The 219,709-nt window shown below is 76.9% G+C and carries 220 protein-coding genes, 3 tRNA genes, 1 pseudogene and 4 riboswitches (1 of these 228 running past the window's edge); of the genes and pseudogenes, 123 read left to right on the top strand and 101 right to left on the bottom strand.

Annotation, left to right across the window (positions count from 1 at the left end):
• Nucleotides 1-42: 42 nt before the first annotated feature.
• Complete coding sequence (gene acs / locus ACI79Z_RS04265) at nucleotides 43-1,995, bottom strand: acetate--CoA ligase (RefSeq protein WP_387987406.1); 1,953 nt, start codon at nucleotides 1,993-1,995, stop codon at nucleotides 43-45.
• A gap of 122 nt (nucleotides 1,996-2,117) precedes the next feature.
• On the opposite strand from acs, the gene ACI79Z_RS04260 reads away from it, so the two are divergent.
• Nucleotides 2,118-2,825 carry a (2Fe-2S)-binding protein gene (locus ACI79Z_RS04260; RefSeq protein ID WP_456901791.1) on the top strand — a complete coding sequence of 236 codons (708 nt, stop codon included), beginning with the start codon at nucleotides 2,118-2,120 and terminating at the stop codon, nucleotides 2,823-2,825.
• Nucleotide 2,826: 1 nt separating this feature from the next.
• Here ACI79Z_RS04260 and hflX read toward each other — a convergent pair whose 3' ends face one another.
• From hflX to ACI79Z_RS04245, 3 genes are all read right to left on the bottom strand, one after another.
• A complete protein-coding gene (hflX, locus tag ACI79Z_RS04255; protein ID WP_456901790.1) occupies nucleotides 2,827-3,972 on the bottom strand; it encodes a GTPase HflX in 1,146 nt (381 codons plus the stop codon).
• Nucleotides 3,973-4,037: 65 nt separating this feature from the next.
• A complete protein-coding gene (locus ACI79Z_RS04250; protein ID WP_456901789.1) occupies nucleotides 4,038-5,093 on the bottom strand; it encodes an S-adenosylmethionine:tRNA ribosyltransferase-isomerase in 1,056 nt (351 codons plus the stop codon).
• The gene (locus ACI79Z_RS04245; RefSeq protein ID WP_456901788.1) at nucleotides 5,090-5,788 is read right to left on the bottom strand and encodes an SDR family NAD(P)-dependent oxidoreductase; all 699 of its coding nucleotides are present in this window, start codon (nucleotides 5,786-5,788) and stop codon (nucleotides 5,090-5,092) included. The genes ACI79Z_RS04250 and ACI79Z_RS04245 overlap by 4 nt, the downstream gene beginning before the upstream one ends.
• Before the next feature lie 46 nt (nucleotides 5,789-5,834).
• Here ACI79Z_RS04245 and soxR point away from each other — a divergent pair, with 46 nt between their 5' ends.
• From soxR to ACI79Z_RS04225, 4 genes are all read left to right on the top strand, one after another.
• Nucleotides 5,835-6,302: a redox-sensitive transcriptional activator SoxR gene (gene soxR, locus ACI79Z_RS04240; protein ID WP_456901787.1), complete on the top strand. Its 468-nt coding sequence runs from the start codon at nucleotides 5,835-5,837 to the stop codon at nucleotides 6,300-6,302.
• Between the two features lie 81 nt (nucleotides 6,303-6,383).
• Nucleotides 6,384-7,235, top strand: coding sequence for a 4,5-DOPA-extradiol-dioxygenase (ygiD, locus tag ACI79Z_RS04235; RefSeq protein WP_387987394.1), 852 nt, complete (start codon nucleotides 6,384-6,386; stop codon nucleotides 7,233-7,235).
• Between the two features lie 141 nt (nucleotides 7,236-7,376).
• Nucleotides 7,377-8,228 carry a hypothetical protein gene (locus ACI79Z_RS04230; RefSeq protein ID WP_456901786.1) on the top strand — a complete coding sequence of 284 codons (852 nt, stop codon included), beginning with the start codon at nucleotides 7,377-7,379 and terminating at the stop codon, nucleotides 8,226-8,228.
• Nucleotides 8,212-8,892 (top strand): class F sortase, encoded by a 681-nt coding sequence (locus tag ACI79Z_RS04225; RefSeq protein ID WP_456901785.1) that lies wholly within the window; start codon nucleotides 8,212-8,214, stop codon nucleotides 8,890-8,892. Before ACI79Z_RS04230 ends, ACI79Z_RS04225 begins: the two co-directional genes overlap by 17 nt.
• Here ACI79Z_RS04225 and ACI79Z_RS04220 read toward each other — a convergent pair.
• From ACI79Z_RS04220 to ACI79Z_RS04155, 14 genes are read right to left on the bottom strand one after another with little or no spacing between them, the layout of a single operon-like run.
• Complete coding sequence (locus ACI79Z_RS04220) at nucleotides 8,889-9,185, bottom strand: helix-turn-helix transcriptional regulator (RefSeq protein WP_387987389.1); 297 nt, start codon at nucleotides 9,183-9,185, stop codon at nucleotides 8,889-8,891. The two genes, ACI79Z_RS04225 and ACI79Z_RS04220, sit on opposite strands and share 4 nt — an antisense overlap.
• Nucleotides 9,182-10,036 (bottom strand): ABC transporter permease, encoded by an 855-nt coding sequence (locus ACI79Z_RS04215; protein WP_456901784.1) that lies wholly within the window; start codon nucleotides 10,034-10,036, stop codon nucleotides 9,182-9,184. Before ACI79Z_RS04215 ends, ACI79Z_RS04220 begins: the two co-directional genes overlap by 4 nt.
• Complete coding sequence (locus ACI79Z_RS04210) at nucleotides 10,033-10,965, bottom strand: ABC transporter ATP-binding protein (protein WP_456901783.1); 933 nt, start codon at nucleotides 10,963-10,965, stop codon at nucleotides 10,033-10,035. Before ACI79Z_RS04210 ends, ACI79Z_RS04215 begins: the two co-directional genes overlap by 4 nt.
• 49 nt (nucleotides 10,966-11,014) lie before the next feature.
• Entirely contained in the window at nucleotides 11,015-11,722 is a 708-nt protein-coding gene (locus ACI79Z_RS04205; protein WP_456901782.1) for an SGNH/GDSL hydrolase family protein, read from the bottom strand.
• 3 nt (nucleotides 11,723-11,725) lie between these two features.
• Nucleotides 11,726-12,973, bottom strand: a complete 1,248-nt coding sequence (cobA, locus tag ACI79Z_RS04200) for a uroporphyrinogen-III C-methyltransferase (protein WP_456901781.1) — start codon at nucleotides 12,971-12,973, stop codon at nucleotides 11,726-11,728.
• On the bottom strand, nucleotides 12,970-14,115 hold the full coding sequence (cobC, locus tag ACI79Z_RS04195; RefSeq protein ID WP_456901780.1) for an Rv2231c family pyridoxal phosphate-dependent protein CobC: 1,146 nt from the start codon (nucleotides 14,113-14,115) through the stop codon (nucleotides 12,970-12,972). The genes cobA and cobC overlap by 4 nt, the downstream gene beginning before the upstream one ends.
• Nucleotides 14,116-14,535 carry a cobalamin biosynthesis protein gene (locus ACI79Z_RS04190; protein WP_456901779.1) on the bottom strand — a complete coding sequence of 140 codons (420 nt, stop codon included), beginning with the start codon at nucleotides 14,533-14,535 and terminating at the stop codon, nucleotides 14,116-14,118.
• Nucleotides 14,526-15,377: an energy-coupling factor ABC transporter ATP-binding protein gene (locus ACI79Z_RS04185; protein WP_456901778.1), complete on the bottom strand. Its 852-nt coding sequence runs from the start codon at nucleotides 15,375-15,377 to the stop codon at nucleotides 14,526-14,528. The genes ACI79Z_RS04190 and ACI79Z_RS04185 overlap by 10 nt, the downstream gene beginning before the upstream one ends.
• A complete protein-coding gene (cbiQ, locus tag ACI79Z_RS04180; protein ID WP_387987378.1) occupies nucleotides 15,374-16,108 on the bottom strand; it encodes a cobalt ECF transporter T component CbiQ in 735 nt (244 codons plus the stop codon). The genes ACI79Z_RS04185 and cbiQ overlap by 4 nt, the downstream gene beginning before the upstream one ends.
• Nucleotides 16,105-16,416 (bottom strand): energy-coupling factor ABC transporter substrate-binding protein, encoded by a 312-nt coding sequence (locus ACI79Z_RS04175; RefSeq protein ID WP_387987377.1) that lies wholly within the window; start codon nucleotides 16,414-16,416, stop codon nucleotides 16,105-16,107. The genes cbiQ and ACI79Z_RS04175 overlap by 4 nt, the downstream gene beginning before the upstream one ends.
• A complete protein-coding gene (locus ACI79Z_RS04170; RefSeq protein ID WP_456901777.1) occupies nucleotides 16,413-17,099 on the bottom strand; it encodes an energy-coupling factor ABC transporter permease in 687 nt (228 codons plus the stop codon). Before ACI79Z_RS04170 ends, ACI79Z_RS04175 begins: the two co-directional genes overlap by 4 nt.
• Nucleotides 17,086-18,480: a cobyrinate a,c-diamide synthase gene (locus tag ACI79Z_RS04165; RefSeq protein WP_456901776.1), complete on the bottom strand. Its 1,395-nt coding sequence runs from the start codon at nucleotides 18,478-18,480 to the stop codon at nucleotides 17,086-17,088. The genes ACI79Z_RS04170 and ACI79Z_RS04165 overlap by 14 nt, the downstream gene beginning before the upstream one ends.
• Nucleotides 18,477-19,091, bottom strand: a complete 615-nt coding sequence (cobO, locus tag ACI79Z_RS04160; protein ID WP_387987371.1) for a cob(I)yrinic acid a,c-diamide adenosyltransferase — start codon at nucleotides 19,089-19,091, stop codon at nucleotides 18,477-18,479. The genes ACI79Z_RS04165 and cobO overlap by 4 nt, the downstream gene beginning before the upstream one ends.
• A 2-nt stretch (nucleotides 19,092-19,093) precedes the next feature.
• A complete protein-coding gene (locus tag ACI79Z_RS04155; protein WP_456901775.1) occupies nucleotides 19,094-21,106 on the bottom strand; it encodes a putative cobaltochelatase in 2,013 nt (670 codons plus the stop codon).
• Between the two features lie 61 nt (nucleotides 21,107-21,167).
• Nucleotides 21,168-21,251: riboswitch (cobalamin riboswitch) on the bottom strand.
• A gap of 104 nt (nucleotides 21,252-21,355) precedes the next feature.
• Here ACI79Z_RS04155 and ACI79Z_RS04150 point away from each other — a divergent pair.
• The 4 genes from ACI79Z_RS04150 to ACI79Z_RS04135 are packed head-to-tail and all read left to right on the top strand — an operon-like array spanning nucleotide 21,356 to nucleotide 23,475.
• Nucleotides 21,356-21,802: a hypothetical protein gene (locus tag ACI79Z_RS04150; protein ID WP_456901774.1), complete on the top strand. Its 447-nt coding sequence runs from the start codon at nucleotides 21,356-21,358 to the stop codon at nucleotides 21,800-21,802.
• A complete protein-coding gene (locus tag ACI79Z_RS04145) occupies nucleotides 21,799-22,092 on the top strand; it encodes a transcriptional regulator (protein ID WP_387987365.1) in 294 nt (97 codons plus the stop codon). The genes ACI79Z_RS04150 and ACI79Z_RS04145 overlap by 4 nt, the downstream gene beginning before the upstream one ends.
• Nucleotides 22,089-23,156 (top strand): AbrB family transcriptional regulator, encoded by a 1,068-nt coding sequence (locus ACI79Z_RS04140; RefSeq protein WP_387987363.1) that lies wholly within the window; start codon nucleotides 22,089-22,091, stop codon nucleotides 23,154-23,156. Before ACI79Z_RS04145 ends, ACI79Z_RS04140 begins: the two co-directional genes overlap by 4 nt.
• Nucleotides 23,157-23,187: 31 nt before the next feature.
• Nucleotides 23,188-23,475, top strand: coding sequence for a hypothetical protein (locus tag ACI79Z_RS04135; protein ID WP_456901773.1), 288 nt, complete (start codon nucleotides 23,188-23,190; stop codon nucleotides 23,473-23,475).
• 7 nt (nucleotides 23,476-23,482) lie between these two features.
• Here the strand turns inward: ACI79Z_RS04135 and ACI79Z_RS04130 are convergent, their stop codons facing one another.
• On the bottom strand, nucleotides 23,483-23,989 hold the full coding sequence (locus tag ACI79Z_RS04130; protein WP_456901772.1) for a type II toxin-antitoxin system PemK/MazF family toxin: 507 nt from the start codon (nucleotides 23,987-23,989) through the stop codon (nucleotides 23,483-23,485).
• Nucleotides 23,990-24,208: 219 nt separating this feature from the next.
• Here ACI79Z_RS04130 and ACI79Z_RS04125 point away from each other — a divergent pair, with 219 nt between their 5' ends.
• Nucleotides 24,209-24,343, top strand: coding sequence for a hypothetical protein (locus tag ACI79Z_RS04125; protein ID WP_387987357.1), 135 nt, complete (start codon nucleotides 24,209-24,211; stop codon nucleotides 24,341-24,343).
• Between the two features lie 10 nt (nucleotides 24,344-24,353).
• Here the strand turns inward: ACI79Z_RS04125 and ACI79Z_RS04120 are convergent, their stop codons facing one another.
• Nucleotides 24,354-24,779: a VOC family protein gene (locus tag ACI79Z_RS04120; RefSeq protein ID WP_387987355.1), complete on the bottom strand. Its 426-nt coding sequence runs from the start codon at nucleotides 24,777-24,779 to the stop codon at nucleotides 24,354-24,356.
• A gap of 95 nt (nucleotides 24,780-24,874) precedes the next feature.
• Nucleotides 24,875-25,471 (bottom strand): MSMEG_1061 family FMN-dependent PPOX-type flavoprotein, encoded by a 597-nt coding sequence (locus tag ACI79Z_RS04115; RefSeq protein ID WP_387987353.1) that lies wholly within the window; start codon nucleotides 25,469-25,471, stop codon nucleotides 24,875-24,877.
• A 32-nt stretch (nucleotides 25,472-25,503) separates the two neighbouring features.
• Between ACI79Z_RS04115 and ACI79Z_RS04110 the strand changes: the two genes are divergently transcribed.
• Nucleotides 25,504-25,902 (top strand): acyl-CoA thioesterase, encoded by a 399-nt coding sequence (locus ACI79Z_RS04110; RefSeq protein ID WP_456901771.1) that lies wholly within the window; start codon nucleotides 25,504-25,506, stop codon nucleotides 25,900-25,902.
• Here the strand turns inward: ACI79Z_RS04110 and ACI79Z_RS04105 are convergent.
• From ACI79Z_RS04105 to ACI79Z_RS04085, 5 genes are all read right to left on the bottom strand, one after another.
• A complete protein-coding gene (locus tag ACI79Z_RS04105; protein ID WP_456901770.1) occupies nucleotides 25,889-27,394 on the bottom strand; it encodes a cobyric acid synthase in 1,506 nt (501 codons plus the stop codon). The genes ACI79Z_RS04110 and ACI79Z_RS04105 overlap by 14 nt on opposite strands.
• Nucleotides 27,391-28,056, bottom strand: coding sequence for a lysophospholipid acyltransferase family protein (locus tag ACI79Z_RS04100; RefSeq protein ID WP_387987347.1), 666 nt, complete (start codon nucleotides 28,054-28,056; stop codon nucleotides 27,391-27,393). Before ACI79Z_RS04100 ends, ACI79Z_RS04105 begins: the two co-directional genes overlap by 4 nt.
• Nucleotides 28,057-28,173: 117 nt before the next feature.
• Nucleotides 28,174-28,908: an ANTAR domain-containing protein gene (locus tag ACI79Z_RS04095; RefSeq protein WP_456901769.1), complete on the bottom strand. Its 735-nt coding sequence runs from the start codon at nucleotides 28,906-28,908 to the stop codon at nucleotides 28,174-28,176.
• Nucleotides 28,909-29,081: 173 nt separating this feature from the next.
• Entirely contained in the window at nucleotides 29,082-30,527 is a 1,446-nt protein-coding gene (yczR, locus tag ACI79Z_RS04090; protein ID WP_456901768.1) for a MocR-like transcription factor YczR, read from the bottom strand.
• Nucleotides 30,528-30,792: 265 nt separating this feature from the next.
• On the bottom strand, nucleotides 30,793-31,770 hold the full coding sequence (locus tag ACI79Z_RS04085; RefSeq protein WP_456901767.1) for a cobalamin biosynthesis protein: 978 nt from the start codon (nucleotides 31,768-31,770) through the stop codon (nucleotides 30,793-30,795).
• 40 nt (nucleotides 31,771-31,810) lie between these two features.
• Between ACI79Z_RS04085 and def the strand changes: the two genes are divergently transcribed.
• The 3 genes from def to cobM are packed head-to-tail and all read left to right on the top strand — an operon-like array spanning nucleotide 31,811 to nucleotide 34,399.
• Nucleotides 31,811-32,368, top strand: a complete 558-nt coding sequence (gene def, locus ACI79Z_RS04080) for a peptide deformylase (RefSeq protein ID WP_387987339.1) — start codon at nucleotides 31,811-31,813, stop codon at nucleotides 32,366-32,368.
• Nucleotides 32,365-33,612, top strand: coding sequence for a precorrin-6y C5,15-methyltransferase (decarboxylating) subunit CbiE (gene cbiE, locus ACI79Z_RS04075; RefSeq protein WP_387987337.1), 1,248 nt, complete (start codon nucleotides 32,365-32,367; stop codon nucleotides 33,610-33,612). Before def ends, cbiE begins: the two co-directional genes overlap by 4 nt.
• Nucleotides 33,613-33,652: 40 nt before the next feature.
• The gene (gene cobM, locus ACI79Z_RS04070; RefSeq protein ID WP_456901766.1) at nucleotides 33,653-34,399 is read left to right on the top strand and encodes a precorrin-4 C(11)-methyltransferase; all 747 of its coding nucleotides are present in this window, start codon (nucleotides 33,653-33,655) and stop codon (nucleotides 34,397-34,399) included.
• On the opposite strand, the gene ACI79Z_RS04065 is transcribed toward cobM, so the two are convergent.
• Complete coding sequence (locus tag ACI79Z_RS04065) at nucleotides 34,390-35,472, bottom strand: cobalt-precorrin-5B (C(1))-methyltransferase (protein WP_456901765.1); 1,083 nt, start codon at nucleotides 35,470-35,472, stop codon at nucleotides 34,390-34,392. The genes cobM and ACI79Z_RS04065 overlap by 10 nt on opposite strands.
• A 26-nt stretch (nucleotides 35,473-35,498) precedes the next feature.
• Between ACI79Z_RS04065 and ACI79Z_RS04060 the strand changes: the two genes are divergently transcribed.
• Complete coding sequence (locus tag ACI79Z_RS04060) at nucleotides 35,499-36,275, top strand: cobalt-precorrin-6A reductase (RefSeq protein WP_456901764.1); 777 nt, start codon at nucleotides 35,499-35,501, stop codon at nucleotides 36,273-36,275.
• A complete protein-coding gene (locus ACI79Z_RS04055) occupies nucleotides 36,272-36,754 on the top strand; it encodes an FBP domain-containing protein (protein ID WP_387987511.1) in 483 nt (160 codons plus the stop codon). The genes ACI79Z_RS04060 and ACI79Z_RS04055 overlap by 4 nt, the downstream gene beginning before the upstream one ends.
• Before the next feature lie 9 nt (nucleotides 36,755-36,763).
• Here the strand turns inward: ACI79Z_RS04055 and ACI79Z_RS04050 are convergent, their stop codons facing one another.
• Complete coding sequence (locus tag ACI79Z_RS04050; RefSeq protein WP_456901763.1) at nucleotides 36,764-37,630, bottom strand: hypothetical protein; 867 nt, start codon at nucleotides 37,628-37,630, stop codon at nucleotides 36,764-36,766.
• 94 nt (nucleotides 37,631-37,724) lie between these two features.
• On the opposite strand from ACI79Z_RS04050, the gene ACI79Z_RS04045 reads away from it, so the two are divergent.
• From ACI79Z_RS04045 to ACI79Z_RS04035, 3 genes are read left to right on the top strand one after another with little or no spacing between them, the layout of a single operon-like run.
• Nucleotides 37,725-38,384: an HAD hydrolase-like protein gene (locus ACI79Z_RS04045; RefSeq protein ID WP_387987329.1), complete on the top strand. Its 660-nt coding sequence runs from the start codon at nucleotides 37,725-37,727 to the stop codon at nucleotides 38,382-38,384.
• Nucleotides 38,385-38,413: 29 nt separating this feature from the next.
• Nucleotides 38,414-40,114, top strand: coding sequence for an ABC transporter (locus ACI79Z_RS04040; protein WP_456901762.1), 1,701 nt, complete (start codon nucleotides 38,414-38,416; stop codon nucleotides 40,112-40,114).
• Entirely contained in the window at nucleotides 40,111-41,709 is a 1,599-nt protein-coding gene (locus tag ACI79Z_RS04035; RefSeq protein ID WP_456901761.1) for a GTPase, read from the top strand. Before ACI79Z_RS04040 ends, ACI79Z_RS04035 begins: the two co-directional genes overlap by 4 nt.
• Here the strand turns inward: ACI79Z_RS04035 and ACI79Z_RS04030 are convergent.
• The 5 genes from ACI79Z_RS04030 to ACI79Z_RS04010 all read right to left on the bottom strand — a co-directional run bounded on the left by ACI79Z_RS04030 (nucleotide 41,706) and on the right by ACI79Z_RS04010 (nucleotide 47,710).
• Nucleotides 41,706-42,662 carry an SDR family NAD(P)-dependent oxidoreductase gene (locus tag ACI79Z_RS04030; RefSeq protein ID WP_456901760.1) on the bottom strand — a complete coding sequence of 319 codons (957 nt, stop codon included), beginning with the start codon at nucleotides 42,660-42,662 and terminating at the stop codon, nucleotides 41,706-41,708. The two genes, ACI79Z_RS04035 and ACI79Z_RS04030, sit on opposite strands and share 4 nt — an antisense overlap.
• Nucleotides 42,663-42,759: 97 nt before the next feature.
• Nucleotides 42,760-44,265 (bottom strand): DUF222 domain-containing protein, encoded by a 1,506-nt coding sequence (locus ACI79Z_RS04025; RefSeq protein ID WP_456901759.1) that lies wholly within the window; start codon nucleotides 44,263-44,265, stop codon nucleotides 42,760-42,762.
• Between the two features lie 66 nt (nucleotides 44,266-44,331).
• Nucleotides 44,332-45,558: an MFS transporter gene (locus tag ACI79Z_RS04020; RefSeq protein WP_456901758.1), complete on the bottom strand. Its 1,227-nt coding sequence runs from the start codon at nucleotides 45,556-45,558 to the stop codon at nucleotides 44,332-44,334.
• A gap of 38 nt (nucleotides 45,559-45,596) precedes the next feature.
• Complete coding sequence (locus tag ACI79Z_RS04015) at nucleotides 45,597-47,093, bottom strand: precorrin-2 C(20)-methyltransferase (RefSeq protein WP_456901757.1); 1,497 nt, start codon at nucleotides 47,091-47,093, stop codon at nucleotides 45,597-45,599.
• Nucleotides 47,090-47,710: a precorrin-8X methylmutase gene (locus tag ACI79Z_RS04010; protein ID WP_456901756.1), complete on the bottom strand. Its 621-nt coding sequence runs from the start codon at nucleotides 47,708-47,710 to the stop codon at nucleotides 47,090-47,092. The genes ACI79Z_RS04015 and ACI79Z_RS04010 overlap by 4 nt, the downstream gene beginning before the upstream one ends.
• A 43-nt stretch (nucleotides 47,711-47,753) precedes the next feature.
• On the opposite strand from ACI79Z_RS04010, the gene ACI79Z_RS04005 reads away from it, so the two are divergent.
• Nucleotides 47,754-48,944: a glucose-1-phosphate adenylyltransferase family protein gene (locus ACI79Z_RS04005; RefSeq protein WP_456901755.1), complete on the top strand. Its 1,191-nt coding sequence runs from the start codon at nucleotides 47,754-47,756 to the stop codon at nucleotides 48,942-48,944.
• Here the strand turns inward: ACI79Z_RS04005 and cobG are convergent.
• From cobG to ACI79Z_RS03990, 3 genes are read right to left on the bottom strand one after another with little or no spacing between them, the layout of a single operon-like run.
• Nucleotides 48,908-50,074, bottom strand: a complete 1,167-nt coding sequence (gene cobG, locus ACI79Z_RS04000) for a precorrin-3B synthase (protein WP_456901754.1) — start codon at nucleotides 50,072-50,074, stop codon at nucleotides 48,908-48,910. The two genes, ACI79Z_RS04005 and cobG, sit on opposite strands and share 37 nt — an antisense overlap.
• 13 nt (nucleotides 50,075-50,087) lie before the next feature.
• On the bottom strand, nucleotides 50,088-51,029 hold the full coding sequence (locus ACI79Z_RS03995; protein ID WP_456901753.1) for a pyridoxal-phosphate dependent enzyme: 942 nt from the start codon (nucleotides 51,027-51,029) through the stop codon (nucleotides 50,088-50,090).
• A gap of 18 nt (nucleotides 51,030-51,047) precedes the next feature.
• Nucleotides 51,048-51,839: a DUF4383 domain-containing protein gene (locus tag ACI79Z_RS03990; protein WP_456901752.1), complete on the bottom strand. Its 792-nt coding sequence runs from the start codon at nucleotides 51,837-51,839 to the stop codon at nucleotides 51,048-51,050.
• A 152-nt stretch (nucleotides 51,840-51,991) separates the two neighbouring features.
• On the opposite strand from ACI79Z_RS03990, the gene ACI79Z_RS03985 reads away from it, so the two are divergent.
• Both ACI79Z_RS03985 and ACI79Z_RS03980 read left to right on the top strand, forming a co-directional pair.
• Nucleotides 51,992-52,321 (top strand): tetratricopeptide repeat protein, encoded by a 330-nt coding sequence (locus ACI79Z_RS03985; RefSeq protein ID WP_387987307.1) that lies wholly within the window; start codon nucleotides 51,992-51,994, stop codon nucleotides 52,319-52,321.
• Between the two features lie 72 nt (nucleotides 52,322-52,393).
• Complete coding sequence (locus ACI79Z_RS03980; protein ID WP_387987509.1) at nucleotides 52,394-54,259, top strand: ABC transporter ATP-binding protein; 1,866 nt, start codon at nucleotides 52,394-52,396, stop codon at nucleotides 54,257-54,259.
• Nucleotides 54,260-54,300: 41 nt separating this feature from the next.
• On the opposite strand, the gene ACI79Z_RS03975 is transcribed toward ACI79Z_RS03980, so the two are convergent.
• Nucleotides 54,301-55,005, bottom strand: a complete 705-nt coding sequence (locus ACI79Z_RS03975) for a hemerythrin domain-containing protein (protein ID WP_387987305.1) — start codon at nucleotides 55,003-55,005, stop codon at nucleotides 54,301-54,303.
• 58 nt (nucleotides 55,006-55,063) lie between these two features.
• On the opposite strand from ACI79Z_RS03975, the gene ACI79Z_RS03970 reads away from it, so the two are divergent.
• The 5 genes from ACI79Z_RS03970 (at nucleotide 55,064) to ACI79Z_RS03950 (ending at nucleotide 61,446) form a co-directional block, all read left to right on the top strand.
• Entirely contained in the window at nucleotides 55,064-55,693 is a 630-nt protein-coding gene (locus ACI79Z_RS03970; protein ID WP_387987303.1) for a TetR/AcrR family transcriptional regulator, read from the top strand.
• A gap of 13 nt (nucleotides 55,694-55,706) precedes the next feature.
• Nucleotides 55,707-56,174 carry a YunG family protein gene (locus ACI79Z_RS03965; RefSeq protein WP_456901751.1) on the top strand — a complete coding sequence of 156 codons (468 nt, stop codon included), beginning with the start codon at nucleotides 55,707-55,709 and terminating at the stop codon, nucleotides 56,172-56,174.
• A gap of 39 nt (nucleotides 56,175-56,213) precedes the next feature.
• Entirely contained in the window at nucleotides 56,214-57,236 is a 1,023-nt protein-coding gene (locus ACI79Z_RS03960) for an iron-siderophore ABC transporter substrate-binding protein (protein ID WP_387987302.1), read from the top strand.
• A 98-nt stretch (nucleotides 57,237-57,334) separates the two neighbouring features.
• A riboswitch (cobalamin riboswitch) is annotated at nucleotides 57,335-57,402 on the top strand.
• 52 nt (nucleotides 57,403-57,454) lie between these two features.
• On the top strand, nucleotides 57,455-61,078 hold the full coding sequence (cobN, locus tag ACI79Z_RS03955; protein ID WP_456901750.1) for a cobaltochelatase subunit CobN: 3,624 nt from the start codon (nucleotides 57,455-57,457) through the stop codon (nucleotides 61,076-61,078).
• A 203-nt stretch (nucleotides 61,079-61,281) separates the two neighbouring features.
• A complete protein-coding gene (locus tag ACI79Z_RS03950; RefSeq protein ID WP_387987299.1) occupies nucleotides 61,282-61,446 on the top strand; it encodes a hypothetical protein in 165 nt (54 codons plus the stop codon).
• Nucleotides 61,447-61,487: 41 nt separating this feature from the next.
• On the opposite strand, the gene ACI79Z_RS03945 is transcribed toward ACI79Z_RS03950, so the two are convergent.
• Genes ACI79Z_RS03945 through ACI79Z_RS03935 form a run of 3 tightly spaced genes read right to left on the bottom strand, consistent with a single transcriptional unit; the run spans nucleotide 61,488 to nucleotide 63,342 of the window.
• Complete coding sequence (locus ACI79Z_RS03945; protein WP_456901749.1) at nucleotides 61,488-62,264, bottom strand: adenosylcobinamide-GDP ribazoletransferase; 777 nt, start codon at nucleotides 62,262-62,264, stop codon at nucleotides 61,488-61,490.
• On the bottom strand, nucleotides 62,261-62,782 hold the full coding sequence (gene cobU / locus ACI79Z_RS03940; protein ID WP_387987295.1) for a bifunctional adenosylcobinamide kinase/adenosylcobinamide-phosphate guanylyltransferase: 522 nt from the start codon (nucleotides 62,780-62,782) through the stop codon (nucleotides 62,261-62,263). The genes ACI79Z_RS03945 and cobU overlap by 4 nt, the downstream gene beginning before the upstream one ends.
• Nucleotides 62,782-63,342, bottom strand: coding sequence for a histidine phosphatase family protein (locus ACI79Z_RS03935; protein ID WP_456901748.1), 561 nt, complete (start codon nucleotides 63,340-63,342; stop codon nucleotides 62,782-62,784). The genes cobU and ACI79Z_RS03935 overlap by 1 nt, the downstream gene beginning before the upstream one ends.
• A 64-nt stretch (nucleotides 63,343-63,406) precedes the next feature.
• Here ACI79Z_RS03935 and ACI79Z_RS03930 point away from each other — a divergent pair, with 64 nt between their 5' ends.
• Nucleotides 63,407-64,195 carry an oxidoreductase gene (locus ACI79Z_RS03930; protein ID WP_456901747.1) on the top strand — a complete coding sequence of 263 codons (789 nt, stop codon included), beginning with the start codon at nucleotides 63,407-63,409 and terminating at the stop codon, nucleotides 64,193-64,195.
• A 45-nt stretch (nucleotides 64,196-64,240) separates the two neighbouring features.
• A complete protein-coding gene (locus ACI79Z_RS03925) occupies nucleotides 64,241-65,230 on the top strand; it encodes an aldo/keto reductase (protein WP_387987291.1) in 990 nt (329 codons plus the stop codon).
• Nucleotides 65,231-65,256: 26 nt separating this feature from the next.
• On the opposite strand, the gene ACI79Z_RS03920 is transcribed toward ACI79Z_RS03925, so the two are convergent.
• Nucleotides 65,257-66,114 (bottom strand): HAD family hydrolase, encoded by an 858-nt coding sequence (locus ACI79Z_RS03920; RefSeq protein ID WP_387987289.1) that lies wholly within the window; start codon nucleotides 66,112-66,114, stop codon nucleotides 65,257-65,259.
• Between the two features lie 127 nt (nucleotides 66,115-66,241).
• Here ACI79Z_RS03920 and ssd point away from each other — a divergent pair, with 127 nt between their 5' ends.
• The 4 genes from ssd to ACI79Z_RS03900 are packed head-to-tail and all read left to right on the top strand — an operon-like array spanning nucleotide 66,242 to nucleotide 69,976.
• Complete coding sequence (gene ssd / locus ACI79Z_RS03915) at nucleotides 66,242-67,321, top strand: septum site-determining protein Ssd (protein WP_387987287.1); 1,080 nt, start codon at nucleotides 66,242-66,244, stop codon at nucleotides 67,319-67,321.
• Nucleotides 67,318-68,457 carry a TadA family conjugal transfer-associated ATPase gene (locus ACI79Z_RS03910; RefSeq protein WP_387987286.1) on the top strand — a complete coding sequence of 380 codons (1,140 nt, stop codon included), beginning with the start codon at nucleotides 67,318-67,320 and terminating at the stop codon, nucleotides 68,455-68,457. Before ssd ends, ACI79Z_RS03910 begins: the two co-directional genes overlap by 4 nt.
• The gene (locus tag ACI79Z_RS03905) at nucleotides 68,454-69,248 is read left to right on the top strand and encodes a type II secretion system F family protein (protein WP_456901746.1); all 795 of its coding nucleotides are present in this window, start codon (nucleotides 68,454-68,456) and stop codon (nucleotides 69,246-69,248) included. The genes ACI79Z_RS03910 and ACI79Z_RS03905 overlap by 4 nt, the downstream gene beginning before the upstream one ends.
• Entirely contained in the window at nucleotides 69,245-69,976 is a 732-nt protein-coding gene (locus ACI79Z_RS03900) for a type II secretion system F family protein (protein ID WP_456901745.1), read from the top strand. The genes ACI79Z_RS03905 and ACI79Z_RS03900 overlap by 4 nt, the downstream gene beginning before the upstream one ends.
• An 18-nt stretch (nucleotides 69,977-69,994) precedes the next feature.
• Here the strand turns inward: ACI79Z_RS03900 and ACI79Z_RS03895 are convergent, their stop codons facing one another.
• The 6 genes from ACI79Z_RS03895 to ACI79Z_RS03870 form a co-directional block, all read right to left on the bottom strand.
• Nucleotides 69,995-70,729 (bottom strand): PIG-L deacetylase family protein, encoded by a 735-nt coding sequence (locus ACI79Z_RS03895; RefSeq protein ID WP_456901744.1) that lies wholly within the window; start codon nucleotides 70,727-70,729, stop codon nucleotides 69,995-69,997.
• 130 nt (nucleotides 70,730-70,859) lie between these two features.
• Nucleotides 70,860-71,591, bottom strand: a complete 732-nt coding sequence (locus tag ACI79Z_RS03890) for an HAD family hydrolase (RefSeq protein ID WP_456901743.1) — start codon at nucleotides 71,589-71,591, stop codon at nucleotides 70,860-70,862.
• The gene (gene wecB / locus ACI79Z_RS03885; protein ID WP_456901742.1) at nucleotides 71,588-72,739 is read right to left on the bottom strand and encodes a non-hydrolyzing UDP-N-acetylglucosamine 2-epimerase; all 1,152 of its coding nucleotides are present in this window, start codon (nucleotides 72,737-72,739) and stop codon (nucleotides 71,588-71,590) included. Before wecB ends, ACI79Z_RS03890 begins: the two co-directional genes overlap by 4 nt.
• The gene (locus tag ACI79Z_RS03880; RefSeq protein WP_387987276.1) at nucleotides 72,736-73,797 is read right to left on the bottom strand and encodes an ATP-grasp domain-containing protein; all 1,062 of its coding nucleotides are present in this window, start codon (nucleotides 73,795-73,797) and stop codon (nucleotides 72,736-72,738) included. Before ACI79Z_RS03880 ends, wecB begins: the two co-directional genes overlap by 4 nt.
• Nucleotides 73,794-74,975 (bottom strand): hypothetical protein, encoded by a 1,182-nt coding sequence (locus ACI79Z_RS03875; protein ID WP_456901741.1) that lies wholly within the window; start codon nucleotides 74,973-74,975, stop codon nucleotides 73,794-73,796. The genes ACI79Z_RS03880 and ACI79Z_RS03875 overlap by 4 nt, the downstream gene beginning before the upstream one ends.
• Entirely contained in the window at nucleotides 74,972-76,402 is a 1,431-nt protein-coding gene (locus tag ACI79Z_RS03870; RefSeq protein ID WP_456901740.1) for a glycosyltransferase, read from the bottom strand. The genes ACI79Z_RS03875 and ACI79Z_RS03870 overlap by 4 nt, the downstream gene beginning before the upstream one ends.
• A gap of 219 nt (nucleotides 76,403-76,621) precedes the next feature.
• On the opposite strand from ACI79Z_RS03870, the gene ACI79Z_RS03865 reads away from it, so the two are divergent.
• The 3 genes and pseudogenes from ACI79Z_RS03865 to ACI79Z_RS03855 form a co-directional block, all read left to right on the top strand.
• The gene (locus ACI79Z_RS03865) at nucleotides 76,622-76,873 is read left to right on the top strand and encodes a DUF4244 domain-containing protein (protein WP_387987272.1); all 252 of its coding nucleotides are present in this window, start codon (nucleotides 76,622-76,624) and stop codon (nucleotides 76,871-76,873) included.
• A gap of 44 nt (nucleotides 76,874-76,917) precedes the next feature.
• A complete protein-coding gene (locus ACI79Z_RS03860) occupies nucleotides 76,918-77,250 on the top strand; it encodes a TadE family type IV pilus minor pilin (protein WP_387987271.1) in 333 nt (110 codons plus the stop codon).
• Nucleotides 77,247-77,576, top strand: a pseudogene (locus ACI79Z_RS03855) (Rv3654c family TadE-like protein); the annotation flags it as partial. The gene ACI79Z_RS03860 and the pseudogene ACI79Z_RS03855, both read left to right, overlap by 4 nt.
• A 27-nt stretch (nucleotides 77,577-77,603) precedes the next feature.
• Here ACI79Z_RS03855 and ACI79Z_RS03850 read toward each other — a convergent pair.
• On the bottom strand, nucleotides 77,604-80,285 hold the full coding sequence (locus tag ACI79Z_RS03850) for a DEAD/DEAH box helicase (protein WP_456901739.1): 2,682 nt from the start codon (nucleotides 80,283-80,285) through the stop codon (nucleotides 77,604-77,606).
• 234 nt (nucleotides 80,286-80,519) lie between these two features.
• Here ACI79Z_RS03850 and ACI79Z_RS03845 point away from each other — a divergent pair, with 234 nt between their 5' ends.
• The 5 genes from ACI79Z_RS03845 (at nucleotide 80,520) to ACI79Z_RS03825 (ending at nucleotide 88,713) form a co-directional block, all read left to right on the top strand.
• On the top strand, nucleotides 80,520-82,775 hold the full coding sequence (locus ACI79Z_RS03845; RefSeq protein ID WP_456901738.1) for a sodium-translocating pyrophosphatase: 2,256 nt from the start codon (nucleotides 80,520-80,522) through the stop codon (nucleotides 82,773-82,775).
• A 166-nt stretch (nucleotides 82,776-82,941) separates the two neighbouring features.
• A complete protein-coding gene (locus ACI79Z_RS03840; protein ID WP_456901737.1) occupies nucleotides 82,942-83,265 on the top strand; it encodes a hypothetical protein in 324 nt (107 codons plus the stop codon).
• Nucleotides 83,262-84,830, top strand: a complete 1,569-nt coding sequence (locus ACI79Z_RS03835) for an alpha/beta hydrolase (RefSeq protein WP_456901736.1) — start codon at nucleotides 83,262-83,264, stop codon at nucleotides 84,828-84,830. The genes ACI79Z_RS03840 and ACI79Z_RS03835 overlap by 4 nt, the downstream gene beginning before the upstream one ends.
• A 200-nt stretch (nucleotides 84,831-85,030) precedes the next feature.
• Complete coding sequence (gene topA / locus ACI79Z_RS03830) at nucleotides 85,031-87,943, top strand: type I DNA topoisomerase (protein ID WP_456901735.1); 2,913 nt, start codon at nucleotides 85,031-85,033, stop codon at nucleotides 87,941-87,943.
• 2 nt (nucleotides 87,944-87,945) lie between these two features.
• Nucleotides 87,946-88,713 (top strand): class I SAM-dependent methyltransferase, encoded by a 768-nt coding sequence (locus ACI79Z_RS03825; RefSeq protein ID WP_456901734.1) that lies wholly within the window; start codon nucleotides 87,946-87,948, stop codon nucleotides 88,711-88,713.
• On the opposite strand, the gene ACI79Z_RS03820 is transcribed toward ACI79Z_RS03825, so the two are convergent.
• Nucleotides 88,700-89,494 carry a trans-aconitate 2-methyltransferase gene (locus ACI79Z_RS03820; RefSeq protein WP_456901733.1) on the bottom strand — a complete coding sequence of 265 codons (795 nt, stop codon included), beginning with the start codon at nucleotides 89,492-89,494 and terminating at the stop codon, nucleotides 88,700-88,702. The two genes, ACI79Z_RS03825 and ACI79Z_RS03820, sit on opposite strands and share 14 nt — an antisense overlap.
• An 89-nt stretch (nucleotides 89,495-89,583) precedes the next feature.
• Between ACI79Z_RS03820 and tmk the strand changes: the two genes are divergently transcribed.
• The 9 genes from tmk (at nucleotide 89,584) to ACI79Z_RS03775 (ending at nucleotide 99,620) form a co-directional block, all read left to right on the top strand.
• A complete protein-coding gene (tmk, locus tag ACI79Z_RS03815; protein WP_387987507.1) occupies nucleotides 89,584-90,240 on the top strand; it encodes a dTMP kinase in 657 nt (218 codons plus the stop codon).
• Nucleotides 90,237-91,409, top strand: a complete 1,173-nt coding sequence (locus ACI79Z_RS03810) for a DNA polymerase III subunit delta' (RefSeq protein ID WP_456901732.1) — start codon at nucleotides 90,237-90,239, stop codon at nucleotides 91,407-91,409. The genes tmk and ACI79Z_RS03810 overlap by 4 nt, the downstream gene beginning before the upstream one ends.
• A 57-nt stretch (nucleotides 91,410-91,466) precedes the next feature.
• A tRNA-Thr gene (locus tag ACI79Z_RS03805) sits at nucleotides 91,467-91,539 on the top strand.
• Nucleotides 91,540-91,622: 83 nt separating this feature from the next.
• Nucleotides 91,623-92,069, top strand: a complete 447-nt coding sequence (locus ACI79Z_RS03800; protein ID WP_387987255.1) for a helix-turn-helix transcriptional regulator — start codon at nucleotides 91,623-91,625, stop codon at nucleotides 92,067-92,069.
• Between the two features lie 5 nt (nucleotides 92,070-92,074).
• Nucleotides 92,075-92,485 (top strand): VOC family protein, encoded by a 411-nt coding sequence (locus ACI79Z_RS03795; RefSeq protein ID WP_387987253.1) that lies wholly within the window; start codon nucleotides 92,075-92,077, stop codon nucleotides 92,483-92,485.
• Between the two features lie 133 nt (nucleotides 92,486-92,618).
• Nucleotides 92,619-95,006: an ATP-binding cassette domain-containing protein gene (locus ACI79Z_RS03790; protein ID WP_456901731.1), complete on the top strand. Its 2,388-nt coding sequence runs from the start codon at nucleotides 92,619-92,621 to the stop codon at nucleotides 95,004-95,006.
• 126 nt (nucleotides 95,007-95,132) lie between these two features.
• Nucleotides 95,133-98,012 (top strand): putative bifunctional diguanylate cyclase/phosphodiesterase, encoded by a 2,880-nt coding sequence (locus ACI79Z_RS03785; protein WP_456901730.1) that lies wholly within the window; start codon nucleotides 95,133-95,135, stop codon nucleotides 98,010-98,012.
• 185 nt (nucleotides 98,013-98,197) lie between these two features.
• Complete coding sequence (locus ACI79Z_RS03780; RefSeq protein WP_387987245.1) at nucleotides 98,198-98,845, top strand: PilZ domain-containing protein; 648 nt, start codon at nucleotides 98,198-98,200, stop codon at nucleotides 98,843-98,845.
• A 28-nt stretch (nucleotides 98,846-98,873) separates the two neighbouring features.
• Nucleotides 98,874-99,620, top strand: coding sequence for an SAM-dependent methyltransferase (locus tag ACI79Z_RS03775; RefSeq protein WP_456901729.1), 747 nt, complete (start codon nucleotides 98,874-98,876; stop codon nucleotides 99,618-99,620).
• Between the two features lie 175 nt (nucleotides 99,621-99,795).
• Here ACI79Z_RS03775 and ACI79Z_RS03770 read toward each other — a convergent pair whose 3' ends face one another.
• The gene (locus ACI79Z_RS03770; protein ID WP_387987239.1) at nucleotides 99,796-100,287 is read right to left on the bottom strand and encodes an inorganic diphosphatase; all 492 of its coding nucleotides are present in this window, start codon (nucleotides 100,285-100,287) and stop codon (nucleotides 99,796-99,798) included.
• Between the two features lie 68 nt (nucleotides 100,288-100,355).
• On the opposite strand from ACI79Z_RS03770, the gene dacB reads away from it, so the two are divergent.
• The 10 genes from dacB (at nucleotide 100,356) to ACI79Z_RS03720 (ending at nucleotide 109,616) form a co-directional block, all read left to right on the top strand.
• Nucleotides 100,356-101,774 carry a D-alanyl-D-alanine carboxypeptidase/D-alanyl-D-alanine endopeptidase gene (gene dacB / locus ACI79Z_RS03765; RefSeq protein WP_456901728.1) on the top strand — a complete coding sequence of 473 codons (1,419 nt, stop codon included), beginning with the start codon at nucleotides 100,356-100,358 and terminating at the stop codon, nucleotides 101,772-101,774.
• A 39-nt stretch (nucleotides 101,775-101,813) separates the two neighbouring features.
• A complete protein-coding gene (locus tag ACI79Z_RS03760; protein WP_387987233.1) occupies nucleotides 101,814-102,899 on the top strand; it encodes a zinc-dependent metalloprotease in 1,086 nt (361 codons plus the stop codon).
• Nucleotides 102,900-102,912: 13 nt separating this feature from the next.
• Entirely contained in the window at nucleotides 102,913-103,923 is a 1,011-nt protein-coding gene (tilS, locus tag ACI79Z_RS03755) for a tRNA lysidine(34) synthetase TilS (RefSeq protein ID WP_387987230.1), read from the top strand.
• On the top strand, nucleotides 103,920-104,507 hold the full coding sequence (hpt, locus tag ACI79Z_RS03750; RefSeq protein WP_387987227.1) for a hypoxanthine phosphoribosyltransferase: 588 nt from the start codon (nucleotides 103,920-103,922) through the stop codon (nucleotides 104,505-104,507). Before tilS ends, hpt begins: the two co-directional genes overlap by 4 nt.
• A gap of 201 nt (nucleotides 104,508-104,708) precedes the next feature.
• On the top strand, nucleotides 104,709-106,736 hold the full coding sequence (gene ftsH, locus ACI79Z_RS03745; protein ID WP_387987224.1) for an ATP-dependent zinc metalloprotease FtsH: 2,028 nt from the start codon (nucleotides 104,709-104,711) through the stop codon (nucleotides 106,734-106,736).
• A complete protein-coding gene (gene folE / locus ACI79Z_RS03740; protein WP_387987221.1) occupies nucleotides 106,733-107,350 on the top strand; it encodes a GTP cyclohydrolase I FolE in 618 nt (205 codons plus the stop codon). The genes ftsH and folE overlap by 4 nt, the downstream gene beginning before the upstream one ends.
• Entirely contained in the window at nucleotides 107,347-108,210 is an 864-nt protein-coding gene (gene folP, locus ACI79Z_RS03735; RefSeq protein WP_456901727.1) for a dihydropteroate synthase, read from the top strand. The genes folE and folP overlap by 4 nt, the downstream gene beginning before the upstream one ends.
• On the top strand, nucleotides 108,203-108,583 hold the full coding sequence (gene folB, locus ACI79Z_RS03730) for a dihydroneopterin aldolase (RefSeq protein ID WP_387987215.1): 381 nt from the start codon (nucleotides 108,203-108,205) through the stop codon (nucleotides 108,581-108,583). Before folP ends, folB begins: the two co-directional genes overlap by 8 nt.
• Nucleotides 108,580-109,083: a 2-amino-4-hydroxy-6-hydroxymethyldihydropteridine diphosphokinase gene (gene folK, locus ACI79Z_RS03725; RefSeq protein ID WP_456901726.1), complete on the top strand. Its 504-nt coding sequence runs from the start codon at nucleotides 108,580-108,582 to the stop codon at nucleotides 109,081-109,083. The genes folB and folK overlap by 4 nt, the downstream gene beginning before the upstream one ends.
• A gap of 5 nt (nucleotides 109,084-109,088) precedes the next feature.
• On the top strand, nucleotides 109,089-109,616 hold the full coding sequence (locus ACI79Z_RS03720; RefSeq protein ID WP_387987209.1) for a DUF3180 domain-containing protein: 528 nt from the start codon (nucleotides 109,089-109,091) through the stop codon (nucleotides 109,614-109,616).
• A gap of 17 nt (nucleotides 109,617-109,633) precedes the next feature.
• On the opposite strand, the gene ACI79Z_RS03715 is transcribed toward ACI79Z_RS03720, so the two are convergent.
• The gene (locus tag ACI79Z_RS03715) at nucleotides 109,634-110,818 is read right to left on the bottom strand and encodes an ABC transporter ATP-binding protein (protein ID WP_387987206.1); all 1,185 of its coding nucleotides are present in this window, start codon (nucleotides 110,816-110,818) and stop codon (nucleotides 109,634-109,636) included.
• Between the two features lie 3 nt (nucleotides 110,819-110,821).
• Here ACI79Z_RS03715 and ACI79Z_RS03710 point away from each other — a divergent pair, with 3 nt between their 5' ends.
• The 4 genes from ACI79Z_RS03710 to ACI79Z_RS03695 all read left to right on the top strand — a co-directional run bounded on the left by ACI79Z_RS03710 (nucleotide 110,822) and on the right by ACI79Z_RS03695 (nucleotide 114,616).
• Nucleotides 110,822-111,553 carry an ABC transporter permease gene (locus tag ACI79Z_RS03710; RefSeq protein WP_387987203.1) on the top strand — a complete coding sequence of 244 codons (732 nt, stop codon included), beginning with the start codon at nucleotides 110,822-110,824 and terminating at the stop codon, nucleotides 111,551-111,553.
• 73 nt (nucleotides 111,554-111,626) lie between these two features.
• Entirely contained in the window at nucleotides 111,627-112,367 is a 741-nt protein-coding gene (locus ACI79Z_RS03705) for an ABC transporter permease (protein ID WP_387987201.1), read from the top strand.
• Between the two features lie 161 nt (nucleotides 112,368-112,528).
• Nucleotides 112,529-113,539: a glycine betaine ABC transporter substrate-binding protein gene (locus tag ACI79Z_RS03700; RefSeq protein WP_456901725.1), complete on the top strand. Its 1,011-nt coding sequence runs from the start codon at nucleotides 112,529-112,531 to the stop codon at nucleotides 113,537-113,539.
• Nucleotides 113,540-113,623: 84 nt separating this feature from the next.
• Nucleotides 113,624-114,616 carry a DUF6779 domain-containing protein gene (locus tag ACI79Z_RS03695; protein ID WP_456901724.1) on the top strand — a complete coding sequence of 331 codons (993 nt, stop codon included), beginning with the start codon at nucleotides 113,624-113,626 and terminating at the stop codon, nucleotides 114,614-114,616.
• 126 nt (nucleotides 114,617-114,742) lie between these two features.
• Here the strand turns inward: ACI79Z_RS03695 and ACI79Z_RS03690 are convergent, their stop codons facing one another.
• The gene (locus tag ACI79Z_RS03690; RefSeq protein ID WP_387987193.1) at nucleotides 114,743-115,489 is read right to left on the bottom strand and encodes an SDR family oxidoreductase; all 747 of its coding nucleotides are present in this window, start codon (nucleotides 115,487-115,489) and stop codon (nucleotides 114,743-114,745) included.
• 309 nt (nucleotides 115,490-115,798) lie between these two features.
• On the opposite strand from ACI79Z_RS03690, the gene ACI79Z_RS03685 reads away from it, so the two are divergent.
• The 6 genes from ACI79Z_RS03685 to ACI79Z_RS03660 are packed head-to-tail and all read left to right on the top strand — an operon-like array spanning nucleotide 115,799 to nucleotide 121,421.
• Complete coding sequence (locus ACI79Z_RS03685; protein WP_456901723.1) at nucleotides 115,799-116,743, top strand: Rossmann-like and DUF2520 domain-containing protein; 945 nt, start codon at nucleotides 115,799-115,801, stop codon at nucleotides 116,741-116,743.
• A 17-nt stretch (nucleotides 116,744-116,760) separates the two neighbouring features.
• Nucleotides 116,761-117,621 (top strand): pantoate--beta-alanine ligase, encoded by an 861-nt coding sequence (gene panC, locus ACI79Z_RS03680; protein ID WP_456901722.1) that lies wholly within the window; start codon nucleotides 116,761-116,763, stop codon nucleotides 117,619-117,621.
• Nucleotides 117,618-118,043, top strand: coding sequence for an aspartate 1-decarboxylase (gene panD, locus ACI79Z_RS03675; protein WP_387987184.1), 426 nt, complete (start codon nucleotides 117,618-117,620; stop codon nucleotides 118,041-118,043). Before panC ends, panD begins: the two co-directional genes overlap by 4 nt.
• A complete protein-coding gene (locus ACI79Z_RS03670) occupies nucleotides 118,040-119,719 on the top strand; it encodes an L-aspartate oxidase (protein ID WP_456901721.1) in 1,680 nt (559 codons plus the stop codon). The genes panD and ACI79Z_RS03670 overlap by 4 nt, the downstream gene beginning before the upstream one ends.
• Complete coding sequence (gene nadC, locus ACI79Z_RS03665) at nucleotides 119,716-120,621, top strand: carboxylating nicotinate-nucleotide diphosphorylase (protein ID WP_456901720.1); 906 nt, start codon at nucleotides 119,716-119,718, stop codon at nucleotides 120,619-120,621. Before ACI79Z_RS03670 ends, nadC begins: the two co-directional genes overlap by 4 nt.
• A gap of 5 nt (nucleotides 120,622-120,626) precedes the next feature.
• Complete coding sequence (locus ACI79Z_RS03660) at nucleotides 120,627-121,421, top strand: type III pantothenate kinase (protein WP_387987176.1); 795 nt, start codon at nucleotides 120,627-120,629, stop codon at nucleotides 121,419-121,421.
• Here the strand turns inward: ACI79Z_RS03660 and ACI79Z_RS03655 are convergent.
• Nucleotides 121,418-122,212 carry a hypothetical protein gene (locus tag ACI79Z_RS03655; protein ID WP_387987173.1) on the bottom strand — a complete coding sequence of 265 codons (795 nt, stop codon included), beginning with the start codon at nucleotides 122,210-122,212 and terminating at the stop codon, nucleotides 121,418-121,420. The genes ACI79Z_RS03660 and ACI79Z_RS03655 overlap by 4 nt on opposite strands.
• A gap of 123 nt (nucleotides 122,213-122,335) precedes the next feature.
• On the opposite strand from ACI79Z_RS03655, the gene lysS reads away from it, so the two are divergent.
• The 3 genes from lysS (at nucleotide 122,336) to ACI79Z_RS03640 (ending at nucleotide 127,236) form a co-directional block, all read left to right on the top strand.
• Nucleotides 122,336-123,838: a lysine--tRNA ligase gene (gene lysS, locus ACI79Z_RS03650; RefSeq protein WP_387987170.1), complete on the top strand. Its 1,503-nt coding sequence runs from the start codon at nucleotides 122,336-122,338 to the stop codon at nucleotides 123,836-123,838.
• A gap of 161 nt (nucleotides 123,839-123,999) precedes the next feature.
• Complete coding sequence (locus ACI79Z_RS03645) at nucleotides 124,000-124,353, top strand: histone-like nucleoid-structuring protein Lsr2 (RefSeq protein WP_456901719.1); 354 nt, start codon at nucleotides 124,000-124,002, stop codon at nucleotides 124,351-124,353.
• Between the two features lie 342 nt (nucleotides 124,354-124,695).
• On the top strand, nucleotides 124,696-127,236 hold the full coding sequence (locus ACI79Z_RS03640) for an ATP-dependent Clp protease ATP-binding subunit (RefSeq protein WP_387987164.1): 2,541 nt from the start codon (nucleotides 124,696-124,698) through the stop codon (nucleotides 127,234-127,236).
• 164 nt (nucleotides 127,237-127,400) lie between these two features.
• On the opposite strand, the gene ACI79Z_RS03635 is transcribed toward ACI79Z_RS03640, so the two are convergent.
• Together ACI79Z_RS03635 and ACI79Z_RS03630 are read right to left on the bottom strand one after the other, a co-directional pair.
• Nucleotides 127,401-128,318, bottom strand: a complete 918-nt coding sequence (locus tag ACI79Z_RS03635; RefSeq protein ID WP_456901718.1) for a GNAT family N-acetyltransferase — start codon at nucleotides 128,316-128,318, stop codon at nucleotides 127,401-127,403.
• Between the two features lie 72 nt (nucleotides 128,319-128,390).
• Nucleotides 128,391-129,266, bottom strand: coding sequence for an A/G-specific adenine glycosylase (locus ACI79Z_RS03630; protein ID WP_456901717.1), 876 nt, complete (start codon nucleotides 129,264-129,266; stop codon nucleotides 128,391-128,393).
• A gap of 77 nt (nucleotides 129,267-129,343) precedes the next feature.
• Between ACI79Z_RS03630 and ACI79Z_RS03625 the strand changes: the two genes are divergently transcribed.
• Nucleotides 129,344-130,039 (top strand): MucR family transcriptional regulator, encoded by a 696-nt coding sequence (locus ACI79Z_RS03625; RefSeq protein ID WP_456901716.1) that lies wholly within the window; start codon nucleotides 129,344-129,346, stop codon nucleotides 130,037-130,039.
• A gap of 90 nt (nucleotides 130,040-130,129) precedes the next feature.
• Here the strand turns inward: ACI79Z_RS03625 and disA are convergent, their stop codons facing one another.
• The 3 genes from disA to ACI79Z_RS03610 form a co-directional block, all read right to left on the bottom strand.
• Nucleotides 130,130-131,218 (bottom strand): DNA integrity scanning diadenylate cyclase DisA, encoded by a 1,089-nt coding sequence (gene disA, locus ACI79Z_RS03620; RefSeq protein ID WP_387987151.1) that lies wholly within the window; start codon nucleotides 131,216-131,218, stop codon nucleotides 130,130-130,132.
• A gap of 87 nt (nucleotides 131,219-131,305) precedes the next feature.
• Nucleotides 131,306-132,676, bottom strand: a complete 1,371-nt coding sequence (gene radA, locus ACI79Z_RS03615) for a DNA repair protein RadA (protein WP_456901715.1) — start codon at nucleotides 132,674-132,676, stop codon at nucleotides 131,306-131,308.
• 77 nt (nucleotides 132,677-132,753) lie between these two features.
• Complete coding sequence (locus ACI79Z_RS03610; protein ID WP_387987146.1) at nucleotides 132,754-133,440, bottom strand: copper chaperone PCu(A)C; 687 nt, start codon at nucleotides 133,438-133,440, stop codon at nucleotides 132,754-132,756.
• Between the two features lie 110 nt (nucleotides 133,441-133,550).
• On the opposite strand from ACI79Z_RS03610, the gene ACI79Z_RS03605 reads away from it, so the two are divergent.
• The 3 genes from ACI79Z_RS03605 (at nucleotide 133,551) to ACI79Z_RS03595 (ending at nucleotide 135,851) form a co-directional block, all read left to right on the top strand.
• Entirely contained in the window at nucleotides 133,551-134,171 is a 621-nt protein-coding gene (locus ACI79Z_RS03605) for a hypothetical protein (protein WP_456901714.1), read from the top strand.
• A gap of 76 nt (nucleotides 134,172-134,247) precedes the next feature.
• Nucleotides 134,248-134,868 (top strand): RNA polymerase sigma factor, encoded by a 621-nt coding sequence (locus ACI79Z_RS03600; protein WP_456901713.1) that lies wholly within the window; start codon nucleotides 134,248-134,250, stop codon nucleotides 134,866-134,868.
• Nucleotides 134,865-135,851: a hypothetical protein gene (locus ACI79Z_RS03595; protein WP_456901712.1), complete on the top strand. Its 987-nt coding sequence runs from the start codon at nucleotides 134,865-134,867 to the stop codon at nucleotides 135,849-135,851. The genes ACI79Z_RS03600 and ACI79Z_RS03595 overlap by 4 nt, the downstream gene beginning before the upstream one ends.
• 18 nt (nucleotides 135,852-135,869) lie before the next feature.
• Here the strand turns inward: ACI79Z_RS03595 and ACI79Z_RS03590 are convergent, their stop codons facing one another.
• Complete coding sequence (locus ACI79Z_RS03590) at nucleotides 135,870-136,715, bottom strand: UbiA family prenyltransferase (RefSeq protein WP_456901711.1); 846 nt, start codon at nucleotides 136,713-136,715, stop codon at nucleotides 135,870-135,872.
• Nucleotides 136,716-136,845: 130 nt separating this feature from the next.
• Here ACI79Z_RS03590 and ACI79Z_RS03585 point away from each other — a divergent pair, with 130 nt between their 5' ends.
• The 6 genes from ACI79Z_RS03585 to ACI79Z_RS03560 are packed head-to-tail and all read left to right on the top strand — an operon-like array spanning nucleotide 136,846 to nucleotide 141,360.
• Nucleotides 136,846-137,328 (top strand): CarD family transcriptional regulator, encoded by a 483-nt coding sequence (locus tag ACI79Z_RS03585; RefSeq protein WP_073418385.1) that lies wholly within the window; start codon nucleotides 136,846-136,848, stop codon nucleotides 137,326-137,328.
• Nucleotides 137,329-137,360: 32 nt separating this feature from the next.
• Nucleotides 137,361-138,035, top strand: a complete 675-nt coding sequence (gene ispD, locus ACI79Z_RS03580; protein WP_456901710.1) for a 2-C-methyl-D-erythritol 4-phosphate cytidylyltransferase — start codon at nucleotides 137,361-137,363, stop codon at nucleotides 138,033-138,035.
• Nucleotides 138,032-138,532 (top strand): 2-C-methyl-D-erythritol 2,4-cyclodiphosphate synthase, encoded by a 501-nt coding sequence (ispF, locus tag ACI79Z_RS03575; RefSeq protein ID WP_387987131.1) that lies wholly within the window; start codon nucleotides 138,032-138,034, stop codon nucleotides 138,530-138,532. Before ispD ends, ispF begins: the two co-directional genes overlap by 4 nt.
• Entirely contained in the window at nucleotides 138,529-139,932 is a 1,404-nt protein-coding gene (cysS, locus tag ACI79Z_RS03570) for a cysteine--tRNA ligase (protein ID WP_456901709.1), read from the top strand. Before ispF ends, cysS begins: the two co-directional genes overlap by 4 nt.
• Complete coding sequence (gene rlmB, locus ACI79Z_RS03565) at nucleotides 139,932-140,891, top strand: 23S rRNA (guanosine(2251)-2'-O)-methyltransferase RlmB (protein ID WP_456901708.1); 960 nt, start codon at nucleotides 139,932-139,934, stop codon at nucleotides 140,889-140,891. Before cysS ends, rlmB begins: the two co-directional genes overlap by 1 nt.
• A 52-nt stretch (nucleotides 140,892-140,943) precedes the next feature.
• Nucleotides 140,944-141,360 (top strand): cupin domain-containing protein, encoded by a 417-nt coding sequence (locus tag ACI79Z_RS03560; protein ID WP_456901707.1) that lies wholly within the window; start codon nucleotides 140,944-140,946, stop codon nucleotides 141,358-141,360.
• Nucleotides 141,361-141,362: 2 nt separating this feature from the next.
• Here the strand turns inward: ACI79Z_RS03560 and ACI79Z_RS03555 are convergent, their stop codons facing one another.
• The 3 genes from ACI79Z_RS03555 to ACI79Z_RS03545 form a co-directional block, all read right to left on the bottom strand.
• Nucleotides 141,363-142,628: a DUF445 domain-containing protein gene (locus ACI79Z_RS03555; protein WP_456901706.1), complete on the bottom strand. Its 1,266-nt coding sequence runs from the start codon at nucleotides 142,626-142,628 to the stop codon at nucleotides 141,363-141,365.
• A 60-nt stretch (nucleotides 142,629-142,688) separates the two neighbouring features.
• Nucleotides 142,689-143,954: a S1C family serine protease gene (locus ACI79Z_RS03550; protein WP_456901705.1), complete on the bottom strand. Its 1,266-nt coding sequence runs from the start codon at nucleotides 143,952-143,954 to the stop codon at nucleotides 142,689-142,691.
• Between the two features lie 104 nt (nucleotides 143,955-144,058).
• Entirely contained in the window at nucleotides 144,059-144,835 is a 777-nt protein-coding gene (locus ACI79Z_RS03545; protein ID WP_387987115.1) for an ABC transporter permease, read from the bottom strand.
• A 151-nt stretch (nucleotides 144,836-144,986) separates the two neighbouring features.
• Between ACI79Z_RS03545 and ACI79Z_RS03540 the strand changes: the two genes are divergently transcribed.
• Nucleotides 144,987-145,697: a hypothetical protein gene (locus tag ACI79Z_RS03540; RefSeq protein WP_456901704.1), complete on the top strand. Its 711-nt coding sequence runs from the start codon at nucleotides 144,987-144,989 to the stop codon at nucleotides 145,695-145,697.
• Here the strand turns inward: ACI79Z_RS03540 and ACI79Z_RS03535 are convergent.
• A complete protein-coding gene (locus ACI79Z_RS03535; protein WP_456901703.1) occupies nucleotides 145,667-146,143 on the bottom strand; it encodes a DUF2695 domain-containing protein in 477 nt (158 codons plus the stop codon). The genes ACI79Z_RS03540 and ACI79Z_RS03535 overlap by 31 nt on opposite strands.
• 96 nt (nucleotides 146,144-146,239) lie before the next feature.
• Between ACI79Z_RS03535 and ACI79Z_RS03530 the strand changes: the two genes are divergently transcribed.
• A tRNA-Thr gene (locus ACI79Z_RS03530) sits at nucleotides 146,240-146,312 on the top strand.
• Here ACI79Z_RS03530 and ACI79Z_RS03525 read toward each other — a convergent pair.
• Nucleotides 146,312-146,743: a DUF5313 family protein gene (locus ACI79Z_RS03525; RefSeq protein WP_387987108.1), complete on the bottom strand. Its 432-nt coding sequence runs from the start codon at nucleotides 146,741-146,743 to the stop codon at nucleotides 146,312-146,314. The two genes, ACI79Z_RS03530 and ACI79Z_RS03525, sit on opposite strands and share 1 nt — an antisense overlap.
• 121 nt (nucleotides 146,744-146,864) lie before the next feature.
• On the opposite strand from ACI79Z_RS03525, the gene ACI79Z_RS03520 reads away from it, so the two are divergent.
• The 6 genes from ACI79Z_RS03520 to ACI79Z_RS03495 all read left to right on the top strand — a co-directional run bounded on the left by ACI79Z_RS03520 (nucleotide 146,865) and on the right by ACI79Z_RS03495 (nucleotide 154,351).
• Entirely contained in the window at nucleotides 146,865-147,296 is a 432-nt protein-coding gene (locus tag ACI79Z_RS03520; RefSeq protein ID WP_456901702.1) for a CBS domain-containing protein, read from the top strand.
• Nucleotides 147,297-147,362: 66 nt separating this feature from the next.
• Complete coding sequence (gene rarD / locus ACI79Z_RS03515; RefSeq protein ID WP_456901701.1) at nucleotides 147,363-148,280, top strand: EamA family transporter RarD; 918 nt, start codon at nucleotides 147,363-147,365, stop codon at nucleotides 148,278-148,280.
• Between the two features lie 83 nt (nucleotides 148,281-148,363).
• Entirely contained in the window at nucleotides 148,364-148,696 is a 333-nt protein-coding gene (locus ACI79Z_RS03510; RefSeq protein ID WP_387987099.1) for a DUF3263 domain-containing protein, read from the top strand.
• A 65-nt stretch (nucleotides 148,697-148,761) separates the two neighbouring features.
• Nucleotides 148,762-150,456 (top strand): LytR C-terminal domain-containing protein, encoded by a 1,695-nt coding sequence (locus ACI79Z_RS03505; RefSeq protein WP_456901700.1) that lies wholly within the window; start codon nucleotides 148,762-148,764, stop codon nucleotides 150,454-150,456.
• An 89-nt stretch (nucleotides 150,457-150,545) separates the two neighbouring features.
• Nucleotides 150,546-153,482, top strand: a complete 2,937-nt coding sequence (locus ACI79Z_RS03500) for an alpha/beta fold hydrolase (protein ID WP_456901699.1) — start codon at nucleotides 150,546-150,548, stop codon at nucleotides 153,480-153,482.
• Complete coding sequence (locus ACI79Z_RS03495; RefSeq protein WP_387988038.1) at nucleotides 153,479-154,351, top strand: ABC transporter permease; 873 nt, start codon at nucleotides 153,479-153,481, stop codon at nucleotides 154,349-154,351. The genes ACI79Z_RS03500 and ACI79Z_RS03495 overlap by 4 nt, the downstream gene beginning before the upstream one ends.
• Nucleotides 154,352-154,467: 116 nt before the next feature.
• Here ACI79Z_RS03495 and ACI79Z_RS03490 read toward each other — a convergent pair whose 3' ends face one another.
• Entirely contained in the window at nucleotides 154,468-155,289 is an 822-nt protein-coding gene (locus ACI79Z_RS03490) for an HAD family hydrolase (RefSeq protein WP_387988037.1), read from the bottom strand.
• A gap of 61 nt (nucleotides 155,290-155,350) precedes the next feature.
• Nucleotides 155,351-155,474: riboswitch (SAM riboswitch) on the top strand.
• Nucleotides 155,475-155,486: 12 nt separating this feature from the next.
• On the opposite strand from ACI79Z_RS03490, the gene thrC reads away from it, so the two are divergent.
• From thrC to groL, 3 genes are all read left to right on the top strand, one after another.
• Nucleotides 155,487-156,788, top strand: coding sequence for a threonine synthase (thrC, locus tag ACI79Z_RS03485; protein ID WP_387988036.1), 1,302 nt, complete (start codon nucleotides 155,487-155,489; stop codon nucleotides 156,786-156,788).
• A 221-nt stretch (nucleotides 156,789-157,009) separates the two neighbouring features.
• Complete coding sequence (locus tag ACI79Z_RS03480; RefSeq protein ID WP_387988035.1) at nucleotides 157,010-157,210, top strand: cold-shock protein; 201 nt, start codon at nucleotides 157,010-157,012, stop codon at nucleotides 157,208-157,210.
• 302 nt (nucleotides 157,211-157,512) lie between these two features.
• On the top strand, nucleotides 157,513-159,141 hold the full coding sequence (groL, locus tag ACI79Z_RS03475) for a chaperonin GroEL (protein ID WP_387988034.1): 1,629 nt from the start codon (nucleotides 157,513-157,515) through the stop codon (nucleotides 159,139-159,141).
• Nucleotides 159,142-159,730: 589 nt separating this feature from the next.
• Here groL and ACI79Z_RS03470 read toward each other — a convergent pair.
• Nucleotides 159,731-160,219, bottom strand: coding sequence for a VOC family protein (locus ACI79Z_RS03470; protein WP_456901698.1), 489 nt, complete (start codon nucleotides 160,217-160,219; stop codon nucleotides 159,731-159,733).
• Between the two features lie 24 nt (nucleotides 160,220-160,243).
• Between ACI79Z_RS03470 and ACI79Z_RS03465 the strand changes: the two genes are divergently transcribed.
• Entirely contained in the window at nucleotides 160,244-161,029 is a 786-nt protein-coding gene (locus tag ACI79Z_RS03465) for a DUF72 domain-containing protein (protein ID WP_387988032.1), read from the top strand.
• On the opposite strand, the gene ACI79Z_RS03460 is transcribed toward ACI79Z_RS03465, so the two are convergent.
• Nucleotides 161,030-162,028, bottom strand: coding sequence for a Gfo/Idh/MocA family protein (locus ACI79Z_RS03460; RefSeq protein ID WP_456901697.1), 999 nt, complete (start codon nucleotides 162,026-162,028; stop codon nucleotides 161,030-161,032).
• Between the two features lie 34 nt (nucleotides 162,029-162,062).
• Between ACI79Z_RS03460 and ACI79Z_RS03455 the strand changes: the two genes are divergently transcribed.
• The gene (locus ACI79Z_RS03455; RefSeq protein ID WP_387988030.1) at nucleotides 162,063-162,338 is read left to right on the top strand and encodes a DUF4031 domain-containing protein; all 276 of its coding nucleotides are present in this window, start codon (nucleotides 162,063-162,065) and stop codon (nucleotides 162,336-162,338) included.
• Here the strand turns inward: ACI79Z_RS03455 and ACI79Z_RS03450 are convergent.
• Nucleotides 162,310-162,927 carry an HD domain-containing protein gene (locus ACI79Z_RS03450; RefSeq protein ID WP_456901696.1) on the bottom strand — a complete coding sequence of 206 codons (618 nt, stop codon included), beginning with the start codon at nucleotides 162,925-162,927 and terminating at the stop codon, nucleotides 162,310-162,312. The genes ACI79Z_RS03455 and ACI79Z_RS03450 overlap by 29 nt on opposite strands.
• Nucleotides 162,924-164,195 (bottom strand): ArgE/DapE family deacylase, encoded by a 1,272-nt coding sequence (locus tag ACI79Z_RS03445; protein WP_456901695.1) that lies wholly within the window; start codon nucleotides 164,193-164,195, stop codon nucleotides 162,924-162,926. The genes ACI79Z_RS03450 and ACI79Z_RS03445 overlap by 4 nt, the downstream gene beginning before the upstream one ends.
• A 47-nt stretch (nucleotides 164,196-164,242) precedes the next feature.
• Here ACI79Z_RS03445 and ACI79Z_RS03440 point away from each other — a divergent pair, with 47 nt between their 5' ends.
• The gene (locus tag ACI79Z_RS03440; RefSeq protein WP_456901694.1) at nucleotides 164,243-165,070 is read left to right on the top strand and encodes a phospholipid scramblase-related protein; all 828 of its coding nucleotides are present in this window, start codon (nucleotides 164,243-164,245) and stop codon (nucleotides 165,068-165,070) included.
• A gap of 182 nt (nucleotides 165,071-165,252) precedes the next feature.
• Here ACI79Z_RS03440 and ACI79Z_RS03435 read toward each other — a convergent pair whose 3' ends face one another.
• On the bottom strand, nucleotides 165,253-166,641 hold the full coding sequence (locus ACI79Z_RS03435) for a glucose-6-phosphate dehydrogenase (RefSeq protein ID WP_456901693.1): 1,389 nt from the start codon (nucleotides 166,639-166,641) through the stop codon (nucleotides 165,253-165,255).
• Between the two features lie 178 nt (nucleotides 166,642-166,819).
• Between ACI79Z_RS03435 and ACI79Z_RS03430 the strand changes: the two genes are divergently transcribed.
• Together ACI79Z_RS03430 and ACI79Z_RS03425 are read left to right on the top strand one after the other, a co-directional pair.
• Entirely contained in the window at nucleotides 166,820-166,942 is a 123-nt protein-coding gene (locus ACI79Z_RS03430; protein ID WP_387988025.1) for a hypothetical protein, read from the top strand.
• A 103-nt stretch (nucleotides 166,943-167,045) separates the two neighbouring features.
• Complete coding sequence (locus tag ACI79Z_RS03425) at nucleotides 167,046-169,979, top strand: helix-turn-helix transcriptional regulator (RefSeq protein ID WP_387988024.1); 2,934 nt, start codon at nucleotides 167,046-167,048, stop codon at nucleotides 169,977-169,979.
• A gap of 133 nt (nucleotides 169,980-170,112) precedes the next feature.
• Here ACI79Z_RS03425 and ACI79Z_RS03420 read toward each other — a convergent pair whose 3' ends face one another.
• The 4 genes from ACI79Z_RS03420 to ACI79Z_RS03405 form a co-directional block, all read right to left on the bottom strand.
• A complete protein-coding gene (locus tag ACI79Z_RS03420; protein ID WP_387988023.1) occupies nucleotides 170,113-171,903 on the bottom strand; it encodes a DEAD/DEAH box helicase in 1,791 nt (596 codons plus the stop codon).
• 215 nt (nucleotides 171,904-172,118) lie between these two features.
• Nucleotides 172,119-172,433, bottom strand: coding sequence for a DMT family transporter (locus ACI79Z_RS03415; RefSeq protein ID WP_387988022.1), 315 nt, complete (start codon nucleotides 172,431-172,433; stop codon nucleotides 172,119-172,121).
• 11 nt (nucleotides 172,434-172,444) lie between these two features.
• Nucleotides 172,445-172,509, bottom strand: a riboswitch (guanidine-III (ykkC-III) riboswitch).
• 216 nt (nucleotides 172,510-172,725) lie between these two features.
• Nucleotides 172,726-174,411: a DNA repair helicase XPB gene (locus ACI79Z_RS03410; protein ID WP_387988021.1), complete on the bottom strand. Its 1,686-nt coding sequence runs from the start codon at nucleotides 174,409-174,411 to the stop codon at nucleotides 172,726-172,728.
• Nucleotides 174,412-174,452: 41 nt separating this feature from the next.
• Nucleotides 174,453-176,714 carry a helicase-associated domain-containing protein gene (locus ACI79Z_RS03405; RefSeq protein WP_387988020.1) on the bottom strand — a complete coding sequence of 754 codons (2,262 nt, stop codon included), beginning with the start codon at nucleotides 176,712-176,714 and terminating at the stop codon, nucleotides 174,453-174,455.
• A gap of 57 nt (nucleotides 176,715-176,771) precedes the next feature.
• Here ACI79Z_RS03405 and ACI79Z_RS03400 point away from each other — a divergent pair, with 57 nt between their 5' ends.
• The 3 genes from ACI79Z_RS03400 to ACI79Z_RS03390 all read left to right on the top strand — a co-directional run bounded on the left by ACI79Z_RS03400 (nucleotide 176,772) and on the right by ACI79Z_RS03390 (nucleotide 179,305).
• Nucleotides 176,772-177,332 (top strand): hypothetical protein, encoded by a 561-nt coding sequence (locus ACI79Z_RS03400; protein WP_387988019.1) that lies wholly within the window; start codon nucleotides 176,772-176,774, stop codon nucleotides 177,330-177,332.
• A 93-nt stretch (nucleotides 177,333-177,425) separates the two neighbouring features.
• Nucleotides 177,426-177,653 (top strand): hypothetical protein, encoded by a 228-nt coding sequence (locus tag ACI79Z_RS03395; protein WP_387988018.1) that lies wholly within the window; start codon nucleotides 177,426-177,428, stop codon nucleotides 177,651-177,653.
• A complete protein-coding gene (locus ACI79Z_RS03390; protein WP_456901692.1) occupies nucleotides 177,650-179,305 on the top strand; it encodes an AMP-binding protein in 1,656 nt (551 codons plus the stop codon). The genes ACI79Z_RS03395 and ACI79Z_RS03390 overlap by 4 nt, the downstream gene beginning before the upstream one ends.
• 12 nt (nucleotides 179,306-179,317) lie before the next feature.
• Here ACI79Z_RS03390 and ACI79Z_RS03385 read toward each other — a convergent pair whose 3' ends face one another.
• Both ACI79Z_RS03385 and ACI79Z_RS03380 read right to left on the bottom strand, forming a co-directional pair.
• Nucleotides 179,318-179,623: a hypothetical protein gene (locus ACI79Z_RS03385; RefSeq protein WP_387988016.1), complete on the bottom strand. Its 306-nt coding sequence runs from the start codon at nucleotides 179,621-179,623 to the stop codon at nucleotides 179,318-179,320.
• Nucleotides 179,624-179,665: 42 nt separating this feature from the next.
• Entirely contained in the window at nucleotides 179,666-180,433 is a 768-nt protein-coding gene (locus tag ACI79Z_RS03380) for an endonuclease/exonuclease/phosphatase family protein (protein ID WP_387988015.1), read from the bottom strand.
• Nucleotides 180,434-180,503: 70 nt separating this feature from the next.
• On the opposite strand from ACI79Z_RS03380, the gene ACI79Z_RS03375 reads away from it, so the two are divergent.
• Nucleotides 180,504-181,073 carry a nucleotidyltransferase family protein gene (locus ACI79Z_RS03375; RefSeq protein ID WP_387988014.1) on the top strand — a complete coding sequence of 190 codons (570 nt, stop codon included), beginning with the start codon at nucleotides 180,504-180,506 and terminating at the stop codon, nucleotides 181,071-181,073.
• On the opposite strand, the gene ACI79Z_RS03370 is transcribed toward ACI79Z_RS03375, so the two are convergent.
• Nucleotides 181,063-181,362 carry a DUF202 domain-containing protein gene (locus ACI79Z_RS03370; protein ID WP_387988013.1) on the bottom strand — a complete coding sequence of 100 codons (300 nt, stop codon included), beginning with the start codon at nucleotides 181,360-181,362 and terminating at the stop codon, nucleotides 181,063-181,065. The genes ACI79Z_RS03375 and ACI79Z_RS03370 overlap by 11 nt on opposite strands.
• Nucleotides 181,362-181,730: a YidH family protein gene (locus ACI79Z_RS03365; protein WP_456901691.1), complete on the bottom strand. Its 369-nt coding sequence runs from the start codon at nucleotides 181,728-181,730 to the stop codon at nucleotides 181,362-181,364. Before ACI79Z_RS03365 ends, ACI79Z_RS03370 begins: the two co-directional genes overlap by 1 nt.
• Nucleotides 181,731-181,845: 115 nt before the next feature.
• Between ACI79Z_RS03365 and ACI79Z_RS03360 the strand changes: the two genes are divergently transcribed.
• Entirely contained in the window at nucleotides 181,846-182,241 is a 396-nt protein-coding gene (locus ACI79Z_RS03360) for a cold-shock protein (protein WP_456901690.1), read from the top strand.
• 3 nt (nucleotides 182,242-182,244) lie between these two features.
• Here the strand turns inward: ACI79Z_RS03360 and ACI79Z_RS03355 are convergent, their stop codons facing one another.
• Complete coding sequence (locus tag ACI79Z_RS03355; protein ID WP_387988011.1) at nucleotides 182,245-182,742, bottom strand: DUF2771 family protein; 498 nt, start codon at nucleotides 182,740-182,742, stop codon at nucleotides 182,245-182,247.
• Nucleotides 182,739-184,421 (bottom strand): MFS transporter, encoded by a 1,683-nt coding sequence (locus ACI79Z_RS03350; RefSeq protein WP_456901689.1) that lies wholly within the window; start codon nucleotides 184,419-184,421, stop codon nucleotides 182,739-182,741. The genes ACI79Z_RS03355 and ACI79Z_RS03350 overlap by 4 nt, the downstream gene beginning before the upstream one ends.
• Before the next feature lie 100 nt (nucleotides 184,422-184,521).
• On the opposite strand from ACI79Z_RS03350, the gene ACI79Z_RS03345 reads away from it, so the two are divergent.
• Nucleotides 184,522-185,310, top strand: a complete 789-nt coding sequence (locus tag ACI79Z_RS03345; protein ID WP_387988009.1) for a DUF3027 domain-containing protein — start codon at nucleotides 184,522-184,524, stop codon at nucleotides 185,308-185,310.
• A gap of 12 nt (nucleotides 185,311-185,322) precedes the next feature.
• Here ACI79Z_RS03345 and ACI79Z_RS03340 read toward each other — a convergent pair whose 3' ends face one another.
• Nucleotides 185,323-185,559, bottom strand: coding sequence for a DUF2530 domain-containing protein (locus ACI79Z_RS03340; protein ID WP_387988008.1), 237 nt, complete (start codon nucleotides 185,557-185,559; stop codon nucleotides 185,323-185,325).
• A 109-nt stretch (nucleotides 185,560-185,668) separates the two neighbouring features.
• Between ACI79Z_RS03340 and ACI79Z_RS03335 the strand changes: the two genes are divergently transcribed.
• The 5 genes from ACI79Z_RS03335 to thpR are packed head-to-tail and all read left to right on the top strand — an operon-like array spanning nucleotide 185,669 to nucleotide 190,065.
• On the top strand, nucleotides 185,669-187,198 hold the full coding sequence (locus ACI79Z_RS03335; protein ID WP_456901688.1) for an NCS2 family permease: 1,530 nt from the start codon (nucleotides 185,669-185,671) through the stop codon (nucleotides 187,196-187,198).
• 29 nt (nucleotides 187,199-187,227) lie between these two features.
• Nucleotides 187,228-187,662, top strand: coding sequence for a MarR family winged helix-turn-helix transcriptional regulator (locus ACI79Z_RS03330; protein WP_387988006.1), 435 nt, complete (start codon nucleotides 187,228-187,230; stop codon nucleotides 187,660-187,662).
• Nucleotides 187,659-189,035 carry an MFS transporter gene (locus ACI79Z_RS03325; RefSeq protein WP_456901687.1) on the top strand — a complete coding sequence of 459 codons (1,377 nt, stop codon included), beginning with the start codon at nucleotides 187,659-187,661 and terminating at the stop codon, nucleotides 189,033-189,035. The genes ACI79Z_RS03330 and ACI79Z_RS03325 overlap by 4 nt, the downstream gene beginning before the upstream one ends.
• Nucleotides 189,036-189,070: 35 nt before the next feature.
• Nucleotides 189,071-189,469 (top strand): hypothetical protein, encoded by a 399-nt coding sequence (locus ACI79Z_RS03320; protein ID WP_456901686.1) that lies wholly within the window; start codon nucleotides 189,071-189,073, stop codon nucleotides 189,467-189,469.
• Nucleotides 189,466-190,065 carry an RNA 2',3'-cyclic phosphodiesterase gene (gene thpR / locus ACI79Z_RS03315; protein WP_456901792.1) on the top strand — a complete coding sequence of 200 codons (600 nt, stop codon included), beginning with the start codon at nucleotides 189,466-189,468 and terminating at the stop codon, nucleotides 190,063-190,065. The genes ACI79Z_RS03320 and thpR overlap by 4 nt, the downstream gene beginning before the upstream one ends.
• On the opposite strand, the gene ACI79Z_RS03310 is transcribed toward thpR, so the two are convergent.
• A complete protein-coding gene (locus ACI79Z_RS03310) occupies nucleotides 190,034-191,002 on the bottom strand; it encodes an aldo/keto reductase (RefSeq protein WP_387988003.1) in 969 nt (322 codons plus the stop codon). The genes thpR and ACI79Z_RS03310 overlap by 32 nt on opposite strands.
• A gap of 28 nt (nucleotides 191,003-191,030) precedes the next feature.
• On the opposite strand from ACI79Z_RS03310, the gene ACI79Z_RS03305 reads away from it, so the two are divergent.
• On the top strand, nucleotides 191,031-191,846 hold the full coding sequence (locus ACI79Z_RS03305) for a thioesterase family protein (RefSeq protein WP_456901685.1): 816 nt from the start codon (nucleotides 191,031-191,033) through the stop codon (nucleotides 191,844-191,846).
• Here the strand turns inward: ACI79Z_RS03305 and ACI79Z_RS03300 are convergent.
• From ACI79Z_RS03300 to ACI79Z_RS03285, 4 genes are all read right to left on the bottom strand, one after another.
• A complete protein-coding gene (locus ACI79Z_RS03300) occupies nucleotides 191,843-192,403 on the bottom strand; it encodes a TetR/AcrR family transcriptional regulator (RefSeq protein ID WP_387988001.1) in 561 nt (186 codons plus the stop codon). The two genes, ACI79Z_RS03305 and ACI79Z_RS03300, sit on opposite strands and share 4 nt — an antisense overlap.
• A 53-nt stretch (nucleotides 192,404-192,456) precedes the next feature.
• Complete coding sequence (locus tag ACI79Z_RS03295; RefSeq protein ID WP_387988000.1) at nucleotides 192,457-193,233, bottom strand: ABC transporter permease; 777 nt, start codon at nucleotides 193,231-193,233, stop codon at nucleotides 192,457-192,459.
• On the bottom strand, nucleotides 193,230-193,955 hold the full coding sequence (locus ACI79Z_RS03290; RefSeq protein ID WP_387987999.1) for an ABC transporter ATP-binding protein: 726 nt from the start codon (nucleotides 193,953-193,955) through the stop codon (nucleotides 193,230-193,232). Before ACI79Z_RS03290 ends, ACI79Z_RS03295 begins: the two co-directional genes overlap by 4 nt.
• Nucleotides 193,956-194,110: 155 nt before the next feature.
• Nucleotides 194,111-195,064, bottom strand: a complete 954-nt coding sequence (locus ACI79Z_RS03285; protein WP_456901684.1) for an NAD(P)/FAD-dependent oxidoreductase — start codon at nucleotides 195,062-195,064, stop codon at nucleotides 194,111-194,113.
• 50 nt (nucleotides 195,065-195,114) lie between these two features.
• Here ACI79Z_RS03285 and ACI79Z_RS03280 point away from each other — a divergent pair, with 50 nt between their 5' ends.
• On the top strand, nucleotides 195,115-195,915 hold the full coding sequence (locus tag ACI79Z_RS03280; protein ID WP_387987997.1) for a TrmH family RNA methyltransferase: 801 nt from the start codon (nucleotides 195,115-195,117) through the stop codon (nucleotides 195,913-195,915).
• On the opposite strand, the gene ACI79Z_RS03275 is transcribed toward ACI79Z_RS03280, so the two are convergent.
• Both ACI79Z_RS03275 and sepH read right to left on the bottom strand, forming a co-directional pair.
• Entirely contained in the window at nucleotides 195,912-196,385 is a 474-nt protein-coding gene (locus ACI79Z_RS03275; protein ID WP_387987996.1) for a general stress protein, read from the bottom strand. The genes ACI79Z_RS03280 and ACI79Z_RS03275 overlap by 4 nt on opposite strands.
• Nucleotides 196,386-196,477: 92 nt before the next feature.
• Nucleotides 196,478-197,401, bottom strand: a complete 924-nt coding sequence (gene sepH / locus ACI79Z_RS03270; protein ID WP_456901683.1) for a septation protein SepH — start codon at nucleotides 197,399-197,401, stop codon at nucleotides 196,478-196,480.
• A gap of 154 nt (nucleotides 197,402-197,555) precedes the next feature.
• On the opposite strand from sepH, the gene ACI79Z_RS03265 reads away from it, so the two are divergent.
• Complete coding sequence (locus tag ACI79Z_RS03265) at nucleotides 197,556-198,797, top strand: osmoprotectant NAGGN system M42 family peptidase (RefSeq protein ID WP_387987994.1); 1,242 nt, start codon at nucleotides 197,556-197,558, stop codon at nucleotides 198,795-198,797.
• A 76-nt stretch (nucleotides 198,798-198,873) separates the two neighbouring features.
• Here ACI79Z_RS03265 and serC read toward each other — a convergent pair whose 3' ends face one another.
• Together serC and ACI79Z_RS03255 are read right to left on the bottom strand one after the other, a co-directional pair.
• Entirely contained in the window at nucleotides 198,874-199,989 is a 1,116-nt protein-coding gene (gene serC, locus ACI79Z_RS03260; protein WP_456901682.1) for a phosphoserine transaminase, read from the bottom strand.
• Nucleotides 199,990-200,029: 40 nt separating this feature from the next.
• Entirely contained in the window at nucleotides 200,030-201,160 is a 1,131-nt protein-coding gene (locus tag ACI79Z_RS03255; RefSeq protein WP_387987992.1) for a citrate synthase 2, read from the bottom strand.
• 162 nt (nucleotides 201,161-201,322) lie between these two features.
• On the opposite strand from ACI79Z_RS03255, the gene pdxH reads away from it, so the two are divergent.
• Nucleotides 201,323-201,970 (top strand): pyridoxamine 5'-phosphate oxidase, encoded by a 648-nt coding sequence (pdxH, locus tag ACI79Z_RS03250; protein WP_387987991.1) that lies wholly within the window; start codon nucleotides 201,323-201,325, stop codon nucleotides 201,968-201,970.
• Complete coding sequence (locus ACI79Z_RS03245) at nucleotides 201,967-203,361, top strand: MFS transporter (protein WP_456901681.1); 1,395 nt, start codon at nucleotides 201,967-201,969, stop codon at nucleotides 203,359-203,361. The genes pdxH and ACI79Z_RS03245 overlap by 4 nt, the downstream gene beginning before the upstream one ends.
• Nucleotides 203,362-203,420: 59 nt before the next feature.
• Here the strand turns inward: ACI79Z_RS03245 and ACI79Z_RS03240 are convergent, their stop codons facing one another.
• Complete coding sequence (locus ACI79Z_RS03240; RefSeq protein ID WP_456901680.1) at nucleotides 203,421-204,098, bottom strand: UdgX family uracil-DNA binding protein; 678 nt, start codon at nucleotides 204,096-204,098, stop codon at nucleotides 203,421-203,423.
• An 85-nt stretch (nucleotides 204,099-204,183) separates the two neighbouring features.
• Between ACI79Z_RS03240 and ACI79Z_RS03235 the strand changes: the two genes are divergently transcribed.
• The 3 genes from ACI79Z_RS03235 (at nucleotide 204,184) to ACI79Z_RS03225 (ending at nucleotide 207,248) form a co-directional block, all read left to right on the top strand.
• Nucleotides 204,184-205,113, top strand: a complete 930-nt coding sequence (locus ACI79Z_RS03235) for an ABC transporter ATP-binding protein (protein WP_456901679.1) — start codon at nucleotides 204,184-204,186, stop codon at nucleotides 205,111-205,113.
• Nucleotides 205,110-206,282: an ABC transporter permease gene (locus ACI79Z_RS03230; protein ID WP_456901678.1), complete on the top strand. Its 1,173-nt coding sequence runs from the start codon at nucleotides 205,110-205,112 to the stop codon at nucleotides 206,280-206,282. The genes ACI79Z_RS03235 and ACI79Z_RS03230 overlap by 4 nt, the downstream gene beginning before the upstream one ends.
• Before the next feature lie 105 nt (nucleotides 206,283-206,387).
• Nucleotides 206,388-207,248, top strand: coding sequence for a tetratricopeptide repeat protein (locus ACI79Z_RS03225; RefSeq protein ID WP_387987986.1), 861 nt, complete (start codon nucleotides 206,388-206,390; stop codon nucleotides 207,246-207,248).
• A gap of 23 nt (nucleotides 207,249-207,271) precedes the next feature.
• On the opposite strand, the gene ACI79Z_RS03220 is transcribed toward ACI79Z_RS03225, so the two are convergent.
• Entirely contained in the window at nucleotides 207,272-208,174 is a 903-nt protein-coding gene (locus ACI79Z_RS03220) for an SMP-30/gluconolactonase/LRE family protein (protein ID WP_387987985.1), read from the bottom strand.
• A 57-nt stretch (nucleotides 208,175-208,231) separates the two neighbouring features.
• Here ACI79Z_RS03220 and ppc point away from each other — a divergent pair, with 57 nt between their 5' ends.
• Nucleotides 208,232-211,039: a phosphoenolpyruvate carboxylase gene (ppc, locus tag ACI79Z_RS03215; RefSeq protein WP_456901677.1), complete on the top strand. Its 2,808-nt coding sequence runs from the start codon at nucleotides 208,232-208,234 to the stop codon at nucleotides 211,037-211,039.
• Here the strand turns inward: ppc and ACI79Z_RS03210 are convergent.
• Nucleotides 211,002-211,961 carry a glycosyltransferase gene (locus ACI79Z_RS03210; protein ID WP_456901676.1) on the bottom strand — a complete coding sequence of 320 codons (960 nt, stop codon included), beginning with the start codon at nucleotides 211,959-211,961 and terminating at the stop codon, nucleotides 211,002-211,004. The genes ppc and ACI79Z_RS03210 overlap by 38 nt on opposite strands.
• Before the next feature lie 67 nt (nucleotides 211,962-212,028).
• On the opposite strand from ACI79Z_RS03210, the gene ACI79Z_RS03205 reads away from it, so the two are divergent.
• Nucleotides 212,029-213,093, top strand: a complete 1,065-nt coding sequence (locus ACI79Z_RS03205) for an inositol monophosphatase family protein (RefSeq protein WP_456901675.1) — start codon at nucleotides 212,029-212,031, stop codon at nucleotides 213,091-213,093.
• Here ACI79Z_RS03205 and ACI79Z_RS03200 read toward each other — a convergent pair.
• Together ACI79Z_RS03200 and ACI79Z_RS03195 are read right to left on the bottom strand one after the other, a co-directional pair.
• Nucleotides 213,090-213,431: a VOC family protein gene (locus ACI79Z_RS03200; protein ID WP_456901674.1), complete on the bottom strand. Its 342-nt coding sequence runs from the start codon at nucleotides 213,429-213,431 to the stop codon at nucleotides 213,090-213,092. The two genes, ACI79Z_RS03205 and ACI79Z_RS03200, sit on opposite strands and share 4 nt — an antisense overlap.
• A 29-nt stretch (nucleotides 213,432-213,460) precedes the next feature.
• Complete coding sequence (locus ACI79Z_RS03195; RefSeq protein WP_456901673.1) at nucleotides 213,461-214,867, bottom strand: FAD-dependent oxidoreductase; 1,407 nt, start codon at nucleotides 214,865-214,867, stop codon at nucleotides 213,461-213,463.
• A gap of 74 nt (nucleotides 214,868-214,941) precedes the next feature.
• On the opposite strand from ACI79Z_RS03195, the gene ACI79Z_RS03190 reads away from it, so the two are divergent.
• Nucleotides 214,942-215,250: a putative quinol monooxygenase gene (locus tag ACI79Z_RS03190; protein WP_387987979.1), complete on the top strand. Its 309-nt coding sequence runs from the start codon at nucleotides 214,942-214,944 to the stop codon at nucleotides 215,248-215,250.
• 62 nt (nucleotides 215,251-215,312) lie between these two features.
• Here the strand turns inward: ACI79Z_RS03190 and ACI79Z_RS03185 are convergent, their stop codons facing one another.
• From ACI79Z_RS03185 to ACI79Z_RS03160, 6 genes are all read right to left on the bottom strand, one after another.
• Nucleotides 215,313-216,122 (bottom strand): Fpg/Nei family DNA glycosylase, encoded by an 810-nt coding sequence (locus ACI79Z_RS03185; RefSeq protein WP_456901672.1) that lies wholly within the window; start codon nucleotides 216,120-216,122, stop codon nucleotides 215,313-215,315.
• Nucleotides 216,115-217,488: a cryptochrome/photolyase family protein gene (locus tag ACI79Z_RS03180; RefSeq protein ID WP_387987977.1), complete on the bottom strand. Its 1,374-nt coding sequence runs from the start codon at nucleotides 217,486-217,488 to the stop codon at nucleotides 216,115-216,117. Before ACI79Z_RS03180 ends, ACI79Z_RS03185 begins: the two co-directional genes overlap by 8 nt.
• A 48-nt stretch (nucleotides 217,489-217,536) precedes the next feature.
• Complete coding sequence (locus ACI79Z_RS03175; protein ID WP_387987976.1) at nucleotides 217,537-217,857, bottom strand: GNAT family N-acetyltransferase; 321 nt, start codon at nucleotides 217,855-217,857, stop codon at nucleotides 217,537-217,539.
• Between the two features lie 247 nt (nucleotides 217,858-218,104).
• Nucleotides 218,105-218,401, bottom strand: a complete 297-nt coding sequence (locus ACI79Z_RS03170) for a hypothetical protein (protein ID WP_387987975.1) — start codon at nucleotides 218,399-218,401, stop codon at nucleotides 218,105-218,107.
• A gap of 75 nt (nucleotides 218,402-218,476) precedes the next feature.
• Nucleotides 218,477-219,001: a hypothetical protein gene (locus ACI79Z_RS03165; protein WP_387987974.1), complete on the bottom strand. Its 525-nt coding sequence runs from the start codon at nucleotides 218,999-219,001 to the stop codon at nucleotides 218,477-218,479.
• Nucleotides 219,002-219,060: 59 nt separating this feature from the next.
• Nucleotides 219,061-219,133: transfer RNA gene (locus tag ACI79Z_RS03160), tRNA-Arg, on the bottom strand.
• 95 nt (nucleotides 219,134-219,228) lie between these two features.
• On the opposite strand from ACI79Z_RS03160, the gene ACI79Z_RS03155 reads away from it, so the two are divergent.
• Entirely contained in the window at nucleotides 219,229-219,552 is a 324-nt protein-coding gene (locus tag ACI79Z_RS03155) for a hypothetical protein (protein WP_456901671.1), read from the top strand.
• 44 nt (nucleotides 219,553-219,596) lie between these two features.
• Nucleotides 219,597-219,709, top strand: the start of a protein-coding gene (locus tag ACI79Z_RS03150; RefSeq protein ID WP_387987972.1) for an SRPBCC family protein. The gene runs 325 nt beyond the window's last position; only the first 113 of its 438 coding nucleotides appear in the window; its start codon is at nucleotides 219,597-219,599; its stop codon lies beyond the right edge, outside the window.

Genomic DNA, 219,709 nt, shown 5'->3' with positions numbered 1-219,709 from the left:
GCACGTCCTGCGCGCCAGGACGTGCGGAGGGCCTCCGGTGCCTCAGTCCTCGGAGCCGCTGGTGGCGGGCAGCTTGTCCTTGATCAGGTTCATCACCGAGGAGTCGGTCAGCGTGGTGACGTCACCGAGCTCGCGGTTCTCGGCCACGTCGCGCAGCAGCCGCCGCATGATCTTGCCCGAGCGGGTCTTGGGCAGCTCCTGGACGACCATGATCTGGCGCGGCTTGGCGATCGGCCCGATGTCCTTGGACACGTGCGTGCGCAGCTGCTGCACCAGGTCCTCGCCGGAGTCCTGGGCCGACCCGCGGAGGATGACGAACGCGACGATGCCCTGCCCGGTGGTCGGGTCCGACGCGCCGACGACCGCGGCCTCGGCGACGGCGGGGTGGGCGACCAGCGAGGACTCGACCTCGGTGGTGGAGATCCGGTGGCCCGAGACGTTCATGACGTCGTCGACCCGGCCGAGCAGCCAGATGTCGCCGTCGGCGTCCTTCTTGGCCCCGTCGCCCGCGAAGTAGACCTCCTTGCCGAACCGCGACCAGTAGGTGTCGACGTAGCGGTCGTCGTCGCCCCAGATGGTGCGCAGCATCGACGGCCAGGGCTGGGTGAGGACCAGCAGGCCGGTGCTGTCGTCGCCGAGCTCGTTGCCCTCGTCGTCGACGACCTTGGCCGAGATGCCGGGGAACGGCGTCTGCGCCGAGCCGGGCTTGAGGTCGGTGACGCCGGGCAGCGGCGTGATCATGTGCGCGCCGGTCTCGGTCTGCCACCAGGTGTCGACGATCGGGCAGCGGCCGCCGCCGATGTTCTGGTGGTACCAGAGCCACGCCTCGGGGTTGATCGGCTCCCCGACCGAGCCGAGCACCCGGAGCGAGGTGAGGTCGAAGCCGGCGGGGATGTCCTCGCCCCACTTCATGAAGGTCCGGATCACCGTCGGGGCGGTGTAGAGGATCGAGACGCGGTACTTCTCGATCAGCTCGAACCAGCGGCCGCGGTGCGGGGTCTCCGGGGTGCCCTCGTACATGACCGACGTCGCCCGGTTGGCGAGCGGCCCGTAGACGATGTAGCTGTGGCCGGTGACCCAGCCGACGTCGGCGGCGGTCCAGTAGACGTCGGTGTCGGGCTTGAGGTCGAAGGTCGCCCAGTGCGTGTAGGCGACCTGGGTGAGGTAGCCGCCGGAGGTGTGCAGGATGCCCTTCGGCTTCGCCGTCGTCCCGGACGTGTACATGATGTAGAGCGGGTGCTCGGCGTCGAAGGCCTCGGGCGTGTGCTCGGGCGACTGCCGGTCGACGACGTCGTGCCACCACAGGTCGCGGCCCTCGGTCCACTCGACGTCCTGCTCGGTCCGCCGGACCACCAGCACGTTCCGGACGCCCTCGGTGCGGCTGACGGCGTCGTCGACGGCGGGCTTGAGCGCGCTGGGCGCCCCGCGCCGGTAGCCGCCGTCGGCGGTGACCACCAGGACGGCGCCGGCGTCGGTGATCCGGCTGGCCAGTGCGTCGGCGGAGAAGCCGCCGAAGACGACCATGTGGACGGCGCCGATGCGGGCGCAGGCCAGCATCGCGACGATCGTCTCGGGGATCATCGGCATGTAGATGGCGACCCGGTCGCCGGCCTGCACACCGAGCTCGAGCAGCGCGTTGGCCGCGCGGCAGACGTCCTCGGTGAGCTGGGCGTAGGTGATCGTGCGGGTGTCGCCCGGCTCGCCCTCCCAGTGGTAGGCGACCTGGTCGCCGTGGCCGGCCTCGACGTGCCGGTCCAGGCAGTTGTAGGCGACGTTGAGCTTCCCGCCGACGAACCACTTGGCGAACGGCGGGTCGGTCCAGTCGAGGACCTCGTCCCACTCCTGCGTCCAGCTCAGCCGGCGCGCCTGGGTCTCCCAGAACGCCAGCCGGTCGGACTCGGCCTGCTCGTACACGTCCGGGCCCACGTTGGCGGACGCGGCCAGCTGCTCCGGCGCCGGGAACCGGCGGCCCTCCGACCCGGTCGACTCGCTCACGTGTGCTCCCTCCGTCTCGTCGGTGCGCACGCCGTGCCGGCGGCGTGTCCCAGCACACACCGTAGGGGGCCGGGCCGCCCGCGGGGCCGGGGACCGCAACGTCGTTGCAGCAGACTGGGACCGTGGACGGCGGACCCCAGGCGGTCGTGGCGGCCCGGGTGCCCGGCGCCGCCGGCCTCGGCCTGCTCGCCCCGCCGTCGGCACGCCCGTTCCCGGCCACGCTGCTGGCCGACCCGGACTGGACCGCGGAGCGGGTCGCCGCGCTGGGCCGCCGGTACCGCAGCACCGACCGGCGGGTGCTCGCGACCGTGTGGTGGTACTCGGCGTCGGCGGTGCTGCTGACCCCGGTCGCCGCCGGGCTGGCCACCGGCCGGCCGCTGTCGGCGCGGCTGGCCGACACCACCCTGTACGGGATGGCCGGCGGCGCGGTGCTGGCCGGGGTGTCGCGGGCGCCCGCGGGCCCGGACCAGGCGGGGGAGCTGCGGGAGGCGCTGGCGTCGGCGGTCGCCGCGGTGGCCGCGGCCGGTGGGCTGCGCGAGCGGCCGCTGTGGGCGGTGGCCACCGACTCGCTGGCCGGCCGGCTGCTCGCCGTCGGCCGGGCGCTCGGCGACGTCGAGACGGTCACCGCGCTGGCCGCGCCGCTCGCCGCGGCCGTCGGCGACCCGATGCCCGCACCCCGCTACACCGACGTCGGCGGCGTCCGGTTCGTCCGCCGCGCCTCCTGCTGCCTGCTGTACCGGCTGCCCGGCGAGGCCCTGTGCACCGCCTGCCCCGGCCGGCCGCCGGCGGACCGGCGGGTGCTGCTGGAGGCCGCCGCCGGCCTGTGGTGAGTCAGCGGTCCAGCGCGCGGGCGATCGCGGCGCGCAGGTCCCCGACGCCCTCTCCGGTCAGGGCCGAGACCGGCACCGCGTCGGGGTAGGCGGTGCACAGGGCCGCCATCCACTCCGGCGGGGCGACGTCGGCCTTGTTGAGCGCCAGCAGCTCCGGGTGGTCGCGCGCGCCGATCTCGTAGAGGACCCCGCGCACCGCCGTCACCTGGCCCATGGCGTCGGGCGCGGACGCGTCGACGACGTGCAGCACCAGGTCGGCCTCGGTGACCTCCTCGAGCGTGGCGCGGAAGGCGTCGACCAGCTGGTGGGGGAGGTGGCGGACGAAGCCGACGGTGTCGGTGAGCGTGTAGGGCCGGCCCTCGGGGGTGACCGCCCGGCGGACGGTCGGGTCGAGGGTCGCGAACAGCGCGTCCTGCACCAGGACGTCGGCGCCGGTCAGCCGGTTGAGCAGCGCCGACTTCCCGGCGTTGGTGTAGCCGGTGAGCGCCACCGAGGGCACCCGGTTGCCCCGGCGGCGACTGCGGGTGCGCTGCCGCCGGGCGGCGGTCTGCTGCACCTGGCGCCGCAGCATGGTCATGCGCCGGCGCACGTGGCGCCGCTGGGACTCCAGCCGCTGCTCGCCGGGGCCGCGCACCCCGGTCCCCGCGCCGCCGGCGCTCCGCCCGCCACCGATCCGCGAGAGCTCCGTCCCCTGCCCCTGCAGCCGCGGGAGCTGGTAGGCGAGCTGGGCCAGCTCCACCTGGGCGCGGCCCTCGCTGCTGCGCGCGTGCTGGGCGAAGACGTCGAGGATGAGCGCCGTCCGGTCCACCACGCGCGCGCCGACCCGGTCCTCGAGGTTGCGCACCTGGGCCGGGGACAGGTCGCCGTCGGCGATGACCAGCCCGGCGCCGCGGTCGCGGACCAGGTCGGCCAGCGCGGCGACCTTCCCCGACCCGAGGAACGTCGCCGGGTCGGGGTGCGGCCGGGCCTGCACCATCCGGCCCACCACGGCCACGCCGTCGGTGTCGGCCAGCCGCTCCAGCTCGTCCAGCGGGTCGACCGCGTCCGCGTCGGCGTGCAGTCCCAGCAGCACCGCCCGGGGTGGCTCCGCGCCGTCCCCGGCCGCCGTCCCCTCCTGCTGCGTCCCGAGCAGCCACGTGCCTGGCATCCCGGCCTCCCCGGCCGTGCGGGCCGGGGAGGCCGGGCCGTCCTGGCCCGGGTGTCCCGGCCCGGTCAGCCTCGCCGGTCGGCTCCCGGACCGCCACCGGGCAGGAAGAGCATCGAGTCGCCGAACTCGTGCCACAGCCAGCCGCCGGCCGCGGCCGCCTCGTAGGCGCGCGTGACCAGGTCCCGGCCGGCCACCGCCTCCAGCAGCAGCAGGTGGCTGGCCTCGGGCTCGTGCAGCCCGGTGACCAGCCCGGTGACCGCGCGGGCCGGCCGGTCCGGGCCCAGCACGAGGTCGGTCCAGCCCTCGCCGGGCCGGGTGACGCCGTCCTCGCCGGTCACCGTCTCCAGCGCCCGCGTGACGGTGGTGCCGACGGCGACCACCCGCCGCCCGGCCGCCCGTGTCGCGGTGACCAGCCGCGCGGTGACCTCGGGGACCCGGTAGCGCTCCGGCGCCGGCGGCTCGTGCAGCTCGGGGCTGGAGACGCCCGCGTGCAGCACCAGCGGCACCACCGGGACGCCGCGGGCCATCAGGCGCACCAGCAGGCGGTCGGTGAACGGCCGGCCGGCGCTGGCGTTCTCCGCGCTGCCCGGCTCGGTGGCGTAGACGTTCCGGACGTCGTCGAGCGCGACCGGACCGCGCAGGTGGCGGTAGCGGACCGGCTCGCCGTGCCGGGCGAGGTAGGCGGGGAGGGCGACGGCCGGCGCGGCGACCGCCCGCCACAGCCGGCCGGGGCGCGCGGGATCGGGGAACCCGCCGCGCAGGACCAGCCGGACGCCGCCGGGCAGCAGGAGCACGGCGCCGGGCTCGAGCCCGGTCTCGGGGCCGTCGTCGGCGGGGCGGCGGACCTCGACCACCCAGGTCCCGTCGTCGAGCGTGGTCGAGACGTGCACCGGCGTGCGGGTGTCATCGGCGCGGCGGGCGGTGAGGCGGGCCGGCAGCGTCGCGGAGGTGTTGACCACGACCAGGTCGCCGGGCTCGAGCAGGCCGGGCAGGTCGCGGAACCGGGCGGAGGTGAGGCTGTCCGGGCGGACGGCCATCAGCCGCACGCCGTCCCGGGCCAGCCCACGGCGCTCCGGCGGCTCGCCGGCCTCCGCCCCCATGGGCACGGCGAGGGCGGTCACCGGGACACCGCCGACGGCACCAGGTCGGCCAGGCGCACCCGCGGGCCGGGCAGGTCCCCCTCGAGCAGCGTCAGCAGCGCCGCGGCGACGTCGGCCGGGTCGGCCAGGCCGGCCGGGTCGGCGCCGGGGTCGGCGGCGGCGTGCATGTCGGTGGCCATGTCGCCCGGGTCGACGGCGACCACGCGCAGCGCCGGGTGCTCGACGGCGAGCACCGCGGTGAGCAGGTCGAGCGCGGCCTTGCCCGCCCCGTAGCCGCCCCAGCCGGCGTAGGGCTCGACGGCGGCGTCGCTGCTGACCGACACGACCGTCCCGCCGGCGCGCTCCAGCGCGGGCAGCACCGCCTGCACGAGTGCGACCGGGGCGACGGCGTTGGTCCGCAGCAGGTCCTCCAGCACGGCCGGCGGGAGGTCGGCCAGCCGCGGCAGCGGGACGGGACCGAGCGCGGAGGCGTTGTTGACCAGCAGGTCGAGGCGGTCGCCGGCGGCGGCGGCCAGCGCGGCGCGGTGGGCGGGGTCGGCGACGTCGCCCGGCACGGCGGTGACCAGGCCGGGGCGGGGGAGCCCGGCGACGGCGACGGCCAGCCGGCCGGCGTCCCGGGCGTCGACGACGAGCCGCCACCCGCGGCGGGACAGCTCGCTGGCGAGGGCGAGCCCGAGGCCCCGGGAGGCCCCGGTGACCAGTGCGGTGGGTGTCATGCGGCTACCGTGGGACCTGAAGTCGACTTGAGGTCAAGGGGGCGCCGTGGAGCTGCTCGCGATCGGGGAGGTGGCCGCCCGGTCCGGCCTCGCGCCGTCGGCCCTGCGGTACTACGAGGCCGAGGGGCTCATCGCCGCGAGCCGCACCCCCGGCGGCGCGCGGCGCTACCCCCGCTCGGTGCTGCGCCGGCTGGCGTTCGTCCGGGCGGCGCAGAACGTCGGGCTGTCGCTGCCGGAGATCCGCGAGGCGCTGGCCACGCTGCCCGACGGGCGCACGCCCTCGGCCCGCGACTGGGCGCGGCTGTCCCGCGACTGGCGGGACCGGCTCGACGCGCGGATCGCCGCGCTCGAGCAGCTGCGCGACGGGCTGAGCTCCTGCATCGGCTGCGGCTGCCTGTCGCTGACCTCGTGCGCGCTGTCCAACCCGGGCGACGCCGCGGCGGCGGAGGGTCCCGGCGCCCGGCGGCTGTCCCCGCTGCTGCGCCGCGTGCCGCCGGCCGGCCGCGCGGGCTGAGCGCACCTCGCGGGGCCCGCCGGGGGCGGGCATGATCCGGACGGGACCGAGTCGCGGGACGCCGCCGGGGAGGACAGCCGCATGACCCTCATGCCCGCCGCCTTCATCGGCCACGGCAACCCGATGAACGCCCTGGAGCGCAACCGCTACACCGACGCCTGGCGGGCCTTCGGCCGCGCGGTGCCCCGGCCGCGGGCGATCCTCGTCGTCTCCGCGCACTGGTACGTGCACGCCACCGCGGTGACGGCGATGCCGCGCCCGCGCACCATCCACGACTTCTTCGGCTTCCCGGACCGGCTGTTCGACGTCTCCTACGACGCCCCGGGGCTGCCCGAGCTGCACGAGCAGGTGTCCGACGTCGTGTCCCCCACGTGGGTGGGCGCCGACCTCGACAGCTGGGGGATCGACCACGGCGCCTGGTCGGTGCTGGTGCACGCCTTCCCCGACGCGGACGTCCCGGTGGTGCAGCTGTCGATCAACGCGCTCAAGGGCCCGGACTACCACCTGCAGATGGGCGCGGCCCTGGCGCCGCTGCGCGAGGACGGCGTCCTGGTGATCGGCAGCGGCAACGTGGTGCACAACCTCGGCGGGGTCAGCCGAGCGCTGCCCGACGCCGGCTTCGACTGGGCGCAGCGCTTCGACCAGGCCGCGCGCGAGGCCATGCTCACCGACCCCGGCGCGGTGGGCCGCCTGGACGGGCACCGGGACTTCGACCTCGCCGTCCCCACGCCCGACCACTTCCTGCCGCTGCTCTACGTCGCCGGCATGGCCGGGGCCACGGGGACGACGGCGGACGTGCTGGTCGACGGCTACGCCTACGGATCGCTGTCGATGACCTCCTACACGGTCGGCATGCCGGCGCCCGGTGCCGAGGGCGGCGGCTTCGCCGCGCCGCTGCCCGAGGGGCCCCCGCCGGACGGCGCCAACATCTAGCCGCCGCCGGACCGGCCACCGGGTCACCCCGGAGCGTGACGACGGGCCGACCGAACGGAGGGGTCCGTCACCGATCGACGTCACGGTCGTTCCCCCCGGACAGTGACGCCGCTCATGTCCTGACATCCCCGGGGGGTCCCGTTGTCGTCCGCTCGCCGTTCCCCGTCCCGCAGGCCCCGTGGCCACCGGGCGCTGCTCGTCGCCGGCCTGGTCGCCGCGGCGGTCGCGGTGCCCGGGGTGGCCACGGCCGCGCCGGGCGGCCCCCCCGCCGATCCGCTGGAGGGCGTCGTCACGACGCTCGAGCAGGCCGTGACCGGGCAGGGCGGAGACGCCGCCGAGCCCCCGGCGCTGCCCGGCACCGGTGCGCTCCCGCTGCCGGGCGCCGACCAGGAGGTGCCCGCCGAGCCGGCCCCTGCGGAGCAGGGCCCGGTCCCGCCGCTGCCGGAGGCGCTCGTGCAGGGCCTGCAGTCCGCGCTCACGCCGCTCGGCGTGCCGGAGCACTGCGTCCAGGGGGTGGCCGACGGCGTGCAGGGCCTGCTCGACGGCGTGCTGTCCCAGGACCCCGCGGCGGCCGTCGAGGAGCTGGTCACGGGGCTGCAGGGGGCACTGACCGGCCTCGCGTCCGGCCGGCCGCCGGCGCTGGACCCCGCGACGCTCGGGAGCGCCGCCGAGCAGGTGGCAGCCGACGTCGAGGAGTTGATCGCGGCGTTCCAGGCCTGCCTGCCCGCCCTCCCGGAGACCCCCGAGCCCCCCGCGCCGGCGCCGGAGCCCACGCCCACGCCCGAGGCGCCGCACGCCGCGCCGGTCGCCGCGCCCGTGGCCGACCAGCCGGTGCAGTACCTCGGCTACGCGCCGACCGGCGGGGACGAGGGCGTCGAGACCGAGGGTCCGGGCGCCGTCGTCCCGCTGGCCGCCCTGGGCGGTGCCCTGCTGGTCGGCGGCGGCGCCGGTGCCGCCGTCTCCCGGGCCCGGTCCCGTGCGGTCGGTCGCTAGGGAGCTCTCGGGCCAGCGCCTGCCGCTGCTGGTCCTCCTCGTCGTCGTCCTCGCCGGGGCCGGCGTGTTCGTGTGGACGGGGCGCCCGGCGGCCGACGCCGCCGTGGCGCCCCCCGCCACCTCGCTGGTGGCGGTGCCGGCGACCGGCGAGGTGCCCGCCCTGCCGGCCGCCGGCACCCCGGCCGCGGGCCCGGTCGCGCCGGCGCGGATCGCCGTCCCGGCCATCGACGTCGACACCGCGGTCGAGTCCCGCGGGACGGTGCGGTACGAGAACCCGTTCACCGGCCGGGCCGTCGACGGCTACGGCGTGCCCGAGTCGATGCGGACGACGTCGTGGTGGTCCGACGGGCCCGCGCCCGGGTCCGGGCGGATGGCCGTCGTCCTCGGCCACGCCGGGGCCGGGGGCGGCGCGGTGTTCGACCGGCTGCCGGAGCTGTCCCCCGGCGACGAGGTGGTCCTGGTGGACGCCGGCGGCGCCTGGCTGCGGCTCGAGGTGCTCGGCGACCCGGTGACCGGGCTGGACAAGGCCACCTCCGCCCTCGCGGACACGCTCAACGGGCACCCCGCGGGCGCCGACCTCGCGCTGGTCACCTGCGGCGGCGAGTTCGACGAGTCCGCCGGCGCCAGCGAGGACAACACCGTCGTCTTCGCCCGGGTCGTCTAACCGGCCGCGGTGCCGCTCGCCCGCCCGCCCGGATCACCCGGCGCCGGGCGGGCGGCGTCGCTGATCCGCGGGAACGGCCGGGTGGAGAAGACGACCTCCACCGGGAGCCCGAAGAACTCCGCGATGCGCAGCGCCAGGTGCAGGCTGGGGTTGTACTCGCCGCGCTCCAGGTAGCCCACCGTCTGGTAGTGGACGCCGAGGGCGTCGGCGAGCTCCCGCCGGGTCACGCCCTGCTCGGCCCGCAGCAGGGCGATCCGGTTGTAGACCGCGTCCTGACCCCGGTCGGTGGTCACCGCACCCACTGCAGCGAGGCCTCGCGGGCCGCCTCGACCTGCGACCCCGACTGCCGGCGCGCCATCCGGCGCAGCACCCGCGGGGTGACCAGCGCCCCGGACACCGCCCAGGCGGTGAGCACCAGCACCGTCGTCCCGGTGCGCCACGAGTCGCCCACCTCGAGGGTCACCGCGGCGTCGGGCAGGAAGGCCGACCGCAGGCCGAGGCCGATCCAGTACACGGGGAACACCTGCGCGACCCCCTGCACCCAGCCCCACAGCGACTGCAGCGGGAAGAAGATCCCCGAGATCGCGGTGAGGACGAGGATCGGCAGCATCCCCCAGGAGCCCACCTTCTGGGTGCTGGGGACGACCGAGCCCAGCAGCATCCCGAGCGGCAGCGTCGCCAGCAGGCCGAGGACGACGACCCACGCCACCGTGAGCCAGCCGGCGGCCCCGCCGTGCATCAGCCCGTCGAAGAGCAGGAAGCTGGGCACGAGGATCGTGAGCAGCGACGGCAGCAGGTTCAGCGACTGGTAGGTGAGCTGCCCGGTGACGTAGCCCTGCATGCCGTGGGGCAGCGCCTTGTGCCGCAGGAGCGTGCCGTCCTCCCGCTGCATGGCCAGGTCGAACGCAGGGCCGATCACCAGGCCGAAGGCCAGCAGCCCGCCGAGGATGCTCGGCAGCGCGTACGTCGGGTAGGTCAGCCCGGTGTCCCCGATCGCGTTGTCCCGGTTGAACCACAGCAGGAGCAGCGTGCCCAGGGCGGTGAACAGGTAGAACCCCTGGTCCTGCGGGCTGCGCACGCTCTGCACGAACTCCCGCCAGCCCCGGCGCAGGCCCAGGGCGATCGCGTTCCGGGTCGGGTTCACCGCGTGACCTCCTCCAGGGCGGGCCGGGGCCGGAGGCCGGCCTCGGAGCGCTGCACCATCGCCAGGTAGGTGTCCTCGAGGCTCGCCCGCCGGACCTCCAGGTCGGTCAGCTCGTCGCCGTGCTGCTCGACGAGCCGGCGGACGAAGGGGACGACGTCGGTGGTCGGGTGCACGAAGCGCTCGGAGCCGCAGGCCCAGCGCACCTCCGCGGTGCCGGCGACCCGGCGGCCGAGCTCCTCCGCGCTGCCGTCGGCGACGATCCGGCCGCCGGCCAGGATGAGGATGCGGTCGGCCAGCTTCTCCGCCTCGGCGAGGTCGTGCGTGGTCAGCAGGATGCTGGTGCCCTCGAGGTCGGACAGCCGGTGCACCAGCTCGTGGAAGTCGCGGCGGGCCTGCGGGTCGAACCCGGCGGTCGGCTCGTCGAGGAAGAGCAGCTCGGGGCGGCCGATGATGCCGACCGCGACGTCCAGCCGCCGCCGCTGCCCCCCGGAGAGGGTGACGATCTTGCGGTCGGCGTGCTCGGTCAGCCCGACGGTGTCCAGCAGCCGGCCGACGTCGTACGGGCGGGGGCGGTCGGGCGTCGAGTACGGCGCGTAGTAGCCGCCGAGCTGGGTCAGCAGGCGGCGGGGCGTCCACCGGGCGTGGTCGCGCCAGGACTGCAGGACCACGCCCACCCGCGCCCGCCACGCGTCGCCGGCGCGCGCAGGGTCCTCGCCGAGCACCCGGACGTCCCCGGCCGAGCGGACCCGGAAGCCCTCGAGGACCTCGATCGTCGTCGTCTTCCCGGCGCCGTTGGGGCCGAGCAGGCAGACCACCTCGCCGGCGGAGACGGTGAGGTCGACGCCGGACAGCACCTCGTTCGTGCCGTAGGTCATGCGCAGGTCGCGCACCTCGACGACGGGGGCGGACACCGGAGGGGACACGGGCATCAGGGCCTCCGAGGAGGGGAGCCGGCGGTGTCCCGTGATAGTAGGACTGCTACATCCGCAGCGGAAGTGCTGCGGCGGCCAGGACCTCGGCCCACATCGCGCAGGCCGCGGCGCCCGGGTGGAAGCCGTCGTCGGCGAACAGCCCGGGACCGTCGAGCGGTGGCGCGGGGGCGTGCCGGACGCCCGGGCGGGCCAGGCGCCCCAACTCGGCGTCGAGCGCCCGGGCCTGGCGGCCGAGCACCCCGCGCAGCGGCTGCGGGAGGGTGGGGAAGCGGCCCAGGTCCGGCAGCCCGGCCAGCACGACGACGCCGCCGGGCGCGGTGAGCGGCGCCAGGGCGCCGAGCAGCGCGGTCACGTCGCGGCGCCAGGCGGCCCGGGAGCGCAGCCGCAGCGTGTCGTTGACGCCGAACGCGACCAGGACGACGTCGGCGGGCGGGCCGGCCGGCCCGGGGACCAGCAGCCCGAGCGCCTGCGCGACCGTCGTCCCGGTGCGCGCCGACAGCCGCCAGCGCACCTCGCGGCCGCTGCGCCGGGCGAGCGCGGCGGCGAACCGGGCGGCGAGCCCGTCCTCCTGCGTGGCGACGCCGACGCCCGCGGCCGGCGACTCCCCGACGACCGCCACGGTCAGCGGCGGCCCGTCACCCGCCACGACGCCGGCGCGCGGCCCGGGCGCCTCCGGCAGCACCGGCGTGCGGCGGCGGACACCCGCGCCCTGGACCAGCAGCACCGGCGCCAGGGTGACCGCGAGCGCGCGCACGGGCTACAGCCGCGTCCCCAGGGCGACGACCTCGCCCACGACCCAGACGGCCGGCGGGCGGATGCCCTCGTCGGCCAGCGTCCCCGCCAGCCCGGCCAGCGTGGTGCGCACCGCGCGCTGGGTGGCCGTGGACCCGTCGGCGATGACGGCCACCGGCGTGTCCGGCGCCCGGCCGTGCTCGATGAGCGCCGCGGCGATCGCGCCGGCGGTGTCCACGCCCATGAGCACGACGACCGTGCCGCGCAGCCGCCCGAGCGCCGCCCAGTCCACCAGCGACTGCGGGTGGCCCGGCGGCACGTGCCCGGAGACGACGACGAACTCGTGGGTCAGCCCGCGGTGGGTGACCGGGATGCCGGCGAGCGCCGGCACCGCGATCGCGCTGGTCACGCCGGGCACCACCTCGACCGGCACGCCCGCGGCGACGCACGCCTCGAGCTCCTCCATGCCGCGGCCGAAGACGAACGGGTCGCCGCCCTTGAGCCGCACCACCCGCCGGCCGGCCAGCGCGTTCTCGACCAGCAGCGCGTTGATCTGCTCCTGCGCCATCGACCGGCCGCGCGGCAGCTTCGAGGCGTCGATGACCTCGACCTCCGGCGGGAGTGAGGCCAGCAGCGACTGCGGCGCCAGGTGGTCGGCCAGCACGACGTCGGCCTGCGCGACCGCCTGCTGGCCGCGGACGGTGATCAGTCCCGGGTCGCCCGGCCCGCCGCCGACCAGCACCACGCTGCCGGCCCGGCCGCCCTCCGGCTCGCGGGCGGCGCGGTCGCGGATGCTGCCGTCGCTCAGCCCGGCGACGACGGCGTCGCGCACGCCGACCGCCCGCTGCGGGTCGCCGCCGCCGTGCACGCCGATCACCAGGTCGCCCTGCCGGCCGACGGCGGGCGTCCACACGCTGGAGGCCGACCGGTCGTCGGCGCGGGCGCAGAACACCCGCAGCCGCTCGGCCTCCTCGGCGACCGCGGCGTTGACGGCGGGGTCGTCTGTGGCGGCCACCGCGTACCAGGCGCCGTCGAGGTCGCCGGGCCGCCAGCCGCGGCGCACCCAGGTCAGCGAGCCGGGCGCGACCAGCGCCTCCAGCGCCGGGGTGACGGCCGGGCTGACGACGGTCACCCGCGCGCGGGCCTCGAGCAGCCCGGCCACCCGGCGGTGCGCGACCTGACCGCCGCCGACCACGACGACCCGGCGGTCGAGCAGGCGCAGGCCGACGGGGTAGACGACCCCGGACCCGGGGTCGACGGGCGTCGCGTTCACTGGACCTGTCCGCGGCCGGCGGACGGGGTCGGGTGGGTGCTCAGCGGGGCTCCTCCGGGACGGCGGCCGGTCCCGACGACGTCGTCGGCGTCGGGGACCTCGGCTCCAAGGATCGCAGCGAGGTCCGCGGCGAACGCACGCGAGGTCGCCGGGTCGCGCACGGCGACGCGGAGGTGGTCGGGGGACAGGCCGGGGAACGTGTCGCCGCGGCGCACCGCCCAGCCGCGCTCCCGCAGCGCCGCGCGCACCCGCCCGCCGCCGGGCACCCGCAGCAGCACGAACGACGACCGCGGCTCCCCGAGGACGGTCACGCCGGCCGGGAGCGCGGCCAGCAGCGCGGCCCGGTGGTCCGCCAGCTCGCGGGCGGCCGCGTCGGCCTCGGCGCGGGCGGCGGGGGTGGTGCAGGCGACCGCCGCGGCCAGCGCCGGCGTGGACAGCGGCCAGTGCGGCTGGGCGGCGGCCATGGCCGCGACCAGGTCGGCGGGGCCGAGCGCGTAGCCGACCCGCAGCCCGGCCAGCCCCCACGTCTTGGTCAGGCTGCGCACGACGAGCAGGCCGGGCAGGTCGGGGCGGCCGGCCAGCGACCCGGGCTCGCCGGGCACGGTGTCGGCGAAGGCCTCGTCGACCAGCAGCACCCGGCCGGGGCGGGCCAGCGCGGCGACGTCGTCGGCCGGGTGCAGCACCGACGTCGGGTTGGTCGGGTTGCCCAGGACCACGAGGTCGGCGTCGTCGGGCACGGGCCGCAGGCGGTAGGACGGCGGCTCCAGCAGCAGCCGCTCCACCGGGTGCCCGGCCGCGCGCAGTGCCGCCTCCGGCTCGGTGAACGACGGGTGCACCACCACCGCCCGCCGCGGCCGGACCGCGCGGGCGAGCAGCACGAAGGCCTCGGCGGCGCCGGCGGTGAGCAGCACCTCGGCGGGGTCGCGGCCGTGCGCGGCGGCCACCGCGGCGCGGGCCGGGCGGGCGTCGGGGTAGGCGGCGACGTCGTCGAGGGCCCGCCGCAGCACCGCCCGCAGCCACGGCGGCGGGGTGCCGGCGCGGACGTTCACGGCGAGGTCGGTGAGACCGGGGGCCAGCTCGAGGTCGCCGTGGTGGTCGAGGTCGATGCCGTCTGTCGCCCTCCGGGCTCCAACCGCGGCCACTTACCGTCCCCCGGTCGCGTGGAGCCGGTCCGTCTCCGCCGTCCGGAGGGCCTCCGGCCCCCCACCCGGCGAAGACACCGCTACCGCGGCGGTCACCCGCCCGCGCACGGTCTTGCCCACCACCAGCCGGGCGCCGCCGAGCAGGGCCGCGGCCTCGGCCACCGACGCCGTGCCCACCGCCGCGGCCACCCGCGCCGAGGGCGAGGGGACGGCGACCCGGGCGAGGTCCGCGGCGGGGTGGCCGGTCAGCGGCCAGCCGCGGGCGGCCGCGGCGGCGACCAGGCCGGGCTCGGCGGCGCGCGCGTCGAGGGTGGCCAGCCGCGCCACCCGGGCGCCCGGCGGCAGGACGGCGTCGACGGCGGTGAGCACCTCGTGCGCGGCCACCCCGGCGACCGCGCCGACGCCGACGGTCACGTCCACGGGGTCACGCCCGGCCGGTCGGGGAGGGCGGCGAGCAGCGCGGCCGCGTCGCGGGGGAGCGGGCCGTCGGCCAGCAGGCCGAGCTCGCGCAGCCGGGCGCCGACGGTGAGCGCCCAGGGCCGGCCGAGGCGGGCGCGGGCGAGCAGGTGGTCGTCGGCGAGGAGCTGCTCGGGCGGGCCCTGCACCACCCGCCGGTCGACGACGACGGCCACCTCGTCGGCCCAGGCCAGCGCCAGGTCGACGTCGTGCGTGCTCATCACCACCGTGGAGCCCGACGCCTGCAGCCGGTCCAGCGCCGCCAGGACCTCGGCGACGGCGGAGGGGTCGAGGCCGGCGGTGGGCTCGTCGAGCAGCAGCACGCAGGGGCGCATGGCCACCGCGCCGGCGATCGCCACCCGCTTGCGCTCGCCGTAGGACAGCTGGTGGGTGGGCCGCCCGGCCAGGCCGTCGACGGCGAGCAGCGCCAGCGCCTCGGCCACCCGGGTGCGCACCTCGTCCTCGGGCAGGCCGAGGTTGAGCGGGCCGAAGGAGACGTCCTGGGCCACCGAGGCGCTGAACAGCTGGTCGTCGGGGTCCTGCAGGACCAGCTGGACCTCCTGCCGGTGCGCGCGCAGGCCGCGGCGGGTGTGGTGCAGCAGCGCGCCGTCGACGGCCACCCCGCCGGAGTCCGGGCGCAGCGCGCCGGACAGGCAGCGCAGCAGCGTCGTCTTGCCGGAGCCGTTGGCGCCCAGCACCGCCAGCCGGCGCCCGGCCGGGACGGTGAGCGAGGCGCCCTCCAGCACCCGGCGGCCGCGCTCGTAGCCGACGACGAGGCCCTCGGCGGTCAGCGTGCGGTGGCTCATGCCAGGACGCCCACGGCGACCAGCGCGGCGAGCCCCGCGGCGGTGGCGGCGAGGAAGCGGCGGGACGAGGGCCGGGACTCCGGCAGCACCCGCAGCCCGGTCTCCATCCCGCGGCCGGCCAGGCCCTCCTGCAGCCGGCGGGCGCGGTCGAAGGACCGGGTGAGCACCGCGGCGGCCAGCGCCCCCGAGGAGCGGTAGGAGCGGCGCCAGGTCGAGTGGCCCATGCGGGCGGTCTGCGCCTCGCGGATGGTGCGCAGGCTCTCCAGCAGCACGAACAGCAGCCGGTAGGTCACCCCGGCCACCTCGACCACGGCCGCCGGGACGCGCAGCCGGCGCAGCGCGGCCAGCAGGTCGGTCATCGGCGTGGTGGTGGCCAGCAGCAGCACCGCCGCACCCCCGGCGACCGAGTGCCCGACCAGCGCGCCGGCGCGCTCCGCGGCGTCCGGCGCCCAGCCGGGCCCGCCGTCGCCCACGGAGACGACGGCGGTCAGCGCCCCGACCGCGACGAAGGCCAGCGGCCAGCGCGCGGCGCGGCCGAAGGTGCGCGCCGGCACCCGCGCCGGGCCGAGCGCGAGGACGACGGCGGTGGCCGCGACCAGCACGCCGCCCGGCCACACCGGCAGCACCAGCGCGCAGACGACCAGTCCGCCGGTGAGCAGCAGCTTGTCCACCGGGGAGCGGGTGCGCCAGGCGCTGGCCCAGGCGGCGTCGTCGACCGCCAGCCCCGTCACGGCGCCTCGGGAGGCGGGGCGGCCTGCTGCTCCCGCGCCTGCCGCCGGCCGCGCAGCCGGCCCAGCACGTAGCCGAGCACGCCGCCGCCGAGCGCGGCCTGCAGGGCGAACAGCCCCGACTCGACCTCCGCGGAGGGGTTGGACACCGACTCGAACCACGGGGTGTAGCCGGACTCCTCGATCGCCTCGGTGGCCCGGCTGTCGGTGCCGGCGTAGTCGGAGGCGCCGCCGTCGAGGGCCAGCGGGAGGGCGAACAGCGCCACCACCGCGAGGACCAGCAGGGCGGTGACCAGGTGGCGGCGGGTCACCGGACCTCCTCCGGGGTGGCGGCGGGGCGCAGCAGGCCCAGGCGCTCGAGCTCGGGCCGGGCGTTGACGGTGAGCACCCGGAACAGCAGCACGCCGAGCAGGCCCTCGCCGACCGCCAGCGGCACCTGGGTGACCGCGAAGACGCCGAGGAACTTGGCCGCCGCGGCGAGGAGGCCGCCGTCGGCGTCGGGGAAGGCGAGCGCGAGCTGCAGCGACGTCGTGACGTAGGTGGCGAGGTCGGCCAGGGCGAGGGCGACGAACACGCCGGGCAGCAGCCCGGCGCCCAGCGCCCGCGCCAGCCGGTAGGCGCCGTAGCCGACCCACGGCCCGACGACGGCGAAGGAGAACGCGTTGGCACCGAGCGTGGTGAGCCCGCCGTGCGCCAGCAGCAGCGCCTGGAACAGCAGGACGACGGTGCCGAGCAGCGCCATCACCGGTGGCCGGAACAGCACGGCCCCGGCGCCGGTGCCGGTCGGGTGGCTCGAGCTGCCGGTGACCGAGGGCAGCTTGATCGCGCTGAGCACGAAGGTGAACGCGCCGGCCGCGCCGAGCAGCAGCGTGGACTCCGGGTGCTCGCGCACCTCGGTGACCACCGCCCGGGCGCCGTGGACGACGAACGGCGCGGCGGCGATCGTCCAGCCGATCGCGTGCGGCGCGGGCAGGAAGCCCTCAGCGATGTGCATGGCGTGCCCTCTCCGGGACGGCCGCCGCGCAGGCGGCCACGAACCGTTCGGCCAGGGCCGGGGAGCCGGCCCAGTGCAGGTGCAGGTAGGAGGCGTGCACCGAGCCGGCGACGAACCCCTCGGGTGCGCCGCCGGGCCACCGCCAGGCCGGGGTCGGGCCGGCGCCGGGGAGCGCGTGCGTGCGGTGGAACTCGTGCCCGCGCACCCGGGTGCCGGCGCGGGCCAGCACGCTGTCGGCCAGGGCGACCGCGGCGCGGTAGCCGAGGGTCAGCCGCGGCGTCATCGCCGTCGCGACGTCGAGGACGCCGCACATGGGCGTGCCGTCGAGCTCGCGGGAGAGGTAGAGCAGCCCGGCGCACTCGGCGGCCACCGGGCCGCCGCCGGCGGCGAGGGCCGCGACGGCGTCCCGCAGCGGGGTGTTGGCCGACAGCTGGTCGGCGTAGACCTCGGGGAACCCGCCGCCGACGACCAGCCCCGCGGTCCCCGCGGGCAGCGCCTCGTCGCGCAGCGGGTCGACGGGGACCACCTCAGCGCCGGCCGCGGCGAGCAGCTCGGCGTTCTCCGCGTAGCCGAAGGTGAACGCCGGCCCGCCCGCGACGGCGACCCGCGGCCGCCCGGCGACCGCGGTGACCTCGGCGGCCGGGTCCCACGGGGGTCCGTCGAGGCCGGGTGCGGACCGGGCCAGCCGCAGGACGGCGTCGAGGTCCACCGCGGCGCCGACCACCTCGCCGAGGCGGCGCACCGTGGCCAGCGCCTCGGTGGAGCGCTCGGCGGCCGGCACCAGACCGAGGTGCCGCGACGGCGTGCCGAGGGCGTCCAGCCGCCGGACCGCGCCGAGCACCGGCACCCCGGCCGCGTCCAGCGCCTCGCGCAGGATCGCCTCGTGCCGGTCGCTGCCGACGCGGTTGAGCACCACGCCGCCCAGGCGCACCCGCGGGTCGAAGGTGGCGAACCCGTGCACCAGCGCGGCGACGCTCTGCGCCTGCGCGCCCGCGTCGACGACCAGCACCACCGGCGCCCGCAGCAGCCGCGCGACGTGCGCGGTCGAGGCGAAGCCGGGCTCGACGTCGGGGGAGGTGGCGCCGTCGAACAGCCCCATCACGCCCTCGACGACGGCGACGTCGGCCCCGCGGGCGCCGTGCAGGAACAGCGGGACGACGCGCTCCTCGCCCTGCAGCACCGGGTCCAGGTTGCGGCCCGGACGGCCGGCGGCCAGGCCGGTGTAGCCGGGGTCGATGTAGTCGGGGCCGACCTTGTGCGGGGAGACGGCCAGCCCGCGGGCGGTCAGCGCGGCGACCAGCCCGGTGGCGATCGACGTCTTGCCCGCGTTGCTGCTCGGGGCGGCGACCACGATCCTCGGGACCCGGCCCACCCCGCTCACCACTCGATCCCCCGCTGGCCCTTCTGGCCGGCGTCCATCGGGTGCTTGACCTTGGTCATCTCGACCACCAGGTCCGCGGCGTCGACCAGCGCCTGCGGCGCGTCCCGCCCGGTGATCACGACGTGCTGGGTGCCGGGCCGGTGCGTGAGGGTCTCGACGACGTCGTCGACGTCCACCCAGCCCCACTTCAGCGGGTAGGTGAACTCGTCGAGGACGTAGAAGCGGTGCGCCTCGGCGGCCAGGTCGCGCTTGATCTGCGCCCAGCCCTCGGCGGCGTCGGCGGCGTGGTCGACCTCGGTGCCCTGCCGGCGCGACCAGCTCCAGCCCGAGCCCATCTTGTGCCACACCACCGGCCCGCCCTCGCCGGTCTGCTCGTGCAGCCGGCCCAGCGCGGTCAGCGCGTTCTCCTCGCCGACCCGCCACTTCGCGCTCTTGACGAACTGGTAGACCGCGACGGACCAGCCCTGGTTCCACGCCCGCATCGCCATGCCGAACGCGGCGGTGGACTTGCCCTTCATCTCGCCGGTGTGCACGACCAGCAGCGGCCGGTTGCGGCGCTGCCGGGTCGTCAGCCCGTCCTGGGGGACGACGGCGACCTGCCCCTTCGGCACCGTCAGGCCGCCTGTCGCACGGAGCGGACGGTGGCCGCGAGCGACTCGGCGGCGAGCTCCTCCAGCCGGAGGGTCCGCGCGCCGAGGTGGGTGCCGAGGACACCGGCGAGGCCCAGGCGCACCGGGCCGGACTCGCAGTCGACGACGACCGCCGCCGTGCCCGCCTCGGCCAGCCGCCGGGCGGTCGCGTGCGCGGCGCCGAGCGCGTCCGAGCCGCGCGCCCCGGTGGCCCGGCCGTCGGTGACGACGACCAGCAGGGGGCGCCGCTGGGGGTCGCGCACCCGCTCCACCCGCAGCGTCTCCTCCGCGCGCAGCAGCCCGGCGGCCAGCGGCGTGCGCCCGCCGGTGGGCAGCTCGCGCAGCCGCGCCGCGGCGGCCTCGACCGACCAGGTGGGCGGCAGCGCGAGGACGGCGTCGGCGCCGCGGAAGGTGACCAGGCCGACCTTGTCGCGGCGCTGGTAGGCGTCGAGCAGCAGCGACAGCACCGCGCCCTTGACCGCGCCCATCCGCGCCCGCGAGCCCATCGAGCCGCTGGCGTCGACGACGAAGAGCACGAGGTTGCCCTCGCGGCCCTCGAGCGTGGCCTGGCGCAGGTCCCCACGGGCGACCCGCAGGCCGGGGCCGGTGCGCCCGCGGGCGACCTGGTGCGGCGCGGCGGCGAGCACGGTGTCGACCAGGTGCAGCCGGGTCACCGGCCCGGACGGGCGGGTGGAGCCCACGACCCGCCCGCGCTCGGCGCGCGCCTTGGACCGCCGCCCGGCCGCGCCCGTCCCGACGCCGGGCACCTCGAGCCGGCGGGTGCGGAACGGGTCCGACGGCGCGACCGCGGCCCGCTCGGACGCCGGCGCCCCACCGCGCTCCTCGCCGCCCCCAGAGGAGCCCTCGTCGCGCGAACGGCTCTCCTCCGAACCGGAGGAGGCGCCGCCGTCCTGACCCTGGCCGTCGCCGGGAGGGGGCGGGGGGGCGCCGCCGTCGCCGGGGCCGTCCGGGGGAGGCGGGTCCTCGTCCGGGCGGCTGTCCTCGAGCGCCTGCTCGAGGGTGTCGTCGTCGAGGCCGGGCGCGTCGAACGGGTCGCGGCGCCGGCGGTGGGGGAGTGCCAGCCGGGCGGCGACCCGGACGTCGTCCTCGGTGACCGCGTCGCGGCCGGACCAGGCGGCGTGCGCGATCGCGGTGCGCGCGGTGACGAGGTCGGCGCGCAGCCCGTCGACGTCGAAGGCGGCGCACACGGCGGTGACCTGGCGCAGCGCGCCGTCGGAGAGGACGACGTGCGGCAGGCGGGCGCGGGCGCCGGCGATCCGGGCGGCCAGCTCCGCCTCCTCGGCCTCCCACGCGGCGGCGAACCCGGCGGGGTCGGCGTCGTGGGCGAACCGGCGGCGGACCACCTCGGCGCGCTCGGCGGGGTCGCGCGGGGCGGCCACCTCCACGGTGAGGCCGAACCGGTCGAGCAGCTGCGGGCGCAGCTCGCCCTCCTCGGGGTTCATCGTCCCGACCAGCAGGAAGCGCGCCGCGTGCCGCACCGAGACGCCCTCGCGCTCGACGTAGGCGGTGCCCATGGCGGCGGCGTCGAGCAGCAGGTCGACGAGGTGGTCGTGCAGCAGGTTGACCTCGTCGACGTAGAGCACGCCCCGGTGCGCGGCGGCCAGCAGGCCGGGCTCGAAGGCCTTCACGCCCTCGGTGAGCGCCCGCTCGAGGTCCAGCGACCCGACGACGCGGTCCTCCGACGCGCCCACCGGCAGCTCCACCAGCCGGGCCGGGCGCGTGGAGCCGGGCACGCCGAGGTCGTGCGGACCGTCGGGGCAGGCCGGGTCCGGGGCGGCGGGGTCGCAGGCGAACCGGCAGCCGGGCACGACGGCGACCGGCGGCAGGACGGCGGCCAGTGCGCGCACCGTCGTGGACTTGGCCGTGCCCTTCTCCCCGCGCACGAGCACGCCGCCGATGGCGGGCGAGACGGCGTTGAGCAGCAGGGCCAGCCGCATGTCGTCCATGCCGACGACGGCGCCGAAGGGATACGTCATGCGGGTGCACGGGTCCTCTCCCCGGGTGTCCACGCCCGGAGGTGGCAGGAGGCGGCGGCGGGAGTTCCTGACTCCCCGGCATCTCGCGGGCGAGGTCTCCGGGTCACAGTGGCGGGACCGCGCCGGAGTCGCACCGGGCTTCCTCCACTGCCGTCGCTGTGGCCCGGTCATGGAACCACGCGACAGGACGGGCCGGGAGGCCGGGCGGCGACTTGACGGAACGGAAAGAGACGGTCCACACTTTCCGGCATGGAAAACGGCGCGATCGACCGCGACACCGCCGCCGCACAGCTCGCCGCGCTGCGGGCCGACCGGGAGGCGCTGGCCGACCGCGTGCTGCAGCCGTGGTGGTACGACGTCGCGCTCGGCCTGCTGCTGTTCGCCTTCCTGGCGTCCTACGCCCTCGACTCCCTCTGGGTGACCTTCCCGGCGCTCGTCCTGTTCGCCGCCGGTCTGGGCGCGCTGGTGGCGGCCTACCGGCGGATCACCGGGGTGTGGGTGAACACGCCGCCGCGGGTGGCGGCGGCCTGGGGCGCGTTCGTGCTGGTCGTCCTCGTTCCGGCGTTCGTGCTGGCGGAGGGGTACGACCGGCACTGGGTGATGGTGCTGGCCGGCGCGGTGCTCGGCGTCGCGGCCGGGGTGCTCAGCCGGGTGTGGGGCCGCCGCTGGGTGGCCGGGCTGCGGAGCGGGCTGTGACCGCGGTCGCGCCGCACTTCGACGCCGTCATCCACCCGCCGCCGCGGCTGCAGATCTGCGGGCTGCTGGCCGCCGTCGACACGATGGAGTTCGCCACCGTGCGCGACCGGGTCGGCGTGAGCGACTCGGTGCTGTCCAAGCACGTCAAGCAGCTGGAGGAGGCCGGGTACGTGCAGGTCAGCAAGGCGACCGTCGCGTCCCGCCAGCGCACCAGCCTGTCGCTGACCCGGACCGGGCGCCGGGCGTTCGAGGCGCACGTCGCCGAGCTGCGCCGCATCGCCGGGCTGTGAGGGCGCGCCGCCCCGGCCCGCGCGGGCTCGCCGACGCCGCCCTCGTCCTCACCGGCGCCGCGGCGGCCGGGTGGCTGCTCGGCCGCGTCGGCGTCCCGTCGGCCGCGCTGTTCGGCGGGCTGCTCGCCGGCCTGGTGCGCGGCCTGGCCGGGCGTGCGCCGCTCGACGTGCCGCGGCCCGCGGCGGCCGCGGCGCAGGCGGTCGTCGGCATCTCGATCGGCGCGTTGGTCGACCCCGACACCCTGGCCGCGATCGGCGAGGACTGGGCGCCGGTCCTCCTGGTCACCGTGGCCACGCTGCTGCTCACCGTCGGCGCCGGGCTGCTGCTGCGCCGCCAGCCCGGGATCAGCCCCGTGACCGGGGCGTTCGCGATGATCGCCGGCGGCGCGTCGGGCATCACCGCCATGGCCCGCGACCTCGGCGCCGACGACCGCATGGTGGCCGTCCTGCAGTACCTGCGGGTGCTGCTCATCGTCGTCGCGATGCCGGTGGTGGCGACGACGGTCTACGGCGCCGACCCCGGCGCCGGGGTCGGCGCCGCGGACGAGGCCGGCCCCGGCTGGCCCGCCGGCCTGCTGTCCACCGCCGCCTGTGCCGCGGTGGGCGTGCTGCTGGCCCGGCTGGTGCACCTGCCGGTGCCGGCGCTGCTCGGGCCGCTGCTGGTGGCCGCCGCGGCCGACCTCGGCGGGCTCTCCGGCGGCGCCACCGTGCCCGGCCCGGTGGAGGCGGCGGCGTTCGTGCTCATCGGCCTGCAGGTGGGGCTGCGGTTCACCGTCGCGAGCCTGCGCACCGTGGGACGGGCGCTGCTGCCGGCGCTGGCGGTCATCGTCGGCCTCGTGGTCGCGTGCGCCGGGCTGGGCGTCGTCCTCTCGGCGGCCACCGGCGTCAGCGAGCTCGACGCCTACCTCGCGACGACGCCCGGTGGCCTCTACGCCGTCCTCGCCACGGCCACCGGCACCGGCGCGGATGCGACCTTCGTGCTCGCCGTCCAGGTGCTGCGGCTGTTCGTGATGCTGCTCGCGGCGCCGCTCATCGCCCGCAGGCTCCGCCGCCGGCCGGCCTGACCGGTGGCACCGCGCGCCTACCCTCGACCGGGTGAGCCGTGCGCCGGAGGAGGAGACCGAGCTGTCCGAGGTGGAGACTGCCGTCGTGGACGCCACCGCCGACGAGCAGGACGCCGTCCTGCTGTTCGTCGGCGGCCCCCTCGACGGGCGGGTGGAGGTCCGCGCCGCCCGCCACGGCGCGCCGCTGCCCACGGTCACGCACGTGCACCTGCACGGCGGCCCGAAGGTCGTCTCGCGCTACGACCTGCAGGCCCTGCCCGGCCAGGCCGGCGTCTACCACCTGCGGCAGCGGGAGCCCCGGCCGCGCCGCGGCGACTGACCCGCGCTCACCAGCCCTGCGTGCGCCGGGCGGCGTCGACCACCCGGTCGAACAGCGCCCGGTCCAGCGCCGCGCCCTCCCGCCGCACCCGCGCCGGGTCCAGCGTCAGCAGCCGGTCCAGCCGCACCTCGCTCGGCCGGCCCCGGCCGTCCCAGGCGCCGGTGCCGACGTCCATCCAGCTGCGCCCGTACCGGGCCTCGTCGGCGGCGTCGCGGTCGTGGTCCTTGCTGGTCAGCATCAGGCCGAGCAGGTCCTCACCGCGGCGGCCGATGACCAGCACCGGGCGGTCCTTGCCCCGCCCGTCGCCCTCGTCGAAGGGCACCCAGGCCCACACGACCTCGCCCGGGTCGGGCCGGCCGTCGGCCCGCGGCCGGTAGCCGACGTCGACCGGCGCCGGCCGGCCGGCGGCGGACGGCGCGGGGGTCGTGCGGCGCCCGGTGCGACGGGCGGAGGGCGCGGCGACGGCGCGCACGAGGGAGCGGACGGCGGCGACGAGACGGCGCGGGCGGTCCATGGCAGGAACCGTACGGAGGCACCAGCGGACACGCCGTCCCGTCTGCCTCGTTCGTCACACCGGTACCAATCCGCCCCGGTTCCGGTTACGGGGCGTCGATCGCGGGCACCATTGCGTCACGGGACGCCGACACCGCGTCCCGGGAGAGGGGGGCTCCCAATGACCTCGGCCCAGCCCGTGATCCCCGTCGTCCCACTGACGCGGGAACCGCGTGCCAGCGTGCTCGCCGCGTTCCAGCTCGTCGAGGACGCCCGGTACCTCGGCACCGAGCGCAGACCGCGGCGCAACCGGGTCCGCCGCGTGGCGCGGCGCACCGTGACCACCCGGCGCCTGGCGAGGGACCTGCCCGTCTGAGCCGTCCCGGCTAGGCGACGCAGAACTCGTTGCCCTCCGGGTCGGCCATCGTCACCCAGGAGAACGGGCCCTGCGACGCCCGCCAGAGCTCGGTGGCGCCCATCCCGAGCAGCCGCGCCACCTCGGCCTCGCGCCGCTCGTCGCCGACCCGCAGGTCCAGGTGCACGCGGTTCTTGACCGTCTTCGCCTCGGGCACGGCCTGGAACAGCACGCGCGGCCGGCCGGGGTCCGGCGAGGTGATCGCCGCGCCGGCGGCCCACACCAGGGCGCCGCGGTGCGTCGTCGTCTGGTCCTCGCTCGCGTGACCCGCCGCGACCGCCCGCCGGATGAACGCCTCGTCCTGCGGCTCCACCTGCCAGCCCAGCGCCTCGGCCCACCAGTCGGCGAGCACGTGCGGCTCGGCGGCGTCGATCGTCACCTGGAACTCGGTCGCCATGGCCCGCAGCCTGGCAGGGCCCGGTGACGGGCCGGAACGGCCTGCCTGCAGGGCCCGCCGCGAGCCCGCGAGCGGTGGGGGGCAGGGAGGTCCTCCTAGAGCTCGAGGGCGAGGTCCGCGCGGATGGTGGCGTCGTCGGGCAGCGGGGTCTCCAGCCCGCAGTGGTCGCGGATCATCGTGCCGAACGGCGGCAGGGCCTCGCGGTCGATCCGGCTCGCCGGGTCCCACAGCCCCGAGCGCATGACCGCCTTGGCGCAGTGCAGGTAGGCACGCTGCACGGTCACGACCATGACCGAGCGCGGCTCCCGGCCGAACTCGGTGAGGTCGAGGTCGAGGGCGTCGGCGGGCAGCAGCCCGGCGGTGCCGAAGACCTTGAGCGTCTCCTCGAGGCCGGGCACGAAGAACAGCAGCGCCACCCGCGGGTTCACCGCCACCTTGCGCAGGCTGTCGAGCCGGTTGTTGCCCTGCCGGTCGGGCAGCACCAGCCGGTGCTCGTCGAGCACCTTCACGAAGCCCGGGTCGCCGCCGCGCGGGGAGACCTCCGGCCAGCCGTCGGCGTCCGCCGTCGCCAGGGTGAGGAACGGGGACAGCCCGATCAGGGCCCGGCAGTGGACGTCGAGGTGGTCGATCTCCTTGTCCAGCACCAGCTGCGAGGGCGGGCGGTAGGAGGCGAGGACCGGGTCGGGCTGCACGCGACGACGGTAGCCCCCGCTAGCGTCGCGCCGTGCCGGTCACGTGGAGCTCCCCGGTCCGTTTCGTCGAGTGCGACCAGCAGGGCGTCGTGTTCAACGCGCACTACCTCGTCTGGGCGGACGAGGCCTCCACCGCCTGGTGGGCGTCGATCGGGCTGCCGTGGGAGGAGATCGCCCCGCGGGTCGACCCGGTGGTCAAGGCCAGCGCCCTGGAGTGGTCGTCGTCGGCCCGCTGGGGCGACACGGTCGAGGTCGACGCGCAGGCCGAGCGGCTCGGGCGCACGAGCGTGACCGTGCGGTTCACCGTCCGCGTGGGGGAGCGGGTGTGCTGCGTCATCCGCAACACCTACGTCGGCACCGCCGGGGGAGCGGCCACGCCGTGGCCCGACGACGTCCGGGAGCGGCTGGAGTCCGCGCTCAGCGCGGGCTGAGCGCGTCGCCGGGCGGCAGCAGCGGCAGGTCCGCCGGCGGACCCTCCTCGAGCAGCCGCCACAGCGCGTCGGTGTCGGCGTGCTCGGCCACCAGGTCGCCGAGCGCGTCCAGGCGCTGCTCGCGGACCGCGGCGAAGGACGTCTCCGGCGCCGGCGTGAACCGGCGGCCGGTGGCCCGGGCGACCTCGGCGAGGAAGGCACGGCGGAACCCGTCGTTCTCCAGCGCCCCGTGCCAGGTGGTGCCCCACACCGACCCGGCCCGGCCGCCGTCGAGGAACGGCTCGGCCCCGTCCCCGTAGGTCACCACGCCGTGGTGGATCTCGTAGCCGCGCACGGGGTGCCCCATCGCCTCCCCGGACGGGCGGCCCAGCGTCTTCTCCCGCGCGAACCGGACGTCGGCCGGCAGCAGCCCCAGCCCGGGCACGGTGCCCGCCCGCGACTCGACGTCGTCGGTGATCGTGCGGGCGAGCATCTGGTGCCCGCCGCAGATGCCGAGCACCGGCCGGCCCTCGGCGGCGCGGCGGGTCACCGCGTCGGCCAGCCCGGTGGCGCGCAGCCAGGCGAGGTCGGACACCGTCGCGCGGCTGCCGGGCAGCACCAGCAGGTCGGCGTCGGCGGCCTCCTCGGGGCGGGTGACGAACCGGACGAGGACGCCGGGCTCGGCGGCCAGCGCGTCGACGTCGGTGGAGTTCGACAGCCGCGGCAGCCGGGCGACGGCGACCCGCAGCACCTCCTCGCCGTGCGGCGGCCCGGCGGGGAGGACGCCGGTGGGGATGCCGAGGGAGTCCTCGACGTCGAGCGCCGCGCCGGGCAGCCAGGGCAGGACGCCGAGCGTCGGCCGGCCGGTGAGCGCGGTGAGCTGCTCGAGGCCGGGCCGCAGCAGCCGGACGTCGCCGCGGAACTTGTTGACCAGGAACCCGGCGACCAGCCGCTGGTCGGCCGGCGGCATGAGCGCGACGGTGCCGTAGAGGGCGGGGAAGACCCCGCCGCGGTCGATGTCGCCGACGACGACCACCGGCAGCCCGGCCGCGGTGGCCAGGCCCATGTTGGCGATGTCGTCGGCGCGCAGGTTGATCTCGGTGGGGGAGCCGGCCCCCTCGCAGACGACGACGTCGAAGCGGCTCCGCAGGTCGGCCAGGCAGGCCAGCGCCTGCTCCAGCAGCGCCGCCTTCATCGGCCGGTAGGACAGCGCGGTGACGTCGGCGACCGGCCGGCCGAGCACCACCACCTGGCTGGCGTCCTCGCCGCCGGGCTTGAGCAGCACGGGGTTCATCGCCGCCTCGGGCTCGACCCGCGCCGCGGCGGCCTGCATGACCTGCGCCCGCCCGATCTCGGCGCCGTCGGCGGTGACCACCGAGTTGTTGCTCATGTTCTGCGCCTTGAACGGCGCGACCCGCACGCCCTGGCGGGCCAGCCAGCGGCAGACGCCCGCCGTGACGACGGACTTGCCGGCGTCCGACGTCGTCCCGGCGACCAGCAGCGCCCCGCTCACGCGGCCGGGCGCGGGCTGCCCCAGCCCGCCTTCTCCTGCCCGGACATCCCGGCGATCGTCTCCATGATCCGGTCGGTGACCTCGCGGCGGACCCGGCCGTTGCGCGCCTGGCCGGCGTGCTCGGGGAAGGTCATCGGCTCGCCGAACTCGATCGAGAACCGGTGCGGCCGCGGCCAGCGGGCGCCGACCGGCTGGATCCGGTCGGTGCCGACGACGGCCACCGGCACCACGGGGCAGCCGGCCGTGAGCGCCAGCCACGCGACGCCGGTCTTGCCGCGCGCGAGCCGGCCGTCGCGGGAGCGGGTGCCCTCGGGGTAGATGCCGAAGCCCTCACCGGCGCGCAGCACGCCGAGGGCGGTGTCCAGCGCCTCCTGCGCCGCGCGGGAGGCCTTCCGCTCCACGGGCATCGCGCCCAGCGCCGTGAACAGGGTGCGGGTGAACCAGCCGCCGAGGCCGCGGCCGGTGAAGTACTCGTCCTTGGCCAGGTACCGGACGCGGCGCGGTGCCGACAGGGGGATGACCATGCTGTCGATGAACGACAGGTGGTTGCTGGCGATGATGAACGCGCCGGTGGCCGGCACGTGCTGCCGCCCGGTGACCCGCGGCCGGAACACGACCCGGAACAGCGGCCGCAGCAGGAACCGCGCGAGCAGGTAGAACACGCCGTCCGCCCCCTCCCAGGGACCGGGGCCGGCGTCTGCCCGCCGGCCCGGACCCCGGGCATCCTCCCCTGACGCCCGCGCGGTCCGGGAGGCAGGGCCGCGCGGGCGGGGCGGGGGTCAGCGCTCGACGCGTCCCGGGGGCGGGCAGGCGTCGCGCAGGATCGCGCGCACCTCGGGCGCCAGGGGCCGCGCCCCCGAGGCGGAGGCGACGAGGTCGAGGGCGACGTCGCGGACCTTGCGGTGGACGTGGCTGGAGATGTGCGCCAGCAGGTCGAAGGCCACCTGGTCGCCGCACCCGGTGAGGAGCATGAGCACGCCCTTGGCCTGCTCGATCGGCGCCCGGCTGGCCATCGCCGTGCGCAGCTGGGCGACCTCGGTCTCCAGGGCCGCGACGCGGTCCTCGGCCGACGGCACCACGGGCCGGGGGGCCTCGACCATCAGGCCCTCGACCGCGACCACCCGGCCGTCGTCGTCCGACCGCGGCTCGCCGACGAAGACGACGGGCCGGTGGCCGTCGCCGGACCGCAGCCGGACCTCCAGGCAGAAGGCCTGCGCCCCGGTGACCGCCGCGGAGAGGGCGTCGATGGTCCGCGCCCGGTCGTCGGGGTGCTGGGCGGCGACGAGCACCTCGGTGGAGGGGCCGGGGCCGTCGTCGGGGAGGCCGTGCAGGGCGGCCATCTCCGCCGACCACCACCAGTCCCCGCTGGCGCGGTCGTAGCGCCAGTGGCCGGCGACGGCGGTGCGCCGCCCGGGCAGGGGTGTGGGGGCGGGGGGACGGGGGAGGGGCGGAGGGGTCGTCCGGGCGGCCGGTGGGCGGTGCTTGGAGGCGACACGCGACTGCGTCGACGTCATGGCGGGCTCCGAGAGGACGCGCCGGGTGGGGGGCCCGGCGAGAGCGCCGCACAGCCGGCTGTTCGACCATCTGCGGATCGCCGGGGGAGTTCCCGGCCGCTCGGGGACCTCCATGACGGTAGTCCCCCGGGACCGGGGGCGCACGACCGTCGGACGACCCGGTCCGGTGCGTGTCACACCACCGTGAGGGGCCGCACCGGGTGTCGCACCACCGGATCGCGGCGCAGGGCGGCGTCGACGGCGGCGAGGCCGGCGACGGCGCTGCGCAGGTCCGCCGCGGGGAGGGTGAACGGCACCCGCAGGTGGTCGTCGAAGGCGGTGCCGGTGCCGAACGCGCGGCCCTCGGCGAGCAGCAGCCCGAGCGGGGCGGCGGCGGCCGCCAGCGCCGCGGAGCTCGTGCCCGGTGGGAGCGTGCACCAGACCGACAGGCCGCCGCGCGGGGGCGCCGCGGTCCACGCCGGCAGCCGGGCCGCCAGCTCGGCCAGCAGCACCTCCCGGCGCTCGCGCAGCAGCGCCCGCCGCTGCTCCAGGACCGCGTCGAGGTCCCGCACCAGGGTCGCCGCGGCCAGCTGGTCGAGCAGGCCCACCGAGAGCTGGCGGCGGCCGAGGGCGGCGCCGAGCGAGCCGGCGAGGGCGGCGTCGGTCCGCAGCCAGCCGACCCGCAGCCCGCCCCACACCGCCTTGGACAGCCCGCCGACGGTGATCGTCGCGGCGTCGGGCAGGCCCGCGGCGTACGGGGGCAGCGGCCCGTCGTCGAGGTGCAGCTCCGCGGTGACCTCGTCGACGACGGTCAGCACGCCCTGCTGCCACAGTGTCGCGGCCAGGCGGCGGCGCCCGGCGGCGGACAGCCGGGCGCCGCTGGGGTTGGAGAAGTCGGGCATCAGGAAGGCCATCCGCGGGCTGCTCTGCCGGACGGCGATGTGCGCGGCGCCGACTACCGCGTCGGGGTCGGCGGCGTCCACGGCCACCGGGACGCACCGGCCGCCGGCGGTGGTGACCAGGCCCAGCGCCCCCGGGTAGGTGGGGTGCTCGACCAGCACGCGGTCGCCGGGCTGCAGCAGCGTCTCGAACACCAGCGCGGTCGCGTCGCCGGTGCCCGCGGTGACCACCACCTGCTCGGGGTCGGTGGGCAGGCCGCGGGCGGTGTACCGGTCGGCGATCGCCGCGCGCAGCTCCGGCAGCCCGCCCGGCGCGTAGCCGTGGCCGGCGACGACGGCGGGCAGCCGCTCCAGCGCCTCCCGGTAGGCGGGCAGCAGCTGCGGCGCCGCCTCGGGCGCCGCGTGCGCGAGGTCGAGCACGCCCGGGTCGGTGGTCGGGGCGGTCCACACCGGGTCGGCCGCGGGCGCCTCGACGACGGTGCCCGCGCCGTGCCGCGTGCTCGCGTGCCCCTCCTCGCGCAGCAGCCGGTAGGCCGAGGCGACGGTCACCCGGCTGACCGCGAGCGCGGCCGCGAGGTCGCGCTCGGCCGGCAGGCGGGTGCCCGGCGCGAGCTGCCCGAGGGCCGCCAGCTCGCGGATGCGCCGGGCCAGCGCGGCGTACCGCGGGCCCGGCAGGTCACCCAGTGGCCCGACCAGCCCGGCCAGCTCGGGAGCAGTGGACTGATCCGCGCTCGGTGGCATGCAGGCCACCATGCCGGATTGGACCGCTTCCGTCCAGGCTCGATGGTGCCACTGTCCTGTCCATGACCCCTGGTGCCGTCCTCGTCCTGCTGTTCCTGCTGGCCCTCGCCGCCCTGGCGGTGGGCACGCTGGTGGTCGCCGTCCGCGGCGGCCGCGGCCCGGCCGACCCGCCGGCCAGCCACCTCCGCGTCGACCCGTCCGGCTTCCCCGTGCCGTCGGCGCCGCGTGGCGCCCTGCACGGGCGCGGGCCGCGGACCCGGTCCCCTCAGCGGCCGCGGGCCGCCCTGGCCACGGCCGTCCTGCCCACGGCCGTCCTGCCCACGGCCGCGGCGGCCGCGGCGGCCACCCACACCGCGCGCGAGAGGCGCACCGCCCGCGCGACGTCGCTGCTGGCCGGCGCCGCCCCGTCGCCGAGCACCGGCCGGTCCTCCACCCGGCTGCCGTAGACGTTGCGCCCGCCCAGCCGCAGTCCCAGGGCGCCGGCCGCCGCGGCCTCGCAGCGGCCGGCGTTGGGGCTGGGGTGGGCGGCGCCGTCGCGGCGCCACACCCGCAGCGCCCCGCCCGCCGACCCGCCGGCGAGCGGGGCGCAGGCCACGGTCAGCGCCGCGGTGAGCCGGGCGGGCAGCCAGTTGGCGACGTCGTCGGCGCGGGCGGCGGCCCAGCCGAACCGGGCGTGCCGCGGGGACCGGTGGCCGACCATCGCGTCGAGGGTGTTGACCGCGCGGTACCCCAGCAGCCCGGGCAGCCCGGCCAGCGCGCCCCACACCAGCGGCGCGACGGCGGCGTCGGAGGTGTTCTCCGCGACCGACTCGACGGTGGCCCGGGCCAGCTCCGCCTCGTCGAGGGTCGAGGGGTCCCGCCCGGCGAGCGTGGGCAGCAGCGCCCGCGCCGCGGGCAGGTCGCCGGACTCCAGCGCGCCGGCCATCGCGGTCGCCGCCCGGCCCAGCGAGGTGCCGCCCAGCACCGCCCACGCGGTGGCGGCGACGGCGGCGGTGCGCGCCGCCGGCCGGCCCCGGGTGGCGCGGTCCACCGCGGCCCCCAACCCGGCCGCGCCCGCCACGAGCACCGCCGCGTACCCCGCACCCGCCGCGCGGGAGTCCCGCCAGACCCGCCGCTCCAGCGCGGCGGCGACCGTGCCGAACCCGGCCACCGGGTGACGCCGCGCGGGATCGGCGAGCAGCACGTCGGCGGCCGCGCCGAGCGCCAGGCCGAGGGCGGTGGGGACGTCTCGGCGGTGCGGCACGGTGCCCATCCTGCCGAGGGCGCTTCCTAGGATCGCGGCCATGCGCCTGCCCGGCCGTTACGACGGCGTCGCCCGGCCGATCGTCACCTACGGCAGCAACGAGGTGCTGCACCGCCCGACCGCCCCGGTCACCGAGTTCGACGAGCGGCTGCGGCGGCTGGTCCTCGACATGTTCGCCTCGATGCGCGAGGCCGACGGGGTGGGGCTGGCGGCCAACCAGATCGGCGTCGACGCGCGGGTGTTCGTCATCGACTGCCCGGACGCCGACGGCGAGGACGTCGTCGGCTACGTCGTCAACCCGCGGCTCACGCTGCTCGAGCCGACCGGCGGCGAGCCGGCCGAGGAGGTCACCGAGGAGGGCTGCCTGTCGGTGCCCGGGCCCTACGCCGAGCTCGCCCGCGCCTTCCGCGCCCGGGTCGACGGCGTCGACGTGAAGGGGGAGCCGGTCTCCATCGAGGCCACCGGCATGGCCGCGCGCTGCCTGCAGCACGAGGTCGACCACCTCGACGGCGTCGTCTACGTGGACCGGCTGCCCGAGGAGCTGCGCGAGAAGCTGCTCGCCGAGGCCGCCGGACCCGAGGGCGAGCTGCCGGCGTGAGCGGGGTCCGGCAGGCGGACGCGGTGGAGGAGGCCGCGACGACCCCGATCGTCGTCGTCGGCATCGGCGCGGACGGCTGGGACGGGCTGGCCCCGACCTCGCGCGCCGAGGTCGAGCGGGCCGAGGTGCTGCTCGGCAGCTCCCGCCAGCTCGACCTGGTCCCGGAGGAGGTCCCCGCCGAGCGGGTGCCCTGGCCCTCGCCGCTCACCGAGGCGCTGCCCGGGCTGGTCGAGGAGCACGCCGGCCGCGCGCTGGTGGTGCTGGCCAGCGGCGACCCGATGCTGTCGGGCATCGGCACCACGCTGACCCGGCTGCTGGGCGCCGAGCGGGTGCGGGTGCTGCCGGCGCCGTCGTCGGTGTCGCTGGCCTGCGCGCGGCTGGGCTGGGCGGTCGAGGACACCGAGGTGGTCAGCCTGGTCGGCCGGCCGATCGAGCTGCTGCACCCGCACGTGCAGCCCGGCCGGCGGCTGCTGGTGCTCGGCTCCGACGGCGAGACGCCGGCGCAGGTGGCCGCGCTGCTGGCCGGCCGCGGCTACGGGCAGAGCCTGGTCACCGTGCTCGGCGGGCTCGGCGGCCCGGACGAGGAGGTGCGCACCGGCACCGCGGCCACCTGGTCGCAGCCGGCGCCGGCGCTGGTCGTCACCGCCGTCGAGTGCCGGGCCGACCGCGGCACCATGCCGCTGCCCACCACCCCGGGCCTGCCCGACGGCGCCTACGAGTCCGACGGGCAGCTGACCAGGTCGGAGGTCCGCGCGATCACGCTCGCCCGGCTGGCCGCCGTCCCCGGGCAGCTGCTGTGGGACGTCGGGGCCGGCGCCGGGTCGATCGGCATCGAGTGGATGCGCGCGCACCCGACCTGCCGCGCCGTCGCGGTGGAGGCATCGGCCGAGCGGGCCGAGCGGATCGCCCGCAACGCCGGGCGCCTCGGCGTCCCGTACCTGCGGGTGGTGCACGGGCACGCGCCGGACGTCCTCTCCCGGCTGGGCGCCCCGGACGCGGTGTTCATCGGCGGCGGGCTCACCACGCCGCTGCTGGTCGAGACCTGCTGGGACGCGCTGCCGGTGGGCGGCCGCATGGTGGCCAACGCGGTCACGGTCGAGAGCGAGGCGGTGCTCGCCCAGTGGCACGCGCGGGTCGGCGGGGAGCTGGTGCGGGTCGGGGTGCAGCGCGCCGAGCCGGTCGGGTCGTTCACCGGCTGGAAGCCCGCGATGCCCGTGACGATCTGGTCGGTGACCCGCTGGTGACCGGAGCCTGTTCCGCCGTTCGCGCGCGAAGGGCGAATCCGTGACCGTCCACTTCATCGGGGCCGGGCCGGGGGCCGCGGACCTCGTCACGCTGCGGGCGGCGCGGATCATCGCCAGCGCCCCGGTCTGCCTCTACGCCGGCGCCCTGGTGCCCCGCGAGCTGCTCGACACCGCCCCGCCCGGCGCCCGGCTGGTCGACACCGCCGACCTCGACCTGGACCGGATCACCGCCGAGCTGGTGGCCGCGCACGAGGCCGGCCACGACGTCGCCCGGCTGCACTCCGGCGACCCGTCGGTCTACAGCGCCGTGGCCGAGCAGATGCGCCGGCTCGACGCCGCGGGGGTGCCCTACGACGTCGTCCCGGGGGTGCCCGCGTTCGCCGCCGCGGCCGCCGCGCTCAAGCGGGAGCTCACCGTGCCCGGCGTCGGGCAGACCGTCGTCCTCACCCGCACCAGCGCGCGGTCCACGCCGATGCCGCCGGGGGAGGAGCTGGCCGCCTACGCCGCCACCGGCGCCACGCTCGTGCTGCACCTGGCCGTGCAGCGGATGGCCGAGCTCGCGCCGCAGCTGGCCGAGCACTACGGCGCCGACGGCCCGGTCGCCGTCGTGGCCCGGGCCAGCCGCGACGACGAGCTGGTGCTGCGCGGCACGCTCGCCGACATCGCCGGGCAGGTCGAGGCCGCGGGCGTCAGGCGGACCGCGGTCGTGGTCGTGGGCCCGGTGCTCACCGCGGAGCAGTTCCCCGACAGCCACCTCTACTCGACGACGAGATGCCGTCACGCCTGACCCACCACCGCGCCGGCGCGGTCGACCACCACGACGTCGACCGCGACCGGGGCTCCCCGCAGCACCCCCAGGGCCGTCTCCCGGGCGCCCGCGGCCACCAGGTCGCCCAGCGGCAGCCCGGCCGCCTGGCACTGCCGCAGCGCGTCGAGCGCGGTGTTCGCCCCGCGCACGCCCGCGACCAGCTCCGCGGAGCCGCCCGCGGCCGCCACCCGCGCGGCCAGCGAGTCGAAGGAGACCTGCGAGCGGCCCGAGTGCAGGTCGAGGTGGCCGTCGGCGAGCTTGGCCAGCTTGCCGATGCCGCCGGCCACGGTCAGCCGCGGCACCGGGTGGCGGCGCAGGTACTTGAGCACGGCGCCGGCGAAGTCGCCCATGTCGAGCAGGGCGTCCTCGGGCAGGCCGTAGAGCTCCTGCACCGTCCGCTCGCTGGTGGAGCCGGTGCACCCGGCCACGTGCTCGTGCCCGGCGGCCCGGGCGACGTCGATGCCGCGGCGGATCGAGTCGATCCACGACGAGCAGGAGTACGGCACGACGACGCCGGTCGTGCCGAGCACCGACAGCCCGCCGACGATGCCCAGCCGCGGGTTCCACGTCCTCCGCGCCAGCTCGGCGCCGTTCTCGATGGACACCTCGACGACGACGTCGCCGCTGCCGCCGTGCCGCGCCGCCACCGCCGCGACGTGCTCGCGGATGAACTGCCGCGGCATCGGGTTGATCGCCGGCTCGCCGACCGCCAGCGGCAGCCCGGGCTTGGTCACGGTGCCCACGCCCTCGCCGGCGCGGAAGACCACCCCGCTGCCCGGCTCGCCGTGCGAGACCCGCGCGCTCACCAGCGCGCCGTGGGTGACGTCGGGGTCGTCGCCGGCGTCCTTGACGATCCCGGCGGTGGCCGCGCCGGGATCGAGCGACTCGCGGGCCAGCGCGAACGAGGGGTGCCGGTCGTTCGGCAGGTCGATGGTCACCGGGTCGGGGAACTCGCCGGTGAGCAGCGCGGTGTAGGCCGCGGTGGTGGCCGCCGTCGCGCACGCGCCGGTGGTCCAGCCGTGCCGCAGCCCGGAGGCGCCGTCCCTGCTCACCGGCCCATGATCCCCGGCGACGCGGCGTGAGCGGGCGGGTGCTGGTCCTCGGCGGCACCGGCGAGGCGCGGCGGCTGGCCGCGGCCCTGGTCGAGCGCGGGGTCGACGTCCTGTCCAGCCTCGCCGGGCGGGTGGCCGACCCGGTGCTGCCCGCGGGCGGCGTGCGGGTCGGCGGCTTCGGCGGCGCCGACGGGCTGGCCGACTGGCTGGCCACGCACCGGCCGCGGGCCGTCGTCGACGCGACCCACCCGTTCGCCGCCCGGATCACCGCGAACGCGGCGGCCGCGGCGCGGCGGCAGGGCGTGCCGCTGCTGCGGCTGCAGCGGCCGGGCTGGACGCCGGGGCCTGCGGACCGGTGGACGTACGTGGACTCCCTGGCCGACGCGGCCGCGGCGGTCCGGGACGCCGGCACCGTCTTCCTCACCACCGGCCGGCAGGGCGTCGGCGCGTTCGCGGCGCTGCCCGGGCGGGTGCTGGTGCGCTCGGTCGACCTGCCGGACGAGCCGCTGCCCGCGGGCGCGGTGCTGCTGCTGGCCCGCGGCCCGTTCACGGTCGAGGAGGAGGTCGCGCTGCTGCGCGAGCACGGCGTCGACGTCGTCGTGACCAAGGACTCCGGCGGGCACATGACCGAGGCCAAGCTGGTCGCCGCCCGGCGGCTCGGGCTGCCGGTGGTGCTGGTCCGCCGCCCGCCGCTGCCCCCCGGGGTCGACGTCGTGGCCACCGTCGAGGAAGCGGTGGAGTGGCTAAATGCGTTGAGACGTGACGGTGCCGGAACGGAGGATGGCCCCTCGTGGAACCGATGACCGAGCAGCAGGTGCGGCGCTCCTTCGTCAACTGCTCGAAGGGCGAGGCCAACTCCGCCACCCTCCCGCGCGACCTCGCCGACCTGCCGTGGGACGAGCTCGAGGTGCTCGGCTGGCGCGACCCGAAGGCGCCGCTGCGCGGCTACCTCGTCGTCCAGCGGGAGGGGCAGCCGGTCGGCATCGCGCTGCGCGCCGCGGAGTCGCGGATGTCGGCGCGCCGGACCGTCATGTGCCTGCTGTGCCAGTCCACCCACTCCGGCGACGCCGTCTCGCTGTTCACCGCGCGCCGCGCCGGCGAGGCCGGCCGCAACGGGAACACCGTGGGCACCTACGTGTGCGCCGACCTCGGCTGCGCCGCCCGCGCCCGCACCGAGATCCCGCCGTGGCTGCGCGACCGCGACCCGGCCGAGGTGGGCGAGGAGCGGGTCGCCGAGCTGCGGGAGCGGGTGCAGACCTTCCTGGACGCCGTCACCGGCTGACCCGGCGCGTCAGCGTCCCGCGGGGCCGGCGCCGGGGTGCCGGTCGCGGTCGGCCCTCGCCGCGGCGCGGTCGCGGGCGGCCCGCTCCCGGTCGGCGCGGGCGCCCTCGCGGTCCCGGGCCGCCGCCCTGCGGTCCTCCTCCGCCGCCCGGCGGTCGGCGGCGTCGGCCGCCCGGTCGGCCTCGGCGCGCGCCCGGTCGTCCTCGGCCTGGGCGCGGTAGCTCTCGGCGACCTGGGCGTCGATGGCCCGCTGGTGCTCCCGCCGCTCGGACGGCACCCCGCCGGCCGAGGCGGCCGCCCGCTGGCGCCAGCGCTCCTGCTCGGCCCGGCGCAGGTCGGCGGCCGACTCCCGGCGCTCGGCGGCGGCGGCCCGCTCCGCTGCCCGCTGGTCACGCTCGGCGGCCACCTCGTCGCGCTGTCGCGCCGCCTCCTCGCGGAGCAGCGCCGCCTCCTCCCATCGGCGGGCCGCCTGGTCGCGGCGACCGGCGGCGTCCTCCCGCGCCCGGTCGGCGGCCCTCCGCGCCCGCTCGGCGTGCGCCGTGTCCGTGTCCCCGGGGGTGGTGGCCGCCGGCCACCGGACGGCCCGGTCCCGCTCGTGGTCGACGGCCCGCAGCGCCGCCGCGGCCTCGCGCAGGTACCCCTGCGCGTCCTCGACGCGGCCCCTGCGCAGGGCTCGTTCGGCGAGGGCGAGATGGGTGGCGGCGACGGCGTGCTCGGTCGTGGCCATCGCCTGGGCGCCCTGCACCAGCCGCTCCTGCAGCCGCCGGACGTCCTGCTGGAGGCGCTGGGAGGCATCCTCGGTGTGGCGGCCGTGCGGAACGCGCGCCGGCCGGTCCGGCGCGCCCTCGTCGGCGGTCCGCCCCCCGGACCCGTCCATGCGCGACAGCGTCGTCCGGGGGGAGGCTGCGGACAAGGGCGCCGGGTACCACGCCCTCGACCGGGGACCCCGACCGACCGGAGGCGCAGGTTCCGTGCCCGACGACCCCCGCCTTGTCCTGTTCGACCTCGACGGCACGCTGGTCGACTCGACGCCGGGCATCGCCGCCTCGGTGCGGGTGGCCGCGGCCGAGCTGGGCCTGCCCGAGCCGACGCCGGCGCAGCTGCGCGACATGGTCGGCCCGCCGCTGCAGGACGGCTTCGCCACGGTGCTCGGGGTCCCGCCCGCCGACGTCGACCGCGCGGTGGCCGCCTACCGGGCGCACTACACGGCCGGCGCGCTGCTCGACGTCGCCGTGTACGACGGGATCCCGGAGCTGCTGGCGACCCTCCGCGACGGCGGGGCGACCCTCGCCGTCGCGACCAGCAAACCCGAGGTGTTCGCCGTGCGGGTGCTCGAGGCGACCGGCCTGCGCGCGGCGTTCGCGAGCGTGCACGGCGCCACCCTCGACGGCGCTGTGCGGCACAAGGACCAGGTGGTCGCCGCCGCGCTGGGCGCGCACCCCGCCGCGCGGCCGGCCGTGCTCGTCGGCGACCGCGCGCAGGACGTGCTGGGCGCGGCGGCGCACGGGCTGGCGTGCGTGGGCGCGGGCTGGGGACCGGGCGGTCCGGGCGAGCTGGAGGGGGCCGGCGCGGCCGTCGTCGTCGCGACGCCGGGGGAGGTGCCGGCCGCGCTCGCGGCGCTCGACGGGTAGCGGACCGCCGTCCGGGCTAGTTACCCGAGGTGACCGGGGCCGTTCCGCTGACCGATGCGCTGCAGGAGCTGCGCGACGCCGTCGCCGCGGCGCCGCTCGGCCTGGCCACCCCCGCGCGGGAGGCGACCGCGCGCACCGCCCGGGCGGTGGTCGACCAGGTCGACGACTACCTGCTGCCCCGGCTGCGCGACCTCGACGCCCCGCTGCTGGCCGTCGTCGGCGGCTCGACGGGCGCGGGCAAGTCCACGCTGGTCAACAGCGTGCTCGGCGCGCGGGTGACCACGCCCGGCGTGCTCCGGCCGACCACCCGCGCCCCCGTGCTGGTCTGCTCGCCGGGCGACGTGCCGGCGTTCTCCGGCGACCGCGTGCTCCCCGGCCTGCCGCGCACGACCGGCGAGGGCGACGTCGTCGGCGGGCTGCGCCTGGTCCCGAGCGAGGCGCTGCCGGCCGGGCTCGCGCTCGTCGACGCCCCCGACGTCGACTCGGTGGTGGAGACCAACCGCGACCTCGCCGGGCAGCTGCTGTCGGCGGCGGACCTGTGGGTCTTCGTGACGACGGCGGCCCGCTACGCCGACGCCGTCCCGTGGGACCTGCTGCGCACGGCGCAGGAGCGCGGCACCGCGCTGGCGGTCGTGCTGGACCGGGTGCCGCCCGAGGCGGTGAGCGAGGTGGCCGCCGACCTCGCCGGGATGCTGCAGCGCGGCGGCCTGGGGACGGCGCGGCTGTTCGTGGTGGAGGAGCGGCCGCTGCGCGACGGCTTCCTGCCCGAGGAGCAGGTGGCGCCGCTGCGCGACTGGCTGCGCGGGCTGGCGGCCGACCAGGAGCAGCGCGCCGCCGTCGTGCGGCAGACGCTCGCCGGGGCGCTGGAGAGCCTCGACGGGCGGGTGGCCGCGGTCGCCGACGGGGTGGACGAGCAGGCCGCGGCGGCGGCCGCCCTCGCCGACGCCGCCGACGCGGCCTACGGCGCGGCGCGGCAGGCGGTCGCCGAGGGCGTGGGCAACGGCAGCCTGCTGCGCGGCGAGGTGCTGGCCCGCTGGCAGGACTTCGTGGGCACCGGCGAGTGGATGCGCTCGCTGCAGAACCGGGTGGGCCGGCTGCGCGACCGGCTGGGCGCCGCGCTCACCGGCCGCCCGACGTCGACGGACTCGCTGCACGGCGCCCTGGAGTCGGGCGTGGAGACGCTGCTGCGCGCGGAGGCCGGCCGTGCCGCCGACCGCACGGTGACGGCGTGGCGCTCGCTGCCCGGCGGGCCGGCGCTCGTCGCCGGGCGCGAGGAGGAGCTCGGGGCGGAGTCGCCGGACTTCGCGCCCGCGGCCGCCGACGAGGTGCGCGACTGGCAGGGCCACGTGCTCGACCTGGTGCGCGAGGAGGGCGCGGGCAAGCGCTCGCAGGCGCGGCTGCTGTCGTGGGGCGTGAACGGGGCCGGCGCGGTGGTGATGGTCGCCGTGTTCGCCTCGACGGCGGGGTTGTCGGGTGCGGAGCTCGCCGTCGCCGGCGGGACGACGGCGCTCGGGCAGCGGGTGCTCGAGGCGGTGTTCGGCGACGCCGCGGTGCGCTCGCTGGCCGCCCGGGCCCGCGCCGACCTCGACGCCCGCGCCGACCGGCTGCTGGCCGCCGAGCAGGACCGCTTCGAGGAGCTGCTCGCCGTCGCCGCGGACGCCCCCGCCGCGGCGGAGGAGCTGCGCTCGGCCGTCGCCACGCTGGCCGCGGCCCGGGGAGCCGCCGCGTGAGGGGCCGCGGGCCGTCGCTGGCCGACCGGCTGGCCGCGCTGCGCGAGGCGGTGGAGGTCGCCGACGGGCGGCTGGAGGTGCCCGAGGTGGGCACGGCGCGGTCGCTGCTGGCCAAGGCCGGGGCCCGCGAGGCGCTGGGCGACGCGACCGTCGTCGCGCTCGCGGGGGCCACCGGCAGCGGCAAGTCCACGCTGTTCAACGCGCTGTCCGGGGCGGAGGTGAGCACGCCCGGCGTGCGGCGGCCGACCACCGGCGTCGCGCACGCCAGCGTCTGGGGGGACCCCTCCACCGGAGCGCACGGCGCCGACCGGTTGCTCGACTGGCTGGAGGTGCCGCGGCGGCACCGGGTCGCCGACCCCGACCCCGCGCTCGACGGCCTGGTGCTGCTGGACCTGCCCGACCACGACAGCGTGCGGCTGGAGAACCGGCTGGAGGTCGACCGGCTGGTGCAGCTGGTCGACGTCCTGGTGTGGGTGCTGGACCCGCAGAAGTACGCCGACGACGCCGTCCACACCCGGTACCTCGCGCCGCTGGCCGGGCACGCGGGCGTGCTGCTGGTGGTGCTCAACCAGGTGGACCGGCTCGACGAGGCGGCGGTCGCCGCGTGCCTGGCCGACCTGCGCCGGCTGCTCGACGAGGAGGGCCTGGCCGGGGTGCCGGTGCTGCCCACCGCGGCGCCCAGCGGCCTGGGCCTGCCGCAGCTGCGGGCCGAGCTGGGCCGCCGCGTGGGCGCCCGCAAGGCCGCCACCGACCGGCTGACCGCGGACGCGCGGGGCGCCGCCTCGGCCCTGGCCGCCCACTGCGCCTCCGACGCCGGCCGCGACCGCGGGCCGGACCGGGCGGCGCGGGAGGAGCTCACCGGGGCGCTCGCCGACGCCGCGGGGGTGCCGGCGGTGGCCGCCGCGGTCGAGCGCTCGGCGCGCCGCAGCGGCGTGGCGCACACCGGCTGGCCGGTGCTGCGGTGGACGTCGAAGCTGCGGGCCGATCCGCTGGGCCGGCTCAACCTGGGGGACGAGCGGTCGCGGACCTCGCTGCCGCAGGCGGGCGCGGTGCAGCGGGCCGGGATGGACGCCGCGTTGCGCCGGGCCCGCGACGAGGCCGGCCGCGGGCTGCCGCCGGCCTGGCGCGACGAGCTGCGCCGCACGTCGGAGGACACGGAGGAGCGGCTGCCCGACCGGCTCGACCGCGCCGTCGCCGGCACCGACCTCGGCCCCGACCGGACGCCGCTCTGGCAGCGCGCGGCCGGGGGCCTGCAGTGGCTGCTGGCGCTCACCGCGCTGGTGGGCGCGCTGTGGCTGCTCGCGCTGGCCGGCCTCGGGCTGCTGCAGCTCGACGACGTCCTCCCGCTGCCACGGGTGCAGGGCATCCCGCTGCCCACGCTGCTGCTGGCCGGCGGGCTGCTCGCCGGGCTGCTGCTCGCGCTGCTGTGCCGGCCGCTCGTGGCGGCGGGCGCCAGACGCCGGGCGCGGACGGCGCGGCGCCGGCTCACCGCCCGGGTGGCGGAGGTGGCCGACGAGGAGGTGCTGGCGCCGCTGGCGGAGGCGCGCGCCGACCACGACCGGTTCTGCGCCGCGGTGGGGCGGGCGGCCTCCTAGCGGCGGGTGGCGGCCCAGACCGCCGCACCGGCCAGCCCGGCGGTGCCCGCCACGACCCGTCCCCGGCGACGCTGCGGACCTCCCCAGTCCCCGCGCACCAGCGCCGGTCCGGGGGAGGGGGCGAACAGGGCGCCGTCGGTGGGGCCGTCCGGACGGCCGGCGCGCAGCAGGTGGCGCCCGAGCACGCGGGCGGTCAGTCGGCCGACCCGGTCGGGAGCCAGCGGGTAGGCGGCGGCGAGGACGTTCTGCAGGCCGGGGCGTACCGACCGCCGCGGGTCGGCGAGCAGGCCTGCGATCCGCTCGGCCACCCGCTCGGGGCGCATGACGGGCGGCAGTGGCCGCAGCGTGCGACCGGTGCGGTTGCCCGAGGCCCGGGCGGTGGGGGTGTCGGTGAAGGGTGGGTGGACGGCGCAGACGGCGATCCTCGAGCGGATCCCCAGCTCGTGCCGCAGCGCCTCGGTCAGCCCCGCGACCCCGTACTTGGCGGCGGTGTAGGTGGCCGCCCACGGGGTCGGTACCCGTCCGGCGATCGACCCCACGTTGACGATCACGGCGGGACCGCCGGAGGCCAGCATCCGCGGGACGGCGGCCGCGCAGCCGTGCAGGACACCGAGCAGGTCGACCTCGAGCAGCCGCCTCTGCGTGGCCAGCGGGATCTCCTCGAAGGGCCCCCACAGGCTGGTGCCGGCGACGTTGGCCCAGCCGTCGATCCGGCCGAAGCGCTCGACGGCGGCGCCGGCCAGGCGCTCGACCTGGCCGGGGTCGGTCACGTCGGTCGGGACGGTCAGCACCTCGGCGCCCAGGGCGGTGCACTGCGCGGCGGCCTCCGCCAGCCGGTCGGCGCCCCGGGCGGCCAGCACCAGCCGCGCTCCGCGCTCGGCGAGCAGGCGTGCGGTGGCCAGCCCGATGCCGCTCGACCCACCGGTGACCACGACGACCGGACCGCTGCCCATGCCGTCTCGGTACCCGGATGTGCCCGGGGGCAGGCGGTCATCCAGGGGGTCGGCTCGTCGCGGGGCGGGGCGAGCGGCATCGGGCTGGTCCTTCGGATCAGAACGGTGGCGGGTCGTCGTCCGGGTGGGCCGGTGACGGTGGTCCGGGATCGGCCGGTGGTGGACCGGGTTCGGTCGGGGGCGGTCGCAGGCCCGGTGGCCGGGTGGTGCGGGTGATCCCGGACGGCGTGGTGACGGTGAGGGTCCCGTCGGCGCTCATGTGGAAGCGCCAGCCGCGGGCGAAGGTCTTGAGGCGGTGGTGGCTGCGGCACAGGCAGCACAGGTTGGCGCAGTCGGTGGCGCCGCCGGTGGCGTGGGGGACGACGTGGTCGGTGTCGGCCCAGCCGACGCGCTGGCCGCAGGTGGGGAAGCGGCAGGTGCGGTCGCGGGTGTGCACGAACGCCTGCTGCTTGGCCGAGGGCTCGTAGCCGTCGGTCTCGGCCGGGCGGTCGAGCACCGCGCACTCGCAGTCGGCGTCGGCCGGGTGGTCGGGACAGCCGCGGCGGGCCAGCCGGCGCAACCGGTCGAGCGTGGTCGTCGCCCGCAGCGTGCCGTCGTCGTCGACCAGCGCCAGGGTGACCGACCCGCCTTCGGGCGCCCGGACGCCGAGCGCGTCCAGTTGCTGCAGGAGCTCGCGCAGGTGGGCGGCGGTGATCGGCAGCCCGTTCACCGCACCCGCCTCGCCTCTGCGGCCGGTCAGCGCGGCGAGGGTGGCGATGACCTGCAGGTGGGCGGTGACCGGCGGGCGGTCGGTCTCCCAGGGGCGCTGCAGCAGATCGGCGAGGACCAGGGTGCGCAGCTGCCCGATCGGCCGCTCGTCCCCGTCGGCCTTGAGCATCCGGGCCAGCTCGTCGACCACTGCCTCACAGGCGGCGGCCACGTCAGTCGGTAGCTCGGCGGTCAGCGTGGCCATGCCGTCGCGGGGGGAGGGGTGGATGCGCACGTCGGCGTGCCGCTCGACCTGTGCGCGGCGCTCGTCGACCGCGGCGGCGTCGAGCTCGAGCAGCAGCTCCAGCGCGCGCTTCTTCAGCTTCCCCACTGTGAGCGAGGCCGCCTCGGGCAGCACGGCCGCCTCGACGCGGCGGGCGAGGGCGAGGTCGGTGTGCTCGAGCACGTCGACCAGCGCCTTGGCGCGGGCCTCGTCCAGCGCGCCGGCGGCCAGCGCCGCCCAGGTGCCGGGCAGGTGCGAGCGGTACGTCCAGGCCCGGTGGGCGAGGTGGGAGGCGGTGCCGCGGCCGACGTTCAGCACCACCGCCAGCTCCGCGGTGAAGAACTCCGAGACACCCGGCAGCTCGGGATCCGGCGCCCAGGAGCCCGTCCGGGCGCCGGGGGCGCCCGGCGCGGGATCGTCGTCGGCCGGGGAGTCGTCGGCCAGGCCCAGGACGAGCTCCGCCTCGTAGGCGGCGGCCATCGCCTTGAGCGCCTGCACCCGTTCGAGCTCGGCGGCCTTCTGCTCCCGGGTCAGCAGGCTCACCGGCAGCCGCGGCAGCCGCACCGGCCGGTGCAGGACCGCGTCGACGAGCGCGCGCTCGATGAGCGACCCGGGACCGGCGACCTCCTGCACACCCCGCACGCTAGGAGAGGGGTACGACGGTTCCCGCTGGTCAGAGGGGAGTCGAGGGTGTGACCCTCAGGCGGCCAGCGGCTGCGACGGCTCGTCGGCGGGCACGGTCGCCGGGGTGCGCCGGTGCGACAGCCGCAGGCCGGCCGCCGCGCCCAGCGCCAGCACGATCACCACGGCGCCGTAGACCACCGCGGTCAGCCGCAGCCCGACCGCGCCCGAGGCGATGCCCGCGACGATCGCCGGGATGCTGAACGCCAGGTAGCCGACGACGAAGACGCTCGACAGCAGCCCCGCGCGGTGGCCGGGCTCGACGCCCGCCGTCACGGTGGCCACGGTGCCGAGGAAGGCGGCGCCGAAGCCCAGGCCGGCCAGCCCGGAGGCCACGAAGAACAGCCACAGCGTCCCGGTGACCAGAGCGACCAGCAGGCCCGCGACGGCGGCCGCGAACACGACGCAGCCCCCGCCCATCGCCCGGCGGGGCGGCACGTCCCGGGCGAGCACGCCACCGACGGCGGCGGCGCCCTGCATGCAGAGGATGAGCAGGCTGCCGACGAGGTGGTCGGCCACGCCGAACACGCCGGCGGTCAGCGACGGTCCCAGCGACAGCACCAGCCCGCCCATCGCCCAGAGCGCGACCAGGCAGGGGACCCCGACGGCGAACGCGCGCCGCTGTGGCCGCGGCACCTCCACCCGCGGGCGCAGCGAGGCCAGTGCCCCGGGCACGCGCGGGGAGGTCTCGGGCAGCAGCCAGGCGAGGGCCGCGCCGAGCACGAAGGCCACGGTCAGCACGCCGAACACCCACGGCGTCGGCTCCGCGATCCCCTCGATCGCCAGGCCCGCGCCCACCGCGCCCAGTGACAGCCCGAGGCCCGGCGAGACGCTGTTGAGCAGCGCGCCCAGCGGGCGCGCCGAGGGGCGCTGCAGGTCGAGCAGCGCCGCGCCGAGCGACCCGGTCAGCGCGCCGGTCGACAGCCCCTGCAGCGTGCGCGCGGCCAGCAGCCAGCCCACGCCGTCGGCGGCGAGGAAGACCGCCATCGCGACCGCCTGCAGCAGCAGCCCGGCGGCGAGCACCGGCCGCCGGCCCACGTGGTCGGACAGGCTGCCGACCACCAGCAGCGCGGCGAGCAGCGCGAAGGCGTAGATGCCGAACACCAGCGTCAGGACGCCGGCGCCGAAACCGAACTGCTCCTGGTAGACGCGGTACAGCGGCGACGGCACGCCGGAGGCGGCCAGCACCAGCACGAGGAGTCCGGCCACCGACCAGAACGCGACCGGGCGGGGGAGGCGGGGCACGACAGTTGCCAAGGCCACCGATCCGGCCGGCATTCCCGTCAGGACGGGTAGCGGCGCGGCGTGTAGACCTGCCCGGCCGGCGTCACCCGCGTCTGCGAGGACCCGACCAGCAGCAGGCAGCGCATGTCCACCGTCCCCGGGTCCAGGTCGCGCAGCGTCGTCACCCGGACCTCCTCCTCCGGCCCGCCGACGTCCCGGCCGACGACGACCACCGTCTCCGGCTCGCGCACCTCGCGCAGCGCGTCGAGCGCCTTGGCCAGCTGGTGCGGGCGCGCCCTGGACCGCGGGTTGTACAGCGCCAGCACCAGGTCGGCCGCCGCCGCGGAGCGCAGCCGGTCGAGGACGACGTCGAGCGGCTTGAGCACGTCGGAGAGGCTGATGACGGCGAAGTCGTGCCCGAGCGGCGCGCCGACCCGCGACGCGACCGCCTGCGCGGCGGTCAGCCCGGGCAGCACCCGCACGCGGACGCCGGCGTGCTCGGGCCGGGCGGCCACCTCGAGCACCGCGGCGGCCATGGCGAACACGCCCGGGTCGCCGCTGGAGACCACCGCGACCCGCCGTCCGGACCGGGCCAGCTCCAGCGCGTGCGCGGCCCGCTCGGCCTCCACCCGGTTGTCGCTGGGGTGGCGGGTCTGCCGCGGGTTGGCCGGCACCCGGTCCAGGTAGGGGCCGTAGCCGACCAGGTCGTCGGCGGCGGCGAGCGCGTCGGCCACCTCGGGGGTGGTCCAGCCGCGGGCGCCGGGGCCGAGGCCGACGACGACCACCTCGCCGGTCCGCGGGGCGGCGTCCGGGAGGTCCGCGGGGGCGGGCGTGGTCCCGGTGAGCGGCGAGGGCAGCAGCGCCAGGGAGAAGTACGGGACGGTCGCGGGGTCGACGTCGGCCAGCGGCATCGTCCGCTGGCGGTCGGTGGTGGCCCGCTCGACGTAGAGCGCGCGGTCGAGCACGCCGGCGGCCTCGAACGCCTCGCGGACCCGGCCGAACGTCCGGCCGAGCTTCACCACCGCGGCGGAGTCGGTGGTGGCCAGCCACTCGGCGAGCTCGTCGGCGGGCAGCGTGCCCGGCAGCACGGTGAGCACCTCGTCCCGCTCCACCAGCGGCCGCCCGACGACCGCGGCGGCGCCGCTGACGCTGGTCACGCCGGGCACCACCTCGGTCGGGTAGCGGTGGGCGAGCCGCTTGTGCATGTGCATGTAGGAGCCGTAGAAGAACGGGTCCCCCTCGGCGAGCACGACGACGTCGCGGCCGGCGTCGAGGTGCGCGGCCAGCCGGGCCGCGGCGGCCTCGTAGAACTCGTCGATCGCGCCCTGGTAGCCGCCGGGGTGGTCGGTGCCCTCGGTGGTGACCGGGTAGACCAGCAGCTCCTCGACCTGCCCCTCCCGCAGGTAGGGGGCGGCGAGCGCGCGGGCGACCGAGCGGCCGTGCTGCGCGGCGTGGAAGGCGACGACGTCGGCGGCGGCGATCAGCCGGGCGGCCTTGACGGTGACCAGCTCGGGGTCGCCGGGGCCCAGCCCGACCCCGTACAGGCGCCCGCTCACTCCACGTCGCTCGCGATCGCGTTGACCGCCGCCGCGGCCATGGCGCTGCCGCCCCGCCGGCCGCGGACCACGAGGAACGGCAGGTCGGAGGCGGCGAGGGCCTCCTTGGACTCGGCCGCGCCGATGAAGCCGACCGGGATGCCGAGGACGGCGGCCGGGCGGGGGGCGCCGGCGGCGACCATCTCGAGCAGGTGGAACAGCGCGGTGGGCGCGTTGCCGACGGCGACGACGGCGCCGTCGAGCCGGTCGCGCCACAGCTCCAGCGCGGCGGCGGTGCGGGTGGTGCCGAGCTCCGCGGCCAGCGCCGGCACGCGCGGGTCGCCGAGGGTGCAGACGACGTCGTTGTCCTCCGGCAGCCGCCGGCGGGTGACGCCGGAGGCGACCATCCGCGCGTCGCACAGGACGGGAGCGCCGGCGTCGAGGGCCTCCCGGGCGAGCCGGACGACGTCGGGGCTCGCGGCGACGTCGGCGGCCAGGTCGACCTGGCCGCAGGCGTGGATCATCCGGACGACCACCCGCGCGAGGTCCTCGGGCAGGCCGGCGAGGTCCGCCTCGGCGCGGATCGTCGCGAACGACCGCCGGTAGATCTCGGCGCCGTCCTTCTCGTACTCGTACATCGGGCAGGAGGCTACGTCGCGCACGGAGCGGGTAGCCGGGGGCATGGCCCTTCCCCGCCTCCTCGTCCTCGTCCTCGCCGGTGGTGCCGGTGGGCGCCTGCAGCTGCTCACCGAGCACCGCGCCAAGCCCGCCGTCCCGTTCGCCGGGGTGTACCGGCTGATCGACTTCCCGCTGAGCAACTGCGAGCACTCCGGCATCCCCGACGTCTGGGTGTCGATCCAGCAGCACCCGGCCTCGCTGGCCGACCACCTCGCCAACGGCCGGCCCTGGGACCTCGACCGCACGACCGGCGGGCTGATGACCCTCCCGCCGTTCCAGGGCACCGAGCGCGGCGGGTGGAACACGGGGACGGCGAACTCGCTGTGGCGGCAGGCCGAGCTGATCCGCCAGTTCGGCCCGGAGGCGCTGGTCGTGGTCAGCGCGGACGCCGTCTACGAGCTCGACTACCGCGAGGTCGCCGAGGCGCACCTGCAGTCCGGCGCGGAGGTGACGATGGTGACCACCGAGGTCGCCGCCGACGACGCCGCCCGCTACGGCATCGTGGAGGTCGACGGCGACCGGGTGACCGGCTACGCCTACAAGCCCGACGAGCCGGCGACGACCACCGCCACCAACGAGGTCTTCGTCTTCGACCCCGTGCCCACGCTCGACCGGCTGGAGCAGCTGCGGTCGGAGGTCGGCGAGGAGGGCCTCGAGGACCTCGGCACCCACCTGCTGCCGGCGCAGACCCGCGACGGCGGCGCGCGGGCGTACCCGCTCAAGGGCTACTGGCGGGACGTCGGCACCGTCCCGGCGTACTGGGAGGCGCACCAGGAGTTCCTGTCGGAGGAGCCGCCGATCGACCTCGACGCCCCCGGCTGGCCGATCCACACCCGCGGCGGCCGGCACAGCGCCGCCCGGGTCCTCGACGACGGCCAGATCGAGAACAGCCTGCTGTCGGGCGGCACCCGGGTGTCCGGCAACGTGCGCGGGTCGGTCATCTCCCCGGGCGTCGTGGTCGAGGCCGGGGCGACCGTCGTCGACTCCGTCCTGCTGCCCGGCGTGCGGGTGCGCTCCGGCGCGACGGTGACCCGCGCGGTGGTCGACGACCGCGTCGACGTCGGCAGCGGCGCCACGATCGGCGGCGACGGCGACGTCACGCTGGTCGGCCGCGCGGTGTCCGTCCCCGAGGGCACCGAGGTCTCCGCCGGGGCCCGCTACCCGGACCCCGAGGAGGACCAGCCGACGCGGTAGCCGTCGACGGTCGCGACGACGTCGAGGACCTCGCCGCGGGGGCGGCCGCAGCGGCGCTCGCAGCCGGCCCAGTGCACGCGGGCGCCCTCCGGCACGGTCCCGGACGCGACCGCCGCGGCGGCGTCGGCCCGGACGTCGGCCCGCGACCTCGCGCACCCCGGCCGGCCGGCGCACGCGGTGACCCGCGCCCAGGGGCTGTCGGCGTCGAACACCACGCCGGTCCGGTACAGGTCGACGGCGGCGTCGTCCACGCGGTCCTCGGCCAGGTCGGGCACGACGACGCTGCGCCACGGGGTCAGCTGCACCTCGCCGGCCAGCGACGCGAGCAGGTCGGCCTGGTCGGCGGAGAGCCGGCCGAGCGGGACGACGCCGACGAGCGCGGTCCGCCCGTCGGCCTGGGTCTCCGCGCCGACCGGGCCGGCGTCCGGCGCGGCGGGGACGGCGGCCGGCGCGGCCGGGGTGCCGCCCAGCCGCGCGGCGACGCGCGTGGGCCCGTCGTCGAGCTCGGTCAGCCGCCAGGCGGTGCCGCCCTGCGCGGCGCGCTCGGCGAGGAAGGCGCGGGTGGCGGCGAGCAGCAGGCCGACGGCGTCGTCCGGCGCGGTGCGCAGCCCGCTGTCCGCCCCGCCGAGCAGCAGCGCGACCGAGGACGGCGACAGCGCCAGCAGGCCGACGTCGCCGCCGAGCCCGGACACGTCGCCGCGGCCGTCGTCGAGCGTGGCCAGGTAGCGGCCCGGCAGCGCGGCGAGGGCGGGGTCGGCGCACAGGCCGGCGTCGAGCGCGGCCACCCACGGCCGGGCGTCGAGCAGCCCGCCGGCGCGGCCGGTCAGCGCGCTGGCCAGCACGTTGCGCACCCGCTCGTGCGTCTCGCTGGGCAGCAGGCCCACGCAGGCGAGCCGGTCGCCGAGCTCCCGCGCGGCGCCGGCGGCCAGCCCGCGCAGCTGCAGGTTGCCCCGGCTGGTCATCTCCAGGGCGCCGTCGCCGAGGTCGCGCGCGGCGGCGGCGAGCACCCGCAGCTGGGCGGCGGTGAGCAGGCCGCCGGGCACCCGCACGCGGGCGAGCTCGCCGTCGGCGGCGGGGTGCGTCTGCAGCGCGCCGGGGCAGGCGTCGGCGCGCGGTCGGGAGGAGGTCATCGCGCCCGCGAGGCTACGACGGGTCGAGCACCCCGGCGGCGAGCTCGGCGGCCACCGGGTGCCCGAACAGCCCCGGCAGCCCGCCGGTGTGCACGAACACGGTCCGCTCGCCGGGCCGGACCGAGCCGTCGGCCACGGCGGCGGCCAGCCCGGCCAGCGCCTTGGCCGTGTAGACGGGGTCGAGCAGCAGCCCCTCCGTGCGGGCCGCCGTCCGCAGCGCCGCGACGGCGGCGTCGGTGCGGGCGCCGTAGCCGTCGCCCACCTGGTCCCGGCGCAGCCGCAGCCCCTCCGGGGACCCGCCGAGCGCCCTCACCAGGCCGGCCACCCGCTCGGCCGGGTCGGGCACGGCGCCGACGTCCACGCCGAGCACGCGCTCGGCGCCGAGCCCGGCCACCAGGCCGGCCATCGTGCCGCCCGAGCCGACCGCGACGACGACGTGCCGGGCGTCGGGCGCCTGCTCCCGCAGCTCGTCCGCGCAGGCCAGGTAGCCCCGCGCGCCGGTGGGCGAGGAGCCGCCCAGCGGCAGCACCGCGGGCACCTCGCCGGCGGCCCGCAGCTCGGCGGCCACCGCGGCCACCCGGGCCTCGACGTCGTCCGGGCCACCGACCACCACGACGCGGGCGCCGAGCGCGCCCTCCAGGGCCAGGTTCCCGGGCCGCTGCGCCGACGGCGCCCCGTGCAGCACCAGCACGGCGCGCAGCCCCACCCGAGCGGCGGCCGCGGCGGTCATCCGCGCGTGGTTGCTCTGCACGCCGCCGCTGGTGACCAGGACGGTCGCGCCGTCCCCGGCCGCCTCGGCGACGAGGTGCTCGAGCTTGCGCACCTTGTTGCCGCCGCCGAGGTCGGTCAGGTCGTCCCGCTTCACCGCCAGGTCCCCCGGCCGCAGGCCGAGGGCGGCGGCGAGCCGCGGTGCCGGGTCGAGCGGGGTGGGCCAGTGCGCCAGGCGGACGGTCACCCCTGCATCGTGCCGGGGTCAGGCGTCGCGGCGGGCCCGGTCGAAGGACATCCACACCTCGCGGCGCTCCCTGCGGCTGGTCACCTGCGCCATGGCGGCGACCCGGCGGCGCTGGTCGAAGGAGGCCACGTGCTGGACGACGGCGACCTCGGCGTCGCGCATCGCCCGCTCGGCGGCGAACTCGGCCGGCGTCGACGGGTACTCGTCGGCCGGGACCGGCGGCACGTCGTCCCGCTCGCGGGCGTACGGGCTGTCGGGCGGCAGGTTGCCGCTCACCCGGCCGTAGGCGCCGAGCAGCAGCAGCACCAGGCCCGCGGCGACGGAGAAGCCGACGTTGCTCAGCCGGAAGGCCAGGAGGTTCAGCCCCGTGTTGAGCACCGCGAGGTTGGCCAGCGCCGACACCAGGAACAGCACGCCGATGACGATCATGACCGTCGAGGCGGTGCGGGGGCTGCGGAAGGCGGCGACGACCAGCACCACCGCGGTGACCAGCGAGATCACCGACAGCAGGCCGTTGGACGACATGCCGAGGATGCGCTGGCCCTCGGTGGAGAAGAAGGCCAGGCCGTTGGCCAGGCCCAGGACGCCGAAGACGGCGATGATCCCGGCGACGACGAACGCCCCGGTGCGCTGGACGGCGTAGACGCGGCTGCCGGACGCGGGCTCCCGCTCGGCGCGGGCCGGGGCGCCGGCGGTCGGGGCGGCGGCGGTCGGGGCGGCGGCGGTCGGGGTGTCGGTGCGCGGGGCGGGGTCGGCGGCGCCGGTCCGTGCGCGGTCGGCCGTCCGGTGGCGGTGCAGCGACAGGGCCATGGTCGTGCTCCTCGGGTCGGTGGTGCTGACACCGGTTGTTCCCAATCCGGTCGTGCCCGGATGCACCCGGTTCCGGACCTTCTCGTCCCTCCTGCCCGCCGGGCGTGTCGTGGTCTCGGGAAGAGCGGGCGCCGCGCCGTCGTTCCGCGGGCGTGACCCAGCCGTTCAGCCCCGACCTGCACTCGGAGTTCCTCCGCGCCGACCTCTACCTCTCCATGGGGCAGCCGATCGAGGCCGCCCGCCTGCTCGAGCCGCTCGTCGAGGCCGAGCCGGGCAACGGGGCCGCCCTCGAGCTGCTGGCCCGCAGCTACTTCGGCTCGGCCCAGCTGCAGCGCGCGGAGACGGCGCTGCGCCGGCTGGTCGACCTCGCGCCGGCCGACGGGTGGGCCCGCCGCGCGCTGGCCCGCACCCTGGAGCGGCAGAGCCGTCGCGACGAGGCCGTCGCCCACCACCGCGTCGCCGACGCCCTGGGCGCCGCCTGACCGTTCCTGCTCCGTCACCGGCGGACGCTTGACCTCGAGTCGACTGGAGGTCCTAGCGTCCGCCGCGTGAGCATGGAGATGACGGCGTGGTCGGCGCTGTCCCGCGCGACGCACGCCCGTCCCGACCGCCGCGCCGTCACCCGCGCGACCCTGCACCGGGTGCTCGCCTTCGCCCGCCCGCACCGGGCGCGCATCACCGGCTACGTCGCCGTCGGCGTCGTCGAGGCCGTGCTCACGGTGGCCTCGCCGCTGCTGGCCGGCCGGGTCGTCGACGCGATCGTCGACGGCGCCGCCACCTCGGTCGTCGTCGGCCTCGCCGTCACGATCGCCGCGCTCGCCGTCCTCGCCACCGCGCTCGGGCTGGTCGGCCGGTACCTGTCGGCGAGCCTGGGCGAGGGGCTGATCCTCGACCTGCGCACCGCCGTGTTCGACCACGTCCAGCGGATGCCGGTCGCGTTCTTCACCCGGACCCGCACCGGCGCCCTCGTGTCCCGCCTGGACAACGACGTCCTCGGCGCCCAGCGGGCGTTCAGCGACACCCTCTCCGGGATCGTCAGCAACACCGTCACGCTCGCCCTCGCGCTCGTGGCGATGCTGACCCTGTCCTGGCAGGTGACCGTGCTGGCGCTGCTCCTGCTGCCGGTGTTCCTGCTCCCGGCCCGCCGGATCGGCCGCCGCCTGGCCGCGCTGAGCCGCACCGCCGCCGTCGCCAACGCGGCGATGACCGGCCAGACGACCGAGCGGTTCTCCGCTCCCGGCGCGACGCTGGTCAAGCTGCTCGGCGACCCCGGCCGCGAGTCGGCGCGGTTCGCCGCCCGGGCGCGGGCGGTCCGTGACGTCGGGGTGCGGACGGCGATGGTGCAGTGGGCGTTCATCAGCGCGCTCACGCTGGTCTCGGCGCTGGCGCTCGCCCTGGTCTACGGCCTGGGCGGGGCGTACGCGCTGCGCGGCGCGCTGGACCCGGGCTCGGTGGTGGCGCTGGCGCTGCTGCTCACCCGGCTCTACGCGCCGCTGACCGCGCTGGCCAGCGCCCGGGTCGACGTCTCCTCGGCGCTGGTCAGCTTCGAGCGGGTCTTCGAGGTGCTCGACCTGGTGCCGCTGGTCCGCGAGCGCCCCGGCGCCGTCGACGTCCCCGACGGGCCGGTGTCCGTGGAGCTGGACGGCGTCACCTTCGCCTACCCGGCGGCCGACCGGGTGTCGCTGGCGTCGCTGGAGGACGTCGCCCGGCTCGACGGCCGCGGCGGCGTCGACGTGCTGCACGACGTCTCGTTCACCGTGCGGCCGGGGCAGGTGGTGGCGCTGGTCGGGTCCTCGGGCGCGGGCAAGTCGACGATCGCCTCGCTGGTGCCGCGCCTGTACGACGTCGACGCCGGCGCCGTCCGGCTGGGCGGCGTCGACGTCCGCGACCTGACCGCCGCCTCGATCCGGCGCACCGTCGGGGTGGTGACCCAGGACGGGCACCTGTTCCACGAGTCGCTGCGGGACAACCTGCTGCTGGCCGCCCCGGACGCGACCGACGACGACCTGTGGGACGCCCTCGCCCGCGCCCGGCTGGCCGACCTGGTCCGCGGGCTGCCCGACGGCCTGGACACCGTCGTCGGCGAGCGCGGCTACCGGTTCTCCGGCGGCGAGCGGCAGCGGCTGACCATCGCCCGGCTGCTGCTCGCCCGCCCGCGCGTGGTGCTGCTCGACGAGGCGACCGCGCACCTCGACGCCACGTCGGAGGCCGCGGTGCAGGCGGCCCTCGACGAGGCGCTCGAGGGGCGGACGGCGATCGTCATCGCGCACCGGCTGTCCACCGTGCGCGGGGCCGACTGCATCCTCGTGCTCGAGGGCGGCCGGGTCGTCGAGCGCGGCCGGCACGAGGACCTCCTCGCCCTCGGCGGGCGCTACGCCGAGCTGCACCGCACCCAGTTCGGCCGGCCGGTGGCGGCCTGAGACCGGACCGGGTCAGCCGCACCGCGAGGACGGGCCGGCGGTCACCGGGCGGTCCCGAACAGCCGTGCGTCGGCCCGGGCGGAGCGCCGGCCGAGCAGCCGGCCCACCGCGGGCAGGAGCGGCGTGGAGCCGAGGATCCGGTCCGCGGCGTCCGGCGGGATCGCCGAGACCACCCAGCCGAGCGCGGACACGGTCTCGCGGAGGGTGTACTCCCGCGCGAACGCGGCGTCCTGGCGGGCCCAGTCCCCGGGCGTGAGGTGGCGCTGCACCAGGGTCATCCCGTCGCGCTCCTCGTGCGCGAGGTGGGCGCCGAGGGCGTCGCCCGTCCGGGCGATGGTGTGCGCCAGCTCCCGCCGGGTGTCCTCACCGCCCCGGCCGCCGGCCAGGTCCGCCAGCGCGTCGGCGCAGGAGGCCAGCAGGGGGTCGATGCCGGCGTGCTCGGCCTCGAGCTGGTCGAGGACGTCCGGGTCGGCGCCGCGCTCGCGCAGCAGCGGCCACAGGTGCGCGTCCTCGCCGGCGTGGTGCTTGTGCAGGAACCGCGCGAACTGCCCGAAGCGACGTCCGAGGGCCCGCCAGCGGGCCCGGTCGCCCACGTCGACCGTGGGGACGGCGGCCGCGAAGGCGGCGAGGTCGCGCCGGAACGCCCGGTGCATCACGTACATGCTGGCCAGGTCGACCGGCCCGTCGGGTGCGGCGGCCTGGCCGGGCAGCAGGAGCTGGGCGGGGTGGGGAGCTGCAGCGGTCATGACGACCTCTTCCGGTTGAGTGACACTCAAACGAATAGAGCGATGGTATGGTCGAGTGGTGACGGGGGGCAAGAGGGTCTACCGCTCCGAGCTGCGCCAGGAGCAGGCCAGGCGCACCCGCGCGCAGGTGCTCGACGCCGCCACCCGCTGCTTCGTGGAGCGGGGCTATGCCGCGACGACGATGCGCGACGTCGCGGCCGCCGCCGGGGTGTCGGTGCCGACGGTGTTCGCGCAGGGCGGCAAGGCGGCGCTGCTGCTCGCGTGCGTGGACCGCGCGCTCGTGGGCTCCGACGAGGACCGGACGGTGCGGGAGCTGGACCCGTTCGCGCAGCTGCTCGCGGCGCCGGACCGCGCGGGCCGGCTGGCGGCCCTGCGGCGGCTGGTGCTCGAGACCGCGCCCGGGGCGCGGCCGATGCAGGACGTCTTCGCCGCCGCCGCGGCGGCCGACCCGGACGTGCGGCCCGCCTACGAGGAGTACGAGCGCCGTCGCCGTGCCGACACCGCCGTCCTCCTCGGTCCCTTCGCGTCCGACCTGCGGGAGGACCTCGACCTCGACGCGGCGACCGACGTCGCGTGGTCGGTCTTCTCGCCGTCGACGCAGTCCCGGCTGATGGTGGGGTGCGGCTGGCCGGCCGAGCGCTTCGCCGACTGGCTGGCCGACACCCTGGACCGGCTGCTGCTGCGCTGACGTCGTCCCCGTCGTGCAGGGGGGTGTGACTCTCCTCGAGCAGGTGACCGCCGCCGTGCGCGCGGCCTGGTGCCGCGAGACCCGCGACGACAGCGACCTCGCCGACTGGTCGCCCGGCGACCCGGCCCGCGGGCAGCGCGGTGCGACCGCGCTGGTCCTGCACGACCTGCTCGGCGGCGACCTGCTGCTCGCCGAGGTGCGCCGGACCGACGGCTCCCGGCAGGGCGTGCACTGGTGGAACCGGCTGCCCGGCGGCCGCGAGGTCGACCTCACCCGCGAGCAGTTCGCCCTCCACGAGGTCGGGGGGGGGGGGGGCGCGGGTCGTCGTCGGCCCGCCCGGCCTGCCCGGCCACGAGGACGGCGGCGACCGCGGGCAGTGCCTCGGGCTGCGCGCCGCGGTGCTGGACGCCCTCGGCCGGACCACGGGACGGACGTGACCCGGACGGAAACGGGGTGCGGGAGCCCGCTAAGGGGAGGCTAACCTCACCTCGACGACGATCACCGAGGTCAGGAGCCGACCGTGCCGCACCACCCCGCCCCCACCCGCCTGCGGCGCGCGTCGCTGACCGCGGCCGCCGCCGTCCTCGTGGCCGGGCTGGCCGCCTGCGGCGGGACCGCCGACGAGCCCGCGGCCGCGGCCGCGGCCGGGACCGGCGACGGCGCCTTCCCGGTCACCATCGAGAACAGGTTCGGCACCACCGAGATCCCCACCGAGCCGCAGCGCGTGGTCACCGTCGGCTTCAACGACCAGGACTTCGTGCTGGCCCTGGGCGTGACCCCGGTCGGCGAGCGCGAGCTCCTCGGGGACTACGACGCCGCGACCCGCCCCTGGGCGCAGGAGCAGCTGCCGGACGGGGAGATCCCGACCGTGGGCGGCGAGGAGATCGACCTCGAGGCCGTCGCCGCGCTCGAGCCCGACCTGATCGTCGGCGTCTACTCCTTCATGGACGAGACGGTCTACGAACAGCTGTCGGGCATCGCGCCGACGCTCGCGCAGACCGACGAGTACGCCGACGGCGCCACCCCGTGGCAGGAGCAGACCCTGCTCATCGGGCGGGCGCTGGGCCGCGAGGAGGAGGCGCAGGAGCTCGTCGACGACGTCGAGGGCCGGTTCGAGCAGGCGGTCGAGGAGAACCCCGGCTTCGCCGGCAGCTCGCTCGCCGTCGACCTGACCGGCGTCGGCTCGGGCCACTACCTGCTCGGCGCCGACGACCTGCGCACCCAGTTCTTCACCGACCTCGGCTTCACCGTCCCCGACACCAGCGCCGACGTCAGCCAGGAGCGGCTGGACCTGCTGGAGGCGGACGTGCTGGCGGTGAACGGGTACGACCAGGCGGACGCCGACGCGGATGCGCTGTTCTCCGCCCTCGACGTGGTGACCCAGGGGCGCACGGTCCTGCTCGGCGGCTACTCCGGCGACGTGTCCGCCGCGCTCGGCTTCGGCAGCCCGCTCTCGCTGCCCTACCTGCTGGACGAGGTGGTGCCGGCCCTGGCCGCCGCCGCCGACGGCGACCCCTCCACCGCGGTCCCGGTCCTCGGCTGAGGTCCCCGTCCCGTCCCGGCCCCGTCCCCGCCCCCGGCCACGGGGCCGGGGCCGGGGACGTCCGGGCGGTACCGTCTCCCCATCACGGCAGTGCGTGCAGGAAGCCGGTGCGAGCCCGGCGCGGTCCCGCCACTGTGACCCCGGGGAACCGGGGGAGCCGGACACTCCGGCTGCCGTGCCCGACGGCCCGGGGCGCGGACCCCGAGTGAGGACGCTGCGTGTTCGCCCTGCTCTCCACCAGTGACACCGACCTGCTCTCCGCCCGCGCCAGCGGCGCCGACTGGCGGCTGGGCAACCCGGCCCGCCTCGGCGCCGACGGCATCGCGGAGCTGACCGCGGGCGCGCGGCTCGTCGTCGTCCGGATCCTCGGCGTGCGCCGCCAGTACGAGGAGGTGCTCGCGCCGCTGCTGGCCGGGCCCGCGCCGGTCGTCGTCCTCGGCGGGGAGCAGGTGCCCGACGCCGAGCTGATGGAGCTGTCCACCGTCCCGATGGGGGTGGCCACCGAGGCGCACGGCTACCTGGCGCAGGGCGGGCCGGACAACCTGGTGCAGCTGCACCGCTTCCTGTCCGACACCGTGCTGCTCACCGGCGAGGGCTTCGAGCCGCCGTCGGTGGCGCCGGACTGGGGCGTGGTGGAGCGGGCGGGCCGGGGGAGCGGGCCGCGGATCGCCGTCCTCTACTACCGGGCGCACCACCTGGCCGGGAACACCGCGTTCGTCGAGGCGCTGTGCTCCGCGGTCGAGGACGCCGGCGGGCAGGCGCTGCCGGTGTTCGTGAGCTCGCTGCGCAGCGTCCCCGACGACCTGCTCGAGGTGCTGCGCACCGCCGACGCGCTCGTCGTCACGGTGCTGGCCGCCGGCGGCTCCCGGCCGGCGACGGCGTCCGCCGGCGAGGACGACGGCGCCTGGGACGTCGGCCGGCTCGCCGCGCTCGACGTCCCGGTGGTCCAGGGACTGTGCCTGACCCGCTCGCGGGAGGAGTGGCTGGCCGACGACGACGGCCTCTCGCCGCTCGACGTCGGCAACCAGGTGGCCATCCCGGAGTTCGACGGCCGGCTGATCAGCGTGCCGTTCTCCTTCAAGGAGACCGACGCCGACGGCCTCACGCACTACGTCGCCGACCCCGAGCGGGCGGCGCGGGTGGCGGGCACCGCGGTGGCGCACGCCCGGCTGCGGCACACCCCGCCCGCGGAGCGCCGGATCGTGCTCATGCTGTCGGCCTACCCGACCAAGCACGCGCGGATCGGCAACGCCGTCGGCCTGGACACCCCGGCGTCGGTGGTGCGGCTGCTGGCCGCCATGCAGGGGCAGGGCTACGACGTCGGCCCGTTCGACGGTCCCGACGCGCTGCCCGGCGTGGCCGACCTCGACGGCGACGCGCTGTTCCACGCGCTCATCGCGGCGGGCGGGCAGGACGCCGACTGGCTGACCGAGGAGCAGCTGTCGGGCAACCCGGTGCGCATCCCGGCCGCGGAGTACCGGCGCTTCTTCGACACCCTGCCGGAGGACCTCCGCGACGCGATGGTCGAGCACTGGGGCGAGGCGCCCGGGTCGCTGTTCGTGGACGGCTCCGGGGACGACCGGGCCATCGTCTTCGCCGCGCTGCGGGCGGGCAACGTCGTCGTGATGGTGCAGCCGCCGCGCGGCTTCGGCGAGAACCCGATCGCGATCTACCACGACCCCGACCTGCCGCCCTCGCACCACTACCTGGCCGCCTACTGGTGGCTGCGGTCGGTCTTCGGCGCGCACGCGCTGGTGCACGTCGGCAAGCACGGCAACACGGAGTGGCTGCCGGGCAAGACCGTGGGGCTGTCGGCCTCCTGCGGGCCCGACGCCGCGATCGGCGACCTGCCGCTGGTCTACCCGTTCCTGGTCAACGACCCGGGGGAGGGCTCACAGGCCAAGCGCCGCGCGCACGCCACGCTGGTCGACCACATGGTCCCGCCGATGGCGCGCGCCGACTCCTACGGCGACATCGCCCGCCTGGAGCAGCTGCTCGACGAGCACGCCAACGTGGCGGCGATGGACCCGGCCAAGCTGCCCGCCGTCCGGGCGCAGATCTGGACGCTGCTGCAGGCCGCCAAGCTCGACCACGACCTGGGCCTCGCCGAGCGGCCGGAGGACGACCACTTCGACGAGATGATCCTGCACGTCGACGGCTGGCTCTGCGAGATCAAGGACTCGCAGATCCGCGACGGCCTGCACGTCCTCGGCGTCCCGCCGTCGGGGCAGGACCGGGTGGACCTCGTGCTGGCGATGCTGCGGGCGCGGCAGATCTGGGGCGGCGCGGTGGCGCTGCCCGGGCTGCGCGAGGCGCTGGGGCTGACCGAGGACGGCACCGCCGGGCGCGCGGCCACCGACGAGGTGGAGGCGCTGGCGGCTGCGCTGGTCTCGGGGATGGAGGAGGCCGGCTGGACGATCGGCGCCGTCGGCCCGGTGGTGCGCGAGGTGCTCGGGCGCGAGGACTCCGCCGTCGCGGACGTGCTGCGGTTCGCCGTCGACGAGGTGGTGCCGCGGCTGGAGCGCACCACCGACGAACTGGACGCCACGCTGCACGCCCTCGACGGCGGCTACGTGCCGGCCGGGCCGTCGGGCTCGCCGCTGCGCGGGCTGGTCAACGTGCTGCCGACCGGCCGGAACTTCTACTCGGTCGACCCGCGCGCGGTGCCGTCACGGCTGGCGTGGGAGACCGGCCAGGCGATGGCCGACTCGCTGCTCGAGCGCTACCGCGCCGACACGGGGGAGTGGCCGCGCTCGGTGGGGCTGTCGGTGTGGGGGACCTCGGCGATGCGGACCTCCGGCGACGACGTCGCCGAGGTGCTCGCGCTGCTCGGCGTCCGCCCGGTGTGGGACGACGCCTCGCGGCGGGTGACGTCGCTGGAGCCGGTGCCGCTCGACGAGCTCGGCCGGCCGCGGATCGACGTCACCGTGCGCATCTCCGGCTTCTTCCGGGACGCCTTCCCGCACGTGGTGACGATGCTCGACGACGCGGTGACGCTGGTGGCCGCCCTCGACGAGTCCCCCGAGCAGAACTTCGTCCGCGCCCACGTCGACGCCGACGTCGCCGGGCACGGCGACCGGCGGCGGGCCACCACCCGGGTGTTCGGCTCCAAGCCCGGCGCCTACGGGGCGGGGCTGCTGTCGCTGATCGACTCCCGGGACTGGCGCGGCGACGCCGACCTCGCCGAGGTGTACGCGGTGTGGGGCGGCTACGCCTACGGCCGCGACCTCGACGGCGTGCAGGCCCGGCCGGACATGGAGGCGGCGTACCGGCGGATCGCGGTGGCGGCGAAGAACGTCGACACCCGCGAGCACGACATCGCCGACTCCGACGACTACTTCCAGTACCACGGCGGGATGGTGGCGACGGTCCGCGCGCTGACCGGGCGCGCGCCGGCGGCCTACATCGGCGACTCGACCCGGCCGGAGCAGGTGCGCACCCGCTCGCTGACCGAGGAGACCTCGCGGGTGTTCCGCGCGCGGGTGGTCAACCCGAAGTGGCTGTCGGCGATGCGCCGGCACGGCTACAAGGGCGCCTTCGAGCTGGCCGCGACCGTCGACTACCTGTTCGGCTACGACGCGACGACCGGCGTGGTGGCCGACTGGATGTACGAGAAGCTCACCGAGACCTACGTGCTCGACCCGGAGAACCGCGAGTTCATGGAGCGGTCCAACCCGTGGGCGCTGCACGGCATCGCCGAGCGGCTGCTGGAGGCGGTCGACCGGGGCATGTGGGCCGAGCCGGACCCGGAGCTGCTGGCCGGGCTGCGGCAGGCCTACCTCGACACCGAGGGCGACCTCGAGGGCGGTGGGACGCCGGCCCAGTCGGGGGCGCCGGCCTGAGGGAGGACCCTCCTGCCCCCGCACCGCTCGCGAGCTGGCGGCCGGCCTCTGCAGGAGGGCCGATCGCCCGGTTCACGCGGCCGCTCGCCGGGTAGTCGATCTCCATGGGCATCCTGAACCGACTCCTGGGCACTGCTGAGACCACGGCTCGTCGCGGAGCCGCCGGGGGCCGCGCCGCCGCCGGCCGCGCCACCGGACGCGGGATGGGGCGGGGCACCGCCGGGCGCGGCATGCCGTCCGGCCGCGGCATGGGGCGCTCGCGGATGGCGACCCCGACGCCGACCCGGCGCTTCGGCCGCGGCACGCCGACGACCGCCGCCTCCGGCGGGCTGGGCCGCCTGCTCGGCTCGCTGACCGGCCGCCGCTGAACCGCGGGGGCTGAAGCCCCCACGGACAGCACCATCCGCCGCTAGGGCACCGAGGCGGCGGCGACCAGCAGGACGACGGTCGCTGCCGCCTCGCCCATCGCGCCCATCACGTCCCCGGTGACGCCGCCGAGGCGGGCCGTCGCGCGGGCGTGGACGAGCTCGGCCGCGAGCAGGCCGGCCACCGCGGCCCCGCCCAGCGCCGCCGCGGTCCCCGGGCCGCCGGCCGCCCACCCCGTCGCGGCGGCACCGCCGACCACGAGCAGCCCCCACCCCGCGAGCCAGGGCGCCGACACCGTGCCGGCCACCGCCCGCCCCAGCGACGACCCCTCGGCCGTCGGCGTGCCGGGCAGCCCGGTGCGGGCCATCGCCAGCCGCGCCACGACCACCGCCGTCCACAGCGCCAGCCAGCCGCCGTCGGCCGCCAGCAGCGCCGACCCCGCCGCCGCCTGCAGCAGCAGGGCGAGGACCAGCGTCACCACCCCGAACGGGCCGACGTCCCCCTGGTGCATGACCTGCAGCGCCCGCTCCCGGCCGCGCAGCGGACCCAGACCGTCGGCGGTGTCGGCCAGCCCGTCCAGGTGGAGCGCCCGGGTCAGCCAGGCGAGCACGGCGAGCGCCGCCACGGCACCGGTCAGCGGGGACACCAGGTGCGCGCCGAGCACGCCGACCCCGGCCGCGACCCCGCCGAGCGCCAGCCCGACCAGCGGCGCCCACGGCAGCACCCCGCGGGTGGACGTCGTCCCGGCGGCGGGGACGCGCACCACGGTGAGCAGCGCGACCGACTCCAGCGGGCCGGCCCACCTCGGCCGGTGCGTCACCGCAGCCGCTGCGGCAGCCCGGCGACGACGAACCACACCTCGTCCGCGGTGCCGGCCAGCCGCTGGTTGACCTCGCCGAGGGTGTCGCGGAACAGCCGGCCCGCGCGGGACTCCGGCACCACGCCCAGACCCACCTCGTCGCTGACCGCCACCACGTGCGCCGGGGTCATCGCCCAGGCGTTGACCAGCGCGTCGACCCGCCCGGCCAGCCGGTCGAGGGCGGCGGGCCCGTCGGTCCACACGCCGGTCTCGTCCATGAGCGCCGCGACCCACGTGGTCACGCTGTCGACCAGCACCGTCCCGCCGCGCAGCAGGTCGCTGGGCGCCGTGGTCTCCAGCGTCGTCCAGCCGGCCGGTCGGCGGGCGCGGTGCGCGGCGACCCGCCGGGTCCACTCGGCGTCGTCCGGCGCCGGTGCCGAGGTGGCCAGGTAGACGACGCCGGGCCGGTCGGCCACCAGCGACTCGGCGTGCGCCGACTTCCCCGACCGCGACCCGCCCAGCACCAGCACCCGCGCCATCAGCCGACCGCCCCCGCGAGCTGCAGCCGGGTGACCGTGCCGTTGTGCGGCGTCACCGCCGGCATCTCCGCGGGGCCCAGCCCGGCGGCGACCGCCTGGGCGGCGCGGATGGTGTCGCCGTGGGTGACCAGCGCGACGACCTCCGCCGGCGGGTCCGCCCGCAGCCGGCCGAGGAGGGCCGCGACCCGGGCGTGCAGGTCGGCCAGGCTCTCCCCGCCCTCGGCCGCCCAGCGCGGGTCGGTCCAGTCGACGACGTCCCACAGCTCCCGCGACGGCCGCCCCTCGAGCACGCCGTAGCCCTGCTCGCGCAGCGCCGGCGTGGTGGTGAACGCCAGACCGGTCGCGGCGGCGCAGTGCTCGGCGGTCTGCACCGCCCGCAGCAGGTCGCTGGACAGCATCGCGCCCGGCCCGAGCGCCGCGAGCTCGCGGGCCGCGGCCCGCGCCTGGTCGTGTCCCCGGTCGGTGAGCGGGACGTGCGCCGTCTGGCCCTGCATCAGCCCGGCGGCGTTCCAGGTGCTCTGCCCGTGCCGGACGAGGAGGAGGGTGAGCGGGCGGGCCATGGTGGTCGCCGAGCGTAGGGCAGGCGGGCGCGGGCCCCGGGGCCGGTGCTCGTACCGTCGGGACGTGACCATCCCCGTCCGTCCCGGCGCCGGCCGTCCCGCCGCCGCGCCGACCGGCCCCGACCCGCTGGCCCCGCTGCTCGACCTCCCCGGGGTCCGGGAGGCCGCCGACGCCGCCCGCGCCGGCATCGACCGGCTGCTGGCCCACCGGCTCATGCGCAACCGGTCGGCCGAGGTCAGCACCGAGTCGGCGCTGCGCGGGGCCCGCGCGTCCGCGGCCCTGGACGGCGTCGACGTCCCGCTGGCCGACCTGCGCGCGGGCTCGGTCGACGACCCGGTCGTGCAGGGCTCGCTGCGGGTGTCGGTGGGGCTGGGCTCGCTGGTCGACACGTGGGCGAAGGCCCCCGGGCAGGTGCTCGCCCGGCTGCACGTGCTGGCCGCCGCCGACCTCACCGACCGCGCCGGTCTCGGCCGCCCCGGCCCGCACGCCGGCCCGCGGCTGACCGGCCTGTTCCAGGTGGTGACCGGCACCTCGACCGTCCCCGCGGTGCTGGTGGCCGGACTCGTGCACGGCGAGCTCGCGGCCCTGGAGCCCTTCGGCACCGCCGACGGCGTCGTCGCCCGGGCGGCCGCCCGGCTGACCACCATCGGCCGCGGCCTGGACCCCAAGGCCGTGTCGGTGCCCGAGGTCGGCTTCGTCGACCTGGGCGCCGACGCCTACCGCGACCGGCTGGCCGGCTACGCCGCGGGCGGACCCGACGGCGTCGCCGCCTGGCTGGTGCACTGCTGCCGCGCCACCGAGCTCGGCGCTCGCGAGGGGCTGGCCATCGCCGAGGCGATCCTGCGCGGCTGACCGGCCCGCCCTGCGCCCGGTGCGGGCGCGGCGCACAGTGAGGGGATGCGCCACCTCGACGTCGACGGGCTCGGCCGGGTCAGCCGGATCGGGCTGGGCACCTGGCAGTTCGGGTCCCGCGAGTGGGGCTACGGCGAGGGCTACGCCGAGGGCACCGCGCGTGACGTCGTCCGCCGGGCGCGGGACCTCGGCGTCACGCTGTTCGACACCGCGGAGATCTACGGCTTCGGCCGCAGCGAGCGCATCCTCGGCGAGGCGCTGGGGGAGGAGCGCGGCGAGGTCGTCGTCGCCTCGAAGGTCTTCCCGGTGGCGCCGTTCCCGCCCGTGGTCCGGTCCCGGTTCGAGGGCAGCGCCCGGCGGCTGGGCCTGACGCGGATCCCGCTGTACCAGGTGCACCAGCCCAACCCGGTCGTCCCCGACAGCGTGGTCATGCCGGGCCTGCGGCAGCTGCTCGACGAGGACCGCATCGGCGCCGCCGGCGTCTCGAACTACTCCCTGGCCCGCTGGCGGGCGGCCGACGCGGCGCTGGGCCGGCCGGTCCTCACCAACCAGGTGCAGTTCTCCCTCGTCCGGCCCGGGGCGCTCGAGGACCTGGTGCCCTTCGCCGAGCGCGAGGGGCGCGTCGTCATCGCCTACAGCCCCCTGGCGCAGGGCCTGCTCGGCGGCCGGTACGGCGTGGAGAACCGGCCCGGCGGGGTGCGCGCGGCCAACCCGCTGTTCGGCACGGAGAACCTGCGGCGCGCGCAGCCGCTGCTCGACGTCCTGCGCGAGGTCGCCGCCGCGCACGGGGTCCGGCCCGGGACGATCGCGCTGGCCTGGCTGGTCTCGCTGCCCCGGGTGGTGGTCATCCCCGGTGCCTCGAGCGTGGAGCAGGTGGAGGCCAACGCCGCGGCCGGCGACGTCGACCTGCGGCCCGACGAGCAGGCGGCGCTCACCGCGGCGGCGCGCGCGTTCACCCCGGTGTCCGGCGTCCGCACCCTGGTCGACGGCGTCCGGGAGCGGGTGGACGGGCTGCGCGGGCGGCTGGGCGTCTGAGCGGGCGAGGCCCGATCGACGGGCGCTCAGGCGCCCCGGCGCCGCCACCGGGCGGCGGCCGGGGCCGCCGCGGTCGCAGCGGCCGCCACGGCGGGCACGGTGCGCAGCGACCGCCGCCGCGCGTACCAGGCCAGCCCGGCGACCGCCGCGCCCACGCCCATCGCGGCGCCGGTGACCACCGGCGCCGGCGGCACGGCGAAGCGCGAGCGCATCGACACCGGCCGGGTGAACTCCAGCACCGGCCAGCCGCGCTCGGCGGCCACCTTGCGCAGCGCCCGGTCGGGGTTGACCGCCGTCGGGTGCCCGACCGCGGTGAGCATCGGCAGGTCGGTGACCGAGTCGCTGTAGGCATGGCAGTCGGCCAGGTCGTAGCCGTTCTCGGCGGCCACCCGCCGCATCGCCTCGGCCTTGTTCTCCCCGTACGCGTAGAACTCGATCTCGCCGGTGTAGCGGCCGTCGACGGTCACCATCCGGGTGGCCACCACCCGGTCGGCGCCGAGCATCTCGCCGATCGGCTCCACCATCTCCGCGCCGCTGCTGGAGACGATGACGATCTCCCGCCCCGCCGCCCGGTGGGACTCGATGAGGTCGGCCGCCTCGGCGTAGACCAGCGGGTCCACGACCTCGTGCAGCGTCTCCCGGACGATCTCGTGCACCGTCGCGACGTCCCAGCCGGTCGCCATGTCGGTGATCTGCGCCCGCATCCGCTCCATCTGCTGCGCGTCGGCGCCGGAGAGGGAGAAGACGAACTGCGCGTAGGCGCCCTTGAGCACGGCGCGGCGGTTGATCAGCCCGCCCGCGAAGAAGGGACGACCGAAGGCCAGGGTGCTGGACTTGGCGATGACGGTCTTGTCCAGGTCGAAGAACGCCGCGGCGTGCGTCACGGTTCACGACTGTAAGCGGACGTCCCGGGTGTGACGGGTCTCGCAACCCCGTCCACACCCTTTCGGGTCGTCCACAGTTGCCCGGTCCGGCACGCGCGCACCGGCCGTCCGCGATGGGCTCCGGCGCGTGCCCCCGCGTCCGGTCCCCCCGCCGTCCCGTCCGCTGGTCGTCTGCGCCGACGAGGACCTCCTCGACGACGTCCTGCGCGTCCTCGCCGCCGCCGGCACCGAGCCCGAGGTGGCCACCGGCGGGACGGCGCTGCGCCGCGCCCACCGGGACGCCGCGCTGGTGCTGCTCGGCGCGGACGTCCTCGACAGCCCGGCGGTGCGCGCCCTGCCCCGCCGCCCGGGCGTGGTCGTCGTCGCGCCCAGCGCCCTGCCGGCGCCGGCCTGGGCGGCCGCGGTGGAGCGCGGCGCCGAGCGCGTCGCCGTGCTGCCCGACGACGAGGCGTGGCTGGCCGCCCGGGCGGGGGAGGCGGGGCGGTCGCCGGTGGCGCGCGGCTGGCTGGCCGTCGTCGGCGGCAGCTGCGGCGGGGCGGGCGTCAGCACGCTGGCCACCGCCCTCGCCGTGGCCGCCGCCAGGCGCGAGGGCGTCCTGCTGGTCGACGCCGACCCGTGGGGCGGCGGGCTGGACCTGCTGCTCGGCGCCGAGGACGCCGAGGGGCTGCGCTGGCCGGAGCTGACCGGGGTGCGCGGCCGGGTGGACGGGGACGCGCTGCTCGCCGCGCTGCCCACGGCCGCCGGGGTGCACGTCCTCGCCGCGGCGCGCGACGACCCGGCGCCGGTGCCGGCCGAGGCGCTCGCCGCCGTCGTCGACGCCGCGCGGGACCGCGGGCTGCCGGTGGTGGTGGACCTGCCGCGCACGGCGGCGCCCGACCCGGCGGCGGAGGCGGTGCTGGCCGAGGCCGACCTGGCGCTGCTGGTCGTGCCCGCCCGGCTGCGCGCCGCCTCGGCCGCCCGGGCGCTGGTGGCGGGGGCGCCCTGGTCGGCAGCCCGGCTGGTGGTGCGCACCGTCCCGGGCGGCCTGTCCGCCGCGGAGGTGGCCGCCGTGGCCGGGCGGCCGGTGCTCGCCGAGCTGGGGCACGACCGCGGCGCGCTGCCCCGGGGCGAGCGCGGCGAGCCGCCGTCGGTGGCGCCGCGCAGCCCGCTGGGCGCGCTCGTCCGCCGGCTGCTCGGTGAGCTGTCCCGGCCGGAGCGGGCGGCGTGAGCGGCCTGCCGCTGGTCGAGCGCGTGCGCGCCCGGCTGGCGCTGGAGCCGGGGCCGCCGAGCCGGGCCGCGGTGGCGGCGCTCGTGCGCGAGGAGGCCGGCCTGCTCGGCGAGACCGACGTCCTCGCCGCGGTGCGCGACGCGGTCGCCGAGCTGGCCGGAGCCGGGCCGCTGGAGCCGCTGCTGCGGGCGCCCGGCGTCACCGACGTGCTGGTCAACGGCCCGGCCGAGGTGTGGGTGGACCGGGGGAGCGGCCTGGAACCCGCGGACGTGCGGTTCCCCGACGAGGACGCCGTCCGCCGGCTCGCGGTCCGGCTGGCCGCCAGCGCCGGGCGCCGCCTCGACGACGCCGCGCCGTGGGTCGACGCGGGCCTGCCCGACGGCACCCGGCTGCACGCGGTGCTGCCGCCGGTCTCGGCCGCGGGCACCTGCCTGTCGCTGCGGGTGCTGCGGCGGTGCTCCCTCGGTCTGGCCGAGCTCGCCGCGCGCGGGACGCTGCCGGGGCGGTCGGAGGCGCTGCTGCGGGCGGTGCTCCGGCGGCGGCTGGCCTTCCTGGTCACCGGGGGCACCGGGTCGGGCAAGACCACGCTGCTCTCGGCGCTGCTCGGCGAGGTGCCGCCGGGCGAGCGCGTGGTCCTCTGCGAGGACGCGCCGGAGCTCACCCCGGCGCACCCGCACGTCGTCCGGCTGCTCACCCGCCCGCCGAACGTGGAGGGCGCCGGGCAGGTGACCCTGCGCGACCTCGTGCGCCAGGCACTGCGCATGCGGCCCGACCGGCTGGTGGTCGGCGAGGTCCGCGGCGCGGAGGTCACCGACCTGCTGGCCGCGCTCAACACCGGGCACGACGGCGGCTGCGGCACCCTGCACGCCAACCGGCCGGGGGAGGTGCCCGCGCGGCTCGAGGCGCTGGGCGTGGCGGCCGGCCTGGACCGGCGGGCGGTGCACAGCCAGGCTGCGGCCGCGCTCGCGGTGGTCGTGCACCTGCGGCGCACCCCGGCGGGCCGCCGGGTGGCGGAGGTCGGGGTGGTGCGCCGCGACGGCGACCTCGTGGCCGTCGACGCCGGTTGGCGGGCCGACGGCGGCCCGTGTCCCGGCGCGGACCGGCTGGCCGCCCTCCTCGACGGCGGGACGGCGTGACCGCGGCGCTGGCGGCGGGCGCCCTGGCGCTGCTGCTGTGGCCCGGCGGGGCGGCCCGACGGCGGGCGCGGCTGCGCCGGCTCACCGGGGCGCGCCGCCCGGTACGGGGGCCGCTGGTCGCGGCTCCGCGGTCCTGGCCGGTCCTCGCCGCGGTCGCGGGAGCCGCCGCCGGGGCGCTGGCCGGCCCGCCGCTGGTCGCCGTCCTGGCCGGTGCGGCCGCCGCCGGGGCCGCCCGGGCGGGTGCCCGGCGGCGCGCGCTGCGCCGGGACGAGCAGGACCTCGACGTCCTCGCCGACGCCCTGGCCGCCCTGGCCGCGGAGCTGCGCAGCGGCCGGCCGCTCGACGCGGCGACCGCGGCGGCGGTGGCGGTGGTCCCCGATCCCGACGGCGCCCGGGCGCTCGCCCGTGCCCTCCGCGCGCCGGCCACCGTGCCGGCGGAGGCGAGGTCGGAGCTCGGCCGGGCGCACGGGCGGCTCGCGGCGGCGGTCGAGCTCAGCGGCCGGACGGGGTGCTCGCTGGCCGCCGTCGCCGGGGCGGTGGAGGACGACCTGCGGGCCCGCCGGCGTCAGCGGGAGGAGCTGCGCTCGGTGACCGCCGGACCGCTGGCCAGCGCCGCGCTGCTGGCCGGGCTGCCGCTGCTGGCGCTCGCCATGGGCAGCGGCATCGGCGCCGACCCGTGGGCGGTGCTCACCACGACGGTGCCCGGGCAGGCGTTGCTCGTCGCCGGGGTGGCGCTGGAGGCGGCGGGGCTGGCCTGGTCGGCGCGGCTGGTCCGGCGGGCGCTGCGGTGAGCGCCGCGGGAGCCCAGGCGTCGGTGCTGCTGGCGCTCGCCGGCGCGCTGGCCGCGTGGCCGACACCGGCGGTGCGCCGCACGGCCCGGCTGCGTGCCCTCGGCGCGCCCGCCGTGCCGGAGCGGCCGCCGGAGGGGACTCCCGGCCCGCTCCGGCGGCTGGTGCTCCCCGTCCTCGCCGGTGCCGCCACGGCCCTGCTCGTCGGCGGCGCGGCCGGGGTGGTGCTGGGAGCGGTCGGGGCGGTGCTCGCCGACCGGTGGCTGCGGCGGGCGCCCGGCGCGGGGCCGGCGCCCGCGCCGCTGGCCGCCGACCTGCCGGTGGCCTGCGACCTGCTCGGTGTCTGCCTCGGCGCCGGGCTGCCGGTCGGCGCGGCGCTCGCCGCGGTGGCGGCGGCCGTGCCGGGACCGCTGGGTCCCGCGCTGGCCGACGTCGCCGGCCGGCTGCGTCTCGGGGCCGCGCCCCGCACGGCGTGGCACGACGTGCCGCCCGAGCTGGCCGGGCTGGGCCGGGTCCTGGTGCGCGCGGGGGAGTCGGGAGCGGCGGCGGTGCCGGCCCTGCGCGTGCTGGCGGCGGAGGCGCGGACGGCCGCGCGGAGCCGGGCCGAGGCGGGCGTGCGCCGGGCGGGGGTGTGGGTGCTCGCGCCGCTCGGGCTGTGCTTCCTGCCGGCGTTCGTGTGCCTGGGCATCGCGCCGATGGTCATCGGCATCGCCGGCCAGGTGTTCGGGTGACTCCCGGGGTGAGGGCCGTCAGCGGCGGCCGGCGGGCATCGCGGAGGTGTGGGCCGGCACGAGCGCCCAGGCCGCGGGGACCGACGCGGGGACCGCCGGTGCGGCCGGGGCGAGGTCGAGCACCATCCGCGTGGGCTGGAAGGCCTCGGCGTAGCCGATGCGGGCCTGCGCGCCCCAGTGGCGGGCGGAGGCCACGACGGCGTCCGGCTCGACCATCGCCGAGCGCTCCACCTGGGAGGCGTGCGCGGCGAGGGCGTCGAGCTTGCCGGCGAGGTGCGCGGTGACGTCGACGTACACGCTCGGCGCGAAGGCCAGCGTCGAGGGGCTCTGGTAGTGCAGGACCCGCGGCAGGCGCCGGGCGGCGCCCAGGGTGGCGGCGGCGATGGCGCGGTGGTCCTGGTGGCTGTCGTCGGGGGCGTGCACGTAGACGAGGTCGGCGGCAGTCTCCCGCAGCACCTGCTCGATGCGGCGGACGGTGCCCGAGTCGGCCACGACCTCGCAGTCCCGCAGCCCGCCCCAGGCCAGCCGCGCGCCGATCAGCTCGGCCGCGCGCTGCTGCTCGGCGCGCCGGCCGGCGATCTGGCCGTCGTCGCCGGGGCCGTTCTCGCCCCCGGTCATCACGAGCATGGTCACCGTGTCCCCGGCCGCCACGTGCGCCATCAGCGCGCCGCCGCAGCCGAGCTCGATGTCGTCGGGGTGGGCGCCGATGGCCAGGACGCTGCGCCCGGGGCCCCTCGTCGTCGTGCTGTCCACGGCCGCCGTCCTCTGCTCGCCAGGGGCGGCCTCCCCGCCCGACACCTGTCCATCGGCGCCGCCGGCGGCGCCCTCCAGCGTGGCGACCGGACCTCCCCCGTCGGGGGGAGATCCGGTGGTGCGCAACCCGTCAGACGGCGACGGCCCGGGCTGCCACCGCGAGGGCGAGCTCCGCGGCCTCGGGGAACGAGCCGGTCGCCGCCCACGGGGCGGGGACGTCAGGCGCCGCCGCGTACTCGCCCTGCCGGACGCGGATCGCCCGCGCGCCCACGGCCGCGGCGACGGCGACGTCCTTGCCGGGGCGGTCACCGATCACCAGCACCCGGTCGGCGGGGACGCCCAGGCGCGCGGCGAGGGCGAGCAGCCCCTGCGGGGCGGGCTTGCGCGCGGCCCGGCCGCCGAGGGTGTCGGTGACCAGCACCGCGGTCAGCAGCGGGCCGAGCCCGGTCGCGGCGAGCTTGGCCGCCTGGATGGCCGGGTTGCCGTCGGTGAGGCAGCCGACCGGCACGGCGCCGGCCAGCGCCGCGAGGGCCTCGCGGACGCCGGGGTAGGGATCCAGCCGCTCCGGCGCGCACGCCGTGAACGCGGCGACCAGCGGCGGCACGAGCCGGGCCAGGGCGCCGGCGGGCACCGCGGCGGCGAGCAGCGCGCGGTCGATCGTCCCGCCGGCGTCGGACCCGGCCGCCAGCTCCGCGACGAGCGCCGCGTGCACCGCGTCGCCGTCCAGCCCGGCGGCGCCGGCGGCGGTCCCGACGGCCGCCGCGGCCGCGGCCAGGTAGGCGGCCTGCGGGTAGAGGGTGTCGTCCAGGTCGACGACGACGGCCAGCGGCGGCGGGCCGTCCCACCCCGGCACGGTGCTCACCAGGGCAGCCGGCCGTCGGTGAAGTCGGGCTCGCCCAGCGCCAGCAGGGCGTCGGTGGCCTCGTCGGCGAGGACGGCCGCCACCTGCGGTCCGGTGGTGCCGTCCCCGTAGGGGCAGGGCAGGCCGGCGGCGCGGGCCTGCCCCGCAGCGCTGGTGTGCGCGGCGGCCGCGGCCAGGACGGCGTCGGCGGCGCAGTCGTCGGCCAGGCCGGCCAGCGTGGTGGTGCCGGCCTCGACCCCCTCCCACCGCGGCGTCGAGCCGCGCAGCACGACCACCGGGACGCCCAGGTAGGCGGCCTCCTCCTGGATGCCGCCGGAGTCGGTGACCGCCAGCCGGGCCGAGGCCAGCGCGGCCAGCAGGGTGTCGTGGTCGACCGGGCCGCTGCGGGTGATCGCCGGGTGGTCGAGCTCGGCGTCCATGCCGGCGTCCGCCAGGCGGGCCGCGGTCCGCGGGTGCACCGGGAAGGTCACCGGCCCGACCCGGTCGGCCAGCGCGCGGACGACGCCCACCAGGCGCTCGAGCCGCACCGGGTCGTCGACGTTGGTGGGGCGGTGCGCGGTCACCAGCACGCCGGACCGCTGCGCCACCGGCACCGGGCGGACCCCGCGGGTGACGAGCGTGTCCACCACCGGGTTGCCGACCACGAACACCCGCTCGGCGGGCACGCCCTCGGCGGCGAGGAACGCCGCGGCCCGCCGGGTCGGGGCCAGGTGCAGGGCGGCCACCGCCGCGGCCACCCGCCGGTTGACCTCCTCCACGCTGCGCGGGTTGAGGCTGCGCAGCCCGGCCTCGAGGTGGGCGAACGGCACGCCGGCGCCGCGGGCGGCCAGCGCGTAGGCGGGCACGGTGTTCGTGTCGCCCAGCGCCAGGACCACGTCGGGCCGGAACCGGGCCACCGCCCGGGCGGCGTCGGCGTGCAGCGCGCCGTACCGGGCGGCGGGGTCGTCGGCCGGCAGCACGAACCGGCAGGTGGGCGCGAGGCCGAGGGTCTCCTGCAGCCGGGTGGAGAGCGCGGGGTCGGTGTGCTGGCCGGTGTCCACGACGTCGACCCGGTGTCCCGCGGCGGTCAGGGCGGCCACCACCGGGGCGAGCTTGACCACCTCGGGGCGGGTCCCGAAGGGCACCAGGACGTGCCTGCGGCGGCTCACGCGGACACTGCCTGCGCGGCGCACGGGTCGGTCACCGGGGTGCCGTCCTCGGCGGTGTAGGTCTCGGCGAAGTAGCGGCTCATCCGCACGCCCGGGGTGAACCACAGGTGCGGCAGCCGGGCCTGCGGGTCGCGGATGCCGGTGAGGTGGGCGCTCACGACGTCGGCGCCGGCGGCCAGCGTCAGCGGCAGCCCACCCGAGAACCGCGGGTTGATCTCGACCACGGTGGCCCGGCCGTCGTCGCCGACGAAGCCCTGCACGTTCGCCGGGCCGGTCAGCCGCACCGCCTCCAGCGCGCCGGCGACCACGTCGGTGACGGTGGGGGAGTCGAAGGTGGTGCCCTTGACCGAGATGCCGGCCCGGGTGTCGTCGCGCCAGCGCGGCACCACGGTGAGCAGCCCGCCGTCGCGGCCGACGAGGGCGTCGGCGGTGAACTCGCGCCCCTCGAGCCGGGTCTGCGCGATGAGCGAGGCGTCCTCGGCGAGGGCGTCGGCCACCGCGGAGCGGGCGTCGAGCAGCCGGACGCCGCGGCTGCCGCGCCCGGCGCGCGGCTTGACCACCCACGGGCCCGGGACCCGCACCAGCCCGGCGGGGGTGTCGGTGGTCGCGGGATGGGGGACGCCGGCGTCGCGCAGCGTGCGGGCGAACGCGGCCTTGTCGCAGCACAGCTCCACGCTGTCCGCCGACGGCAGCCAGGTGGCCACCCCGGCCGCGGCCAGCTGCTCCGCGCCGGCGATGAGGGCGGGCAGCTCCTCGGCGACCGTGCCGATCAGCGCGTCCGCGCCGTGCGTCGTCGCGAGGGACACGAGGGCGTCGACGAAGCGCACGTGGTCCGCCCGGGGGACGACCGCGCCGACGGTGGCCAGCGCCGCGCCGGCGGCGGTCCAGTCGGCGTCCACGCCGACCACCCGGTGACCCAGGGCGACCAGGCGGCGGACGACCGCGACCCCGGCCGGGCCACCCGCCCCCGTGACGAGGACGGCGGGGCGCGCCGCGTCCGGGTCCGCGTGCCGGCCGCCGGACGGGGGCGCGGGCGCGGGGTGCAGGGTCGAGGTCACCGGGGCGTCTCCGAGTCGTGCGGGCGGGCGAAGCTGGCGGGGTGCGGGGCAGCGGGACCGGGCGCCGGCGCGGGAGAGGCGGGTGGCGGCGCGGCGGGGCGGCCGGTGGGCGGCACCGCGATCCGCGCGACCGGGACCGTCGGCTGCGCCGGAACCGGCCGGGAGGACAGGCCGTCGTCGACGGCCGGCCGGGCCAGCAGCCACCCCCGCGCCCACAGCCGCAGCGCGGCCACCCGGGTGTCGGTGACCGGCTCCCACTGCCGCGCGGCGACGCACTCGGCCAGGCAGTCAAGGACCGCGAGGTCGGTCTCGTAGGTGGCCACGGCCACGAGCGAGGCGCCGTGCGCGCCGAGGCCGTCGGCGGCCAGCTCGCGGACGCGCTCGGCCCGGTGGTCCGGGGGCAGGTGGCCGAGCCGGTAGTCCACGCGCGCGGACTCGCGGCGGGCGGCCAGCCAGGCCGACAGCCGGCGGGGGTAGACGTGGCGGTGCAGCAGCCCGGTGACCGTGGTGCGCCGCCGCCGGGCGCGCCGCTCGTCACCCTCCGGGTCGCGGTAGCCCAGGCCCGGACGGGCCCAGCTGTCGGGACGGCGGGCGGTGTGCCGGCCCGACACGTCCTGCTCGGCACGCTCGAGGGCCGGCAGGGTGATCCACACCATGAGCAGGAAGCCGCCGAGGGTGGCGACCAGGTTCCACACCGTGCCGACCCAGTCGTGGAAGAGGACCAGCGCACCCTCGCCCCACAGCAGGCCCGCCCCCGCGGACAGCAGCAGCCGGCCGTGGTTGAGCAGCAGCAGCGCCGCGACGGCGACCAGCAGCCCCCCGACGGCGTGCAGCTTGCGGCTGCGCAGCACGACCGCGGTCAGCGCGGTCAGCCCCAGCACCGACAGCACCGACGAGCACGACGCCGTCACGACCGCGTCGATAATCCCGCCGTCGCCGGGGAAGAGCAGCACGTGCTGCGGCAGCACGCCCGAGACCTGGCCCGGTGCGATCCAGCCGAGCACCGTCGCCACGCCGGCCGCCTCGACCACCTGGAGCGGGCCGGACAGGTGGCGGAAGCCGAGCACGCAGATCACGGCGGCGAGCGCGAGGTCGAGCAGCACCGGCACCAGCCGGCGGTTCGTCCCCCGCCATGCCCGCCGGCGGACGGGCGGAGCCGCGAGGCCGGCGGCGCTCACCGCTGCTCCCCGGGGGTGGCGGCGAACGACGGCGGCCGGCCGGCGAGCTCCGCCGCGACGGGATCGGTGGCGGCCACCGCGACGGCAGGTGCTGCCGGCAGCACGGTCGAGGTGGCGCCGGACCGGCTCGTCTTCACCCAGCTGTAGGGCCGCCCGAGCATCCCGTCGACGTAGGCACGGGACGTGATCCAGATCGACAGCGCGAACGCGGGCAGGAAGCCCAGCAGCCGCCAGGCCGACCGCCGCTCCACCCGGCCGACCAGCAACCCGACGCACAGCTCGGCGAGCGGGCCGATGAACAGCAGCATCGACAGCGGCAGCAGCCCGACGACCGGCAGGTCCCCAATGCCGAACGCGCGCAGGACGGTGAGCAGCAGGCCCAGCCCGGACAGCATCGGCACGTGGTAGACGCCGAGGAACAGCGTCGTCTCGACCTTCTCCAGCGGGGACAGGTGCGGCGAGCGCACCAGCGGCCGCCAGTAGTCGCGCAGGCACTTCTGGTGGCCGCGGGCCCAGCGGTAGCGCTGCTTCCAGAACCGCTGGGCGCTGACCACCGCCTCCTCGAAGTCGATGGCCGAGACGTCGTAGCGCACCCGCTGCCCGGCCATGAGGACGCGCAGCGTGAGGTCGGTGTCCTCGGTGACCGTCTCGGGGTTCCAGCCGCCGAGCGCGCGCAGCGTGCTCATCCGCACCGCGCAGTTGGCGCCGCCGTAGGCGGGCAGCTCGAACAGCGCCTGGCGGCCGTACTCGTTGACCAGGTAGCCGGAGAGGTAGTCGACGAAGACGACGCCGGCCATGGAGGAGTCCTTGCCGTTGCGGATCACGCACCGGCCCATGACCGCCCCGACCACCGGGTCGCGGAAGTGCCGGACCAGCCGGCGCAGCGATGAGGGCTCGGGCTCGTGGTCGGCGTCGAAGACCAGCACGACCTCGGCGTCGACCAGGTCGAGGGCCTCGTTGAGCGCGCCGGACTTCCCCCCGCCGGCGCCGGGCGGCCGGTGCAGCACGCGCAACCGCGGCTCGCGCGCGGCCCACGCGTCGAGCTTCGCGCCGGTCGCGTCGTCGGACCCGTCCTCGACGACGACGAGCGTGAGCCGGTCGGCCGGGTAGTCCAGCGCGAGCAGCGCCGACACCATCCCGTCCACGACGAGCTCCTCGTTCTTGCAGCCGACGAGCACCGCGACCGGCGGGGTGTAGGTGTCCAGGCCGACGTCGGCGGCGAGCAGGTCGCGCTCGGCCCAGCGGGCGGCCGCGACGGCGAAGGCGAGGTGCCGGCAGAAGTAGACGCCGAACACCACGTTGAGCGCACCGGCGACGACGCCGAGGGTCGGGTCGAGCCCGAACGCGACGGCGGCGGCGGCGAGGGCGACGACGTAGCCGGCCAGGACGAGGGGGCGGCCCTCGGGGCGGTCGGTGCCGTGCGCCACGGGTCCTCCTCCCGGCCTGCCGGTGACGCGTCCGCGCCACCTCCTCGCTGATTCGGCATCTGCCGGCACCACCTGAAGCGGAAGCGCCGACACCCGCCGCAGCGCCGTCCACAGGCGGCCCGCCGTCCACAGCCTGCGGGTGGACGCCGGCGGGAGCGCCCGGCGCGGCGAGGGTCGGGGCGCGCCCCGCGACCGGGGCCCCCGACCCGAGGAGGAGCCGTGACCACCGACCACCCGCCCGCCGAGGACCCGACCGAGCAGACTCCCGCGGGACGCGGCCGGCGAGGGCTCGCCCGCCGCTGGGCCCGGGTCCGCGCGACCGCCGAGGCGGGCATGAGCACCGCCGAGTACGCCGTCGGCACGGTCGCGGCCTGCGCCTTCGCCGCGGTCCTCTACCGCGTGGTGACGGGGGGCTCGGTCGTCAGCGCGCTCGGTGACCTGGTCGAGTCCGCGCTCGGCGCCCTCTCCTGACCGTGCGCCGCCGCACGGTGTCCCCGGACCGGCGGGAGGCCGGGATGGTCACCGCCGAGGCCGCCGTCGTGCTGCCCGTGCTGGTGCTCGTGCTCGCGGCCGTCGTCTCCGCCGTCGTCGTGGTCGGCGCGCACCTGCGCTGCGTGGACGCCGCGCGGGAGGGCGCCCGGGCCGCCGCCCGCGGGGAGGACGCGGCGCAGGTCCGAGCGCTCGCCGCCCGGGTGGCGCCGGACGGGGCGGTGACCGCGGTGGTCGTCGCGGGGGAGGAGGTCCGGGTCACCGTCGGCGCGTCGGTGGCTCCGCTGGGCGTCGGCCCGGCCGTCGGGGTCGGGGCGAGCGCGGTCGCCCGGCTGGAGCCCGGGGTGGCCGCGGGGTGAGCGGGCGGGAGCGGGGCTCGGCGACGGTGTGGACGGTGGCTCTGGCCGGCGTACTCGCGCTCGTCGGGCTGGCCGCGGTCCTCGTCGGCGCGGCGGCGGTCGCCCGCCACCGCGCCGGGTCCGCGGCCGACCTCGCCGCGCTCGCCGCCGCCGCGCGGGCGGTCAGCGGGGACCCGGCCGTGTGCGCGGCCGCCGCCGAGGTGGCACGGGCCAACGGCGCGGACCTGGTCGCCTGCACGGTCGGGGACGGCGCGGTCGTCGACGTCCGGGTGGCGGTCACCGTCCCGCTCGGCCCGCTGGGCGCCCGCCGCGCCGAGGCGGTCGCCCGCGCCGGGCCGGCCCCGCCCGCGGGTTCAGAAGACGAGGCCGTCCTCGACGTGGCCGGCGCCGGCGTCCGCGGCGGGTCCGTCGGCGTCCGGCTCCGCGGCGGGCTCGGGCCGGGGAGCGGCCCGCCCGGTGCCCGGCCGCCGCAGCAGCCCCCGGACCGGGCCGGTCGGCACCACGTGCGCGGTGCCCTCGACGTCGGACTCCTCCACGTCGTCGGCGTCCGCGGTGTCCTCGGCCGCGGCCAGCTCGTCGAGCACGACGTCGAGCACGCGCACGGCGCCGGCCTTGTCCAGCGGGTCGTTGCCGTTGCCGCACTTGGGCGACTGCACGCAGGAGGGACAGCCGCTCTCGCACTCACAGCTGGCGACGGTGGCGCGGGTGGCCCGCAGCCAGCGTCGCAGCGCCGCGAAGCCCCGCTCGGCGAAGCCCGCGCCACCGGGGTGCCCGTCGTAGACGAACACCGTCGCGGTCCCGGTGTCCGGGTGCAGCGCGGTGGACAGCCCGCCGAGGTCCCACCGGTCGCAGGTGGCCAGCAGCGGCAGGATGCCGATCGCCGCGTGCTCGGCCGCGTGCAGCGACCCGGGCAACGCCAGGTCGTCCACCTCGGCGCGGGCGACCGCGTCGGCGTCGAGGGTCAGCCACACCGCCCGGGTGCGCAGCTGGCGCGGCGGCAGGTCCAGCGGGAACTCGGCGAGCACCTCGCCGGTGCCGGCCCGCCGGCGCTGGTAGGCCACGACCTGGTTGGTCACGTCCACGACGCCGGTGTGCGCGGTGACCGTGCCCAGCCGCCGGGTGCGCTCGACGTCCACGACCGACAGGTCGGTGACGTCGCGGGCCACGGTGGTCCACTCCGGGCTCTCGGCGTGCACGACGGCGCAGGCGTCCTCGGGGTCGAACTCGTCGACGACGAAGGTCTCCCCGCGGTGCACGTACAGCGCGCCGGTGTGCACGGTGGAGTGCGCCGCCCCGCCGTCCACGGTGCCCAGCAGCCGGCCGGTGTCGCCCTCGATGATCGCCACCGGCTCGCCGCCGCTGCCCCGGATGTCGACCTCGGGGCGCCCGCGCCCGGCCCAGTACCAGCCGGCCGGGCGCCGCCGCAGGTCGCCGGCGGCGACGAGCTCCTCCAGCCGCGCCTCGGCCACCGGGCCGCCGAAGTCGGGCAGGTCCTCGGGGGTCAGCGGCAGCTCGGCCGCCGCGGAGCACAGCTGCGGCCCCAGCACGTAGGGGTTGGCGGGGTCGGTGACGGTCGCCTCGACCGGCCGGCCGAAGACCGCGCGGGGGTGGTGGGCCAGGTAGTGGTCCAGCGGGTCGTCGCGGGCCACGAACACGACCAGCGACTCGCGCTGCGCCCGCCCGGCGCGGCCGGCCTGCTGCCAGAGGGAGGCCAGCGTGCCGGGGTAGCCGGCGAGCACCACGGCGTCGAGACCGGCGATGTCGATTCCGAGCTCGAGGGCGTTGGTGGTGGCCACGCCGAGCAGCTCGCCGGCGGACAGCGCCCGCTCCAGCTCGCGCCGCTCCTCGGGCAGGTAGCCGCCGCGGTAGGAGTCCACGCGGCGCACCAGGTCGCTGCGGCCCCGGTCGGCCAGCAGCCGGCGGGCCTGCTCGGCCACCGACTCGGCGCTGCGCCGGGACCGGACGAACGCCAGCGTCCGCGCGCCGCGCTCGACCAGGTCGGCCAGCAGCCCGGCGGTGTCCGCGGCGGCCGACCGGCGCAGCGGCGCCCCGTGCTCGCCGGTCTGCTCGGTGAGCGGGGGCTCCCACAGCGCGAAGGTCGCGCCCGGGCGGGGGGAGCCGTCGTCGGTCACGGCCACGACCGGCGCCCCGACCAGCCGGCCGGCCGCCGCGGCCGGCTCGGCCACGGTCGCCGAGGCCAGCACGAACACCGGGTCGGCGCCGTAGCGGCGGCAGATGCGGCGCAGCCGGCGCAGCACGTGCCCGACGTGCGAGCCGAAGACCCCGCGGTAGGCGTGGCACTCGTCGACGACGACGTAGGCCAGCCGGCGCAGCGTCGAGGACCAGCGCTGGTGGGCCGGCAGCACGCCGCGGTGCAGCATGTCCGGGTTGGTGACGATCCACCGCGAGTGCCGGCGCACCCAGTCGCGCTCCTCGGCGGGGGTGTCGCCGTCGTAGGCGGCCGGCCGCACCGACGGGTCGGCGAGCGCGGCGACCGAGGCCAGCTGGTCGCGGGCCAGCGCCTTGGTCGGCGCGAGGTAGAGGACGCAGGCGCGCGGGTCCTCGGCCAGGCGGGTCAGCGCGGGCAGCTGGTAGGCCAGCGACTTGCCCGACGCGGTGCCGGTGGCCACCACCACCGAGGTGCCGTCGTGGGCGAGCTGGGCGGCCTCCACCTGGTGCCGCCACGGCTCGCGGACGCCCTGCTGCTCCAGCCGCTCCCGCAGGCCCGGCTCGACCCACTCCGGCCAGGGCAGGGTCCGGCTCTCCCGCACCGCCAGCCGGTGCACGTGGGTGACCGGGGACTCCTCCTCCGGGGTGCCGGCCAGCAGGTCCGCGAGCAGCTCGGCACCGGGCGGCACGACGTCCGGGGACCCGGCGCTCGCGGAGTTCGCGGACCCGTGCGCGGCGGCCGAGCCGTGGACCGGCGTGCCCTCCACCGCGGTGCCCTCCCCGGCGGTGCCCGGCGCCTCGCCCCCCGAGGACCCTCCGCGGCCGGGTGGGGGAGCAACCGGCCGGACCGGGTGGAGCGTGGTCACCCCTCCACTGTCACACCCGGGGGCAACCCGCCCCTCGTCCCGGGGAGAGGAGCGACCCTCCGCCCACCTGCGGTCACGCCCTGCGCCCACACCGGTTCCGGGGAGGGGGCAGACCGCGGAGTGTGATTCCGCTTACACTCGCGCCTCGTCTCCGGGCGGTCCCGCCCGCCGACGTGCTCTCCGCCGACCGGGGACGCGAGCCGCCCGTCGGCAGCCGACCGCTGGGAGGTACCGATGCCGGACAATGATCTCTCCGGCGGGGACGTCGTCCTCGTGACGGCAGCCCTCGTCGTCTCGCTGGTTGCACTGGTGTTCGCGTGGTCCCTCGTGCGCGCGGTCCTGAGCGCCGATCAGGGCACCACCCGCATGCAGGACATCGCCCGGGCCGTGCAGGAGGGCGCCGGGGCCTATCTGCGGCGGCAGTTCCGCACCCTCGGCGTCTTCGCCGTGATCGTCTTCCTGCTCCTGCTCGTCCTGCCGGTCCACGACGGCGGCTGGGGCACGCGCATCGGCCGGGCGGTGTTCTTCCTCGTCGGTGCCCTGTTCTCCGCGACGGTCGGCTTCATCGGCATGACGCTGGCCACGCGCGGCAACGTCCGGGTCGCGGCCGCCGCCCGCACCGGCGGCTACCGGCCGGCCTTCCGCATCGCGTACCGCACCGGCGGGGTCTGCGGGATGATCACCGTCGGCCTGGGCCTGTTCGGCGCGTCGCTGGCACTGCTCCTGTTCGACGAGACCGCCCCCGTCGTCCTCGAGGGCTTCGGGTTCGGCGGCGCGCTCCTCGCCATGTTCATGCGCGTCGGCGGCGGCATCTTCACCAAGGCCGCCGACGTCGGCGCCGACCTCGTCGGCAAGGTCGAGGCCGGCATCCCCGAGGACGACCCGCGCAACGCCGCCACCATCGCCGACAACGTGGGCGACAACGTCGGCGACTGCGCCGGCATGGCCGCCGACCTCTTCGAGTCCTACGCGGTGACCCTCGTGGCCGCGCTGATCCTCGGGCAGGTCTTCTTCGGCGCGGTCGGCATGGTGTTCCCGCTCGTCGTCGCCGCGATCGGCGTGCTCGCCTCCGTGGTCGGCATCCTCGCCAGCAACCCGGGCAAGGGCGACGCCAGCGGCCTGGCCCCGATCAACCGCGGCTTCTTCACCTCCGCGGTCGTCTCCCTCGTCCTCGTCGCCGCCGCGGCCTTCACCGTGCTGCCGAGCGTCGCCGACGTCCCCGACTCGGTGGTCAACCCGCAGGTGCTCGGCTTCGTGTCCGTCCTGGTCGGGATCGTGCTCGCCGCCGCCATCCAGCAGCTCACCGGCTACTTCACCGAGACCAGCCGCAAGCCCGTCCGCGACGTCGGCCAGAGCTCGCTCACCGGCCCCGCGACCGTGGTGCTCTCCGGCATCTCGCTGGGCCTGGAGTCGGCCGTCTACGCCGCCCTGCTCATCGGCGCCGCCGTCTACGGCGCCTTCCTCATCGGCGGCGGCGCGGCGCTGTACGCCGTCGCCCTGGCCGGGTGCGGGCTGCTCACCACCGCCGGCGTGATCGTGTCGATGGACACCTTCGGCCCGGTCAGCGACAACGCGCAGGGCATCGCCGAGATGTCCGGCGACATCGACGACGACGGCGCCCGGGTGCTCACCGACCTCGACGCCGTCGGCAACACCACCAAGGCCATCACCAAGGGCATCGCGATCGCGACCGCCGTGCTGGCCGCCACCGCCCTGTTCGGCTCCTACAACGAACAGGTCCGCGCCGCGCTCGACGGCGTCGACCTCGGGCAGGCGTTCAGCCTGGTCGAGCCGGACAACGTCGTCGGCGCGGTCATCGGCGCGGCGGTGGTGTTCCTCTTCTCCGGGCTGGCGATCAACGCCGTGTCCCGCGCCGCCGGGCGGGTGGTGTTCGAGGTCCGCGAGCAGTTCCGCACCCGCCCCGGGATCATGGACTTCTCCGAGCGGCCGGACTACTCCGCCGTCGTGGACATCTGCACCAAGGACTCGCTGCGCGAGCTGGCCACCCCCGGGCTGCTGGCGGTGCTGGCCCCGGTGGCGGTCGGGTTCGGCCTCGGCTTCGGCCCGCTGGCGGCCTACCTGGTCGGCGCGATCGCGGCCGGCACGCTCATGGCGGTCTTCCTCGCCAACTCCGGCGGGGCCTGGGACAACGCCAAGAAGATGGTCGAGGACGGCGCCTACGGCGGGAAGGGCAGCGAGGCGCACGCGGCCACCGTCATCGGCGACACCGTGGGCGACCCGTTCAAGGACACCGCGGGCCCGGCGATCAACCCGCTGATCAAGGTGATGAACCTGGTGGCGCTGCTCATCGCGCCGGCGGTCGTCGGCCTGCAGGTCGGGGAGGACGCCAACACCACGGTGCGGCTGCTCATCGCGGGCGCCGCGACGCTGGTGGTCGTCGCCGCCGTGGTGGTGTCCAAGCGCCGCTCGGTCGTCGTCGGCGGCACTGCCGGGGAGCCGGCCGGCACGCTGACCACGTCCGCTCCCTGAGACCACCCCGCGAGCCTCCCGACCGGCCCGGCCGGGCGGGAGGCCGCGGCGGCGGTCTGTGGACGGGGAGCCGGCTGTGGACGACGCGGCCGGTCCCGCCGCAGGGCCGTCCTAGCGTCCGCGGCGCCGGACCCACCCGGGTCCGGCGCCGACGCCGGGAGGGCCGTTGTCCGTAGCCATCGCCATCCAGCTCGACGCCGTCCATGCGCTCGGTGAGGAGCTCACCGCCCTGGCCGCCGAGCTGTCCTCCGACGCCGACCTGTGCGCCTCGACCGCGGTCTCGCTGGCGACGGCGGCGCCGGGCGGGGTGTCCGACCGGGCCGGGACGACCGGGCGGATGTGGGCCGCGCTCGTCGCCGACCTCGTCTCCGGGACCGACGCCGCGGCCACCGCCCTGCTCGACGCGGTGCGGTCCTACCGGCTGGCCGACGCCGCGGTCTCCGACCGGCTGCTGGCGGCGCGGGCGGCGCTGCCCGTGGGCGCCCGGTGAGCGCCCCGGGCCTCGCGGCCGTCGCCGGGTGGGACGTCGCCCTCCTCGACGGCGCCGTCTGGACGCTCGAGGCGGTGACCGAGCGGCTGCCGCGGTGGCGCGCCCGGACGGAGGCGGTCGCCCGCGCCCTGGAGGCCGCCGAGTGCTGGTCCGGCGACGCGGGACGGGCCGCCGCGGGAGCGCTGGGGGAGGTGTCCGCGGTCGTCACGGCGGTGACCACCGCCCTCGGCGCGTCGCTGGACCGGCTGCAGGACACCGCCCGGGAGGCGCGCACCGCGCAGGACCTGGCCGAGCGGGCGCTGGCCGAGGCCGCCGCCCACGGCGTGACCCTCGACGAGGCCGGCGGGGTCGTCCTCCCGGCGCCGGCCGCACCGCCGCCCGGCGCGACGCCGGAGGCGCTGGCCGGACACCACGACGCGATCGCCGAGCAGGCCGCCGCGGCCGAGCGGGTCGCCGGGCTGGCGGCCGACGCCCTCCGTGCGGCGGCCCGCGCCGCCGCCTGCGCGGCCGACTCCGCAGCGCCGCTGGGCGGGATCGGAGGGGCCGGGGGAGTCGTGCCCCCGGACTACGCCGGCCTCGCGGCGGCCGTCGCCGCGGACGGGGTCTGGATCCCCTCGTGCCTGCCGGTGCGGGGGACGTCGCCGGAGGCGGTGGCGGCCTGGTGGGCGGGGCTGTCCACCCGGGCGCGCGAGCTGGTGACCTCGGTGGACCCCCGGCTCGTCGGGAACCTGGACGGCCTGCCGGCCTGGGCGCGGGACCGGGCGAACCGGCTGGTGCTCGAGCGGGCGCTGGCCGACCCGTCCGGGGACACGGAGGAGACCGCGCGGGCGGTGGCGGCCGAACTGGCGCGCGCGGAGGCGGCCGGCCGCCCGGTGCAGCTGTGGAGTCTCGACCTCGACGACCACCTGGCGGCCGTGGTCCACGGCGACCTCGACACCGCTGACGACGTCGCGGTGTACGTGCCCGGCGTCGGCAACGACGTCGACGACCTCGGCGGCCTGGGCGCCGACGCGCGGGCGGTCGCCGACGCGACCCGGGCCGCCGCCCCCGCCGCCTCGGTGGCCACGGTCGCCTGGCTGGGCTACCGCCCGCCGGGCAACGTCGTGTTCCCGACGGCGTGGGGTGAGGGCCGGGCGGCGACCGGCGGGCGGGCCCTGGCCGACGACCTGGCCGGGCTGGCGGCGGCGCGGGCGGCCGACCCCGTCCGGGGCGGCGAGCCGCCCCAGGTCACCGTCGTCGCGCACAGCTACGGGACCGTCGTGGTCGACCGCGCCGCGGAGGAGCCCGGGCGGTTGGCGGCCGACGCGGTGGTCCTCCTCGGCAGTCCCGGGATGGACGGCCCGGCGTCGGACCTGGAGGTGGCGGAGGTCCACGAGGCCTCGCCGTCCCTGGACCTCGTCACCTGGCCGCTCGACGTCCACGGCGCGAACACCGGCGACGACGACTTCGGGGCGACGCCGCTGCCGGCCGACTGGGACACCTGGCACACCTGGTACCTCGACCCCGGCCGGCCGACCCTCGCGGGGGTCGGGGAGGTGGTCGCCGGGGTCCAGGAGGGCGACTGAGCGGCCGGAACCCGCCCGGGGGAGGCCGGGAACAGCGGTGCCGCTGCACCGTTGGAGGCGGTGACGGCGCGCCCGCGCGCAGTCGCCGGCCGGTCGCGTTCCGGCGTCGTGGCCTACCGTGGCCCGCCGAGGGGGCGCACCGCGTGACGACGAGACCGCACACCGCGCTGCCGCGACCAGCACCACCCGACAGGAGCACCGTGCCCACGAAGACCGCGAAGAACGGCCAGACCGCCGCCACGACCGCCGGCGGCACCAGCACGCCCGCCCGCCGCCGGGCCGCTGCTGCGGGGGGCGGCCGCCCGCTGGTCATCGTGGAGTCGCCGACCAAGGCCGGGAAGATCGCCGGCTACCTCGGCAACGGCTACGTCGTCGAGGCCAGCGTCGGGCACATCCGCGACCTCCCGCGCAACGCCGCCGACGTCCCGGCCGAGCACAAGGGCGCCCCGTGGGCCCGCCTGGGCGTCGACGTCGACAACGCTTTCGAGCCGCTCTACGTCATCAGCCCCGACCGCAAGCAGCAGGTCAGCCGGCTCAAGCAGCTGGTCAAGGACGCCAGTGAGGTCTACCTCGCGACGGACGAGGACCGCGAGGGCGAGGCCATCGCCTGGCACCTGGTCGACACCCTCAAGCCGCGGGTCCCGGTCCGCCGGATGGTCTTCCACGAGATCACCCCCGAGGCGATCGCCCGCGCCGTGGCCAACCCCCGCGAGCTGGACACCGCGCTGGTCGACGCGCAGGAGACCCGCCGCATCCTCGACCGGCTCTACGGCTACGAGGTCAGCCCGGTCCTCTGGAAGAAGGTCCTGCCCCGGCTGTCGGCCGGCCGCGTGCAGTCGGTGGCCACCCGCATCGTCGTCGAGCGGGAGCGCGAGCGGATGGCGTTCACCGCCGCCGACTACTGGTCCCTCGACGGCGTCTTCGCCGTCCCCGGCCGGGCCGGCGCCGACGCGGGCGAGCCGACGACGCTGCGCGCCCGCCTGGTCAGCGTCGACGACAGCCGCGTGGCCACCGGCCGCGACTTCGACCCCGCCACCGGGCAGGTGACCGGCGACGTCGTCCACCTCGACGAGGCCGGCGCCCGGGGCCTGGCCGCCCGGCTCGAGGGCCGGCAGGTCACGGTCAGCCGGGTCGACGAGAAGCCCTACCGGCGCCGCCCCTACGCGCCGTTCACCACCTCCACGCTGCAGATGGAGGCCGGCCGCAAGCTCGGCTGGTCCTCGGCGCAGGTCATGCGGGTGGCCCAGCGGCTGTACGAGAACGGCCACATCACCTACATGCGGACCGACTCGACCAACCTCTCCAACGAGGCGATCAACGCCGCCCGCACCCAGGCCCGCGAGCTCTACGGCGACGCCTACGTCCCCGCCGAGGCCCGCCGCTACAGCAAGAAGGCCAAGGGCGCGCAGGAGGCGCACGAGGCGATCCGCCCCGCCGGCGACTCCTTCCGCACCCCCGGCCAGCTCGCCGGGCAGCTCGCCCGCGACGAGTTCCGCCTCTACGAGCTCATCTGGCAGCGCACCGTCGCCTCGCAGATGGCGGACGCCGTCGGGCAGACCGTGAGCATCCGGCTGGCCGGCCGCAGCACCACCGACGAGCGGGTCGAGTTCACCGCCAGCGGCCGCACGATCACCTTCCCCGGGTTCCTGCGCGCCTACGTCGAGTCCCGCGACGAGGGCGCCGCGACCGGCGACGACGAGCACGGCAGCGACGACGCCGAGCGGCGGCTGCCCCGGGTCGAGCGCGGCCAGCAGCTCGACACGCAGTCGCTGGAGCCCAAGGGCCACACGACGACCCCGCCGTCGCGCTACACCGAGCCCAGCCTGGTCGCCCGGCTCGAGGAGCTGGGCATCGGCCGTCCCTCGACCTACGCGTCGATCATGCAGACGATCCAGGACCGCGGGTACGTGTGGAAGAAGGGCTCCGCGCTGGTCCCCTCCTTCACCGCCTTCGCGGTGGTCAACCTGCTCGAGCAGCACTTCGCCGCGCTGGTCGACTACGACTTCACCGCGTCGCTGGAGAACGAGCTCGACGAGATCGCCGCCGGTGAGCTCGGCCGGGTCGACTGGCTGACCGAGTTCTACTTCGGCGGCGAGGGCCGGCACGCCGGCGGCATCGCGGCCTCCGGCGGGCTCAAGCAGGTCATCGGCCAGCAGCTGGAGGAGATCGACGCCCGCGGCGTCAACTCGATCCCGCTGCGGGCGACCGGGCCGGCCGGCGAGCCGGTCGTGGTCCGCGTCGGCCGCTACGGCCCCTACCTGCAGGCCGGCGGCGAGGACGGCCCGCGGGTCAGTCTCCCCGAGGACCTGCCGCCCGACGAGCTGACCAGCGAGAAGGTCGCCGAGCTGCTCGCCGCGCCCTCCAGCGACCGGCAGCTGGGCACCGACCCCGAGTCCGGCCACCCGGTGGTCGTCAAGGCCGGCCGCTACGGCCCCTACGTCACCACCGTGGTCCCCGAGGGCAGCAAGGACAGCCCGCGGACGGCGAGCCTGTTCGCCTCCATGTCCCCGGAGACGGTGACCCTCGAGCAGGCGCTGCAGCTGCTCACCCTGCCCCGCACCGTGGGCACCGCGCCCGACGGCGAGGAGATCCAGGCGCTCAACGGCCGGTACGGGCCCTACCTCAAGAAGGGCAGCGACTCGAGGTCGCTGGAGGACGAGCAGCGGCTGTTCACCGTCACCCTCGACGAGGCGCTGGCCGTGTTCGCCCAGCCCAAGCAGCGGGGCCGGCGGGCCGCGGCCGCGCCGCTCAAGGAGCTCGGTCCCGACCCGGTCACCCAGGGCCAGATCACGGTCCGCGAGGGCCGCTTCGGTCCCTACGTCACCGACGGCGAGACCAACGCCAGCCTGCGCAAGGGCGACGACGTCGAGACCATCTCCCTCGACCGCGCCGCCGAGCTGCTCGCCGACCGCCGCAGCCGGCCCGCCGCCACGAAGAAGAAGGCCGCCAGGAAGGCGACCAAGTCGACGGCGACCAAGTCGACGGCGGCCAAGAAGACGGCGGGCACCAAGGCCACCGCCAAGAAGGCGGCCAAGACGACGGCGGCCAAGACGACGGCGGCCAAGAAGACGGCGGAGAAGGCGACCGCGTCCGACGCCGTCCCCGCGAGCTGAGCGTGACGGCGACCGGCTCGCTCGACCCCGCCGACTGGCAGCAGCGGCGGACGTCGTTCGGGTCGGTCGCCGCCGACTACGCCGCGCTGCGCCCGGGCTACCCGGCCGACGCGGTGGCGTTCCTGCTCGGGGACCGGCCGCGACGGGTGCTCGACCTGGGCGCCGGCACCGGCCTGCTCACCGACGTCCTCGCCGCCGCCGGGCACGAGGTGCTCGCCGTGGACCCGTCGGCGGAGATGCTCGCCCAGCTGCGGGCCCGGCACCCCGGCGTCCCGGCGCAGGTCGGCGGCGCGGAGGCGATCCCGCTGCCCGACGCGAGCGTGGACGCCGTCGTCGCCGGCCAGGCCGCGCACTGGTTCGACCCGGAGCCGGCCGCGGCGGAGCTGCGCCGGGTGCTGCGGCCCGGCGGCGTCGTCGGGTTCGTGTGGAACACCCGCGACGAGACCGTCCCCTGGGTCGCCGCGCTCGGCGCCGCGCTGGCCACCGAGGCCCGCGGGCACGAGGCCGACCAGGGCGTCGTGGCCGCGTTCGCCGCGGCGCTGCCCGCCGACGTCGCCACCGCGCGGTCGCGGATCGTCCAGCGGGTCCCGCCCGAGCAGGTCGTCGGCGGCATCGGCACCCGCAGCTACGTGGCGACGATGGCCCCCGACGCCCGCGCCGCCTTCCTCGGCGGCATCCGCGACCTGCTGGCCACCCACCCGGACACGGCCGGGCGCGACGTCCTCGAGCTGCCCTACCGCACCGACGCCCACCGGCTCACCCCGCGCTGACCGGCCGGGAGCCCACCGCGAACACCCGGCGGAAGGGCAGCACCGTCGTCCCGTCCGGCCGCGCCGGGTAGGCCGCCCGCAGCGCCGCCGCGTACTCGGCGGTGAACGCGGCGGCGTCGGCGTCGTCGAGCAGCGCCAGCACCGGCCGCAGCACCGTGCTGCGCACCCAGCCCAGCACCGGGTCGGCGCCGCGCAGCACGTGCAGGTAGGTGGTCTCCCAGACGTCGGCGGACAGGCCCGCCGCCGTGAGGACGTCGAGGTAGCCCGCCGGGTCGAGCACCGGGTCGGGCGGGGGAGCGGCCGCGGCCAGGCGGGGCGCCCACCGCGGCGCGGCGCACAGCGCCGCGAGCAGCCGGTGGGTCGGGGCGCGGTGGTTGCCGGGCACCTGCAGCGCCAGCCACCCGCCCGGGGCGAGGCCGGCGGCCCACCGCACGAGCAGGTCGGCGTGCCCGGGCACCCAGTGCAGGACGGCGTTGGTGACGACGACGTCGACCGGGCCGTCCGGCCGCCAGTCGCGGACGTCGCCGGGCACGAAGCGCACCCGCCCGGGGACGGCGTGCGCGGCCGCGGCGGCGAGCATCTCCGGGGAGGAGTCGACGCCGGTCACCCGCGCGCCGGGCCAGCGCCGCGCGAGCGAGGCGGTCAGCTCCCCGGTGCCGCAGCCCAGGTCGACGACCTCGCGCGGCCCGTGCGCGGCCACCCGGGCCACGAGGTCGGTGAACGGCCGCGCCCGCTCACCGGCGTGGCGCAGGTACACGGCGGGGTCCCAGGCGGCGCTCACCCGCCGACCGTAGGACCCGGGAGCGTCGTCCCCGGCCGGTACCGTGGACCGGCCGACGCCCACCCTCCACGAGTCCCCGGGAGCCCCCGATCGACGCCTCTGGTCGCCTGCCCGGCCGCGGCCTGTTCGTCGCCTTCGAAGGTGGGGAGGGCGCCGGGAAGTCCACCCAGGTCCGGCGGCTGTTCGACTGGCTGGGCCTCGTCGAGGTGCCGGCCCGGGTGACCCACGAGCCCGGCGGCACGCCGCCCGGCGCCCGCATCCGCGCGCTGCTGCTCGACCCGGCCAGCGCCGGGCTGTCCCCGCGCGCCGAGGCGCTGCTCTACGCCGCCGACCGCGCGCACCACGTCGACACGGTGGTCCGCCCGGCGCTCGAGGCCGGCGAGGTGGTGGTCACCGACCGGTACGTGGACAGCTCGCTGGCCTACCAGGGTGCCGGCCGGGCGCTGGCCCTCGACGAGGTCCGGCGGCTGTCGGCCTGGGCCACCGGCGGCCTGGTGCCCGACCTCACCGTGCTGCTGGACCTGCCGCCCGAGGTGGGCCTGGCGCGCGCCCGCGGCCGCGCCGCCGCCGACCGGCTGGAGTCGGAGTCGGTGGAGTTCCACGAGCGGGTCCGCGCCACCTTCCTCGACCTCGCCGCCGCCGAGCCCGGGCGCTACCTCGTGCTCGACGCGCGGCGCCCCGCCGACGAGCTCGCCACGGCCGTCCGCGAGCGGGTCGGCGCGCTCATGCCGGGGAGGGTGGCGTGAGCACGGCCGACGGCGTCTGGGCGGAGGTCGTCGGCCAGCCGGCGGTGGTCGCGGAGCTCCGGGCCGCCGTCGCGCAGCCCGCGGCGATGACCCACGCCTGGCTGTTCACCGGGCCGCCCGGGTCCGGCCGCTCGGTGGCCGCGCGCGCCTTCGCCGCGGCGCTGCAGTGCCCCGCCGGCGGTGACGGCACCTGCCACGCCTGCCGGACGGTGCTCGCCGGCACCCACGCCGACGTGCAGACCGTCGCCCCCGAGGGCCTGTCGATCGGCGTCGTCGAGGCGCGCGAGCTGGTCCGGCTGGCCGGGCGGGCGCCGTCGCAGGGCCGCTGGCAGGTCGTCGTCGTCGAGGACGCCGACCGCATGACCGAGCAGGCCTCCAACGCCGTGCTCAAGATGATCGAGGAACCGCCCCCGCGGACGGTCTTCCTGCTCTGCGCGCCGAGCCTGCACCCCGAGGACGTGCCGGTCACCATCCGCTCGCGCTGCCGCGTCGTGAGCCTGCGGACGCCGCCGGTCGACGCGGTCGCCGACGTGCTGGTGCGGCGCGACGGGATCGACCCGGCGCTGGCGGCCTGGGCGGCGGCCGCGGCCGGCGGGCACGTCGGGCGGGCCCGGCACCTGGCCCGCGACGAGGACGCGCGGCTGGCCCGCAAGGCCGTGCTCGACGTCCCGCTGTCGCTGGTGTCGCTGGCCGCCTGCCTCACCGCGGCCGACGACCTGGTCAGCGCCGCCAAGGAGGAGTCCGACCGGACCACCGCGGCCCTCGACGACGCGGAGACCGAGGCGGTCAAGGCCAGCCTCGGCGTCGGCGCGCGGGGGCCGGGGGTGGCCGCCGCCCGGGGCGGTGCCGGGGTGCTCAAGGACCTCGAGAAGCGGCAGAAGAGCCGCGCCACACGGCTCGGCCGCGACTCGCTGGACCGCGCGCTGGTCGACCTCGCCGCGCTCTACCGCGACGCGCTGGTGCTCGCCGCCGCGGGGGAGCACTCGCCGGTGCTGTCGCACCCCGACCGGCGGGCCGACGCCGAGGAGCTGGCCCGGCGGATCGGCGCCGAGGGCGCGCTGCGCCGGATCGACGCCGTCCTGGCCTGCCGCACCGCGCTGGAGCAGAACGTGAAGCCGCAGGTCGCCGTCGAGGCGCTCACCGTGGCGCTGCGCCTGCCCACCCCGTGACCGCCGGGCCTGCGCGGGCGCGGCGGACCGGTGTCGTACTCTGGACGCCGCACGCCCGCCGCCTTAGCTCAGTCGGTAGAGCATCTCACTCGTAATGAGAAGGTCGTCGGTTCGATTCCGACAGGCGGCTCACCACCCAGCGGCCCTCCCCTCCCGGGGAGGGCCGCTGCGTCGTCCCTGGGGACCGTGGTCCCGCTCTGGCACGATCCGCCCGTGGCCACCGGACCCGGCGAGCAGCGCCTGCGCGACCTCGCGCGGCTGCGTCGCGTCCGCGACCGGATCGACCGGGAGTACGCCCAGCCGCTCGACGTCGAGGCGCTCGCCCGGGGCGTGCACGTGTCGGCCGGGCACCTCAGCCGCGAGTTCCGCCGCGCCTACGGGGAGTCGCCGTACTCGTACCTGATGACCCGGCGCATCGAGCGGGCGATGGCGCTGCTGCGCCGGGGCGACCTGAGCGTCACCGAGGTCTGCTTCGCCGTCGGCTGCTCGTCGCTGGGCACGTTCAGCACCCGCTTCACCGAGCTGGTCGGCATGCCGCCGAGCACCTACCGGCGCCTCGCGGCCGGGTCCACCGCCGGCATCCCGGCGTGCGTCGCCAAGCAGGTCACCCGACCGGTCAGGAATCGAGAAGCCCCGGTGGGGACGCCGTCCCTAGCGTGACCGCCATGGAGCTCACCATCCACTACACCTTCCTCCCGCACGACGACCCGGAGGCCTCGCTGGCCTTCTACCGCGACACCCTGGGCTTCGAGCTCCGCAACGACGTCGGGTACGGCGGGATGCGCTGGCTGACCGTGGGCCCGCCCGGCCAGCCCGCGACCTCGATCGTCCTGCACCCGCCGGCGGCCGACCCCGGCGTCACCGACGACGAGCGCCGCACCATCACCGAGATGATGGCCAAGGGCACCTACGCCTCCATCGTCCTGGCCACGAAGGACCTCGACGGCGCCTTCGAGCGGCTGCAGGCCGGCGACGCCGAGGTCGTCCAGGAGCCGGCCGAACAGCCCTACGGCGTCCGCGACTTCGCCGTCCGGGACCCCGCGGGCAACCTCGTCCGCGTCCAGGAGGCCGGCTGAGCCGCCCGCCGTCCCGAGAGCACGACGCCCGCCCGGGGCCGGCCGGACGGGCGTCGCCCCGTGCCGGCCGTCACCCCCACCAGGTAGACAGCGAACGCGCCGACGACGGCGGCGCCCACCGGATGGAGAGACGATGAGCACCGCCACCAGCACCGGCCGGCAGGCGTCCGGGTCGCACGCGGCCGACTCCCACGACCGCATCCGCGTGCACGGCGCGCGGGAGAACAACCTCAAGGACGTCAGCGTCGAGCTCCCCAAGCGCCGGCTCACGGTGTTCACCGGCGTCTCCGGCTCGGGCAAGAGCTCGCTGGTGTTCGGCACGATCGCCGCGGAGTCCCAGCGGCTGATCAACGAGACCTACAGCGCCTTCGTGCAGGGCTTCATGCCCACGCTGGCCCGCCCCGACGTCGACGTCCTCGACGGCCTGACGACGGCGATCATCGTCGACCAGGAGCGGATGGGCGCCAACCCGCGCTCCACGGTCGGCACCGCCACCGACGCCAACGCGATGCTGCGCATCCTGTTCAGCCGGCTCGGGCAGCCGCACGTCGGCGGGCCCCAGGCGTTCTCCTTCAACGTCGCCTCGATCAGCGGCGCCGGCGCGGTGAAGGTCGAGCGGGGCGGCCGCGAGGTCAAGGAGCGCCGGGAGTTCAGCATCACCGGCGGCATGTGCCCGCGCTGCGAGGGCATGGGCCGGGTCAACGACATCGACCTGTCCGCCCTCTACGACGAGCGCAAGTCGCTCGAGGAGGGCGCGCTGACCGTCCCCGGCTACAGCATGGACGGCTGGTACGGGCGCATCTTCGCCGGCGCCGGGCTGCCCATGGACAAGCCGATCGCGCAGTTCACGGAGCGGGAGCTGGACACGCTCCTGTACAGCGCGCCGACCAAGATCAAGGTCGAGGGGATCAACCTCACCTACGAGGGCCTCGTCCCCAGGATCCAGAAGTCGATGCTGTCCAAGGACGTCGACGCGATGCAGCCGCACGTCCGCGCCTTCGTCGAGCGGGCGATCACCTTCACGACCTGCCCCGAGTGCGGCGGCTCCCGGCTCAGCGAGGCCGCCCGGTCCTCGAGGATCCGCGGGGCCAGCATCGCCGACCTCTGCGCGATGCAGATCAGCGACCTCGCCGAGTGGGTCCGCGACCTCGACGAGCCCTCGGTGGCCCCGCTGCTCACGGCGCTGCGGGAGACGCTGGACTCCTTCGTCGAGATCGGGCTGGGCTACCTCTCCCTCGACCGCCCCTCGGGCACGCTGTCCGGCGGCGAGGCCCAGCGCACCAAGATGATCCGGCACCTCGGCTCCGCCCTCACCGACGTCACCTACGTCTTCGACGAGCCGACCGTCGGCCTGCACCCGCACGACATCCAGCGGATGAACGACCTGCTGCGGCAGCTGCGGGACAAGGGCAACACCGTGCTCGTCGTCGAGCACAAGCCGGAGGCGATCGCGATCGCCGACCACGTCGTCGACCTCGGCCCCGGGGCCGGCACCGCCGGCGGCGAGGTGGTGTTCGAGGGCACCGTCGAGGGACTGCGGGCCAGCGGCACGCTGACCGGGCGGCACCTGGACGACCGGGCCTCGCTCAAGACGTCGGTGCGCACGCCGACCGGTGCGCTCGAGGTCCGCGGCGCCCGCACGCACAACCTGCAGGGCGTCGACGTCGACATCCCGCTCGGCGTGCTCGTCGTCGTCACCGGGGTGGCCGGGTCGGGCAAGAGCTCGCTGGTCCACGGGTCGGTGGCGGGCCGGCAGGGCGTGGTGACCGTCGACCAGACCGCGATCCGCGGCTCGCGGCGGAGCAACCCGGCCACCTACACCGGGCTGCTGGAGCCCATCCGCAAGGCGTTCGCCAAGGCCAACGGCGTCAAGCCGGCGCTGTTCAGCGCCAACTCCGAGGGCGCCTGCCCCACCTGCAACGGTGCGGGCGTCGTCTACACCGACCTCGGGATGATGGCCGGCGTCGCCACCCCCTGCGAGCAGTGCGAGGGCCGGCGGTTCGACGCCTCGGTGCTCGAGTACCACCTCGGCGGCAAGGACATCAGCGAGGTGCTGGCGATGCCGGTCGCCGAGGCCCGGGAGTTCTTCGAGTCCGGCGAGGCCCGCACGCCCGCCGCGGCGAGGGTCCTCGACCGGCTCGCCGACGTCGGGCTCGGCTACCTCACCCTGGGCCAGCCGCTCACCACGCTGTCCGGCGGCGAGCGGCAGCGGCTCAAGCTGGCCGCCCAGATGGCCGACGAGGGGGCCGTCTACGTGCTCGACGAGCCGACCACCGGCCTGCACCTCGCCGACGTCGAGAACCTGCTCGCCCTCCTCGACCGGCTCGTCGACTCCGGCCGGTCGGTGGTCGTCATCGAGCACCACCAGGCGGTCATGGCGCACGCCGACTGGATCGTCGACCTGGGTCCCGGGGCCGGCCACGACGGCGGCCGGGTCGTCTTCGAGGGCACGCCCGCCGACCTCGTCGCCGCCCGCTCCACCCTCACCGGCGAGCACCTCGCGGCCTACGTCGGCGCCTGACGGGGAGCTCCCCGGCCCCTCTCCTTCGAGGGGGGACCGGGAGCCGCGGACTGAAAAGGGGAACAGGAGCGGTCGATACCTCTCCCGGTCGGTGCCCGGGACCACAGGGCGCCGGAGGGGGGATCCATGCACCACGACGCCGGCACGTCCACACTCACCACACGACTGGTCCTGCGGCTGGCCGCCGACCTCGGCGGTGACGGCTCGGCCGACCGGGTGCTGGCACGGTCCGGGCTGGGCGACCGCCGGGCGGAGCTCGAGGGCCTGCACGGCCGGGTGCCCTACGCGGTCAAGTCGGCGCTCCTGGACGCGGTGGCCACCGAGCTCGGCGACCCGCGGATCGGGTTGCGCCTCGGGGAGGCCGCACTGCAGGACGAGGCGCTCGCGCCGTTCCGGGCGGTGGTCCGGGCCCTGGGCTCGCCGGAGGCCGTGCTGCGCTCGGTGTCGCGGGTGTCGACCCGGCTGGACACCGCCACGGTCTTCCGCTGCCTCGGCGCGGACCCCGGCGCCGCCCGCGTGGGGTGGCGGGTCCTGCCGCCGAACGTCCCGAACCGGGTCGACTGCGACTACAACGCCGGGATGCTCCGGCAGGTGACCGTCGTCTTCGGGCTCCCCGCGGCGGAGGTGCGGCACGAGACCTGCCAGGTCGACGGCGCCCCCGAGTGCGTCTACGAGGTGAGCTGGGTGCCGCGGCGCAGGACCTCGCGGAGACCGTGGCGCCGGCGGCCCGCGGCCCGGACCGACCTGGACGCGGCGCTGCTGTCCGACGAGCGGCTGGCGATCCTGCAGGACGCGGTCGGTGACCTGGTCTGCGGTGCCGACCTCGAGCAGACCCTGGACCGCATCACGTCCCGCGCGGACCGGGCGCTGCACGCCCCCGGCCACCTGCTCGACGTCCGCCTGCCGGACGGGACCCGGCACGTCCGGGCCCGGGGTCTCGGCTCGCAGGTCGCGGACCACCTCGGCGACACCGTCCTGCAGCCCGGTCTCCAGCGGGTGGGGGACGCGGAGGTGCTGGCCGTGCCGGTGGCCACGGCCGACCGGACCCACGGCGTCCTCGCCGCCGTCCTGTGGCCGGGGCAGGCGTTCTTCCCCGAGGACGAGGCGGTGCTGGCCGCCTTCGCCCGGCACGCCGCCGTGGGTCTGCGGACGTCGGCACTGCTCGCCGAGGCCCGGGAGCACGAGGAGACCGCCCGCCTGCTGCTCACCGTGGCGAGGTCCCTCGCCGGCCAGCCGTCGGTGCAGCGGATCGCCCAGGCGGTCGCCGAGGCGGTGCCGGTGCTCTCCTCGGCCGACCGCTCGGCGGTCGCCCTGTGGGAGTCCGGCGGGGAGTCGGTCCGGGTCGCGGGGGCCAGCGGCTGGAGCGGCGAGCTGGCCGACCGCATCGCCCGCTACGCGACCGACACCTCGCAGAGCCCGGAGCTGTGCGAGATCGTCCGGCACGGCCGGCCGATGCTCGTCGACGCCTCGGGCTCATCCTGGGCGCGCGGCGTCCTGGAGGAGTTCGGTGTGCGCGCCATGGCCGGTGTGCCGATCGCCGTCGGGAAGCGGTTCGTCGGCGTCGTGCTGGCGCACTGGGTGCACCGGGAGCCGCCCGCCGTGCTCGGCGAGCCGCTCGTCGAGCGCCTGTGGGGCCTGGCCGGCATCGCCGGCGTGGCGTTGGAGAACAGCCGGCTGGCGGGGGAGGTCGAGTGGCGGGCCGCGCACGACGCCCTCACCGGGCTGCCGAACCGCGAGACGTTCGAGGCGCACCTGCGGCAGCTCGTGGCGCGCGACGACGGGTCCACCGACTGTGCGGTGCTGTTCTGCGACGTCAGCCGGCTGAGCAGGGTCAACGAGAGCCTCGGTCACGAGGCCGGCGACGAGGTCCTGCGGCAGGTCGCCGACCGGCTGCGGTCGGTGTTGCGCGAGGGGGACGTGCTGGCCCGGTACAGCGGTGACCAGTTCGTCGTCGCCCTCCCGGGTGTCGCGGCCACGGGGCTCGCGGCACTCGGGGACCGGGTCGCCGCGGCCTGCACGACCCCGGTGACCGTGGCCGGCGAGGACGTCTTCGTCGACCTCGTGACCGGCGCGGCGGCGACGGACACCCCGGACGCGCCCGCGGTGTCGGCCCGGGACCTCGTCGCCCGGGCCGCCGAGGACCTGCAGCGGGCCAAGGCCCGGCTGCACGGCGGCCGCAGCACGCGGACCGCCTCGGCGCACGAGCTGCGGCTGGAGACCGACCTGCACGGCGCCCTGGCGCGCGGGGAGATCGAGGTCCACTACCAGCCGCAGGTCGACCTGGTCAGCGGGCGGGTGGCGGCCGTGGAGGCGCTGGTCCGGTGGCGTCACCCCGAGCTCGGCGCCGTCCCCCCGGACGTGTTCGTCCCCCTCGCCGAGGCCGGCGGCCTGATCGGGGACCTCGGCGCGCACGTCCTCCGCGAGGCCTGCGCCACGGTCGCGCGGTGGCGGCGCGAGGGGCTCGACCTGGACGTGGCCGTCAACGTGTCCCCGCTCCAGCTCGCCGCCCCCGACTTCGCCGACCTGGTCGAGGCGGTCCTGTTGGAGACCGGGCTGCCGTGCCGGGCGCTGACGGTGGAGGTCACCGAGAGCCAGGTGCTGTCGGAGGCCGCGGTGCGCAACGGGCACCTCGCGCGCCTGCGCGGGCTCGGCGTCGGCGTGTCCGTCGACGACTTCGGCACCGGGTGGTCCTCCCTGACGCAGCTGCGCCGGCTCCCGGTGACCGAGGTCAAGATCGACCGCTCCTTCACGGCGGGGATGACCGACGGCGACGGCCCGGTCGTGGCCGGGGTCGTCGGCCTGGGCCGTGGTCTCGGGTTGCGCGTGGTCGCCGAGGGGGTCGAGACCGCCGAGCAGGTCCGCCGGCTCACCGCCCTCGGGTGCGACCGGGTGCAGGGGTACCTGGTCGGCCGGCCCGCCCCGGCCGGGGAGCTCGCGGAGCGGCTGCACGCGGGCCCCGTCCTGCCGGCCGACGTGCCGCGGCCGCGGGTGCCCGTCTCCGGCTGAGGCCGTCGGCGTGCCCCGCCGGCACCTCACCCGGCGGGGGTGGGGGGACCCGCAGGAGGCGCGCCCGACTGGAGTCCCGTGCCCTCGCTGCCGATGGGAGTGGGGAACGTGACCGCGAGGAGCCGCCGCGTGCCGGGTGGTCCGACGGCGTCACGTGGGTGACCAGGTGAGCGAGGAGAGCGACGATGGGGACGCCGGGAGTCGACTACCCCGAGGACAGGGCCGTGCTCGACGTGAAGGCGGTCAGCCGGGACGACGTGCTGACCAGCTTCGTCGAGGAGGCGACGGGCGGCGAGCTCGTCGTCAGCGTCGGTGAGGACGCCTCGCGGCGCCGCGTCCGCCTCGACGTGGGCGAGCGCATGGAGCTCATCTGGCGGGGGCCCGAGGAGCTGCGCTCCCTGCCGGTGGAGCTGGTCGAGGTCCGCACCGGCGACGCGCCGACCTGGCGGCTGCGGGTCGTCGGCCCCGCCTCGCGCGGTCAGCGGCGGGCCGCGGTCCGCAGCCCGCTGTCGGTCCCCGTCGAGCTGGGCAGCGGTGACGTGCTCCTGTCGGGGACCAGCGTGGACCTCAGCGAGGGCGGCATGCGCTGCATCCTCGGCGGCAGGCGGGAGGTGGGCGCGGCGCTGGAGGTCGGCGCGGTCCTCCCGGTGACCGTGGACCTGGACGGCACCCGGGTGTCGGCCAAGGCCGAGGTCGTCCGGCGTCACCCGCGCGAGGACGAGCGCACGGAGCTGTCACTGCGCTTCGTGGGCCTGGGGGAGAAGCGCGAGGACCTCATCCGCCGGCGGGTGTTCGCCGAGCTGCGCGACCTGCGCTCCCGCGGCCTCATCTGACCCCGGCGCGCTGCGCCAGACTGCCGGCGTGGACAGAGCCTTCCTCAGCGCCGTCGCCCACCGCTGGCACCCGGTCGCGGCCCCCGTCTCCGACGACGCCCTCGCCCGGCTGGTCGCGCGGCTGGCCCCACCCGAGGGCGGCCGGGTGCTCGACCTCGGATGCGGCTCCGGCGCCTGGCTGCTGCCGCTGGTGGCCGCCCACCCCGGCGTCGTCGGCGTCGGCGTGGACACCTCCGCCCCCGCCCTGGACGCCGCCCGGGACCGCGCCGCGCTCGGCGGCCTGGTCGGCCGGGTCGACCTCGTGGAGGCCGACGCGGCGGCCTGGCGCGGTGGGCGGTTCGACGTCGTCGTCTGCATTGGCGCCGCGCACGTCTTCGGCGGGCCGGCCGGGACCCTCGACGCGGTGCGCGGCCACCTGCGCCCCGGCGGCCGGGTGCTGTTCGGCGACGGCTTCTGGGAGGCCGGGCCCGGCGAGGCGGCGCTGGCCGGCCTCGGCGCCGAGCCCGGCGAGCTGCCGGACCTGCCCGGGCTGCTGGCCGAGGCGACCCGGGCCGGCTTCGAGCCCGGCTACGGCCACCTGTCCACGCTCGCCGAGTGGGACGAGTACGAGTGGTGCTGGACCGGCGCGGTCACCGAGTGGGCGCTGACCGAGGCGACCGGGGAGGACCGCGCCGCGGCCCTGGAGGCCGCCCGCACGCACCGGCGGCAGTGGCTGGAGGGCTACCGCGGCGAGCTGGGGTTCCTGACCGTCGTCCTGCACGACACGAGGCGCTGAGTCGTCCTGCACGACACGAGGCGCTGAGTCGTCCTGCACGACACGAGGCGCTGAGCCGTCCTGCACGACACCCGGCGCCGGCACGACGACGGCGGTGCACCCCGCGTGGGGGTGCACCGCCGTGCGTCGTCCGTCGTGCGCTCGGAGGGCCGGTGGACGGCCAGGGGGGCGGCGGTCAGTGGCCGCCGGCCTCCTGGGCCCGCTTGATGGAGGCGTCGATCTCGGCCTGGGCCTCGGCCCGGCCGACCCACTCGGCGCCCTCGACCGACTTGCCCGGCTCGAGGTCCTTGTAGGTCTCGAAGAAGTGCTGGATCTCCAGCCGGTCGAACTCCGAGACGTCGGTGATGTCCTGCAGGTGGGCCATGCGCGGGTCGGTGGCCGGGACGGTGAGGACCTTGTCGTCCCCGCCCTTCTCGTCGGTCATCCGGAACATGCCGATGGCCCGGCAGGTGATGAGGCACCCGGGGAAGGTCGGCTCCTCGAGCAGCACGAGGGCGTCGAGCGGGTCGCCGTCCTGACCCAGGGTGTTCTCGATGTACCCGTAGTCGGCCGGGTACCGCGTGGAGGTGAACAGCATCCGGTCGAGCCGGATGCGTCCGGTGGCGTGGTCCAGCTCGTACTTGTTGCGCTGGCCCTTGGGGATCTCGATCGTCACGTCGAACTGCACGGCACGTAGTGTGGCCCACCGGTATCAGGCCCACCGGCGCAGGTCCGCCCCGGGGTCTCGTACGGGGGGTGGGCACCATCGCGCCGAGCGGTCCGACGACGGTCACGCCGAGCTACCGGCGGCTGCGCCGGCGCCTGCTGGTCAGCGCCCTGGCGGTGCTGCTGGTGGCCGCGCTGGTCGCCGGCGGGGTGCTGTTCCTGACCAGGGACGACGCCCCGGACGCCGCCGCCGGTCCCGCCGCGGTGCTGCCCGACGTCGGCGACCCCGCGCCCGTGCTCGCCGCGCTCCCCTCCGACGCGCCGGCCCCCGACCCCGACGTGCTCGCCGCCGAGCTGGGCCCGCTGCTGGCGGTCCCGGCGCTGGCCCGCGGGGTGAACGCCGAGGTGATCGACGTCGCCTCGGGGGAGACGCTGGTCGACCAGGGTGCGGGCGACCCGGTCACCCCGGCCTCGACCGCCAAGCTGCTCACCGCCGTCGCGGCGCTGACCGCCCTGGACCCCGACGACACGCTCGAGACGACGGTCGTGGCCGGGGCGGCCCCGGACGAGGTCGTCCTCGTCGGCGGCGGCGACCCGACCCTGTCCACGACCAGCCCCTCGCTCACCTACCCGGGCGCCGCCACCGTCGCCGACCTCGCGGCCCAGGTGCTGGCCGCGCTGCCGCCGGGCACGACCGTGAGCCGGGTCGTCGTCGACACCTCGCTGTTCGAGGGGCCGCTGACCGCGGAGGGCTGGGGACCGGAGGACGCGCCCTCCGGCTACGCCGCCCCGGTCACCGCGGCCGCGGTGGACGGCGCACGGGTGGCCCCGGGGGAGAACGCCCGCAGCGGCCAGCCGGGCACCGACGCCGGGCGGGCGCTGGCCGAGGCGCTCGGCGTCCCCGACGCGGCCGTCGAGCTCGGCGAGGCCCCCGACGGCGCCACGACGCTGGGCAGCGTCCGCTCGGCGCCGGTCGCCCGGCTGGTCGAGCAGGCGCTGTCGCAGTCGGACAACCTGCTGGCCGACTCCCTGGCCCGCCACGTCGCCCTGGCCCGCGGCCTGCCGCCCACCTTCGAGGGCTCGGCGGAGGCGGTCACCGGGGCGCTGGCCGACGCCGGCCTCGACACCACCGACGTCGAGCTGTACGACGGCAGCGGGCTGTCCCGGCTGGACCTGGTCACCCCCGACCTGCTCGCCGACGTGGTCACCGGCGCCGCCGACGGCTCGCTGCCCGGCGCCTCGGCGGTCGTCTCCGGGCTGGCCGTGGCCGGCTACGACGGCACGCTCGCCGACCGCGGTGACGCCGACCCGGCCACCGCCCCCGGCGCGGTGCGCGGCAAGACCGGCACGCTGCTCGGCGTGCACGCCCTGGCCGGCACGGTGGTCACCGCCGACGGCCGGCTGCTGGCCTACGCGCTGGTGGCCAACGGCACCACCGGCGGCGGCGGGCCCGAGGAGGCGGCGCTGGACGCGGTGGCCGCGGCGCTCGCCTCCTGCGGGTGCCGCTGAACGGGGCCGACGCCCGGCCTCCCCGCGTACGGTGAGGTGATGACGAGCAGCGCACTGGTCGACTGGGAGCTCGCCGGGCGCACCGCCCGCCGGCTGGCCGGGCCCGGGCCCGCGACCACGCGGGAGGAGGCCGGCGCCGTCGTCCGCGAGCTGCACGAGGCCGCCGCGGCCGCCGTGGCCCACGTCGAGGGCCTGACCGGGCTGCACCCGGTCGCGGGCGGCCCCGTGCCGGAGGTCGCCGTCGTCGACCGGCCCGGCTGGATCGACGCCAACACCACCGGCATGGCGGCCCTGCTGGACCCGCTGGTCACCGCGCTCACCGAGCGCTCGGAGAGCCGGCCCGGGCCGCTGGCCACCGCGATCGGCTCGCGCGCCACCGGCGTCCAGGCCGGGGGGCTGCTGGCGTTCCTGTCCTCCCGCGTCCTCGGCCAGTACGAGGTGTTCGGCACCGGGGGGCGGCTGCTGCTGGTGGCGCCGAACGTCGTCGACGCCGAGCGCAAGCTGGGCGTGGACCCGACCGACTTCCGCATGTGGGTGTGCCTGCACGAGGTCACCCACCAGCTGCAGTTCACCGCCTTCCCGTGGCTGCGCGACCACCTCGAGGCACAGATCGCCGAGTTCGTCGAGGCCACCGACCTCAGCCCCGACGCGCTGCGCGACCGGATGTCCGACCTCGTCCGCGGGATCGCCGACGCCGTCCGCGGCGGGGACGGCGACGAGGGCTCCCAGGGGCTGATGGCGCTGGTGCGCGACCCCGAGCAGCGCGCCGTCCTCGACCGGGTCACCGCGGTGATGAGCCTGGTCGAGGGGCACGCCGAGTTCGTCATGGACGGCGTCGGCCCCGACGTCGTGCCCTCGGTCCGGACGCTGCGCAAGCGCTTCGCGCAGCGCCGCAAGGGCCGCGGCCCGTTCGACCGCGTGCTGCGCCGGCTGCTGGGCCTGGAGCAGAAGATGAAGCAGTACGCCGACGGGCGGACCTTCGTCGGCGGCGTCGTGGACCTCGTCGGCATGGAGGGCTTCAACCGGGTGTGGACCGGGCCGGAGACCCTGCCGCTCGTCGAGGAGCTCACCGACCCCGCCCGGTGGGTCGAGCGGGTGCACGGCCGCCCGGCCGTGACCGCCTGACCCCCGGGGCGCGGTGAGCGGCCCGCCGGTCCCGGTCGCGCAGGTCCGCAGCGCCGTCCGGCCGGGCCTGCGGGCGTCCGGGCAGCCGGTGCTGGTCGCCGTCAGCGGGGGAGCGGACTCCCTCGCGCTGGCCGCCGCGGTCGCCTTCGAGGCCCCGCGCGCCGGGGTGCCCGCGGGCGCGGTGACCGTCGACCACGGTCTGCAGCCGGGGTCGGCGCAGCGCGCGCGGGACACCGCCGACCTGCTGCGCGGGACGGGGCTGGACCCGGTGCTGGTCGTCCCGGTCGAGGTGGGCGCCGCGGGCGGCCCCGAGGCCGCGGCCCGCGCCGCCCGGTACGCGGCCCTGACCGGGTGCGCGCGGGAGCGCGGCGCGCGCATCGCCCTCGGCCACACCCTCGACGACCAGGCCGAGACCGTGCTGCTCGGGCTAGGCCGCGGCTCGGGCCCGCGCTCGGTGGCCGGGATGGTGGCCGAGCGCCCGCCGTTCTGGCGGCCCCTGCTCGGCGTCCGCCGGGCCACCACCCGGGCCGCCTGCGCGGCCCTGGGCCTGCCGGTGTGGGACGACCCGTGGAACACCGACCCCGCCTACCGCCGCGCGCGGCTGCGCGCCGAGGTGCTGCCGCTGCTCGAGGACGTGCTCGGCGGCGGCGTCGCGCCGGCCCTGGCCCGGACGGCGGACCTGCTGCGGGAGGACCTCGACGCCCTCGACGCGCTGGCCGACGGCCACCTCGCCCGGCTCGCCGGCCCGGACGGCCTGCCGGTCGCGGACCTGGCGCCGCTGCCGGCCGCGCTGCGCCGCCGGGTGCTGCGCGGCTGGCTGCGCGGGGCGGGGGTCGGCGACCTGCAGGCGGTGCACCTGGCCGCCGTCGACGCGCTGCTCACCGGGTGGCGCGGGCAGGGACCGGTGGCCCTCCCGGGCGGTGCGGAGGCGCTCCGGACGTCTGGCAGGCTGGTGCTGCGGCCCGCCGGCTCCCGGGGCGGGAGGGCCGGAACCGCCCCCGACCCCGAGGAGCAGGCCCCGTGAGCGAGACCGCGTCGACCCCTGTCGTGCTGGGGCCCGACCACGGCTACGGCCCCGACATCGACCACGTGCTGCTGTCCGAGCAGCAGATCCAGGACAAGATCACCGAGCTGGCCGACCAGATCGCGCGGGACTACGAGGGCCGGGAGGTCCTGCTCGTCGGCGTCCTCAAGGGCGCGGTGCTGTTCATGAGCGACTTCGCCCGGGCGCTGCGGCTGCCCACCCAGATGGAGTTCATGGCCGTCTCCTCCTACGGCAGCTCCACCAGCTCCTCGGGGGTCGTGCGCATCCTCAAGGACCTCGACCGGGACATCTCCGGCATGGACGTGCTCGTCCTCGAGGACATCATCGACTCCGGGCTGACCCTGTCCTGGCTGCTCAAGAACCTCGGCAGCCGCCGGCCCGCCTCCCTGGAGGTGTGCGCGTTGCTGCGCAAGCCCGACGCGATCAAGGTCGAGGTGCCGGTGCGCTACGTCGGGTTCGACATCCCCAACGAGTTCGTCGTCGGCTACGGCCTCGACTACGCGGAGCGCTACCGCGACCTGCCCTACATCGGGACGCTCAAGCCCGAGGTCTACGCGAGCTAGCGGGGTCCCCAGCACGGGGGAGAGCCCAGCACCCGGGCAGCTCGCACACAGGGGACGTGCAGCCTCCCCGGTGTACCGTCGACCGCAACGACGCTGGACCGAGCGCCAGGGTGCCCGCCCGGGTCGCGCGGAGCGTCACCGGACGCGATCAGGAGGGTCGACGGGCCAGGCCGGAGCCCCCCGGCCGCCCGGCATCGGTGTATGGAACGCAAGAAGATCTTCCGCTCCGTGTGGTTCTGGGTCGTCCTCGTCGTCCTGGTGGCCCTCGGGCTGTCCACCTTCCTCGGCGGCGGCTCCAGCTACGAGCAGGTCAACACCTCGGTCGCGCTGCAGCAGATCGAGGACGGCAACGTCGAGTCGGTCACGATCAACGACAAGGAACAGACCCTCGACCTCGACCTGAGCCGTCCCTACGAGGGCAACGACCAGATCAGCGCGTCGTACCCGATCGGGGCCTCCGACGACGTCTTCGCCCTGGTCTCCGGGATCGACGCGAACGGCCAGCGCACCGGTGACGGCGTCGACTTCACCACGAACGTCACGCAGGACAACGTCTTCGTCAGCGTCCTGATCAGCTTCCTGCCCTTCCTCATCCTCCTGCTGCTGCTGTTCTGGCTGTTCAACTCCATGCAGGGCGGCGGCCGCGGCGTCATGGCCTTCGGCAAGTCCAAGGCCAAGACCGTCAGCAAGGACATGCCGAAGACGACGTTCGCCGACGTCGCCGGCGCCGACGAGGCCATCGAGGAACTGCAGGAGATCAAGGACTTCCTGGCCAACCCGGTCAAGTTCCAGGCCGTCGGCGCCAAGATCCCCAAGGGCGTGCTGCTGTTCGGCCCGCCCGGCACCGGCAAGACGCTGCTCGCCCGCGCGGTGGCCGGCGAGGCCGGCGTGCCGTTCTTCTCGATCTCCGGGTCGGACTTCGTCGAGATGTTCGTCGGCGTCGGCGCCAGCCGGGTCCGCGACCTGTTCGAGCAGGCCAAGCAGAACGCGCCGGCGATCATCTTCGTCGACGAGATCGACGCCGTCGGCCGGCACCGCGGCGCCGGCATGGGCGGCGGCCACGACGAGCGCGAGCAGACGCTCAACCAGATGCTCGTCGAGATGGACGGCTTCGACGTCAAGGGCGGCGTCATCATGATCGCCGCCACCAACCGGCCGGACATCCTCGACCCCGCGCTGCTGCGCCCGGGCCGCTTCGACCGGCAGATCGCCGTCGACCGGCCCGACCTCGAGGGCCGCAAGCGGATCCTCGAGGTGCACGCCAAGGGCAAGCCGCTCGCCCCCGACGTCGACCTCGAGACCGTCGCCCGCCGCACCCCCGGCTTCACCGGCGCGGACCTGGCCAACGTGCTCAACGAGGCCGCGCTGCTCACCGCCCGCCAGGGCAACTCGGTCGTCACCGACGCCACCGTCGAGGAGGCGATCGACCGCGTCATCGCCGGCCCCGAGCGCAAGACGCGGGCGATGAGCGAGAAGGAGAAGAAGGTCACCGCCTACCACGAGGGCGGGCACGCCCTCGTGGCGCACGCGCTGCCCAACCTGGACCCCGTGCACAAGGTGACGATCCTGCCGCGCGGCCGCTCACTCGGGCACACGCTCGTCCTGCCGACCGAGGACAAGTACACCCAGACCCGGTCGGAGATGATCGACACCCTGGCCTACGCCCTCGGCGGGCGCGCGGCCGAGGAGCTGGTCTTCCACGAGCCGACCACCGGTGCCGGCAACGACATCGAGAAGGCCACCTCGATGGCCCGCGCGATGGTCACCCAGTACGGCATGAGCGCCAAGCTCGGCGCGGTCAAGTACGGCAGCACCGACTCCGAGCCGTTCCTCGGCCGGGACATGGGCTCGCGGCCGGACTACTCCGAGGCCGTCGCCGCCGACATCGACGCCGAGGTCCGCGCCCTCATCGAGGCCGCCCACGACGAGGCGTGGGAGATCCTCGTGGAGTACCGGGCCGTGCTCGACCAGCTCGTCCTCGAGCTGATCGAGAAGGAGACCCTCTCCAAGGACGACATGGCCCGCATCTGCGCGCCGGTCACCAAGCGCCCGTCGCTGGCTCCCTACAACGGCTTCGGCAAGCGCACGCCGTCGGACCAGCCGCCGGTGCTGACCCCCGCCGAGCGGGCGGCCCAGGCGAACGGCCACGGCGCCACCGCGGTCGGGAACGGGCTCGTCAAGGGCGGCAACAACCCGGTCGGTGACGTCGGCGCGCCCGTCCAGAGATGAGTGAGATCCCGGAAGAGGCCGAGGACGAGGTCCGTCCGGACTTCTCGCGGGTCGACTCGGCGCGGGCGGAGGCCGCCGTCCGCGAGCTGCTGCTCGCGGTGGGCGAGGACCCGGACCGGCCCGGGCTGCGGGACACCCCCGCCCGGGTCGCCCGGGCCTACGCCGAGACCTTCGCCGGCCTCTGGCAGGACCCCGGCGAGGTGCTCGCCACCGTCTTCGACGAGGACCACGACGAGATGGTCCTGGTCCGGGACATCCCGATGTACTCGACCTGCGAGCACCACCTGGTGCCGTTCCACGGCGCCGCGCACGTCGGCTACATCCCCGGCGACGACGGCCGGGTGACCGGGCTGTCCAAGCTGGCCCGCCTGGTCGACGTCTACGCCCGCCGCCCGCAGGTGCAGGAGCGGATGACCCGGCAGATCGCCGACGCGCTGGCCGAGCACCTCAAGCCGCGCGGCGTGCTCGTCGTCGTCGAGGCCGAGCACCTGTGCATGGGCATGCGCGGCATCCGCAAGCCCGGGTCGACGACGGTCACCTCGGCCGTCCGCGGCATCTTCCGGGACAACGCGGCCACCCGTGCCGAGGCGATGAGCCTCGTCCTGGGCCGGTGACCGGCCGCCGCGCCGAGCTCCTGCACCCGGGGCGGTGCGTGGTGATGGGCGTCCTCAACGTCACGCCCGACTCCTTCTCCGACGGCGGCTGCTTCGCCGACACGGCGTCCGCGGTCGCGCACGGCCTGGCGATGGCCGCGGCGGGCGCCGACTACGTCGACGTCGGCGGCGAGTCCACCCGCCCGGGCGCCGACCGCGTGGACGCCGCCGAGGAGCGCCGCCGCGTCGTCCCGGTGGTCCGCGAGCTCACCGACGGCGGCGTGCGGGTCAGCGTCGACACCACCCGCACCGAGGTCGCCGAGGCGGCGCTGGAGGCCGGGGCGGTGCTGGTCAACGACATCAGCGGCGGGCTGGCCGACGACGGCATGGCCGCGCTCGTCGCCGACGCCGGCGTCCCGTGGGTGCTCATGCACTGGCGCGGCCACAGCCGGGAGATGTACGCGCAGGCCACCTACGGCGACGTCGTCGCCGAGGTCTGCGCGGAGCTCACCACCCGGGTCGACGCCGCGCTGTCGGCGGGCGTGGACGCCGCCCAGCTCGTGCTCGACCCCGGCCTGGGCTTCGCCAAGCAGGCCGCGCACAACTGGGCGCTGCTGGCCGCGCTGCCCCAGGTGGTGTCCCTCGGCCTGCCGGTGCTGGTCGGCGCCTCGCGCAAGTCCTTCCTCGGCCGCCTGCTCGCCGGTGCCGACGGCGCACTGCGCCCGGCGCCGGGACGCGACGCCGCCACCCTGGCCACGACCGTCCTGGCCGCGGAGGCCGGCGCCTGGGGCGTGCGGGTGCACGACGCCGCGGGCTCGGCCGACGCCGTCCGCACCGTGGCCGCCGTCCAGCGCGCCCGCGAGGAGGCCCGCCGTGACTGACGCCCGCGTCCCCGACCGGATCGCCGTCCGGGGCCTGACCGCGCACGCCCACCACGGCGTCCACGGCTTCGAGCGCGAGAACGGGCAGACCTTCTCCGTCGACGCCGTCCTGGAGCTCGACACCGCACCCGCCGCGGCCGGCGACGACCTGACCAGGACGGTCGACTACGCCGAGCTCGCCCAGCGGCTGCACGCCGTCCTCACCGGGGACCCGGTGGACCTGCTCGAGACCCTCTGCCAGCGGCTGGCCGACGTCTGCCTCGCCGACCCGCTGGTCGAGGCCGCCGAGATCACCGTGCACAAGCCGGAGGCCGACCTGGGCGTCCCCTTCGACGACGTCACCGTCACCATCCGCCGCGAGCGTGCGCCGTGAGCCGCGCCGTGCTCTCGCTCGGTGCCAACCTCGGCGACCGCGCGAAGGCGCTGCGCACCGCCGTCGAGGCGCTCCGGGTCGACGGCCTGGTCGCCCGCTCGACGCTGTACGAGACGCCGCCGTGGGGGCCGGTCGAGCAGCCGCCCTACCTCAACGCGGTGGTGTTCGTCCGCGGCGACCGCGACGCCGCCGGCTGGCTGGCCCGCGCGCACGAGCTGGAGCAGGCCGCCGGGCGCACCCGCGACGTGCGGTGGGGCGCGCGCACCCTCGACGTCGACGTCGTCACGGTGACCGCCGACGACGGCACCCCGGTCCTCTCCGACGACCCGGCCCTCACGCTGCCGCACCCGAGGGCGCACGAGCGGGCGTTCGTGCTGGTCCCGTGGCTGTCGCTGGACCCGACCGCGGTGCTGCCGGGGCACGGGAGGGTGGCCGACCTCGTCGCGGCGCTCCCACCGGAGGACGTGGCCGCGGTCGGGCGGTGGGAGCACCTGCATTGAGGCCGGTGAACCGCCGCGACCTGGTCGTCGTCGCCGTCGGGCTGGCGCTGGCCGCCTGGCTGCTGGTCCGCGCGACCTACGGCAGCCTGCCGCCGCTGCGCTGGTGGCTGCCGGTGCCGCTGGCGCTGCTCGCCGCCGCCGAGGCGCTCGGCGCCCGCACGCTGCGCGTCCGGCTGGAGGCCGAGCGCGCCGCCCGGCGCAGCGCCCGCGGGGGAGAGGCGGCGCCGCCCGCCGACCGCGGCGCGCCGCTGGTGCGCCGGGTCGAGCCGCTGCTGGTCGCGCGGCTGGCGGTGCTCGCGCAGGCCAGCGCCTTCGTCGGCGCGGCGTTCGTCGGTGTCTGGGCCGGGGTGCTGCTGCACGTGGCCCCGGCGGTGTCCCGGCTGCAGGCGGCCGGCGGCGACACGGTCACCGCGGTCGTCGGCGTCCTGTGCGCCGTGTCGCTGACCGTCGCCGCGCTGTGGCTGGAGTCGGTCTGCCGCATCCCGCCGGAGGAGCGCGACGACCGGCGGCCGGGGGACGGCGTCCGGGCCTAGCGAGCCGGCCCGGCCGCTCAGCCCCGGGCGGGCACCGGCCCGGCGGTCTCCGGGGCCGTCCCCTCCACCGAGCGGCGAAGCGCCGCGTGCAGCGAGTCGGGGGTGAGCACGCCGAGGAAGACGTCGCCGTCGAGCACCGCGACCCAGCCGGCCTCGTGCTGGAGCATCGTCGAGAACGCGGTCTTGAGCGTCGCGTCGGCGGGCACCCAGGCCTCCATCCGGCGCGCCGCCGTCCCCACCGTGCCGGCGCCCGTGGCCCGCTCCGCGGACAGCCAGCCGTGCAGCCGGCCGTCGTCGTCCAGGACGACCGCCCAGCGGGCGCCGGCGGCCTCCAGCGACGCGCGGGCGTCGGCCAGCCCGTCGGCCACGTGCACGACCGGCGGCCGCTCCAGGTCGTCGGGGCCGATGCCGGTGACCGCCAGCCGCTTGAGGCCGCGGTCGGCGCCCACGAAGTCGGCGACGAAGGCGTTGGCCGGCCGGCCGAGCAGCTCCGCGGGCGGGGCGAACTGCTCGACGTGGCCGCGGGTGCTCATCACCGCGATCCGGTCGCCGAGGCGGACGGCCTCCTCGATGTCGTGGGTGACGAACACGATCGTCTTGCGCACCGTCTCCTGCAGCCGCAGGAACTCCGTCTGCAGCCGCTCGCGGACCACCGGGTCCACCGCGGAGAACGGCTCGTCCATCAGCAGGACGGCGGGGTCGGCCGCCAGCGCCCGGGCCACGCCGGCCCGCTGCCGCTGGCCGCCGGAGAGCTGGGCCGGGTAGCGCCCGCCGTGGACGGCGGGCTCGAGGCCCACGGTGGCCAGCAGCTCGTCGACGCGGGCGCGGGTGCGCCGCTTGTCCCAGCCCAGCAGCCGCGGCACGGTGGCGACGTTGTCCCGCACGGTCCGGTGCGGGAAGAGCCCGACGTTCTGGATCACGTAGCCCATCCGGCGGCGCAGCCGGTCGGCGTCGACGCGGGTGACGTCCTCACCGCCGAGCAGGATCCGCCCCGTCGTCGGCTCGATGACCCGGTTGATCATCTTCATCGTCGTGGTCTTGCCGCAGCCGGACGGGCCGACCAGGACCGACAGCTCGCCCGCGGCGAAGGTCAGGTCCAGCCGCTCCACGCCGACGGTGCCGTCGGGGTAGGTCTTGCTGACCCCCTCGAGCCGGATCTCCTCTGCGGTGCTCTCCCGGCCCGCAGCGGCAGTAGCGTCCACGGGGTGACCTCCCTGGGTGCGCGCCCCCTGCTGGACGCGGTGAGCGACCCCGCGGTGGGGCCGCTCGCGGTGGACGAGGCGCCGAACCCGTGGTTCGACCCGTCCTACGTGACGGAGAACTGGGACTCCATCCTGTCCTACACCGGCGAGCACGTCCGGCTGACCGTGCTGGCGGTGGTGATCGGCGCGGCCGTCGCGCTGCCGCTGGCGGTGCTCGCCCGGCGCAGCCGGTTCCTGTCGGCGCCGGTGCTCGGCCTGTCCACCGTCGTCTACACGATCCCGTCGCTGGCCATGTTCGCGCTGCTGGTGCCCTTCACCGGGCTGTCGTCGAACACCGTGCTCATCGGCCTGGTCGCCTACTCGCTGGTCATCCTGGTGCGGAACTTCCTCGCCGGCCTGCAGGGCGTCCCCGCCGACGTCCGCGAGGCGGCGCGGGGGATGGGGCTGTCGGCCGCGCAGACGTTCTGGCGGGTGGACCTGCCGCTGGCCCTGCCGGCGTTCATGGCGGGGCTGCGGATCGCCACGGTGTCCACGGTCGCACTGACGACGGTCGGCGTCCTGGTCGGCCACGGCGGGCTCGGGCAGCTGATCACCGGCGGGTTCGCGGCGAACTTCTACCGCGCGGAGATCGTCACCGGCGCGGTCGGGTGCGTGCTGCTCGCCCTGCTGGCCGACGTCCTGCTGGCCGGCGCGGAGCGGGCGCTCACCCCGTGGACGCGGGCGGTGCGGACGTGAGCGAGCTCGCGAGCTCACGCGGGGGCGGAGCAACGCCGGGCACGACGCCGACGAGCGCCGGCGCGGAGGACGGGTGAACGACTTCTCCCGCGCGCTGGTCTACCTCAACGACCCGTTCAACTGGACCCGCCCCGACGGCATCGTCGACCTGACGCTGGAGCACCTGGGCATCTCCGCCGTCGCGGTGCTGGCGGCGATGGTCGTGGCGCTGCCGGTCGGCGCCGCCCTGGGGACGGCGCGCCGCGGTGCGGGCCTGGTCGTCGTCCTGTCCAACGTCAGCCGGGCGGTCCCCACCCTCGCGCTGCTCACCCTCTTCGCCGTCAGCCCCATCGGCTTCGGCAACCGCGCGACGACGATCGCGCTGGCGGTGTTCGCCGTCCCGCCGATCCTCACCAACACCTTCGTCGGCTTCCGCGGCGTCGACCCCGAGGTGGAGGAGGCCGCCCGCGGGATGGGGATGAGCCGGGCGCAGGTGCTCGGCCGGGTCGAGCTGCCGCTGGCCCTGCCGCTGGTGACCACCGGCATCCGCACGGCGGCGGTCCAGGTGGTGGCGACGGCGGGCCTGGCCGCGCTCGTCGGCGGGGGAGGGCTCGGCCGGCTGATCAACCTCGGGTTCGGCCAGCAGGACTACGGCGTGATGATCGCCGGCGCGATCCTCGTGGCGGGCCTGGCGCTGCTCACCGAGCTCGTCCTCGCGGTGCTGTCCTGGGCGGTCACCCCGGGCCCGCGCCGGCTGCCGTTCCTGCACGCCCGCACCCCCGCCTCACGGGACGGCGCCGTACCGGAACCCACCGCCAGCGGGGTGCCGCTGTGACCTGCGTCTCCGGCTGATCGCGGGAGGATAACGAGAGCGCAACACATCGGCGGGGGCGGTGTCGGTGTGCGGGGACCCGCGGGTTGCATGGGCGCGCGGGCGACCCCCGCCAGACACGCGTCGCGGCCGCACGCCGCACGGGACACAGAAGGCGGAACACCATGCGCAGGCAGCGCGCACTCGCTCCTCTCCTGCTCACCGGCCTGCTCCTGACCGCCGCCTGCGGCGAGTCGGGCTCCTCGGGCACCGGCGGCTCGACCGCGAGCGGCTCGGCCGCCAGCGGCGACGCCTGCGCCCCGGTGGCCGGCGACCAGCTCGTCGTCCTCGAGGACGACCAGGAGCTGCAGAACGCGGACAACATCGTGCCGGCGGTGACCTCGGCCACCGCCGCGGCCAACCCGGCGCTGGTGCCGGCCCTCGACGCGGTCTCGGCCGCGCTGACCACCGACCAGCTCATCGACATGAACGCCGCCGTCGACCTGGAGCGGCGCAGCGCCGAGGACGTCGCGGCGCAGTGGGTCGAGGACAGCGGCGTGACCGAGGGCCTCGAGCAGGGCAGCGGGCCGGTCATCGTGGGCGCCGGCAACTTCACCGAGTCGACGGTCCTGGCCAACGTCTACGCCGGGGTCCTGCGGGCCGCGGGCTTCGACGCCACCGTGCGCGAGGTGGGCAACCGCGACCTCTACCTGCCGGCGCTGATCTCGGGCACCGACCTGCAGGTCTTCCCCGAGTACCTGGCCACCGTCACCGAGGCGCTCAACACCCAGGTCAACGGCCCCGACCCGACGCCGATCGCCAGCGGCGACGCCCAGGCCACCCGCGACGCGCTGCAGCCGCTGGCCGACCGGGTCGGGCTGACCTTCGGCACGCCGTCGGAGGCCGCCAACCAGAACGCCTTCGCCGTGACCCAGGAGTTCGCCGACCGACTCGGCGTGACCACGCTGTCGGAGCTCGCCGACGCCTGCGGCGACGGGTCGCTGGTCCTGGGCGGGCCGGCCGAGTGCCCGACCCGGCCGTTCTGCCAGCCGGGCCTCGAGGAGACCTACGGCCTGCAGTTCGCCGAGTTCCGCGAGTTCGACGCCGGCGGCCCGGCCACCAAGGCCGCCATCCAGCAGGGCGAGGTCTCGATGGGCCTGGTCTTCAGCTCCGACGCCGCCCTCGCGCAGGGCTAGCGGCAGCGGGCGGGCCCTCCGGCTGCGCCACACGGGACGATTCCGTGCCGCAGTCGGGGGCTCGCTCAGCGTTACCCTGAGGCCATGCGGACGGGGGGACGGCTGCGCGTCGCCGGGCAGGTGCTCGGGTGCGCGCTCGCCACCGCCGCGACCGCCGTCGTCTTCCTCAGCGACGACCCCCAGGTCCTGCGGGTGGCCGTGGTCGCCGTCGCCTGGGCCTGCCTGGGCGCCGCCTTCACGGCCGGACGCCGTCCGGAGCCGGACGGGGGTGGTCCCGACGTCGCCGCCCTCGAGGCGCGGCTGCGCCGGGCCCACGAGGCCGAGCGCGACCGCGAGGCGGCCGCGCACCGCGAGTCGGAGCGGCAGCTGGAGGCGCGGGTCCGCGGCGAGTCCGAGGCGTCGATGCGCCGAGAGCTCGACGGGCTGCGGTCCGAGGTGGCCGGGCTGCGCGGGGACCTCGCCGGCCTCGGCGCGCTGCACGCCGAGGTCGCCGCGATCGGCGCCCTGCGGACCGACCTGGCCGAGCTGGCCGGCCTGCGCGCCGACGTCGGCCGGCTGCGCGCCGAGCTGACCGAGCGGTCCGCGGGCGAGCTGTCCCCCACGGGCGAGTTGCACCACGCCGGCGAGATGCACATCGAGCGGGTGGTCATGCGCACCCAGTCGGTGCGGACCGGCCGCGAGCCCCTGGAGCCGGCGACCGCCGCCTGGCACGCCGCCGTCCCCCGTGAGCTGGGCGGCTGGCCCGGGCCGTCCGACGGCCCCGGTGCCGCGGTGCCGGCCACGGTCGCCGCCCCGCTCCCCGCGCCGGAGCCCGAGCCCGAGCCGGTCGCGCGCGTGGGAACGCCCCCGCCGGTGCCGCGCCGGCGCCGCACCGACCTGCCCGCCGACCTGCTGCCCCCGGCGCCGCAGGAGCAGCTGACCCTCGAGCGCCCCGCCGTGCACGCCGCCGCCGCGGGGCACGGCGGCCACGCGGTCCCGCCGGCCGACGACGAGGCCGGCGCGGCGCGGCTGGCGCAGATCCTCGCCGAGAGCGGGGTCACCCCCGGCGGCCGGCGCCGCCGATACCGCGACGCCTGACGAAGGACCCCTCGCCCCCCACCGCTCGCAGGCTCGCGCCAGGCCCCGTCCAGAGGCTCGCCGCGAGCTCGCGAGCGGTGAGGAGGACGGGGTCCTCCTGCCCGCGAGGGGCCGAGGGGCCGTCGGCTACGCCGGGCCGCGGGAGAGCGCGCCGCCGTCGAGCACGAGCGTCTGCCCGGTGACCCAGCCGGCGCCGAGCAGGTAGGCCGCGGCCTCCCCGACGTCCTCGGGCTCGCCCAGCCGGCCGGCCGGGTAGGCGCGGGCGGCCTCCTCCTCGCGCCCCTCGTAGAGGGCGCCGGCGAACCGGGTCTTCACCACCGCCGGGGCGACCGCGTTGACCGTCACCTTCGGGCCGAGCTCCACGGCCAGCTGGGTGACCAGGTTGACCAGCCCCGCCTTGCTGACGCCGTAGCCGCCGATCATCGGCGAGGCCTTGAGCCCGGCCACCGAGGCGACGACGAGGACCGAGCCGCCGTGCTCGGACATCCACGCCCGCCAGGCCTCCTGCACCAGGCCGAGCGTGCCGACGACGTTGGTGTCGAGGATCTTGCGGAACGCGTCGAGGTCGAGGTCCACCATCGGGCCGTAGACCGGGTTGATCCCGACGTTGCCGACCAGGTGGTCGAGGCTGCCGAACCGCTCGACCGCGGTGCGCACGGCCTCGGCGCGGTGTGCGGCGTCCCCGGCGTTGCCGGCCACGCCGACGGCGACGTCGGGTCCGCCGAGCGACGCGACGGCCTCCTCCAGCGCCTCGGCCTTGCGGGCGGTGAGCACCACGCGCGCCCCCCGGTCGACCAGGCTGCGGGCGATGGCCAGCCCGATGCCGCGGCTGCCGCCGGTGACCAGTGCGGTGCGTCCCTCGAACGTGCCCACGTCACTCCCTCGTGTCCGCCGGCGACCGCGTCGGCGCCGGTGCCGCCGCAACCGTAGGACCGCCCCCGGACGGGCTCCCCGCCCACCCCGGCGAGGAGAGCGTGAGCCACCCCACACCGCCGTTCCGTTGCAGGGGCCCCGGGGCCGACTCACACTCGCCTTCGGCGCGTCGCCCGCGTGACACACCCGGTCGCAGCGGACGGCCCGCCGGCACGACCCGCACCGCACCCGCACCACCCGGGCCGCCAACGACGACGGTCCGTCCACCGAGTCCGGTACCCGCCAGGGACTGGAACGAGAGGTGACCCGATGCCTGCTGCCCGCAGGACCCCCCGCGCTGCCGGGCTCGAGCCCGCCGACAGCGCCCCCGCCCGCCTCCGCGTCGGCGTCATCGGCGCCGGCCGCGTCGGCGCCGTCCTCGGGGCCGCGCTCGCCGCCGCCGGCCACGACGTGGTCGCCGCCTCCGGCGTCTCCACCGCCTCCGCCGAGCGCGCCGCCCGGCTGCTGCCCGGCACCCCGCTGCTGCCCGCCGACGAGGTGGTCGCCGCCGCCGACCTCGTGGTCCTCGCCGTCCCCGACGACACGCTGCCCGGCCTGGTCGCGGGCCTCGCCGAGACCGGGACCTGGCGGGCCGGCCAGCTGGCCTTCCACACCTCCGGCGCGCACGGCCTGGCCGCCCTCGCCCCCGCGGAGCGGGCCGGCGTCCTCCCGCTCGCCCTGCACCCGGCCATGACCTTCACCGGCGCCCCCGAGGACGCCGACCGGCTCGCCGGCGCCCCGTTCGGCGTCACCAGCCGCCCCGAGCACCGGCCGGTCGCCGAGACCCTGGTGCTGGAGATGGGCGGCGAGCCGTTCTTCGTCGCCGAGGACGACCGGCGGCTCTACCACGCGGCGCTGGTCACCGGCGCCAACCACCTGGTCACCCTCGTCGCCGAGGCCGCCGACCTGCTGCGCCAGGCCGGCGTCGACGCCCCGGCCCGGGTGCTCACCCCGCTGCTCACCGCCGCGCTGGACAACGGCCTGCGCCGCGGCGACCGCGGGCTCACCGGCCCGGTCAGCCGCGGCGACGTCGGCACGGTGGCCGACCACCTCGCGACGCTCACCGACCGGGCCCCCGAGTCGGTGGCCGCCTACGTCGCCATGGCGCAGCGGACCACCGAGCGGGCGCTGTCCGCCGGCCGGCTCAAGCGGCACGAGGGCGCGCCGCTGCTGGACCTGCTCCACGAGGCCGCCGACCCGGCCGGGTCGCGATGACCACGAGCACCACGGCTGTGTCGTCCACCCGCCCCACCGCCCCGTCCATCGCCGAGACGGCCGCCGACCTCGCCCGCCTGCGCGCCTCCCTGCGCGGCCCGGTGGCGCTGGTCCCGACCATGGGCGCCCTGCACGAGGGGCACCGCACGCTCGTCCGCGCCGCCCGCGAGCGGGCCGGCAGCGTCGTCGTGTCGGTGTTCGTCAACCCGACCCAGTTCGGCCCCGGCGAGGACCTCGACCGCTACCCGCGCACCTGGGACGCCGACCTCGCGGCGCTCACCGACGAGGGCGCCGACGTCGTCTTCCACCCGCCGGTCGACGAGGTCTACCCGCCCGGCTCGCTCGGCGTCACCGTCGACCCCGGCCCGCTCGGGTCGGTCCTCGAGGGCGCGGTCCGGCCCGGCCACTTCGCCGGCGTGCTGACCGTCGTCGCCAAGCTGTTCGGCCTCACCCGGCCCGACCTCGCCCTCTTCGGCGAGAAGGACTACCAGCAGCTGACGCTGGTCCGGGCGATGGTCCGCGAGCTGGCGCTGCCGCTGGAGGTGGTCGGCGTCCCGACCGTCCGCGAGGCCGACGGCACGGCGCTGTCCAGCCGCAACCGCTACCTGGCGCCGGAGGAGCGCGCCCGGGCCGCGACGTTGAACCGGGCGCTGCGTGCCGGGGCGGACGCCGGCCCGCGCGGCGCCGAGGCCGTCCTCGCCGCCGCCCGCGCGGTGCTGGCCGGCGCGCCCGAGCTGGTGCCCGACTACCTCGAGCTCACCGACCCCGACCTGGGCCCGGCCCCCGCGGCCGGCCCCGCCCGCCTCCTGCTGGCCGCCCGCGCCGGCAGCACCCGACTCCTCGACAACGTCCCCGTCACCCTGGGAGAGCCCCGATGATGCGCACCATGCTCAAGTCCAAGATCCACCGGGCGACGGTGACGCAGGCCGACCTGCACTACGTCGGCTCGGTGACGATCGACGAGGACCTGCTCGACGCCGCCGACCTCATCCCCGGCGAGCAGGTGGCGATCGTGGACGTCACCAACGGCGCCCGGCTGGAGACCTACGTCATCCCCGGCGAGCGGGGCAGCGGCGTCATCGGCATCAACGGCGCCGCCGCGCACCTGGTGCACCCCGGCGACCTGGTGATCCTGATCAGCTACGGCCTCATGGACGAGACCGAGGCCAAGAGCTACATCCCGAAGGTCGTGCACGTCGACGGCGACAACCGCGTCGTCGAGCTGGGCGGGGACCCCTCGGCCCCGGTGCCGGGCGCGGCCGACCAGCGGCGCAGCGACCTCGGCGTCCCCGTCCGGTGACCCTGGCGGCCCCGACCGTCAGCGGCCTGCCCACCCGGCTGGCCGCCCCCGCGCCCGGCTGGGAGCTGTCGGCCGACGTCTGCGTCGTCGGCTCCGGCGTCGCGGGCCTGTGCGTCGCGTTGCACGCCCGGGCCGCCGGGCTGTCGGTCGCCGTCGTCACCAAGGTCCGCGTCGACGACGGGTCGACCCGCTGGGCGCAGGGCGGCATCGCCGCGGTGCTCGACCCGGCCGACAGCCCCGAGGCGCACGCCCGCGACACCGAGGTCGCCGGCGTCGGGCTGTGCGAGCCCGACGCCGTGCGCACCCTGGTGACCGAGGGCCCGGCGCGGCTGCACCAGCTCATCGGCTGGGGCGCCGGCTTCGACCGCGACCCGTCGGGCCGCCTGCTGCTCACCCGCGAGGGCGGGCACACCGCCGACCGGATCGTGCACGCCGGCGGCGACGCCACCGGCGCCGAGGTCATGCGCGCCCTGTGCGAGGCCGTGCACGCCGACCCCGGCATCACCCTCGTCGAGCACGCGATGGTGCTCGACCTGCTCACCGACGCCGGCGGCCGGGCCGCGGGCGTCACCCTGCACGTCCTCGGCGAGGGCACCGAGGACGGCGTGGGCGCGGTCCGCGCGCGGGCCGTCGTCCTCGCCACCGGCGGGATGGGCCAGGTCTACGCCGCGACGACGAACCCCGCGGTGTCCACCGGCGACGGCGTGGCCCTGGGCCTGCGCGCCGGCGCGGTGGCCACCGACCTGGAGTTCGTGCAGTTCCACCCGACGTCGCTGTACCGCGGCCCGGGCGCCCGCGGGCAGCAGCCGCTGGTCAGCGAGGCGCTGCGCGGCGAGGGCGCGGTGCTGCGCGACGGGGCGGGGGAGCGGTTCATGGCCGGTGTCCACCCGCAGGCCGAGCTCGCGCCGCGCGACGTCGTCGCCAAGGCCATCACCCGCGTGCAGCTGCGCGACGGCGTCGACCACGTGTGGCTCGACGCCCGGCACGTCCCCGGCCTCGCCGAGCGGTTCCCGACCATCGTGGCCAGCTGCCGCGCCATCGGGGTCGACCCGGTCACCGACCTGGTGCCGGTCACGCCCGCCGCGCACTACGCCTCCGGCGGCCTGGTCACCGACCTGGCCGGCCGGACCACCGTCCCCGGGCTCTACGCCTGCGGCGAGGCGGCCTGCACCGGGGTGCACGGCGCCAACCGGCTGGCGTCGAACTCGCTCCTCGAGGGGCTGGTGTTCGCCGCCCGCATCGGCGCGGAGCTGGCCCGCTCGCTGCCCCCGGCCGCGCCGGCCCGCGCGGCCGCCGCCGGCACCTCGGGCCTGCTGGACCCCGCCGGGCGGCGCACGGTCACCGAGACGATGTCCGCCCGGGTCGCGGCGCTGCGCTCGGGCGCCGGGCTGGCCGGGGCCACCGGCGTGCTCGCCGGACTGGCGGCCGGGCTGGCGGCCGCCCCAGGCGCCGCGCCCGGCGTGGCGAGCTGGGAGGCCACCGACCTGCTCACCGTCGCGAGCGCCCTCACCGCCGCCGCCGGCGCCCGGGAGGAGACCCGCGGCTGCCACTGGCGCGAGGACCACCCCGCCACCGAGGAGGACTGGCGGGTGCACCTCGACGTCCGCCTCGACGACGACGGCCGGCTGCGCCTGACCCGCCGGCCCGTGGGGACCCCCGTGGTGCCGCCGTGGTGACCGCCGACCCGCGGTCGCTGGCGGGCACCGGGCTGGCCGAGGCCTGGGTCGACGACCTGGTCGAGCGCACGCTGGCCGAGGACCTCGCCGGCGGGGCCGTCCTGCCCGGCGCGCCGGACCTGGCCGTCGCACTCGACGTCACCAGCGCCGCCACCGTGCCCCCGGCGCAGTACGGCACCGCCGACCTCGTCGCCCGCGCCGACGGCGTCGTCGCCGGCCTGCCCGTCGCCGCCCGCGTGTTCACCCGCCTCGCGCCCGGCGCCACGCTCACCGCCGGCGCGGCCGACGGCGACCGGGTGACCCGCGGGGACGTGCTGCTGACCGTCCGCGGCCCCGTGCGGGCGCTGCTGGCCGCCGAGCGCAGCGCGCTGAACATCGCCAGCCGGGCCAGCGGCATCGCCACCGCCACCCGCGCCTGGGTGGACGCCGTCGAGGGCACCGGCGCCGTCGTCCTCGACACCCGCAAGACCACCCCGGGGCTGCGCCCGCTGGAGAAGTACGCGGTGCGCTGCGGCGGCGGGTCGAACAAGCGCATGGGCCTCTACGACGTCGCGATGGTGAAGGACAACCACGTCGCCGCCGCGGGCTCGGTCGCGGCCGCCGTCGCCGCCGTGCGCGAGCGGGCGCCGCGGGTGCCGGTGCAGGTCGAGGCGGACACCCCCGCGCAGGCGGTCGAGGCGGTCGAGGCCGGCGCGGACTTCCTGCTGCTGGACAACATGCCGCCCGCGCAGCTGCGCGAGGTGGTGGCGCTGGTCGGCGGGCGCGCGGAGCTCGAGGCCACCGGCGGGCTGACCCTCGCCGTCGCCCGCGAGGTCGCCGCGACCGGCGTGGACTTCCTGTCGGTCGGCGCGCTCACCCACTCCTCGCCGATCCTCGACCTCGCGCTCGACCTGCGGAGCTGACCGGCGTGCTGCTCACCGTCGACGTCGGCAACAGCCAGACCGTGCTGGCCACCTTCGACGGGGCCCGGCGGGTCGGGTGCTGGCGCGTGACGACGCACGCGCGGGCCACCTCCGACGAGATCCGCATGCTGTGGCGCGGGCTGCTGCGCGACACCGAGGTCACCGGCGTCGCCGCCTGCTCCACCGTGCCGGCGCTGCTGCCCGCGCTGCGGCAGCTGCTGGACTCGCTCGAGGTGCCGGTGGTGCTCATCGGCCCCGGCGTGCGCACCGGCGTCCCGCTGCACGTCGACAACCCGCGCGAGGTCGGCGCCGACCGCGTGGTCACCGCGCTGGCCGCGCACGAGCTGTTCGGCCGGGCGCCCGACGGCAGCGGCCGCCCCGTCGTGGTGGTCGACTTCGGCACCTCCACCAATGTCGACGCCGTCGGCCCGGAGGGTCAGTTCCTCGGCGGCGCGCTGGCCCCGGGTGTCGAGGTCAGCCTCGAGGCGCTGGCCACCCGCGCGGCGCAGCTGCGGTCGGTGGAGCTCACCGTCCCGGCGCAGGCGATCGGCAAGAACACCGTCGCCGCGCTGCAGTCGGGGCTGGTCCTCGGCTTCGCCGGCCTGGTCGACGGGCTGGTCGGCCGGATCGCCGGCGAGCTGGTCGCGCAGTTCGGCGACCCGCCGGTCGTCGTCGCCACCGGGGGCCTGGCGCCGCTGGTGGCCGACAGCTGCCGCACCGTCGGCGAGCGCGAGCCCGACCTCACCGTGCACGGCCTGCGGCTGGCCTTCGAGCGCGCCCAGGCCGGCGGCCGCCGCTAGGCGGGAGCCGGGCTCGCCGGCAGCACGGTGCCCAGGCCGATGCCGCGGGCGCGCAGCCGCCGCAGCTCCACCGTGGCCAGCGCGGCGCTGATCAGCGGCCCGACGACGGCGAACGCGACGGCCACCGGGACCGGCATGCCGGCGTCCTCGGGGTCCCAGAGGCCGACGACGCCCAGGACGAGGACGACGACCGCCACCGCGATCTCGGTCAGCCCGCGCAGCGTCGGGTGCCCGTCGACGGCGCAGAACCAGTGGACGACGACCAGCCGGCCGGCCACCCAGATCGTCGCCCAGACGGCGACGAGGGCGGTCCAGCCGAGGGCGAGGGTCACGAGCGCCATCAGCCCGCTCGGCTGCACCTGGGTGAGGACCAGCCAGACGAGCCCGCCGGCCAGCACGAGGCCGGCCACCGACCCGCCCAGCCGGCCCAGCGGCACCCGGAGGTTGGCGGCCTGCTGCCGGCGCAGGGGCGGCGGGGTGAGGAACAGGATCACCGCCATCGGGACGAGCATCGCGACGCCGCCGATCGCCGCGGAGCGCATCACCGACAGCACGATGCGCGAGACCTGGTCGGTCACACTGCCCAGCCCGCCCCACTGCAGCTGGGCGACGGTGAGGATCGCGATGCCCCAGGCGCCGCGCAGCGCGGCCAGCCGCTCGAGCTGGTGGTCGCGGACGGCGAAGCGGTCGGCCGGGGTGAACACGCGGCGGTGGAAGTCCGCGGTCCTGCGCCACACCGCCGCGGTCCACGTGGCGATGCCGGTGACGATCCAGCCGACGATGCTGCCCACCCATGCCTCCGGGGTCCCGCCGCGCCGCCGGACCGTCGCGGTCTCGGAACGGTAGCGACCGACGGGGCCCTGGGGAGGGAGTCCGGCGGGGTGTCGCGGCGCACGGCCGTAGGCTCGGACGACGTGACCGACGAACCCCCGGGCCTCCCGGACGACGAGCTCCCCGAACAGCTCCGGGTCCGCCGCGCCAAGCTCGACCGGCTGCGCGAGTCCGGCGTCGACCCCTACCCGGTCACGGTGGCGCGCACCACCTCGCTGGCCGACGTCCGGGCCAAGCACCCCGACCTCGAGCCCGACACCACGACCGGCGAGCGGGTCGGCGTCACCGGCCGGGTCATCTTCAGCCGCAACACCGGCAAGCTCTGCTTCGCGACGCTGCGCGAGGGCGACGCCGAGCTGCAGGTCATGCTCTCCCGCGACCGGGTGGGCCAGGAGGCGCTGGACGCCTGGAAGGCCGACGTCGACCTCGGCGACCACGTCTTCGTCGAGGGCGAGGTCGGGACGTCCCGGCGCGGCGAGCTGTCGGTGTTCGCCGACTCCTGGCGGATGGCGGCCAAGGCGCTGCGCCCCCTGCCGGTGGCGCACAAGCCGATGAGCGAGGAACTGCGGGTCCGCCGCCGCTACGTGGACCTCATCGTCCGCGACGAGGCGCGCCGCACCGTCCGGCAGCGCGCGCAGGTGATGGCCGCGCTGCGCTCCGGGCTCACCGGCCGCGGTTTCCTCGAGGTCGAGACGCCGATGCTGCAGACCGTGCACGGCGGTGCCGCCGCCCGGCCGTTCCGCACGCACATGAACGCCTTCGACCTCGACCTGTACCTGCGGATCGCGCCGGAGCTGTTCCTCAAGCGCTGCATCGTGGGCGGGCTCGAGAAGGTCTTCGAGATCAACCGCAACTTCCGCAACGAGGGCGCCGACAGCTCGCACTCGCCGGAGTTCGCGATGCTCGAGTTCTACGAGGCCTGGGCCGACTACTCCGACGTCGCCCGCACCACCCGCGAGCTGATCCAGGAGTGCTGCGCGGCGCTGTTCGGCGACCACACCGCCCGCCACCACGACGGCACCGAGGTCGACCTGTCGGGGGAGTGGCCGCAGGTGCCGCTGTACTCGCTCGTCGGCGACGCCGTGGGCGAGGAGGTCACCCCGGAGACGCCGGTGGAGCACCTGCGGGCCCTCGCCGAGCGGCACGACGTCGGCGTCGACCCGGCCTGGCTGCCCGGCAAGGTCGTCGAGGAGCTCTTCGAGGCGCTGGTGCAGGACTCCCTGCAGGCCCCCACGTTCGTCGTCGACTACCCGGTGGACACCTCGCCGCTGACCCGCGCGCACCGCACGACGCCGGGGCTGGCGGAGAAGTGGGACCTCTACATCGGCGGGATCGAGCGCGGCACCGGCTACTCCGAGCTGGTCGACCCGGTGGTCCAGCGCGAGCGGTTCACCCAGCAGGCGCTGCTGGCCGCGGCCGGCGACCCCGAGGCCATGGTGCTCGACGAGGACTTCCTCGAGGCCCTCGAGTACGGGATGCCGCCCAGCGGCGGGGTCGGCATGGGCATCGACCGGCTGATGATGACGCTCACCGGCCTCGGTATCCGCGAGACGATCCTGTTCCCCTTGGTCCGCCCCATTTCCTGACGGGTTCCGTTCCGCTCGCCCGAATTCCTCCCCGAAAAGGGCGACCCACCGTCGGGGATTGCTCCCTCCCCTCACTTCTGTGGTGGAATGTGCGCGTCGCCCGGATCCGGGTGGCTGCAATTGTCCGGCCACGGGGGCCGAGAGGGAGTGAGGAAAGCGGAATGGCGCGCAAGGTCCAGGTGATCCTGAGTGACGACCTCGACGAGGACCTCCCCGCGGACGAGACGGTGAGTTTCTCGCTCGACGGCACGAACTACGAGATCGACCTGTCCGAGAAGAACGCGGAGGAACTGCGCAACGCCTTCTCCCGGTACGTGCAGGCCGCCCGCAAGGTCGGCCGTGGCAGCGGCCGGGCCTCCGGTGCCGGCCGGTCCCGGGCCACCGGTGGCGGCGGCCGGATGGACCGCGAGCAGGCCGGTGCGATCCGCGACTGGGCCCGGAAGAACGGCCACAACGTCAGCGACCGCGGCCGCATCCCGGCCAGCGTCGTCGAGGCCTACGAGGCCGCCCACTGACGGAGGGCCCCTCCCACCCCTCGCGCCGCTCGGGGTGGGCCCCTGCGAGGGGCCGTTCCAGCACGTCACCGACGGCCCGGTCCCCGCGCGGGGGCCGGGCCGTCGGCGTCCCCGGGTGACGCGCCGTCCGCTGTCGGCGTAACCCCGCCGGAACACCGGCCCGCCACCATCGGTTGGACCGGGCGAGCCACCCACCGCACCGCCGGTCGCCGCCGACGGGACGGCGTGGTCCGTGACTACAGTGGAACGACCGGTGCCCCAGCGCGCCGACGGACGTCGGGTGCTCCTCCCCGCTCGTGGGGAGGGACGTGCCGGACCAGCCGGTCAGAGGAGAAGCAGCAGATGTTCGAACGGTTCACCGACCGAGCCCGACGGGTGGTCGTCCTGGCGCAGGAAGAGGCCAGGATGCTCAACCACAACTACATCGGCACCGAGCACATCCTCCTGGGCCTGATCCACGAGGGTGAGGGCGTCGCTGCCAAGGCCCTCGAGTCGCTCGGCATCTCGCTCGAGGGTGTCCGCCAGCAGGTCGAGGAGATCATCGGCCAGGGCCAGCAGGCCCCGTCCGGGCACATCCCCTTCACCCCGCGGGCGAAGAAGGTGCTCGAGCTGTCCCTGCGCGAGGCGCTGCAGCTCGGCCACAACTACATCGGCACCGAGCACATCCTGCTCGGCCTGATCCGCGAGGGCGAGGGCGTGGCCGCCCAGGTCCTCGTGAAGCTGGGCGCCGACCTCAACCGCGTCCGCCAGCAGGTCATCCAGCTGCTCTCCGGCTACCAGGGCAAGGAGCCGGCCTCGGCCGGCGGTCCCTCGGAGGGCACGCCGTCGACGTCGCTGGTGCTCGACCAGTTCGGCCGCAACCTGACGCAGGCCGCGCGCGACTCCAAGCTCGACCCGGTCATCGGGCGGGCCAAGGAGATCGAGCGCGTCATGCAGGTCCTCTCGCGGCGGACCAAGAACAACCCCGTCCTCATCGGCGAGCCCGGCGTCGGCAAGACCGCCGTCGTCGAGGGCCTGGCCCAGGCGATCGTCAAGGGCGAGGTCCCCGAGACGCTGAAGGACAAGCAGCTCTACACCCTCGACCTCGGCGCCCTGGTCGCCGGGTCGCGCTACCGCGGTGACTTCGAGGAGCGCCTCAAGAAGGTGCTCAAGGAGATCCGCACCCGCGGCGACATCATCCTGTTCATCGACGAGATCCACACCCTCGTCGGTGCCGGTGCCGCCGAGGGCGCGATCGACGCCGCCAGCATCCTCAAGCCGATGCTGGCCCGCGGTGAGCTGCAGACCATCGGCGCCACCACGCTCGACGAGTACCGCAAGCACCTGGAGAAGGACGCCGCGCTCGAGCGCCGCTTCCAGCCGATCCAGGTGGGCGAGCCGACGCTCACCCACACGATCGAGATCCTCAAGGGCCTGCGCGACCGCTACGAGGCGCACCACCGGATCAGCATCACCGACGGCGCCCTCGTCGCCGCCGCCACGCTGGCCGACCGGTACATCTCCGACCGCTTCCTGCCGGACAAGGCGATCGACCTGATCGACGAGGCCGGCGCCCGGATGCGGATCAAGCGGATGACCGCCCCGCCGGACCTGCGCGAGTTCGACGACCGGATCGCCGGCATCCGCCGCGAGAAGGAGTCCGCGATCGACGCGCAGGACTTTGAGAAGGCCGCGTCGCTGCGCGACAAGGAGAAGACCCTCCTGGCCGAGAAGGCCGAGCGGGAGAAGGCGTGGAAGGCCGGCGACATGGACGTCGTCGCCGAGGTCGACGACGAGCAGATCGCCGAGGTGCTGGCCAACTGGACCGGCATCCCCGTCTTCAAGCTCACCGAGGAGGAGACGACCCGTCTGCTCCGCATGGAGGACGAGCTCCACAAGCGGATCATCGGCCAGGAAGAGGCCATCAAGAGCGTCAGCCAGGCGATCCGGCGCACCCGCGCGGGCCTCAAGGACCCGCGTCGCCCCGGTGGCTCGTTCATCTTCGCCGGCCCCTCGGGTGTCGGTAAGACCGAGCTCGCCAAGGCGCTCGCCAACTTCCTGTTCGGCGAGGACGACGCGCTCATCCAGATCGACATGGGCGAGTTCCACGACCGGTTCACCGTGTCGCGGCTCGTCGGTGCCCCTCCCGGCTACGTCGGTTACGACGAGGGTGGCCAGCTGACCGAGAAGGTGCGGCGCAAGCCGTTCTCGGTGGTCCTCTTCGACGAGATCGAGAAGGCCCACGCCGACGTCTTCAACACGCTGCTGCAGGTGCTGGAGGACGGCCGCCTCACCGACGGTCAGGGCCGGATCGTGGACTTCAAGAACACGATCCTGATCCTCACGACCAACCTCGGTACGCGGGACATCTCCAAGGCGGTCGGCCTCGGCTTCCAGGCCGGGAACGACGACCAGTCGAACTACGAGCGCATGAAGACGAAGGTCCACGACGAGCTCAAGCAGCACTTCCGGCCTGAGTTCCTCAACCGCATCGACGACATCGTCGTGTTCCACCAGCTGACCGAGGCCGAGATCATCCAGATCGTCGACCTGATGCTCGCCCGCGTGGAGAGCCAGCTGAGCAACAAGGACATGTCGCTCGAGGTCACCCAGGAGGCCAAGAAGCTCCTGGCGGCCCGCGGGTTCGACCCCGTGCTGGGCGCCCGGCCGCTGCGCCGGACCATCCAGCGCGAGATCGAGGACGCGCTGTCGGAGAAGATCCTCTACGGGGAGCTGACCGCCGGTCAGATCGTCGTGGTGGACGTCGAGGGCGAGGGCACCGCCGCGAAGTTCACCTTCCGCGGCGAGACCAAGCCGATCGACCTGCCCGACACGCCGCCGGTGGCGCTGACCGTCGGCGACGACGAGGACGGCACCCAGGGCCCGTCGCTCCGCAAGGAGTGAGCAGGTAGCTCCACCGACAGGGGCCGTCTCCCGTGAGGGAGGCGGCCCCTGCCGCGTCCCAGGGGCCGAGGGTGGCTCCCGGGCGACCACCCGGTGCGGACGCCGGTGGACGGCGAGGTGACCGCCGGTGCCGTCGTGTGTCGTCGCCGGGGGACGTGATCGGGTCAGCGGGGGACGGCGACCGGGCCGAGGTCCACGGCGCGGTGCACCCGGGTGCCGGTGACGACCATCCCGACCCGCTCGTACAGGCCGAGGGCGCCGGTGCGGGAGTCGGTGGACAGTTCGCAGCGCGTGGCGCCGTGCCGGCGGGCGTCGGCGAAGGCGTCCGCGAGGAGGGCCCGGGCCAGCCCGAGTCCGCGCCGGTCCCGGCGCGCCGCGAGCTCGTCGACGCAGCCGTCCGCGCCACCGGTGACCAGGAAGCAGGCGCCGACCACGTCGCCACGCGGGTCCACGACGACCCGGAGGTGCCACGGCTCGAACCCGGGCCGGCGCACGGTCGTCGCGGCGAAGTCGTCGAACGACCGCCGGTCCCGCTGCGACCACTCGAGGAAGGCGTCCTCGACCACCGCCCAGGCGGCCCGGTGGTCCGCCTCGCCGTCCGCCGTCCGGAGGGAGTACCCGTCCGGCAGGGGCCGGGTCCCGATCCGCCTGTCCCCGGGGAGCTCCAGCAGCCACGAGGTCCACCGGACGTGGTGGCCGAGGCGCTCCAGCAGGACGTCCGCGGGGGAGCCCTGCGGCACGGTGATGCCGAGGACCGGGGCGCCGCGCTCGCCTGCCAGTCGCCGGGTCCAGGCGGCCAGTGCCGTCCCGATGCCTCGTCCGCGGTACCGCGGGTGCACGGCGGCACCCCCGCGTCCCTCGCCCGAGACCTCCGCGTAGGCGACCAGCCGGCCGCCGTCGAAGACGCCGAGCGTGCCGGCCGGTACGTCGGAGCCGGGGCGCTGCCAGTCCCCGACGACGTCGGCCTCCTCGATCAGGACGACGCCGACGTCGTGCAGCTCCTGCGCGGCCGTCACCTCGTGCACGGCACGGGCGTCGTCCCTGGTCAGGGGTCGGGCGGTGAGGTCCCCGGGCAGCTGCACGGGCCACGGTGAACCGTGCCGCGGGGTCGTCGCGCGAGCGGGTCCGGGCGGCGCGAGGCGTCGCGGGTCCGGTCAGTGGGGGAGTCGGAAGAGGCCGTCGTCGGTCTGCTCGACCAGTCCGTCGGCCAGCAGGGAGTCCAGGCACCGGGACCGCTGCACCGCGTCGTCCCAGGCTGCGTCCAGGGCCGGGGCGGGCACCGGACCGTCGGCGGCGCGCAGGACGTCCAGCAGCCGCCCGCGGACCTGCCGGTCGGTCCCCGCGAACCGCTGCACCCGCCTCGGCGGCCCCTCGGCGGCCGGGTAGCCGGCCAGCCGCCAGGCGCACCGGTCCCGCACCGGACAGACCCCGCACCGCGGTGTGCGGGCCACGCAGACCAGCGCGCCGAGCTCCATGGCCGCCACCGAGAACCGGCACGCCCGCTCCCGGTCCGCCGGCGCCAGCGCCGCGACGTCGGTCAGGTCGGAGGCGCGGGCGGTCCCGGCCTCGGCGCGGCCGTGCACCAGCCGGGCCACCACCCGCCGCACGTTGGTGTCCACGACCGGCTGTGGCCTCCCGTGGCCGAAGCAGGCCACCGCCCGGGCCGTGTACGTCCCGATGCCCGGCAGCGCCTCCAGGGCCGCCACGTCGGCCGGGACGGCGCCTCCGTGCCGCTCGGTGAGGGCGACGGCGGTCTCCCGCAGCCGCAGCGCCCGCCGCGGGTAGCCGAGTTTGCCCCAGGCGCGGATCACCTCGGCCGGCGACGCGGCGGCCAGCGCGGCCGGGGTGGGCCAGCGCTCCGTCCAGGCGCGCCACACCGGCTCGACCCGCGCCACCGGCGTCTGCTGCAGCATCACCTCGCTGACCAGCACCGCCCACGGGTCCACGCCGGGCCGCCGCCACGGCAGGTCGCGGGCCGCCGTGTCGTACCAGTCGACGAGGGCGTCCCCGAGTCCGGCGGTGCTGCTCACGGGGGTCCAGTGTGCCCGGCCCGGACCGCGGCGTGCCCTGTCGGGACGGCCGGCGCCCGCCGACTACGGTCGCCTTCGTGCTGCACCCGGTCGGGCCCCTGCCGGCCGCCGTCTACTGGCGACGGCGGCTGCTCGTGCTCCTCCTGCTCGTCGCCGTCCTCGGCGGCGGGAGCTGGCTCGGGGTGGCGCTGCTGGGCGGCGGCCCGGAGGGCTCGGCCTCGGCCGCCGGCACCTCGGAGGCGGCGTCGACGGCGCCGGCCGCCGCGGAGCCGCCCGCACTCGACCGGGTCCTCCCGTCGCTGGCCAGCGTGCAGACCCCCACCCCGCCACCCACCCCGACGCCCGCCCCGCCCCCGGCGCCTGCCGCCCCGGTGCAGGAGGCCGGCGCCCCGTGCGGCGACGACGTGGTCGCGCTGGAGGTGCGCACGCCGGGCACGGTCGCCTCCGGGTCCTCGCCGACGCTGGAGCTCGTCGTCACCAACACCGCCGCGGTGCCGTGCACCCGCGTGCTGGACAAGCAGCTGCAGGAGATGGTGCTGCTCGACGCGGCCGGCACCCGGCTGTGGGGCAGCAACGACTGCCGGCCCGAGACCAGCAGTGACACCCGCACGCTGCAGCCCGGTGAGCAGGTGGTGTTCCCGCTGGTCTGGACCGGCCTGACCAGCGAGCCGACCTGCACCGCCGAGCGCGTGCCGGTGGCCCCGGGTCAGTACGTGCTGCGCGCCCGGCTGGACACCGAGACCAGCCCGGACGCCGTCCTCACCATCACCTGACGAGGGACGTCCCTGCCCCCCACCGCTCGCAGGCTCGCGGCGGGTCCCAGCGGGAGGCCGTTCTAGCACGTCGCCGGTGGTGGGCCGCGCTCAGCTGTAGCGGTCGAGGATCGAGGTCTCGGCCAGCCGGGACAGGCCCTCGCGGATGCCCCGGGCGCGGGCCTCGCCGACGCCCTCGACGGCGAGCAGGTCCTCGATGGTGGCGGCCAGCAGCTTCTGCAGGCCGCCGAAGTGGTCGACCAGGCGGTCGATGATCGCCGCGGGCAGCCGCGGCACCCGGGCCAGCAGCCGGTAGCCGCGCGGGCTGACGGGGGAGTCCAGCGCGTCGGCCGAGGTGGGCAGCCCGTAGCAACGCGAGACGGCGGACAGGTCCAGCAGCTCGGTGGCCGACAGCGCCCGCAGCTCGGCGAGCACGTCCTCGATGGTGCGCGGCCGGCGGGTGCCCGCGGCGGGCAGGTAGTCGCGCACCAGCAGCGCGCGGTCCTCCTCGACGCCGGCGAGCATCTCGTCGAGCTGCAGGGCCAGCAGCCGGCCGTCGGTGCCCAGCTCGACGACGAAGCCCTCGATCTCGTCGGCGATCCGCCGGACCATCTCCAGCCGCTGGCTGACGCTCATCGCGTCGCGGACGGTGACCAGGTCCTCGATCTCCAGCGCCGAGAGGGTGCTCGCGACCTCGTCGAGGCGCAGCTTGTACCGCTCCAGCGCCGCGAGGGCCTGGTTGGCGCGGGCGAGGATCGTCGTCGGGTGCTCGAGCGTGTAGCGCCGGCCGGCCACGTAGACGCTGATGATGTGCATCGACTGGCTGACCGAGATCACCGGGAACCCGGTCTGCACGGCCACCCGCTCGGCGGTGCGGTGCCGGGTGCCCGACTCCTCGGTGGGCACGGTCGGGTCGGGCATCAGGTGCACGCCGGCCCGGACGATGCGCAGCCCGTCGGAGGACAGGATCACCGCGCCGTCCATCTTGGCCAGCTCGCGCAGCCGGGTGGCCGACAGCGCGACGTCCAGGGCGAACCCGCCGGTGCAGATGGACTCCACCACCCGGTCGTAGCCGAGCACGATCAGGGCGCCGGTGCGGCCGGCCAGGATGCGCTCCAGGCCGTCGCGCAACGCGGTCCCCGGGGCGATGCGGCCGAGCAGTTCGCGCAGGGCGACCTCGGAGTCCACAGCGGGGGGCACGGGCGCTCCTGACGTCGTCGTGGTACGGCGCCTGAGTCTACGTGGCACGCCGACCTGCCGGTCGTGAGCGGGGGGTGGTGAGCGGGCTCACCCGGGGAAGAGCCCGGCGAGCGCCGCTCCCAGGTCGGGCACCTCCATGAGCCGGATGCCCTTGGGGGCCTGGCCGGCGTCCGGCGGGACCAGCGCGAGCCGGTAGCCCTGGCGGGCGGCCTCGGCCAGCCGCCGTCCGGTGCCGCCGACCCGCCGGATCTCACCGGACAGACCCACCTCGCCCAGCGCGATCATCCCCTCCGGCAGCGGGGTGTCCCGCGACGCCGAGGCGATGGCCAGCGCGAGCGCGAGGTCGGCCGCCGGCTCGGCGATCTTCACGCCGCCGACGGAGGCGGCGAACACGTCGGCGTCGGCCAGCCGGACGCCGCCGCGCCGCTCGACGACGGCGTTGACCATCGCCACGCGCTGGGAGTCCAGCCCGCTGACCGCCCGCCGCGGCGAGCCGCCGCCGGTGTTCTGGGCGACGAGGGCCTGCACCTCGGCCAGCAGTGGCCGGCTGCCCTCCATGGTCACCGTGACGCAACTGCCGGGCACCGAGGCGGTGCGGCGCGAGACGAACAGGTGGGAGGGGTCGGGGACGCCGACCACCCCGCCGTCGCCGATCTCGAAGCAGCCGATCTCGTCGGCCGGGCCGAACCGGTTCTTGGTGGCGCGCACCAGGCGCAGCGTGGAGTGCCGCTCGCCGTCGAAGGACACGACGACGTCGACCAGGTGCTCCAGCGCCCGGGGCCCGGCGATCGCGCCGTCCTTGGTGACGTGGCCGACGAGGATCGTCGTCATCCCGCGGGACTTGGCGACGGCGGTGAGCGCGGTGGCCACCGAGCGGACCTGGGTGGCGCCGCCGTCGGTGCCCTCGACCGCGGAGGAGCGGACCGTCTGCACGCTGTCGAGCACCAGCAGCGAGGGCGCCACCTGCTCGACGTGGGCGAGGACGGCCGACAGCTCGGTCTCGGCGGCGAGGTACAGCCGGTCGTGCAGCGCGCCGATCCGCTCGGCGCGCAGCCGCACCTGCGCGGCGGACTCCTCGCCCGAGACCACCAGCGTGGGCCCGTTGGACTCCGCCACCCGGTGGGCGACCTCGAGCAGCAGCGTGGACTTGCCGACGCCGGGCTCACCGGCGACGAGGACCACCGCGCCGGGCACCAGGCCGCCGCCGAGGACGCGGTCGAACTCGGCGATGCCGGTGGGCACCGCCCGCGCGCCGTCGAGCTGGACCTGGGCGATCGGCCGGGCGGGCGCGGTGACCGGGCCGGCGGCGACCGAGCGCAGTGCCGGCGCGGCGGGCCCGACCTCCTGCAGCGTGCCCCAGGCCTGGCACTCCGGGCACTTGCCCATCCACTTCGCCGACGAGAAGCCGCACTCGGTGCAGCGGTGGGCGGGACGGGCGGACTTCACTCCAGAGGGCACGCCGCCACGGTAGGTGGGGGTACCGACACTCCCGGGGAGGCCGGACGGGTCACTCCGGTCCGGTCACTCCAGGCCGGCTACTCGGCCTGGGTGTCCTCCTCGCTCTCCGGGTTCTCCGGCTCGAGGCCCTCCTCGAAGTCGAACGCCTCGCCACGGTCGATCTCCTCGTCGGGACCGGCCACCAGCACCTGCGTGGTGATGTCGCCGGCCTGCTCGAAGGACAGGGTGAGCGTCAGGGTCTGCCCGGCCGTCAGCTCCTCGCTGAGGTCCTGCAGCGTGACCGTCGCGCCGTCCTCGCGCCCGATGTACAGCGCGGTGTCGGCCGGGATGTCGAGCGACACCCGGGTGCTCGCCGTGGAGCCGGCGGAGGGCGACGCACCCGGGGTGGCGCCGGTGCTGCCCGGCGTCGGGGTGGCCGTGGGGGAGCTGCCGGCGGGCGACGACGGCGAGGGGGTCGGGCCGGTCGCCGACACCAGCACGCCGCCGAAGCCCTCGCCCTCGATGCCGGTGAGGGTGTCGTCGGAGTTCGAGGCGTTGACGATCGTGACGATCAGCTCGGCGTCGTCGCCCTCCTCGTAGCGGCCGTTCTCCGGCGGAGCCAGCAGGATCTGGCGCAGCAGGATGTCCTCCACCTGCGCCTGGGGGCCGACCTTGTCGCGGTCCTGGGTGCCGGTCTGCGAGACCTGGCCGGCGCTGCAGGCGCCGAGCGCGACCGGGCTGAGGACGAGGGCACCCATCACGGCGGCGCGCAGCGCGCGGTTCACAGCGGTCGACCTCCACGGGGGAAACAGCAGCCGGCCACCGTGCGTCTCGATGGCCCGAGTCGCGCCGAGCCTAACGGTCCACCCACCACGTCCGCCGGGAGGTGAGGCCGATGGGGCGCCCAGGACCCGGCGCCGGAGGCGAGCCGCGCGACCCGGCCCTCGCTGACTTCCCCGAACGGTCGCCCGGTACGCGCCGGTGGACCTCCGCCGACCAGCCCGGCCCGCACCTCCTCGACGCGCCCGGCCGGCCGGTGCTCCCGGTGGAGTCGGAGGCGGTGTCCGCCCGCCGCCGGTTCCACCGGCAGGAGGCCCACCTCGTGCTGTCCGCGCTGCGCCACCGGGCCGCCGAGCTGGGGGACCGGGGCGACGTCCACCAGGTCACCACCTGCGCCGAGGCCCCGGACCGCCACGACGAGCCGCTGAGCGCCTGCGCGCCCACCACCTGGAGCAGCCGCGACCACGTCCTGCGCCACCCCGGCGTGCAGGTGCTCGCCGCGCGCGGCTCCGTGAGCAGCCAGGCCGGGGTCGCCCGGTGGGCGGAGGGCCGCGGCCGCCGCGGCGAGGACGCCTGCCCCTCCTACACCGCCGGCTGCTGGGCCTTCCTCGAGCGCGACCGCGAGCGGCTGGCCGGCAACCGGCGGATGCGCCGTCCGCTGCAGGGCCTGGACCGGTCGGAGGACCTGCCGATCGTGGTCGAGCAGGAGGTCGCCCGGGGCACCGCCGCCCCCTGATCGGGGGACGGACGGTCCAGTTCCGCGTCGGGCCTGCCGATGCCTCCCCTGCACGGGGACGGCACGGGAGGTGCGGATGGCGGTCGGAGCCGCGTTCGACGACGTCCTCGCGGCGGCCCGGACGGGCGCCGCGTGGGCCTTCGAGGTGCTGTACCGGGACCTGTCCCCGGTGGTCACCGGCTACCTGCGGCTGCACGGCGCACCGGACCCCGACGACCTGGCCAGCGAGACGTTCCTCGCGGTCTTCCGCGGGCTGTCCGGCTTCACCGGCGACGAGGCGGGGCTGCGGTCGTGGGTGTTCACCATCGCCCACCGGCGGCTGGTCGACGACCTGCGCCGGCGCAGCCGCCGCCCGCAGCTCGCCGACGGGGGCGCGGACCTGCTCCCCGAGGTCGCCGGCGGGGACGTGGAGGACGACGTCCTGGCCCGGCTGGGCGCCGAGACGGTGCACCGGCTGTGCGCCGGCCTCCCCGAGGACCAGCGCTCGGTCCTGCTGCTGCGGGTCCTGGCCGACCTCACCGTCGAGCAGGTCGCCGCGGTGATCGGCCGCTCCGTGGCCTCGGTCAAGGCGCTGCAGCGGCGCGGCCTGCGCCGGCTGCGCGAGGAGCTGGAGCCGGCCGGGACCACCCCGACGAGGGAGACGACGACGGGCCGCGCACCCCTGCGGGCCCGTCCGGCGATGACGGGGGCGAGATGACCACGCCAGCCGACGCCCGGACCGCCGAGCAGGCCCTCGCGGCCTGCCTCGCCGGCCGGCCCGTGCCCGAGGGCGCGCAGTACCTGGCCGCGTTCACCGACGCGGTCCGGTCCTCCGCCACCGCGCCGGGCCGCCCGAACGCGGCCCTGGCCGAGCTGCTGGCGACCGGTCTGCTCACCGACCAGTCGGACCCGTCCACGCGGACGACCGGGCACCCCGCCCGGGCCTCACGGAAGAGACCCCACGTGTTCACCACCTCCCTCGCCGTCAAGTTCGCCGCGCTCTCCGCGGTCGCCAAGGCCGCCGTCGCCGGTGGGGCGGTCGCGGTCGCCCTGACCGCGGGCACCACCGCCGCCGTCGTCCTGCCCGAGGACACCGCCCCCGCCCTCGTCGAGAGCAGCGAGACCACCGACGGCACCGCCACGGACGGCACCGCCACCGACGACACCGCCACCGACGGCACCGCCACGGACGGCACCGCCACCGACGACACCGCCACCGAGGACCCGACCGGCGGGGAGGGCGACGCCTCCACCGACGGGGGCACCGGGGACGGCACCGGGGACGGCGCCGAGGAGGAGCCCGCCACCGAGCCCACGACCCCCGAGGACGACCCGCTCGCCGGCGTCGACGAGGGGCGGTCCTTCGGTCACCTCGTGCACGCGATCGTGGCGGCGAGCCGGGCGTCCGGCACCAAGGTCGGCCCTGACGTCAGCGCCGCGGCGCACGCTCGCAACACGGCCCGCCAGGAGGCCCGCCAGGGCACCGTGACCGAGCAGCCGGAGACCCAGCCGGTCACCGAACCCGTCACCGAGGAGCCGGCGACCGGGGAGCAGGAGGCCGTGACCCCGGCGCCCGCGCCCGAGGAGCCCGTCGCCACCACCTCGACCGGCGGCAACGGCCACGGCCAGGGCAACGGCGGCGGCAACGGCGGCGGCAACGGCAACGGCAACGGAAACGGGAACGGCAACGGCAGGAAGTGACCGACGGCGGGGCCGCGCTCAGGTGAGCGCGGCCCCGCCCGCCAGCAGCAGCACCACGTCGAGCACGGTCAACAGCATCACCGCGGGGAAGGCCAGCCGGCGGAAGGGCGCCGTCCCGGCCAGGGCGGCGACGGCGACCGCGGGCACCGCCAGCACCAGCCCCGCCCAGCCCCACCACGCGGGCGGGCCGGCCGGGCCGAGCACGAGCACCAGCGACGCCGTCCCGAGCAGCAGTGCACCCACCACCGCCGACACGCGGGGACCCAGCCGGTGCGGCAGACCGCGCACCCCGGTCGCCAGGTCGTCGGCGATGTCGGGGGCCACGTTGGCGAGGTGGGCCGCCGCGCCCAGCGCCGCGCCGGCGGCCGGCAGCCACCACGGCGCGGCCGGGACGCCCGGCGCCGCGGCCACCACCCCGGCGGGCAGGGCGCCGAAACCGGTGACGTAGGGGAGCCCGGAGGCCACCGTGCGCTTCAGACCCGCGTTGTAGGCCCACCCGCTGGCCACCAGCACCAGCAGCAGCAGTCCCGGCACCCAGCCGAGCGCCAGGGACAGGACGACGGCCGCGCCGGCCGCGCCGAGGGCCGCCCCGCGCAGCGTGGCGGGGGCCACGGCGCCCTGCACGACCGGCTTGTCGGCCCGCGCGACGGCGAGGTCGCGGTCGGCGTCGAGCCAGTCGTTGCTCCACCCGATGGACGCCTGACCTGCGAGGACGGCCAGTCCCACGAGCACCGTGCGCCCCGGGGACACCTGCGCGGTGACCGCGAGGAGGGTCGCCACGACGGTGACCGCGACCGCCGGCGGCGCGTGCGTGGCCAGGACGAGCGCGCGGACGGAGGCGCCCCGCGAGGCCCGTGCAGGCACACCGACCACGCCCTGTCAACCCCTCCCCAGTACTTCATCAGGCCTCTGACCTGCGGATATCCACCGGCCGACCGTTCCGGCCGTCAGTGTGCCGTGCTAACCTGGTTGCAGCGAAAGGGGTCACACACACATGGGCTTCACTGTCGGCGAGACCGTCGTCTACCCGCACCACGGTGCCGCTCTGATCGAGGCGATCGAGACGCGGGTCATCAAGGGCGAAGAGAAGGCCTACCTCGTGCTGAAGGTCGCCCAGGGCGACCTCACCGTGCGCGTGCCGGCCGACAACGCAGAGATCGTCGGCGTCCGTGACGTCGTCGGTCAGGACGGGCTCAACCGCGTGTTCGAGGTCCTGCGGGCCCCGCACACCGAGGAGCCGACCAACTGGTCGCGCCGCTACAAGGCCAACCTCGAGAAGCTGGCCTCCGGCGACGTCAACAAGGTGGCCGAGGTCGTCCGCGACCTGTGGCGCCGCGACAAGGACCGCGGCCTCTCCGCCGGCGAGAAGCGGATGCTGTCCAAGGCCCGCCAGATCCTGGTCAGCGAGCTCGCGCTCGCCGAGGGGACCAACGAGGACAAGGCCGAGGTGCTGCTCGACGAGGTCCTCGCCAGCTGACCCCTGCACCCTCGCTCTCCCGGACCACTCCCGTGTCCGCTGTCGGCATCGTCGCAGCGGCCGGGAGTGGTTCGCGTCTGGGGGCGGACAAGCCCAAGGCGCTCGTCGAGCTGGCCGGCCGCCCGCTGGTCTCCTGGGCGGTCGACACGCTGCTGGCCGGTGGCGTCGACGAGGTCGTCGTCACCGTGCCCGCGGCCGAGCGCGACGCCTTCGCCGCCGTCCTGCCCGGCAGCGTCGCGCTGGTCGACGGCGGCGCCACCCGCACCGCCTCGGTCCGCGCCGCGCTGTCGGCCGCCGGCCCCCACGCCGACGCCGTCCTCGTGCACGACGCCGCCCGCCCGCTGACCCCGCCGGACGTGGTGGCCCGCGTGCTGGCGGCGCTGGCCGCCGGCGCGCCCGCCGTCGTCCCGGTGCTGCCGGTCGTGGACACCACCGTCGTCGTCGACGCGGCCGGCACGGTCACCGAGGCCGTGCCCCGCGCGGTGCTGCGGCGGGTGCAGACGCCGCAGGGCTTCGACCGCGCCGTCCTGGTGGCCGCCTACGCCGCACTGGACGACGCCCTCGTGGACGCTGCAGCGCTCACCGACGACGCCGCCGTCGTGCGGGCCGGCGGCGTGCCGGTGACCACCGTGGCCGGCGACGAGCGCGCCGCGAAGGTCACCGTGCCGCACGACCTGCACCTGGCCGCGCTGCAGGCCACCCGGTGAGCGACGACCTCCCGCGCGTCGGCCTCGGCGTCGACGTGCACCCGGTCGAGGCCGGCCGGGAGTGCTGGCTGGCCGGGCTGCGGTGGCCTGGCGCCGACGGCTGCGCCGGGCACTCCGACGGCGACGTCGCCGCGCACGCCCTCACCGACGCGGTGCTGTCCGCGGCCGGTCTCGGCGACATCGGCGGGCTGCTCGGCACCGACGACCCGCGCTGGGCCGGCGCCCGCGGCGTCGCTGTCCTCGAGCACGTGCGGGAGACCCTGGCCGCCGCCGGGTGGCGGGTCGGCAACGCGGCGGTGCAGCTCGTGGCGCCCACGCCGAAGCTCGGCCCGCGCCGGGCGGAGGCGGAGGCGGCGCTGTCGGCGGCGCTGGGCGCCCCGGTGAGCGTCACCGCCACCACCACCGACGGGCTGGGGCTGGTCGGCCGCGGCGAGGGCCGGGCCGCCCTCGCGACGGCGCTGGTCGTGCGCACGGGGTCCGTAGACTCCCCGCAGTGAGCCTCCGCCTGTACGACACGGCCGCGCGCGCGGTCCGGGACTTCACGCCCCTGCGTCCCGGCGAGGCCTCGGTGTACGTCTGCGGGCTCACCGTCCAGGGACCGCCGCACGTCGGGCACGTGCGCGCCGCCGTCGCCTTCGACGTGCTGCGCCGCTGGCTGACCGCGAGCGGGCTCGAGGTCACCTACGTCCGCAACGTCACCGACATCGACGACAAGATCCTCGTCAAGGCCGCCGAGCACGGCGTCCCGTGGTGGGCCTGGGCGTACACCAACGAGCTGGCCTGCACCCGCGCCTACGACGCCCTCGGCGTCCTGCCGCCCACCTACGAGCCGCGCGCGACCGGGCACGTGACGGACATGGTGGCGCTGGTCGAGCGGCTGGTGGAGCGCGGGCACGCCTACACCGTCGACGGCGACGCCTACTTCGACGTCCGCAGCTTCCCCCGCTACGGCGAGCTGACCCGCCAGGCGCTGGCCGACCTGCAGCCGGCCGCCGACACCGACACCGACGAGCGCAAGCGCGACCCCCGCGACTTCGCGCTGTGGAAGGCGCACAAGCCCGGCGAGCCGGAGACCGCGAGCTGGCCGACCCCGTGGGGTCCGGGCCGGCCCGGCTGGCACCTGGAGTGCTCGGCGATGGCGGGGCGCTACCTCGGCGCGGAGTTCGACATCCACGGCGGCGGGCTGGACCTGCGCTTCCCGCACCACGAGAACGAGCGCGCCCAGTCGATGGCCGCCGGCCTGCCGTTCACCCGGTACTGGATGCACAACGGCTGGGTCACCCTCGGCGGCGAGAAGATGAGCAAGTCGCTGGGCAACACCGCGCTGGTCGACGAGGTCGTCCGCCGGGTGCGCCCGGTCGAGCTGCGGTACTACCTGGTGGCGCCGCACTACCGGTCCACCGTCGAGTTCACCGACGCCGCGCTGGCCGAGGCGGGCGCCGCCTACCGGCGGATCGAGTCGTTCGTGCACCGCGCCGCGGAGCGGGCCGGCCGGGACACCGCCACCGGCCTGCCGCCGGCGTTCCGCGAGGCCATGGACGACGACCTCGGCACCCCGGCCGCGATCGCCGTCGTCCACGAGGTCGTCCGCGCCGGCAACACCGCCCTGGCCGAGGGGGACGACGCCGCGCTGGCCGACGCGCTCGGCGCCGTGCGGGGCATGCTGGGTGTGCTGGGGCTGGACCCGCTCGACCCCCACTGGACGGCCGGCGGGGACGCCGACGGCCGGCTGGCGGAGGTCACCGACGGCCTGGTCCGGCTGGCGCTGGAGCAGCGGCAGGCCGCCCGCGCGCGGAAGGACTACGCGGCGGCCGACGCGCTGCGCGACCAGCTCACCGCCCTCGGCGTGCAGGTCGAGGACACCCCGCAGGGACCCCGATGGGAGCTGACCCGCTGATGGCCGGAAACAGCCAGCGCCGCGGCCGCACGAGCGGCGCGGGCAAGAAGGGCGCCACCGCCGGCACCGGCGGCAAGAACCGCCGCGCGCTGGCCGGCCGCGGGGCGACCCCGCCCGCCGAGAAGCGCACGGGCCACCCGGCGCAGCGCCGCGCGCAGGCCGACGCCCGCCGCCGGGCCGAGCGCGACCGCAGCCGCCAGCGCGCCGAGGAGGCGCCGGAGCTGCTGCTCGGCCGCAACCCCGTCGTCGAGGCGCTGCGCGCGCAGATCCCGGCGACGGCGCTGTACGTCGTCACCGGGGACACCCGGGCGGCGACCGACGAGCGGATCACCGAGGCGCTGCACCTGGCCAGCGACCGCGGCCTGCCGCTGCTCGAGGTGGGCAAGGCCGAGTTCGACCGGATGTCGAACAACGCGCTGCACCAGGGGATCGGGCTGCAGGTCCCGCCCTACGAGTACGCGCACCCCGACGACCTGCTCGACGTCGCCCGCGACTCCGGCCGGCCGCCGCTGGTCGTGGCCATGGACGGCGTCACCGACCCGCGCAACCTCGGCGCGGTGGTCCGCTCGGCGGCCGCCTTCGACGCGCACGGCGTCGTCGTGCCGCAGCGGCGCGCGGTCGGGATGACCGCCTCGGCGTGGCGCACCAGCGCCGGCGCCGCCGCCCGGCTGCCGGTGGCCCGCGCGGTCAACCTGGCCCGGGCGCTGGCCTCCTACCAGGACGCCGGCCTGCAGACGGTCGGCCTGGCCGGCGACGGCGACGTGGACATCGCCGACTACGACGGCCTCGCCGACCCGGTGGCGCTGGTCGTCGGCGCGGAGGGCGCGGGGCTGTCGCGGCTGGTGCGCGAGCGCTGCGACGTCGTCGTCCGCATCCCGATCGCCCGCGACACCGAGTCGCTCAACGTGAGCGTCGCGGCGTCCATCGCCCTCTACGCCGCCGCCCAGGCCCGACGGTGACACGGCGGTCCTGCCGGACCGCACCGCGGCCGGGTGCCCTCTCCCTGACGCCGTGAGCCCCGGCGGACGCGTCCCTCCTCGGGGACCCTCCGGGCCCCGCTCGCCGGTCGCGGTCACCGCGATCCGGCTCGGGCTGGAGCCGCACCCCGAGGGCGGCTGGTACCGGCGCACCTGGACCTCGCCGGCCGCGGTCGGCGACCGCCCGGCCGCGACGGCGATCCTCTACCTGCTCGCACCGGGGGAGTCCTCGGCGCCGCACACCGTCGACGCCGACGAGCTGTGGCTCTGGCACGGCCCGGGCGCACTGGTGCTGCACGTGGGCGACGAGCGCACGGTGCTGGACGCGGCGCACCCGCAGGTGCTCGTGCCCGCCGGCGCCCGGCAGTCGACCGCCCCGGCGGAGGACGAGGTGCTGGTGACCTGTGTCGTCTCGCCGGGCTTCGCGTGGAGCGGCTTCCGGCTGGTCTGAGCTCAGCCCAGCAGCTGGGCGAGGGTGTAGATGACCAGCCCGGCCAGCCCGCCGACGACGGTGCCGTTGATGCGGATGAACTGCAGGTCCCGCCCCACCTGCAGCTCGATGCGGCGGCTGGTCTCCTCGGTGTCCCAGCGGGCGACGGTGCTGCCGACGACGTCGGCGAGGTCACCGGCGAAGCGCTCCACCAGGTAACCGGCGACCCGCACCGACTGCTGCTGCACCCGCTCGCGCACCCGCGGGTCGCTCCGCAGCAGCCGGGCGGCGTCGCCGATCATGCCGGTCACCCGGGACCGCAGCTCGGAGTCCGGGTCGGCGGCGGCGGCGAGGAACGAGGTCTTCGCGTTGGTCCACAGCGACGAGGACCAGGCGCGCACCGCCGGGTGGTCGAGCAGCTCCTTCTTGAACCCCTCGACGCGGGCGGCGGTGTCGGGGTCGGTGCGCAGGTCGTGCACGTAGGCGCGCAGCCGGGCGTCGTAGACCCGACGCAGCTCGTGGTCGCGGTCGGCGCCGACCTCCTCCAGGAAGCCCTGCACGCCCGCGAACACGCGGTCGAACACCCGGTCGTCGACCCAGTTGGGCACCCACGACGGGGAGGCGTCCCCGAGCTGGGCGCGGAACACCACCCGGTTCTCCTCGAGGAACCGGGCGAGGTAGCGCAGGCCCGCCGACAGGACCTCCTGGTGCCGGTCCCCGTCGACCACCAGCTCCAGGACCCGGGCCAGCACCGGCGCCGCCGGCGTCGCGTGCAGCTTGCGGTCGACCAGGCCGGAGACGGCCTGCTGCAGGTCGTCGTCGCGCAGCAGGTCGGTGAGGCCGGTGAGCCCGGCGGCGGCGTCGCCGGCCAGCCGCTCCGCGCGGCCGGGCGCCGCCAGGAAGGTCCCGAGCCGGCCGGGGACGTCGACGGTGGCGAGCTTCTCCTCGACGACCGAGCGGGTCAGGAAGTTCTCCTGCACGAACGTGCCCAGGCTCGCGCCGATCTGGTCCTTCTTGCGCGGGATGATCGCCGTGTGCGGGATCGGCAGCCGCAGCGGGTGCCGGAACAGCGCGGTGACGGCGAACCAGTCGGCCAGCGCGCCGACCATCGAGGCCTCGGCGGTGGCCCGCACGTACCCGACCCAGGGCCCGGCGGTGTCGCCGAGCAGCACGCAGGCGAGGAAGACGGCCGCCGCGAGCAGGAACAGCCCCGTGGCCAGCCGTTTCATCCGCCGCAGCCCGGCGGCGCGCTCCGGGTCGTCGAGCGAGGAGGCGAGCGGGGCGCTCACAGACGACGACACCCTCCCCAGCCTAGAGGCGGGGGAGGGTGCCTTCCCGGGCTGGAGGGGTCAGTCCGCGCTGCTGCCGAGGGTGACCTCGACCGTCGACGTCCCACCGTCGCGCTGCACGGTCAGCTGCACCCGCGTGCCGGGGGCCGAGCTGCGGATGGCGGCGGTCAGCTCGGTGGAGGTGGTCACCGCCCGGTCGCCGACCGCGGTGACGACGTCGCCGGCCTGCAGGCCCGCTTCCGCGGCGGCCCCGCCGGGCTGCACCTGCACGACCTGCGCGCCGGTGCCCACCTCGGACGAGGCGGTCCCGCCGGCGGTCTGGGCGTTCACCCCGAGGACGGCGTGGGTGGCCGAGCCGGTGTCGATGATCTCCTCGGCGATCCGCTGGGCGGTGTTGCTCGGGATGGCGAACCCGACGCCGATGCTGCCGCTCTGCGACGACGAGCCGGGCGCCCCCGAGGCCACCGAGGCGATCGCGGTGTTGATGCCGATGACCTCGCCGGAGGCGTCGACCAGCGCGCCGCCGGAGTTGCCGGGGTTGATGGCGGCGTCGGTCTGCAGCGCGTCGATGACGGTGGCGTCGTCCTGGGTGGAACCGGTGGCCACCGCGCGGTCGGTGGCGCTGACGATCCCGTCGGTCACCGTGTCGGACAGGCCGAGCGGCGCGCCGATCGCGACGGCGAGGTCCCCGACCTGCACGTCGTCGGAGTCGGCGAACGTGGCCGCGGTGAGCCCGCCGGCGCCCTGCAGCCGGATCACGGCGAGGTCCGAGGTCGGGTCGGTGCCGACGACGGTGGCGTCGTAGAGCGTGCCGTCGGAGGTGCGCACCTGGATGGCGGCGTCGCCGGTGCTGCCGTCCAGCGTGACGACGTGGTTGTTGGTGAGCACGTAGCCGTCGTCGGAGAGCACCACGCCCGAGCCGCTGCCCGAGCCAGAGCCGCTGGTCACGTAGACGGTGACGACGCTGGGCGAGGCCTTGGCGGCCGCGGCGGTCACCGCGGTCGCGTTCTCCGGGTCCGTGATGACCACCGACTGCGCCGTGGCCGCCGTCCCGCTGCCGCCGCTCCCGCCGCCGGAGGTGAGGGCGACGACCCCGGCCCCGGCGCCGCCGCCGACGAGGGCCCCGGCGAGCAGCCCGGCGACGCCCATCCGCAGCCGGCCCGCCCGCCGCCTCTCCGGCGCCGGCGCGGGGGCGGGCGCCGGCGGCGGCAGGGTGCCCGTCGCGGTGCCGGCCGGCGGGTACCAGGAGTCGCCGGACGGCGGCGGGGTCCAGCCTGGGGTCGCACCGGTCGGCTGCGCCGGGTTCGGGTACGGGTGTCCGTTCACTGCTGTGGTCCTCCTCCTGGGCGGCCGTCCGCCGCTCTGGGGACCACTCTCGGCGCGGCGTCTGGCGGGGCCCTGCGCAGCGCCTGTGAGGTGTCTGGGCGTCCTCAGCGGGGGAGGTCCGGCAGCACCCGCCCCCGTGCGACCAGCTCGGTGACCACCCAGACCGCCGCCACCTCGGCGGCCAGCAGACCCACCAGGACCAGCAGCTGGGCGGCGCCGGCGGCCAGCGGGCCGCCCCCGCCGAGCAGCACGCCGACGTAGGCGCCGGGCAGCGTGACGAGGCCGACGGTGCGGGTCTGGTCCAGCGGCGGCAGCAGGGCGGTCGCGGCGGAGGGCCGGGCGACCTCGAGGACGGCGTCGCGGGGGAGCAGGCCCAGCGCCAGGGCCGCCTCGACCTCGCCGCGGCGGGTGGTCAGCTCCTCGCGCAGCCGCCGGCCGGCCAGCGACGTCGCCGTCATCGCGCCGCCGACCAGGATGCCCGCGACCGGGATCACCGCCTCCCCGCGCAGCGGCACCGTGCCGCTGGCCAGCACCAGCGCGACCACCGGCGCCGCGCCGCCGGCCACCGCCAGGGCCGCGGACCCCACCCGGCGCGGGGCACCGGGCGCCCGCAGCGGCAGGCCGCTGACCCGTCCTGCCGCCGTGACCGCCGCGACGGTGACCATCAGCAGCACGAACGCCGCCGACAGCCACAGCGAGCGGACGACGACCAGCAGCACCGCCGAGACCGCCGCCAGCTGGACGGTGGCCCGCAGCGCCGCGACGACGACCGGCCGCTCCTGCCCCAGCCCGGACAGCCGCCCACCCGCCGCCGCCAGCACGGTGAGCAGCACCAGGACGACGGCCAGCGGCGGGCCGAGCTCGACGACGGAGGTCCCCACGGCCGCCGATCCTGCCGTCCGCGACCCGGCCGCCCGCGACACGCCGACCACGGTGTGCGACGGGAGCGTCGCGGGGTAGAGGGGGACCCCGGTCGCTCCCCTGGGAGCGGGCGGGTACCCGCTGCCCGGCCTGCGCTCCTGGAGGCTGCTCGTGTCCACCCGCGGTCTGCCCGCCCGTCTGCTCGTGGGCCTCGCCGCCCTCACCGCCGCCGCGGTCGCCGTCGTCGGCGGCCTCGCCCTGCGGCCCCCGGGGCTGCTCGCCGTCGCGCTGGCCGCGGTGGTGACCTCCTGCCTGGCCGGCGGCGTGGCGCGCGAGTCGCACGAGGACGGCCGGCCGCCGCGGTACACCCCGCTGGAGGCGGCCTGGCGGGCCGGCGCGGTCACGATCGGCGTGCTGCTGTTCCTGTCCGGCACCGCGGCGCTGGGCGGTCCGGCGCTGACGGCCCTGGCCGGTGCGGTGCTCTTCCTCGGCGGGCTCGGGTCGTGGCTGCTGCACACCGGCCGCCCGGTGCGGCCGGCCGCCCCCGACGACGCCCCGGCGCCCGGCCGGCTCGCCGCACCGGCGCCGCAGCGGCCGGTGGCCGGCGCCCGCCCGGGGGAGGCCGTCGGGACGGTCACCTCCCTGCCGCCGGTGACGACCCTGACGACCGCGGCGCTGGGCCGCGAGTGGCTCGGCACGACGGCCGCGCTGGCCGGCCGGCTGGACCCGGCGGCGCGGCAGTCGATCGTCCGCCGCCGCCAGGACGCCCTCGACGAGCTCGAGCGCCGCGACCCGGCCGGCTTCGCCCGCTGGCTGGCCGAGGGGCCGCTGCCCGGCAGCGACCCGGCCGGCTACCTGCGCGAGGGCCCGGCGGCCGCCTGAGGGTCGAAGACGGCAGCGGGGTCGACGTTCATCACGACCTCGCAGTCGCAGAACCCGCCGTACTCCTCGAGCCCCTCGTGCAGCCGGTCGAGGGCGATGCCGTGCCCGGCGGCCCAGGCGTCGGTGGCGCGGTGGGTCCGGTCGCAGTCCCCGGCCGAGAGGACGGCGTCGAGGTGCTCGCGCAGCGCGTCCAGCTGGGTCCGGTCCAGCGGCAGGAGCCCGGCCGGGTCGTCGATCGGTGCCACGCGCTCAGCATCGGCAGCGGGGGCGTCGGCTCGACCCGTGTCGTCGGCCGGGACGGCGGCGGACAGCGCCCGGCCCAGGCGGAGGGACCACACCGGCCCGGCGAGCCCCGCCCGGCGGGTCCACCGGCCCGGGCCGGCCGCCGGCACCACCGGCGCCGTGCCGACCGACCCGACGACGTCGTCGACGGACCCGAGGGACACCGGCGGCACGCTCACAGCGGCCGTCGTCGCCCGTCCAGGGACGGACGTCCCCCGAGGGGTCCCTATCCTTGACGCCGGGAGCGGTTCCCGTGTCCCGCCGGCGTGGCGCAACTGGTAGCGCACCCGACTTGTAATCGGGCGGTTGGGGGTTCGAGTCCCCCCGTCGGCTCAGTCGAAGCTGCCCGCCCCGCCCACGCGGTAGGGGTGGTGCCGCTCGGCGCGGGCCGCCCGCGCCCGCTCGGCGCGCTCCTCGCGCAGCCGGGCGGCGGTGCCGGCCGGGTAGCCGGCCTTGGCCACGCGGTGCTCGGTCGTCTCCACCACGAACGCCAGCGAGTACATCAGCCCGACCATCAGCCCCCCGGCCGCCGCGGTCAGCCGGTAGCCCATCCCCACGGGGACGGCGACCAGACAGATCACCACCAGCGGGGCGAGCTGCACCAGCGAGCGGGCGACGTGCCGGCGCACCCATCCCGGCCGGGTGGTGTCCGACAGCACCCACGGCGACAGCTCCCGGGGCAGCCCGCCGCCGACGGCGTAGCGGAGCCACTGCAGGACGGTCGGGCGGCGGGACGTCGCGGGCGCGGCGTGCTGGGTGCGCACGCCTCGACGGTAGGCCCCGCTGTCCACCCCGGGAACCGGGACCGGACCGTCCCGACCGGGCCGTTGCCCCCCGCACGGCGGCGGGTGGACACTGCGACCCCCGAGGGGAGGGAGGGCTCCCGTGCAGATCGCCTCGCTGCTCCGCCGCAAGGGCCCCGACGTCGTCACCGTGGCGCCGGACCGGCCCGTCCGTGCCGCCCTGGCCCTGCTCGCCGAGCACCGCATCGGCGCGCTCGTCGTCTCCCGCGGGGGAGGCGCCGTCGACGGCATCGTCTCCGAGCGCGACGTCGTCCGCGCCCTGCACGCCTCCGGGCCGGAGGTCCTCGACGGGCCGGTGTCGGCGCTGATGACCGCCGAGGTGCGCACCTGCGTGCCCGGCGCCTCGGTGCACGACCTCGCCCGCACGATGACCGACCACCGCATCCGGCACGTGCCCGTCGTCGAGGACGGCCGGCTGCTGGGGATCGTCTCGATCGGCGACGTCGTCAAGGCCCGCCTCGACGAGCTGCAGGAGGAGCGGGACCACCTCGTCGACTACATCCAGACCACGTGATCCAGACCACGTGATCCAGACCACGTAATCCAGACCACGTAGCGGCGCGGCGTACGGTTGCCCGCCGTGGACGAGCGGCGGGCGGGCACGGCAGCGGGACTCGCCGCCTACGGGTTGTGGGGTGTCTTCCCGCTCTACTTCCCGCTGCTGGAGCCGGCCGGCGGGGTGGAGATCGTCGCCCACCGCATCGTCTGGTCGCTGCTGTTCGTGGCCGTCCTCCTGACCGTGCTGCGGCGGTGGGCACTGGTCCGCGCGGCGGTCACCGACCGCCGCACGCTGCTGGTCCTGGCCGGGGCCTCGGTGCTCATCGCGGCCAACTGGCTGGTCTTCGTCTACGGCGTCAACTCCGGGCACGTCGTCGAGACCTCGCTCGGCTACTTCATCAACCCGCTGGTCAGCGTGCTGCTCGGCGTCGTCGTCTTCGCCGAGCGGCTGCGTCCGCTGCAGTGGGCCGCGGTCGGGCTGGCCGCGGTGGCCGTCGTCGTCCTGACCGTCGACCACGGCCGGCCGCCGTGGATCGCCCTGGCGCTGGCCGCCACCTTCGGCAGCTACGGCCTGCTCAAGAAGCTGGTGCGGGTGGAGGCGGCGCCGGGCCTGTTCGTGGAGACGGCGGTGACCTTCCTGCCGGCGCTGGTGCTCCTCGCCGTCCTGCAGGCCACCGGGCGGGGCACCGCGGGGTCCGAGGGCACCGGCCACCTCCTGCTGCTCGCGGCCTCGGGCGTCGCGACGGCGGTGCCGCTGCTGCTGTTCGCCGCGGCCGCCCGGCGCATCCCGCTGTCGACCGTCGGGCTGCTGCAGTACGTCACGCCGCTCATGCAGCTGGCACTGGGTGTCTTCGTGTTCCACGAGCCGATGCCCCCGGCGCGGCTGGCGGGCTTCGCGATCGTCTGGGCGGCGCTGGCGGTGTTCACCGTGGACAGCCTGCGCTCGGCCCGGGCCGCCGGCCGGAGGGCGGCCGCCGGGCAGGTGCCCGCCGCGGCCTGACCGCGCGTCTCGGGCTGTGGCCTGTCACCCCCCGGGCCTACCGTTGTGGGTGACGGCTTCCCCCCGATCGAACGGACCCGACCATGACCCCCGACCCCGACCCCGCGGTCTCCCCGCCGGGGGGCCCGGAGTCCGGTGAGGGCCCCGCGCAGCCCGCGGGCCTGACCCGGCGCGAGCACGAGATGCTGGCCTTCGAGCGGCAGTGGTGGCGCCAGCCCGGCGCGAAGGAGACCGCGATCCGCGAGCGGTTCGGCCTCCCGCCCACCCGCTACTACCAGGTGCTGAACGCGCTGGTCGACCGCCCGGCCGCGCTCGAGGCCGACCCCCTCCTCGTCCGCCGCCTGCGCCGGCTGCGCACCGCGCGGCGCCAGCGGCGTTCGCCTCACCTGCTGGGCAAGGGCTCCTCCGCCCTCTAGATTTGGTGACCGTGGGCAGGCACGCGGCACCAGGCGGTGACCAACCGGACCGGCCGTCAGCCCCGGTGGCAGGCGGCCGGCGCCGCACCGACCACCCCAGCGCGCCCCTGCCCGACCTGCCCACGAGGCCCGGCCCCGGCGTCGACCCGGGCGCCGCGGAGCTGAGCGACCACCCGACGACGCCCGGTCCCGGCCGCAGCCGCGCCGACCGCCGCCGCGACGCGCTGCTCGGCGCCGCGGACGAGACCGACCGCCGCCGGCTCACCGGCCGGTCCGCCCGCCCCGCCGTGGCCGCCCGCCCGGCAGCCCCCGCGCCCCCGGCGACGCCCGCACGCCCGGCCGAGCCGCAGCGCCCGCCGGTCCGCGCGCCGCAGCCCGAGGCGCCGGCCGTCCGGTCGCGCCCCGCGCAGCCCGCCGCCCCGGCCCGTCCCCGCGTCCCCGCGCCGGTGGCCGCCGGCGCCGCCACCCGGCAGGTGCCCGCGCCCCAGCCGCCGGCCCACCCCGCGCCCCAGCTGCCGGCCCGCCCGGCCGAGCCGCCGACCGCGCAGTCGTCGGCCGTCTCCCGGCCGGCGCCCTCGCCGCCGGCCCGTCCTGCGCCGCCCGAGACCACGGTCGCGCCGTTCCAGGCGGTCCCCCGGCCCGACGCCGAGGCCGCCGCCGAACCGGCGGCGCCGCCGCTGGACCCGTGGGACCAGCCGGCCCGCCCGCCGGCCCGCGGCCGGGCGCAGCCCCCGCCCGCGGCGGATCCGGCGCGGTCCCGGGACCGGGGCCGGACCCCGGGCGAGGCCGCCGCCGGGAACGGCTACCGCGACTGGACCAGCCCCTCCCGGGCGGGCACCGCGACGCCGGCCGCCCCGCCCACCGAGGCGATCCCCGACCGCGAGGTGTCCCGCGACCGCGTGGCGTCCGCGGACCGCGCGCCCGCCCCGGCGACCGAGGCGATCCCCGACCGTGAGGTGTCCCGGGACCGCCCCCCGGCCGCGCCGCTGACCGAGGCGATCCCCGACCGCGAGGTCGCCGGCCGCCGCGACCGGGCGCAGCGGGACCGCGACGCCGAGCCGGACACCGGCCCGCAGACCGACGGCACCGGCGTCGTGGGCAACCGCGCCGCCATGCGCGCCGAGCGCCAGGCGAAGGAGGCCGAGCGGCAGGCCATGGAGGCCGAGCGCCGCAAGGCCGCGCGCCGGGCCGGGGTCTCCCGCGCCGCGCTGCGCGCCGCCGAGGGCGAGGACGCGCCGCCGCGCCGTCGCGCCGGGGTCGCGCTGCTGGCGGTCGTCGTCGTCGCGCTGGTCGTGCTCGGCGTCTACAGCTTCACCTCCCCGGCGGCGCAGGAGGCCGGCTCGGCCGCGACGCCGACGAGCGAGCCGTCGGCCTCGACGTCGGTGACGCCCTCCTCGGGCCCGCTGCCCCCGCTGTCGGCCCAGCCGCTGCCCCCGGTCGAGCAGGCGCCCAGCACCCCGGTGCGCGTGCCGGTGACCGTCCTCAACGCCACGCAGACCGGTGGGCTGGCCGCCGACGTCGCCACCGCGTTCGCCGCCCAGGGCTGGACGACGGCCGGTGTCGGGGCCTACGAGGGTGGGGACGTCGCCGCCACCACCGTCTTCTTCGACGAGGGCGACGAGTCGCAGCGCCAGTCCGCCCTGCAGCTCATGGAGGCGTTCCCGGGCATCACCACCGGGCCCGCGGTGCGGTTCTTCGAGGTGCCGGACGTGCCCGACCCGGGCCTGGTCGTCGTCGTCACCGGCGGGCTCGAGCCCTGACCGCCCCCGGTCGCGCCCCGTCCCGACACCTGCGGAACCCCAGCGCGGCACCGTCCGTTGGCCGCAGCGTGCGTCCGTTCCGCGGGCCCGTGACACCGCGCCCGCGCCCCGGCGCCCGCGCGGTGGCCGGCGCCCTGCTCGCCCTCCTGTTCACCGGCACCCTCGTCGGCGCGCTGCCCACCCCGGCGGCCGCCGCCGAGGACGTCCGCACCGAGGACGCGCGCGTCCCCTCCGGCTCGGGCGCCGACGCCGTCGAGCTGGACACGACGCTGTACCTCCCGGCCTCGGCCACCGCCGACGACCCGGCGCCGGCCGTCGTCCTCGCCCACGGCTTCGGCGGCAGCAAGCGGTCGGTCGCCGACGACGCCCGGGACCTCGCCGGCCGTGGCTACGTCGTCCTCGCGTACTCCGCGCGCGGGTTCGGCGAGAGCACCGGCCAGATCGGCCTGGACGACCCGCGCTACGAGGTCGCCGACCTGTCCACGCTGCTCGACCTGCTCGCCGACCGCGACGACGTCCTCCTCGACGGCGACGGCGACCCGCGGGTCGGCGTCGCCGGCGCCTCCTACGGCGGGGCGCTGTCGCTGCTCGCCGCCGCCCACGACGACCGGGTCGACGCCATCGCGCCGCAGATCACCTGGCACTCGCTGACCGCCGCGCTCTTCCCCTCCCAGACCGGCGCCGCCGACGCACGGACCCCCGCCGCGACGCCGCAGACCGCCGACGCCGGCGTCTACAAGCGGCTGTGGGCGGGGCTGTTCTTCGGCGTGGGCGCGGCGCCCACCGGCGGGCTGCTGGACGCGCTCGGCGGCGGGGGAGCGGCCGAGGCCGAGGACGGCGAGGACGGCGGGGACCCCGGCGCCTCCGGTGACGCGGCCCCCGTCTCCGGCGGCGCCGCCCCCACCCTGCCGTTCGACCCGGCGTCGGTGGACCCCGCGGTGGTGGAGCAGGCGCTGACCTGCGGCCGGTTCCGCGCCGACATCTGCGCCGCCTACCAGTCCGCCGCGGCCTCGGGCACGCTCACGCCCGAGGTGGCCGCGGTGCTCGACCGCAGCAGCCCGGCCGCGGTGCTCGACCGCATCACCGCGCCGACGCTGCTGGTCCAGGGCACCGAGGACTCCCTGTTCGGCCTGGGCCAGGCCGACGCCAACGCCCGCGGCATCGCCGCGAACGGCACCCCGGTCAAGGTCGTCTGGTACGCCGGCGGCCACGACTCCCGGTCGTCGGAGCGGGAGACCGCCGAGCTGCGCGACCAGGTCGCCGGCTGGTTCGACTGGTACCTGCGCGACGAGGACGACCCCGCCCGCGGCGAGGACCCCGGCACCGGCTTCCACTTCCCGGCGCCCACCGGCCTCGGCAGCGGCCTGGGCAGCGTGCAGGGCGGCAACCAGAGCGTGCTCGCGGACGCCTACCCGGGCCTCGACGGCGGGGAGCCGGCGCAGCGGGAGAGCGTCGCGCTCGACGGCGGCACCCAGCCGGTGGTCACGCCCGCCGGCGGCACCCCGGCCGCGATCACCACCGTCCCGGGCCTGGGCGCGCTGGCCTCGGCGCTCGGCGGGCAGGCCGTGGAGATCCCCGGCCAGTTCGCCGCGTTCTCCAGCGACCCGCTCGACGGGGCGGTCGAGGTGGTCGGCGCGCCGACCGTCGAGCTCGCCGTCGCCTCGCCCACCGGCAGCGCCACGCTGTTCGCGAAGCTCTACGACGTCGGCCCCGACGGCGCCCAGACCCTGCCCGGCGGGCTGGTGGCCCCGCTGTCGCTCACCGGCCTGTCGGCGGACCCGACCGCGCCCACCGAGGTCGCCGTGACGCTGCCGGGCATCGTGCACCGCTTCGAGGCCGGGCACACGATGCGCGTCGTCGTCTCCTCGACCGACCAGGCCTTCGCGCTGCCGGCCGAGGCCACCGTCTACTCCGTCGCGCTCGCCGGGGCCGGCAACGGCGGCACCGCGCTGGCCGTGCCCACCGTCGAGGGGCAGCCGCAGGCCGACGGCGGCACCTCCCGCTGGTGGTGGCTGCTCGGCGCCGTCGTCGCCCTGGGCCTGCTCGGCTGGCTCGCCGCGGTGCTGTGGGGCCGCCGCCGGCGCCGGGTCACCTCGGAGGTGGAGCCCGACGGCGAGGACGTGCCGCTGCGCTTCGAGGGCATCACCAAGGCCTACAGGGACGGCTTCGTCGCCGTCCGCGACCTGTCCTTCGAGGTCCGCCGCGGCCAGGTGCTCGGCCTGCTCGGCCCCAACGGGGCGGGCAAGACGACGTCGCTGCGCATGCTCATGGGGCTGATCCGGCCGAACTCCGGGCGGATCACCGTGTTCGGTCACGAGGTCCGCCCCGGCGCGCCGGTGCTGTCCCGGCTGGGCTCGTTCGTCGAGGGCACCGGGCTGCAGCCGCACCTGTCCGGCCGCGACAACCTGCGCCTGTACTGGGCCGCCACCGGCCGCCCGGCCGAGGACGCGCACGTGGAGGAGGCCATCGCCGTCGCCGGCCTCGGCGCCGCCATCGACCGGCCGGTGCGCCGCTACAGCCAGGGCATGCGCCAGCGGGTGGCGATCGCGCAGGCCATGCTCGGCCTGCCCGACCTGCTGGTCCTCGACGAGCCGACCAACGGGCTGGACCCGCCGCAGATCCACGCCATGCGCGAGGTGCTGCGCGACTACGCCGCCACCGGCCGCACGGTCATCGTCTCCAGCCACCTGCTCAGCGAGATCGAGCAGACCTGCACCCACGTGGTGGTCATGGCGAAGGGGCAGAAGATCGCGCAGGGGACGGTCGAGGAGATCGTCGGCACCGGCGGCGCGGTGCTGGTCGGCCTCGCCGACGAGGCCGACGCCGACCGCGCGGCCGCCGTCCTGTCGGGGCTGCCCGGGGTCGCGGTCGAGCGCACCGACGAGGGCCTGGTCGCCGACCTCGGCCCGGGGACGTCGCGGGCGGCGGCGCTGCAGGCGCTGGTGGCCGCGGACGTCGCCGTCGACCAGTTCACGCCGCGCCGCCGCCTGGAGGACGCGTTCCTGGCACTCGTGGGGGAGTCGTGACCGCGACCGAGCACGTCCAGCCCACCGGCGCCGTCGCCGGCTACCGGCCCGAGCGGACGCTGCGGCTGTCGGTCGAGCTGCGCCGGCAGTTCAAGCGGCGCCGCACGATCGGCGTCTTCGCGGCGATGGTCGCGCTGCCGCTGGTGCTCATCGCCGCGCTCCAGCTGGGCGCGAGCGAGGAGGCGCAGACCAACAGCCGGATCAACCTCGTCGACGTCGCCACCGCCAGCGGGCTGAACTTCACGCTGTTCGTGCTGTTCGCCACGACGACGTTCTTCCTCGTCGTGGTCTACGCGCTGTTCTTCGGCGACACGGTGGCCAGCGAGGCGCAGTGGGGCTCGCTGCGCTACACCCTGGCCACGCCGGTGCCCCGGATGCGGCTGCTCCGGCAGAAGTGGCTCGCGGCGCTGGTCCAGTCGGTGGGCGCGCTGCTCACCCTCGTCGCCGTCGCGGTGGTCGCCGGCGGCCTGGCGTTCGGCTTCGGCGAGATCCGGACGCCGATCGGGGTGACCCTGTCCCAGGGGGAGGGGTTCCTGCGGCTGGCCGGGATGCTCGGCTACCTCGCCGTGCACCTGCTCGTCGTCGGGACGCTGGCGTTCTGGCTGTCCACGGTCACCGACGCGCCGCTGGCCGCCGTCGGCGGGGCGGTGTTCACGACGGTCGTGTTCGCCATCCTCGACCAGGTCGAGCAGCTCGGGTCGATCCGAGACTGGTTCCCCACCGCGGAGGAGTTCGCCTGGACCGACCTGCTGCAGACGCCGGTCGACTCCTCCGACCTGTTCCGCGGCGTCGTCCAGTCGCTGGTCTACGCGGCGGTCTTCACCGCGCTCGGCTTCCGCCACTTCGCCCGGCGCGACGTCACCAGCTGAACGACGTCACCAGCTGAACGACGTCGCCAGCTGAACGAGGTGTCCCGCCCCCGCACCGGCTCCGGGCAGCAGGGGAACGGCACCCGGGCGCGGTGCGGTCCGGTGGGACCGCGGTGTCACAGGCTCGCTCGGACCGCCTGGGCCCAGCCGACGCCCATCGGCTCGTCGGTCACCGACACGTTCGGGACGGCGCCCAGCAGCCCGGCCATGCCCTCGACCTCCGCGCCGTTGGCGGTGATCCACAGCCGGCCGACGGCGGGCGCCATCTCCAGGTCGCTGGCGCTGTCGCCGATCGCGACGGCGTCCGCCGGGTCGACGCCGCGCCGCTCGAGGTCCCAGGCGATCGCCGCGCCCTTGGAGATGCCGCGCGGCATGAGGTGGTAGACGCGGGCCAGCTGCCCCTCCGGCGCCAGCCGCAGCCGGGCCGAGGCGGGGATCGCGCCGTTGTCCTTGAGCGTCAGCCAGCCCAACCCGCGCTCGGCCAGCCACGCGTCGACGGCGAGCGGGTCCACGAACCCGCGCAGCAGCGCGTCGCCGTCGTGCGTGGTGTGCCAGGGCGCGTGCCACTCGAGCCGGCCGGGGTGGGCGGCGCACAGCGCGTCGACGACGCCGAGCTCGGCCATCACGTCCATCGGCGTGCGGCCGGCGTACTCCTCGGGCAGCTCGCCGGTCAGCCCATGCCGCTCCCGGCCGCCCTTCCACGTCACCAGCGAGCCCAGCTCGGCGATCGCGCCGTCGGCGGCGAAGATCCGCCCCGCCTCGGTGACCTGGTCGGCGGTGCGCCCGCTGACGATCACCAGCGCGACCCCGGCGGTGTGCAGCTCCAGCAGGGCCGCGGCCGGCTCGGCGGTGGGGGAGCCGTCGGCGGCGTGCCAGAAGGACCCCCGCGGTCCGACCATCGTGCCGTCGAGGTCGGTGTAGACGATGCGCGCAGCCACGGCGCCCAGCATGGCCGGGGCCGGGGGCGGTCCCGGCAGCCGGGTAGAGTCGGGCCCGTTCCACTCATCCAGAGGGGCAGAGGGACACGGCCCGGTGAAGCCCCGGCAACCGCGCTCGCGCGAGCGGCGAGAGGTGCCAATTCCGTCCCGCGCGGCTCGACGGCCCGACGCGGGGAAGATGAGGAGGTAGTCGTCGCATGACCCTGACCGCACCCGGTTCCCTGCAGGCCGACAGCTCGGCCGGCGGCCCGGTCCCGCCCAGCCCCGCCCGTGGCCTCGTCTGTCGCAACTGCGGCGCCACCTTCGGGCTCGTCGCCGAGCACGCCTGCGCCCAGTGCTTCGGCCCGCTCGAGGTCGACTACGACCCCGAGCTCATGGCCGCCGTCACCCGGGAGCAGATCGAGGCCGGCCCGCAGAACATCTGGCGCTACGCCGCGCTGCTGCCGGTGGGCCAGGACCCGGCCGACCGCGTCTCCCTCGACCCGGGCATGACCCCGCTGGTCCGCGCCGACCGGCTCGCCGCCGAGCTCGGCATCACCGGCGGGCTGTGGGTCAAGGACGACTCGGCCAACCCCACGCACTCGTTCAAGGACCGCGTGGTCAGCCTCGCCGCCACCGCCGCGAAGGGGCTGGGCTACCGGAAGATCGCCGCGGCCTCCACCGGCAACCTGGCCAACTCGGTGGCCGCGCACGCCGCCCGCGCGGGCCTGCCCTCGTTCGTCTTCATCCCGTCCGACCTCGAGCCCGGCAAGGTCGTGCAGTCGGCGGTCTACGGCCAGACGCTGGTCGCCGTCGACGGGTCCTACGACGACGTCAACCGGCTGACCAGCGAGCTCGCCGAGACCGACGAGTTCGAGGACACCGCCTTCGTCAACCAGAACGTGCGGCCCTACTACGCCGAGGGCTCCAAGACGATGGGCTACGAGATCGCCGAGCAGCTCGGCTGGCGGATCCCGGCGCAGGTCGTCATCCCGATGGCGTCGGGCTCGCTGCTCACCAAGGTGGACAAGGCCTGGCGGGAGCTGGTGAAGGCCGGGATCGTCGCGGACACCGAGTGGCGGGTCTTCGGCGCCCAGTCGGCCGGCTGCGACCCGATCGCCACCGCCTTCGACAACGGCTGGGACGTCGTCAAGCCGGTCAAGCCCACCGGGATCGCCAAGTCGCTGAACATCGGCAACCCCGCCGACGGCCCGTACGCGCTCGACGCCATCCGCCGCACCGGCGGCGCCGTCGGCCGGGTCGGCGACGAGCAGATCGTCCAGGGCATCCGCGACCTCGCCCGCACCACCGGCGTCTTCGCCGAGACCGCCGGCGGCGTGACCGTCGCGGTGCTGCGCCAGCTGGTCGAGGACGGGCGGCTGGACCCGAGCCGGGAGACCGTCGTCCTCAACACCGGCGAGGGCCTCAAGACCCTCGACCCGCTGCTGCCGGTGGTCGGCCCGACCCACCGGGTGGAGCCGTCGCTGCGGTCGGTCCGGTCCGCGGGGCTCATCGGCTGAGCCCCCGCGGGAGGCGTAGGCTCGCGGGCGACGTCGATCCGGCGGGTGACGTCCCGCCGGATCGTCCCCGAGTCGTGTGTCCAGGATCTCCCCACGGCGGCGTGCCTGTTGTACCGTCTCGCGCGGTCGTCAGTTCCACGCACGTGTCCGACGGGCGGAAGAGCTGTACCCCGGTCCCCGGATCACGGGGACCGTCCGCACGCACCAACGTGGGAGCACACGTGGCACAGGGCACCGTGAAGTGGTTCAACGCCGAGAAGGGCTTCGGCTTCATCGCCGTCGACGGCGGCCAGGACGTCTTCGTCCACTACTCGGCCATCCAGATGGACGGGTACAAGAGCCTCGACGAGGGTCAGCGGGTGACCTTCGAGGTCGTCCAGGGCGAGAAGGGTCCGCAGGCCGACTCGGTCCGCGTCGCCTGAGCACCTCCCCACCTCCGTGCTGCGGCCCGGTTCCCTCCGCGGGAGCCGGGCCGCAGCCGTTCCCGGACCACCGCCCCCGCCGCCGGCCCGACCGGGAACAGGCGGCACCCACCCCCCGTTCTTGCACTCGGCAGGGGCGAGTGCCAGACTTCCGGTTGGCACTCGACAGTGCCGAGTGCCAATCAGGTCGGAACGGTGAGGCACAGGAGCGCGGGCCACATGGGAGCCCGCCGCGCCGGTGTCGTCCGTCGCGGGCGCCGGTCCCGGCCGTGCAGCGATCCATGCATGGAGGACATCACCACATGGCCAAGATGATCGCCTTCGAGGAAGAGGCGCGCCGCGGTCTCGAGCGGGGCATGAACACCCTCGCCGACGCCGTCAAGGTGACGCTCGGCCCCAAGGGCCGCAACGTCGTCCTCGAGAAGAAGTGGGGCGCTCCCACCATCACCAACGACGGTGTGAGCATCGCCAAGGAGATCGAGCTCGAGGACCCCTGGGAGAAGATCGGCGCCGAGCTGGTCAAGGAGGTCGCGAAGAAGACCGACGACGTCGCGGGTGACGGCACCACCACCGCCACCGTGCTGGCCCAGGCGCTCGTCCGCGAGGGTCTGCGCAACGTCGCCGCCGGCGCCAACCCGATGGCCCTGAAGAAGGGCATCGAGAAGGCCGTCGCCTCGGTCACCGAGTACCTCCTCTCGACCGCCAAGGACGTCGAGACCAAGGAGCAGATCGCCGCCACCGCGTCGATCTCCGCCGCCGACGCCGCCATCGGTGAGCTCATCGCCGAGGCGATGGACAAGGTCGGCAAGGAAGGCGTCATCACCGTCGAGGAGAGCAACACCTTCGGCCTCGAGCTCGAGCTCACCGAGGGCATGCGCTTCGACAAGGGCTACATCTCGCCCTACTTCGTCACCGACGCCGAGCGCATGGAGGCCGTCCTCGACGACCCGTACGTGCTCGTCGTCAACTCGAAGATCAGCTCGGTCAAGGACCTGCTCCCGCTGCTGGAGAAGGTCATGCAGTCGGGCAAGCCGCTGGCCATCATCGCCGAGGACGTCGAGGGCGAGGCCCTCGCGACCCTGGTCGTGAACAAGATCCGCGGCACCTTCAAGTCGGTCGCCGTCAAGGCCCCCGGCTTCGGTGACCGCCGCAAGGCCATGCTGACCGACATCGCCATCCTCACCGGTGGCCAGGTCATCAGCGAGGAGGTCGGCCTCAAGCTCGACACCGCCGACGTCTCCCTCCTGGGCCGCGCCCGCAAGGTCGTCGTCACCAAGGACGAGACGACGATCGTCGAGGGCTCGGGCGACAGCGACCAGATCGCCGGCCGGGTGAACCAGATCCGCGCCGAGATCGAGAAGTCGGACTCCGACTACGACCGCGAGAAGCTGCAGGAGCGCCTGGCCAAGCTGGCCGGTGGCGTCGCCGTCATCAAGGCCGGCGCCGCGACCGAGGTCGAGCTCAAGGAGCGCAAGCACCGCATCGAGGACGCGGTGCGCAACGCCAAGGCCGCCGTCGAGGAGGGCATCGTCGCCGGTGGTGGCGTCGCCCTGGCGCAGGCCACCGCCGTCGCGTTCGAGAAGCTGGACCTCGAGGGTGACGAGGCCACCGGTGCCAACATCGTGCGTGTCGCGCTCGAGGCGCCGCTGAAGCAGATCGCCGTCAACGCCGGCCTCGAGGGCGGCGTCGTGGCGGAGAAGGTGCGCAACTCCGAGGTGGGCCACGGCCTCAACGCCGCCACCGGCGAGTACGTGGACCTGGTCGCGGCCGGCATCATCGACCCGGCCAAGGTCACCCGCTCGGCGCTGCAGAACGCCGCCTCCATCGCGGCGCTCTTCCTCACCACCGAGGCCGTCATCGCCGACAAGCCGGAGAAGGCCGCCCCGGCCATGCCCGGTGGCGACGGCGGCATGGGCGGCATGGACTTCTGAGTCCCGCCCCCTCGCAACACCAGCAACGCCCGGCAGGGGCGGTCCCGCATCGCGCGGGGCCGCCCCTGTCGGCGTCCACGGGGCCGGACACGCGGTGGACGCCCTCTTCCGACGGCGGAGCGGGCGCCCAGCGTGTGTCCGGCCCCGTGGGGCGTCCGGCCTCAGCGCCCCTGGGGTGACGTCGTGTCCGAGGTCCCGGTGCGGCAGGCGTGGATGCTCGGGGCGCTGGAGGATGCCCTGCACGATGCGGGGTGCCCCGCGCCCGTGGCACGTCGGATCGCGCAGGACGTGCGACTGGAGGAGCGGCACGGTGGGTGGCTCGCGCTCCTCGAGGGGCACGGCACCGGTGTCGAGGCGCCGGTCCGGCGCGATGAGTGGAGCGGAAGTGACGCAGCACACCGCGGAGGACGTCGCCGCCGCCGACGCGGAGGCGGTCGACCGCTCTGCGCGTGGTGAGCCTGACCGGACACCGCTCTGGGCACTGTCCGGCCGGCCGGCGGGTCGGCGCCGGCTCTGACCGGCGCCCCTGTGATCACTCCTGGTCCAGCGGGGTCTCCCGGCACTCGGGAGCCCGCTGCAGCCGAGGTGATCACGCCGATGGCGCGCAGGTGCGGGGAAGACAACGTCCCGGCCGGGCCGCAGGGGACGACTTCCCCGCAGTTGCCGGCGGCGGGTCAGCCCCGCGGCGGCGGGAAGCAGCAGAGCCCGTCGCCCTCGGGGTCGGCGAGGACGCCCAGCCGATCTCGCCGGCGTCCTCGTCAGGCTCGTGACCCGGCCGGTCGTCCGAGGCCCGCACCACCGTGGCGCCGGCGGCCTGCAGCGCCGCGGAGTCGGCGACGACGTCGAGGTGCACGCGGTTCTCGACCAGCTGCTCCTCGTGCATCGGGTGGAGCCGGATCAGCGGCCCCGCGCCGGTGGGGTCCTCGATCGGCACGGGCCAGTCGTGCTCGCGTGGCGTGCCGTCGGGCAGGGTGTCGCGGCGGACGTGGCCCGGTGCGGCGCACCACCGATCGGTGAGCGCCTGGTGGTCGCGGGCGCCGATGCAGAGGTCCTCGGAGCGGGCGGGTGCGTCGGGCACGAGCGCGCAGGGTAGGCCGACGTCGTGGCCGTGGTGATCGGGACCTCGGGGTGGCAGTACCGCGACTGGCGCGGCCGCTTCTACCCGCAGCGCCTGCCGCAGCGGCTGTGGCTGGAGCACCACGCCCGGCACTTCGCCACCGTGGAGAGCAACGCCGCGTTCTACCGGCTGCCCGAGCGGGACACCTTCGCCGCCTGGCGCGAGCGCACCCCGCCCGACTACCGCTGGGCGGTCAAGGCCAGCCGCTTCCTCACCCACGTCAAGCGGCTGCGCGAGCCCGAGGAGCCGGTGGCCCGGCTGGTGGAGCACGCCGCGGGCCTCGGCGACCGCCTCGACGTCGTCCTGCTGCAGCTGCCGCCCACGCTGCGGGCCGATGCCGGGCTGCTGCGCGACTGCCTCGCCTGCTTCCCACCGGGCATCCGGGTCGCGGTCGAGCCCCGGCACGAGAGCTGGTGGACCGACGAGGTCCGGGCGCTGCTGGAGCGCTACGGCGCCGCGCTGTGCTGGGCCGACCGCGCCGAGCGGCCGGTCACGCCGCTGTGGCGGACGGCGGGCTGGGGCTACCTGCGCCTGCACACCGGCGCCGAGGGCTGGGCCTACCCCCCGGCCGTGCTCGACCAGTGGGCGCAGCGCCTGGCGGAGGGGTACACCGACGACGAGGACGTGTTCGTGTACCTGAACAACGACCCGGGCGGCGCCGCCGTCGTCGACGCGGTCACCCTGGCCGGCGCGGTCCGCCGGGCCGGCCGCACGCCCACCCGGGTGCCGACGCCGGAGGAGGCGAGCGGCGCGGCGTGGGCCGCCGCCTGATCAGCCGAGGACGTGCGGGTCCTCGCGGTGCCGCACGCCGAGCTGCTCCGCGGCGCGCCCCAGGACCTCCTGCACGGCGAGGGTGTCGGCCAGCGGCACGACCGCGGACTCGGTGCGCCCCTCCTGCAGGCACCGCGTGACCTCGGCGAGCTCGTGCGAGTACCCGACCCCGGCCGCCGGGCGGGTGATCTCCTCGGGCTCGGCGCCGGTGCGGTGCAGCACGATCGTGGCCGGGTGGTGGAAGCGGGGGAGGACGTCGATCCAGCCGCCGGTGCCGAACACCCGCGCCTGCCCCGGCGTCGGGTAGCGCAGCGAGGTGGTCAGCGTGGCCGAGCGGCCGTCCTCCCAGCCGAGCAGCAGCGCCGCCTCGGCGTCGGCGCCGGTGGGGTAGGTGGACCCGGCGGCGGTGACGGTGTCGGGGGCGCCCAGCAGCATCTGGGCGAAGGAGACGACGTAGACGCCGAGGTCGAGCAGCGCGCCGCCGCCGAGCTCGAGGGCGAACAGCCGGTCGGCGGGGTCGTAGGCGCGGTCGACGCCGAGGTCGGCCTGCACCGAGCGCACCTCGCCGATCGCGCCGTCGGCGACCAGCTCCCGCATGCGGACGACGGCCGGCTGGAACCGCGTCCACATCGCCTCCATGACGAAGACGCCGGCCTCGCGGGCCGCCGCCACCACCTCCCGCGCGCCCGCGGTGGTGGCGGTGAACGTCTTCTCCACCAGCAGCGCCTTGCCCGCCTCGATCGCGGCGAGCGCGACCGCGTGGTGCTGCGGGTGCGGGGTGGCGACGTAGAGGACGTCGACGTCGGGGTCGGCGAGGACCTCCGCGTAGGAGCCGTAGGCGCGCTCCAACCCGTGCTGCTGCGCGAACGCCTGCGCCCGGTCGGCCGAGCGGGACGCCACGGCCACCGGCCGCGCGCCCTCCACGTGCGCGAAGTCGCCCATCACGCTCTGCGCGATGCGTCCCGGCCCCACGATGCCCCAGCGGATCTGCTCGCTCACGTCGACGACGCTAGTCGCCGGGCAGACTGCACCCGTGGCCGTGCTGATCGACAGTCCCGTCTGGCCGTGGCGGGGGCGCCGCTGGTCGCACCTGGTCAGCGACGTGTCGCACGACGAGCTGCACGCCTTCGTGGCCGCCGAGCTCGGCATCCCGCGCCGGGCGTTCCAGGGCGACCACTACGACGTCCCCGAGGACCTCTACGACGTCGCGGTGGCCGCCGGCGCCGAGCCGGTCGGGGCGCGCGAGCTGCTCGCCCGGCTGACGGCCGCGGGCCTGCGGGTCAGGAAGCGCGACCGCGCAGCAGGGTGAGCTCGGCGGCGAGGTTGGCCCGTGCCCGCGGCTCCCAGTCCCGCGTCGCCGGCAGCCGGTAGAGCGCCGGCAGCGCCAGCAGGGCCTCCAGGACGGCGATCCGCCCGGCGGTGAACACCTCGTCGGACAGGTGCCCGTACTCCTCGCGGACGGCCGAGGCGTAGGCGGCGTACGCCTCGGGCGGCCCGGCGAGGACGGCGAGGTCGGCGTCGCAGAGGACGGCGCCGTTCGCGTCGCCGTCGGCCGCGTCGTGGCCGGCGGTCAGCAGCACCAGCCGGACCACCTCGTCCAGCCGCTCCGGAGGCACCAGGCCGGCCAGCCCCGCGCGCGCCCGCCCGGCGCTGGCCTGCTCGTTGTCGCCGCGACGGGGGTCGTAGACCACGTCGTGGTACCAGGCGGCCAGCGCGACGGCGGCCGGGTCGTCCGCGGCCGGGCCGAGCGCGCCGACCAGCCCGAGGACGGCGGCCAGGTGGTGCAGGTCGTGGTAGCGGCGGTGCGGCTCGCTCCACGCGGCGACGACGGCGGCCCACTCGTCGCGCGCGGCGGGGGAGTCGCCGGTCAGGGCCGCGAAGTCCTCGTAGGCGATCACGCGACCCCGCAGCGGCGCAGGGTGAGCAGCGCCAGCGCGCGGGCCACGGCGGTCACGTCGGCCACCGGCACCCGCTCGGCCGGGCCGTGCGCGAGGTGCAGGTCGCCCGGGCCCAGGTGCAGCGCGGGGACGCCCGCGGCCGCGTACAGCCGCAGGTCGGTGCCGGCCGCCACCGCCCGCTCCGGCGGTGGCGCCCCGCCCGCGTCGACGACGGCGCCCCGGACCTGCCCGAGCAGCTCGTGGCCCGCCGGCAGCTGCCCGCTGGCGAACGCGCCCCCGGTCCACGTGACCCGCACCGGGTGCGCGGCCAGCCACGGGTGCCCGGCGCAGAACGCCCCCAGCCGCTCCTCGAACGCCGCGCGGGCCGCCTCGACCGGCTCGCCCAGCCGCACGCCGTAGCGGCCCTCGGCGACCAGCCGGTCGGGCACGCTGGAGGCCCAGTCGCCGGCGCGCACCGTGCCGATCGACAGCCCGAACGGGAACCGCTCGCCGGCGAAGCGGGGGTCGGCGTCGCGCTGCCGCTCCGCCTCGAACGCGCGCAGGTCGGCGTGCACCTGCGCGAACAGCTCCACGGCGCTGACGCCGCGGTCGCGCACCGCCGCGTGGGCCGCGTGGCCGGTCACCTCCAGCCGGAAGGTCAGCGCGCCGGCCGCCGCGGTGACGACGGCGCCGTCGGTGGGCTCGGGGATGACGCAGGCGTCGCCGCGGTGCCCGCGGGCGAGGGTGGCCCACGCGCCCAGGCCGCCGTCCTCCTCGCCGACGACGCTGTGCAGCGCCACCGGCCGGCGCAGGCGCACGCCCGCGGCGCGGACCGCGGCCAGCGCGGCGAGCGCCGAGACCAGGCCGCCCTTCATGTCGCAGGCGCCGCGGCCGTGCACCACGCCGCCGTCGAGCCGCGGGGTGAACGGGTCGCCGGCCCACAGCGCGCGGTCGCCGGTCGGGACGACGTCGGTGTGCCCGCACAGCACCAGCGCCGGATCGCCGTCGTCGGCGCCGGGCAGCGTGCCGACGACGCCCCACGCCTCGTCGCGCTCGACCTCCTGGCCGGGCGCGTCCGGCGCGGTGGCGGCCGCCGCGAGGTCGATCGCCCAGCGGTCGACGTCGCAGCCCAGCGCGTCGAGCTCGCCGGCGACCAGGGCCTGCGCCTCGCTCTCGGCCGCGGTGCCGCCCACCGAGGGGACGGCGACCAGGCGGCACAGCAGGCCGACCGCGGCGGCCTCGTCGACGGCGTCCAGGACGGCGGCCTCGGCACGGCTCAGGTCGGGCACGGCTCGGCAGTCTGGCACGCACGGGGGCGGCGGTTACCGTCGCCGCCGTGACACAGCCCCTCCCACCGCCCGGCTGGTACCCCGACCCCGCCGGCAGCGGCGGCTCCCGCTGGTGGGACGGTCGGACGTGGACCGAGCACGTCCAGCAGCCGGCCCCGCATCCCCGGGTCCCGCAGCAGGCGCCGGTCCAGCAGCCGGTCCAGCAGCCGGTCCAGCCGGCGTACGGCGGCCAGCAGCAGTACGGCCCGCAGCAGCAGTACGGCGCCCAACCGCGCCGCTCGGTGCTGCACGACCAGCCGGTGCTGCTGGTCGACCAGAAGACCAAGCTGGTCGAGCTGACCAACGAGTACGCCGTCCTCGACGGCAACGGCATGCAGATCGGCGCCGTGGTCGAGGTCGGGCAGTCGGCGGCCAGGAAGGTCGTCCGCTTCGTGAGCAGCCTCGACCAGTACCTCACCCACCGCCTCGAGGTACGCGACGCGTACGGCCCGGTCCTCGTGCTCACCCGCCCGGCGAAGCTGGTCAAGTCGCGGGTCGTCGTCGAGACGCCCGAGGGCGCTCCGGTGGGGGAGATCGTCCAGGCCAACGTGTTCGGCCGGATCCGCTTCGACCTCGTGGTGGGCGGTCAGCTCGCCGGCGCGATCCAGGCGGAGAACTGGCGGGCCTGGGACTTCTCGATCACCGACTCCCCGGGGAGCGAGGTCGCCCGCATCACCAAGACGTGGGAGGGCCTGGCGCGCACGCTGTTCACCACCGCCGACCGCTACGTCGTGCGGGTGCACGCCCGGCTGCCCGAGCCGCTGGCGAGCCTGGTGCTGGCCTCGGCGCTGACCGTCGACACGGCGCTCAAGCAGGACTCCCGCGGATTCGGCTGATCCGCGCGTGTCGCGGCCGGGAGCGGGGTACCGTCGGTGGTGTCCGGACCGGGCGATCTGTGTCCCCGGGTGCCAATTGGATACCGCCTTCGCGGACCACCGCCCCGGCCTCGGCCGGGGGTCTGGAGCCGCGTCGTGCTTCTCGCCGCGAGGCGACCAGAGCCCGGTCCGGACCCATCCCCTCAGCTCCCCAGCACCCAGCCGCCGGGGTCGGCCAGGGCAGCCGCCTCCGCGGGCCCCCAGGAGCCCGGCTCGTAGGGGCGCACCTCCGGCCGGTCCCCGAGCACCGGCGCGACCGCCCGCCACGCCCGCGCCAGCCCGCTGCTGGTGGTGAACAGCGACCGGTCGCCGACCAGGACGTCGTGGAGCAGCGTGGCGTAGGGCGGCAGCGGCTCGCCCTCGGGCACCGCGCCCAGGTCCAGCGACGCCTCCGCCACCGACAGCTCCAGCTCCGGCCCCGGGCGCTTGGCCACCAGCCCGAGGTCCAGCGCGCCGGCACCCGACAGCGACAGCGAGACGGTGTTCCCGCCGCCGGGCACCGCGCCCACCGGGCCGTCGGGCCGGCGCAGCACCAGCGTGACCCGCTGCCGGCTGTCGGCCATCCGCTTGCCGGTGCGCAGCAGGAACGGGACGCCGTGCCAGCGGTCGGTGTCGATCCACAGCCGCGCCGCGACGAAGGTGTCGGTCGTGCTGTCGTCGGCGACGCCCTCGAGGTCCCGGTAGCCGGTGAACTGCCCGAGGACGACGTCCTCGCGGGCCAGCGGCCGGAACGCCGCGACCACCGCCTCGCGGGCCTCCTGCAGGTCGCCCGGGGTCAGCGACACCGGCGGCTCCATCGCCACCTCGGCGGCCACCTGGAACAGGTGGGTGACCAGCATGTCGAGGGTGGCGCCGGTGGCGTCGTAGAACTCGGCGCGGTCGGCGACGTCGAGGGTCTCGGGCACGTCGACCTGCACCTGCGCCACGTGCTCCCGGCTCCACACCGAGGAGAACAGCCCGTTGGCGAAGCGCAGCACGTGCAGGTCCTGGGTGGCCTCCTTGCCGAGGAAGTGGTCGATGCGGAAGACCTGCTCCTCGTCGAGCACCGCGTGCACGAGCTCGTCGAGCTCGCGGAACCCCTCGGGTGAGGTGCCGTAGGGCTTCTCGTAGACGACGCGGGCGCCGTCGGCCAGCCCGTGGGCGTCCAGGGCCCGGGTGATGCCGCCGAACGCCTCGGGCGGGACGGCGAGGTAGTGCACGAGCTGGACGTCGTCGCCGAGCTCCTCGCGGGCGCGGGCCACGGCGTCGGGCAGCTGCCCGGGGTCGTCCGGGGCGAAGCCGCCGCCGGCGAAGCGCAGCCGCTCGGGCAGCCCCTCGGCGGGCTCCCCGTCGCCGTGCTCGGCCAGGGCGTCGCGGACCAGGTCGCGGAACTCGTCGTCGGAGCGCTCGCCGCGGCCGCTGCCGACGATCCGCCAGTCCGGCGGGAGCAGCCCGCGGCGCTGCAGGACGTCGAAGGCCGGCAGCACCATGCGCGCGGCCAGGTCGCCGGTGGCGCCGAACAGGACGAAGACGGTGGGGCGGAGGTCGGCCATGCGCCCAGCCTCGCCGCACGGCCCCTCAGGCGCGCGCCGGGTGCGTCTGAGGGGGCCTCAGGCGCCGGGGGTGGGCGGGGACTGCCCGGTCGCCCGATGCCCGCGCCGCCGCCTCAGCACGACCGTGGTCGCCGTCCCCACCGGACAGGCACACGGACACAGACGCGAGGAGCCCACCGTGACCATCTACCCCAACCCCGGACTCGAGGCCGAGCTCGCCTACCGGCGCGAGGTCCTGCGGGAGCTCGGCCGCGGCACCCGCACCCGCCGCGGGCCGTGGCGCTCCCGGCGGTCCCGCTGACGGAGGACCCCCTCCCTCGCCGCCCCCCCGCAGGCCCGGGGCGGTGCCCTGGAGGGGGCCGCCGACGGCCGTCCCGTCGGCGGCCCGTGCCACGATCGCCGACGTGGCGCGGTGGGACGAGCGGCCCCTGGTGGGGCGGACGGCTGAGCTGGCCACCCTCCTGTCCGCCGTCGACCGGGCGGTCGCCGGCCGCGGCGCGGCCGTGCTGGTCGCGGGGGACGCCGGCGTCGGCAAGTCCCGCCTGCTCGACGAGCTGACGGGGCGCGCGGCCGCCCGCGGCCTGCGGGTGCTCACCGGCCACTGCGTCGACCTCGGCGAGGTCGGCCTGCCCTACCTGCCCTTCGTCGACCTGCTGCGTCCCGTCGCCGACGAGCTCGGCGACGGTGCCGCCGCGCTGTTCGCCGCGCGGTCGGCCGCCGCGCGCGAGTCCGAGGCGGCCGACCTGGGCAGCCCGGTCCGCGCACTCCGGCCGCCGGTCGACGACGGCCGGCTGCAGCTGTTCGAGGCGGTGGCCACCGCGCTGTCCGGGCTCGCCGCCGACACCCCGCTGCTGGTGGTGCTCGAGGACCTGCACTGGGCCGACCGCTCCAGCCGCGACCTGGTCCGCTACCTGCTGGCCCGGCTGACCGGCGAGCCGGTCGCCGTCGTCGCCTCCTACCGCTCCGACGACCTGCACCGCCGCCACCCGCTGCGGCCGCTGCTGGCCGAGCTGGTCCGGCTGCCCGGTGTCGAGCGGCTGGACCTCGGCCCGCTGCCCGACGCCGACGTCGAGCAGCTGGTGCGCGGGCTGGCCGCGGGCGTGCCTGACCGCACCGTCGACGACGTCGTCGCCCGCGCGGAGGGCAACGCCTTCTACGCCGAGGAGCTGCTGGCCGCGGGCCTCGCGGGGGAGTCGCTGCCGCTGCTGCTCACCGACGTGCTGCTGGCCCGGGTCGAGCAGCTGAGCCCGGCCGGGCAGCAGGTGCTGCGGGTGGCCGCGGTCGCCGGCCGGCGGGTGCGGCACGAGCTCGTCGCGGCGGTGGGCGGGCTGGCGCCCGCCGACCTGGAGGCGGCGCTCGGCGAGGCGGTGCACTCGCACCTGCTCGTCGTCGACCCCGACGGCGCCTACCGCTTCCGGCACGCCCTGGTGCGCGAGGCCGTGCTGGCCGACCTGCTGCCCGGCGAACGGGTCCGGCTGCACGCCGCCGTCGCCGCGCACCTCGCCGGCGTCCCGGGGGCGGGCACCGCGGCCGAGCGGGCGCACCACCTGCGGGAGAGCAACGACCTGGCCGGCGCCCTGTCGGCCTCCCTGGACGCCGCCGACGAGGCGCGCCGGCTGGCGGCCCCGGCCGAGCAGCTGCAGCACCTGGAGGCGGTGCTCGCGCTGTGGCCGGCGGTGCCCGACGCGGCGGCGCGGGCCGGGCGGTCGCAGGCGGAGCTGCTGCTGGACACCGCGGCCGCCGCCCGCCGCGGCGGGGAGCTGCACCGGGCGGTGGCGCTGCTGCGCTCGGCGCAGGACCTGCTCGGCCCGGACGGCGACCGGGAGCTGCGCGCGCGGGTGCACTCGACGCTGGCGCAGGCGCTGGGTCGCATCGAGGACCAGGCCGCCGCGCTGCGGGAGAGCACGGCGGCGATGGCGCTGGTGCCGGCCGTCCCGCCGTCGCCGGTGCGCACCTGGGCGGCGGCCACGCACGCCCGCGTCTGCTACGACGTCGGCCGCCGCGCCGAGGGCGACGCCGCCGCCGAGGAGGCGCTGGCCGCGGCCGACGCGCTGGGGCTCGACGGCGCGTGGGCCGACGTCGCGGTATCGCTGGCCCGCTCGCGCGGCGGGGAGGAGCTGCCCGCGCGGCTGGAGGAGGCGCTGGCCCGTGCCCGCCGGTCGGGGGACCCCGACGTCGAGATGCGGGTGCTGTTCAACCTGGCGATCGTCGCCTACGAGGCCGGCTGCTCGGGCGAGACGCTGCGGTGGAGCGACACCGCGCTGGCGCGGGCCGCCGAGCTCGGCGTCGAGTGGTCCTTCTACGCCGCGGAGCTGCGTCACCTCGGCGTCGTCTCGCGGTACGTCGTCGGCGACTGGGACGGCAGCCTGGCGCTGGCCGACCGGCTGGCCCGGGTGCCCGAGATGGCCGCGCACGTGCGGGCGGCGGGGCTGCTCGTGCAGGTCGGCCGCGGCGACCCGGCCGCCGCGGAGCGGATCGCGTGGGCGCGCGGCCTGGTCGGCCGGCTGGACGCGCACGTGCTGCTGCTCCTGGCCACGGCCGGGGCGGAGATCGACCTGGCCGCGTGGGCCGGCGACCCGGCCACCGCCGTGGCCACCGCGCGGTCGGCCACGGAGACGCTGACCGGGCTGTGGGGCGACGACCGGCTGGCCGTCGTCCGGCTCGCCGCGACCGCGCTGGCGCCGGTCGGCGACGCGGCGGCCACCGCCCGGCTCACCGGCGACGCCGCCGCGGAGCGCGAGTGGACGGCGGCGGGGGAGTCGCTGATGGCGATCGCCCGCTCGGCGGTGGAGGCGCACGCCCGCCTGATCGGCCCGCACGGCGTCGAGGCGGCGGCCTGGATCGCGAGGGTGGAGGCCGAGGCGGCGCGGCTGGCCGGGCGCCCGGCGCCGGAGCTGTGGGCGGCCGCCGTCGAGGCCTTCGGCTACGGGCACGTGTACGAGCAGGCCCGGAGCCGGTGGCGGCTGGCCGAGGCGCTGGTCGCCGCCGGCGACCGGGAGGCCGCGCTGGAGCCGCTGACGCGGGCCGCTGACGCCGCGCGCGAGCTGGGCGCAGCGCCGCTGCTGGCCGCGGTCACCGCGCTGGCCCGCCGGGCGCGGCTGGAGCTGCCCGGCGCCGGGCGGGTGGTGGAGACGGCGGCGGTGTTCACCCCGCGCGAGACCGAGGTGCTGGCCCTGCTCGCCCGCGGCCGCACCAACCGGCAGATCGGCGGCGAGCTCTACATCAGCGAGAAGACCGCCAGCGTGCACGTGAGCAACATCCTGGCCAAGCTCGGCGCCGGCTCCCGCACCGAGGCCGTGGCCCTGGCCGCCGCGAGGGGCCTGCTGCCGACCGGCTGACCGGGCCTCCGGGACGATCACGGAGCCGCGGTGGCGACACCCCGGGCGGAGTCGGCGTGTCGCCACGCGGGCGCCGTGATCGCGGGGACGGGGCGCCGGACCGCTGTGCACCTCCGCGGACGTGCACACCGCCTCAGAGCATCGTGCGCAGACGCTCGCGGCGGGCGCGCAGGACCTCGACCGGCGCCGAGGCCGACGGCGGCCCGGGCACGTGCTGGCGCAGCTGCGTGTGCACCACCGCGTGCGGCGTCGACGTCTTCGCCGACACCCGGCTGACCAGGCGGTTGATCTCCCGCCGCAGCTCGGCGACGTCGCGCCAGCCACGGCCGGCGTCGTCCTCGTCGGGGTGGTCCTCGACGATCGGCAGCTCGCCGGTGTCCTCCTCGTGCACCCGCTGGGCGATCCGCAGCCGCAGCTCGTCGTCGCGCTTGGCCAGCAGCGACGCCGTCTGCTCGGCGGTGAGCAGGCCGGGGATGCCGAGGAACTCCTCGTCCTCCGGCGCGACGGCGACCGCGCCGGAGCCCTCGCCGGTGTGCGCCGTCCCGCCGTGCAGCACGTGCGCGAACCGGGCCTCGGCCTCCAGCGCCTCCCACTGCTTGAGGCCGACCGCCTCGCGTTCCTTGGGCGGCAGCGGGTCGAGGTCGAGCGCCTCGGGGTCCTTCGCCTTCGGCGGCGGCATGACGTGGTTGCGTTCCTTCTCCATGGACGCCGCCAGCGAGAGCAGCGGCCGCACCGCGGGGAGGAACACCGTCGCCGTCTCGTGCGACGCCCGGGAGCGGACGACGCGGCCGACGGCCTGGGCGAAGAACAGCGGCGTGCGGTAGGAGGTCATCCACGCCAGGACGGCGGCGCGCGGGACGTCGACGCCCTCGGAGATCATCCGCACGCAGACGGCGATCCGCGCGGACCCGGTCGAGAAGCGCTCGATCTTCTTCGACGCCCTGGGGTCGTCGGACAGGATCAGCTCGGGCGCCTTGCCGGTGATCCGCTTGACGATGCGGGCGTAGGCGCGGGCGTCGTCCTGGTCGCTGGCGAGGATCAGCCCCGCGGCGTCGGGCATGCCGCCGTGCTCGCGCAGCTGGGTGATCCGGTCGTCCATCGCGGCGACGACGTGCGGCACCCACTGGCCCTTGGGGTCCAGGGCGGTGCGCCAGGCGGCCATCTCCACCGAGCGGGTGCCGGCCTCCGACAGCGACGCGGCCACGACCTCACCGGCCGAGTTCCGCCAGCGCGAGGTGCCGGTGTAGGCGGCGAAGACGACCGGGCGGACGACGTTGTCGGCCAGCGCCTCCTTGTAGCCGTAGGTGTAGTCGGCGCGGCTGACCAGCCCGGCGCCGGCCTCCCCGGCGTCGCCCTCGAAGCCGTCCTCCTCGTAGCGCACGAAGGGGATCCGCTCGTCGGGCTTGGTGCGGAACGGCGTCCCGGTCAGGCACAGCCGGCGGGCGGCGAAGCCGTAGGCCTCCTCGATCGCCTCGCCCCACGACAGGCCGTCGCCGGCGTGGTGCACCTCGTCGAGGACCACCAGCGTCTTGACGGCGGTGGCGCGGGCGGCGTGCAGCATCGGCTTGCCGGCGACCTGCGCGTACGTCGTCACGTAGCCCTGGGTGCCGGCGCGCACCGGGCCGACGGCGTTGGTGAGGCCCGGGTCGAGGACGATGCCCATCCGGTCGGCGGCGTCGGCCCACTGCATCCGCAGGTGGTCGGTCGGGCAGACCACGATCACCCGGGCCACCTCGCGCCGCTGCAGCAGCCGCGAGGCCAGGGTCAGCGCGAAGGTGGTCTTGCCGGCGCCCGGGGTCGCGGTGACCAGGAAGTCCTTCGGTGAGGACTCCTCGTAGCGCTCGAGCGCCGCCTGCTGCCAGGCCCGGAGCGGTCGGCTGGTCGTCTGCGGGGCGACCGCCCCCGCCCGTGCTGCACTCGCCATCTCGCGGACCATCCTGCCTGGCGCACGGCGGACACGCCCGACCGGCCACCTCCCGCGCGCCCGCCCGCGGCCGTCGTATACGCGGCCCGCGGCACGCGCCTGACCTGGGGTTACGTCCGCGCCGACCGGTGCGGCGTGGCAGGCCTCACACCGGGAACGGACCGGTCCGGCGCGTCCCGCCGGCCCCACCCGCCCGCCGCGTCGAGGCCGGGCGCTCAGTGCGTGAGCTTGAGCCCGACCACGCAGCCGACGATGCCGAGCAGGAGCAGCACGCGCAGCGCGGACAGCGGCTCCTCGCCCGACGCCATGGCATAGCCGGCGGTCAGGGCCGCGCCGATGCCCACCCAGACCGCGTACGCCGTCCCGACGGGCAGGGTGCGCATCGCCCAGGCGAGGCCGAGCATGCTGCCGACCAGGCCGAGGACGAACACGACCGTCGGCGCCGGCCGGGTGAAGCCCTCCGTGCGGCCGAGGGCGGTCGCCCACACCGCCTCGAGGGCACCGGACAGGACGAGGACGAACCAGGACACGACGACTCCCGTGGACGCCGTCTTGTCGCTGTCCGGGTACGGCGCTGCTCGTCCGGGGGTCCGCCGCGGACCCGCCTCCACCGTCGCACACCCCGGCGGTCCGGGGTGGTGAGAACGGCCACCACCTCAGGAGGTCAGGCCCCGCGGCACCGCGAGCGCGCGCCGCGGCGCCGTTCCGGCCGGCAACCGCCCGAGGTCCCGCTCACCGGCCACGCGGGCATCCTGCCCGGCTGCCGGGTCCGGAGACGGCCGCGGCCCCGGGTCACGAGGACCGGGGGCCGCGGCGAGGGCTCTAGTCGGCGGGCTCGTCGACCCAGTCGGGGCCGTTGACCTCGCCCGGGCCGGCCAGGTCGGCGGCGTCGACGATCGTGTACGCGTAGCCCTGCTCGGCCAGGAAGCGCTGCCGGTGGGCGGCGTACTCGGCGTCGAGGGTGTCGCGGCTGACCACCGTGTAGAAGTGCGCCTGCCGGCCGTCGGCCTTCGGCCGGAGCACCCGGCCCAGCCGCTGGGCCTCCTCCTGCCGCGACCCGAAGGTCCCCGACACCTGGACGGCGACCGCGGCCTCGGGCAGGTCGATGGAGAAGTTGGCGACCTTCGACACGACCAGCGTCGTGACCTCCCCGGCGCGGAACGCGTCGAAGAGCTTCTCCCGCTCGCGGTTGGTGGTCGACCCCTGGATCACCGGGGCGTCCAGCGCCCGCCCGAGCTCCTCGAGCTGGTCGAGGTAGGCGCCGATGACCAGCTTCTGCTCGCCGGGGTGCCGCTCGAGCACCCGCCGGATCACGGGCAGCTTCGACGACGCCGTCGCCGCGATCCGGTACCGCTCCTCGGGCTCGGCGACCGCGTAGGTCATCCGCTCCTCGTCGTCGAGACCGACCCGCACCTCGATGCACTCGGCCGGGGCGATGTAGCCCTGCGACTCGATGTCCTTCCACGGCGCGTCGTAGCGCTTGGGCCCGATCAGCGAGAAGACGTCGTCCTCCCGCCCGTCCTCGCGCACCAGCGTCGCGGTCAGGCCCAGCCGCCGGCGGGACTGCAGGTCGGCGGTGAGCCGGAAGATCGGCGCCGGCAGCAGGTGCACCTCGTCATAGACGATGAGGCCCCAGTCCTGGGCGTCGAACAGGTCCAGGTGCCGGTACTCGCCCTTCCGGCGGGTGGTCATCACCTGGTAGGTCGCGATGGTGACCGGGCGGATCTCCTTGCGCTCGCCCGAGTACTCGCCGATCTCGTCCTCGGTCAGCGTGGTGCGGGCCAGCAGCTCGCGCTTCCACTGCCGCCCGGAGACGGTGTTGGTCACCAGGATCAGCGTGGTCGCCCGGGCCTGCGCCATCGCCGCGGCGCCGACCAGCGTCTTGCCGGCGCCGCAGGGGAGGACGACGACGCCCGAGCCGCCGGCCCAGAACCCGTCGACGGCCTCCTGCTGGTAGTCGCGCAGGTGCCAGCCGTCCTGCGCCAGCTCGATCGGGTGCGCCTGCCCGTCGACGTAGCCGGCGAGGTCCTCGGCCGGCCAGCCCACCTTGAGCAGCGCCTGCTTGAGCCGCCCGCGCTCGGAGGGGTGCACCACGACGGTGTCGGGGTCGATCCGCGCCCCGAGCATCGGCGCCACCCGCTTGGAGCGGACGACCTCCTCGAGGACGGCGCGGTCGGTGGTGGTGAGCACCAGCCCGTGCACCGGGTTGTTGACCAGCGTCAGCCGGCCGAAGCGGTCCATCGTGTCGGCGACGTCGACCAGCAGCGCGTGCGGCACCGGGTAGCGCGAGTAGCGCACCAGCGCGTCGACGACCTGCTCGGCGTCGTGCCCGGCGGCGCGCGCGTTCCACAGCGCCAGCGGGGTGACCCGGTAGGTGTGCACGTGCTCGGGCGAGCGCTCGAGCTCGGCGAACGGGGCGATGGCCGCGCGGCACTCGCGGGCCGCCGGGTGGTCGACCTCGAGCAGCAGCGTCTTGTCCGACTGGACGATGAGGGGTCCGTCGTTCACGGGGGTGGGTGCCTCTCCTCGGCGGGTGGGCGTCTGTCAGGTCAACCGTTGCCGGCGGCCGGGGCTTCCTCGTCGACCAGCGCGACGGAGGTGATCCGGTGCACCGCGAAGGTGCGGTTCTCCTGCCGGCGCTCGTCCCACCCCTGGAGGAAACCACCGGCCAGTGACACCGGCTGCACCACGCGCTGGCTGCCGCTGCCCTGGGCGTCGACGTAGCCCAGCCACACCGGGGAGCCGTCCCGGACGGCGCGGGCCAGCAGCTCCAGCGTGCCCGCGGTGGTCACCCCGGGGACCTGCCGGACCGGGGCGGTGGGGCGGGCGGCGAGCGCGGCGTCGCCGGCCCGGATCTCGCGGACGGTCGCCTCCGCCTCGGCCGGCGTCAGCGGGCGCCCGGCGGCCGACGGCGGCGGCCCGGGACGGCGGCCGGCGGCGCGGGGCCGGGCCGGCGGGCGGGTCAGGACGGCGCCGCCCGGCGACTCCCCGGCCGGTGCGTACCCGGCCTGCCGCAGCACGGTGAGCACCTCGTCGGCGCCCAGCCCGCTGACCAGCACGCCCGGGGCCAGCCGGCGCAGCTCGGCGGCCGCCGTCCGCCGGTCGCCGAGCACCTGGGACAGCAGCCCGTGGTCGTCGGAGCGGACGTAGCACTCGATCGCGCCGACCCGCAGCCGGCCGTGCTGGCGGGCGACGTCGTCGACCAGGTACCGCAGCGCCTGCGGCACCGGCGTCCGCGAGGCGCGGGCGAAGAACTCGTGCAGGTCGGTGGCCGACCACCCGGCGTCCAGCGCCCGGCGCACCGAGGACTCCGACACCCGGAACACCGTCGCCCCGCCGGAGGACTCGACGTCGGCGACGACGGCGAGGGTGTCGGCGAGGTCGGACACCAGCGGGCCGGGGGCGACGAGGGTGAGGTCGGGCTGGGCGAGGACGTGGTCGACCGGCTCGGGCAGCAGCCCCTGCACCCCGTCGGCCGCGCCCTCCTCGCCGCGGGTCAGCAGGCCGCGCCCGCCGGTGGACAGCACGCCGCCCACCAGGACGCCGAGCCGCGCGGCCTCCGCGAGCATGTCCGGCACCGGCGCGAGCCGGTCGGCGCGCCGCGGGGTCCGCCAGCGCAGCAGCGCGACGAGGTCGTCGGGTGCCAGCCCGCGGCCGGGCGGGACGTCCAGCAGCGCGGCCAGCGCCGAGCGGCGGATCGCCGGGGCGGTGTGCCGGACCAGGTCCGGCGACAGCGCGTTGACCGCCTTGCCCGCCACGTCCCGCGACCCCACCAGCGAGGGCAGCCGGGTGCTGTCCAGCCAGCCCGCGACCAGCGTCGCCCACCGGTCGGGCAGCGGCTGCTCGCGCCACAGGTCGTAGCCGCGGGTGGGCAGCCACTCGTCGCGGTGCGGCCCGCCGACGTCGAGCAGCCCCGCGGCGAAGGCCAGCTCCAGCAGCCACCCGGCGTCGGTCTCGGACACCGACAGCGCCTTGGCCAGCCGCTTGCGGTCCCGGACGGCGACCCCGCCGCTGCGCAGCAGCCCGGCCGGCTCCTCCTCGAGCACCGCCAGCAGCTCGCCGACCCGCCCGACCGCCTCCAGCGCCGCGCCGGCGGCCTGCCGGTCGACCGCGGCCGGGTCCCGCTCCACGGCGGCCGGCTCCGGGCGCAGCCGCGGCGGGCCGTAGGGGAGGTCCCCGCGCAGCAGGAGCCCGATCTCGCGCGGCAGCTCGACGTTGAGCGCGTCGATGCGGGCCAGCAGCCCGGCCTGCAGCAGCCGCCGGGCGGGGGAGGCCGCGCCGCCGCCGGTCTCGGGCAGGTGCCCGACCGGGCGGTCGCCGGCCAGCCGCTCGAGCACCTCGCGCTCGGCGGGGGCCAGCGCGCCGACGGCGGCGGCCAGGTCGGCGGGCAGGGTCACCCGGAGCTCGACGGCCCGGCGGCCGAGGCCCGCGGGGTACCGGACGGCGCGGCGCACCTGGTCGGGGGCGTGCAGGACCTCGTCGCCCCACAGCAGCGCCCGGGTGGTCAGCCGCTCGACCGCCGCGTCGACGACGTCCTCGGGCAGCCCGGGCAGCGCCGCGACGACGTCGGCGGCCTCCACGCCGTCGGTGGGGGCGAGCAGCACGACGTCGAGCACCTGCAGGGTGGCGGCGTCGAGGTCGTCGAGGGCGCGGTCCACCGACACGGGCACCGCCAGCCGGCTGGCCAGCGCGACGACGTCGGAGGGCGCGGGCCGGGCCACGTCGGGCCGCGCGGCCAGCAGCGCCCCGAGCTGGGCGTCGCTGCGGGTGCGCAGCCACGCGGCCAGCGTGGCGGGGCGGTCGGCAGGCATCCGGACCACGTTACGTCCGCGCCCGCCCGTGCCGCCCGGACGGCCGGTCCTGCCAGCATGGACGCCGTGCAGCCGGCCGCCGACGACCCGCACACCCGGAGCGCCCTCGAGGGCTACCGGGCCGGCGCCCTGCGCTGGCTGGCGGGCGGGCTGATCGCCGTCGTCCTGGCCGTGCTGCTCGGCGCCGTCGCCGTCGCCGTCGCCGAGGACCGCGGCCGCCCGCTGCCGCTGGCCGGCACGGTCGTCGTCGGGCTGGTGGTCGTCGGGCTGGTCGCCGTCGGCGCGGGCCTCGGCGCGCTGGCCCGCGCCCTGCGCTGGCGGCGGGCGCTGGCCGCCGTCCCCTGGCAGCGCGGGCTGCTGCGCATCGCCGGGCCGGCGATCGTCGCCTTCGAGCCCGAGGGCTACGACGAGTGGGACCCCACCCAGGAGCCGGTGCGGCTCACGCTGGTGAGCACCTCGGTCTGGCGCACCCGCCAGGTGCAGGGGCTCGACGGTGGCGAGGTGCGGCTCGCGCCGGTCGGCCCGGGGGAGTGGGTGCTCACCGCCGAGGGGCTGCCCACCCTCTACGGCGCCCGGTCCGCCCGGTCCGCCCGCCGCGCTCCCCGCGAACGGGGGTGACGTGGGCGGGGCTGCTGCGGGTAGGACCCGGGGCACGCGAGAATGACGCCGCACGTGCGTCCCCCGGGGGAGCGCACCGGACACGGAGGCGAGATGGCCAAGCGCAACGAGAAGCACGCCCACCTGGTGGAGCCGACCTGGGGCCAGTCGGAGAACGCCGGCCCGCCGGTGACCGAGTTCCTCGGTGAGATGGCCGGCCCGCTGTCCCCGTTCGGCGAGGACCACAGCTTCCCGCTGCCGCCGGACCGCATCCGCTACGCCCACCCCACGGACAAGCCCAACCGGGCCGGGGTGCAGCTGCCCGAGAACCGGCGGCCGTGACCACCCCCGCGCTGCCGTCCTACGCCAGCGGCACCTCGACCGTCCCCCTGCTCGGGGACACCATCGGTGCGGACCTCGACCGGACGGCAGCGCGGGTGGGCGACCACGAGGCGCTCGTCGAGTGCGCCACCGGTCGCCGCTGGACGTACCCGCAGCTGGTCGCCGACGTCGACGCCTGCGCCCTCGGCCTCGACGCCCTCGGCGTGCGGAAGGGCGACCGGGTCGGCATCTGGGCGCCCAACTGCGCCGAGTGGGTGTTCGTCCAGTACGGCACCGCCAAGCTCGGCGCGATCCTGGTCAACATCAACCCGGCCTACCGCACGCACGAGCTGGCCTACGTGCTGCGCCAGGCCGGCATCTCCGTGCTGGTCGCCGCGCCGGAGTTCAAGACCAGCGACTACCGGGCGATGGTGGCCGAGGTCCGCGACGACTGCCCCGACCTGCGCGAGGTCGTCTTCCTCGGCGACCCGGAGTGGGAGCGGCTGCTGGACACCGGCCGGGCCGCCGACCGAGGGCTGCTCGCCGAGCGCGCCGCCGAGCTCTCGCCCGACGACCCGATCAACATCCAGTACACGTCGGGCACCACCGGCTTCCCCAAGGGCGCCACGCTGTCCCACCACAACCTGCTCAACAACGGGTTCTTCGTGGGCGAGGGCTGCGGCTACACCGAGGCCGACCGGATCTGCATCCCGGTGCCCTACTACCACTGCTTCGGCATGGGGATGGGCAACCTCGGGGCCACCAGCCACGGCGCCACGATGGTCATCCCCGCGCCCGCCTTCGACCCGGCGGCCACGCTGCGGGCGGTGCAGGACGAGCGGTGCACGTCGCTGTACGGCGTCCCGACGATGTTCATCGCCGAGCTGGCGCTGCCGGACTTCGGCACCTACGACCTCTCCAGCCTGCGCACCGGGATCATGGCCGGCTCGCCCTGCCCGGTCGAGGTGATGAAGCGGGTGGTCACCGAGATGGGCATGACCGAGGTGACCATCTGCTACGGCATGACCGAGACCTCGCCGGTCTCCACCCAGACCGGCGCCGACGACGACCTCGACCGCCGCACCTCGACCGTCGGCCGGGTGCACCCGCACCTGGAGGTCAAGGTCGTCCACCCCGAGACCGGCATCACCGTGCCGCGCGGGACGCCGGGGGAGTTCTGCACCCGCGGCTACTCGGTGATGCTCGGCTACTGGGACGAGCCGGAGAAGACCGCCGAGGTCGTCGACGCCGCCCGCTGGATGCACACCGGCGACCTCGCCGTCATGGACGAGGCCGGCTACCTCAACATCGTCGGCCGGATCAAGGACATGGTCATCCGCGGCGGGGAGAACGTGTACCCGCGCGAGGTCGAGGAGTTCCTCTACACCCACCCCGACGTCGTCGACGCGCAGGTGATCGGCGTCCCCGACGAGCGGTACGGCGAGGAGCTCATGGCCTGGGTCCGGCTGCGCGAGGGCGCCGAGCCGCTCACGCCGGAGGCGCTGCGGGAGTTCTGCGCCGGGAAGCTGGCGCACTACAAGGTGCCCCGCTACGTCAAGGTCGTCGAGGGCTTCCCGATGACGGTGACCGGCAAGGTCCGCAAGGTCGAGATGCGCGAGGTGTCGGTGAGGGAGCTGGGCCTGGAGGCCGCGGCCGCCGTCAGGAACGCCTGAGGGCCGGGACGCCTAGGGAGCCAGCTTCACCAGCAGCCTGGACACCAGGTTGCCGACGACGACCCAGACCAGCGCCGCGATCGCGGCGTTGACCGTCTCGCCGACGCGCGGGTCCGACGGCCGGAACAGGTCGACGGTGAACCAGCCGAGGTCGCGGCGCACGTCCGCCGCGGCCGACACCAGCGCGTTCGCCGGGTTCGCCTCGAAGAAGGTGAACACCGCGTGGACCACGATCACCACCGCCACCAGCGAGGCGATCAGTCGCACCGCCGAGGCGACCAGGGTGAAGGCGCGGGTGCCGACGCGGGACGCAGCCATGCGCTGATCGTGACACCCGTCGCTGTCACGACGCCAACCGCCTCACCCGACCGCGCACGGCACCACCAGCGCGCGGTGGTCCGACAGCGGCAGCCGCACCACCTCGGCCTGGCCGGTGACGGACACCGACCCGCGGGCCAGCACGTGGTCCAGCTGCCGGACCGGGACGTCAGCGGGGAAGGTCAGGCCCGCGGCCAGCGGCCGCAGCCCGCTCACCCGGGCGGCCTTGGGCGGCTCCATGTTGAGGTCGCCGAGGACCACGAGCGGCTCGCGCGTCCCCCGCAGCGACCGCACCAGCCGGCGCAGCTGCACGGTGTTCCAGTACGGCACGAACGACAGGTGCGTGCAGGTGACGGTGAACTGCCCGGTCGGCCCGTCGATGACGGCGGCGACGGCGACCCGCGGCTCCTCGCTCACCAGCTGCGGCGCCCGCGTGCCGCGGAACCACACCGGCACCCGCCCGCGCAGCGTCGGCAGCCGGACCACCCGCCAGGACACCACCGGGTACCGCGACAGCAGCGCGACGCCGTAGCTGGCCGCGCCGGGCTGCTCGTCGCCGGTGGCCGCCATCCACGTGCCGCCGGGCGTCCCCGACAGCGCGGCCACGAACTGGTGGTCGACCGCGCCCATCGCCTCGGCGGCCACCGCGGTGAGGTCGGCGTTCATCGAGCGGGGCTGGTCGCGGTCGACCTCCTGCAGCGCCAGGACGTCGGCGTCCAGCGTCTTCACCGCCGCGGCGAGCCGGTCGACGTCGACCCGGTCGTCCTCGGGCGAGCGCCCGTGCAGGATGTTGAAGGTCGCGATGCGCACGGGACTCCCGTGCCCCCGCGGGCGGGACTCAACCGTGCGTGACCGGCCGGACGCCGGGTAGACGCACCCCGTGCTGCCCTCCGACCGCGACGAGATCCGTGACCTCCTCAAGCGCACCGCCGTGGCCCTCAAGGAGGGCGGGGTGCCCTTCGCCCTCTGCGGCGGCTACGCGGCGTGGGTGCGCGGCGCCCCCGAGCCCGACCACGACGCCGACTTCCTCGTCCCGGCCGGGGAGTCCGAGCGGGCGGCCAAGGTGCTCGCCGACGCCGGCCTGCAGGTCGAGGACCCGGCCGAGGACTGGCTGACCAAGGTCGTGCAGGGCAACTCGTTCGTCGACGTGCTCTGGCGCACCTGCGGCGTGCCGGTGGAGACCGACCTCATCGACCGCGCCGAGGACCTCCCCGTGCTGTCGGTGCACATGCCGGTGCTCGCGGCCACCGACATCCTCACCACCAAGCTCATGGCGCTCGACGAGCACTACTGCGACTTCTCCCGGCTGCTGCCGGTGGCCCGGGCGCTGCGCGAGCAGGTCGACTGGCAGTCGGTCCGGCGCGACGTCGCGGGCAACGACTTCGCCGTCGTGTTCCTCGACCTGCTCGGCCGGCTCGGCGTCGTCGACCCCGAGGCGGTCAGCGGCTGAGCAGGGTCGCGGCGGCGGCCAGCGCCGTCCCGGCGACGGCGGCGGTGACCAGCGCGGCCGCGGCCGGCGCCGCCGCCGGGGTCCGGGCGAGCGCTCGGGCCCGCCGCCGCGCGAGGACGCCGAGGACGCCGAGGCCGGTCACCGCCACCGCGGCCGCGAGGACCAGGGGCAGCACCCGCTCGTCGAGCACGGCGTGGGCGCCGAGCACCGCGGCGACGCCGAGCAGGCCGAGCCCGGTGCGCTGCCAGGAGAGGACGGTGCGCTGCGGCTGGGTCTCGCGGGCGGTCATCAGGCGACCTCGACGACCAGCAGCACCGCCACCAGCAGCACCACCGCGGTGACCAGCGCGACCAGCGCCGGGACCTCGGGGCCGGCGCGCAGCGGGGCGTCGGTGGCGATCGCCCGCTCGTTGCGCCGCCACCGCCCGTAGCCGGCCAGCGCGGTGCCGAGGCCGGTCGCCACGAGGGCCAGCCCGACCGCGCCGCCGCCCCAGGAGGCCCCGAGCCGGGGCACGTACGCCGCCACCGCCACACCGCCGGCGACCAGCGCCAACCCGGTGCGCAGCCAGGCCAGCAGGGTGCGCTCGTTGGCGAGGGTGAACCGGTAGTCCGGGTGCGGGGGGCCCGGGTGCGCGGCGGACTCGGACGCGGGCGGCACCCGGCCAATCTAGGTGCGCGGGACGGCTAACCTGGCAGCGAGCGGTGCGCCCGCGCCGCCGTCCGCCGGCCCCGTGCCGGGACACCCGCGAGCAGAAGCGACCCGAGGGATCAACGTGCCCACCGGCAGAGTCAAGTGGTTCAACCCCGAGAAGGGCTTCGGCTTCCTCTCGCGCGAGGACGGGCCCGACGTCTTCGTGCACAAGGACGCCCTGCCGACGGGCACCGCCGAGCTCAAGCCGGGCCAGCGGGTGGAGTTCGGCATCGTCGCCGGCCGCCGGGGCGACCAGGCGCTGCAGGTGCGGGTGCTCGACCCGCTGCCCTCGGTGGCGGCCAAGGTGGCCGAGGCCCGGCGGAAGAAGCCCGACGAGCTGGTCCCCATCATCGAGGACCTCATCAAGCTGCTCGACGACGTCTCGAACTCCCTGCGCCGCGGCCGGCACCCCGACCGCGCCGAGTCGCGCAAGGTCGCGGCGGTGCTGCGGGCGGTCGCCGGGGACCTCGAGGCCTGAGGCTCAGCCGGCCGGCGTAGGGGTGGGCGTGGTGCCCACCTCGCCGCCGGCGCGCAGGAAGCCGACCGGCCACGAGCCGGTGAGCAGGCAGTCGTCGTGCCGGTCCTCGACGACGACGAGGTAGTACGCCGGCGGGACGACGTCGGAGCTGTTGATGCCGTCGAACGTCGTCGTGCCCGGGTCGACGTCGACCTCGCCGAGCCGCTCCTCGAGGCGCTCGTCGAACACCTGCACGCTCCACCCGTTCGCCGCGACGTCGTCGGGCACGGTCAGCTCGATCGGGGTGTCGGGGGAGACCTCGACCAGCGGCGGCGTGACGTCGTAGCGCTGCCCCTCGCCCTCCCCGCAGTACTGCGTGGGCCGGGCGGTGACCTCCTGCGGCCCGGCGGTGACCGTGATCTCCGGCGGGGTGTCCGACGAGGCCGCGCCGCCGCAGCCGGCCAGCACGACGGGGAGCGCGCCGGCCAGCAGGACCGCGGCGGCGCGGGTGGGTGTCCTCACGGGCGGGGTGCCTCCGGCACGGTCGGGGCGTCGGGCGCGGCGGGGACGGCGCCCGGGACGGTGGGGGCGCTGGGGTCGACCGGCGCCCACCGGCGGCGGCGCGGCGTCCACAGCACCAGCCCGACGGCGAGCACGAGCAGCGCGGCGGCGACGGTGAAGCCGAGCCAGCCGATCGGCGGCAGCGCGATGCCGAGCGCGCCGCCGGAGACCCAGGCCAGCTGCAGGACGGTCTCGGAGCGGGCGAACGCCGAGGCGCGCAGGCTCTCGGGCACCTCGCGCTGGATGATCGCGTCGAGGGCGACCTTGCCCAGGGCGTTGGCGACCGCCGCGACGCCGGCGACGGCGGCCGCGGTGGCCAGCCCGAAGAACACCGCGGCGAGCACGGTGACCGCGGCGGCGACCCCGGCGGACCACACGACCACCCGGTCGGGGTCGGCGTGGTGCAGCCGGGACCCGATGCCGGTGCCGAGCACGCTGCCCGCCCCGGCCGCGCCGGCGATGGCGCCCAGCGCGAGGCTGGCCTCCCACCCGCCGTCGACCGTGGCCTGCACGAGGAACGCGGAGAAGATCGTCAGGAAGCCGCCGAGCCCGCGCAGCGCCGCGTTGGCGCGCAGCGCGAGCACCACGTGCGGGTTCACCGGCCGGCGCCGGCGGCCGGCGACGGGCACGGGCCCGGTGCTGAGGACGTCGGCGGGCTGCTCGCCGGCGGGGACGTCGACGTGGCGGGGCAGCCGGACGGCGAGCACGCCGGTGACGGCGAACACCGCGGCGGTCGCCCACAGCAGCGGCTCGAAGCCGGACGCCCAGGCCAGGCCCGCCCCGATGCCGCCGAAGACCCCGGCGGTGACCAGGCCGAACACCGAGAGACGGGCGTTGGCCGAGGTGAGCGACATGGCGCCGGGCAGCACCCGCGGGACGACGGCGGCGCGCAGCACGTTGTGCGCCTTGGACAGCACCAGCACGCCGAGCGCCGCGGGGTAGAGCAGCCAGTCGGTCTGGTGCGCGGCCATCACCAGCGCCAGCGCCGCGCGCCCCAGCGAGGCGGCGCCGAGCGCCCAGCGCCGGCCGCGCTGCAGCCGGTCCAGCAGCGGGCCGATGACCGGGGCGACCACCGCGAACGGCGCCATCGTGACCAGCAGGTACAGCGCGATGTTGCCGCGCTGCGCGTCGGCGGCCGCGGCGAAGAACAGGGTGCCGGCCAGCGAGACGGCGACCATCGCGTCCCCGGCCATGTGCAGGGCGTTGACCCACAGCAGCTGGGTGAGGCCGCTCTCGGCGGCGCCGTCGGCGCGGCTGGCGGCGCGCACCCGGGCGACGGCCGCGCCGGTGAGCTCGCGGGTGCGGGCGACGGCGACCCGGGTGACGGTCACCCGCGGCTGCGCCCGGGGCGCCGTCGGCGGCTCGGCCGGGGGCGGCACCGCGGCGGCCGGCGGCGGGACCGGCGGGGGGGCGTAGCCGGGCGGCAGCGCCTGCGGCGGGGGGCCGTACCCGGGCGCCGGGGCGGTCGGCGGGCCGTACGGGGGCGGGCCGTACCCCGGCGGGGGCGCCGCGGTCTGCGGCTGGGTTCCCGGGCGGGGCAGGTCCAGCGGGGTGGTGTCCCGGCGGTCGGGCGGGACCGGCTCCGGCCGCGACCGGCGCAGCGGGCCGCGGCGGGACCCGGGCGGACGCGACGACGGCACGCCCCCATGGTGCCGCACCCGCCCGGCAGTCCGGGGTGGGCGTGATCACGGGGGTCCCCGCGTGCGCGTCGTGGGCACCGCCGTCTGGGAACATGGGCCCGTGACCCCCGATCCCGCCCCCAGCGACGTGCTGACCGGCGCGGTCGACCTCGCCCGCGCCGCGGCCGAGGAGACCGCCGGCGACCCCGCGGTGGTCGGCGAGCACCTGGGCGCCACCCCGGAGCGGCCCGGGGACGCCCCGGCCGCCGTCCTCGGCGAGGTGGTCACCCACTCGTTCGCCAGCCGGCTGCCCGGCTACGTCGGCTGGCACTGGGCGGTCACCCTCGCGCACGTCCCGGGGGACGACGGCGCCACCGTCGACGAGGTCGTGCTCCTGCCCGGCGACGCCGCGCTGCTGGCGCCGGCCTGGGTGCCCTGGCACGAGCGGCTGCGCCCGGGTGACCTGTCGGTGGGCGACGTCCTGCCGGCCACCGAGGACGACCCGCGGCTGGTGCCCTCCTACACGACCGAGGACGACGCCGCGGCCGACCCCGAGGCGCAGGCGCTGGCCGGCGAGCTCGGCCTGGGCCGGGAGCGGGTCATGTCCCGCGAGGGGCGCAGCGCCGCGGCCGCCCGCTGGCTGGCCGGGGACTTCGGCCCGCGCGCGCCGATGGCCCGCCAGGCCCCGGGCCCGTGCGGCACCTGCGGCTTCTTCCTCCCGCTGGCCGGGTCGCTGCGGAACCTGCTCGGCGCGTGCGGCAACGAGTACGCGCCCGCCGACGGCCGGGTGGTCGCCGTCGACTACGGCTGCGGCGCGCACAGCCAGGCCACCCTGGCCGCCGGGGAGCCGGCCGAGGTCGTGACGTCGGCCCGCTACGACACCGCGGAGTTCGACGTCCTCACCGACTAGCGGCCCCGCCCCTCAGCGGCGGGGTCCCAGCTGGCCCTGCCGGCGCATGACCGCGAGGCCCACCCCGGCCAGCACGATCCCGGCCACGCAGGTCCACGTCCACACGCGGTCCACCCGGTCGCCGAGGAGCAGCAGGACGACGAGGGCGAGCGCCCACAGCGCCGTCAGGGCGAGGACGACGCGGGCGGTGTCCACGCGCAGCGGGGGAGGGGCCTGCTTCAGGGGGCCGGGTGCAGCGGGGCGGGACACACCGCCGACACTAGGCGGCGTCCCCCGGAGACCGGCGGGGAGGCGCGCGTGCGGTGTGGCACGCTGTCGCGGCTCACCGCCCGGCAGCCGCATGTCCGCAGGAGCCCGCATGCCCGAGAAGTCCCGTCCCGCCCGCGGTGCCCGCGCAGCCCGCGCCGCCGCCCCCACGGGGGACACGCCGGCCGACGTCGCGGTGGAGGCGCCGCCGCCGCGCCGCAGTGCCGGTCCGCAGGTCCGGCCGCGCAACGGGCTGGACCGCTACTTCGGGATCAGCGCCCGGCGCAGCACGGTCGGCCGCGAGGTCCGCGGCGGGCTGACCACGTTCTTCACGATGGCCTACATCGTGGTGCTCAACCCGATCATCCTGTCCGGCGCCGACGTCACGGGCGCCTCGCTGCCCTTCGGTGCCGTCGCCGCGGTCACCGCGCTGGTCGCCGGCGCGCTCACCGTGCTCATGGGCGTCGTGGGGCGGTACCCGTTCGCGGTGGCCACCGGCCTCGGCATCAACGCGATCGTCGCGGTCTTCGCCGCCACCCAGCTGTCCTGGCCGGAGATCATGGGCCTGGTCGTGCTCGAGGGCCTGCTGATCACCGTGCTGGTGCTCACCGGCTTCCGCCGGGCGGTGTTCGAGGCGATCCCGCCGCAGCTCAAGACGGCGATCGCGGTCGGCATCGGCTTCTTCCTGACGATCATCGGCCTGGCCGACGCCGGCGTCATCCGGCCGGGCACCCCGCTGATCAGCTTCGGCATCAACGGGCAGCTCGCCGGGTGGCCGCTGCTGGTGTTCGTCGTGGGGCTGCTGCTCACCGCGCTGCTCGTCGTCCGCCGGGTCAGGGGCGCGCTGCTCATCGGCATCGTCGTCTCGACGGTGCTGGCGATCGTCGTCGAGGAGATCGCCGACGTCGGCGTCCGCGTGGGGGAGGACAACCCGCGCGGCTGGGCCCTGCAGCTGCCGCGGTGGCCCGACGAGGTCATCAGCGCCCCCGACCTGTCGATCATCGGGGACTTCTCGCTGTTCGGCGGGTTCGAGCGGATCGGCGTCGTCGCGGCGCTGCTCATCGTGTTCTCGATCATGATCGCCGACTTCTTCGACACGGTCGGCACGGTCACCGCCGTCGGCGCCGAGGGGGACCTGCTCGACGAGGAGCGCAACCTGCCCGGCTCGCAGCCGGTCCTGCTGGTCGACTCGCTGGCCGCCGCGGCCGGCGGCGCGGCGAGCGTCTCGTCGAACACCACCTACGTCGAGTCCGCCTCCGGCGTGGCCGACGGTGCCCGCACCGGCCTGGCCAGCGTGGTCACCGGCGTGCTGTTCCTCGTCGCGATGTTCTTCACCCCGCTGGTGCAGATCGTGCCCTCGGAGGCCGCGGCCCCGGCGCTGGTCGTCGTCGGCGCGCTGATGATCAGCCAGATCCGCCACCTCGAGTGGGACGACATGTCCCTGGTCATCCCGGCCTTCCTCACCATCGCGCTCATGCCGTTCACCTACTCGATCACCAACGGCATCGGCGCCGGCGTCGTCACCTACGTCCTGCTGCGGACCGCGGTGGGCAGGCGCCGCGAGATCCACCCGCTGATGTGGGTGATCACGGCGCTGTTCCTCGTCTACTTCGCGCTGGAGCCGCTCCAGCAGGTGTTCTGAGCGGCGCTAACGACCGGTAGGCTGGGGCCGTGACCCGGTCGACGCTGGACACCGCGGCACTGGCTCACGACCTGCGGCTGGCGGTCATGCGCTTCTCCCGCCGGCTGCGCAACCAGCGGGTCGACACCTCGGTCACCCTCACCCACCTCGCCGCGCTGTCCACGATCAAGCGGCACGGCGCGATGAGCCCGGGGGAGCTGGCCGCGCACGAGCGGGTGCAGCCGCCGTCGATGACCCGCGTGGTGGTCGCGCTGGAGGGCATGGGCCTGGTCACCCGCACGCCGCACCCGACCGACGGCCGGCAGGTGGTCATCGACCTGACCCCGGCGGCCGAGACGCTGCTGGCCGAGGAGGCCCGGGCCCGGGAGGCGTGGCTGTCGAGCCAGCTGCAGCGGCTCACCCCGCAGCAGCGGGCGACCCTGCGCGAGGCCGCGGAGATCATGGAGGAGCTCGCCGGTGGGTGACGTCCACGCCTGCTGAACCCGGCTCGGGGGGACCGGCCACCAGCGGGCGCAGCCCGTTCCGGTCGCTCCGCGTGCACAACTTCCGGCTCTACGCGTCGGCGAACCTGGTCAGCCTGACCGGCACGTGGATGCAGCGCATCGGCCAGGACTGGCTGGTGCTGCAGCTGTCCGGCGACAGCGGGGTGGCGCTCGGCCTGATCACCGCCCTGCAGTTCGGCCCGACGCTGCTGCTGAGCATGTACGGCGGGGTGCTGGCCGACCGCTACGACAAGCGCCGCGTCCTCGTCGTCACCCAGGCGCTGATGGGCCTGCTCGCGCTGGGCCTCGGCACGCTCGTGGCCACCGGCGCCGTTGCGCTGTGGCACGTGTTCCTGCTGGCCGGCGCGCTGGGGTGCGTGTCGGCGGTCGACGCCCCGGTGCGGCAGGCGTTCGTCTCCGAGATGGTCGGCGGCGACCTGCTGGCCAACGCGGTCGGGCTCAACTCGACGATCTTCAACGGCGCCCGGCTGGTCGGGCCGTCGCTGGCCGGCCTGCTCATCGGCGCCTCGGGCGGCGACACCGCGCCCGCGTTCCTCGTCAACGCCGCCAGCTTCGTGTTCACCATCGGGGCGCTGCTGCTCATGCGGGCCGGGGAGCTGCGCCGCAGCGAGCCGGTCGCGCGCGCCCGCGGGCAGCTGCGGGCGGGGCTGGCCTACACCTGGTCGCGGCCGGACCTGCGGCTGGCGATGGTGCTGGCCTTCGTCATCGGCACCTTCGGGTTCAACTTCCAGGTCACGATCGCGCTCATGGCCCGCGAGGTGTTCGACCTCGGCGCCGAGGCGTTCGGCCTGCTCTCGACGACGTTCGCCGTGGGCTCGCTGACCGGCGCGTTCCTGTCCACCCGCCGCAGCGCCCGCCCGCGGCAGCGGTTCCTGGTCACCTCGGCCGTCGTTCTCGGGCTGCTCACCGTGGCCTGCGGCCTCATGCCGGGCTTCTGGCCGTTCGCCGTCCTGCTGGTGCCCACCGGCGCGGCGGCCCTGGTGTTCAGCGTGGCCAACAACAGCTTCGTGCAGCTGGGCGCCGACCCGCAGATGCGCGGGCGGGTGATGGCCCTGTACTTCACGTCCTTCATGGGCGGCACGCCGCTGGGCGCCCCGCTGATCGGCTGGGCCTCCGAGCACCTCGGCGCGCCGTGGGGGCTGATCCTCGGCGGGCTGGTCGTCGTCGCGGCCGGCGCCGTCGCGGGGCTGTGGCTGGCCCGGGGGCGGCGGGTCCGGCTGGAGGCGCACGTGCTCCCGCCGCGGCTGCGGCTGCACGTGGGGACGCGGGCCGTCCCGTCGCTGGCGCCGGCGGACGCCGGGGGAGGCCGGACGGCCTCTCAGGACGTACCGTGACACACGTCACGACCCGCGTCGTCCGTGGAGGCGACATGCCCGCTGCGCTGCTGCAACTCGGATCGATCGTCGCGGGCGTGGTCGGGTCGGTCGCGCTCATCGGCTGGCTCGCCAGGGTGGTCTTCGGGTCGGCGCAGGTGCCGGCGCCGCTGCGGCGCCGGAGCCCGGCGCCGGTGGAGCCGCCCCACCGGCCGCTCGAGGTCGTCGCCACCGACCTGCGCCGGCTGTCCCGCCAGGTCGCCCAGGTCCCCGCCGGGGTGCCCATGGCCCGGCGCCGCGGGATCCTCGCCGCCTACGACGACCTCCTCGCCGAGGCGGCGGAACTCCTCGAGATCCCGACCACGCTGCTCGGCACGCCGCCGGGCACCGCGCGCGACGCCGAGCGGCTGCGGGTGGAGACCGCGCTGGCCAGGGCCGGCCTGGTGGTGCGCTGAGCGCGCCGGCGCCGCTGCGGCTGTTCGTCGCGGTGGCACCGCCGGCGCCGGCCCGCGACTCCCTCGCGGCGGCCGTCGCGCCGCTGCGCGAGGCCCCCGGCGCGCCCCGCTGGGGGGACCCCGCCCGCTGGCACCTCACGCTGCTGTTCCTCGGCGCCGTCCCGGCGGCGCTCCTGGAGCCGCTCACCGCCGCCGTGGGGTCCGCGGTCGCCGGTACGCCGCCGGCGGTGCTGCGGCTGGCCGGCGCCGGCCGGTTCGGGTCCGCCCGGCGGCCGCAGGTGTTCTGGGCGGGCCTGGACGGCGACGTCGCCGTCGTCACCGCCCTGGCCGGGCGGCTGGCCCGCGCCGCCCGCGGGCTGGGCCTGCCGGTCGAGGACCGGCCGTTCCGCCCGCACCTCACCCTCGGCCGCTGGCACCCCCGCCGCCCCTCCGACGGCGACCTGCCCGCCCGGCTGGCCGGCTACCGCGGACCGGAGTGGACCCTGACGGAGGTGGCCCTGGTGCGCAGCACCGCGGGCCGGCACGAGACGCTCGGCACCTTCGCGACGGTCACCACCACGACGGTCACCACGCGTACTCCACCGGAGCGGGCCTGAAGCCGGGGAAGACCTCGTCGAGGCGGTCGAGCTGGGCCTGCTCCAGCCGCACGTCGAGCGCGGCCAGCGACCCGGTGAACTGCTCCATCGTGCGCGGGCCGACGATCGGCGCGGTGACGCCGTCCCGGTGCAGCAGCCAGGCCAGCGCGACGTCGGCCGGGGCGAGCCCCCACTCGCCGCAGGCGTCCTCGTAGGCCTGCAGGGCCGGGCGGTGCCGCTCGATGCGCCGCTGCTGGCGGTCCTCCGTGCGGCGGGTGCCCTCCGGCTGCCCGAGCGCGCCGGCGAGCAGACCGCCGGCGAGCGGGCTCCACGGGATGACGCCGATGCCGTGGTGCCGCGCCGCCGGGAGCACCTCGAGCTCCACGTGCCGGGTGAGCAGGTTGTAGTGCGACTGCTCGCTCACCAGTCCGAGGAAGTGCCGCCGGGCGGCGGCCTCGTTGGCCGCGACCAGCTGCCAGGCCGCGTGGTTGGACGACCCGACGTAGAGCACCTTGCCCTGGGCGACGAGCGTCTCGCAGGCCTGCCAGATCTCGTCCCACGGCGTCTCGAGGTCGACGTGGTGGAACTGGTAGAGGTCGATCCAGTCGGTCTGCATCCGGCGCAGCGACTCGTCGGCCGACCGCACCAGGTTGCGCGCGGACAGGAACGTGTCGTTGGGCCACTCGCTCATCGAGCCGTAGACCTTGGTGGCGAGGACCGTGCGCTCCCGGCGGCCGCCGCCCTGCGCGAACCAGGTGCCCAGCACCTCCTCGGTGCGGCCCTTGCCGGCGTCGAAGCCGTAGACGTTGGCCGTGTCGAAGAAGTTGACGCCCTCGTCGTGCGCCCGGTCCATGATCGCGTGGGCGTCGGCCTCCTCGGTCTTCCAGCCGAAGTTCATCGTGCCGAGGCACAGCCGCGAGACCGACAGACCGCTGCGCCCGAGGTGCGTGTACTCCACGGGGGACCACCCTGGCACCCTGTCCGCCGTGCCGCAGACCGACACCGCGCAGTCCGCCTTCGACCGGGTCACCGCCGTCACCCGCACCGAGGGCGGGGGCGTCCGGGCCGAGCTCGACCCGGGCTGGGACGTCGGCAGCGGCGTCCTCAACGGCGGCTACCTGCTCGCGGTCGTGGCGCGGGCGGCGCTGCTGGACAGCCCGCACCCGCACCCGGTGGCGCTGTCGGCGAGCTACCTGCGCGCCACCCCGGGCGGGCCGGCCGACCTCGCGGTCACCGCCGGGCCCGTCGGGCGCACGCTCGCGCACTCCTCGGTGCTGCTCGCCGGGGCGGCCGGGCCCTCCCTCGCCGTCCAGGTGACGACGGCGACCCTCGGCGCCGACGCCGTCGCCGACTACACGGTCAACCCGGCACCCGAGCTCCCGGCGCCCGACGAGTGCGTGGCCACCCGCACCACCGAGGGCGGCCCGGCCGTGGGCCTGGCCCGGCAGCTGGACACCCGGCTGGACCCGGCGACCGCTGGCTGGGTGGCCGGCCGGCCCTCGGACCGCCGGCTGCTGCGCGCCTGGATCCGGCTGGCCGACGGCCGCGAGCCCGACCCGCTGGCCCTGCTGCTGTTCGCCGACGCGCTGCCGCCCACCGCGTTCGCCGTCGGGAAGCCCGGCTGGGCGCCCACCGTGCAGCTGCAGGTGCTGGTGCGCGCGCTCCCGGCACCGGGCTGGTGCGTCGTCGAGTCCCGGTCCACCGAGGTCACCGGCGGCTGGTCGGACGAGGAGTGCCGGATCTGGGACTCCACCGGGCGGCTGGTCGCCCAGGCCCGGCAGCTGGCCCGCGTCGCGCGCTAGTCCCGCCGGCCGGGCAGGGCGACGTCCCCGGTGAGGTAGCGCTGCAGGGTGGGCCCGACGGCCGCGACCAGCTCCTCGGCCGGCGCGGAGGCCAGCGGCTCGACGCGGAGCACGTAGCGGGTCATCACCACGCCGACCAACTGGGAGGCCACCAGCGCGCCGCGGGCCTCGCCCTCGGCGGCCGGCAGGTCGAGGGTCCCGAGCACCCGCCGCAGCACCTGCGAGACGAGGAACTCGCGCAGCAGCCGCGCGGTCCACTCGTTGCCGACCGCGGAGCGGACCAGCGCCAGGCCGGCCGGGCGCATGGGGCCGTCCCACACCCGCAGCAGCATGCGGACGACGTTCTCCCCGAGGTGCTCCGGCCCGGCCGCGAGCACCTCGGGGAGGAAGGCCTCGGGGTCGGCCGGTGCCTCGATCGCGGCGAGGAAGAGCTTGTCCTTGGTGCCGAAGTAGTGGTGCACCAGGGCGGGGTCCACGCCGGCGGCCGTGGCGACCGCGCGGATCGACGTCGCGTCGAAGCCGCGCTCGGCGAAGGCGGTGCGGGCCGCGGCCAGCACCGCCTGCCGGGTGTCGGGGTTGCCGGGGCGCCGTCCGGAGCGCCGTGCTGCCGTCAGCTGGTCCTCCTCCGCAGGGTCGCCGCCGCCAGGGCGAGGGCGAGCACCGCCGCGCCGGCCACGATGCCGACGTCCCGCCACATCGTCCCCGTCTCGGCGGCCGACCGCCCGACCTCCTGCAGGGCCTCCACCGCGTAGGTCAGCGGCAGCACGTCGCTGATCGCCTGCAGCCAGCCGGCCATCTGCTCGCGGGGGACGAGCAGCCCGCAGAGGAAGAACTGCGGCAGCACGACGACCGGCATGAACTGCACGGCCTGGAACTCGCTGCGGGCGAACGCGCTGGCCAGCAGGCCGAGCGCCACGCCGAGGACGGCGTTGGCGACGGCGATGAGCACCACCAGCCACGGCGACCCGGCGATGTCGAGGTCGTAGAGCGTGGTGGCCACCGTGACCGTGACCAGCGCCTGCACCGCGGCGGCCAGGCCGAACGCGACGCCGTAGCCGAGCAGCAGGTCCAGCCGGGACAGCGGCGTGGTGAGCAGCCGCTCGAGGGTGCCGGAGGTCCGCTCCCGCAGCATCGCGATGCTGGTGACCAGGAACATCACCACGAACGGGAAGACGCCGAGCATGGTGAGCCCGACCCGGTCGAAGACGCTCGGCTGACCGGGCAGCGTCGGCACGTCCCGCCAGAGCAGGTACAGCAGCCCGAGCAGCAGGCTGGGCAGCAGCACCATCATCGCGATGGTGCGGTGGTCGTGCCGGAGCTGCCGCAGCACCCGGGCGGTGATCGCGCCGGTGAGCCGGGGGCTCAGGACGGCGGCCGGGGCGCTCACGCCGCCACCTCCTGCTGCTGGGCCCGCACGAGGCGGAGGAAGGACTCCTCGAGGTCGTCGGTGCCGGAGTCGGCGCGCAGCCGCGCGGGCGTGGAGTCGGCCAGCAGCCGGCCCTCCCGGAGCAGCAGCAGCCGGTCGCAGCGCCCGGCCTCGTCCATGACGTGGCTGGAGACGACGAGGGTGGTGCCGGCCGCGGCGAGGGCGTGGAACCGGTCCCACAGCTCCACGCGCAGCACCGGGTCCAGGCCGACGGTCGGCTCGTCGAGGACCAGCAGCTCCGGCTCGCCCACCAGCGCGCAGGCCAGGGACGCCCGGCCGCGCTGGCCGCCGGAGAGGTCGCCGACCAGCTGCCCGGCGGCGTCGGCCAGCCCGACGGCGGCCAGCGCGTCGTCGGCGGCCCGGGCGCCCCGGCCGTACAGGGCGGCGAAGTGGCGGGCGTTCTCCCGCACGGTGAGGTCGGCGTAGACGCTCGGCGCCTGGGTGACGTACCCGACCCGGCGGCGCAGGCCGGGGGAGCCGGCGGGCTCGCCGAGCACGGTCACCGTGCCCGAGCGCACCTTCTGCACGCCGACCAGCGCGCGCATGAGCGTCGTCTTCCCGCTGCCGCTGGGTCCCAGCAGGCCGGTGACCCGCCCGGCGGGGACCGCGCACGACAGGTCGTGCAGCACCCGGCGGCGCCCGCGGTGGACGACGAGGTCGGTGACGGTGACGGCGTCGGTCATGTCGGCCTCCCGAGTGGCGAGAACTCAACGCCTGATGAACTCAACGCTAGATGAGTTCTGCGGGCGGCGTCAACGGCCCCGTGCGCGGGGAGGGGTCAGCGGCGGCGGGCCGCGGCGTCGGCCGGGCCCGGGGGAGGGGCGAGGCCCGCGGGCGCTCAGCGCCCGCCCAGTGCGGCGCCGAGCAGGTGCCCGCTGGTCCAGGCGCTCCCCACCTTCGACGGCGCCCGCCACCCGTCGCCGCAGACGCCGACGCCGTCGACCAGGCCGAACGGTTCTTCGCGCGGGGCCGCCGGCTTGGCGAAGGCCCAGCGGTGCACGTGCGTCCAGGCCGGCGGGCGGTCGATGCCCAGCGCACGGCACACCGCGGCGGTGACCTCCGGCGCCGCCCGGCCGGGGTCGTCGAGGTGCGCGGCGGCGGTGCCCGGCGTCGTGTGCGCCACCAGCACGGGGGCGCCGTCGCCGCGCCGGTCGCCGTCGTCGGCGACCCACTCGACCACCGGGTCGTCGTGCACGAAGGCGCCGTGCAGGTCGGCCGGCCAGTGGCGCTCGTCCCAGCCCAGCGCCACGGCCAGGGTCGGCTGCCAGGGCCGCGCGCCCTCGTCGCCGAGCAGGCGGGCGGCCAGGTCCGGCGGCAGCAGGCGGCGGGCCTGCGGGTCGAGCAGCGCCAGGACGGCGGCGGGCGCCTCCGCGCCGTCGACCCGGGCGCCGGGCTCCACCCGCTCCACCGAGGACTCCTGGACGACGTCGAGGCCGGCGGCGAGGTCGGCGACCAGCGAGCGCAGCCCGCCGGGCGCGGCGTAGCGGACCGGACCGCTGCTGCTGTCGCGGATCCCGTCCGGCCCGGCGACGGCGAACGTGTCGGTCCACGGCCGGGCCAGCCCCCGGGCCACCCAGTCCCCGACCACGGCGGCGAACGGCGAGCCGGGCTCGGCGGTCAGGTAGGAGGCGCCGAGGTCGGTGACCCGGCCGGCCAGCGTCCGGGACGCCATGCGGCCCCCGGGGCGGCGGCCGCGGTCGCGGACCAGCACCGGCACGCCCGCGTCCGCGAGCGCGCGGGCACAGGCGACGCCGGCGATCCCGGCTCCGACGACGACGGTCCTGTCGGTCACCACTGGATCCTGCGGGCGGGGGGCGCGGACCGCTCGGGGAGGATCGGGGCGTGAGCGTGCAGATCACCGACGTCGCCGACGAGCGGGTGGCCGACTTCCGCGACCTGCACGCCGGCGACCGTCCCGCCGGGCGGGTGCGGGGGACCGGCCCGGTGATCGTCGAGGGCGTCCCGGCCGTGCAGCGGCTCCTCGCCTCGCCGTACCGGGTGCGGGCGGTGCTCGGTGTGCCCGGGCGGCTGGCCGAGCTGGATCTCCCCGAGGGCGTGCCCGCCTACGAGATGGACAAGTGGGCGCTGTCGGAGCTGATCGGCTTCCGGCTGACCCGCGGCGTCCTGGCATCGGCCGACCGCCGCCCGCCGGCCGACGTCGGCGCGCTGCTGGCCGGGCCCGACCCGGCGGCGCCGCGGCGGCTGGCGGTGCTCGAGGCGCTCAACGACGCCGAGAACCTCGGCTCGATCGCCCGCTCGGCCGTGGCCCTCGGCGTCGACGGGCTGCTGCTGGACCCGCGCTGCGCCGACCCGCTCTACCGCCGCGCGGTGCGGGTCTCCATGGGGCACGTGCTGGCGCTGCCGTTCGCCGTCCTGACCGACTGGCCGGCCGGGCTCGAGCGGCTGCACGCGGCCGGCTACCTCACCGTCGCGCTCACGCCCGCCGCCGACGCGGTGGACCTGGACGAGGTGGACCCGCGGGCGCACCCGCGCACCGCGGTGCTGCTCGGCGCGGAGGGACCCGGGCTCACCCGGGAGGCGCAGGCCGCCGCCCGGGTGCGCGCCCGGATCCCCATGCGCGCCGGCGTCGACTCCCTCGGCGTCGCCGCCGCGGCCGCCGTCGCGTTCGCGACCCTCCGCTAGTTGCGCAGGGACCAGCGGGCCAGGATGGCGCGGGCCTCCTCGGCGCGGGAGGGGTCGCACATGACGTCGTACCGGCTCGCGGTGACCTGCGAGACGCTGGTGAAGTCGCGCTGACCGCGGGTGGCCGCGTAGCCCATGGCGCCGAACAGCGCACCGAACAGCAGACCGATCAGCAGGCCGGTCAGCACCGAGCTGATCCAGCTGGTGCCGTCGGGGGCGAAGATGCCCAGCAGCAGGCCGACGAACAGACCCCACCAGGCGCCGCCCGCGGCACCCGCGCCGATCGCGCGGCCCCAGGTGAGCCGCCCGGTGACCCGCTCGACCATCCGCAGGTCCGACCCGATGATCGTGACGTTCTCGACCGGGAACCTCTCGTCGGAGAGGTGGTCCACCGCGGCCTGCGCCGCCTGGTAGCTGTCGTACGACCCGACCTGGACTCCGCCCAGGGGCATCGACACGGACATCGACATGTTGCGCTCCACTCCCGCACTCGTTCGGTTGTGGACGACGTACCCGCGGCCCCCCGGACGGACACGTCGGTCCGGAGTGGCGAGCGTACTGCTCAGCGGTTGCGGCGGACCCCGAAGACGATGTCCTCCCAGGCGGGCACGCGGGCGCGCGGGTCCTCGTCCTCGCCGTCGGACTCGCCGGTGCGCAGCACGACGGTGTCGTGCTCGGAAACGTCCTCGTCCTCGGCGGGGTCGGTGCGCCGCTCACCCGGGCCGGTGCGCGGCTCGTCGGCCGGCGGGACGGGCCGCTCGGACGCCGGCCGCTCGGGCGCCGGGCGGTCCGGGGTGGGGCGCTCCGGGGTGGGGCGCTCCGGGGTGGGGCGCTCGGGGACGGCGGCGCTGCGGTGCACGGGCAGCGCCGGCCGCTCGGCGGGCACCCCGGGGACGACGCGGACCAGCCGGGTGCCCTCCGCGAAGTCGCGGGTGGGGGCGTCGAAGGGGCTGACCGCGCGGCCGGCGAGGTCGTAGGCCCACTGCGTGGTGCCCTCCTTGGTCCCGGCGCGCCAGGCGGCGGTGACCACCCAGGTGCCGTCCTCGGAGCGGGCGGCGTCCCAGCGGACGGCGTCGAGGTCGGCGCCGAGCAGCCGCAGCCGCTCGGCCATGAACTGCTGCAGCGGCTCGCCGGAGGTGCCCTCCGACAGCCGGACCCGGGCCTGGCGGGCCTGCTCGGCCATGCGGGCGCGCTCCTGCAGCACCGTGTGCGCGAAGCGCATGATCCGCTCCACCCGGGTTCCCGAGGCGGACGCGACCTGCTCCGGGGTCTCGCCGGCGCGGATGCGGGCCTGGATGACCCGCGGCGACAGGCCGCCGTCGGACTCCATCTGGCCCAGCCGGCGGGTGTCCCCGCGGGCCGCGGCGCGCACCCGGTCGTCGATCGGCAGCTCGAAGCGCTCGCCCTCGTCACCGTCCCCGCCGTCGAGGGCGAGGACCAGGCTGCGGCCGTCGTCGGACAGGCCCACGAGACGCAGCGAGCGCACGGGACCTCCTCGGACGGACGGCGGGACGACGGGATCCCCTGGGTGACAGGGGACCACGCGCGAGGCTATCCGCGGCAGCCGGGTCCGTGCCGGATGTCCTCCGGCGTGGCGGGCCGCGCGGGCGCCCGCCCGGTCCGTCTTAGACTCGACCCCCATGCTGACCGGCCCCCGGGACGACACCGGCCTCGTCCGAGACGACGGCGAGCTCAACCCCCGCTTCCTGCCGAGCCCGGTCGACGCGGGACAGAAGCGCCTGCCCATCGACATGGACTACGTCCAGCGCGTGCTACTGCAGATGCTCGACATCCCGAGCCCCTCGGGGCGCACCGACCACGTGATGCAGCTCATCGGCGGCGAGCTGCGCAGCCTGGGCATGGACTTCGAGGTCACCCGCCGCGGCGCGCTGCTGGCCGAGCTGCCCAGCGCCTCGCCCGGCGCCGACCGGACCGTGGTGGTGCACGCCGACACGATCGGCTGCATGGTCAGCGGGCTCAAGGACAACGGCCGGCTGGCGATCGTGCCGGTGGGCACGCACAGCGCCCGCTTCGCCGAGGGCGCCCGGGTGATCATCTTCTCCGACGACGTGTCCGGCGACTACCGGCACACCGGGACGATCCTGCCCAACAAGGCCAGCGGGCACCGCTTCGGCGACGAGGTCGACGAGCAGGGCGTGGGCTGGGACCACGTCGAGGTCCGCGTCGACGAGGTGGTGCACAGCCGCGCCGACCTCGAGCGCCTGGGCATCCAGGTCGGCGACTTCGTGGCCATCGACCCGCAGCCGGTGATCACCCCCAGCGGGTTCGTCAACAGCCGCCACCTCGACGACAAGGCCGGCATCGCCGCCGCGCTGGGCGCGTTCAAGGCGATCATCGACTCCGGCATCCAGGTGCCGGTGACCGCGCACCTGCTGGTCACCATCGCCGAGGAGGTGGGCCTGGGGGCCAGCCACGGCCTGGACGCCGACGTCGCCGAGCTCGTCTCCATCGACACCTCGGTGGTCGCGCCCGGGCAGGCGTCCTCCGAGCAGTGCGTCAACATCGCGATGCAGGACTCGACCGGGCCGTTCGACTACCACCTGACCCGGCACCTGATCGACCTGTGCCGGGTGCACGAGGTGCCGCACCGCCGCGACGTCTACAAGTACTACCGCTCCGACGCCGCCTCGGCGCTGGAGGCCGGCGCCAACACCCGCGCCGCGCTCATCGGGTTCGGCATCGACGGCAGCCACGGCAACGAGCGCACCCACCTCGAGGGCATCCGCAGCACCGCCGAGCTGGTCGCGCTCTACCTGCAGACGGACCTGACCTTCCGCAGCTGGGACCGCCGTCCGACCGGCGACCTGCGGGACTTCCCGAGCACCGCCGTCCAGCCGGCCGACGGCGAGCAGGCCCGCTGACCCCGGCCACGTGCTGGAACGGCCCCCGTGCAGGGTCCGCCGCGAGTCGGCGAGCGGTGGGGGCGAGGGGGTCCTTCTAGAGGCGCTCGACGACGAAGTCGATGCAGGCGGTCAGCGCGCTGACGTCGTCGGGGTCGACGGCGGGGAACATGCCGACCCGCAGCTGGTTGCGGCCGAGCTTGCGGTAGGGCTCGACGTCGACCACGCCGTTGGCCCGCAGCACCTTCGCGACCTGCGCGGCGTCGACGGAGGGGTCGAAGTCGACCGTGCCGACGACGAGGCTGCGCTGCTCCGGGTCGGCGACGAACGGTGTCGTGTAGGAGGTCTTCTCCGCCCACCCGTAGAGCCGGCTCGAGGACTCCCGGCTGCGCGCGACCGCGCCGGAGAGCCCGCCGAGGCCGAGCATCCAGCGGACCTGGTCGGCGAGCAGGAACAGCGTCGCGACGGCGGGGGTGTTGTAGGTCTGGTCCTTGGTGGAGTTGTCGACGGCGATCGACAGGTCCAGGAACCCGGGGATCCACCGCCCCGACGCCTTGACCTCCGCCACCCGCTCCAGCGCCGCCGGGCTCATCAGCGCGATCCAGAGCCCGCCGTCGGAGGCGAAGGACTTCTGCGGCGCGAAGTAGTAGGCGTCGGCCTCGGCGACGTCGACCGGGAGGCCGCCGGCGCCGCTGGTGGCGTCGATCAGCACGAGCGCGTCGTCGTCGGCGCCGTGCGGGCGGACCACCGGCGCCATGACCCCGGTCGAGGTCTCGTTGTGCGCCCACGCGTAGGCGTCGACGCCGGGCTGCGCCGTCGGCAGCGCCAGCGTGCCCGGCTCGCCCCGCGTGACGACCGGCTCCTCGAGGAACGGCGCCTCGGCGACCGCGGAGGCGAACTTCGCGGAGAACTCGCCGTAGGTGCCGTGGGCGCTGCGCCGCCGCACCAGCCCGAGGGCGGCGGCGTCCCAGAACGCCGTGGAGCCCCCGTTGCCCAGCACGACCTCGTAGCCCTCGGGCAGGTCGAACAGCTGGGCCAGCCCCTCGCGGACCTGTCGGACCAGGCCCTTGACCGGGGCCTGGCGGTGCGAGGTGCCCATGAGCGCCGCGCCCTCGGACGCCAGCGCCCGCAGCGCCTCCGGGCGGACCTTCGACGGGCCGCAGCCGAACCGCCCGTCGGCGGGCAGCAGGTCGGCGGGGATGGTGGTGCTCATGCCGGGGGTGCTCCTCGACGGGTGGTCGGGCGGGCCGGGACTACGCCGGGGAGACCTCGTCGACGGCCTTGACCGTGATGGTGTCGAAGCCCTCGACCTCCTCCGGCTTGCGCGCGGCGGGCCCGACGTAGCGGGCCGACGGGCGCACGAGGCGGCCGGTCTGCTTCTGCTCCAGGATGTGCGCGCACCAGCCGGCGGTGCGGGCACAGGTGAACATCGACGTGAACATGTGGCTCGGGACCTCGGCGAAGTCGAGGACGATCGCCGCCCAGAACTCCACGTTGGTCTCGATCGGCCGGTCCGGGCGCCGCTCGCGCAGCTCCTTGAGCGCGGCGTTCTCCAGCGCCAGCGCGGCCTCGAAGCGCGGGGCGCCGAGCTCCTTCGCGGCCTTGCGCAGCGTGCGGGCGCGGGGGTCCTCGGCCCGGTAGACCCGGTGCCCGAAGCCCATCAGGCGCTCCTTGCGGTCGAGCAGGTCCTTGACGTACTTCTCCGCGTCGCCGGCCTGCTCGACGCCGTCGAGCATGTGCAGGACCCGGGAGGGGGCGCCGCCGTGCAGCGGGCCCGACATCGCGCCGATCGCGCCGGACATCGCGGCGGCGACGTCGGCGCCGGTGGAGGCGATGACGCGGGCGGTGAAGGTGGAGGCGTTCATGCCGTGCTCGGCGGCCGACGTCCAGTAGGCGTCGACGGCGGCGACGTGGCGGGGGTCGGGCTCGCCGCGCCAGCGGACCATGAACCGCTCCACGATGGTGGAGGCCTCGTCGATGCGGCTCTGCGGCACGGCCGGGATGCCGATGCCGCGGGCGGACTGGGCGACGTAGGACAGCGCCATGACCGCGGCGCGGGCCAGCTGGTCGCGGGCCTCCTCGTCGCTGATGTCCAGCAGCGGGCGGTAGCCCCAGAACGGGGCGAGCATCGCCAGCGCGGCCTGGACGTCGACGCGGACGTCGCCGCTGTGCACCGGGATCGGGAACGGCTCGGCCGGGGGCAGGCCGGGGCCGAACTTGCCGTCGACCAGCAGCGCCCACACGTTGCCGAAGGTGATCTTGCCGACCAGGTCCTCGATGTCGACCCCGCGGTAGCGGAGCGACCCGCCGTCCTTGTCGGGCTCCGCGATCGTGGTCTCGAAGGCGATGACGCCCTCGAGGCCGGGTACGAAGTCGTCGGCCATCTCGCATGCTCCTCTGCGCGCGCGGACCTCGTGCCCGCACGTTCAGCGGCGCACGACTGCACCGCGACACTAGGCCCAGCGGCCGCCTCCGTTCCATCCGGGGCTGCCGTCCAGCGGGAGCCGCCCGGCGCCCGCTCCCCGGCGCGGTGTCAGCATGGCGGGGTGGCCGACCTCTCCCGCATGCGCAGGGACTACGACCGCCCGGGGCTGCGCGAGGAGGACCTCGCGCCCACCTGGGTCGAGCAGTTCGACGCCTGGTTCCGCGACGTCGTCGCCGCCGACGTCCCCGACCCGAACGCGGTGGTCGTGGCCACGGCCGACGCCGACGGCGCCCCGGACGCGCGGATCGTGCTGCTCAAGGGCTACGACGAGGCCGGCTTCGTCTTCGGCACCAGCTACGCCTCCGCCAAGGGCGCGCAGCTGGCCGTCAACCCCCGCGCGGCGCTGGTCTTCCCCTGGCACGCGCTGCAGCGGCAGGTCCGCGTGACCGGCACCGTCGAGCGCGTCGGCGAGGCCGCCTCCGACGACCTGTGGGACCCCCGCCCGCGCGAGGCGCAGCTGGCCGCGGTCGCCTCGGTGCAGTCGACCGTCGTCGACTCCCGGGAGGAGCTCGAGGAGCGGGTGCGGCTGCTCGACGAGGAGACGACGACGGAGAAGGTGCCGCGGCCGCCGGCCTGGGGCGGCTACCGCGTGGTGCCGCGGACCGTCGAGTTCTGGCAGGGCGGGCCCGGGCGGCTGCACGACCGGCTGCGGTTCGTCCGCGACGACGAGGAGGGCGGCGGCTGGGTCCTCCAGCGGCTCGCCCCGTGACGGAGGACCCCGCTGCCCCCCGCCCCTCGCACGCCCGGCGCGGGTCCCTGCAGCAGGGCCGTTCCAGTACGTCACCTCCCGGCGGGCAGCTGCCCGCCGACCCGGTCGAGCCGGGGGAGGTCGCCGAGCCCGCGCCCGTCCCGCGCCGCCGCGGCTGGGCGCTGGACACCAGCCCGCTCCGCAACCCCGGCTACCGGCGGCTGTTCTGGGGGCTGACCTCGACGATGGTCGGCCAGCAGATGACGCTGGTCGCCGTCCCGGTGCAGGTGTACGCGATCACCCGGGACTCGCTGCTGGTCGGCGTCACGTCGATGGTCTCGCTGGTGCCGCTGGTGGTCTTCGGCCTGCTCGGCGGGGCGATCGCCGACGCGATGGACCGGCGGAAGCTCATGCTCGTCACCGGGGTCGGCTCGGCGGTGACCAGCGCGCTGCTGGCCCTGCAGGCGCTGCTGCCCGGCGGCGGGAACCTCTGGCTGCTGTGGGCGCTCGTGGCCGCGGTCTCCGGCTTCACCGCGGTCAACCAGCCCGCGCGCAGCGCGGTGATCCCCGCACTGGTCGGGCCGGAGGGCGTGGCGGCGGCGAACGCGCTGGCGATGACCGTGCGGCAGGTCGGCGTCATCGTCGGTCCGCTAGTCGCCGGGCTGCTCATCGGCCTGGGCGACCTGTTCGTCGCCTACGCCGTCGACGCCGCCACGCTCCTGGTCGCCGTGCTCCTGGTGCGCGGCCTGCCGCCGCTGCCGCCGGGCGGGAACACCGGGCCGCTGCGGCTGGGCGCCGCCGTCCGCGGGGTGGGGGAGGGCTTCACCTTCCTGCGCACCCAGCCGGTGCTGCTCATGACCTTCGTCGTCGACGTCGTCGCGATGCTGTTCGCCTGGCCGCAGGCGGTGTTCCCCGAGCTCGCCGCCGACCGCTACGCGGGCTCGGCCAACGCCTACGGGTGGCTGTTCGCCGGCATCTCCATCGGCGCGCTGCTCATGGGCCTGACCTCGGGCTGGGTGTCGCGGGTCGACCGGCAGGGCGCGGTGGTGCTCGCCGCGATCGTCGTGTGGGGCGTGGCGATCATCGGGTTCGGCCTCGCGCAGTCGCTGTGGATGGCGGTGTTCTTCCTCGCCGTCGCCGGGGCCGGGGACATGGTCAGCGCGGTGCTGCGCTCGTCGATGCTGCAGACCGCCGCGCCCGACGAGATGCGCGGGCGGATGCAGGGCGTGTTCATCGTCGTCGTCGCCGGCGGGCCGCGGCTCGGCGACCTGCGCGCCGGCGCGGTGGCCAGCGCGGCGGGCGTCGGCGTCGCCATGGTCTCCGGCGGGGTCGTCGTCGTCGTCGCGATGGCGGTGGTCGCGCTGCTGGTGCCCTCGTTCCGGCTGTTCCGCGCCTCCAGGGCCGGCGCCTAGGCCTCCCCGCAGGGTCCCGCCGCGGGCCCGCGAGTGGCGGGGGCAGGGAGGTCCTCCGTCTAAGCCAACGCGCCGGCGACGACGCGGAGGTCCGCGACCAGCGCGTCGAAGGCCGCGGCACGGGCCTCGTCCGGCGTCCGCAGGATCGCCGAGGGGTGCGCGGTCGCGAGCATCCAGGTCTGCGCCGGCTCGTCCTCCTCCGGCTCGTCGTCGCCGGCCTCGGCGCGCGCGACGCCCGGCGGCGTCCACGGCATGAGCTTCCCGCGCTCCTTGGTGATCCGGAACGACGGCGAGATGAGCGCCTTGGCCGCCGTCGCGCCCAGGCAGACGACGACCTCGGGCCTGAGCACCTCGAACTCCGCCTCCAGCCACGGCCGGCAGGCGCGGAGGTGCTCGGCGCCCGGCGACTGGTGGATCCGCCGCTTGGGCGTCGGCGTGAAGCGGAAGTGCTTGACCGCGTTGGTGACGTAGGCGTCCCTCCGCTCGATCCCGGCCTCGGCCAGCGCCCGGTCCAGCAGCCGGCCGGCCGGGCCGACGAACGGCTCGCCCCTGCGGTCCTCCTGGTCGCCCGGCTGCTCGCCGACGAACACGATCCGCGCGGTCTCCGGCCCCTCGCCGAACACGGTCTGGGTCGCCGGCTCCCACAGCTCGCAGGCCCGGCAGCCGGCCGCCGCCCGGCGCAGCCCGTCCAGCCCGACGCCCGACGGTGGGCGGGCGGGGACGTTCTCCTGGCTCATGTCCCGATGACACCGCAGGTCAGCACGGTCCGCGAGGTGGGGACCGATAGCGTCGGTGCGCACGGGGACAGCGGACGGAGGAACGGTGCTCGAGTTCGACGGGCTCCACAAGAGCTACGGCGACAACCGCGTGCTGGAGGGCGTCGGCTTCACCGTCGCCCCCGGCTCGATGTTCGGCTTCTGCGGGTCCAACGGGGCCGGGAAGACGACGACCATGCGCATCGCCATGGGGCTGGCCCGGGCCGACGCGGGCGAGGTGCGCTGGCGCGGCCGGCCGCTGGACGAGGGGACCCGGCGGCGCATCGGCTACATGCCGGAGGAGCGCGGGCTCTACCCGAAGATGCGGGTCGGCGAGCAGCTGACCTACTTCGCCCGGCTGCACGGCGTGGACGCCGCCGCCGCGGCCCGCGCCGCGGACGAGTGGTCCGGGCGGCTGGGCCTGGGCGAGCGCCGCGGCGACCCCGTCGAGAAGCTGTCGCTGGGCAACCAGCAGCGGGTGCAGCTGGCCGCCGCGCTGGTCAGCCGGCCCGAGGTGCTGATCCTCGACGAGCCGTTCAGCGGCCTGGACCCGGTCGGCGTCGACGCGCTGGCCGAGGCGCTGCTCGACCAGTGCCGCGGCGGGGTGCCGGTCGTGTTCTCCAGCCACCAGCTCGACCTGGTCGAGCGGCTGTGCGACTCGGTGGGCATCCTCGCCCGCGGCCGCATGGTCGCCACCGGCACCGTCGCGGAGCTGCGCCGCCGGGAGGCCGGCCGGCTGCTGCGGGTCGTCGTCCCCGACGCCGCGCCCGGCTGGGCCGCCGCCGTGCCCGGCGTCCGGGTCGTCTCCGAGCAGGCCGGCGACACGCTGCTGGAGCTGGCCCCGGGCGCCGACGACCAGCAGGTCCTCGCCGCCGCGCTGCGCACCGGCCGGGTCACCCACTTCGCCTGGCGGGAGGCCACGCTGGTGGAGCTGTTCCGCGAGGCCGTCGCCGACCCGGCGCAGCAGGCCGCCGCGCGCGAGGAGGTGGCCGCGTGACCGCCCCGCTGTCCAGCGGGCGGCTGGTCCGCCTGGTCGCCGCCCGCGAGGTCTCCACCCGCATCCGCGACAAGACGTTCATCGCCAGCTCGGTGCTGATGATCGTGCTGATCCTCGGCGTGCTGGTCTTCCAGGTCGTCGTCAACTCCGGCGGGGACACCAGCCGGGTCGGCGTCGTCGGCGAGCCCGGGCAGGTCGGCCAGGCCCTCGAGGCCCAGGGCGACGCGCTCGGCGTCGACGTCGAGGTGGTCCGGTTCGACACCGACGACGCCGCCCGCGCCGCCGTCGAGGCCGAGGACGTCGACGGCGCCCTGGTCGGCGCGGCCACCGCTCCCGAGCTGGTGGTCCGCGAGCCCGACACGACGCTGGAGGCGGTCGTGTCCGGCGCGGTGGGGGCCGTGGCGCTCACCGACGCGCTGGCCGGGGCCGGCGTCGACCCCGCGGACCTGCCGACGCTGTCGGTGACCGCGCTCGACGACGACGGCGACCAGCAGAACGTCGTGGTCGCGATCGTCGGCGTCGTCGTGCTCTACAGCCTGCTCATCCTCTTCGCCCAGTTCGTCGCGCAGGGCGTCGTCGAGGAGAAGTCCAGCCGGGTGGTGGAGCTGCTGCTGGCCACGATGAAGCCGTGGCAGCTGCTGGCCGGGAAGATCCTCGGCCTCGGCGTGCTCGGCCTCGCGCAGATCGCCGTCATCGCCGCGATCGGGATCGGCGGCGCGCTCGCCTTCGACGTCGTCGACCTGCCCGGCGAGCTGGTCGGCACGGTGCTGTGGCTGCTGTTCTGGTTCGTCCTCGGCTACGCGCTCTACGCCTCGCTGTTCGCCGTCGCCGCCTCGCTGGTCAGCCGGCAGGAGGACCTCGGCAGCGTGCTGACCCCGGCGTCGCTGGTGCTGGTCGCGGGCTTCGTCGTCGCCGTGCAGGCGGCGAGCGACCCGGACGGGAGCCTGGCCGTGGTCACCTCCTACGTGCCGGGGCTCTCGCCGATGGTCATGCCGGTGCGCCAGGCGGCGGGGGACGTCGCGCTCTGGGAGGTCGGCGTGGCCGTCGTCCTCATGCTCGTGGCGATCGCGCTGGTGGTCCGGCTGGGCGGCCGGGTGTACTCCGGCGCCCTGCTCCGGACCAGCGGGAAGACCAAGCTGCGGGAGGCCCTGCGGGCCGGGCGGGCCTGAGCGCCGGGCGGGGGGACACCCGCCCGGTCGAGCAGCGGACACGTTGGGGTGACCTCACCCCTGCGGAGGGCGTGCGCCCAGGTCGGCGCGGCCATCATCGGCGCCATGACCGAGGACCTGGACGCGCGCCTCTGGCGGCTGCAGGCCTCCGAGGACGCCGACGAGCTGATCGAGCTGGGCTGCGACCTCGCCGACGCCGGCCGGCAGACCGACGCCGAGTGGTGCTTCCGCCGCGCGGCGGAGCTCGGCGACGTCACCGGCTACTACGACCTGGGCAACAGCCTCGCCGCGCAGGAGCGCTGGACCGAGGCCGTCGAGGCCTACGAGGTGGCCCTGGCCGGCGGCGAGGCCGACGCCTGGCGCAACCTCGGGCTGGTGCTCGAGCAGCTCGGCGACCTCGCGGGGGCCATGGCCGCCTACCGCGGGGCCGCCGACGCGGGCGACACCGAGGGCGGCCTCCAGCTGGCCTTCCTGCTGCGCGAGCAGGGGGAGCGCGAGCAGGCCCTGTCCGTCGCCGAGGAGCTGGCCGCGAGCGGCGACGCCGAGGCCGACGCCGTCGCCGCCTGCTGGCAGTGGTGCGCGACCCTCGACCCGGCGCTGGAGGACCGGCTGCGCACCGGCGCCGCCCACTTCGCCGCCGCCCGCGCCGACCTGGCCGCGCTGCTGCTGCAGACCGGCCGCCCGGAGGAGGCCCGCGCGGTGCTCGAGCGCGGCGCCAAGCTCGGCGAGCAGGTGGCCTGGCTGCCGCTGGGCAACCTCTACCGCGAGCTGCTCGCCGACGACGAGGCCGCCGAGGAGGCGTACCGCGCCGGGATCCAGGCCGGCGACGCGTACTGCCACCACAACCTCGGCGTGCTGCTGGCCGACCGCGGCGACCTCCCCGGCGCGGCGGAGGAGTTCGAGCGGGGCGCCGCGGCCGGCGACCAGCTCGCCGCCGCCGCGCTCGCGCTGCTCCAGGGCAGCTGACCGGCCCCTGCGGCGGGGTCCTCCTACTGCCGGAGGCCGGCGAGCGGGCCGCGGTAGGGGTTCGCCGGCGGGCCGGTGACGCCGGGCCGCACGGTGAACAGCCGCCCGGCCTCCGCCTCGTCGGCGTCGCCGTGCGCGGTGCTGATGACCAGCAGGCCGCGGTCCGGCCCGGCGAAGGCGCAGCTGGAGGTGTTGGCCACCGGCACCTCGACGACGGCGAGCAGCTCGCCCTCCGGTGACCAGCGGCGCACCTGCCCGCCGCCCCACATCGCCGTCCAGAGGCAGCCCTCGTCGTCGACGGTGAGCCCGTCGGCCACGCCGTCGGCGCCGCCGGTCTCCAGCAGCACCCGCCCGCGGCCCCACGCACCCGAGGACGGGTCGTGGTCGACGGCGTGCACCAGGCCGGGGCCGGAGTCGGCGAGGTAGACGGTGCGGTCGTCGGGCGACCAGCCCAGCCCGTTGGAGACGGTCAGCCCCTCGCGGACGGTCGTGACGGTGCCGTCGGTGTCCAGCCGGTAGAGGGTGCCGGCGCCGGGGCGCTCGTCGAAGGCCATCGTCCCGGCGTAGAACCGCCCGGCGCGGTCGCACTTCGCGTCGTTCATGCGGGTGCCGCCGTCGTCCGGGCCGCCGCCCTCGCCGGCCAGCTCCAGCAGCACCCGCGCGGTGCCGTCGTCGGCGAGGTGGGTGAACCCGGCGCCGGCGGCGGCCAGCCACCCGCCGCCGGCGGCCGGGACGACGGCGCCCACGGTGTCGCCGGCGGACAGCGAGCCGGTGTCGGTCAGGGTGTCGCCGTCGAGGGCGGCCCGGCGGACCCGCCCGGCGCTGATGTCGACCCACAGCAGCTCGGAGCGGGCGTCGTCCCAGGTGGGGCCCTCGCCGTGGTCGGCGGGGGCGGGGGCGGCGGGGGTGGCGCGCAGCGTCAGCACGCGGGGGACCTTCCCCCGGGACACCCGCCCGTCACATGGGGGGCCGATACTGCCCGCATGTCGGAAGCCACCGTCGACGTCGCCGACCTGCGCCTGCCCGGACGCGACCCGGAGGGGGACGGCCGGGCCGACGACGCCCCGCTGCGCGAGGACATCCGGCTGCTCGGCCGGGTCCTCGGCGAGGTGATCCGGGAGCAGAGCGGCGACGACGTCCTGGACCTGGTCGAGTCCACCCGCGTGCAGGCCTTCGCCGTCCGCCGCTCCGAGACCGACCGCGCGGAGGTCGCCGCCCGCATGGGCGACCTCGACGTCCGCGCGGCCAACCACGTCATCCGCGCGTTCAGCCACTTCTCGCTGCTGGCCAACCTGGCCGAGGACCTGCACCACGAGCGCCGCCGCCGGCACCACCGCCGGGCCGGTTCGCCGCCGCAGCCCGGCAGCCTCGCGGCCACCTTCGCGCTGCTGGACCGGGCGGGCCTGGACCCCGACGTCGTCGCGCGGGAGCTGGCCGGCGCGCTGGTGGTCCCGGTGGTCACCGCGCACCCCACCGAGGTGCGCCGCAAGACGATCTCGCAGGTGCAGCAGCAGGTCACCGAGCTGATCCGGGAGCGCGACCGGATGGCGCCGGGGGAGGTCGACGAGGCCGCCTGGTCGGCGCAGCTGGAGCGGGCGGTGCTCACCCTCTGGCAGACGGCGCTGCTGCGGCTGTCCCGGCTGCGGCTGGCCGACGAGATCGACGAGGCGCTGCGCTACTACGACCTGTCGCTGTTCCGGGTGGTGCCCGAGATCAACGCCGACCTGCGCCGCGCGCTGCAGGAGCGCTGGCCGCACGCCGGCCTGCCCACCCAGCCGGTGCTGCAGCCGGGCTCGTGGATCGGCGGCGACCGCGACGGCAACCCGTTCGTCACCGCCGACGCCGTCCGCCGCGCCAGCACCCGGCAGGCCGAGACGGCGCTGGCCCACCACCTCGGCGAGCTCGTGCAGCTGTACCGCGAGCTGTCGATGTCCGACCGGCTGGTCACGCCGACGCCGCAGCTGGCGCACCTGGCCGACGCCTCCCGCGACGACTCGCCGTTCCGCGCCGACGAGCCCTACCGGCGGGCGCTCAACGGCGTGCACGCCCGGCTGGCCGCCACCGCGAAGCGGGTCCTCGGGCGGGTGCCCGGCGTGCCGCCGGTCGCCGAGCTCGACCCCTACGACACCCCCGACGAGCTGCTCGCCGACCTCGCCGTCGTCGACGCCTCGCTGCGCAGCCACGGCGCCGGCGCGCTGGCCGACGACCGGCTGGCCCGGCTGCGCGACGCCGTCGAGGTGTTCGGCTTCCACCTCGCCGGGCTGGACATGCGGCAGAACTCCTCGGTCCACGAGGAGGTCGTCGCCGAGCTGCTGGCCTGGGCCGGCGTCTGCCCCGACTACGCCTCCCTCGACGAGGCCGCCCGGGTCGAGCTGCTGGCCGGGGAGCTGCAGATGCGCCGGCCGCTGGTGCGGCCGGGCGCGGAGCTGTCGGAGCTGGCCCGGGGGGAGCTGGACCTGCTGGAGGCCGCCGCCGGGCAGGTCGCGCTGCTCGGGCCGCGGGCGATCCCGAACTACGTGATCAGCATGTGCGAGTCGGTGAGCGACGTGCTCGAGGTCGCCGTCCTGCTCAAGGAGGTCGGCCTGCTCGACCCCGACGGCGAGGACGGCCCCACCTGCCCGGTCGGCATCTCGCCCCTGTTCGAGACGATCGCCGACCTGCAGGGCGCCGGCGAGACGATGACCGCCGTCCTCGCCCAGCCGGTGTACCGGGCGCTGGTCGCCAACCGCGGCGACGCGCAGGAGGTCATGCTCGGCTACTCCGACAGCAACAAGGACGGCGGCTACCTCGCCGCCAACTGGGCGCTGTACCGGGCCGAGCTGGCGCTGGTCGAGGTGGCGCGGCGCGAGGACATCCGGCTGCGGCTGTTCCACGGCCGCGGCGGCACGGTCGGCCGCGGCGGCGGCCCGAGCTACGAGGCGATCCGCGCCCAGCCGCCCGGCGCGGTGGCCGGCGCGCTGCGGCTCACCGAGCAGGGCGAGGTGATCGCGGCCAAGTACGGCGAGCCCGACCTCGCCCGTCGCAACCTCGAGGCGCTGGTGGCGGCGACGCTGGAGGCCACGCTGCTCGACGTCGAGGGCCTCGGCGACGGCGCGGAGGACGCCTACGCGCTGCTCGACGACCTCGCCGATCGCGCGCAGGCGGCCTACCGGGCGCTCGTGCACGAGACCCCGGGGTTCGTGGAGTGGTTCCGCGCCGCGACGCCGATCCGCGAGCTGGCGGAGCTGAACATCGGCAGCCGCCCGCCCTCGCGCAAGGCCGGCGACCGGATCGCCGACCTGCGGGCCATCCCGTGGGTGTTCAGCTGGTCACAGGCGCGGATCATGCTGCCCGGCTGGTACGGCACCGGGACGGCGCTGGAGTCCTGGATCGGGGACGACCCGGCGCGGCTGGCCCGGCTGCAGGAGCTGCACCGGCGGTGGCCGTTCTTCCGGACGGTCCTGTCGAACATGGGGATGGTGCTGGCCAAGACCGACCTCGACCTCGCCGCCCGCTACGCGGGGCTGGTGCCCGACGAGGAGCTGCGGGCGCGGGTGTTCGACCAGATCACCGCCGAGCACGAGCGCACCTGCCGGGTGCTGCTCGCGGTCACCGGCGACGACCACCTGCTGGCCGACAACCCGTCGCTGGCCCGGTCGATCCGCAACCGGTTCCCCTACCTGGAGCCGCTGCACCACCTGCAGGTGGAGATGCTGCGCCGGCGCCGGACCGGCGACGACGACGAGCTGGTGCGGCGCAACATCCAGCTGACGATCAACGGGATCGCGACGGCGCTCCGGAACTCCGGCTGAGCCCGCTCACCGGCAGGCGGTTGCGGTCCAGCCAGGCGGCCAGCCGGGCGCCGTCCCAGGGGCGGCGGCGCCGGGCGGCGGCCATCACCAGCCCGCGCGGCAGCTCGGCCAGTGCCAGCGCGATGCCCGCGGCGCCGGGGGCGTCGCCGTCGCGGACGTGGTCGAGGACCGCGCGTCCCCGCCCGGCGAGGAAGGCCGCCGTCTCCCGGACCGGCCGGTCGGCGTGCTGCGGGCGGAGCACCTGGACGGTGCGGGCGTAGTGCCACTCCCGCAGGAACACCCCGCGGGCGGTGCGGCCGCCCTTGCCGTGCCGGAACACGGTGTCGGGCACCCGCAGCAGCAGGTGCCCGGCCGCCCGCAGCCGCCGGGAGGCGTCGCGGTCCTCGTTGTAGAAGAAGTACAGCGGGTCGAACCCGCCGGCGGCGAGGAACTCCGCCCGGCGCACGAGCAGCGCGGTGCCGCCGAGCTCCTCGGCCGGGAACGGCGGGCCGGGCGGGTCGTCGTCCTCGCCGGGGCCGTGCACCGCGGGCGCGGCCCAGACCGCCCGTGGCTCGGCGTCGAGGACCGCGGCCAGCCGGCGCAGCACGTCCGGGCCGGGCTCGCCGTCGGAGTTGACCAGCGCGACGTAGCGGCCGGCGCAGGCGTCGAGGGCGAGGTCCATGGCGCGCGCCCAGCCGAGGTTGCGCGGGGAGGACAGCACCCGGGCGTCGGCGTCGGGGTGGCAGTCGCGCAGCAGGGCGCGGGCGGCCGCGGAGGTCGCCGGCGCGGCGGCGTTCTCCACCAGCAGCGCCCGGCCCCGCCAGCCCGGGCCGGTGGCCGCCGACACCGCGACATGGTGCCGGGCGAGCATCTCCGGCGCTTCCCGGTGGACGAGGAACACGACGTCGACGTCGTCGAGGGAGGTGCGCGCGGGGGCCGTCACCGTGGCGCCCTACCCCGCGCGCGCCGGTGGCCTACCGTGCCGGGGGAGCACTGACGGCGGGGGGACCGTGGCGGACACGATGCGCGTGGCGGCGTCGGGGGAGGACCTGCGCGCCGCGGCCCGGCTGCTGGGCGTCGGCCCGGCGGCCCTGGCGCCCGAGCTGCTCGACCCCGGCGCGCGGCTGCTGGTCGGCGACGACGCCGCCGCGCACCTGCGCCGCCGCTGGACCGACGAGGGCACGACCGAGGCCGTCGTCGTGCACCGCTCCACGCACGTCACCGGCCGCTCGGCGCTGCTCGCCGTCGCCGCGGCCTGGGGCTGCTCGCAGGTCCGCGACGCGGGCACCGGCCGGGTGGTCGAGGTGGCGGCCCCGCCGGACGACGCGCCGCTGACCGCGCGGTTCGCGCACCTGGCCGCGCTGGCCGCGACGCGGGTCGAGGTGGCCGTGGCGCTGGCCCGCGACACCGGCCTCGACCGCCGCAAGGACGACGGCAGCTGGTCGATGGCCGCCGACGAGGCCGCGCACGCCGCCGCGGCCGGGACGCTGGCCCCGCTCGGCGTGCCCGTGCTGTCGGAGGAGCGGCCGGACCCGGCCGTGTCCGACGACGACCCGTGGATCGTGCTCGACCCGCTCGACGGCACCGGCAACTTCCGCGCCGGCCTGCCGCCGTGGGCGTTCTCGGCGGCGCTGGTGCACCGCGGGCGGGCTGTCGCCGGGCTCGTCGTCGACCTGTCGTCGGGGCGCCGCTGGGCCGGGACCGTCGACACCGGCGCGCAGCGGGACGGCGTGCCGGCGCGGGTGCGGGAGGGCAGCACCGTCGTCGCGCCGTCGGGCCGGACCGTGCGGGTGCCCGGGACGGCGCACCGCGTGCGGGTGACCGGCTGCACCGCCGTCGACCTGTGCCTGGTCGCCGACGGGTCGGCCGGCGCCTGGCACGACCTGGACCGCAGCGGCACGCACGTGCACGACGTCGCCGGCGGGCTGGCCGTGCTCGCGGCCGCCGGCGGGGTCGCGCTGACCCCGGACGGCGACCCGCTCTCCCTGCGGCCGGACACCGAGACGCTGATCCGGTTCGTGGCGGCGGCCTCCGGGCAGGGCGCCCGGGAGCTGGCCGCCGCGGTCCTCGGCTAGAGGGTCTGCCCCAGCACCACGGTGTTGCCGGCCGGGTCGGCGCACGATGCCAGGCGGAACTGCCCGTCGGGGGTGGTGAACAGCCGGGGCTCGATGCCCCGGGCGGTCAGCTCGGCGGCTCGGGCGTCGGCGTCGTCCACACCGAGGACCACGGTGACGCCGCGCGGCGCGTCGGGCAGCGCGATGACCTGCACGGCGCCGCCGTCGGTGAGCTGCCACTCCGCGCACGAGCTCATGGGCCGGCGGTCGGGCTCGCGGTCGAAGAGCCGGCGGTACCAGGACTCGGCGGCGAGGAAGTCGTCGACGGGCAGGACGGCGAGGACGTTGCTGGGGTGCATGCGGGATCGACCGGACGGTGAGCCGGAACTCATCGGTCCGCGGCGGCCCGCACGGCGGCCAGCAGGGACTCGCGCTCGTGCAGCGTGGTCCGGGCGCGGCCGCGGGTGGCGCCGAGGGCGACCTCGGCGGCGTCGATGGCCCGCCAGTCCTCCAGCAGCACCGGCTCGGCGCCGCGGGCGCGCAGCGTGCGCACCAGGTCGTCGCGGTCGCCGTGCGCGCCGATCACCCCGGCCTCGGCGTCGGCCAGCAGCGACGCCACCGTCTCCCGGGCGTCGTGCTTGTTGGTGCCGACGACGCCGGTGGGCCCGCGCTTGATCCACCCCGCCACGTACTCGCCGGGGGAGCGGGCGCCGTCGCGCAGCACCCGGCCCTCCTCGTTGGGCACGGTGCCGGTGCGCGGGTCGACCGGCAGGCCGGGCAGGCCCTGCCCGCGGTAGCCGACCGAGCGGACGACGAGGTCGGTGGGCAGCACCTCGGTCTCGCCGGTGCCCACGGCCCGCCCGTCGCCGTCGACGGCGGTGCGCTCCACCTCGATCCCGGTGACCCGGCCGGTGCCGAGGATGCGCACCGGCCGGCGGTAGAAGCGCAGCCACAGCCGGCCGCGGCCGGGCTCGGGCCGGTGGCCGGCCCACTCCCGCAGGACGGCGAGGTTGCGGCTGGCGTTGCGGTCGCCGGCCAGGCGCTCCTCGGCGGCCGGGTCGAGGTCGAGGTCGGCGGGGTCGACGAGCACGGTGGCCCGCTCCAGGCCGTCGAGCTCGCGCAGCTCCATCGTGGTGAAGGACGCCTGGGCCGGGCCGCGGCGGCCGAGCACGGTGACCTCCTCGACCGGCGTCGCGGCGAGGGTGTCGAGCACGTGCTGGGGCATGTCGGTGGACTCGAGCTCCTGCGGGGCGCGGGAGAGCACGCGGGCCACGTCGAGGGCCACGTTGCCGACCCCGACGACGACCGCCCGCCGCACGCCCTGCAGCGCCGCCTCGACCGTCGCGCGGTCGGCGTCGGGGTGGCCGCAGTACCAGGCGACCAGGTCGGTGGCGGCGAGGCTGCCGGTCAGGTCCTCGCCCTCGATCGCCAGCGCCCGGTCCAGCGCCGCCCCGTAGGTGTAGACGACGGCGTCGACGTGCGCGCGCAGGTCCTCGAGCGAGACGTCGGTGCCCACCTCGACGTTGCCGACGAACCGCACGCCGGGGTGGTCCAGCGCCCGGTGCAGCGTGTCGCGGATCGCCCGCATCTTCGGGTGGTCGGGGGCGATGCCGTGCCGGACCAGGCCGAACGGGGTGGGCAGCCGGTCGAGCAGGTCGACGGTCACCGGGACCGGTGCGCGGCGGGTCAGCGTCTCGGCGGCGTAGATGCCCGCCGGGCCCGCGCCGACGACGGCGACCCGCAGCGGCCGCTCGCCGTCCGGGGCGGGGGATCCGTCGTCGGCCACGACTGGCATCCTGGCCCGGCCGGGGCGTCGTGCGCCAGATCACCGCCCCGGCCGACAACCGCCCACCGCAGAGGGGACCGCCCGTGTCCGTCGTCGTCGTCGCCACCATCAGCCCGAAGCCCGAGCACGTGGACGAGGTCCGTCAGGCCGTGCTCGAGACGGTGCCGCAGGTGCACGAGGAGCCCGGCTGCGAGCGGTACGCGCTGCACGAGGGCCGCGGGGTGTTCGTCATGGTCGAGCAGTGGGAGAGCCCCGAGGCGCTGGCCACCCACGGCAAGGCCGAGCCGCTGACCGCGCTGTCGGCGAGGCTCGAGGGCAAGCTCACCGAGCGCCCCGCCGTCCAGGTGCTCACCGCCCACCCCACCGGCGACCCCGCCAAGGGCGCCCTCTAGACGAAGGACCCCTCCGCCCCCCACCGCTCGCACGCTCGCGGTGGGCCCCTGCAGAGGGGCCGTCAGACGGCCTGGCAGACGGGGCACCAGTAGAGGTTGCGGCCGGCCATCTCCTCGGTGCGCACCTCGGTGCCGCAGATCCGGCAGGGCAGGCCGGTGCGCCGGTAGACGTAGTGCGCGTCCTCCCGGCGCACCGCACCCGAGCGGCGCGAGCGGTCGGCCGGCTGCGTCGTCACGATCCGGCCCATCCGGACACCGGCGCGCATGAGCACCACCAGGTCGTCCCACAGCGCCTGCCACTCCTGCTCGCCGACGTCGCGGCCCGGGCGGAACGGCGAGATCCGGTGCCGGAAGAGGATCTCGGCGCGGTAGACGTTGCCGACGCCGGCCAGCACCGCCTGGTCCATGAGCAGCGCGCCGACCGCCGTCCGGCTGCGGCCGACCCTCGCGTACGACAGCGGGCCGCCCCGGCGGGTGCGCAGCGGGTCGGGGCCGAGCCGGTCGAGGATCACGTCGACCTCGGGCCGGGTGAGGACGTCGCACGCCGTCGCCCCGCGCAGGTCGGTCCACACGCCCTCGCCCTTCGGCCCGTCGGCCACCCAGCGCATCCGCAGCGCGCCGCGCGGGGGAGGCGGGTCGCCGACGCCGGTCGTGTAGGTGCCGTAGAGGCCCAGGTGGACGTGCAGCACGTCGCCGCCGAAGTCGGCGAACAGGTGCTTGCCGTAGCTGGTGACCTCCTCGAGCACCCGGCCGTCGAGCAGCGCGGCGCCGGCGGCGAAGCGGCCCTGCGGGCTGGTGACGTGCACCGGCCGGCCCGCGAACAGCTCCGACTGCTCCTTCGCCAGCCGGTACAGGGTGTGGCCCTCAGGCATCGCGCACCGCCTGGTAGCGGGCCAGCGCCACCTGGCGCTCCTCCGCGTGGTCGACGATCGGCAGGGGATAGCCCTCGGGCGGTCCGCCGGGCAGGGTCCACGGCTCGTGCACGTACCGGTCGGGGACGTCGCGCAGCTCGGGCACCCAGCGCCGCACGTAGACGCCGTCGGGGTCGAACTGCTCGCCCTGCCGGGTCGGGTTGAACACGCGGTGGTACGGCGAGGGGTCGGTGCCGGTGCCGGCCACCCACTGCCAGCCGTGGTGGTTGCTGGCGAGGTCGCCGTCGACGAGGTGGTCGAGGAAGTAGCGGGCGCCGCGCCGCCAGTCGACGTGCAGGTCCTTGCAGAGGAAGGACGCCACGACCATCCGCACCCGGTTGTGCACGTAGGCCTCGCCGTGCAGCTGACGCATCCCGGCGTCGACGATCGGGTAGCCGGTGCGGCCCTCGGCCCAGGCGGCGAAGTGCTCGTCGGCCTCCGGGCCGGTGTCGTACCGCATGCGCGCCATCCGCGGGTCGAACGGCTCCCGCGCGGTCTCGGGGCGGTGCCAGAGCACGTCGGCGTAGAAGTCCCGCCAGATGAGCTCGCCGGTGAACTTCTCCACCGCCTCGGCGTGGTCGTCGGCGAGCGCCTGCGCCTCGGCGAGCAGCGTCCGCGGGTGCACGGTGCCGTACTTCAGGTGCGCCGACAGCCGGCTGGTGCCGTCGGAGCCCGGGGTGTTGCGGCCGGTGGCGTAGCCGAGCAGCCGCTGGTCGCGGAACAGCGCCCACGCGTCCAGCCCGGCGCGCTCGCCGGCCGGGGGCAGCACGGTGCCGCCGAGGTCCTGCGCCGGTGGCAGGTCCTCGGAGCGGACGCCGTCGGCCCACGCGACGTCGTCCGGGTACGGGGCGGGGGAGTGCAGCCCGCGCGCCCGCCAGGCCCGGGCGAAGGGCGAGTAGACCCGGTACGGCGTGCCGTCGTCCTTGGTCAGCCGGCCGGGCGTGACGCCGTAGGGCGAGCCGGTGCGGACGAACGGGACCTCACCCAGCGCCCGCTCGACCGCCGCGTCCCGCGCCCGCCCGTACACCCCGGCGTCGGAGGACACGTGCACGCTCGCCGCGCCCGTCTCGCGCACGAGGTCGGGCACCACGCGCGCCGGGTCCCCGGAGCGGACGACCAGCGCCCCGCCGGTCTGCTCGCGCAGGTCGGCCAGGCAGCCGCGCAGGAACTCCCGCCGCGGCCGGCCCGACGGCTCCCACAGCCGCGGGTCCACGACGAAGACGGGCACCACGGTGCCGTCCCGGCCGGCCGCCCCGACCGCGGCGACCAGCGCCGGGTGGTCGCGCAGCCGCAGGTCGCGACGGAACCAGAGCAGGGCGGTCGGCACCCGCGCCAGGTTAGGTCGCCCGGCGCGGGGCCGCAGGTCAGCGCCGGGTCAGCGGTCGGCGGTGGCCAGACCGAAGTGGGGCTTGTCCTCGTCGGCGACGAGGTCCAGCGTCTCGGGATGCTGCTGGATGTAGTGGCGCACGAAGGAGCAGTAGGGCAGGACGTGCAGTCCGCGCTCGCGGGCTGCGTCGAGGACACCGGCCACCAGGACCTTGCCGAGTCCGCGACCCCCCATGCTGGGGTCCACCTCGGTGTGCGGCAGTGCCATCGTGCCGTTCTCGACGTGGTAGCTGGCCAGTCCGACGACGCGCTCGCCGACCCGCACCTCGAACCGTCCCCGCTCGGGGACGTCGACCACCGTGGTCTCCATCGTTGCGTTCCCACCTCCGCTATGCCCGGCGCCGTTGCCGGGGACACGACGTGCACCTGAGACGGTAACGCCTCGCAGCCGAGAAGGTTTCCTTCTCGAACCAGTGTCCGCCGGAGGAGTTCCTCGACCGGTGCCGGCCCCCGGCGCCAGGACGGCGCCCGCGACGGGGAGCGGGCGGAGCAGGCTCGGGCCCCCCGGGTCGTCCGGCGCGGAGGCGTGGTGACACGGGTGCACCGCGAACCGGGCGTCATGGGCGGGGGTTCGTGCGCGTCCACCCGCGGTCGTCCCGGCGGGCGCCGAGCGCGGCGCGGCAGCGGCGGCAGACGGCCTGCACCTCCTCGGCGTGCCGGCCGGACTCGGGCTGCACGTCGGACCAGCTCACGTGCGGGAAGCGGGCCAGCCGCGAGCGGGACAGCGACAGGCCGCAGACCGTCTCGTTGCGCCCGCGCTCCCAGGCATGCACCTCGCCGCTGGGGTAGCGGATGCCGTCGTCGGGGTCGGTCCACTGGCCGGCGGCCGCGACCGCGGCGTTGCGGAGTGCCATGCGTCCCCTGTACCCGCGGCGCACCGTCGGGCCCACCCCGACCGGCGGACCTGCGGGTGCGGACGCCGCGGCGGGTCAGCTCAGGTGGTCGAGCCGGTCCTGCAGGAACTCCAGGTGGGCCTGCGCCCGGGCCTCCAGTCCGTCGAAGAAGGCCGCCGCCGTGAGCATCTCGCGGTGGACCGCGGCGACGTCGACGCGGTCGGAGCCGAACGCGGTCTGCAGCCGGATCAGTGCGCGGGACGTCACCGCCGTGTCCTCGGCCGCGTCGGGCCACAGCCCGACCAGCACCTCCTGCACCACGCTCCAGTGCGCGAAGACGTCGTCCCCGTCGAGGGTCAGCGGCTCTCCCGTGAGGGCCGGGAGGTCCTCGAGGACCCCGAGCAGGGAGAGCCGGAGGTGCTCCCGCCAGGCCTCCAGGTAGCGGTAGACCACCCACTGGCCGGCCGGGTCCCCGGCGGTCAGCCGCGCGTACAGCAGGGCCGTCTCCTGGAGGACGCCCTCCCGCTGCTCGCAGCGGCCCCGCGGCCCGTCCCAGGACAGCGGCACGAGGAGCGCGTCCGACGGCGCTGCAGGTCCCACCGACTCCGCGTCGTCCACCATGGTCTGGAACGGTAGAGGGCGTCCGGCCGCGACCGGTACGCCGGACGTCCCGGGACGGGTGCCCCCGGCAGGATTCGAACCTGCGACACACGGTTTAGGAAACCGATGCTCTATCCCCTGAGCTACGGGGGCTCGTCGGCGCGGCGCCGACCGGGGTGTGCGGAACCGAGGCTACCGGGACGCCCGGGAGGGGCCCGCGGAGCGTCCCCGGTGTCTACCGTCTGTGCGTGTTGCTCGCAGTGGTCGAGATGGTGCTGCTGCTGGTGCTCGTCGCCCTGCTGCTCTCCGGCCTCGGCGTCTGGACGGCGGGACGGCGGGCCGCCCCGCCGCGGGCCCGGTGGGCACCGGCGCACGACGAGGTCGACGGGCGGACGCGGGTGCTGCTGCGCCGCTCGTACCCGGGCCCCGACGGGGTGCCGGTCGTGCTCGAGGACCGCGTGTTCGCCGCCTTCCCGGCCGACGACCCCGCCTGGGAGGCCCGCTTCACCGAGGCGATGGCCGGCGCCCGGTTCCGCTGCTCCTACCTGGACGCCGAGGACTCCGCCGACTGAGCCCCCGCGGCGCGGCCGGTGCGAACGCGGGCAGGATGGCGGGCATGGGACAGGTCGTGGCCACCGCCGAACGCGTCGTCAACGCCCCCGCCGAGCGGGTCCGGGCGGCCCTCGCCGACTACACCGGCACCCGGCGCGAGGTGCTGCCCGAGCAGTT

Source organism: Geodermatophilus sp. SYSU D00663 (assembly GCF_054050655.1).
Note: the sequence above shows the minus strand (reverse complement) of the source record. Positions and strands in the feature narration are given on the sequence as shown.

Bases quoted from the DNA above. Each gene is read 5' to 3' on its own strand.
- hflX (WP_456901790.1), bottom strand. From the start codon at position 3,972: ATGCCAGGCACGTGGCTGCTCGGGACGCAGCAGGAGGGGACGGCGGCC.
- ACI79Z_RS04245 (WP_456901788.1), bottom strand. From the start codon at position 5,788: ATGACACCCACCGCACTGGTCACCGGGGCCTCCCGGGGCCTCGGGCTC.
- ygiD (WP_387987394.1), top strand. From the start codon at position 6,384: ATGACCCTCATGCCCGCCGCCTTCATCGGCCACGGCAACCCGATGAAC.
- ACI79Z_RS04210 (WP_456901783.1), bottom strand. From the start codon at position 10,965: ATGCCCGTGTCCCCTCCGGTGTCCGCCCCCGTCGTCGAGGTGCGCGAC.
- ACI79Z_RS04185 (WP_456901778.1), bottom strand. From the start codon at position 15,377: ATGAGCCACCGCACGCTGACCGCCGAGGGCCTCGTCGTCGGCTACGAG.
- ACI79Z_RS04170 (WP_456901777.1), bottom strand. From the start codon at position 17,099: ATGCACATCGCTGAGGGCTTCCTGCCCGCGCCGCACGCGATCGGCTGG.
- ACI79Z_RS04155 (WP_456901775.1), bottom strand. From the start codon at position 21,106: ATGACGTATCCCTTCGGCGCCGTCGTCGGCATGGACGACATGCGGCTG.
- ACI79Z_RS04150 (WP_456901774.1), top strand. From the start codon at position 21,356: ATGGAAAACGGCGCGATCGACCGCGACACCGCCGCCGCACAGCTCGCC.
- ACI79Z_RS04130 (WP_456901772.1), bottom strand. From the start codon at position 23,989: ATGGACCGCCCGCGCCGTCTCGTCGCCGCCGTCCGCTCCCTCGTGCGC.
- ACI79Z_RS04120 (WP_387987355.1), bottom strand. From the start codon at position 24,779: ATGGCGACCGAGTTCCAGGTGACGATCGACGCCGCCGAGCCGCACGTG.
- ACI79Z_RS04095 (WP_456901769.1), bottom strand. From the start codon at position 28,908: ATGACGTCGACGCAGTCGCGTGTCGCCTCCAAGCACCGCCCACCGGCC.
- yczR (WP_456901768.1), bottom strand. From the start codon at position 30,527: ATGCCACCGAGCGCGGATCAGTCCACTGCTCCCGAGCTGGCCGGGCTG.
- def (WP_387987339.1), top strand. From the start codon at position 31,811: ATGCGCCTGCCCGGCCGTTACGACGGCGTCGCCCGGCCGATCGTCACC.
- ACI79Z_RS04055 (WP_387987511.1), top strand. From the start codon at position 36,272: ATGACCGAGCAGCAGGTGCGGCGCTCCTTCGTCAACTGCTCGAAGGGC.
- ACI79Z_RS04050 (WP_456901763.1), bottom strand. From the start codon at position 37,630: ATGGACGGGTCCGGGGGGCGGACCGCCGACGAGGGCGCGCCGGACCGG.
- ACI79Z_RS04030 (WP_456901760.1), bottom strand. From the start codon at position 42,662: ATGGGCAGCGGTCCGGTCGTCGTGGTCACCGGTGGGTCGAGCGGCATC.
- ACI79Z_RS04010 (WP_456901756.1), bottom strand. From the start codon at position 47,710: ATGTACGAGTACGAGAAGGACGGCGCCGAGATCTACCGGCGGTCGTTC.
- ACI79Z_RS04005 (WP_456901755.1), top strand. From the start codon at position 47,754: ATGGCCCTTCCCCGCCTCCTCGTCCTCGTCCTCGCCGGTGGTGCCGGT.
- cobG (WP_456901754.1), bottom strand. From the start codon at position 50,074: ATGACCTCCTCCCGACCGCGCGCCGACGCCTGCCCCGGCGCGCTGCAG.
- ACI79Z_RS03990 (WP_456901752.1), bottom strand. From the start codon at position 51,839: ATGGCCCTGTCGCTGCACCGCCACCGGACGGCCGACCGCGCACGGACC.
- ACI79Z_RS03980 (WP_387987509.1), top strand. From the start codon at position 52,394: ATGGAGATGACGGCGTGGTCGGCGCTGTCCCGCGCGACGCACGCCCGT.
- ACI79Z_RS03975 (WP_387987305.1), bottom strand. From the start codon at position 55,005: ATGACCGCTGCAGCTCCCCACCCCGCCCAGCTCCTGCTGCCCGGCCAG.
- ACI79Z_RS03950 (WP_387987299.1), top strand. From the start codon at position 61,282: ATGGGGCGGGGCACCGCCGGGCGCGGCATGCCGTCCGGCCGCGGCATG.
- cobU (WP_387987295.1), bottom strand. From the start codon at position 62,782: ATGGCGCGGGTGCTGGTGCTGGGCGGGTCGCGGTCGGGGAAGTCGGCG.
- ACI79Z_RS03935 (WP_456901748.1), bottom strand. From the start codon at position 63,342: ATGGCCCGCCCGCTCACCCTCCTCCTCGTCCGGCACGGGCAGAGCACC.
- ACI79Z_RS03925 (WP_387987291.1), top strand. From the start codon at position 64,241: ATGCGCCACCTCGACGTCGACGGGCTCGGCCGGGTCAGCCGGATCGGG.
- ACI79Z_RS03860 (WP_387987271.1), top strand. From the start codon at position 76,918: ATGGTCACCGCCGAGGCCGCCGTCGTGCTGCCCGTGCTGGTGCTCGTG.
- ACI79Z_RS03845 (WP_456901738.1), top strand. From the start codon at position 80,520: ATGCCGGACAATGATCTCTCCGGCGGGGACGTCGTCCTCGTGACGGCA.
- ACI79Z_RS03795 (WP_387987253.1), top strand. From the start codon at position 92,075: ATGGAGCTCACCATCCACTACACCTTCCTCCCGCACGACGACCCGGAG.
- ACI79Z_RS03790 (WP_456901731.1), top strand. From the start codon at position 92,619: ATGAGCACCGCCACCAGCACCGGCCGGCAGGCGTCCGGGTCGCACGCG.
- ACI79Z_RS03785 (WP_456901730.1), top strand. From the start codon at position 95,133: ATGCACCACGACGCCGGCACGTCCACACTCACCACACGACTGGTCCTG.
- ACI79Z_RS03780 (WP_387987245.1), top strand. From the start codon at position 98,198: ATGGGGACGCCGGGAGTCGACTACCCCGAGGACAGGGCCGTGCTCGAC.
- ACI79Z_RS03760 (WP_387987233.1), top strand. From the start codon at position 101,814: ATGACGAGCAGCGCACTGGTCGACTGGGAGCTCGCCGGGCGCACCGCC.
- ftsH (WP_387987224.1), top strand. From the start codon at position 104,709: ATGGAACGCAAGAAGATCTTCCGCTCCGTGTGGTTCTGGGTCGTCCTC.
- folE (WP_387987221.1), top strand. From the start codon at position 106,733: ATGAGTGAGATCCCGGAAGAGGCCGAGGACGAGGTCCGTCCGGACTTC.
- ACI79Z_RS03700 (WP_456901725.1), top strand. From the start codon at position 112,529: ATGCGCAGGCAGCGCGCACTCGCTCCTCTCCTGCTCACCGGCCTGCTC.
- ACI79Z_RS03695 (WP_456901724.1), top strand. From the start codon at position 113,624: ATGCGGACGGGGGGACGGCTGCGCGTCGCCGGGCAGGTGCTCGGGTGC.
- ACI79Z_RS03685 (WP_456901723.1), top strand. From the start codon at position 115,799: ATGCCTGCTGCCCGCAGGACCCCCCGCGCTGCCGGGCTCGAGCCCGCC.
- panD (WP_387987184.1), top strand. From the start codon at position 117,618: ATGATGCGCACCATGCTCAAGTCCAAGATCCACCGGGCGACGGTGACG.
- ACI79Z_RS03645 (WP_456901719.1), top strand. From the start codon at position 124,000: ATGGCGCGCAAGGTCCAGGTGATCCTGAGTGACGACCTCGACGAGGAC.
- ACI79Z_RS03640 (WP_387987164.1), top strand. From the start codon at position 124,696: ATGTTCGAACGGTTCACCGACCGAGCCCGACGGGTGGTCGTCCTGGCG.
- ACI79Z_RS03605 (WP_456901714.1), top strand. From the start codon at position 133,551: ATGGGGCGCCCAGGACCCGGCGCCGGAGGCGAGCCGCGCGACCCGGCC.
- ACI79Z_RS03600 (WP_456901713.1), top strand. From the start codon at position 134,248: ATGGCGGTCGGAGCCGCGTTCGACGACGTCCTCGCGGCGGCCCGGACG.
- ACI79Z_RS03595 (WP_456901712.1), top strand. From the start codon at position 134,865: ATGACCACGCCAGCCGACGCCCGGACCGCCGAGCAGGCCCTCGCGGCC.
- ACI79Z_RS03585 (WP_073418385.1), top strand. From the start codon at position 136,846: ATGGGCTTCACTGTCGGCGAGACCGTCGTCTACCCGCACCACGGTGCC.
- rlmB (WP_456901708.1), top strand. From the start codon at position 139,932: ATGGCCGGAAACAGCCAGCGCCGCGGCCGCACGAGCGGCGCGGGCAAG.
- ACI79Z_RS03510 (WP_387987099.1), top strand. From the start codon at position 148,364: ATGACCCCCGACCCCGACCCCGCGGTCTCCCCGCCGGGGGGCCCGGAG.
- thrC (WP_387988036.1), top strand. From the start codon at position 155,487: ATGACCCTGACCGCACCCGGTTCCCTGCAGGCCGACAGCTCGGCCGGC.
- groL (WP_387988034.1), top strand. From the start codon at position 157,513: ATGGCCAAGATGATCGCCTTCGAGGAAGAGGCGCGCCGCGGTCTCGAG.
- ACI79Z_RS03435 (WP_456901693.1), bottom strand. From the start codon at position 166,641: ATGGCCGACCTCCGCCCCACCGTCTTCGTCCTGTTCGGCGCCACCGGC.
- ACI79Z_RS03420 (WP_387988023.1), bottom strand. From the start codon at position 171,903: ATGGCGAGTGCAGCACGGGCGGGGGCGGTCGCCCCGCAGACGACCAGC.
- ACI79Z_RS03405 (WP_387988020.1), bottom strand. From the start codon at position 176,714: ATGCCTGCCGACCGCCCCGCCACGCTGGCCGCGTGGCTGCGCACCCGC.
- ACI79Z_RS03400 (WP_387988019.1), top strand. From the start codon at position 176,772: ATGGACGCCGTGCAGCCGGCCGCCGACGACCCGCACACCCGGAGCGCC.
- ACI79Z_RS03395 (WP_387988018.1), top strand. From the start codon at position 177,426: ATGGCCAAGCGCAACGAGAAGCACGCCCACCTGGTGGAGCCGACCTGG.
- ACI79Z_RS03385 (WP_387988016.1), bottom strand. From the start codon at position 179,623: ATGGCTGCGTCCCGCGTCGGCACCCGCGCCTTCACCCTGGTCGCCTCG.
- ACI79Z_RS03370 (WP_387988013.1), bottom strand. From the start codon at position 181,362: ATGACCGCCCGCGAGACCCAGCCGCAGCGCACCGTCCTCTCCTGGCAG.
- ACI79Z_RS03335 (WP_456901688.1), top strand. From the start codon at position 185,669: ATGCCCGAGAAGTCCCGTCCCGCCCGCGGTGCCCGCGCAGCCCGCGCC.
- ACI79Z_RS03320 (WP_456901686.1), top strand. From the start codon at position 189,071: ATGCCCGCTGCGCTGCTGCAACTCGGATCGATCGTCGCGGGCGTGGTC.
- ACI79Z_RS03290 (WP_387987999.1), bottom strand. From the start codon at position 193,955: ATGACCGACGCCGTCACCGTCACCGACCTCGTCGTCCACCGCGGGCGC.
- ACI79Z_RS03275 (WP_387987996.1), bottom strand. From the start codon at position 196,385: ATGTCGATGTCCGTGTCGATGCCCCTGGGCGGAGTCCAGGTCGGGTCG.
- ACI79Z_RS03265 (WP_387987994.1), top strand. From the start codon at position 197,556: ATGCTGACCGGCCCCCGGGACGACACCGGCCTCGTCCGAGACGACGGC.
- serC (WP_456901682.1), bottom strand. From the start codon at position 199,989: ATGAGCACCACCATCCCCGCCGACCTGCTGCCCGCCGACGGGCGGTTC.
- ACI79Z_RS03255 (WP_387987992.1), bottom strand. From the start codon at position 201,160: ATGGCCGACGACTTCGTACCCGGCCTCGAGGGCGTCATCGCCTTCGAG.
- ACI79Z_RS03240 (WP_456901680.1), bottom strand. From the start codon at position 204,098: ATGAGCCAGGAGAACGTCCCCGCCCGCCCACCGTCGGGCGTCGGGCTG.
- ACI79Z_RS03225 (WP_387987986.1), top strand. From the start codon at position 206,388: ATGACCGAGGACCTGGACGCGCGCCTCTGGCGGCTGCAGGCCTCCGAG.
- ppc (WP_456901677.1), top strand. From the start codon at position 208,232: ATGTCGGAAGCCACCGTCGACGTCGCCGACCTGCGCCTGCCCGGACGC.
- ACI79Z_RS03200 (WP_456901674.1), bottom strand. From the start codon at position 213,431: ATGCACCCCAGCAACGTCCTCGCCGTCCTGCCCGTCGACGACTTCCTC.
- ACI79Z_RS03195 (WP_456901673.1), bottom strand. From the start codon at position 214,867: ATGCCAGTCGTGGCCGACGACGGATCCCCCGCCCCGGACGGCGAGCGG.
- ACI79Z_RS03185 (WP_456901672.1), bottom strand. From the start codon at position 216,122: ATGCCTGAGGGCCACACCCTGTACCGGCTGGCGAAGGAGCAGTCGGAG.
- ACI79Z_RS03175 (WP_387987976.1), bottom strand. From the start codon at position 217,857: ATGGAGACCACGGTGGTCGACGTCCCCGAGCGGGGACGGTTCGAGGTG.
- ACI79Z_RS03170 (WP_387987975.1), bottom strand. From the start codon at position 218,401: ATGGCACTCCGCAACGCCGCGGTCGCGGCCGCCGGCCAGTGGACCGAC.
- ACI79Z_RS03165 (WP_387987974.1), bottom strand. From the start codon at position 219,001: ATGGTGGACGACGCGGAGTCGGTGGGACCTGCAGCGCCGTCGGACGCG.